This window comes from Tenacibaculum pacificus (assembly GCF_027941775.1).
In the GTDB taxonomy this organism is placed as follows: domain Bacteria; phylum Bacteroidota; class Bacteroidia; order Flavobacteriales; family Flavobacteriaceae; genus Polaribacter; species Polaribacter pacificus_A.
Window position 1 is genome coordinate 1,603,357 of sequence record NZ_CP115917.1, and the last position, 230,686, is coordinate 1,834,042.

The 230,686-nt window shown below is 28.2% G+C and carries 213 protein-coding genes, 1 other RNA gene, 10 pseudogenes and 3 riboswitches (2 of these 227 running past the window's edge); of the genes and pseudogenes, 121 read left to right on the forward strand and 103 right to left on the reverse strand.

Annotation, left to right across the window (positions count from 1 at the left end):
• The 6 genes from ilvB to PG913_RS07175 form a co-directional block, all read right to left on the reverse strand.
• A protein-coding gene (gene ilvB / locus PG913_RS07150; protein WP_271230127.1) for a biosynthetic-type acetolactate synthase large subunit crosses the window boundary here: on the reverse strand, nt 1-447 show its start. 1,287 nt of this gene lie to the left of the window's left edge; the window shows 447 of its 1,734 coding nt (coding positions 1-447); the start codon lies at nt 445-447; the stop codon falls past the left edge of the window.
• 11 nt (nt 448-458) lie between these two features.
• Nucleotides 459-2,138, reverse strand: coding sequence for a dihydroxy-acid dehydratase (gene ilvD / locus PG913_RS07155; RefSeq protein ID WP_271230128.1), 1,680 nt, complete (start codon nt 2,136-2,138; stop codon nt 459-461).
• Between the two features lie 1,150 nt (nt 2,139-3,288).
• The gene (gene leuB, locus PG913_RS07160; RefSeq protein WP_271230129.1) at nt 3,289-4,404 is read right to left on the reverse strand and encodes a 3-isopropylmalate dehydrogenase; all 1,116 of its coding nucleotides are present in this window, start codon (nt 4,402-4,404) and stop codon (nt 3,289-3,291) included.
• 10 nt (nt 4,405-4,414) lie between these two features.
• Entirely contained in the window at nt 4,415-4,993 is a 579-nt protein-coding gene (leuD, locus tag PG913_RS07165) for a 3-isopropylmalate dehydratase small subunit (RefSeq protein ID WP_271230130.1), read from the reverse strand.
• A gap of 1 nt (nt 4,994) precedes the next feature.
• Nucleotides 4,995-6,377: a 3-isopropylmalate dehydratase large subunit gene (gene leuC / locus PG913_RS07170; RefSeq protein ID WP_271230131.1), complete on the reverse strand. Its 1,383-nt coding sequence runs from the start codon at nt 6,375-6,377 to the stop codon at nt 4,995-4,997.
• Entirely contained in the window at nt 6,377-7,552 is a 1,176-nt protein-coding gene (locus PG913_RS07175; RefSeq protein WP_271230132.1) for a 2-isopropylmalate synthase, read from the reverse strand. Before PG913_RS07175 ends, leuC begins: the two co-directional genes overlap by 1 nt.
• A 132-nt stretch (nt 7,553-7,684) precedes the next feature.
• Between PG913_RS07175 and PG913_RS07180 the strand changes: the two are divergent.
• Nucleotides 7,685-9,248, forward strand: a pseudogene (locus tag PG913_RS07180) (hypothetical protein).
• A 12-nt stretch (nt 9,249-9,260) separates the two neighbouring features.
• Here PG913_RS07180 and metF read toward each other — a convergent pair.
• From metF to PG913_RS07275, 19 genes and pseudogenes are all read right to left on the reverse strand, one after another.
• Entirely contained in the window at nt 9,261-10,199 is a 939-nt protein-coding gene (gene metF, locus PG913_RS07185; protein ID WP_271232149.1) for a methylenetetrahydrofolate reductase [NAD(P)H], read from the reverse strand.
• Nucleotides 10,200-10,372: 173 nt separating this feature from the next.
• Complete coding sequence (gene metH, locus PG913_RS07190; protein WP_271230133.1) at nt 10,373-13,051, reverse strand: methionine synthase; 2,679 nt, start codon at nt 13,049-13,051, stop codon at nt 10,373-10,375.
• Entirely contained in the window at nt 13,042-14,034 is a 993-nt protein-coding gene (locus tag PG913_RS07195; RefSeq protein ID WP_271230134.1) for a homocysteine S-methyltransferase family protein, read from the reverse strand. The genes metH and PG913_RS07195 overlap by 10 nt, the downstream gene beginning before the upstream one ends.
• A gap of 46 nt (nt 14,035-14,080) precedes the next feature.
• A riboswitch (SAM riboswitch) is annotated at nt 14,081-14,202 on the reverse strand.
• Between the two features lie 65 nt (nt 14,203-14,267).
• The gene (gene cysM, locus PG913_RS07200; protein WP_271230135.1) at nt 14,268-15,158 is read right to left on the reverse strand and encodes a cysteine synthase CysM; all 891 of its coding nucleotides are present in this window, start codon (nt 15,156-15,158) and stop codon (nt 14,268-14,270) included.
• Nucleotides 15,159-15,161: 3 nt separating this feature from the next.
• Entirely contained in the window at nt 15,162-15,923 is a 762-nt protein-coding gene (epsC, locus tag PG913_RS07205; RefSeq protein ID WP_271230136.1) for a serine O-acetyltransferase EpsC, read from the reverse strand.
• Nucleotides 15,923-16,252 (reverse strand): 2Fe-2S iron-sulfur cluster-binding protein, encoded by a 330-nt coding sequence (locus PG913_RS07210; protein WP_271230137.1) that lies wholly within the window; start codon nt 16,250-16,252, stop codon nt 15,923-15,925. Before PG913_RS07210 ends, epsC begins: the two co-directional genes overlap by 1 nt.
• Nucleotides 16,253-16,299: 47 nt before the next feature.
• Nucleotides 16,300-17,355, reverse strand: coding sequence for an NAD(P)/FAD-dependent oxidoreductase (locus PG913_RS07215; RefSeq protein WP_271230138.1), 1,056 nt, complete (start codon nt 17,353-17,355; stop codon nt 16,300-16,302).
• A 1-nt stretch (nt 17,356) separates the two neighbouring features.
• The gene (locus tag PG913_RS07220) at nt 17,357-17,902 is read right to left on the reverse strand and encodes a precorrin-2 dehydrogenase/sirohydrochlorin ferrochelatase family protein (protein WP_408648486.1); all 546 of its coding nucleotides are present in this window, start codon (nt 17,900-17,902) and stop codon (nt 17,357-17,359) included.
• Between the two features lie 46 nt (nt 17,903-17,948).
• Nucleotides 17,949-18,713 (reverse strand): uroporphyrinogen-III C-methyltransferase, encoded by a 765-nt coding sequence (cobA, locus tag PG913_RS07225; RefSeq protein ID WP_233897251.1) that lies wholly within the window; start codon nt 18,711-18,713, stop codon nt 17,949-17,951.
• An 8-nt stretch (nt 18,714-18,721) separates the two neighbouring features.
• Nucleotides 18,722-20,830, reverse strand: coding sequence for a nitrite/sulfite reductase (locus tag PG913_RS07230; RefSeq protein WP_271230140.1), 2,109 nt, complete (start codon nt 20,828-20,830; stop codon nt 18,722-18,724).
• Nucleotides 20,831-20,868: 38 nt separating this feature from the next.
• Nucleotides 20,869-21,216 carry a 4Fe-4S dicluster domain-containing protein gene (locus PG913_RS07235; RefSeq protein WP_271230141.1) on the reverse strand — a complete coding sequence of 116 codons (348 nt, stop codon included), beginning with the start codon at nt 21,214-21,216 and terminating at the stop codon, nt 20,869-20,871.
• A 20-nt stretch (nt 21,217-21,236) separates the two neighbouring features.
• Nucleotides 21,237-22,484 (reverse strand): sulfate adenylyltransferase subunit 1, encoded by a 1,248-nt coding sequence (locus PG913_RS07240; RefSeq protein WP_271230142.1) that lies wholly within the window; start codon nt 22,482-22,484, stop codon nt 21,237-21,239.
• A gap of 98 nt (nt 22,485-22,582) precedes the next feature.
• The gene (gene cysD, locus PG913_RS07245) at nt 22,583-23,488 is read right to left on the reverse strand and encodes a sulfate adenylyltransferase subunit CysD (RefSeq protein ID WP_271230143.1); all 906 of its coding nucleotides are present in this window, start codon (nt 23,486-23,488) and stop codon (nt 22,583-22,585) included.
• 10 nt (nt 23,489-23,498) lie between these two features.
• Complete coding sequence (locus PG913_RS07250; RefSeq protein WP_271230144.1) at nt 23,499-24,125, reverse strand: phosphoadenosine phosphosulfate reductase domain-containing protein; 627 nt, start codon at nt 24,123-24,125, stop codon at nt 23,499-23,501.
• A pseudogene (locus PG913_RS07255) lies at nt 24,125-24,377 on the reverse strand (DUF2061 domain-containing protein). The gene PG913_RS07250 and the pseudogene PG913_RS07255 overlap by 1 nt, the downstream one beginning before the upstream one ends.
• Nucleotides 24,378-24,497: 120 nt before the next feature.
• The gene (locus PG913_RS07260) at nt 24,498-24,905 is read right to left on the reverse strand and encodes an RrF2 family transcriptional regulator (protein WP_271232150.1); all 408 of its coding nucleotides are present in this window, start codon (nt 24,903-24,905) and stop codon (nt 24,498-24,500) included.
• A gap of 29 nt (nt 24,906-24,934) precedes the next feature.
• Nucleotides 24,935-26,101 (reverse strand): trans-sulfuration enzyme family protein, encoded by a 1,167-nt coding sequence (locus PG913_RS07265; RefSeq protein WP_271230145.1) that lies wholly within the window; start codon nt 26,099-26,101, stop codon nt 24,935-24,937.
• 62 nt (nt 26,102-26,163) lie between these two features.
• On the reverse strand, nt 26,164-29,559 hold the full coding sequence (gene thrA / locus PG913_RS07270; RefSeq protein ID WP_271230146.1) for a bifunctional aspartate kinase/homoserine dehydrogenase I: 3,396 nt from the start codon (nt 29,557-29,559) through the stop codon (nt 26,164-26,166).
• Nucleotides 29,560-29,658: 99 nt separating this feature from the next.
• A complete protein-coding gene (locus PG913_RS07275) occupies nt 29,659-30,939 on the reverse strand; it encodes an O-acetylhomoserine aminocarboxypropyltransferase/cysteine synthase family protein (protein ID WP_271230147.1) in 1,281 nt (426 codons plus the stop codon).
• A 123-nt stretch (nt 30,940-31,062) separates the two neighbouring features.
• Nucleotides 31,063-31,187, reverse strand: a riboswitch (SAM riboswitch).
• A gap of 520 nt (nt 31,188-31,707) precedes the next feature.
• On the opposite strand from PG913_RS07275, the gene hutI reads away from it, so the two are divergent.
• The 5 genes from hutI to PG913_RS07300 all read left to right on the forward strand — a co-directional run bounded on the left by hutI (nt 31,708) and on the right by PG913_RS07300 (nt 36,052).
• The gene (hutI, locus tag PG913_RS07280) at nt 31,708-32,943 is read left to right on the forward strand and encodes an imidazolonepropionase (RefSeq protein ID WP_271230148.1); all 1,236 of its coding nucleotides are present in this window, start codon (nt 31,708-31,710) and stop codon (nt 32,941-32,943) included.
• A 1-nt stretch (nt 32,944) separates the two neighbouring features.
• On the forward strand, nt 32,945-33,943 hold the full coding sequence (locus PG913_RS07285) for a formimidoylglutamase (RefSeq protein ID WP_271230149.1): 999 nt from the start codon (nt 32,945-32,947) through the stop codon (nt 33,941-33,943).
• Nucleotides 33,944-34,008: 65 nt separating this feature from the next.
• Complete coding sequence (locus PG913_RS07290; RefSeq protein ID WP_271230150.1) at nt 34,009-34,641, forward strand: cupin domain-containing protein; 633 nt, start codon at nt 34,009-34,011, stop codon at nt 34,639-34,641.
• A gap of 3 nt (nt 34,642-34,644) precedes the next feature.
• On the forward strand, nt 34,645-35,034 hold the full coding sequence (locus PG913_RS07295) for a hypothetical protein (protein WP_271230151.1): 390 nt from the start codon (nt 34,645-34,647) through the stop codon (nt 35,032-35,034).
• On the forward strand, nt 35,012-36,052 hold the full coding sequence (locus PG913_RS07300; protein WP_271230152.1) for a hypothetical protein: 1,041 nt from the start codon (nt 35,012-35,014) through the stop codon (nt 36,050-36,052). Before PG913_RS07295 ends, PG913_RS07300 begins: the two co-directional genes overlap by 23 nt.
• A 36-nt stretch (nt 36,053-36,088) precedes the next feature.
• Here PG913_RS07300 and PG913_RS07305 read toward each other — a convergent pair whose 3' ends face one another.
• The 5 genes from PG913_RS07305 to PG913_RS07325 form a co-directional block, all read right to left on the reverse strand.
• Nucleotides 36,089-37,822, reverse strand: coding sequence for a leucine-rich repeat domain-containing protein (locus PG913_RS07305; protein WP_271230153.1), 1,734 nt, complete (start codon nt 37,820-37,822; stop codon nt 36,089-36,091).
• 99 nt (nt 37,823-37,921) lie between these two features.
• Nucleotides 37,922-38,677, reverse strand: a complete 756-nt coding sequence (locus PG913_RS07310; protein ID WP_271230154.1) for a LytR/AlgR family response regulator transcription factor — start codon at nt 38,675-38,677, stop codon at nt 37,922-37,924.
• Nucleotides 38,678-38,689: 12 nt separating this feature from the next.
• Complete coding sequence (locus tag PG913_RS07315) at nt 38,690-38,995, reverse strand: 2TM domain-containing protein (RefSeq protein ID WP_271230155.1); 306 nt, start codon at nt 38,993-38,995, stop codon at nt 38,690-38,692.
• Between the two features lies 1 nt (nt 38,996).
• Nucleotides 38,997-39,293 carry a 2TM domain-containing protein gene (locus PG913_RS07320; protein ID WP_271230156.1) on the reverse strand — a complete coding sequence of 99 codons (297 nt, stop codon included), beginning with the start codon at nt 39,291-39,293 and terminating at the stop codon, nt 38,997-38,999.
• Nucleotide 39,294: 1 nt separating this feature from the next.
• A complete protein-coding gene (locus tag PG913_RS07325) occupies nt 39,295-40,605 on the reverse strand; it encodes a histidine kinase (RefSeq protein WP_271230157.1) in 1,311 nt (436 codons plus the stop codon).
• 230 nt (nt 40,606-40,835) lie between these two features.
• On the opposite strand from PG913_RS07325, the gene PG913_RS07330 reads away from it, so the two are divergent.
• The 6 genes from PG913_RS07330 to PG913_RS07355 all read left to right on the forward strand — a co-directional run bounded on the left by PG913_RS07330 (nt 40,836) and on the right by PG913_RS07355 (nt 44,457).
• The gene (locus PG913_RS07330; protein ID WP_271230158.1) at nt 40,836-41,330 is read left to right on the forward strand and encodes an RNA polymerase sigma factor; all 495 of its coding nucleotides are present in this window, start codon (nt 40,836-40,838) and stop codon (nt 41,328-41,330) included.
• A gap of 4 nt (nt 41,331-41,334) precedes the next feature.
• Nucleotides 41,335-41,979, forward strand: a complete 645-nt coding sequence (locus PG913_RS07335; protein ID WP_271230159.1) for a hypothetical protein — start codon at nt 41,335-41,337, stop codon at nt 41,977-41,979.
• Nucleotides 41,980-41,984: 5 nt separating this feature from the next.
• On the forward strand, nt 41,985-42,467 hold the full coding sequence (locus tag PG913_RS07340) for a hypothetical protein (protein ID WP_271230160.1): 483 nt from the start codon (nt 41,985-41,987) through the stop codon (nt 42,465-42,467).
• Between the two features lie 165 nt (nt 42,468-42,632).
• Entirely contained in the window at nt 42,633-43,727 is a 1,095-nt protein-coding gene (prfB, locus tag PG913_RS07345) for a peptide chain release factor 2 (RefSeq protein ID WP_271230161.1), read from the forward strand.
• Nucleotides 43,728-43,763: 36 nt separating this feature from the next.
• On the forward strand, nt 43,764-44,105 hold the full coding sequence (gene arsC, locus PG913_RS07350; RefSeq protein ID WP_271230162.1) for an arsenate reductase (glutaredoxin): 342 nt from the start codon (nt 43,764-43,766) through the stop codon (nt 44,103-44,105).
• 37 nt (nt 44,106-44,142) lie between these two features.
• Complete coding sequence (locus tag PG913_RS07355; protein ID WP_271230163.1) at nt 44,143-44,457, forward strand: hypothetical protein; 315 nt, start codon at nt 44,143-44,145, stop codon at nt 44,455-44,457.
• 43 nt (nt 44,458-44,500) lie between these two features.
• Here PG913_RS07355 and PG913_RS07360 read toward each other — a convergent pair whose 3' ends face one another.
• From PG913_RS07360 to PG913_RS07415, 12 genes are all read right to left on the reverse strand, one after another.
• Nucleotides 44,501-45,466: a glycosyltransferase gene (locus tag PG913_RS07360; RefSeq protein ID WP_271230164.1), complete on the reverse strand. Its 966-nt coding sequence runs from the start codon at nt 45,464-45,466 to the stop codon at nt 44,501-44,503.
• Nucleotides 45,466-46,245 carry a DUF3050 domain-containing protein gene (locus tag PG913_RS07365; RefSeq protein ID WP_271230165.1) on the reverse strand — a complete coding sequence of 260 codons (780 nt, stop codon included), beginning with the start codon at nt 46,243-46,245 and terminating at the stop codon, nt 45,466-45,468. The genes PG913_RS07360 and PG913_RS07365 overlap by 1 nt, the downstream gene beginning before the upstream one ends.
• 73 nt (nt 46,246-46,318) lie before the next feature.
• Complete coding sequence (locus tag PG913_RS07370; protein WP_271230166.1) at nt 46,319-47,131, reverse strand: enoyl-ACP reductase FabI; 813 nt, start codon at nt 47,129-47,131, stop codon at nt 46,319-46,321.
• Between the two features lie 26 nt (nt 47,132-47,157).
• Entirely contained in the window at nt 47,158-48,810 is a 1,653-nt protein-coding gene (gene recN / locus PG913_RS07375; protein ID WP_271230167.1) for a DNA repair protein RecN, read from the reverse strand.
• A gap of 140 nt (nt 48,811-48,950) precedes the next feature.
• Entirely contained in the window at nt 48,951-49,841 is an 891-nt protein-coding gene (porD, locus tag PG913_RS07380) for a type IX secretion system protein PorD (RefSeq protein ID WP_271230168.1), read from the reverse strand.
• A 118-nt stretch (nt 49,842-49,959) separates the two neighbouring features.
• Complete coding sequence (gene coaBC / locus PG913_RS07385) at nt 49,960-51,165, reverse strand: bifunctional phosphopantothenoylcysteine decarboxylase/phosphopantothenate--cysteine ligase CoaBC (RefSeq protein ID WP_271230169.1); 1,206 nt, start codon at nt 51,163-51,165, stop codon at nt 49,960-49,962.
• 1 nt (nt 51,166) lies between these two features.
• Nucleotides 51,167-51,487, reverse strand: a complete 321-nt coding sequence (locus PG913_RS07390; protein WP_271230170.1) for a DNA-directed RNA polymerase subunit omega — start codon at nt 51,485-51,487, stop codon at nt 51,167-51,169.
• Between the two features lie 3 nt (nt 51,488-51,490).
• Nucleotides 51,491-52,312, reverse strand: coding sequence for an outer membrane protein assembly factor BamD (locus tag PG913_RS07395; protein WP_271230171.1), 822 nt, complete (start codon nt 52,310-52,312; stop codon nt 51,491-51,493).
• Nucleotides 52,313-52,435: 123 nt separating this feature from the next.
• On the reverse strand, nt 52,436-52,954 hold the full coding sequence (locus tag PG913_RS07400) for a ferritin (RefSeq protein WP_271230172.1): 519 nt from the start codon (nt 52,952-52,954) through the stop codon (nt 52,436-52,438).
• Between the two features lie 130 nt (nt 52,955-53,084).
• A complete protein-coding gene (gene dapA, locus PG913_RS07405; RefSeq protein WP_271230173.1) occupies nt 53,085-53,960 on the reverse strand; it encodes a 4-hydroxy-tetrahydrodipicolinate synthase in 876 nt (291 codons plus the stop codon).
• Nucleotides 53,960-54,472, reverse strand: coding sequence for a DUF6913 domain-containing protein (locus PG913_RS07410; RefSeq protein WP_271230174.1), 513 nt, complete (start codon nt 54,470-54,472; stop codon nt 53,960-53,962). The genes dapA and PG913_RS07410 overlap by 1 nt, the downstream gene beginning before the upstream one ends.
• Before the next feature lie 24 nt (nt 54,473-54,496).
• Nucleotides 54,497-55,573, reverse strand: coding sequence for an esterase-like activity of phytase family protein (locus PG913_RS07415; protein WP_271230175.1), 1,077 nt, complete (start codon nt 55,571-55,573; stop codon nt 54,497-54,499).
• Nucleotides 55,574-55,644: 71 nt separating this feature from the next.
• On the opposite strand from PG913_RS07415, the gene PG913_RS07420 reads away from it, so the two are divergent.
• The gene (locus PG913_RS07420) at nt 55,645-56,034 is read left to right on the forward strand and encodes a DoxX family membrane protein (protein ID WP_271230176.1); all 390 of its coding nucleotides are present in this window, start codon (nt 55,645-55,647) and stop codon (nt 56,032-56,034) included.
• 86 nt (nt 56,035-56,120) lie between these two features.
• On the opposite strand, the gene priA is transcribed toward PG913_RS07420, so the two are convergent.
• Both priA and PG913_RS07430 read right to left on the reverse strand, forming a co-directional pair.
• On the reverse strand, nt 56,121-58,562 hold the full coding sequence (gene priA / locus PG913_RS07425) for a replication restart helicase PriA (protein ID WP_271230177.1): 2,442 nt from the start codon (nt 58,560-58,562) through the stop codon (nt 56,121-56,123).
• 257 nt (nt 58,563-58,819) lie between these two features.
• Entirely contained in the window at nt 58,820-59,038 is a 219-nt protein-coding gene (locus PG913_RS07430; RefSeq protein ID WP_271230178.1) for a VF530 family protein, read from the reverse strand.
• Nucleotides 59,039-59,202: 164 nt separating this feature from the next.
• Between PG913_RS07430 and gcvT the strand changes: the two genes are divergently transcribed.
• Complete coding sequence (gene gcvT / locus PG913_RS07435; RefSeq protein WP_271230179.1) at nt 59,203-60,285, forward strand: glycine cleavage system aminomethyltransferase GcvT; 1,083 nt, start codon at nt 59,203-59,205, stop codon at nt 60,283-60,285.
• 203 nt (nt 60,286-60,488) lie between these two features.
• On the opposite strand, the gene PG913_RS07440 is transcribed toward gcvT, so the two are convergent.
• From PG913_RS07440 to PG913_RS07455, 4 genes are read right to left on the reverse strand one after another with little or no spacing between them, the layout of a single operon-like run.
• Nucleotides 60,489-61,595 (reverse strand): efflux RND transporter periplasmic adaptor subunit, encoded by a 1,107-nt coding sequence (locus tag PG913_RS07440; protein WP_271230180.1) that lies wholly within the window; start codon nt 61,593-61,595, stop codon nt 60,489-60,491.
• A 15-nt stretch (nt 61,596-61,610) separates the two neighbouring features.
• Nucleotides 61,611-62,852, reverse strand: a complete 1,242-nt coding sequence (locus PG913_RS07445) for an ABC transporter permease (RefSeq protein WP_271230181.1) — start codon at nt 62,850-62,852, stop codon at nt 61,611-61,613.
• A 2-nt stretch (nt 62,853-62,854) separates the two neighbouring features.
• On the reverse strand, nt 62,855-64,084 hold the full coding sequence (locus PG913_RS07450; RefSeq protein ID WP_271230182.1) for an ABC transporter permease: 1,230 nt from the start codon (nt 64,082-64,084) through the stop codon (nt 62,855-62,857).
• Between the two features lie 2 nt (nt 64,085-64,086).
• A complete protein-coding gene (locus PG913_RS07455; protein WP_271230183.1) occupies nt 64,087-64,797 on the reverse strand; it encodes an ABC transporter ATP-binding protein in 711 nt (236 codons plus the stop codon).
• 160 nt (nt 64,798-64,957) lie between these two features.
• Between PG913_RS07455 and PG913_RS07460 the strand changes: the two genes are divergently transcribed.
• Entirely contained in the window at nt 64,958-65,371 is a 414-nt protein-coding gene (locus PG913_RS07460; RefSeq protein ID WP_271230184.1) for a thiol-disulfide oxidoreductase DCC family protein, read from the forward strand.
• Between the two features lie 85 nt (nt 65,372-65,456).
• On the opposite strand, the gene PG913_RS07465 is transcribed toward PG913_RS07460, so the two are convergent.
• From PG913_RS07465 to PG913_RS07475, 3 genes are all read right to left on the reverse strand, one after another.
• Entirely contained in the window at nt 65,457-66,545 is a 1,089-nt protein-coding gene (locus PG913_RS07465) for a YncE family protein (protein WP_271230185.1), read from the reverse strand.
• 4 nt (nt 66,546-66,549) lie between these two features.
• Nucleotides 66,550-68,430, reverse strand: a complete 1,881-nt coding sequence (locus PG913_RS07470; protein WP_271230186.1) for a TonB-dependent receptor plug domain-containing protein — start codon at nt 68,428-68,430, stop codon at nt 66,550-66,552.
• A gap of 31 nt (nt 68,431-68,461) precedes the next feature.
• A riboswitch (cobalamin riboswitch) is annotated at nt 68,462-68,655 on the reverse strand.
• Nucleotides 68,656-68,666: 11 nt separating this feature from the next.
• On the reverse strand, nt 68,667-69,605 hold the full coding sequence (locus tag PG913_RS07475) for an ABC transporter substrate-binding protein (protein WP_271230187.1): 939 nt from the start codon (nt 69,603-69,605) through the stop codon (nt 68,667-68,669).
• A gap of 114 nt (nt 69,606-69,719) precedes the next feature.
• Between PG913_RS07475 and PG913_RS07480 the strand changes: the two genes are divergently transcribed.
• The 6 genes from PG913_RS07480 to PG913_RS07505 are packed head-to-tail and all read left to right on the forward strand — an operon-like array spanning nt 69,720 to nt 73,691.
• Nucleotides 69,720-70,223 (forward strand): bifunctional adenosylcobinamide kinase/adenosylcobinamide-phosphate guanylyltransferase, encoded by a 504-nt coding sequence (locus PG913_RS07480; RefSeq protein ID WP_271230188.1) that lies wholly within the window; start codon nt 69,720-69,722, stop codon nt 70,221-70,223.
• 5 nt (nt 70,224-70,228) lie between these two features.
• Complete coding sequence (gene cobT / locus PG913_RS07485; protein ID WP_271230189.1) at nt 70,229-71,110, forward strand: nicotinate-nucleotide--dimethylbenzimidazole phosphoribosyltransferase; 882 nt, start codon at nt 70,229-70,231, stop codon at nt 71,108-71,110.
• 4 nt (nt 71,111-71,114) lie between these two features.
• A complete protein-coding gene (locus PG913_RS07490; RefSeq protein ID WP_271230190.1) occupies nt 71,115-71,270 on the forward strand; it encodes a nicotinate-nucleotide--dimethylbenzimidazole phosphoribosyltransferase in 156 nt (51 codons plus the stop codon).
• 3 nt (nt 71,271-71,273) lie between these two features.
• A complete protein-coding gene (locus PG913_RS07495; protein ID WP_271230191.1) occupies nt 71,274-72,050 on the forward strand; it encodes an adenosylcobinamide-GDP ribazoletransferase in 777 nt (258 codons plus the stop codon).
• Nucleotides 72,035-72,562 carry an alpha-ribazole phosphatase gene (gene cobC, locus PG913_RS07500; protein ID WP_271230192.1) on the forward strand — a complete coding sequence of 176 codons (528 nt, stop codon included), beginning with the start codon at nt 72,035-72,037 and terminating at the stop codon, nt 72,560-72,562. Before PG913_RS07495 ends, cobC begins: the two co-directional genes overlap by 16 nt.
• A 13-nt stretch (nt 72,563-72,575) precedes the next feature.
• Nucleotides 72,576-73,691 carry an ABC transporter substrate-binding protein gene (locus PG913_RS07505; protein ID WP_271230193.1) on the forward strand — a complete coding sequence of 372 codons (1,116 nt, stop codon included), beginning with the start codon at nt 72,576-72,578 and terminating at the stop codon, nt 73,689-73,691.
• Nucleotides 73,692-73,755: 64 nt separating this feature from the next.
• Here the strand turns inward: PG913_RS07505 and PG913_RS07510 are convergent, their stop codons facing one another.
• The 7 genes and pseudogenes from PG913_RS07510 to PG913_RS07540 all read right to left on the reverse strand — a co-directional run bounded on the left by PG913_RS07510 (nt 73,756) and on the right by PG913_RS07540 (nt 79,688).
• On the reverse strand, nt 73,756-74,949 hold the full coding sequence (locus PG913_RS07510; protein WP_271230194.1) for a hypothetical protein: 1,194 nt from the start codon (nt 74,947-74,949) through the stop codon (nt 73,756-73,758).
• Between the two features lie 72 nt (nt 74,950-75,021).
• Complete coding sequence (locus PG913_RS07515) at nt 75,022-77,292, reverse strand: M1 family metallopeptidase (RefSeq protein ID WP_271230195.1); 2,271 nt, start codon at nt 77,290-77,292, stop codon at nt 75,022-75,024.
• On the reverse strand, nt 77,273-77,470 hold the full coding sequence (locus tag PG913_RS07520; protein ID WP_271230196.1) for a hypothetical protein: 198 nt from the start codon (nt 77,468-77,470) through the stop codon (nt 77,273-77,275). Before PG913_RS07520 ends, PG913_RS07515 begins: the two co-directional genes overlap by 20 nt.
• Nucleotides 77,471-77,606: 136 nt before the next feature.
• Nucleotides 77,607-78,032: pseudogene (locus PG913_RS07525) on the reverse strand (DUF4252 domain-containing protein); the annotation flags it as partial.
• Between the two features lie 139 nt (nt 78,033-78,171).
• Entirely contained in the window at nt 78,172-78,678 is a 507-nt protein-coding gene (locus PG913_RS07530) for a DUF4252 domain-containing protein (protein ID WP_271230197.1), read from the reverse strand.
• A gap of 43 nt (nt 78,679-78,721) precedes the next feature.
• Nucleotides 78,722-79,192, reverse strand: a complete 471-nt coding sequence (locus PG913_RS07535; RefSeq protein ID WP_271230198.1) for a hypothetical protein — start codon at nt 79,190-79,192, stop codon at nt 78,722-78,724.
• Nucleotides 79,179-79,688 (reverse strand): RNA polymerase sigma factor, encoded by a 510-nt coding sequence (locus PG913_RS07540; protein ID WP_271230199.1) that lies wholly within the window; start codon nt 79,686-79,688, stop codon nt 79,179-79,181. The genes PG913_RS07535 and PG913_RS07540 overlap by 14 nt, the downstream gene beginning before the upstream one ends.
• A 154-nt stretch (nt 79,689-79,842) precedes the next feature.
• Between PG913_RS07540 and PG913_RS07545 the strand changes: the two genes are divergently transcribed.
• Entirely contained in the window at nt 79,843-81,309 is a 1,467-nt protein-coding gene (locus PG913_RS07545) for a S41 family peptidase (protein WP_271230200.1), read from the forward strand.
• A gap of 70 nt (nt 81,310-81,379) precedes the next feature.
• Here PG913_RS07545 and PG913_RS07550 read toward each other — a convergent pair whose 3' ends face one another.
• Nucleotides 81,380-82,342 (reverse strand): patatin-like phospholipase family protein, encoded by a 963-nt coding sequence (locus PG913_RS07550; protein WP_271230201.1) that lies wholly within the window; start codon nt 82,340-82,342, stop codon nt 81,380-81,382.
• A gap of 154 nt (nt 82,343-82,496) precedes the next feature.
• Here PG913_RS07550 and PG913_RS07555 point away from each other — a divergent pair, with 154 nt between their 5' ends.
• The 6 genes and pseudogenes from PG913_RS07555 to PG913_RS07575 all read left to right on the forward strand — a co-directional run bounded on the left by PG913_RS07555 (nt 82,497) and on the right by PG913_RS07575 (nt 89,227).
• Nucleotides 82,497-83,441 carry a sialidase family protein gene (locus PG913_RS07555; RefSeq protein WP_271230202.1) on the forward strand — a complete coding sequence of 315 codons (945 nt, stop codon included), beginning with the start codon at nt 82,497-82,499 and terminating at the stop codon, nt 83,439-83,441.
• Between the two features lie 82 nt (nt 83,442-83,523).
• Nucleotides 83,524-84,306 (forward strand): annotated as a pseudogene (locus PG913_RS07560) (TrmH family RNA methyltransferase); the annotation flags it as partial.
• 264 nt (nt 84,307-84,570) lie between these two features.
• A pseudogene (locus PG913_RS07565) lies at nt 84,571-85,362 on the forward strand (metallophosphoesterase); the annotation flags it as partial.
• A 110-nt stretch (nt 85,363-85,472) separates the two neighbouring features.
• On the forward strand, nt 85,473-85,964 hold the full coding sequence (locus PG913_RS13015) for a Crp/Fnr family transcriptional regulator (RefSeq protein ID WP_408648505.1): 492 nt from the start codon (nt 85,473-85,475) through the stop codon (nt 85,962-85,964).
• A gap of 55 nt (nt 85,965-86,019) precedes the next feature.
• Complete coding sequence (locus PG913_RS07570) at nt 86,020-86,793, forward strand: MBL fold metallo-hydrolase (protein ID WP_271230203.1); 774 nt, start codon at nt 86,020-86,022, stop codon at nt 86,791-86,793.
• Between the two features lie 121 nt (nt 86,794-86,914).
• Nucleotides 86,915-89,227: a DNA topoisomerase 3 gene (locus PG913_RS07575; RefSeq protein ID WP_271230204.1), complete on the forward strand. Its 2,313-nt coding sequence runs from the start codon at nt 86,915-86,917 to the stop codon at nt 89,225-89,227.
• Here PG913_RS07575 and PG913_RS07580 read toward each other — a convergent pair.
• A complete protein-coding gene (locus PG913_RS07580) occupies nt 89,224-89,901 on the reverse strand; it encodes a TrmH family RNA methyltransferase (protein WP_271230205.1) in 678 nt (225 codons plus the stop codon). The genes PG913_RS07575 and PG913_RS07580 overlap by 4 nt on opposite strands.
• Nucleotides 89,902-89,980: 79 nt before the next feature.
• Here PG913_RS07580 and PG913_RS07585 point away from each other — a divergent pair, with 79 nt between their 5' ends.
• Entirely contained in the window at nt 89,981-90,667 is a 687-nt protein-coding gene (locus PG913_RS07585; RefSeq protein ID WP_271230206.1) for a Sir2 family NAD-dependent protein deacetylase, read from the forward strand.
• Here PG913_RS07585 and PG913_RS07590 read toward each other — a convergent pair.
• Nucleotides 90,648-91,115, reverse strand: a complete 468-nt coding sequence (locus PG913_RS07590) for a DUF6495 family protein (RefSeq protein ID WP_271230207.1) — start codon at nt 91,113-91,115, stop codon at nt 90,648-90,650. The two genes, PG913_RS07585 and PG913_RS07590, sit on opposite strands and share 20 nt — an antisense overlap.
• Nucleotides 91,116-91,308: 193 nt before the next feature.
• On the opposite strand from PG913_RS07590, the gene PG913_RS07595 reads away from it, so the two are divergent.
• Genes PG913_RS07595 through PG913_RS07605 form a run of 4 tightly spaced genes read left to right on the forward strand, consistent with a single transcriptional unit; the run spans nt 91,309 to nt 95,155 of the window.
• Nucleotides 91,309-91,827 (forward strand): RNA polymerase sigma factor, encoded by a 519-nt coding sequence (locus PG913_RS07595; RefSeq protein ID WP_271230208.1) that lies wholly within the window; start codon nt 91,309-91,311, stop codon nt 91,825-91,827.
• Nucleotides 91,828-91,873: 46 nt separating this feature from the next.
• Nucleotides 91,874-92,092, forward strand: coding sequence for a hypothetical protein (locus tag PG913_RS07600; protein WP_271230209.1), 219 nt, complete (start codon nt 91,874-91,876; stop codon nt 92,090-92,092).
• Nucleotides 92,093-92,133: 41 nt separating this feature from the next.
• Nucleotides 92,134-92,796: a FecR family protein gene (locus PG913_RS13020; RefSeq protein ID WP_408648506.1), complete on the forward strand. Its 663-nt coding sequence runs from the start codon at nt 92,134-92,136 to the stop codon at nt 92,794-92,796.
• The gene (locus tag PG913_RS07605; RefSeq protein WP_271230210.1) at nt 92,789-95,155 is read left to right on the forward strand and encodes a TonB-dependent receptor plug domain-containing protein; all 2,367 of its coding nucleotides are present in this window, start codon (nt 92,789-92,791) and stop codon (nt 95,153-95,155) included. The genes PG913_RS13020 and PG913_RS07605 overlap by 8 nt, the downstream gene beginning before the upstream one ends.
• 30 nt (nt 95,156-95,185) lie before the next feature.
• Here the strand turns inward: PG913_RS07605 and PG913_RS07610 are convergent, their stop codons facing one another.
• Nucleotides 95,186-96,361, reverse strand: a complete 1,176-nt coding sequence (locus PG913_RS07610) for a GlmU family protein (RefSeq protein WP_271230211.1) — start codon at nt 96,359-96,361, stop codon at nt 95,186-95,188.
• A 103-nt stretch (nt 96,362-96,464) separates the two neighbouring features.
• Here PG913_RS07610 and PG913_RS07615 point away from each other — a divergent pair, with 103 nt between their 5' ends.
• Both PG913_RS07615 and PG913_RS07620 read left to right on the forward strand, forming a co-directional pair.
• The gene (locus PG913_RS07615; protein ID WP_271230212.1) at nt 96,465-96,839 is read left to right on the forward strand and encodes a 6-phosphogluconate dehydrogenase; all 375 of its coding nucleotides are present in this window, start codon (nt 96,465-96,467) and stop codon (nt 96,837-96,839) included.
• Between the two features lies 1 nt (nt 96,840).
• Complete coding sequence (locus tag PG913_RS07620; protein WP_271230213.1) at nt 96,841-97,389, forward strand: acyl-CoA thioesterase; 549 nt, start codon at nt 96,841-96,843, stop codon at nt 97,387-97,389.
• A gap of 37 nt (nt 97,390-97,426) precedes the next feature.
• On the opposite strand, the gene PG913_RS07625 is transcribed toward PG913_RS07620, so the two are convergent.
• From PG913_RS07625 to rpmH, 6 genes are all read right to left on the reverse strand, one after another.
• Nucleotides 97,427-98,749 carry a TolC family protein gene (locus PG913_RS07625; protein ID WP_271230214.1) on the reverse strand — a complete coding sequence of 441 codons (1,323 nt, stop codon included), beginning with the start codon at nt 98,747-98,749 and terminating at the stop codon, nt 97,427-97,429.
• A gap of 14 nt (nt 98,750-98,763) precedes the next feature.
• Nucleotides 98,764-101,922 carry an efflux RND transporter permease subunit gene (locus PG913_RS07630; RefSeq protein ID WP_271230215.1) on the reverse strand — a complete coding sequence of 1,053 codons (3,159 nt, stop codon included), beginning with the start codon at nt 101,920-101,922 and terminating at the stop codon, nt 98,764-98,766.
• 3 nt (nt 101,923-101,925) lie between these two features.
• Nucleotides 101,926-103,056: an efflux RND transporter periplasmic adaptor subunit gene (locus tag PG913_RS07635; protein ID WP_271230216.1), complete on the reverse strand. Its 1,131-nt coding sequence runs from the start codon at nt 103,054-103,056 to the stop codon at nt 101,926-101,928.
• Between the two features lie 13 nt (nt 103,057-103,069).
• Nucleotides 103,070-103,525 carry a MarR family winged helix-turn-helix transcriptional regulator gene (locus tag PG913_RS07640; protein ID WP_271230217.1) on the reverse strand — a complete coding sequence of 152 codons (456 nt, stop codon included), beginning with the start codon at nt 103,523-103,525 and terminating at the stop codon, nt 103,070-103,072.
• 128 nt (nt 103,526-103,653) lie between these two features.
• Nucleotides 103,654-106,506, reverse strand: a complete 2,853-nt coding sequence (gene carB, locus PG913_RS07645) for a carbamoyl-phosphate synthase large subunit (protein ID WP_271230218.1) — start codon at nt 106,504-106,506, stop codon at nt 103,654-103,656.
• Between the two features lie 118 nt (nt 106,507-106,624).
• On the reverse strand, nt 106,625-106,786 hold the full coding sequence (gene rpmH, locus PG913_RS07650; RefSeq protein ID WP_058884776.1) for a 50S ribosomal protein L34: 162 nt from the start codon (nt 106,784-106,786) through the stop codon (nt 106,625-106,627).
• Between the two features lie 228 nt (nt 106,787-107,014).
• On the opposite strand from rpmH, the gene PG913_RS07655 reads away from it, so the two are divergent.
• The 4 genes and pseudogenes from PG913_RS07655 (at nt 107,015) to PG913_RS07670 (ending at nt 113,805) form a co-directional block, all read left to right on the forward strand.
• Nucleotides 107,015-108,628 carry a CTP synthase gene (locus PG913_RS07655; protein WP_271230219.1) on the forward strand — a complete coding sequence of 538 codons (1,614 nt, stop codon included), beginning with the start codon at nt 107,015-107,017 and terminating at the stop codon, nt 108,626-108,628.
• Between the two features lie 187 nt (nt 108,629-108,815).
• Nucleotides 108,816-110,685: pseudogene (yidC, locus tag PG913_RS07660) on the forward strand (membrane protein insertase YidC).
• A gap of 138 nt (nt 110,686-110,823) precedes the next feature.
• Entirely contained in the window at nt 110,824-113,283 is a 2,460-nt protein-coding gene (locus tag PG913_RS07665) for a TonB-dependent receptor domain-containing protein (protein WP_271230220.1), read from the forward strand.
• Nucleotides 113,284-113,412: 129 nt separating this feature from the next.
• A complete protein-coding gene (locus PG913_RS07670) occupies nt 113,413-113,805 on the forward strand; it encodes a hypothetical protein (RefSeq protein ID WP_271230221.1) in 393 nt (130 codons plus the stop codon).
• Between the two features lie 48 nt (nt 113,806-113,853).
• Here PG913_RS07670 and PG913_RS07675 read toward each other — a convergent pair whose 3' ends face one another.
• Nucleotides 113,854-114,027: a hypothetical protein gene (locus tag PG913_RS07675; protein ID WP_058884772.1), complete on the reverse strand. Its 174-nt coding sequence runs from the start codon at nt 114,025-114,027 to the stop codon at nt 113,854-113,856.
• A gap of 146 nt (nt 114,028-114,173) precedes the next feature.
• On the opposite strand from PG913_RS07675, the pseudogene fumC reads away from it, so the two are divergent.
• Nucleotides 114,174-115,575, forward strand: a pseudogene (fumC, locus tag PG913_RS07680) (class II fumarate hydratase).
• A gap of 144 nt (nt 115,576-115,719) precedes the next feature.
• Nucleotides 115,720-116,586 carry a YkgJ family cysteine cluster protein gene (locus tag PG913_RS07685; protein WP_271230222.1) on the forward strand — a complete coding sequence of 289 codons (867 nt, stop codon included), beginning with the start codon at nt 115,720-115,722 and terminating at the stop codon, nt 116,584-116,586.
• 84 nt (nt 116,587-116,670) lie between these two features.
• On the opposite strand, the gene PG913_RS07690 is transcribed toward PG913_RS07685, so the two are convergent.
• On the reverse strand, nt 116,671-117,411 hold the full coding sequence (locus PG913_RS07690) for an OB-fold nucleic acid binding domain-containing protein (protein ID WP_271230223.1): 741 nt from the start codon (nt 117,409-117,411) through the stop codon (nt 116,671-116,673).
• Between the two features lie 257 nt (nt 117,412-117,668).
• Between PG913_RS07690 and pip the strand changes: the two genes are divergently transcribed.
• Complete coding sequence (pip, locus tag PG913_RS07695; RefSeq protein ID WP_271230224.1) at nt 117,669-118,595, forward strand: prolyl aminopeptidase; 927 nt, start codon at nt 117,669-117,671, stop codon at nt 118,593-118,595.
• Nucleotides 118,596-118,754: 159 nt separating this feature from the next.
• Here the strand turns inward: pip and lgt are convergent, their stop codons facing one another.
• Genes lgt through cysS form a run of 3 tightly spaced genes read right to left on the reverse strand, consistent with a single transcriptional unit; the run spans nt 118,755 to nt 121,340 of the window.
• Complete coding sequence (gene lgt, locus PG913_RS07700; protein WP_271230225.1) at nt 118,755-119,582, reverse strand: prolipoprotein diacylglyceryl transferase; 828 nt, start codon at nt 119,580-119,582, stop codon at nt 118,755-118,757.
• A gap of 37 nt (nt 119,583-119,619) precedes the next feature.
• A complete protein-coding gene (yidD, locus tag PG913_RS07705) occupies nt 119,620-119,856 on the reverse strand; it encodes a membrane protein insertion efficiency factor YidD (RefSeq protein ID WP_271230226.1) in 237 nt (78 codons plus the stop codon).
• Between the two features lie 5 nt (nt 119,857-119,861).
• Entirely contained in the window at nt 119,862-121,340 is a 1,479-nt protein-coding gene (gene cysS / locus PG913_RS07710) for a cysteine--tRNA ligase (RefSeq protein WP_271230227.1), read from the reverse strand.
• A gap of 164 nt (nt 121,341-121,504) precedes the next feature.
• Here cysS and meaB point away from each other — a divergent pair, with 164 nt between their 5' ends.
• The 8 genes from meaB to PG913_RS07750 all read left to right on the forward strand — a co-directional run bounded on the left by meaB (nt 121,505) and on the right by PG913_RS07750 (nt 130,104).
• Complete coding sequence (gene meaB, locus PG913_RS07715) at nt 121,505-122,593, forward strand: methylmalonyl Co-A mutase-associated GTPase MeaB (protein ID WP_271230228.1); 1,089 nt, start codon at nt 121,505-121,507, stop codon at nt 122,591-122,593.
• A 57-nt stretch (nt 122,594-122,650) separates the two neighbouring features.
• The gene (locus PG913_RS07720; protein ID WP_271230229.1) at nt 122,651-122,992 is read left to right on the forward strand and encodes a tRNA-binding protein; all 342 of its coding nucleotides are present in this window, start codon (nt 122,651-122,653) and stop codon (nt 122,990-122,992) included.
• A 104-nt stretch (nt 122,993-123,096) separates the two neighbouring features.
• Nucleotides 123,097-123,879, forward strand: coding sequence for a phospholipase D-like domain-containing protein (locus tag PG913_RS07725; RefSeq protein WP_271230230.1), 783 nt, complete (start codon nt 123,097-123,099; stop codon nt 123,877-123,879).
• 152 nt (nt 123,880-124,031) lie between these two features.
• Nucleotides 124,032-125,726 (forward strand): DUF885 domain-containing protein, encoded by a 1,695-nt coding sequence (locus PG913_RS07730; protein ID WP_333780746.1) that lies wholly within the window; start codon nt 124,032-124,034, stop codon nt 125,724-125,726.
• A gap of 115 nt (nt 125,727-125,841) precedes the next feature.
• Nucleotides 125,842-127,263, forward strand: coding sequence for a T9SS type A sorting domain-containing protein (locus PG913_RS07735; protein WP_271230231.1), 1,422 nt, complete (start codon nt 125,842-125,844; stop codon nt 127,261-127,263).
• A 90-nt stretch (nt 127,264-127,353) separates the two neighbouring features.
• Nucleotides 127,354-128,478 carry a hypothetical protein gene (locus tag PG913_RS07740; protein ID WP_271230232.1) on the forward strand — a complete coding sequence of 375 codons (1,125 nt, stop codon included), beginning with the start codon at nt 127,354-127,356 and terminating at the stop codon, nt 128,476-128,478.
• 65 nt (nt 128,479-128,543) lie between these two features.
• Nucleotides 128,544-129,434, forward strand: coding sequence for a TIGR01777 family oxidoreductase (locus tag PG913_RS07745; RefSeq protein ID WP_271230233.1), 891 nt, complete (start codon nt 128,544-128,546; stop codon nt 129,432-129,434).
• A complete protein-coding gene (locus PG913_RS07750; RefSeq protein ID WP_271230234.1) occupies nt 129,424-130,104 on the forward strand; it encodes a GNAT family N-acetyltransferase in 681 nt (226 codons plus the stop codon). Before PG913_RS07745 ends, PG913_RS07750 begins: the two co-directional genes overlap by 11 nt.
• Nucleotides 130,105-130,149: 45 nt before the next feature.
• Here PG913_RS07750 and PG913_RS07755 read toward each other — a convergent pair whose 3' ends face one another.
• The 9 genes and pseudogenes from PG913_RS07755 to hemA form a co-directional block, all read right to left on the reverse strand.
• Nucleotides 130,150-131,445, reverse strand: coding sequence for a dihydrolipoamide acetyltransferase family protein (locus PG913_RS07755; RefSeq protein ID WP_271230235.1), 1,296 nt, complete (start codon nt 131,443-131,445; stop codon nt 130,150-130,152).
• A gap of 221 nt (nt 131,446-131,666) precedes the next feature.
• Nucleotides 131,667-132,571, reverse strand: a pseudogene (hemF, locus tag PG913_RS07760) (oxygen-dependent coproporphyrinogen oxidase).
• Between the two features lie 27 nt (nt 132,572-132,598).
• Complete coding sequence (locus tag PG913_RS07765) at nt 132,599-133,345, reverse strand: EI24 domain-containing protein (protein WP_271230236.1); 747 nt, start codon at nt 133,343-133,345, stop codon at nt 132,599-132,601.
• Nucleotides 133,346-133,416: 71 nt separating this feature from the next.
• On the reverse strand, nt 133,417-134,034 hold the full coding sequence (locus PG913_RS07770; RefSeq protein ID WP_271230237.1) for a TlpA family protein disulfide reductase: 618 nt from the start codon (nt 134,032-134,034) through the stop codon (nt 133,417-133,419).
• Between the two features lie 27 nt (nt 134,035-134,061).
• Nucleotides 134,062-135,089, reverse strand: a pseudogene (gene hemE / locus PG913_RS07775) (uroporphyrinogen decarboxylase).
• A 57-nt stretch (nt 135,090-135,146) separates the two neighbouring features.
• The gene (hemL, locus tag PG913_RS07780; protein ID WP_271230238.1) at nt 135,147-136,436 is read right to left on the reverse strand and encodes a glutamate-1-semialdehyde 2,1-aminomutase; all 1,290 of its coding nucleotides are present in this window, start codon (nt 136,434-136,436) and stop codon (nt 135,147-135,149) included.
• 128 nt (nt 136,437-136,564) lie between these two features.
• Complete coding sequence (gene hemB / locus PG913_RS07785; protein ID WP_271230239.1) at nt 136,565-137,530, reverse strand: porphobilinogen synthase; 966 nt, start codon at nt 137,528-137,530, stop codon at nt 136,565-136,567.
• Nucleotides 137,531-137,609: 79 nt separating this feature from the next.
• Nucleotides 137,610-139,196, reverse strand: coding sequence for a hydroxymethylbilane synthase (gene hemC, locus PG913_RS07790; protein WP_271230240.1), 1,587 nt, complete (start codon nt 139,194-139,196; stop codon nt 137,610-137,612).
• Complete coding sequence (hemA, locus tag PG913_RS07795; protein ID WP_271230241.1) at nt 139,180-140,448, reverse strand: glutamyl-tRNA reductase; 1,269 nt, start codon at nt 140,446-140,448, stop codon at nt 139,180-139,182. Before hemA ends, hemC begins: the two co-directional genes overlap by 17 nt.
• A gap of 210 nt (nt 140,449-140,658) precedes the next feature.
• Here hemA and PG913_RS07800 point away from each other — a divergent pair, with 210 nt between their 5' ends.
• The 7 genes from PG913_RS07800 (at nt 140,659) to PG913_RS07830 (ending at nt 145,012) form a co-directional block, all read left to right on the forward strand.
• Nucleotides 140,659-141,546 (forward strand): helix-turn-helix domain-containing protein, encoded by an 888-nt coding sequence (locus PG913_RS07800; protein WP_271230242.1) that lies wholly within the window; start codon nt 140,659-140,661, stop codon nt 141,544-141,546.
• A complete protein-coding gene (locus tag PG913_RS07805; RefSeq protein WP_271230243.1) occupies nt 141,547-141,696 on the forward strand; it encodes an RNA methyltransferase in 150 nt (49 codons plus the stop codon). It begins immediately after the preceding gene.
• A complete protein-coding gene (locus tag PG913_RS07810) occupies nt 141,671-142,060 on the forward strand; it encodes a TrmH family RNA methyltransferase (RefSeq protein WP_271230244.1) in 390 nt (129 codons plus the stop codon). The genes PG913_RS07805 and PG913_RS07810 overlap by 26 nt, the downstream gene beginning before the upstream one ends.
• A 66-nt stretch (nt 142,061-142,126) precedes the next feature.
• The gene (hemH, locus tag PG913_RS07815) at nt 142,127-143,134 is read left to right on the forward strand and encodes a ferrochelatase (RefSeq protein ID WP_271230245.1); all 1,008 of its coding nucleotides are present in this window, start codon (nt 142,127-142,129) and stop codon (nt 143,132-143,134) included.
• A 73-nt stretch (nt 143,135-143,207) separates the two neighbouring features.
• Nucleotides 143,208-143,897, forward strand: a complete 690-nt coding sequence (locus PG913_RS07820; RefSeq protein WP_271230246.1) for a Lipl32 family lipoprotein — start codon at nt 143,208-143,210, stop codon at nt 143,895-143,897.
• A 69-nt stretch (nt 143,898-143,966) separates the two neighbouring features.
• Nucleotides 143,967-144,596, forward strand: a complete 630-nt coding sequence (locus PG913_RS07825; protein ID WP_271230247.1) for a CopD family protein — start codon at nt 143,967-143,969, stop codon at nt 144,594-144,596.
• A complete protein-coding gene (locus PG913_RS07830) occupies nt 144,593-145,012 on the forward strand; it encodes a lipocalin family protein (RefSeq protein ID WP_271230248.1) in 420 nt (139 codons plus the stop codon). The genes PG913_RS07825 and PG913_RS07830 overlap by 4 nt, the downstream gene beginning before the upstream one ends.
• A 50-nt stretch (nt 145,013-145,062) precedes the next feature.
• On the opposite strand, the gene recR is transcribed toward PG913_RS07830, so the two are convergent.
• Entirely contained in the window at nt 145,063-145,680 is a 618-nt protein-coding gene (recR, locus tag PG913_RS07835) for a recombination mediator RecR (protein ID WP_271230249.1), read from the reverse strand.
• Nucleotides 145,681-145,772: 92 nt separating this feature from the next.
• Between recR and PG913_RS07840 the strand changes: the two genes are divergently transcribed.
• From PG913_RS07840 to PG913_RS07945, 22 genes and pseudogenes are all read left to right on the forward strand, one after another.
• Nucleotides 145,773-147,236 (forward strand): aminoacyl-histidine dipeptidase, encoded by a 1,464-nt coding sequence (locus PG913_RS07840; RefSeq protein ID WP_271230250.1) that lies wholly within the window; start codon nt 145,773-145,775, stop codon nt 147,234-147,236.
• A 95-nt stretch (nt 147,237-147,331) separates the two neighbouring features.
• Complete coding sequence (locus tag PG913_RS07845; protein ID WP_271230251.1) at nt 147,332-148,021, forward strand: hypothetical protein; 690 nt, start codon at nt 147,332-147,334, stop codon at nt 148,019-148,021.
• On the forward strand, nt 148,021-148,401 hold the full coding sequence (locus PG913_RS07850; RefSeq protein ID WP_271230252.1) for a hypothetical protein: 381 nt from the start codon (nt 148,021-148,023) through the stop codon (nt 148,399-148,401). The genes PG913_RS07845 and PG913_RS07850 overlap by 1 nt, the downstream gene beginning before the upstream one ends.
• Nucleotides 148,402-148,526: 125 nt before the next feature.
• Nucleotides 148,527-148,664 (forward strand): annotated as a pseudogene (locus PG913_RS07855) (hypothetical protein); the annotation flags it as partial.
• A gap of 27 nt (nt 148,665-148,691) precedes the next feature.
• On the forward strand, nt 148,692-149,108 hold the full coding sequence (locus PG913_RS07860; RefSeq protein ID WP_271230253.1) for a Plug domain-containing protein: 417 nt from the start codon (nt 148,692-148,694) through the stop codon (nt 149,106-149,108).
• The gene (locus tag PG913_RS07865; protein ID WP_271230254.1) at nt 149,074-150,756 is read left to right on the forward strand and encodes a TonB-dependent receptor plug domain-containing protein; all 1,683 of its coding nucleotides are present in this window, start codon (nt 149,074-149,076) and stop codon (nt 150,754-150,756) included. The genes PG913_RS07860 and PG913_RS07865 overlap by 35 nt, the downstream gene beginning before the upstream one ends.
• Nucleotides 150,757-150,759: 3 nt before the next feature.
• On the forward strand, nt 150,760-151,995 hold the full coding sequence (locus PG913_RS07870; protein ID WP_271230255.1) for a DUF4249 domain-containing protein: 1,236 nt from the start codon (nt 150,760-150,762) through the stop codon (nt 151,993-151,995).
• A 10-nt stretch (nt 151,996-152,005) separates the two neighbouring features.
• The gene (locus tag PG913_RS07875) at nt 152,006-153,685 is read left to right on the forward strand and encodes a hypothetical protein (protein ID WP_271230256.1); all 1,680 of its coding nucleotides are present in this window, start codon (nt 152,006-152,008) and stop codon (nt 153,683-153,685) included.
• Nucleotides 153,686-153,735: 50 nt separating this feature from the next.
• Nucleotides 153,736-154,320, forward strand: coding sequence for an acyl carrier protein phosphodiesterase (locus tag PG913_RS07880; RefSeq protein ID WP_271230257.1), 585 nt, complete (start codon nt 153,736-153,738; stop codon nt 154,318-154,320).
• The gene (locus PG913_RS07885; protein WP_271230258.1) at nt 154,317-155,177 is read left to right on the forward strand and encodes an RluA family pseudouridine synthase; all 861 of its coding nucleotides are present in this window, start codon (nt 154,317-154,319) and stop codon (nt 155,175-155,177) included. Before PG913_RS07880 ends, PG913_RS07885 begins: the two co-directional genes overlap by 4 nt.
• A 30-nt stretch (nt 155,178-155,207) precedes the next feature.
• Complete coding sequence (trmD, locus tag PG913_RS07890; protein ID WP_271230259.1) at nt 155,208-155,885, forward strand: tRNA (guanosine(37)-N1)-methyltransferase TrmD; 678 nt, start codon at nt 155,208-155,210, stop codon at nt 155,883-155,885.
• 426 nt (nt 155,886-156,311) lie between these two features.
• Nucleotides 156,312-156,659, forward strand: a complete 348-nt coding sequence (gene rplS, locus PG913_RS07895; RefSeq protein WP_271230260.1) for a 50S ribosomal protein L19 — start codon at nt 156,312-156,314, stop codon at nt 156,657-156,659.
• A gap of 267 nt (nt 156,660-156,926) precedes the next feature.
• Nucleotides 156,927-159,152: an NADP-dependent isocitrate dehydrogenase gene (locus PG913_RS07900; protein ID WP_271230261.1), complete on the forward strand. Its 2,226-nt coding sequence runs from the start codon at nt 156,927-156,929 to the stop codon at nt 159,150-159,152.
• Nucleotides 159,153-159,269: 117 nt separating this feature from the next.
• Nucleotides 159,270-160,085 (forward strand): N-acetylmuramic acid 6-phosphate etherase, encoded by an 816-nt coding sequence (gene murQ / locus PG913_RS07905; RefSeq protein WP_271230262.1) that lies wholly within the window; start codon nt 159,270-159,272, stop codon nt 160,083-160,085.
• Nucleotides 160,078-160,317, forward strand: coding sequence for a DUF6095 family protein (locus PG913_RS07910; protein ID WP_271230263.1), 240 nt, complete (start codon nt 160,078-160,080; stop codon nt 160,315-160,317). The genes murQ and PG913_RS07910 overlap by 8 nt, the downstream gene beginning before the upstream one ends.
• Nucleotides 160,317-161,369 (forward strand): ATP-grasp domain-containing protein, encoded by a 1,053-nt coding sequence (locus PG913_RS07915; protein ID WP_271230264.1) that lies wholly within the window; start codon nt 160,317-160,319, stop codon nt 161,367-161,369. Before PG913_RS07910 ends, PG913_RS07915 begins: the two co-directional genes overlap by 1 nt.
• A gap of 154 nt (nt 161,370-161,523) precedes the next feature.
• Nucleotides 161,524-162,486: a hypothetical protein gene (locus PG913_RS07920; protein ID WP_271230265.1), complete on the forward strand. Its 963-nt coding sequence runs from the start codon at nt 161,524-161,526 to the stop codon at nt 162,484-162,486.
• A 33-nt stretch (nt 162,487-162,519) separates the two neighbouring features.
• Complete coding sequence (locus tag PG913_RS07925) at nt 162,520-163,020, forward strand: hypothetical protein (RefSeq protein WP_271230266.1); 501 nt, start codon at nt 162,520-162,522, stop codon at nt 163,018-163,020.
• 8 nt (nt 163,021-163,028) lie between these two features.
• Complete coding sequence (locus PG913_RS07930) at nt 163,029-163,217, forward strand: hypothetical protein (protein ID WP_271230267.1); 189 nt, start codon at nt 163,029-163,031, stop codon at nt 163,215-163,217.
• Between the two features lie 261 nt (nt 163,218-163,478).
• The gene (locus tag PG913_RS07935) at nt 163,479-164,798 is read left to right on the forward strand and encodes a hypothetical protein (protein ID WP_271230268.1); all 1,320 of its coding nucleotides are present in this window, start codon (nt 163,479-163,481) and stop codon (nt 164,796-164,798) included.
• 4 nt (nt 164,799-164,802) lie between these two features.
• Nucleotides 164,803-165,726: an arabinofuranosidase catalytic domain-containing protein gene (locus PG913_RS07940; protein ID WP_271230269.1), complete on the forward strand. Its 924-nt coding sequence runs from the start codon at nt 164,803-164,805 to the stop codon at nt 165,724-165,726.
• A gap of 214 nt (nt 165,727-165,940) precedes the next feature.
• A complete protein-coding gene (locus tag PG913_RS07945; protein ID WP_271230270.1) occupies nt 165,941-167,095 on the forward strand; it encodes a gliding motility-associated C-terminal domain-containing protein in 1,155 nt (384 codons plus the stop codon).
• 25 nt (nt 167,096-167,120) lie between these two features.
• On the opposite strand, the gene PG913_RS07950 is transcribed toward PG913_RS07945, so the two are convergent.
• A complete protein-coding gene (locus PG913_RS07950; RefSeq protein WP_271230271.1) occupies nt 167,121-167,615 on the reverse strand; it encodes a DinB family protein in 495 nt (164 codons plus the stop codon).
• Nucleotides 167,616-167,830: 215 nt separating this feature from the next.
• On the opposite strand from PG913_RS07950, the gene PG913_RS07955 reads away from it, so the two are divergent.
• Nucleotides 167,831-168,559 (forward strand): hypothetical protein, encoded by a 729-nt coding sequence (locus PG913_RS07955; protein ID WP_271230272.1) that lies wholly within the window; start codon nt 167,831-167,833, stop codon nt 168,557-168,559.
• Nucleotides 168,560-168,622: 63 nt separating this feature from the next.
• Here the strand turns inward: PG913_RS07955 and rny are convergent, their stop codons facing one another.
• The 4 genes from rny to PG913_RS07975 form a co-directional block, all read right to left on the reverse strand.
• Entirely contained in the window at nt 168,623-170,230 is a 1,608-nt protein-coding gene (gene rny / locus PG913_RS07960; RefSeq protein ID WP_271230273.1) for a ribonuclease Y, read from the reverse strand.
• Between the two features lie 47 nt (nt 170,231-170,277).
• Nucleotides 170,278-170,386, reverse strand: a non-coding RNA gene (ssrS, locus tag PG913_RS07965) — 6S RNA.
• Nucleotides 170,387-170,445: 59 nt separating this feature from the next.
• Nucleotides 170,446-170,733 carry a cell division protein ZapA gene (locus PG913_RS07970; RefSeq protein ID WP_271230274.1) on the reverse strand — a complete coding sequence of 96 codons (288 nt, stop codon included), beginning with the start codon at nt 170,731-170,733 and terminating at the stop codon, nt 170,446-170,448.
• 12 nt (nt 170,734-170,745) lie between these two features.
• Complete coding sequence (locus PG913_RS07975) at nt 170,746-171,036, reverse strand: hypothetical protein (protein WP_271230275.1); 291 nt, start codon at nt 171,034-171,036, stop codon at nt 170,746-170,748.
• A 179-nt stretch (nt 171,037-171,215) separates the two neighbouring features.
• Here PG913_RS07975 and PG913_RS07980 point away from each other — a divergent pair, with 179 nt between their 5' ends.
• From PG913_RS07980 to PG913_RS08175, 41 genes are all read left to right on the forward strand, one after another.
• The gene (locus PG913_RS07980; protein WP_271230276.1) at nt 171,216-172,877 is read left to right on the forward strand and encodes a M23 family metallopeptidase; all 1,662 of its coding nucleotides are present in this window, start codon (nt 171,216-171,218) and stop codon (nt 172,875-172,877) included.
• Between the two features lie 7 nt (nt 172,878-172,884).
• Nucleotides 172,885-174,612, forward strand: coding sequence for a TonB-dependent receptor (locus PG913_RS07985; RefSeq protein WP_333780747.1), 1,728 nt, complete (start codon nt 172,885-172,887; stop codon nt 174,610-174,612).
• A complete protein-coding gene (locus tag PG913_RS12940) occupies nt 174,551-175,330 on the forward strand; it encodes a TonB-dependent receptor (RefSeq protein WP_333780748.1) in 780 nt (259 codons plus the stop codon). Before PG913_RS07985 ends, PG913_RS12940 begins: the two co-directional genes overlap by 62 nt.
• A gap of 219 nt (nt 175,331-175,549) precedes the next feature.
• Nucleotides 175,550-176,743 (forward strand): tyrosine-type recombinase/integrase, encoded by a 1,194-nt coding sequence (locus tag PG913_RS07990; protein WP_271230277.1) that lies wholly within the window; start codon nt 175,550-175,552, stop codon nt 176,741-176,743.
• A gap of 199 nt (nt 176,744-176,942) precedes the next feature.
• Nucleotides 176,943-177,536 (forward strand): hypothetical protein, encoded by a 594-nt coding sequence (locus tag PG913_RS07995; RefSeq protein WP_271230278.1) that lies wholly within the window; start codon nt 176,943-176,945, stop codon nt 177,534-177,536.
• Between the two features lie 1,886 nt (nt 177,537-179,422).
• On the forward strand, nt 179,423-180,016 hold the full coding sequence (locus tag PG913_RS08000; protein ID WP_271230279.1) for an acyl carrier protein: 594 nt from the start codon (nt 179,423-179,425) through the stop codon (nt 180,014-180,016).
• 220 nt (nt 180,017-180,236) lie between these two features.
• Entirely contained in the window at nt 180,237-180,530 is a 294-nt protein-coding gene (locus tag PG913_RS08005) for a type II toxin-antitoxin system HigB family toxin (RefSeq protein WP_101931722.1), read from the forward strand.
• A 2-nt stretch (nt 180,531-180,532) separates the two neighbouring features.
• On the forward strand, nt 180,533-180,898 hold the full coding sequence (locus PG913_RS08010; RefSeq protein ID WP_271230280.1) for a helix-turn-helix domain-containing protein: 366 nt from the start codon (nt 180,533-180,535) through the stop codon (nt 180,896-180,898).
• A 209-nt stretch (nt 180,899-181,107) separates the two neighbouring features.
• Entirely contained in the window at nt 181,108-181,320 is a 213-nt protein-coding gene (locus PG913_RS08015) for a hypothetical protein (protein WP_271230281.1), read from the forward strand.
• Nucleotides 181,321-181,398: 78 nt separating this feature from the next.
• On the forward strand, nt 181,399-181,632 hold the full coding sequence (locus PG913_RS08020; protein ID WP_193709350.1) for a hypothetical protein: 234 nt from the start codon (nt 181,399-181,401) through the stop codon (nt 181,630-181,632).
• Nucleotides 181,633-181,789: 157 nt separating this feature from the next.
• A complete protein-coding gene (locus tag PG913_RS08025) occupies nt 181,790-182,386 on the forward strand; it encodes a Crp/Fnr family transcriptional regulator (RefSeq protein ID WP_271230282.1) in 597 nt (198 codons plus the stop codon).
• Between the two features lie 80 nt (nt 182,387-182,466).
• On the forward strand, nt 182,467-183,267 hold the full coding sequence (locus tag PG913_RS08030; RefSeq protein ID WP_271230283.1) for an alpha/beta hydrolase: 801 nt from the start codon (nt 182,467-182,469) through the stop codon (nt 183,265-183,267).
• Entirely contained in the window at nt 183,254-184,144 is an 891-nt protein-coding gene (locus PG913_RS08035) for a DMT family transporter (protein ID WP_271230284.1), read from the forward strand. The genes PG913_RS08030 and PG913_RS08035 overlap by 14 nt, the downstream gene beginning before the upstream one ends.
• Nucleotides 184,145-184,367: 223 nt before the next feature.
• Nucleotides 184,368-185,114 carry a hypothetical protein gene (locus tag PG913_RS08040; protein WP_271230285.1) on the forward strand — a complete coding sequence of 249 codons (747 nt, stop codon included), beginning with the start codon at nt 184,368-184,370 and terminating at the stop codon, nt 185,112-185,114.
• Between the two features lie 5,930 nt (nt 185,115-191,044).
• Nucleotides 191,045-191,749, forward strand: a complete 705-nt coding sequence (locus PG913_RS08045) for a hypothetical protein (RefSeq protein ID WP_271230286.1) — start codon at nt 191,045-191,047, stop codon at nt 191,747-191,749.
• A gap of 146 nt (nt 191,750-191,895) precedes the next feature.
• Nucleotides 191,896-192,807 (forward strand): hypothetical protein, encoded by a 912-nt coding sequence (locus PG913_RS08050; RefSeq protein WP_271230287.1) that lies wholly within the window; start codon nt 191,896-191,898, stop codon nt 192,805-192,807.
• A 1,634-nt stretch (nt 192,808-194,441) separates the two neighbouring features.
• Entirely contained in the window at nt 194,442-194,795 is a 354-nt protein-coding gene (locus tag PG913_RS08055; RefSeq protein WP_271230288.1) for a hypothetical protein, read from the forward strand.
• A gap of 3 nt (nt 194,796-194,798) precedes the next feature.
• Nucleotides 194,799-195,260, forward strand: a complete 462-nt coding sequence (locus PG913_RS08060; protein WP_271230289.1) for a hypothetical protein — start codon at nt 194,799-194,801, stop codon at nt 195,258-195,260.
• Between the two features lie 172 nt (nt 195,261-195,432).
• A complete protein-coding gene (locus tag PG913_RS08065; RefSeq protein WP_271230290.1) occupies nt 195,433-195,951 on the forward strand; it encodes a GNAT family N-acetyltransferase in 519 nt (172 codons plus the stop codon).
• A gap of 175 nt (nt 195,952-196,126) precedes the next feature.
• Entirely contained in the window at nt 196,127-196,573 is a 447-nt protein-coding gene (locus tag PG913_RS08070) for a hypothetical protein (protein WP_271230291.1), read from the forward strand.
• 330 nt (nt 196,574-196,903) lie between these two features.
• Nucleotides 196,904-197,431 carry a hypothetical protein gene (locus PG913_RS08075; protein ID WP_271230292.1) on the forward strand — a complete coding sequence of 176 codons (528 nt, stop codon included), beginning with the start codon at nt 196,904-196,906 and terminating at the stop codon, nt 197,429-197,431.
• Between the two features lie 691 nt (nt 197,432-198,122).
• Nucleotides 198,123-199,262, forward strand: a complete 1,140-nt coding sequence (locus PG913_RS08080; RefSeq protein ID WP_271230293.1) for a hypothetical protein — start codon at nt 198,123-198,125, stop codon at nt 199,260-199,262.
• Between the two features lie 910 nt (nt 199,263-200,172).
• The gene (locus PG913_RS08085) at nt 200,173-200,673 is read left to right on the forward strand and encodes a hypothetical protein (RefSeq protein ID WP_271230294.1); all 501 of its coding nucleotides are present in this window, start codon (nt 200,173-200,175) and stop codon (nt 200,671-200,673) included.
• Nucleotides 200,674-200,877: 204 nt separating this feature from the next.
• Complete coding sequence (locus tag PG913_RS08090; protein ID WP_101915088.1) at nt 200,878-201,270, forward strand: helix-turn-helix domain-containing protein; 393 nt, start codon at nt 200,878-200,880, stop codon at nt 201,268-201,270.
• A gap of 14 nt (nt 201,271-201,284) precedes the next feature.
• Nucleotides 201,285-202,133 carry an IS3 family transposase gene (locus tag PG913_RS08095; protein WP_233885030.1) on the forward strand — a complete coding sequence of 283 codons (849 nt, stop codon included), beginning with the start codon at nt 201,285-201,287 and terminating at the stop codon, nt 202,131-202,133.
• 43 nt (nt 202,134-202,176) lie between these two features.
• Entirely contained in the window at nt 202,177-202,722 is a 546-nt protein-coding gene (locus PG913_RS08100) for a hypothetical protein (protein WP_271230295.1), read from the forward strand.
• A 263-nt stretch (nt 202,723-202,985) separates the two neighbouring features.
• On the forward strand, nt 202,986-203,705 hold the full coding sequence (locus tag PG913_RS08105; protein ID WP_271230296.1) for a Cthe_2314 family HEPN domain-containing protein: 720 nt from the start codon (nt 202,986-202,988) through the stop codon (nt 203,703-203,705).
• Nucleotides 203,706-203,865: 160 nt separating this feature from the next.
• The gene (locus PG913_RS08110; RefSeq protein ID WP_271230297.1) at nt 203,866-204,588 is read left to right on the forward strand and encodes a PH domain-containing protein; all 723 of its coding nucleotides are present in this window, start codon (nt 203,866-203,868) and stop codon (nt 204,586-204,588) included.
• A gap of 148 nt (nt 204,589-204,736) precedes the next feature.
• On the forward strand, nt 204,737-205,366 hold the full coding sequence (locus PG913_RS08115) for a hypothetical protein (RefSeq protein ID WP_271230298.1): 630 nt from the start codon (nt 204,737-204,739) through the stop codon (nt 205,364-205,366).
• A gap of 3,175 nt (nt 205,367-208,541) precedes the next feature.
• Complete coding sequence (locus tag PG913_RS08120) at nt 208,542-208,946, forward strand: hypothetical protein (RefSeq protein ID WP_215044979.1); 405 nt, start codon at nt 208,542-208,544, stop codon at nt 208,944-208,946.
• A gap of 43 nt (nt 208,947-208,989) precedes the next feature.
• On the forward strand, nt 208,990-209,358 hold the full coding sequence (locus tag PG913_RS08125; protein WP_239794798.1) for an SMI1/KNR4 family protein: 369 nt from the start codon (nt 208,990-208,992) through the stop codon (nt 209,356-209,358).
• Nucleotides 209,359-209,530: 172 nt separating this feature from the next.
• On the forward strand, nt 209,531-210,037 hold the full coding sequence (locus PG913_RS08130; RefSeq protein ID WP_271230299.1) for a hypothetical protein: 507 nt from the start codon (nt 209,531-209,533) through the stop codon (nt 210,035-210,037).
• Nucleotides 210,038-210,203: 166 nt separating this feature from the next.
• On the forward strand, nt 210,204-210,713 hold the full coding sequence (locus PG913_RS08135; protein WP_271230300.1) for a hypothetical protein: 510 nt from the start codon (nt 210,204-210,206) through the stop codon (nt 210,711-210,713).
• A gap of 1,005 nt (nt 210,714-211,718) precedes the next feature.
• The gene (locus PG913_RS08140; RefSeq protein WP_271230301.1) at nt 211,719-212,432 is read left to right on the forward strand and encodes a hypothetical protein; all 714 of its coding nucleotides are present in this window, start codon (nt 211,719-211,721) and stop codon (nt 212,430-212,432) included.
• A gap of 713 nt (nt 212,433-213,145) precedes the next feature.
• Complete coding sequence (locus tag PG913_RS08145) at nt 213,146-213,976, forward strand: hypothetical protein (RefSeq protein WP_232153096.1); 831 nt, start codon at nt 213,146-213,148, stop codon at nt 213,974-213,976.
• Nucleotides 213,977-214,895: 919 nt separating this feature from the next.
• Nucleotides 214,896-215,186: a hypothetical protein gene (locus PG913_RS08150; protein WP_271230302.1), complete on the forward strand. Its 291-nt coding sequence runs from the start codon at nt 214,896-214,898 to the stop codon at nt 215,184-215,186.
• Entirely contained in the window at nt 215,183-216,424 is a 1,242-nt protein-coding gene (locus PG913_RS08155) for a hypothetical protein (protein ID WP_271230303.1), read from the forward strand. Before PG913_RS08150 ends, PG913_RS08155 begins: the two co-directional genes overlap by 4 nt.
• Before the next feature lie 896 nt (nt 216,425-217,320).
• Nucleotides 217,321-218,772 (forward strand): hypothetical protein, encoded by a 1,452-nt coding sequence (locus tag PG913_RS08160; protein WP_271230304.1) that lies wholly within the window; start codon nt 217,321-217,323, stop codon nt 218,770-218,772.
• Between the two features lie 207 nt (nt 218,773-218,979).
• Nucleotides 218,980-219,372 carry a transposase gene (locus PG913_RS08165; RefSeq protein WP_271230305.1) on the forward strand — a complete coding sequence of 131 codons (393 nt, stop codon included), beginning with the start codon at nt 218,980-218,982 and terminating at the stop codon, nt 219,370-219,372.
• Between the two features lie 14 nt (nt 219,373-219,386).
• On the forward strand, nt 219,387-220,235 hold the full coding sequence (locus PG913_RS08170; RefSeq protein ID WP_233885030.1) for an IS3 family transposase: 849 nt from the start codon (nt 219,387-219,389) through the stop codon (nt 220,233-220,235).
• A 63-nt stretch (nt 220,236-220,298) separates the two neighbouring features.
• The gene (locus PG913_RS08175; RefSeq protein WP_271230306.1) at nt 220,299-220,805 is read left to right on the forward strand and encodes a hypothetical protein; all 507 of its coding nucleotides are present in this window, start codon (nt 220,299-220,301) and stop codon (nt 220,803-220,805) included.
• A 176-nt stretch (nt 220,806-220,981) separates the two neighbouring features.
• Here PG913_RS08175 and PG913_RS08180 read toward each other — a convergent pair whose 3' ends face one another.
• The 15 genes from PG913_RS08180 to PG913_RS08250 all read right to left on the reverse strand — a co-directional run.
• Complete coding sequence (locus PG913_RS08180; RefSeq protein WP_271230307.1) at nt 220,982-221,617, reverse strand: thymidylate synthase; 636 nt, start codon at nt 221,615-221,617, stop codon at nt 220,982-220,984.
• Nucleotides 221,618-221,622: 5 nt separating this feature from the next.
• Nucleotides 221,623-222,462, reverse strand: coding sequence for a DNA adenine methylase (locus PG913_RS08185; protein ID WP_271230308.1), 840 nt, complete (start codon nt 222,460-222,462; stop codon nt 221,623-221,625).
• Between the two features lie 184 nt (nt 222,463-222,646).
• Nucleotides 222,647-223,351 carry a collagen-like domain-containing protein gene (locus PG913_RS08190; protein ID WP_271230309.1) on the reverse strand — a complete coding sequence of 235 codons (705 nt, stop codon included), beginning with the start codon at nt 223,349-223,351 and terminating at the stop codon, nt 222,647-222,649.
• Nucleotides 223,352-223,356: 5 nt separating this feature from the next.
• Nucleotides 223,357-223,632: a hypothetical protein gene (locus PG913_RS08195; protein ID WP_271230310.1), complete on the reverse strand. Its 276-nt coding sequence runs from the start codon at nt 223,630-223,632 to the stop codon at nt 223,357-223,359.
• A 10-nt stretch (nt 223,633-223,642) separates the two neighbouring features.
• The gene (locus tag PG913_RS08200) at nt 223,643-224,515 is read right to left on the reverse strand and encodes a hypothetical protein (protein WP_271230311.1); all 873 of its coding nucleotides are present in this window, start codon (nt 224,513-224,515) and stop codon (nt 223,643-223,645) included.
• Nucleotides 224,516-224,517: 2 nt separating this feature from the next.
• Nucleotides 224,518-225,339, reverse strand: coding sequence for a phage baseplate protein (locus PG913_RS08205; RefSeq protein WP_271230312.1), 822 nt, complete (start codon nt 225,337-225,339; stop codon nt 224,518-224,520).
• Nucleotides 225,339-225,803, reverse strand: a complete 465-nt coding sequence (locus PG913_RS08210; protein ID WP_271230313.1) for a hypothetical protein — start codon at nt 225,801-225,803, stop codon at nt 225,339-225,341. Before PG913_RS08210 ends, PG913_RS08205 begins: the two co-directional genes overlap by 1 nt.
• Nucleotides 225,793-226,629 carry a nucleotidyltransferase gene (locus PG913_RS08215; RefSeq protein ID WP_271230314.1) on the reverse strand — a complete coding sequence of 279 codons (837 nt, stop codon included), beginning with the start codon at nt 226,627-226,629 and terminating at the stop codon, nt 225,793-225,795. The genes PG913_RS08210 and PG913_RS08215 overlap by 11 nt, the downstream gene beginning before the upstream one ends.
• Nucleotides 226,630-226,631: 2 nt before the next feature.
• The gene (locus PG913_RS08220) at nt 226,632-226,925 is read right to left on the reverse strand and encodes a hypothetical protein (protein WP_271230315.1); all 294 of its coding nucleotides are present in this window, start codon (nt 226,923-226,925) and stop codon (nt 226,632-226,634) included.
• Nucleotides 226,926-226,927: 2 nt separating this feature from the next.
• On the reverse strand, nt 226,928-227,263 hold the full coding sequence (locus PG913_RS08225) for a hypothetical protein (RefSeq protein ID WP_271230316.1): 336 nt from the start codon (nt 227,261-227,263) through the stop codon (nt 226,928-226,930).
• A 2-nt stretch (nt 227,264-227,265) separates the two neighbouring features.
• Nucleotides 227,266-227,469: a hypothetical protein gene (locus PG913_RS08230; RefSeq protein ID WP_271230317.1), complete on the reverse strand. Its 204-nt coding sequence runs from the start codon at nt 227,467-227,469 to the stop codon at nt 227,266-227,268.
• A complete protein-coding gene (locus PG913_RS08235) occupies nt 227,470-227,964 on the reverse strand; it encodes a hypothetical protein (RefSeq protein WP_271230318.1) in 495 nt (164 codons plus the stop codon).
• Between the two features lie 3 nt (nt 227,965-227,967).
• Complete coding sequence (locus PG913_RS08240; RefSeq protein ID WP_271230319.1) at nt 227,968-228,942, reverse strand: late control protein; 975 nt, start codon at nt 228,940-228,942, stop codon at nt 227,968-227,970.
• 3 nt (nt 228,943-228,945) lie between these two features.
• Nucleotides 228,946-229,536 carry a DUF6046 domain-containing protein gene (locus PG913_RS08245; protein WP_271230320.1) on the reverse strand — a complete coding sequence of 197 codons (591 nt, stop codon included), beginning with the start codon at nt 229,534-229,536 and terminating at the stop codon, nt 228,946-228,948.
• On the reverse strand, nt 229,536-230,686 hold the 3' portion of the coding sequence (locus PG913_RS08250; RefSeq protein WP_271230321.1) for a tape measure protein. Its footprint extends 592 nt past the window's final position; the window shows 1,151 of its 1,743 coding nt (coding positions 593-1,743); the start codon falls outside the window, past its right edge; its stop codon occupies nt 229,536-229,538. Before PG913_RS08250 ends, PG913_RS08245 begins: the two co-directional genes overlap by 1 nt.

Here is a 230,686-nt window from a genome sequence, read left to right on the forward strand (position 1 = left end):
TGTTATTTGATAGTTCCACTTTGTTACTGGTGTTGATATTCCAACAATATCAGTTTCTTGAAAAGCATCAGAACCTAATAAATGAGATGCTACTTGACCTGTAATACAAACCAATGGTGTAGAATCTATTTGAGCATCAGCAATACCTGTAATTAAATTTGTAGCTCCAGGTCCTGAAGTTGCAATTGCTACACCAACCTTACCAGTTGCTCTGGCAAAACCTTGTGCTGCATGTGTTGCCCCTTGTTCATGACGCGTTAATACATGGTTTATTTTATCTTCGTACTTATATAATTCATCATAAACTGGCATAATTGCTCCACCAGGATATCCGTAAATTAAATCTGCTCCTTCTTCAAGTAAGCATTTTACTACAGCTTCTGCACCAGAAATATGCAATTTTTGCTTAGAAGCTCCGTTAGATTGTGTTTGAGTTTTTGTTGTCATAAATTTTGGTATTAAATTCCATCAGTTACACATCCTTTAGATGCTGATGCAACAGTTTTTGCATATTTATATAAAATCCCTTTTTTATGCTTTAATTCTGGAGCAACCCATTTCGATTTTCTTTCTGCTAATTCTTCATCAGAAAGTAATACGTTTATAGAGTTGTCTTCAGCACTAATTCTAATTTTATCTCCTGTTTCAAGTATACCTATTGTTCCTCCTGATTGAGCTTCAGGTGTAATATGTCCTACTACAAAACCGTGAGTTCCTCCTGAAAAACGACCATCAGTAATTAATGCTACAGATTTTCCTAAACCTGCTCCCATAATTAATGAAGTTGGTTTTAACATTTCTGGCATACCAGGTCCTCCTCTTGGTCCAACATATCTAATAACTACAACATCACCTCTTTCAACTTCTCCGTTAGAGATACCTGTATTTGCTGCTTGTTCTCCATCATAAACAACTGCTTTCCCTTCGAAAAGTAATCCTTCATTTCCTGAAATTTTAGCAACAGCTCCTTCTGTAGCTAAGTTTCCATAAATTATCTGAATATTCCCAGATGATTTTAAAGCTTTATCTGTTGGATGAATTACATCTTGCTCTTCAAACTCCATTGCTTCAACATTTGCTAAATTCTCAGCTAATGTTTTTCCAGTAACAGTTAAACAGTCACCATGTAAATATCCATTATCTAGTAAATATTTCATAACAGCAGGTGTTCCTCCTATCGAGTGAACATCTTCCATTAAATATTTTCCTGATGGTTTTAAATCAGCAATTAATGGCGTTCTATCACTTACTTTTTGAATATCATCTAAAGTAAACTCAATATCTGCAGCGTGTGCAATTGCTATAAAGTGTAACACTGCATTTGTAGATCCTCCTAAAGCGTTAACTATTGCAATAGCATTTTCTAATGATTTTTTAGATATAATATCTAAAGGCTTTAAATCTAACTCTAATAAATTTCTAATAGCTAAAGCTGTTCTTTCTGCTTCAGATAATTTATTAGGATTTTCAGCAGGTATCGATGAGTTATAAGGTAATGCAAACCCCATACATTCTATTGCAGAAGCCATTGTGTTTGCAGTGTACATACCACCACATGCACCTGCACCAGGAATTGCTCTTTTGATAATCTCTCTATACTCTTCTTCTTCTATCTCTCCTGCTACTTTCTGACCTAAAGCCTCAAATGCCGAAACGATATTTAATTTTCTTCCTTTATAATTTCCTGAAGCAATTGTTCCTCCGTACATCATAATAGATGGACGATTTAAACGTAACATTGCTATTACTGCTCCTGGCATATTTTTATCACAACCAACTACAGATACTAATGCATCATAACTTTGTGCATTCATTACTGTTTCTATTGAATCAGCAATAATATCTCTAGAAGCTAAAGAATAATTCATACCTGATGTTCCCATAGAAATACCATCAGAAACACCAATTGTATTAAAACCTAAACCAACTAAACCAGCAATTTTTGTTTCAATTTTTACTTCGGCAGCCAAATTATTTAAATGCATGTTACACGGATTTCCGTCATAACCTGTACTTGCAATACCTATTTGGGCTTTGCTCATGTCTTCATCAGTTAAACCGACTGCATACAACATCGCTTGTGATGCTGGTTGAGATTCGTCTTGTGTTAACCTGCTACTGTGTTTGTTTAATTTCATTTTAAGTTCTTTTCTTTTTAATCTAATTGTGCTTTTTATTTATATAATTTTATTAATTGATATATCATTTATTCTTTTTTAAAACTACTAAAAATTGATTTTTCAATTAATTATTATTAATATTTAAAACACTTATATATTCAAAATTATTTTATTGTGTTATAACAGTTATTATTCATGAACCTATTTAACGATATCTAATATGCAAATAAAAGACGTAAACAATTAAAAAACAATGACTTAAAGTTTTATTTCTACCCTATTCAATAATTAAAATTCTTATAAAAAAAAGCTTCCTAAAAATTTAGGAAGCTTTTTTAATTTATAATTATAAAATACGCTTCCTACCTATGCGAAATAACCACAAGGACAATAATAGAAATAATATTTAAAATTTGTTTTTTCATTTGATTCTGCAAATATCAGTGTTTTTTATTAAACTATCTTAACTAAATTGAAATATTTAAAACAAAATGCATAATTCTATGTTTTATGATATTCTTAATTTAAGGAGTAATAATAAGCTCTTTTTTTACATAAATTAAACAGATATCTAGAATCACAAATTATCTTACAATTTCAATACATTTTTTTCAATTTAATGAAATGAAACATCGTAAAATAAAACTTTTTATCATAAAAAAGCTTCCTAAACAGGAAGCTTTTTTATTTATAATTATAAAATACACTTCCTTATCATTGTGAAATAATCACAATAACAATAATAGAAATAATATTTAAAATTTGTTTTTTCATTTGATTAAGCAAATATGAGTATTTTTTATGAAACTTCTTACATTTAATTATTTAAATTTATAATCTGTACTTTCTCCTTCACTTTTCGCTTTATGTAATATTTTTTTTGATATCGATTTTTCGTTTCAAGTAAAATTCGTTAAATTATCTTTTTAATGTATGTAAATTTTATTTCCCGCATAATTTGCGATAAAAAAACGAAACTAAAACTAGGACAGAATCTGTATATTTCAAAAATTAAATTTACAAAAACTTAGTTACTAAAAATGCTAGTGCTTCTGCAATTCCAGATTTAAACTTAGCTATTATCTTCCTATCTTTATTAATTTTAATAAATCTTTATCTAAAAAAAACCGTACTAAATAGCACGGTATTTTATATATTAAATTAACAACTATATAATAGTACTCTGTCCCGTATGAATATTTTGAAAATTAATATTACTATCTTCTTTATTATAAATATAATCAGCAATAAAATCTCCTACTTTACGTGTTCCAAAATTCTTATCAGAATTAATATCTTCAGTAGTTATTCCTAATTCTAATGATTTTTCAACAGCAGCTTCTATAGTAAAAGCTTCTTCGTGTAAACCTAAATGTTTTAATAACATTGCTGCAGATAAAATAGCTGCTAATGGATTAGCAATATCTTTTCCTTTTGCTTGTGGAAATGAACCATGAATAGGCTCAAATAATCCATTTTCTTTTCCGATAGATGAAGATGCTAATAAACCAATAGAACCACCGATTACACTTGCTTCATCAGATAAAATATCTCCAAATAAGTTTTCAGTTAAAATTACATCAAACTGCTTTGGATTTAAAATTAATTGCATTGCTGCATTATCTACAAAAATAAAATCAAGAGCAACATCAGGATATTGTTTTGCTAAAACTGTTACTGTTTTACGCCACAATCTTGAAGTTTCTAACACATTTGCTTTATCAACCAATGTTAATTTTTTTCTTCTATTTTGTGCTGCTTTAAAAGCTAAATGCGCAATACGTTCTATTTCTATTACAGAATAAGTACAACCATCTGAAGCTACTTGCTTATCTTCACTAAGTTCTTTTGTTCCAAAGTAAATACCTCCAGTTAACTCTCTATAAATAGTAATATCAGTTCCTTGAATAATTTCTTTTTTCAAAGGAGAATTTTCAATTAATTGCTGATATGCTTTTACAGGGCGTTCGTTACAGAAAAGACCTAATTCTTTTCTTAACTTTAATAAACCTTGTTCTGGACGAACTGTTGCCGTAGGATCATTATCATATTTAGGATCTCCGATAGCTCCAAATAAAATAGCATCACTTTTTCTACAAATAGCAATTGTTTCATCTGGTAACGGGTTACCTGTTTTATCAATAGCACAAGCACCCATCAATGCTTCATTAAATATAAAGGTATGATCATACACATTTGCCACTGCTTTTAAAACTTTTTGAGCTTGTGCAGTTACTTCTGGTCCAATACCGTCTCCTGGAATTACAGCTATATTAAATTTCATTTTTTATATTTTATAATGAAGCTTCAAAAGCTTCTATTTTATCTTTTTTACTTACTAAGAAATCGATGTCATCATAACCATTAATCATACAAACTTTTTTATATGGATTAATTTCAAAACTACTAGTACCTACAGCTGTTATAATTTCTTGATTTTCTAAATCAACAGTAACAATAGTATTTGGTTCTTCTGTAACTTTCTTTAATAATTTTTTTAAATATTCTTCGGATACTTGTATTGGTAAAATACCATTATTAAGTGCATTTCCTTTAAAAATATCAGCAAAAAAACTACTAACAACAACTTTAAATCCGTAACCAGCTAAAGCCCAAGCTGCGTGTTCTCTACTAGAACCACATCCAAAATTATCTCCAGCAACTAAAATACTTCCTTTAAAACTTTTATTATTTAAAACAAAATCTTCGTTTACACTTCCATCTTTATTAAAACGCCAATCTCTAAAAACATTATCTCCAAAACCTTTTTTATCGGTAGCTTTTAAAAAACGTGCTGGTATAATTTGATCGGTATCTACATTTTCGGTTATTAATGGAACCGCGGTATCAATTAATTTTACAAACTTTTCCATCTTAATTTAACTGTTTTGTGACATCAATAATTTTTCCTTCTACTGCTGTTGCTGCTGCCATTAAAGGACTTGCTAAAATAGTTCTAGATCCTTGTCCTTGACGTCCTTCAAAATTTCTGTTAGATGTAGACACACAGTATTCTCCTTCTGGTATCTTATCATCATTCATAGCTAAACAAGCTGAACAACCTGGCTGACGTAATTGAAAACCTGCAGCTTCAAAAACTGTTTTTAATCCTTCTTCCTCAATTTGTTTTGCAACTTTTTGAGACCCTGGAACTAACCACGCATTTACATTTTGTGCTTTCTGTTTTCCTTTTACGTAATTTGCTACTTCTCTAAAATCTTCAATTCTAGAATTAGTACAACTACCTATAAACACATAGTTTATTTTCTTATCAATTAAACTCTCACCTTTTTGAAAGTTCATGTAAGATAATGACTTTTCTAAAGAAACGTCATTATCTTCTGGAATATTTTCTGAAATTTTAATTCCCATCCCAGGGTTTGTTCCAAAAGTAAGCATTGGCTCAATATCTTCGGCATTGAAAGTATATTCTTGGTCAAAGGTAGCATCAGCATCTGATGGTAATGTTTTCCAGTAAGCTACTTTCTTATCAAAATCAACTCCTTTTGGAGCAAATTCTTTTCCTTCTACATAATCAAAAGTAGTTTGATCTGGTGCAATCATTCCTCCTCTTGCTCCCATTTCAATACTCATGTTACAAACCGTCATACGACCTTCCATAGACATTTCTTCAAATACATTTCCTGCGTATTCACAAAAATAACCTGTACCTGAATTCGTTCCTAATTGAGCGATAATATAAAGTATAACATCTTTAGGTAAAACGCCATTTCTTAATTTTCCATTAACAGAAACACGTAAACTTTTAGGTTTTTGAAGCAATAAACATTGACTTGCAAACACCTGTGCAACCTGACTTGTACCAATACCAAAAGCGATTGTTCCAAAAGCTCCGTGAGTTGATGTATGAGAATCTCCACAAACCATAGTCATACCTGGTTGCGTAATTCCTAGTTCAGGTGCTATAACGTGTACAATTCCGTTATTTTCGTGCCCTAATTCGTATAAAGTAATATTATTTTCTTTACAATTTTTTGTTAATTGCTCTAATTGATTTCTAGATAAATCATCTTTAATAGGTAAATGTTGATTTACAGTTGGCGTGTTATGATCTGCCGTTGCAACAATTTTATCAGGACGCGCTACTGAAATACCACGTTCTTTCAATTCATTAAAAGCCTGTGGACTTGTAACCTCATGAATTAAATGTTTATCTATATATAAAACTTGTGGTCCGTTTTCAATTGAATCTACCACATGGGCATCCCATACTTTATCAAATAATGTTTTTCCCATTATGCAATTATTATTTTTGATATTTTATTTACTTGTTCCATAATTACATGAAGATCTTCATCAATTACTTCTTTTTGTTTATCTGCTACATTTAAAAATAACTGATATGCAGAATCTAATTGTATTTTGGTTAATTCATAACCTATATTTTTAGCTCTATAAGCTAATGCAGCTCTACCACTCCTAGCAGTTAAAAGGATTGCACTTTCTGTAACACCAACATCTAATGGATTCATTATTTCGTAAGTTTCACGATTTTTAATAACCCCATCTTGATGTATTCCTGAACTGTGTGCAAATGCATTTGCTCCAACAATTGCTTTATTAGGTTGCACAGGCATTCCCATACTTTCACGAACCATCATACTTGTATCGTATAATAATTTTGTATTAATATCGGTTTGTAAGTTTAAATATGGATGCTGTTTTAACACCATAACAACTTCTTCTAATGCTGTATTTCCTGCACGTTCACCTATTCCATTAATTGTACATTCTATTTGTCTTGCACCATTAATTACACCTGCAATCGAATTTGCTGTTGCCATTCCTAAATCATTATGACAATGACAAGATATGATTACATTTTCAATTCCTTTTACATTTTCTTTTAAATACTTAATTTTTGCTCCATATTCATCAGGTAAACAATATCCTGTTGTATCAGGAATATTTAAAACTGTTGCTCCCGATTTTATCATTTCTTCACAAACTCTAGCTAAGAAAACATTATCTGTTCTACCAGCATCTTCTGCGTAAAACTCAACATCATCAACAAAATTTTTAGCATAAGAAACAGCTTCCTTACCTCTTCTGATTACCTCATCTTGCGATGAATTAAATTTATATCTAATATGAGAATCACTAGTACCAATTCCTGTATGAATTCGAGGTTTAACAGCATATTTTAAAGCTTCTGCTGCAACTTCAATATCTTTTTTTACAGCTCTTGTTAATCCACAAACAGTTGCATTTTTAACAATTTTAGCAATTTCATTTACTGAAGCAAAATCTCCAGGGCTAGAAACTGGAAAACCCGCCTCTATAACATCAACGCCTAAAAAATCAAGTCTTTCTGCAATAATTAGTTTTTGTGTTGTGTCTAGCTTGCATCCAGGCACTTGCTCTCCATCACGAAGTGTTGTATCAAAAATTTGGACTTTATCGTTTTGCATCTCTATTAATTTATTTACCTTTAATTAACTCAAATTTATATATTAGATTTTTTAAAAAACAACTTATCAACTTATTAGTTACGATATTTAAGCTACACAACAACAATGCAAACAACTAAAAAACAATAACTTATGTATAAAATCATTACACCATCCAACCAACAAAACGATATGCTATTTGTTTTAATAAAGTCTTTATCTAAGTCTGAAAAACGTCAGTTTAATCTTTATGTTGGTCGTTTAGATGGGAATAATGATGCTAAATTTTTATCTCTTTTTAAGTTTTTAGATAAACAAAAAAAGTACGATGAAAAAACAATTATAAAAAGTGGTATTGTAAGTAAGCAGCAATTATCTAACTTAAAAGCGCACTTATATAAGCAAATATTAATTAGCTTACGTATGAATCCTGCTCATAAAAATATTCGAATTCAGATACGAGAATTATTAGATTTTGCGACTATTTTATATCAAAAAGGATTATATAAACAAAGCTTAAAACTATTAGATAAAGCTAAAAATACAGCTATTGATAATGAAGAAAAAAATATAGCTTATGAAATTGTTGAACTTGAAAAAGTTATTGAAAGTCAATATATAACTAGAAGTATTAGTACCAGAGCTGATGAATTAACTATTCAAGCTAAAGAGTTAAGCCAACAAAATGTAATTGCGAGTAAACTTTCTAATTTATCGCTACAATTATATGGTACTTTATTAAAAACAGGCTATGTAAGAAATGATACTGAACTTAAAAAAGTAAACTCTTATTTTGAATCTAAATTACCCAATTATCAATATGATCGTTTAGGTTTTAGAGAAAAATTATGGTTATATAAAGCTAATTTATGGCATAGTTTTTTAACTCAAGATTTTCTTCAGAGCTATAAATACGCTAATAAATGGGTAGATTTATTTAAAAATAATTCTAAAAATATTGCTATTCATCCTGTTTTTTATCTGAAAGGAAAAAACTATTTATTAGAAAGTTTATTTTTCATAAAACACTTTTCTAAATTTAAAGAGGAACTTACTTTTTTTGAAAAAGAAATTGAAAATAATTTAATCCCAATAAATAGCAATACCGAAATTCTTATTTTTCAATATTACTACGCAAATAAACTGCATTTTCATTTTTTAGAAGGAAGTTTTGATGAAGGAGAATATTTAGTAGCAACAATCAATACTAAAATTGAAGCCTATAGAAACAGATTAGACAATCATCATATTGTAGTTTTATACTATAAAATAGCTAGTTTATACTTTGGTATGAATAAAAATAAGGAATGTATTTTTTACTTAAATAAAATTATTAAGTCGAAAAAAATTCAATGTAGCAGAAGATTTGCAATGTTTTGCCAGAATTTTAAGCCTAATTGCACATTATGAATGTGGCTTAGATTATGATTTTGAATTACAATTTAAAGACACCTACCGCTTTTTATTAAAAATGGAAAATCTTCAAGAGGTTCAAAAAGAATTCATTTCGTCAATAAAAGCGCTAGGTGATGTATTCCCTCATCAAATAAAAAAGGAATTTAAAAACATATATAATCGTTTAAAAATTTATGAAAATCATCCTTATGAAAAAAGAGCATTTTTATATTTAGATATTCTTTCATGGTTAGAATCTAAAATAGAAAATAAATCTGTTTCAGAAATCATAAAAAATAAACTCATTCAAAATAAACGATAAAACGATATTTTTTTAAAATAATGCTTTAGCTATTGCTTTAATATTATCACTTTTACCCATAGAATAATAATGTAATAAAGGTACACCTGCATTTAACAATTCTTTAGATTGTTCAATACACCATTCAATACCAATCTGCCTTACTTCTTTATTATTCTTACAATCATCTATCGATTTTATAAATGCTTCTGGTAAATCAATTTTAAAAACCTGTGGTAATAATTGTAAATGACGCTTTACAGCAACAGGTTTTATTCCTGGAATAATAGGTACTGTAATACCTATTTCTCTTGCAGCGTTAACAAACTCGAAATATTTTTGATTATCAAAAAACATTTGAGTTACTACATAATCAGCTCCTGCATCTACCTTTTCTTTTAAACGTTTTAAATCTGTTTGTAAAGAAGGAGATTCTAAATGTTTTTCAGGATACCCAGCAACACCTATACAAAAATCTGTTTTATGACTTGCATCAACAACATTATGTAAATACTTACCTTTATTTAAATCATTAATTTGTGATACTAACTCTGTTGCATAGGTATGACCTCCTTTACTAGGTTCAAAATACCTTTGATGACTCATTGCATCTCCTCGCAAAGCCATTACATTTTGAATACCTAAATAATGGCAATCAACCAATAAATACTCTGTTTCTTCTTTAGTAAAACCTCCACATAAAACATGCGGAACAGTATCTACATCATATTTATGTTTTATTGCTGCACAAATACCAACCGTTCCTGGTCGCATTCTGGTAATTTTTCTATCTAATAAACCATTTCCTTTATCAATATACAAATGTTCTTCTCTCGAAGTGGTAACATCTATAAAAGGTGGATTAAATTCCATTAACGGATCTATATTATTATATAAATCTTGAATATTATTTCCTTTTTTTGGTGGAATAATTTCAAACGAAAATAATGTTTTTCCGTTTGCTTTTTTAATATGTTCTGTTACTTTAAATGGCTAAATAATTTAATGCAATATTTTACAATACCCTACTTTATATCATTAATTTGGGCGTTACCACAAGGGTCGCGCTTTACGCTATATCTTTTTAAAGAACCACTAAAAAGGTGGTTCTTTAAAAAGGATGCCGCTTCAATCGCTAACGCAACCTACATATCGGCAATTGCAGGATGTAACCATTTTCTAGCTTTTTCTAAAGTGATACCTTTTCTATCAGCAAAATCACGAACCTGATCATCAGTAATTTTACCTAATCCGAAGTATTTTGCTTCTTCATTAGCAAAGTAATAACCAGAAACTGCTGCTGCTGGCCACATAGCTAAACTTTCAGTTAATGTTACACCTATTTTTTCTTCAACCTGTAAAACATCCCAAATAGTTTCTTTTTCTAAATGATCAGGACGTACAGGATAACCAGGTGCAGGACGAATTCCTTTATAAGTTTCCTTTATCAATTCATCATTAGATAATGTTTCATCAGAAGCATATCCCCAATGTTTAGTTCTTACTCTATGATGTAAATATTCTGCAAAAGCTTCAGCAAAACGATCAGCAATTGCTTGTACCATAATTGCATTATAATCATCTTCTTTATCTTTATACTTTTTTGCTAATTCATCAGCACCATAAATTGCAGTACAAAAAGCTCCCATATAATCTTTTTTGTTAGATTCTTTTGGCGCTATAAAATCAGATAAAGCAATACTTGGTTTTCCTTCTCGTTTTTTAAGTTGCTGACGTAAAGTTCTAAAAACAGCTATTTCTTCTCCTTTTTTCTGAATAGAAATATCATCATCATTAATTGAATTAGCTTCAAACAATCCAAAAATTCCTTTTGGTTTTAATAATTGTTTGGTAATAATTTCATCTAAAATAACTTTAGAATCTTCAAGTAACTGAGTTGCTTGTTCACCAACAACCTCATCAGTTAAAATATCTGGATATCTTCCATGTAAATCCCAACTTCTAAAAAATGGACTCCAATCAATAAAAGGTAATAAGTCTTTTAAACTAACTTGCTCTATCGTTTGAATACCTAATTCATTTGGTTTTATAATTGATGATGTTTCCCAATCAATTTTAAACTTACGTTTTCTAGCTTCTTCAATTGAAGTATATGCTTTTTGTTTTCCTCGTTTTAAAAACTTCTCACGAAATTCATCGTAATCTTGTTTTAACTTAGCGACATAAGCATTACTTGTTTCTTTGTTTAGTAAGTCACTAACAACAGTTACAGCTCTTGATGCATCATTTACATGTACAACTGCATTTTTATATTGTGGATCTATTTTTACAGCCGTATGTGCTTTTGAAGTTGTTGCGCCTCCAATTAACAACGGAACCGTAAAATTTTGACGTTCCATTTCTTTTGCCAAATACACCATTTCATCTAAAGAAGGCGTTATTAATCCTGATAAACCAATAATATCAACATTTTCTTTTTTAGCAGCTTCAATAATTTTTTCAGGAGCTACCATTACTCCTAAATCAACAATTTCGTAATTATTACAACCTAAAACAACACTTACAATATTTTTACCAATATCATGAACATCACCTTTTACGGTTGCCATTAATACTTTTCCTAATGCTTGTTGTTTTTCACCTTTTTCGGCTTCAATAAACGGATTTAAATAAGCAACTGCTTTTTTCATTACACGGGCAGATTTTACCACTTGAGGCAAAAACATTTTCCCTGCTCCAAATAAATCTCCAACAACGTTCATTCCAATCATTAAATGACCTTCAATTACTTCAATCGGTTTTTTAGCAGCTAACCTTGCTTCTTCTGAATCTTCAATAATAAAAGCATCGATTCCTTTTACTAATGAATGTGTAATTCTTTCTTGTAAAGGCAAACTTCGCCATTCTAAGACTTTAGTTTCATCTTGTTTTACAACACCTTTTACAGTTTCTGCAAAATCTAATAAACGCTCGGTAGCATCTTCTCTTCTATCTAAAATAACATCTTCAATATGCTCTAATAAATCTTTAGGAATATCATCATAAATTTCCAACATTGCTGGATTTACAATACCTATATTCATACCCGCCTGAATAGCATAATATAAGAAAACCGAATGCATTGCTTCTCGTACCGTGTTATTTCCTCTAAACGAAAATGACACATTACTAACACCACCACTTACACTTACGTTTGGTAAATTTTGACGAACCCAACGAGTTGCTTCTATAAAATCGATAGCATTTCTTCGGTGTTCATCCATTCCTGTAGCAACAGGAAAAATATTTAAATCGAAAATAATATCTTCGGATGCAAAACCTACTTTATCGACTAATACACGATACGATCTTTCAGCTATTTCAATTCTTCTTTGATAATTATCTGCTTGTCCAACTTCATCAAAAGCCATAACAATAACAGCAGCTCCATATCTTTTAATTTGAGTTGCTTCCCAAATAAATTTTTCTTCTCCTTCTTTTAAAGAAATAGAATTCACAACACTTTTACCTTGTACAACTTGTAATCCTGCCTCGATTATTTCCCATTTCGAGCTATCAATCATTAACGGAACTCTACAAATATCTGGTTCAGCAGCAATTAGATTTAAAAATCGAACCATAGCTTCTTTACCATCAATCAAACCATCATCCATATTAATGTCGATAATTTGTGCACCACCTTCAACCTGATGTCTAGCAATTGCTAGTGCTTCATCAAATTTTTCTTCTTTAATTAATCGTAAAAACTTACGAGATCCTGCTACATTTGTGCGTTCACCAACATTAATAAAGTTGCTATTCTCATTTAAAACCAACGGCTCTAAACCAGATAAGCGCATGTACTTGTCTTGTTTTATTTGCATTTTCTTGGTTGGTATTTATTTGCCAATTCGGCAATTGCAGTAATATGTTCTGGAGTAGTACCACAACATCCACCAATAATATTAATCAAGTTTTTTTCTAGATACTCTTCTATTTGATCTGCCATTTCTTCAGCAGTTTCATCATACTCTCCAAAAGCATTAGGTAAACCAGCATTAGGATGTGCTGAAATTGCAAAATCTGTTTTAGATGCAATAGCTTCTAAGTGAGGTTGCAATAAATTAGCTCCTAAAGCACAATTAAATCCTACAGATAATAATGGAATATGAGATACCGAAATTAAAAAAGCTTCTGCTGTTTGACCAGATAAAGTTCTACCACTTGCATCAGTAATAGTACCGCTTAACATTACTGGTATTTCAATTTTTCTTTCCTCTTTTACCTCTTCAATAGCGAACAATGCAGCTTTAGCATTTAAAGTATCAAAAACTGTTTCTACTAATAAAAGGTCAGATCCACCATCTAATAAAGCTTCTACTTGTTGCTTATAAGCGATTCTTAATTCATCAAAAGTAACAGCTCTATACCCAGGATCATTTACATCAGGAGACATACTCGCTGTTCTGTTTGTTGGTCCTATAGAACCTGCAACAAACCTTGGTTTATGTGGTTCTTTTGCTGTAAATTCATCAGCTACTTCTTTTGCTATTTTTGCAGATTGATAATTCAATTCATATACCAAATTTTCCATTTGATAATCAGCCATAGCAATAGTAGTTCCTGAAAAAGTATTTGTTTCTACAATATCAGCTCCTGCTGCAAAATATTTAGCATGTATTTCTTTAATTGCAGATGGTTGTGTGATAGATAACAAATCGTTATTTCCTTGCAATGGTGTTGGATAGTCCTTAAAGCGTTCTCCACGAAAGTCTTCTTCCGTAAATTTATATGCTTGAAGCATCGTTCCCATTGCTCCATCGAGCACTAAAATTCGTTTTTGTATTTCTTTATATATGTTTGACATTCCTGATTTTTATTGTAGAAGTTATCAGGAAAAGAGTAGAGGTTTTCCGTTATCTCTCTTTAATACTGATTATTAGCATAAAAGTAGAATTTAGCACCTTCTTTGTTTTACACATAGGGTTGCTAAGGTTTCAAAGGGTCTAATTCCCTCCACCTTTCTTGATAACATTCGTATTAAGTTAATGAACTAAAGTGCAAATAAACAAAAAAATATATTATTTGCACCTCTATTTTTTAATAATTATATAAATTAGAAGATAAATATCTATCACCTATATCACAAATAATTGCTACAATAATACCTTCTTCTATTTTTTCTGCAATTTCAAGTGCTACATGTACAGCACCTCCACTACTCATACCACCAAAAACACCTTCTTGACTAGCTAACTTACGAGTCATATTTCGTGCTTGATTTTCACTTACTTCAATAACTTCATCAACCTTTGAACGATCAAAAATCTTTGGTAAATATTCTTTTGACCATTTTCTGATTCCAGGTATACTTGAGCCATCTGTTGGTTGTGCTCCTATAATTTGAACATTAGGATTTTGTTCTTTTAAATATGTAGAAACTCCCATAATAGTTCCTGTAGTACCCATTGCCGATACAAAATGAGTTACCTCACCTTCTGTATCTTTCCAAATTTCAGGACCTGTTGTTTTATAATGGGCTTTCCAATTATCATTATTTTCAAATTGATTCAACATAAAATACCCTTTTTTATAGCGTAATTTCTGAGCTAAATCTCTTGAACCTTCAATACCCTCTTCTTTAGGTGTTAACAATACTTCAGCTCCGTAAGCTTTCATTGTTTTTACACGTTCTTCAGTAGCATTTTCAGGCATTACTAAAGTCATGTTTAAGCCTAATACTTTAGCGATAAAAGCTAATGCTATTCCTGTATTTCCACTAGTAGCTTCTACTAAATGATCTCCTTTTTTTATGTTTCTTCGGTTTAAAGCCTCAAAAATCATATTGTAAGCAGCTCTATCTTTAACGCTTCCACCAGGATTCTGTCCTTCTAATTTCAAAAAAAGACGTACACCTTTTTTATCAAGAATATTACTAACCTCTACTAAAGGTGTATTTCCAACAAAGTCGGTTATTTTTTTTGCTTTCATAATTTATCCTTTATCTAATGAAACAATCTTATTTTCTGTTTGATAAATAACCAATGATTTTGGTGGAACAGATTCTGTAACACACACATTAGCACCAATCACACTTCCTTCACCTATTATTACGTCTCCACCTAAAATAGTAGCATTAGCATAAATAGTTACATTGTTATCTATTGTAGGATGTCTTTTTGTTTCTGCTAAACTTTTTTTAACTTGAATACCACCTAAAGTAACTCCTTGATAAATTTTAACATTTTCTCTTATCAATGTAGTTTCTCCAATAACAATTCCAGTAGCATGATCTATAAAAAAGGAATCTCCTATTGTTGCTCCTGGATGTATATCTGTACCTGTTAATCCGTGCGCATATTCGCTCATCATTCTAGGTAAGGTAGGTACTTTTAAACTATACAATTCATGACTTAAACGATATACAGCTATAGCATGAAACCCTGGATATGCTAAGTAAATTTCTTCTAAATTTTTGGCTGCAGGGTCTGTTTTTTCAAAAGCAAGCGCGTCTAAATCAAGACGCTGTCTTATTTCTGGTAATTTATTTTGAAATAATGACCAAATTTCAGTACCGTTTTCAATCTTTAATCGCTTTGCTATCGTAAAAAAATTATGTTCTATACTTTGCTTGTTGTTTTCTTTAAATTCTTCATCAAACAAAGCATAAAACATATTTTTTGTAAAAAGCTCAACAGTGTCTTTTAAACAAATATTATAATTTTTAAAAGTTGTTGTTGCTAATATTTTACTCATTACATCTCTGGTGCTAATTCTACTTCTAATCCATTTAATTCAGGTGACATTTGAATTTGACAACCTAAACGGCTGTTATCTTCTACATGAAATGCTTCTGCCAACATTGCGTCTTCATCATCAGTTAACTCAGGTAATTTATGTTCTGATTTCACATAACACTGACAAGATGCACACATTGCCATACCACCGCAAACACCAATAGTACCTTCTTCTGCTAATTCGTATGAACGAACAATTTCCATTAGGTTCACGGCCATATCAGTAGGTGCAATAACTTCGTGTTTTACACCTTCTCTATCTGTTATATTTATGGTAATATCTGACATTATATTTTTAAAGTAAAATTAATATTTTATTTTGAGATTCAATGAAATTAATTGATAGCTTTTACAACAGCTTTTGGTGCTTCTTTTTTAGTACCGTCAAAACCTTCAACTCCACCAACTGTAGTATATTTCATTACATACTTTTTGTCTGGGTGAATTAATTGATAAGCACTTTGACACATTAAAGTAGCTTCGTGAAAACCACATAAAATTAACTTTAATTTACCAGGATAAGTATTTACATCACCAATAGCATAAATACCAGGTATGTTTGTTTGGTAATCTAAAGCATTATTTACTTTAATTGCATTTTTTTCTATCTCTAATCCCCAGTTTACAATAGGACCTAATTTAGGTGATAAACCAAATAAAGGAATAAAATGATCTGCTTCAACAGTAAAAGGCTCTTCTCCTTTTCTTTCTACAGATACACCTGTAACTTTATCCGTACCTAAAATTCCTTTAATTTCAGCTGGTGTAATTAAGTTAATTTTTCCGGCATCTTTTAATTCTTGTACTTTATCTACAGAATCTAAAGCTCCTCTAAATTCATTTCTTCTATGAACTAATGTTACTTCTGAAGCTACATCTGATAAGAAAATAGACCAATCTAAAGCAGAATCTCCTCCACCTGCAATTACTACTTTTTTATCTCTATATAATTCTGGATCACGTATAATATACTCAACTCCTTTATCTTCAAAATTAGCAATGTTAGGTAAAGGTGGCTTACGTGGTTCAAAACTTCCTAATCCACCTGCAATTGCTACAACTGGCGCTTGATGTTTTGTACCTTTATTTGTTGTTACAATAAACGACCCATCTTCTTGTTTTTCAATAGTATCAGCACGTTCACCTAAAGTAAATCCTGGTTCAAATTGTTTAATTTGTTCCATTAATTTATCTGTTAAGTCTCCTGCTAAAATTTCAGGGTATGCTGGAATATCATAAATTGGTTTTTTAGGATAAATTTCCGAACATTGCCCTCCTTGTTGTGGTAGTGCATCAATTAAATGACAACGTAATTTTAACAATCCTGCTTCAAAAACAGTGAACAACCCTGTTGGTCCTGCTCCAATAATTAATATATCTGTCTGTATCATTTTACTTTATTTTTTCTACTAAACTTTTAGTAAATTCATTTAATGTTTCAACTTTGTATTCAAAGTCTCCTTTTATTGTTTTCCTGTACTCATTTAGGTTTTTCACTAAATCATCAATATTATCGGGAATTACTTCTTCGAAAAATTGACGTAATCTTTTAGCTGCTGTAGGTGATTTTCCGTTTGTAGAAATTGCTATTTTAACATTTCCTTTTGTTACAATTCCTCCCATATAAAAATCGCAATATGGTGGATTATCAGCTACATTTACTAAAATATTTTTCTCTTTACAGTTTTCGTATACACTTATATTAACTGGTACATTATCTGTTGTGGCAATAACAATATGCTTATTTTCTAGATATTCTTCTTGATAAACATCATTAATCATTTCTATTGCATACTTATTTGCAAATGCTATTGTTTCTTCTCTAAAAAAAGGAGCAACCATTTTCACTTTTGCATTTGGACTAGACTTTAATAAAAAAGTTAGTTTTTCTAAAGCTACATTTCCACCACCTACGATTAAAACATTAAGCTGATCCATTTTTAAAAAAATAGGATACAGATTATTTCTTTCTTCACCAATCATATTATAATGCAGTTGTTATTACTTGTGCCTGTACTTGCTGTAATTCTTGTCTGTGTTTAACAACCTCTCCTAATACTATAATAGCAGGGTTTGCTAATTCATTTTCTAATACAACTTGTTCAATAGTGTCTACAGTACCTATTCCAATTTTTTCATTTTTGGTAGTACCATTTTGAATAATAGCTACTGGTAAATTGTTTTTATTTTCTTTTTGAAAAATTTCAACAATTTCCGATAACTTACCCATTCCCATTAAAATAACAATTGTTGCGCTAGATTTTGCAGCTAACGCAACGTCATTTGAAATTAAATGTTGTTTTGTTGTACCTGTTATTACCCAAAAGCTTTCTGAATATCCACGTTTTGTTAACGGTATATTTTGTGATGCTGGCACGGCTAATGATGATGAAATTCCTGGAACAACGGCTACTTCCAAGCCAAATTTTGCTGCATACTCCATTTCTTCAGATCCTCGCCCGAAAATAAAAGGATCACCTCCTTTTAAACGTACCACGTGACCATGTGATTTTGCTCGAGCCACAATTAATTCATTAATTTGCTCTTGCTGATAACTATAACATCCTCTTCGTTTTCCTACGAAAATAACTTCTGCTTTAGGGTTTATATATGATAACAATTCGTCATTTACCAAAGCGTCATATAAAACAACATCTGCTTGTTTCAATACTTTAACCGCTTTTAAAGTTATTAAATCAACATCTCCAGGTCCTGCACCAACTACGGTTAATTTTGGTAAATTTATCATTGTTACTTTTAGTTTTCTAATGCTAATTTTCTGTAAGAATCTACTGCTTTATAAAAAGCTTTTGTATTTGCTAAATATTCGCTAGCAAATGCTTCAGTAGGTTCGTTTTCTTTTAATTGATATATAAACTCAGTAAAAGAAGTTGATACAGGTAAAGATATTTTGTTTGTTTCAACAAATACTTTATCAAAATTAGTTATAATTCCTGCTTGTGTATTTGTTTTTTCTCCTTCAGCAGTTAATAAAGCTTTTGCTGTATTAACAATTGCTGAATATGAATGATAAATACTATCTGACCATTGTTTTTCATCGAAAGCTGCACCTGCATTTTCAATTTTCTCTTCACTTTCAAATAAAAGTGTAGCGATTAAATCGATAACAACACCAGCACATTCACCAACTCCAATAGCTTTTACATAATTTTTATCATGTCCCCAATCAATAAAATCATCTTCAGTTAAGTTTGTTGTATCTGATAAATGCTTTAATGAATCATAGAAATAAGTTTTACCTTGTCTATCATAATAAGCTAAGAAATCTTCATCCTCATCTTTATTATTTTCAAAATCATTTAATAAAATACGTAAAGATTCTGGACCTCTTTTACTTGGTATTTTCACTAATTTATCAGAAAAACGACCTTGTCCATCACCAACAACACCACCACCAATTAAAACTTGTAAAGCAGGAGCTAATAAATTACCAACTTTTACAGACATTCCTTGATAACCAATGTGTGCCATATTATGCTGACCACAAGCATTCATACATCCACTAATTTTAATAGCAAGATCTTTGTTGTTTACATAATCAGGGTATTCCGATTTTAAAACACGCTCTAATTCTGCAGCAATACCTGTACTACTAGAAATACCTAAGTTACAAGTATCTGTTCCAGGACAAGCTGTAATATCATTTAAGCTATTATAACCTGCTTCTGTAAATCCTAACTTATTTAATTCAGTATAAAAGAAAGGTAATGATTCTTCACGAATATGACGAATTAATATGTTTTGACGTAAAGTAAAACGTAATTCATTTGCACCATATTTTTTGATTAAATCAGCTAATAAACGTGCTTTATCAGTATAAAAATCACCTAAATGAACTTTAATTCCAATAGCAAATAAACCTGCTTGCTTCTGCTCGATAACATTTGATTGCTTCCATTTGTTATATCTTTCTTCATCATCGATAGTTACTGAAGGAATTTCAGCAGTTTCAAATGTAATTTCTTGCTCAAAAGCAGTAGTATCTACTGGATAAGTGCTGTATGCAAATGATTTTTGCTCTTCTTTAACTAATTGTAAAAAAGCTTCAACACCTAAATCTTTTATTAAAAACTTTAAACGTGCTTTTGCTCTTTTAGCACGCTCACCATGTCTATCAAATACACGTAAAACACCTTCAATAGTAGGTATTAATAAATCTGCTGGTAAAAATTCATAAATTACATCAGCATGACGAGGTTGTGAACCTAATCCACCACCTAATAATACTTTGAATCCTTTAACATCTTTACCATCAATATTTTTTATTTTGGCGATAAATCCTAAATCGTGCATAAAACTCAATGCAGTATCTTCATCCGTAGCTGAAAATGACATTTTAAATTTTCTACCCATTTCTTGACAAATTGGGTTTCTTAAGAAAAATTTAAAAGTAGCATCTGCGTATGGCGATACATCAAAAGGTTCATCTACATCAATACCTGCTGTTTCCGATGCTGTTACATTTCTAACTGCGTTACCACAAGCTTCACGTAAAGTAATATCATCTTTTTCTAACTGCGCCCATAACTCTGGAGTTCTATCTAAACTCACATAATGAATTTGGATATCTTGACGCGTTGTAATATGCAAACGACCACGAGAATACTCGTCTGAAACATCTGCTATTCTATGTAATTGTTCGCTACTAACTTTACCGTAAGGTAATTTAATACGAATCATTTGAACACCTAATTGACGTTGTCCGTAAACTCCTCTGGCTAATCGTAAACTACGAAAACGCTCTTCATCAATTTGCCCTTCTTTAAAAAGTTGGATTTTACGTTCTAATTCTAGAATATCTTTTTCTACAATTGGGTTCTCTATTTCTGATCTAAAACTTTGCATAATTTTATTACTTATCAGCTTGGTATAAGCATTATTATTTAATTGTGTAAAAACTTTTGTTTATCTAAAAGCTCTTCTTCTGTTTCAACTATTGCATCATCTGGTACACAACAATCAACAGGACAAACAGCAGCACATTGTGGTTCTTCATGAAAACCTATACATTCTGTACACTTGTCTGGTGCAATAAAGTAAAACTCATCAGATACTGGTTCTTGTTCTGCGTCTGCATCAACCTGTTCTCCGTTTGGTAACTTTATATTTCCTTCTAATGAAGTTCCTTCACTATATTTCCATTCTACATCACCTTCATAGATTGCTGTATTTGGACATTCTGGCTCACAAGCACCACAATTGATGCACTCATCGGTTATTATAATTGCCATAATTACTTATTCTTTTTTAATTATTGAATAAAACCGACACCGGCTGTGTTATTCGTTTTTGGATCGATCAATATAAAAGAACCGTTTGCTTTATTTTTACTATAACTATCGAAAAATAATGGTTTACTTACTTTTAAAGTAACTTCTCCTATTTCGTTCAATACTAATTCTGATGGATTTTCTTGTTTTCCAGAAAAATCAGTTTTTATAATTGAAGTTAATGTGTTAATTTTAGCTTGCACTTCATTAACTCCATGCTTTATAATATATTTTGATGAAGCTTGTAAAGGCGTTTTATCCATCCAACAAATTGTTGCGTTTAATTCTTTTGCAACTGTTGGTTCTTCATTTTCTTTTACTAACATATCACCTCTACTGATATTAATATTATCTTCTAAGGTAATTGTAATTGAGCTTCCTCTTTTTACTTTTGAGTATTCTTTATCAAAAAACTGAATAGTTTTTACTTTTGATTTTGTTCCTGATGGCAATACTGTAATAGTATCTCCAACAGATAAATCACCTCCATAAATTTTCCCAGAATATCCTCTAAAATCGTGATATTCTTCAGTTTTAGGTCTGATAACTGTTTGTATTGGAAAACGTGTTTGAGACGCTTCGGCAACATCATCAAATTCTAAAGTCTCTAAATGATTTAATAAAGTTTCACCTTTATACCAAGACATTTTATCTGATCCTGTTACAACATTATCACCTTTTAAAGCAGAAATAGGAATAAACGTTAATTTCTGATTTTTATAAGCACTTTTACTTGCTAAATATTCTATTTCTTTTTTGATTTCATTAAATTTTTCTTCAGAAAAATCTACTAAATCCATTTTATTAACAGCAATTACAACATCTTTAACTCTTAGTAAAGTGTTGATAAAAAAGTGACGATACGTTTGTTCAACTACACCATTTCTAGCATCAATTAAAACAATTGAAGCTTGTGAATTAGATGCTCCTGTAACCATGTTTCTAGTATACTCAATATGCCCTGGTGTATCAGCAATAATGAAACTAGTTTTTGGTGTAGAAAAATAAATATGTGCAACATCTATTGTAATTCCTTGTTCACGTTCAGCTACTAAACCATCAGTTGCTAATGAAAAATCTAAGTAATCAAAACCTCTTTGTTTACTTTTTTCTTCAATTGCTTCAAGCTTATCATCTGTTAAAGATTTGGTATCATATAAAATACGACCAATTAAGGTACTTTTACCATCATCTACACTTCCTGCTGTTGCTATTTTTAATACGTTCATTTTATTATGCTATTGGCTTTTAGTAAACTATAAGCCTAGTTTGTATTCTTTTTAATTATATACTAACAATTATCAGTAAACTTAATAGTTACTTTCTATTAAAAATAACCTTGTTGTTTACGTTTTTCCATTGCTGCTTCTGATCGTTTATCATCAATTCTAGCACCTCTTTCAGAAATGGTAGAAACTCTAATTTCCGATACTACTTTATCAATACTAACAGCGTCAGATAATACAGCTGCAGTACAAGACATATCTCCTACAGTACGGAAACGAACCATACGTTCTTCAACAACCTCATCTTCTTCACGATAAACAACATCATCCTCAGCAGACCAAATCATACCATCACGAACAAATGTTTTTCTTTTGTGAGCAAAATAAATTGAAGGAATTTCAATAGCTTCTTTTTGTATATAACTCCAAACATCTAATTCTGTCCAATTTGAAATAGGGAAAACACGTACGTTTTGACCTAAATCAATTCTTCCATTTAAAATATCAAATAACTCAGGACGTTGATTTCTTTCGTCCCATTGTCCGAAATCATCTCTTACAGAAAAAATACGTTCTTTAGCTCTTGCTTTTTCTTCATCTCTACGAGCACCACCGATACAAGCATCAAATCCGAATTCTTCAATTGCATCTAATAACGTTTCAGTTTGTAACATGTTTCTACTTGCGTATTTACCTGTTTCTTCTTTAACTTTTCCGTTATCAATATTATCTTGAACGTTTCTTACTATTAATTCAACACCTAATTCTTTAGCTAAACGATCTCTAAATTCAATTGTTTCAGGAAAGTTATGTCCTGTATCAATATGCATTAAAGGAAAAGGTATTTTAGCAGGATAAAATGCTTTTTGAGCAAGTCTTACTAAAGTAATACTATCTTTTCCTCCAGAAAATAATAATACTGGTTTTTCAAATTGCGCGACAACTTCTCTAAATATATATATAGCTTCGCTTTCTAATGCTCCTACTTTTATTGTATCTGTATTCATAATAATATTATTAGATATGTAAACCACATTCTCTGTTACTTTCTACTTTTGTTGGATCAAAATACTTAAACTCATTAGGTATTTTATTTTCCACTAAATAACCGTCTAAATCTTCATCCGACCAATTATAAAATGGACTTACTTTTAAAGTTCCATCATTACTTTTAGACACAATATCAATACTATCTCTAAAAGCTGTTTGTCCTTTTCTTAAATTTGTAAACCAAACATCTGGTTTATGAATTTTCATTGCTCTTTTAAACGGTTCTAATTTTACTTGTTCAGTAAAAAGAACATGTTTAGGATCATCAATACTAGGCAAACCTAAAGTAACATTTCTATATGCTACTGTTTGTTTGGGTACATATAATTGAATGTTTAAACCTAAGCTGTCAATTAAAGTTTCAGCATGTTTATATGTTTGAGGTGTATTATAACCTGTATCACACCATATAACCTCTACATCATTTTTAACAGAAGATACAGCTTGTAAAATAGCACCTTCGTAAGGTCTAAAATTAGTTGTTACAACTGCTTTCTTTGCTATAGAAAGTGCCCATTCAATAATTTTTTTAGGACTTAATTTACCTAAGTCTTTATTTAATTTCTCTAAATCTAACTCTGTATCTAAACTCATTATTTTCCCCATTTTATTTTATTCCAAGCTCTTTCAATGAAAAAAGTACAAAACCATTTTTGTGACTAACTCTATACTTCCTATAGAAAAAGCTAATGCTAATTCACCTGTTATTAACCAAGAAATTATAACTGTATCTATAGTACCTATTACTCTCCAACTTACAGATTTAACAAGGCTTCTAACTGGATTTTCAGAAATTTCGTTAGTCTTATTAGTTTTCTTACTTTTTATTAATTGCTCTATAATCATTTCAAAATACTATTTCCCTATCGGGTAACTAGGTTTTAATATTCGACAAATATATAAATTCATTTGTAATAATTAAAAAAAGTTGTCTTAAATTCACAAAATAATAAGATTTGTAATAATTTATACTAAATCGGCAAGTGTATTATTTTTAAGGACTTGTAGTGTATTATCTCTTACTTGAATCATTAATTTATGCACAGAGCAAGCATCTTCATCAGGGCAATCACTACATTTCTCATAGTAATTTAAACTAACACAAGGTAACATTGCTATTGGTCCTTCTAAAGTTCTAATAACATCAGTCATATTAATTTCAGAAGCTTCTTTTAACATATAGTAACCACCTCCTTTACCTTTTTTAGCACCTAAAAAACCTGATTTTTTTAAAGTAAGTAATATACTTTCTAAATATTTATGTGAAATATTTTCTTCTTTTGCAATAGTAGCTACTTGCACTTTGCAACCTTGCTCTTGCCTAGCTATATAAGCAAGTGCTTTTATTCCATATTTTGTTTTTTTAGAAAGCATATTACAAAAATACACTTTTTATTTAATTCTTAATTTTCTAGAGCCTGTTTTAAATCATTAATTACATCTACTACATTTTCTAAACCTACAGAACACCTAACTAAGCCATCAGTAATACCTACTTCTAACCTATCTTCAACACTTAATTTACTATGAGTTGTAGATGCAGGATGTGTAACTATTGTTCTTGTATCTCCTAAATTAGCTGATAAAGAACACATTTTTATAGCATTTAAAAACTTACGACCAGCTTCTATACCTCCTTTTACTTCAAAAGCAACAATATTACCTCCTAAACGCATTTGTTTTTTGGCGATTTCATATTTTGGGTGTGATTTTAAAAACGGATATTTCACTAAATTAACCTTCGGATGTGCTTCTAAAAACTCCGCAACTTTTAAGGCATTTTCACAATGTTTTTCTACACGAATACTTAATGTTTCTAAACTTTTAGATAATACCCATGCATTAAAAGGTGACATTGCAGGACCTGTATTTCTTGAAAATAAATAAATTTCACGGATTAAATCTGCCTTACCAACAGTTACACCTCCTAAAACTCTTCCTTGACCATCAATTAATTTTGTTGCAGAATGTATTACTAAATCTGCTCCAAAATCAATAGGATTTTGTAAATATGGTGTAGCAAAACAATTATCTATTACTAATAATAAATTATGTTTTTTTGCTATTTTACCAAGTAACTCTAAATCAATAATATCTACACCTGGATTAGTAGGAGTCTCAGCATATAATATTTTTGTATTTGGCTGAATTAAACCTTCAATTTTTTCAACTTCTGTTATTTTAAAATAACTAGTTTCAATATTCCATTTCGGAAAATATTTGGTAAATAAAGTATGTGTTGAGCCAAATACCGATCTACAAGATACAATATGGTCTCCAGCACTTAATAAAGCTCCGAAAGTAGAAAAAACAGCTGCCATACCTGTAGCAAAAGCATATCCTGCTTCAGCTTTTTCCATCGTTACAATTTTATCTACAAATTCAGTTGTATTAGGATTAGAAAAACGACTGTATAAATTTTTATCTTTTTCCTCAGCAAAAGAAGCACGCATATCTTCAGCATCATCAAATACAAAACTAGAAGTTACATATAAAGGTGTAGAATGTTCAGAAAACTGTGAGCGTTCTGTTTGGGTTCTTATCGCTTGGGTTTCAAAATTTTTACTCATATTTATTTTTTTTATAAATCTAGATTATACAAAACCTAGTATATTCAAATGACACTTAGTCTCTAATTGTTATTTTTTGCTAATCTTAAAATATCACCAAAAACTCCTCTTGCTGTTACATTTGCTCCTGCACCAGCCCCCTGAATAACAATTGGTTGTTCTCCATAAGACTGTGTATATATTTCAAAAATAGCATCTGAACCTTTTAAACTTCCTAATGGAGAACTTGTTGGAACAGAAACTAATTTCACCTCTAAACTTCCTTTTTCTTTAGATAAATCTCCTGACAAATCACCAATATAACGCAATACATGCGCTGGTTCTTGAGCTTCTTTTTTATCTTGAAAAGTTTTATTTAAGGCTTTTAAATTTAATAAAAATTCTTCAGATGGAGTTTCTCTAAATTCTTCTGGAATTAAATTTTCGATAATAATATCATCAAATTCATTTTCTAAATCTAATTCTCTTGCTAAAATCAATAATTTTCTAGCAACATCATTTCCGCATAAATCTTCTCTAGGGTCTGGCTCAGTAAATCCTTGGTCAATTGCTTCTTGAAGCGTTTCAGAAAAGGCTACATCATCCGCAGAAAAAGTATTAAATAAATAACTTAACGACCCTGAAAAAACACCTCTAATTCGAGTAATATTTTCACCTGAATCATGTAATAATTTAATCGTATCAATTAACGGTAAACCTGCTCCTACATTTGTTTCGTATAAGTATGATTTATTATTTGCCTCTAAAGTGCTTCTTAATTCTTTATAAAAACTATGCGCTACTGTATTTGCTATTTTATTTGAAGATACTAAATCGAAACCTGCTTCAATTAAAGGAATATAATTTTCAATAAAATCTCCACTAGCGGTATTATCAACAGCTATTAAGTTTCCTAAATGATGCTGTTTTGCAAAATCGATAATAGTATTTATAGATGATACTTCTATACTATTTTCTAAATCTGCTACCCAATTTTCATCAATTCCTTTCTGATTTAATAAAACCTTTTTAGAACCTGCTATTGCAAAAATATTTAACTGTATTTTCTTTCTTTCTAATACAGATTTAGTGTTTTCTATAATCTGATTAATTAATGTACCACCAACTAAACCTTTACCAAAAATAGCTAAATTTATTTTTTTAGCAACTCCAAAAACTTGCCCGTGAATTACATTTAATGCTTTATTTAGTTGTTCTTTTTTTACAACTAAACATACATTTTTACCAGAAATAGTATTATTAAACAATAAAGGAACTATCTGATTTTTAATTAAAGCATTATATGGTAAATGAAATTCACTTAAATCTTGACCAACAATTGATATAACAGAAACATCATCAACAATCGATATTTGATTTACATCTTTTGTATAAAAATCACCTTCAAATTCTTGCTCTAATGCGTTAACAGCATCTTGAGCTTTATCTTTATTGATAACCAAACCAATACCTCTTTCTGATGAACCTTGCGAAATAATACTTACACTAATTCCACTATTACTTAAAGCTCTAAAAATACGTGCATCTACTCCTACTTTACCTAATAAACCTCTACCTTCAAAGTTTAATAAAGCTACATCATCTAAAACAGATAATGATTTTATCCCTTTTGAACTTGATTTAGATGTTATTAAAGTTCCTTTATCTTCAGGTTTAAAAGTGTTTAAAATACGTAAATTAATATTCTTTTCTAATAACGGTACAATTGTTTTTGCATGTAAAATATTAGCTCCAAAATTAGCTAACTCATTAGCTTCAGAAAAAGATAGTTCTTCTATTTTTTTTGCATCAGCAACTAAATCAGGATTTGCTGTAAAAATACCATCAACATGTGTATAATTTTGTAATTCACCTGCATCTAAAAAATTTGCTAATAATGATGCTGTATAATTACTACCATTTCTACCTAAAGTAGTTGTTTCTCCTTTTGAATTAGAAGCGACAAAACCTGTTACAATATTTATAACATCTTTATTATTTTTAAAGTAGGCAACAACATTATCTTTTGATGTATTTATAATTGGTTGTGCATTTCCAAAATTATCATCTGTTTTTATTAACGTTCTAGCATCCGTAGCATTTGCTTCTATTCCTTTTTGTTTTAAAAGCTCTTCTACTGTTTTTATTGATAAAAGCTCTCCTTGTGCTAAAACCTCATCTTTTATTTTTTCACTAAAATCACCTAATAAACTAACTCCTTCAAAAAGTTTTTCTAAGCGAGTAAATTCTGATGAAAAATCAACTAATGGTGTTAATTTTGATTGCTCATATTTAAAAGCTTCAAACTCCTCTTGATACGCTATATTTTTTGCTGATTTATTTAATATATTCTCTAATTCATCAGTAGCATTACCTCTTGCCGAAACTACAACAGCTATTTTTTCTTGATTATTTACTTTTTCTTCAATAATAGAAATTACATTACTAATGCCGTTATTTGATAACGATTTTCCGCCAAACTTTAATATTTTCATTTTTCTTTTTTTTGAATTTGGATTAAAAATAGGAGTAATTATTTTTTCTAACTGCTCATATTCCATTAAAAAAGCATCGTGTCCGTGTACCGAATTTATCTCGTTATAAGTTACATTCGAATGCACTAATGCTAATTCTTTTTGAGTTTCTCTATTTTCTTCAGCTGTAAAAAACAAATCAGAATCAACACCAATAATATGAATATCCGCTTCTATTTTCTCTAAAATATCTAAATTATTTCCTCCTTTAGTAACATCAATTGTTTTTAATAATTGATTCATTAATTTATAAGATGCTAATTGATAACGCTCTTGTAATTTTTTACTATGATGCAATAACCAACTTTCTACGTTAAATATTTTTTGTTCTTCATTTTTAGAACGATGAAAACGCTCTTTAAAAGATTTTGGCGTTCTATAACATAGCATTGCATGCATACGTGCATCATGCACAGGATTACTTGAATTAAGTAAAAACTGTTCTTGAATTTGACAATTAGCTATTAACCAATCAGTAGATTTCCAATCGGTAGCTATTGGTATTAATTTTTGTGTTATTTTCGGATTTATAACAGCCATTTCCCAAGCAATTCCACCTCCTAAAGAACCACCTATTAAGGCAAATAATTCTTTTATTTTAAGCTGTTCTAATCCTTTTAAAAATATATTTGCTATATCTCTAGCTATAAAACCTTTATAATTATCTATTAAAAAACTATCATAACCATTTCCAGGAATATTAAAACATAAAATAGAGTAATCAGCCGTATCAATAGCTTTGTTTTTCCCTATTAAATCTTTCCACCAGCCATCTTTTGGATTAGCAACATTACTATTACCTGTTAATGCATGATTAATTAATATTACCGGAGCAGTACCCAACTCTTTACCAAAAACCTCATAACTTAAAGGAATTTCATTAAAAAGAACACCACGCTCAGTGGTAAAATTTACAATTTTTATATGAGATAAATTATTTGTCAAGATGATATATTTTAAATATAAAAACGAATGATTTATATGAATATAATTTTATTTCAAAAAAAATAAAATTCAATACATTCGTTTTATAAAATTGTTATTTTATATGTTTGAAAAAGATACTTTTAAATCTGTTTTTAAGTCTTCTATATCTTCTAATCCTACTGATAAACGAATTAAGTCATTAGTAACACCAGCACTTTGTTGTGCTTCTTCGCTTAACTGTTGATGTGTTGTACTTGCTGGATGAATAATTAAAGATTTTGTATCTCCAATATTTGCTAATAATGAAAAAAGCTTTGTATTATCTGCTATTTTCTTAGCAGCTTCATAACCTCCTTTTACACCAAATGTTACAATACCACTTTGTCCTTTTGGTAAATATTCATCAGCTAAAGTTTTATATTTACTACTTTCTAAACCTGGATAATTAACCCAAGTTACTTCGCTTTGTGCTTCTAACCAATTCGCTAAATCCAAAGCATTTTCACTGTGTTTTTTTATTCTGATGTTTAAGGTTTCTAATCCTTGAATAATATTAAACGCATTTGTAGGACTTAAAGCACCCCCAAAATCGCGTAATCCTTCTAAAATTAATTTAAAAGTATAAGAAGCAGCTCCTAAAACATCATTATACACTAAACCATGATATCCTGCAGATGGCTCAGTAAATTCAGGGAATTTACCATTAGCCCAATTAAAAGTTCCTGCATCAATAATTGCTCCACCTAATGAATTTCCTTGACCACCAATATATTTAGTTAACGAATGAATTACAATGTTTGCACCATGTTCTATTGGATTTAATAAAGCTGGTGTAGCAACAGTATTATCTACAATAAAAGGAACTTCTGCCTTTTTAGCGTGTGCTGATATTTCTTTTAAGTCTAATACATCTAATTTAGGGTTTCCTAATGACTCTACAAAAAAAGCTCTGGTATTTTCTTGTACTGCTTTTCCAAAATTATCAGGATTAGAAGCATCAACAAAAGTAGTTGTAATACCTAATCTAGGTAAAGTAACATTTAATAAATTATAAGTTCCACCATATAAACTACTTGATGCAACTATATGATCTCCTGCTTTTAATAACGTAAGTAACCCTGTAGATATAGCTGCTGTACCTGATGCAAAAACAACAGCTCCTGTTCCGCCTTCTAAACTAGCTAAACGTTCTTGTAAAATTTGATTAGTTGGGTTATTTAATCGTGTGTAAATAAAACCTAATTCTTTTAATGAAAAAAGGTTTGCTGCATGATCGGAATCAGTAAAAACATACGATGTTGTTTGATAAATAGGAACAGCTCTTGTACCTCCTGTTTGTTTTACATCGTGTCCTGCATGCAACGCATTAGTTGCAAATTTTTGTGTTTGTGTACTCATTTTTCTTGTTTTTTGAAATAATAAAAAATTAAAACAAAAGTTGAATGCATCAATAAAAACTGATGTACTTACTAGAAAAATGTTATAAAGAATTATAGCAATTACAGAGGAGTAATTACTTTTGAGTTATCTATCCAATTTTAGATAAATGAATCTAAAACTAGGTAGAATTTAGCACCTTCTTTGACTTAAACAAAGGGTTGCTAAGGTTTCATAGGGTCTAATCCCTCCACCTTTCTTGATAACATTGTCAATAAGTTATTGAACTTTGTGAACGCAAATATTCAATTATAAAAAGTTAATATCCAAATTTATTTTACTGTTTTTTTTTAAAAAAAATATTTCAATTATAAAGTACCACAAAAAAAGCCTGTTATCTTAGCGTATAATCAAGTTTTTTTTCATCAAAATTAAAGCGAAAAAAAATATAAATTGTTTGAAGCAATTTCCCGCTTTCCGCACTCGCTTCTGGTTAAAAAAAGCCAGAGAGCTCAAACAATTGCTACAATCGGGGCTAGGTATTTGTACTAATTTTAAACCACTACACAAAATGATATTTCTGCTAAATAAAAAACCTAAAAATAGTGGAAAATGACTATCTAAAACTAAAATATTTTCTATTTTCGACTTCTTATGCTTATCATTCACGAGCAATAACAAGGAAAGAATACACTAAAAAGGAATTAAAATAAAAAACATACCTCTAATAAATAAAAATAGTTTTATCCTTTTTACCGTAAATTTGTATCACAAAATCAAGAAAATTAGATGAAAACGTTATTCATAAATATCAAAGAATTAATTCAGGTTAGAGAAACTAGTATCAAAAAAGTTTCAGGAGCAGAAATGAATATTTTACCTACTATAAAAAATGCGTTTCTTTTAATTAAGGATAATCAAATTATTAATTTTGGTAAAACTGAAGATTTACAAGCAGTTGATTTTGATGAAAAAATAGATTGTACAGGTAAAATGATACTACCTACTTGGTGCGATTCTCATACGCATATTGTGTATGCAGGAAATCGTGAACAAGAATTTGTTGATAGAATTAATGGTTTAACTTATGAAGAAATTGCCAATAATGGTGGCGGAATTTTAAATTCAGCAAAAAAATTACAAGAAACATCAGAAGAAGATTTATATGCGCAATCGAGTGTTCGTTTAGAGGAAATTATAAAACTTGGTACAGGAGCTGTTGAAATTAAATCGGGTTATGGTTTAACTGTTGAAACAGAGTTAAAAATGCTACGTGTTATTAAAAAACTAAAAGAAAATTATAATCTTCCTATTAAAGCAACTTTTTTAGGTGCACACGCTTTTCCTAAGGAATATAAAGATAATAAAAACGGTTATATCGATTTAATTATCAATGAAATGTTGCCTAAAATATCCGAAGAAAATTTAGCTGATTTTATTGATGCTTTTTGTGAAACTGGTTATTTTTCAGTAGAAGATACCGACCGAATTTTAGAAGCTGGTAAAAAACACGGCTTAAGAGCTAAAGTACACGTAAATCAATTTACAACTATTGGCGGAGTTCAAGTTAGTGTAAAACATGATGCTTTATCTGTTGACCATTTAGAAATTATGAATACTGATGATATTAATGCGTTAAAAGGCACAAATACGATGCCTGTTGCTTTGCCATCTTGTTCTTATTTTTTAAGTATTCCTTATACTCCTGCTCGTAAAATTATTGAAGCTGGATTACCTTTAGCCTTGGCAACCGATTTTAATCCAGGCTCTACACCTTCTGGAAACATGAATTTTGTAGTTGCAACGGCTTGTATCAAAATGAAAATGACTCCTGAAGAAGCTATAAATGCAGCAACTATAAACGGTGCTTATGCAATGGATTTATCCGAAGAAGTTGGAAGTATTACCAAAGGAAAAAAGGCTAATTTCATAATCACAAAAGAAATTTTAAGTTATGGTGCAATTCCTTATAATTTTGGTTCTTTATTAATTGACACTGTTTTTATTAACGGAAAAGCTATTTAAAATGTTACAAATTTTTTCTCAAAAAGATATAATCGATTTTGTAAATCCACGTGAAGGAGAAACAAAAATAGGACAACATATACAAACAATTTCAACTATTGATAAACTTCAAAACTGTACGGCTAAATTTGTTATTATTGGCGTACCTGAAGATATTGGAGTAAAAATAAATTACGGAAATGGTGGTGCACATACTGCTTTTATCCCTGCTTTAAAATCATTTTTAAACATTCAGGAAAATCAATTTATAGAAGGAAAAGATATTCTTGTTTTAGGCTATTTGGATTATTTAGACAGTGTTTTAAACTTTGATGCTACTGATAGAGAAAAAGGTGATTTATTAGTAAAAGCTATCGATAAAGAATTATCTAATATCATCAAAATAATTATAGCAAACAATAAGATTCCAATTATAATTGGTGGCGGACATAATAATGCTTATGGTAATTTAAAAGGATTATCCGAAGGAAAAAATCAATCAATAAATGTTATCAATTTAGATGCTCATACTGATTTACGTAAATTAGAAGAACGCCATAGTGGTAACGGATTTTCTTACGCTATTGAAAATAAGTATTTAGATAAATATTTTATGTTTGGTTTGCATGAAAATTACACACCTCAATATATTTTCGATTATATTCATAGTAATATAAATATTGGATATAATACTTATGAAGAGTTAGAAATATATAAATCGATACCTTTTGAAAATGAATTATTACGTGCCAAAAATTTTATTCAAGAAAAACCTTTTGGTATCGAAATAGATTTAGATTGTATTCAAAATTTTCCGAGTAGTGCTATGACTCCTAGCGGATTTACAACGCAACAAGCTCGTGAATTTGTATATTATTTCGCTAAAAATAAAAACGCTAGTTATATTCATATTTGTGAAGGAGCGCCTTCGGTAATGCAAGATTCTTCTGCTATAAATCAAGTAGGAAAATTTATTAGTTATTTAATAACTGATTTTATAAAAGCTCAAAAACATGATTAAAAAATAATATAGTTTTTTACTGTACACAAAAAATAAGTACAAAATAATTTGAATAAAATAAACCAATGACAAACGAAACATTTGGAGCTTATTACTACGATACTAAATCACCTACAATATTTAAAAGTGATTCTAATCAACTTTACTTTTTTCAATCTTTTATAGGAAATCAGACTATTGATGTAGAACTTGGAGATTGCGTATATTATTTTGATGAAGATTTAAAATTTGCTAAAGTAAAAAAAGGTCCTTGCAAAATTGAATCAACTCATTTAGCAACAGTAATCCGAGGATATATGCCTCCTGAAGCTTCTATATCAATGGAAGGAGTTACCACTTTACCTTACGTAAATGGCTGTTCTACAAAACAATTATTTCCACCGATAAGATTAGGCGACCCTACATTACAATACTTAAAAATGCCTGCTTTTAGTAAAGAGCAAGAGCATCATATTCATTCAACTGTTAGAGTTGTTTTAATTATTGAAGGGTTTGGAAAAAGTATTGTTGGAATTGAAAATAAAAATATAATTACAGAATTAAAACCAGGTTCAGTTTGCATTCTTGAACCAATGTGTCCTCATCATTTTGAAACAGATACAGAAAAGCCTTTAATTGCAATTCCTTTACATATTTTTTCTTCTGTTGGTGCGATAGAAAAAAATCATCCTATGTTTAACGGTACTATAATGATTTAATAAATGAGCAACGAAAAAATTGATGAAATTGTTAATGTATTTCTTAAAGATTTTAATGAAATGTGTAAAACTAAAAAAAGAGATTTCCTGATTAGAGAAAAAATTGTTAATTATGAATCGGGAACTCACTCTAAAAAACAGGTAAAATATAATGTAACTTACAAAGTAAACCACAAGAAAAATATCTGGATTATAGAAGCTGTAAATGGTTTTTGGATTTTTAAAAAGAAATTTTTACTGCTTCAAATTACTACAAAAGGTGAAAAATTTAATTTTTCAGGACTTTATACAGGTTCTATTAGAGATTTTGAAAAATCATTATTAGAAGATAAGCTAAAAATATATTTGAATACTTGTAAAAAAATACGTCATGATGCCTTTGTCAAATCTTAATAGTATTTACTATTTATCTAAAAAACAATTATTCAATAATAAAGAAATTAAGAAAAAAGCAAATCCTATCTACTTACAAAGTTGTATTTTTTTTGGAGCTACTTTAATTGACCGTACACAAAATTTAGATTCAGGAATTGATTTTACTATATTAGATAAAATTCCTCAAATATCAAATACATCAAAAATATTTTCAGAAATATGTAGTGAAAGAGCTTGTGAAATAATTGATACTACCCATGGAAAAATTAAGGTTTTATGGTCTGGTGGAATTGATTCTACCGTAGCATTAATATCGTTAATAAATGAATTAAAATATATTGATAAAATCAATCGATTAACTATTTTACTTTCAAAAGAATCTATTATAGAATATCCTACTTTTTTTAATGATATTATTGAAAATAAGCTTAATTATGAAATGATTAAAACAACTATCTTTAATCATATTCAACCAACAGAAACTATTATAACAGGCGAACATGGCGACCAACTTTTTGGTAGTGATAAACTTAAATATCCTGTTATAACAGGTGATGCTTTTAGCCCTTATGAAGATATTTTAGAGTTTATTATTTCTAGAAAATTAGGTACAGATAAATTTACTAATCAAATTATTGATTTTATAAACCCTGTAATAAAGCAATCACCTTTTGAAATAATTACCTTATACGATTATATGTGGTGGTTAAATTTTTCTTTAAAATGGCAAACAGTATCTATGAGATTAATTCATGGTTTAGAGCGTAATCATGAAGATTTAGAAACAACTGTTTTTCACTTTTTTAAAAGTAACAATTTTCAAATTTGGTCTCTTGAAAACCATTCTTCAAAAATTAAAAAAGAATGGAATAGTTATAAATATATTGCAAAAGAATTTATTTATGAATTTCATAAAGACCCTTTTTATCTAGAGAAAAAAGAAAAAGAACAATCATTAAAAGAAGTACTAGTTAATAAAACTAATTTTTCAGTATTAAATTTTTCTAAAAAAATATTTACACGAATAAATAAATAAATGTATAGAAACATTATTAATCAACATTTATTGTCTCTATTCTTTAAATAGAAAATGAAAGTTTTCAGGTAATGTTTCTTTTAAATTTTCAGTTCGTCTTATTCTTAATTCTTTCATGTTAACCATTGTTTCAGGCAACGATATCGAATCAAGAGACAATAAGTTCAACTCACGTAACTTAGATAAGTTAGAAATGCAACTTGGTATTTCACCGATATTATTGAAACCGATATTTAAATGGGTAAGTTCTTTTAATTTACAAATTTGTAAAGGGAAACCATTTAAATTATTTGAAAAAAGATTTAAAACTTTTAACTCCTTTAACTCTGCTATTTTATCAGAAATATCATTTATTCTACAGCTACCAAGGTCGAGTACCTCTAGCTTTTTAAGTACAGAAATATCATCAGGTAAAATAGGTATCATACCTGTAATTTTCAAATATTTCAGGTTAGATAAAAGTTTAATTTCTGGATACCACTCTTCAGTTTTTAATTCGGTTGTACCTTCTAAATCCAATAAAGCAACTTGTAATGATAGTGGTAATTTACTATAACGTTCTTCACTAATATCTTTAGGTAAACTAGAAATATATTCTGATATTTTGCAAGGTTTTACGACATAAACGCCTCCTCCTATTCTTTGGTAATTCCCAAAACCTTGCATTGATTCTATAAAAACTAATGGTTCAGTAATTTGTAATTCAGCAGGTATTTTAAAGGTTCGTACACCTAAATTATAAACAGAACGATAATCGTATTTTATAACATCTGGAATTTTAAAATGAATAGTTTCATTCCCTATTTTGTATTGCATATAAGCAATACCTTCTCCAGTACCTGGTACAAAAATTGGAATTCCTTTAATCGCTGCAATACCTTGCCAACCAGTAGAAGACAATTTTTGATATTTCACCAACTTTAAACCATCATTAGTAGCGTTACTATTAAACCGATAAGGTCTTGAATTACTTGTTTCTAAATAAACACTTTTAATCAAAGATGACGATTGAGGATAAGGATTTGTTAATTTATAATCTGGATCATTGTAATCAAATTTTAAAGAATAGATATAACTATCAACTCCCGTTTTTTCATTCTCTTTAAAATTACCAGCATATATATGCGAATCCATTACGGCATCAAGTAAAATATGCCATTCTTTTTTTATTTTAAAAACAACACCTTTTCCTATATCATCGCTATATTTTGTACGTAAATTAACATATTCTGTATAATCTGATTTAGCGTATAATTCACGAAATTTATCCGCAAATTGTATTTTATTCATTTTTACATCTTTATTGTAAACACCAGCATAAGACAACTTAGTGGTATCACCCGAATCGAGCCAATTTATATAAAAATCCTGTGTAAAAAACATACCCGAGCGGTGCGAAAAATTAAATTCAGCATCAAAACTTTGTATTATTTCTCCTTTATTATTTAGTAAAACATGGCTAATTATTTCTTTTTTAAAAGGAGGAGCATAAGCATCGTAACGCCTAAACCCAAAAGGCTCTAAACGACTACAAACTAAATATTGCTCTTTTTCAGGAAAGTAAATATAATAAGGTTTGTAAGCTTTTCCTCGCATTACAGGAGCTAATTGATATACTTTACTATCTTTCTGTGCTTCTTTTTTTGAACTGCTGAATATATCATTTCTGAAGAGAAATTTATATTTATTAATATCCTTTGGAACAGAATTACCGAAAATTTTAAAAGCTATTACAATTAATATTAGTAACGATATTATATAGTAAATCATTTTATTCATTACTTAAGTTTAGAATGTTTTAATTCTGTTCATACTGATATTCTCTTTATAAAAAAAATATATAAAGTTGTAAATATCGGTAATAAAAAATCAATCAATCCAATTTTTAAAAGCTTTTACACGTTCTCTACTTACTATTATTTCTGATTCATCATAAAAATGTAACACTAATTTTAAACGAGAATTTGTATAAGATATAATATCTTTTATTGCATTTATACGGATGATAAAAGTTCTATTTACTCTAAAAAAATGTTCAGGATTTAAATGTTCTTCCCAATATTCTAAAGAATTATCTATTAAATAATTTCGATTTGTGTTTGCATGAATATACGTTGCTTTATTTTCGGAATACAAACAAACAATTTCATCAATAGGTATCATTTTTATATGTTGTCCAACTTTAATTGTAAATCGTTTTTTAAACTTTCTATCAACAGGATTTATTAACAACTTTCGAATATCATCAATATTAACTTTTACATCTGATTTTTTAGGTTGATGCTCTTTGAATTTATCAATAGCAACCTTTAACTCATCTTCATCAAGTGGCTTTAATAAATAATCTATCGAATTTAATTTAAATGCTTTTAATGCATATTCATCATAAGCAGTTGTAAAAATAATGGCTGATTTCACCTCAATTTCTTCAAAAATTTCAAATGATAATCCATCAGATAATTGAATATCTAAAAAAATTAAATCGGGATGTTTATTATTTTGAAACCAATTAATAGATTCTTCAACAGAATGTAACATTGTTTGAACTTCAATATTTAATTCAGAAAGCATTCTTTTTAAACGCCTAGCAGCTGGTTTTTCATCTTCTATAATAATAACATTCATATATTTATTCTATTAATTATCATTCATGTATTCATTAATTTTACGTTCTTCCCAGTTTTTACCTAAGAATAAATTCGATCCAAAAACATTTAGCCAATGAAAACACAATCCAATTCCCCAAAATAACCAAGTAGAATAAACTGCAAAATGACTAATTACTGTCCAAAAATCATAATAACCATCGTTCATCATTCCAAAAATAACCACTGCCGATATAAAAATATTAACCACTATATAAATTGCAAAATGCGTATAAAATTTCTTTATTTTATCAACACGTTTTTTTGCTCGTATATATTTCTGTTCTTCTGTTCTCATCTTATTTACCAGTTTTATTTTCATTAATTAATTCATTAATTTTACGTTCTTCCCAGTTTTTCACAAAATCCGTTTTCTTAAATGCAAAAACACTTAACCAATGCGATAAAAGTCCAATTCCCCAACCAATTAGCGAAAACCAAAACCAATGAAAATGTGGTTCAAATTTTAAGTTTATAAAAATAATAACAGATATTACTACACAATAAATTACTGAATGTGTATAAACTCCTTGTATCTTTTTTACTCTTTTCTTTGCTAATAAATACCTTGCTTCTTCTGTTTGTGTTATCCCCATATTATTTATTTTTTTTCATAATTTCATTAATTTTACGTTCTTCCCAGTTTTCACCTAAAATAATATTATAATTATTTATTTCTAAAAAATGAAAAATCAAACCTATTCCCCAACCAAAAATGGGAAACCAAAACCAATGAAATTGTGGTGAAAATTTTAAATTGATAAAAATTAAAAAAGGAATCACAACACAATAAGATGCTAAATTCTGATATAACTCTTTCAACTTCTCTACTTTTTCGACAGCTTTTATATACTTACTATTTTCGATACTATTATTAAATGACATATTTTTTGTTTTTGTTAATAGAGGCAGACTCACCGTAAATATTTTATTATTATTTTTAATTTCTACAGATTTATCAGTTATTAAACCGTACCTATCTGCAATATTTCTTAAACCTACTTTTGTACTTTTTCCAATAACTTCTTTAGGATGTACCGTATTTTGAATTTGCAGAAAATCACCTGATTCAAAAATTTTTATTTCTAATGGTTTTGTTGATGAAACTACATTATGTTTCACTGCATTTTCTAGTAATAATTGTAATGATAATGGCACTATTTTTAATTCTGAATTACTTATTGTAGTAGGAATATTAAATTCTATGGCATCTTCAAATCGCATTTGTAAAAGTTCCATATAAGTTCTTGCAAATTTCAATTCTTCTTCTAACGGAATTAATTCTTTATTTCGCTGTTCCAAAACATAGCGATATACTTTTGATAATTTTGTCGTAAATCTTTCTGCTTGTTTTGGATTTTCACCGATTAAAGAAACCAACACATTTAAACTATTAAATAAAAAATGAGGATCTAACTGATTTTTTAAACTTTCAAATTTTGCTGTTTCAGTTTTTGCTACAATTTCACGTTGTGTTGTTTCTTGTTTTACTGATGCTTTCCAATTCATCATAAAACCTCTGGCATGTAAAAATGCCGAAATTGCAAAGGCAAAAATTATCCAAAATAAATGTACCCAAATCATTTTTCCAGAAAAAAAGCGTTGTGGATTTTCATCATATAAAATAACAAACAAAAAGTAATGAATTGCCAATATTACAGGGATAGTATATAAAAAAGTTCCTATAATACCTGCCCAAACACGTTTATTTGTTTGCGTAATCCAACTCCATTTTCTACTTAAATAATCATTTAAAAAACCATTACCTAAACCTAATCCAAAAGAATAAATTCCTGAAATAAGAAATGTTAAAAAAACACCTTTTAATGTAAATTGTTTATTTATCAATATAAAAAACACCCCAAAAATTAAAGTAATTTTTAAACAAAGAAGTATATTTTTTTTCATCTTTTATATTATTATTTAGTTGTTATTATTTCAGTGATAAAAAATAATACGATTATAAACAGTACTATTATAAATTTCATAAGTTATTTTTTAAATGTTAATTCCTTACAAAGATGCTTTTTAAATAGCTTTTATTACACTAAAAATAACTGACTTGTATTTTTTTTAGGATGAACTGTAACAATTTGTATTTTTGAGCTACTTATAATTTACCAACTGCAGTAAACTTAGTGGAAAAAGAACTGGAAAATAATTTTTTATCTGATTTTGAATCAAATCAAAATGTTGTGCATAAAATTTGTAGGCTTTATACTACAAATAAAGATGCGCACAATGATTTGTTTCAAGAAATAACCATTCAGCTTTGGAAAAACTACAGCAAGTTTAGAGGTGATGCTAAATTTAGTACTTGGATGTATAGAGTTGCTTTAAATACAGCAATTTCTTTATACAGAAAATCAACAAGAACTGTAAAAACACAAGATATTACCGACTATACTTTTAAAATAAAAGCAGAGGACTATGACGATACTGAAGAATTACAATTAAAAGAATTATACAAAGCTATTCGCAAATTAAATGATATTGATAAAGCGCTTATATTTTTGTATCTAGAAGACAAACCCTACAAAGAAATAGCTGTAACCTTAGGTATTAGCCAAGTAAACGCTCGGGTTAAAATGAATAGAGCAAAAGATAAATTAAAAAAAGTATTAAACCCATAAACATATGGATTTAGATAAATATAAAACAGCATGGAATAATCAACCTGAAGAAATAAATACAGTTTCTAAGGTTGATATTTATAAAATGGCACATTCCAAGTCATCATCAATAGTCAAATGGATTTTTATTATTGGAATATTAGAATTTTCTTTTTGGATACTGTTAAACATACTTACCGCTAATAGCGAGTATATGAAAGTTTATGACCAATTAAATCTAACCTCTTTTATTAATTTCACATATTATATTCATTACATAGTTATTATTGTTTTTTTATATATATTTTACAAAAATTACACATCCATTTCTGTAATGGATAATACTAAAGAGTTACTTAATAAAATATTTAAAGTTAGAAAAACAGTTAAGTTTTACGTGTATTACAACCTAATTACTTTTATTATTTTATCGCTAATAATAAATATTATCATTTTTAGTGATAAAAATAATTTCAAAGAAGTTTTTAATACTGAAAACTTAATTATTAATAATACTAATTTTTTTACAGTAATACTGATTTCTCAAATCTTGTTTTTACTGATATTTTTAGTATTATTTTGGTTATTTTATCAATTACTTTACGGTATCTTATTACGAAAATTAAATAAAAACTATAAAGAATTGACTAAATTTGAAGATTCAAATTAACTACTATGAAAAAAATAATTACTCTTTGTCTTTTTTTATGCTCAGCATTTAGTTTTGCTCAAGAATCTAACTTACTCGGTAATATCCGATTAGGAGGTAGCTTTGGTTTTAGCTTAGGAGAAAACAGCACTACTTTATCTATTACACCAAGCCTAGTTTATGATTTTAATGAAGAATTTTCTATTGGAGGTAGTATTGGTTATTTACACAACAAAAGCAAAGGTTATAGCTCGAATGTATATTCTGCTGGTATTATTACTTTATATAGACCTATTCCTACTATAGAATTTTCTGGAGAATTACTACAATCTTATGTTAATAAAACAATTGATAAAATTAAAGAAAAATATGGTTACCCATCACTAAACATTGGAGCTGCATACATAACAGGTAAAGTTACTCTTGGAATTCAATATGATGTAATATACAAGAAAAACAGAAGTATTAACGCTAATGCTATTTCACCTTTTATAAGAGTATTTTTCTAATAAAATTTTACTAAACAATATTATTTATCCCCATTATACTAATTATATAATGGGGATAAACTTCTCTAATAAAATATCCGATTTAAAAAAATTATCAAAAAACTGTTAGTTATTAATAGATCTAGCTTATTCAATCTTATTATTTAACTTATTTTTGTATTGATTATGATAACACAAGAACAATTAAAAAATATATCAGAACGAATAGTTAAGTTAAAAAACTATTTAGAAATTGACAAAAAGTTGATTGAAATAAGCAACGAAGAAGACAAAACTATGGATCCTGACTTCTGGAATCATCCGAAGGAAGCCGAAATGTTTATGAAGTCTTTACGTGTTAAAAAGAAATGGGTCAATGATTACCATACTGTTATTTCACTAAATGAAGACCTTACTGTATTGTATGATTTTTATAAAGAAGATGCAGTTGAAGAGAACGAAGTTATTGAGCAATTTAACAAAACAATTTCTTTTTTAGAAGATATTGAATTTAAAAATATGCTTTCCGAAGAAGGTGATAATTTAAGTGCAACCATTCAAATTACGGCTGGTGCTGGTGGTACTGAAAGTTGTGACTGGGTAGAAATGTTAATGCGCATGTACACTATGTGGGCAGAAAAACAAGGCTTCAACTTAAAAACATTAAATTATCAGGCAGGTGATACTGCTGGTGTAAAAACGGTTACTATGGAATTTGATGGCGATTATGCCTTCGGATGGTTAAAAGGTGAAAACGGCGTACATAGATTAGTAAGAATTTCTCCTTTTGATAGTAATGGTAAACGTCACACTACTTTTGGCTCTGTATATGTATATCCTGTTGCTGATGATACTATTGAAATAGATATAAACCCTGCCGATATAGAAATTGTTACGGCACGTTCTAGCGGTGCTGGTGGACAAAATGTAAATAAAGTAGAAACAAAGGTTCAATTAACACACAAACCAAGCGGTATTCAAATTCAATGCTCTAACTCACGTTCTCAACACGATAACAGAGCTACAGCTTTAAAAATGTTAAAATCGCAATTGTATGAAATCGAATTACAAAAAAGATTAGCTACCAGAGAAAATATTGAAGCAGGAAAACTAAAAACAGAATGGGGAAGTCAAATTAGAAATTATGTAATGCATCCTTATAAATTAGTAAAAGATGTACGTACAGCCCATGAAACAGGAAATGTAGATGCTGTTATGGACGGAAATATTAATCCGTTCTTAAAATCATATTTAATGCTTAACGGACAAAAAGAAAAGTAAATATTACTTAAATCTAAAATGCTAAAAGAAAATAAAATGATTAAAATATATCATAATCCACGTTGTTCAAAATCTCGTCAAGGTATTGAGATTTTAGAAAATTCAAAAAAAGAATTCGAAGTTGTAAAATACTTAGAAACTATTCCTACAGAAAAACAATTAACTGAAATTATTGATTTATTAAATATCGCTCCTATTCAATTAGTTCGTAAAAATGAAAAAATTTGGAAAGAAGAATTTAAAAGTAAAGAGTTATCAGATGCACAAGTTATAAAAGCGATGATTGACAATCCTAAATTAATTGAACGTCCGATTGTTATCAACAATAATAAAGCAGTAATTGGTCGTCCTCCTGAAAATATTTTAACAATTATTTAAATTCGTCTTTGAAATACGAAACTAAACCACCAATAAAATGAAAAAATTATTCTTATTGACTTTTTTTTTATTAGCAACAACTATTAAAATAAATGCTCAAGACAATAATTCTTATATTGAGTTTGTATCAACACAAATAGAAATTGCAAAAAAAATATCTAAAGAAAAAATAACCTCTGATTTTTCTTTTAATCAAGGTGTTGAATATCAAAATAAATACTTTTGGTATGTTACCGCAAAAGATGAAAAAAAACACTATTTTAATAGTAATAAAAATTTTACCGAAATAACTTATATAGAAGAAGATTATCGTTCTTTAATGGAATATATTATGGAAGAAAGTGATTTTTAGTATACAACTAAAAATTATTAAAAAGCACTCAATTTGAGTGCTTTTATTTTTTTATAAACTTAGATTGCAAGAACCCTAATCCATATCCCATAAACTGTATTAAAGTTGTTAATTTACTTAAACTAGCCACTTTTAAATTTTTGTTTTTCAGATAAGAATCTATAAAAATAGCAGTAAAATAAATAACATAAAAAATAAAGAACTGCCAATATTCGAAGATAAAAAGCAGAATACTCATCAGAAAACCTAAAATAAATAAACTAGGAAACCAATATGTTAATTTTGCTGTTTCAGGATATTTCGCATTTAAAATAGGTCGTGCAGTTCCAAAAGCAAACGTTTGTTTAAAAAACTGCTTAATAGTACTTCTTCGTTTATGATACACAAAAGTACTTTCAATTAACTGTGTATCAAATCCATTTTCCCATAAACGGAAAGTTAAATCAATATCTTCACCCGCTTTCATTTCTGAAAATCCTTTCGTTTTTATAAAAGCGTTTTTTGAGATACCTAAATTAAAACTACGTGGCTGAAACTTACCAATTCCTTTTTTCTTACCTCTAATTCCACCAGTTGTTAATACCGATGTCATAGAATAATTAATTGCTTTTTGTAAATCTGTAAAACTACTATGTGCAGCATCAGGACCACCAAAAGCATCAGTATAATTATCTTTTAATGCTTTTTTTACTTCGGATAAATATTCAGAAGGAACAATAACATCGCTATCTAAAATGATAAAATAATTTCCTGAAGCTCTTTGCATTCCGTAATTTCTACTTGCTCCTGCTCCGCTATTTTCTTTAAAAAAATAGGAAATATTTAAAGTTGATTTATATTTATCTACAATTTTTTCTGAAGAATTTCCTGAACCATCTTCTACAATAATAACCTCAAAATCTTCTGATGATTTCTCATTAAAATCTTGCTTCGTAAGACTTTCTAATAACTCCTCAATTTCTTTCGGACGATTATAAACAGGTATTATTATTGAAAAATGTAAACTCATTATGCTAAAACACGTTCATTAATTTGTTTTGTAATTCCATTCCAAAGATTGATGCGCTTCTCTAATGATTTTTTAGCATATAATAAAACATCATTCCATTTTTGCTCATCATCACCACATAACTCTTCAATCATTTTTAATGATAAAGGACCATGCTCATCTCCATCTAACTCAATATGTCTGTTTAAATAATAAGTTAATTTACTATAAGTAGTAGTTTCTTTTTCTTCGGTGTTTTTAACGATTTCAAAAAACATATCAGGAATAACATCTTCTCTACCAAAGGTAAAACTAGCCGCAATAATATGTGGTGCATTCGTGTTTATAACATCAAAAGAAAATAAAACAAACTCTTTTACTTCTTTTAAAACAACAGCAGTATTTAAAGCTTCTTCTATCGTTTTCCCTTCAATAACAGCATCAATAAAAATAGCTATTTGAGTAGTACTTGCTCCTGCTTGATTCATCGCATCAATATACATTTCAAAATGACTTTTAGGCACGCCTAATTCATTTACATCTGTTTCTTCTCCTAAAACTATTTCGTTAATAAACCGAGCTGTTTTTGGTGTTGACACAGGAAGCCAAGGCAAAGTAGTACAAGTTAAATTTAATTGTAAAGCTTTTAATAATGACATAAAATCCCAAACTGCAAAAACATGAGATTCCATAAAAGTTTTTACATCATTAATATTTTTTAATGATGTATATAAAGTATGTTCTTTTAATTGCTTTCTTAAAGGAGATAACTCCTTTTCTATTTGTAAAATATTGCTCATATAAATAGTTCTAAATAAAAAATGCAAATTTAATAATTTGCATTTTAATATATTTTTTTTATGATTATTAAAATTACAATTCTGTAAATTTATCCATTACGGCTGTACTAACTCCCATATTAGAGAATCCTCCATCATGAAATAAATTTTGTAACGTTACTTTTCTTGTTAAATCTGAAAATAAAGAAATCGTATAATCTGCACATTCTAATGCTGATGCATTTCCTAAAGGAGACATTTTATCTGAATACGAAATAAAGCCATCAAAACCTTTTACACCTTGTCCTGCTTTTGTTGGTGTTGGCGACTGTGAAATAGTATTTACACGTACTTTATGGTCACGTCCAAAAAAGTATCCAAAACTACGAGCAATCGATTCTAAATACGCTTTATTATCAGCCATATCATTATAATCAGGAAACACACGTTGAGCCGCCATATATGACAAAGCAACAATACTTCCCCATTCATTCATAGCTTTTTTGTTGTATAAAACATTCATTACTTTATGAAAAGAAACTGCAGAAACATCAGCACCTTTTGCTGTAAAATCGTAATTAGGATCAGTATAATGACGTTTTTTACGCACATTAACAGACATCCCTATAGAATGCAATACAAAATCTATTTTTCCGCCTAAAATTTCCATAGATTTTTCAACTAAAGTTGTAATATCATCCATAGAAGTAGCATCAGCAGGTATAACAACAGCTCCTGTTTTAGTCGCTAAATCATCAATATTTCCTAAACGCATTCCCGCAGGCGCATTAGTTAGCACAAATTCAGCACCTTCTTCACGAGCACGTTCAGCCACTTTCCATGCTATAGAATTTTCATCTAATGCACCAAAAATAATTCCTTTTTTACCTTTTAATAAATTGTACATATTTTACTTTTTACTGTATGTAATTATTAATTTAATAATTCTTTTGCATGAATTAAAGCACTTTCAGACACGTCTTTTCCGCTTAACATCTCAGCTATTTCAATTATACGTTCATCAACTGACAATAATTTTAAGTTCGATGTTGTTACGCCATTTTCTTCGCCTTTAAATACTTTATAATGTTGTAAGCCTTTAGCTGCAATTTGAGGTAAATGCGTAATCGTTATAACTTGCATATCGACTCCCATGTCTTTCATTATTTTGGCTATTTTATTAGATACTTCTCCTGAAACTCCAGTATCAATTTCATCAAAAATAATAGTAGGAAGCTGTATATTTTCTGATAAAATCTTTTTTACAGATAACATAATTCTTGATAATTCACCACCAGAAGCAACTTTTTTAAGTTCGCCAAAATTCCCACCTTTATTTGCTGAAAATAAAAATGATAACACATCTTTTCCGTTTGAAAAGTACGTTTCCGATTCATTTAATTCAATTAAAAAACGTGCATTAGGCATTCCTAATTCAGTTAATAAATACTCTAATTCTTTTTGTAATTTCGGAATTGCTTTATTTCTAGATTTAGTAATTAAAACAGCAAATTCATCTAATTTATTTGTTACTTCTTTTATCTCCGAATTTTTAGCTTCTATAAGCGCCCCTGCATCTTCTACTTGCGCTACTCTTTCTGATAGTGATTCGAAAATAACTAATAATTCTTCAATAGAATTAACTGAGTGCTTTTTCTGAAGATTATAAATTAACTGTAATCTATCATTTAACTCTTCTATTTCATTCGGATTAAAATCTACTTCATCATTTGCATTTTCTAATTCAGCAATAACATCGTCTAATTCTAATTTAATACTTGTAACTCTGTTTGCTATTTCTTCGTAATTTTTAGAATATATACTTACTTTTTGCAAACTATTTTCTAAGGAATAGAATGAGTTTTGAATACCAATTTCTTCATTTGAAGAAATATCTAAAGCTTCAGATAAATGTTGCTTTATTTCTTCTACATTATTTAATGTATGTAATTTCTCTTCTAATATTTCTTGCTCACCTACAATTAATTCGGCTTCTTCAAACTCATTAAATAAGTGTGAGTTATAAGCATATTGCTCTTTCGATTTTTGAGTTTCTTCTTTTAAAATTTTTAATTCCTTAATTAAAGAAGTATATTTTTTCATCCCATTTTTATAGGATGTAATTTTCGTTTTATTTTTTGCTAAAGCATCAATAATTGAAAATTGAAAACTAACATCTGACAGTTCTGATGTTTGATGCTGCGAATGAATATCAAGTAGCTTTATTTTTAAAGCCGTTAAAATTGATAAATTTACAGGAGTATCATTTACAAAAGCTCTTGATTTTCCTGAAGGAAGAATTTCTCTACGGATAATAGTTTCTTCTTCATAATCGATATCAAATTCTTCAAATAAACTGTGTAAAGAATATCCTTCAACAGCAAATTTAGCTTCTATAATACATTTTTTTTCTGTGTTTTTTAAGGAAGATAAATCGGCACGATTTCCCATTACTAAACCTAAAGCGCCTAGTAATATGGATTTACCTGCTCCAGTTTCACCTGTTATTATTGATAAACCTTTTGTAAAATCAATCGATAACTGATTGATTAACGCGTAATTATGTATGGATAAATGTCTAAGCAAAATCGATTCTTTAAAAGAATAAAAGTACGGATTTTGTATGAATTAAATTGCTTAAAAAAGAACTGATATACATACTATTTTAAAGTATTCATAAAAAGTATTGTTCTATAAAAATAATAATTGATAAATAAAATACTATATTATTTAATACTCTTCCATTTATCTTTATAAGTAGGGGCAATTTTATCTAAAACACCTAACATTTTCGGTGTATTCTTTGTGGGTTTTCCATCAGAAAAAACATTTAAAATTTCATCACCTTTTGCATCTAGAAAAACACGAATCATATAATTACCTATTGTAATATTGTGTAATTTATCTAAAGAAATTACATTTTTTTCAATAGTTTCTTTAGCTATATCTTTATTATCTGCAAATTTATCAAAGCCATTTCTGTGATATTCATAATAAATACTACGCAAAGGACTAAATTTTGAAGAAAGTAAATTATCAATTAACGCAAAACGATTTTGTGCTCCTATTTTATTTTGCCAGCCTGTTTCACCACTTGATTGAGCTTGTAACATAACGTTTTCGGCCGTTTTAAAGTAATCCGTACCTGATTTTAATGCAAAAGTATCTGCGTCAATACCTAAAATAGTGTAAACATAAAAAGCTATTGTTGATACTAAATTAGAATCGTAAGTATTTGGATTAAAAATTAAAGGAGCAAACTCACTATATCGAAAATTAAAATTAGTATCATTTATATTTAAAATAGGGCTTGCATAACTTGAATTATATACAGGTCGTGTAGATTGAACCTGTAAACTAGCGCTAAAATTATTACCATTTTGTTCGTTTATAATAATAGTAAAAGCACAATTAATACGTTCTTGTTGTTTAAATTTTTTATCAGTCCATTGTTTTTCGTTAATAAACTCTGTTAATGATTTTTGAAGTGTTTCATAAACTTGTTTATTACTACTCTGAATTTTATCGGTATTTATAGTTACAAAAGCATTTAATTCTTGAGACTGTATTGTAAATACTGATGATAAAATAAAAATAAAAAAGAAAAACGTACGCATCTATTATAGTTTTAATTTGTTTGTTAGAGCATTATAGAAAAAAAGCCTTTCTAAAATTGCATTTTGCCTTCAAAGTAATCAAAATTACTTTGAAGGCAATGCTCGTATAACAGTTTTATTAAATTCTTTTAATAACTTCGTTTATTATATCAACTGATACAGCTATTTTCGATTTTAAATCGAATACTGTTTCATTAAAATTAGCATCAATAATAGTTACTTTATTAGTATCCGTAGCAAAACCAGCACCTTTATCTTTTAATGAATTTAAAACAATAAAATCTAAATTTTTACGTGTAATTTTACTTTTTGCATTTTCAATTTCGTTATCAGTTTCTAATGCAAAACCAACTAATAACTGAGTTGTTTTAAGCTCACCTAAAGATTTTAAAATATCTTTTGTTGGCTCTAATTCAATTACTAACGCTGAATCTTTCTTTTTTATTTTCTGAGTAACTACATTTTTCGGTCGATAATCTGCCACAGCAGCCGATAAAATTGCAATATCTACCATTTCATAATATTTATGACAAGCATCATACATTTCTTGAGCTGATTTGACATCGATTCTATGAATAAAAGAATGGGATACTTTTTGATGTGAAGGTCCTGCGACTAAATATACTTCAGCTCCTAAATTAGCAGCTGTTTTAGCTATTTCAAACCCCATTTTACCAGAAGAATGATTCCCTATAAAACGAACAGGATCAATTGCTTCATACGTTGGACCTGCTGTTAATAATAATTTTTTTCCTCGAAGTGGTAATTTTGAAGCGATATCTTTTTCGATAAAAGAAACAATATCTGTTGGCTCAGCCATACGACCTTCTCCTACCAATCCGCTAGCTAATTCACCAGAAGTTGCAGGAATTAATATATTACCAAAATTTTGTAATGTGTCTAAACTATTTTTAGTGGAAGGATGTATATACATATCTAAATCCATTGCAGGAGCAAAATATATAGGACATTTTGCAGATAAATAAGTAGCTAATAATAAATTATCGCAAGTACCATTTGTCATTTTAGACAAGGTATTTGCAGTTGCTGGAGCAATAATCATTAAATCTGCCCAAAGCCCTAAATCAACATGATTATTCCATACCTCATTTTCATCTTCTTTTTCATAAAAAGTAGAATAAACAGGGTTTTTAGATAAAGTAGAAAGTGTAAGAGGTGTTATAAAATCTTTAGACGCAGGAGTCATCACTACGATAACTTCTGCGCCTGATTTTATAAATAATCGAACTAAACTGGCTGTTTTGTATGCGGCAATACCTGCGGTAACACCTAATAATACTTTTTTACCATTTAATACAGACATATTATTCTACGTCTGGAGTTCTAAAATATACTTTACCGTTTAACCATTCATCTACAGCAATAGCATAGGGTTTAGGTAAACGTTCGTAAAATTTAGAAACTTCAATTTGTTCTTTATTTTCAAAAACTTCTTCTAAACTATCGTTATAAGTAGCAAATTCATCTAATTTATCAACTAATTCTTTCTTTAAATCAGCATTAATTTGATTAGCTCTTTTAGCTATAACTGAAATAGCTTCATAGATATTCTCTGTTGGAGCTTCGATAGCTTCTTTATTATAAGTAATAGTACTTAAGGGTGCTTTCGTTTCTTTATAATCCATCTTTTAACTTTTAACTAATTGTTCTTGTTCTTTATTTAATGCTGCTAACATTGCATTGGAATCTTCTATAAATTTAGATTCAGGAAAACTTCTCTTTAATTTATCGTATGCTTTTATAGCTACTTTAATTCTTTCAGGTTTTCTACGTTGCGTACTTTTCATTACAAAATCATGTGCTGCTTTTAAACGAAAATATAACGCTTCTTCTTTATATTTTGTACCCAAATAATCTGATAATAAATTATCAAAAGCAGTAATTGCTGCGGTATAATTTCTAGAATCATAAGCAGCTGTTTTGTAATATGTTTTAGCTATTTCAAACGATTTTCTCTCTAATTTACCACGTAATTCAGCATAATATTTATTTGCTTCATCTAATTTATCTGAATTAGGATATCCATCAATAAAAGCTTGAAAAGATGCTAATGCTTTATCTGTATCCGTAGGGTCTAAACTAAAACTAGGCGCAGCTTTATAATAACTTAACGCTGATAAAAAAGCAGCTTCTTCTTTTTTTGAACTTTTAGGGTAATTTGTTGTAAACCTATTAAAGTAATATCCAGCTAAACTATAATTTTTTTCATTAAAATTAGATTGAGAAACCATGTATTGGATACGCTCCATTTGAGGTTTTCCTCTGTAAGTAGGTGTAACCTTTTCAAACAAACGTAACGCTTTGCTGTACTTTTGCGATTCGTACATTTTTACAGCCATTTTATACTGCTCTTGAATACTTCCTTTGTTTAATGCTCTGTGATATTCTCCACATGAAGATAAAACGAATAGCATTACAACTAAATACGCTAAATTTTTAATTTTTTGCATTTGGCAAAATTAGTGATTAATTATGGATTATTAAAACGATTTCTTTCTATCTAGATAGAGTATTGCAATAAACTATAAAATCTGATATAAAAATCACGTATAATATATAATTTTTTGTTAATCTTATTGAGCAGTGTTAGCAGCAGCTCCTTGTGCTACAATTTGTTTAACATCATTATCAAATAAATATAAACCTCCTTTATCGTCACCAATTAAATTAATTTTATCTAAAATATTTCTTGCCAACGCTTCTTCTTCTATTTGTTCAGAAACATACCATTGTAAAAAGTTATGTGTAGCATAATCTCTTTCTTGTAAGGTAATATGAACTAAATCGTTAATTGATGCTGAAACCATTACTTCACGGTCAAATAATGTTTGAAACATATCTTTAAACGACCCAAATTCACTTGGTGGTGCTACTAATTCTGAAACTTTTGCATGTCCTCCTCTTTCATTTACAAACTTTACTAATTTTAACATGTGCATACGTTCTTCATCGGAATGTGCATACATAAATTGTGCTACTCCCTCAAAACCTTGATTTTCTGCCCAACACGCCATTGATAAATATACTTGTGACGATTCTGCTTCTATTTTTATTTGTTTATTTAATGCGCTTTCTATTATTTTTGATAACATATTTTTGTTTTTTTAAAAAAATTAAAGTTTCTTTTCTTTTATATAAAAAAGATTTTAAACAAAGATGCAAAAAAAAGGCTACAATTAAAAAACTGTAGCCTCTTATAAATAATATTTTTGTTTAGACAAATTACAAATTATCTGTAAAGTCTGAAATTTTTGTTTGTAATTCTTCTGTTGCTTTTACTAAAGGTAAACGAACTTCGTCTAAACAAATTCCTTTTTTTAATAATAAAGCTTTAATTCCTGATGGATTATTTTCTTCAAAAATATAATCGATAACATCCATTAATTTATAATGAATTTCATAAGCTTCTTGGTTTTTCCCTTCCAAACCTAACTTAATCATCTTTGAAAATTCTTTTGGAAATCCTTGTCCTATTACAGATATAACTCCTGATCCTCCTGCTAAAACAACTCCTAAAGCTAAATCATCATCTCCAGAAATAATCAAAAAATCTTTTGGTTTATCTTTTAATAACTGTAAATATTGATATTGATTACTGCCCGCTTCTTTAATTCCTATAATATTTTCAAAATCATTTGCCAAACGTAAAACAGTAGATGGCTCCATGTTCTTAGCCGTTCTACCAGGTACATTATATAATATAATTGGTTTAGAACTTGCTAAAGAAATAGCTTTAAAATGCTGATAAAAACCTTCTTGAGTTGGTTTACTGTAATAAGGAGCTACTGATAATATTCCATCAATATTTGATAAATCTGTCGATTTTAACTCATCAATTACAACTTGTGTATTATTTCCTCCAAGACCTAAAACTAAAGGTAATCTTCCGTTGTTTTCTTCAACAATAACCTTTATTATTTGTTCTTTTTCTTGCTTTGTTATGGTAGCACTTTCAGCAGTTGTTCCATTAATAACCAAATAATCAGTTCCATTATCAATGTTATAATTTACTAACTTTTTAAGTGCATCAAAATCTACACTTAAATCTTCGCTAAAAGGAGTTACCAAAGCGACACCAGTACCAACAAATTTTTGCATTATATTTTTTTTAGTATTGTTAAATATTTTTTTAATTCTTGATTTAAAACTGCTTCATTTAATCCTTCGTCAGATATAACAAGATCATACAATCTATCATCAATCCCTGCAAAACTAGCTTTTAAGCTTGCTTGCGACAACAAAGTTATTGTATTCGTATATAAATTTGGAGTTTTTACATAATTAATAAGCAAATCATAATCGTTTTTAACGAAGTTTTTTAAATTGTCTGATTTTAAACTTGCTTTGAATCCAAATTCATTATTTGTAAAAAAATTAGAAGCTAATTCCTCTTTTTTTGAATACTCTTTATATATAAACACTTCAATATTTTCCTTTTTAAAAGGAAGTGTATTAATTAAATTAGGAATCACAATATTTTCTAAAGATTCATTATCTAATAAAACAACAACTTTATTTATTTTAGTAGTATTCTGATCTTTATTTACTCCATTTACAATAAGTTTATCGTAATTTTTTTGAATTGATTTTTCTTTAAAAGTCTCTATCATTTTAATAAGTGCTAGTGCTCATGGCTATTCTGTTTCAATTTCTAACAATAAAAATTGTGTCAACTGCTTTCCGTAGGCTTGAAAATTATCATCAGAAACCAAAATTAAAGAACGATTTCCGTTTAATAATTTAGGTCCAAAAGTAATTCCTTCAATATTATCTATAATTGAATCGGTTAATTTATGTTGAATTGATGAAAAATCAAACAATAATTCTTTTTTTAACGGAATATATTTTTCTTTTTTTAATGATAAGATATCTAATGTATTTGTTGATGTCTTATCAATAGAGGCTTTAAAAATTCTGATAGTATTTCCTAAAGTTCCATATCCACTTTGATAAATTCTTTCTATCACAAAAAAATTATTCTTTTTATATTCTAAAATAGCTGTAACACCGTTTAAATTGATATTTCCTTTTGCTGGTTTATTAATTTTTTCTAGTTGATAAACAAATTGCTTTGTTGCTTTTTTTGATTGATTATCAAAATAGGTAATTCGTATTGGCGATTGTGTTTTATGAAACGTAGGTTCTTCTCCATCTGCTTTTAACGGCGCTTCCATCCCTATCCAAAAACCTTTTTTATTTATACTTTTTGAAGAACTTTCAAACGTAGCATTATGTTTTGGTTGTGATACAGAATTTGCTTTAAAATAAGCTGGAGTTTTTATTTCGTTCTGATATTTACCTAAACTATCTACTATAAAAATAGTTGGACTTTTACCTTTTCGGATACTTCCTTCACTTATCAAATTCATTTGATTATCAGCAATAAAAATGCCTTCTAAATCTAAAAAATTACTTTGACAAAATGAACTTACAGTATCTAGTTGAATTACTTTTTTAAAAGTTACTTCTTTTATAGCGTTTTCTTTTATCAAAATATCACCAACTAAAACTCTTGGATTTCTAGCATCGTCAACAACCATAAAATATTGATTATTACTAAAATCGATTCCTGAAATACCACCAATAATAGTGTTATCTAAAATTAAAGAATCTTTAATTATAAATTCATTTAAAAATTTTAAGTTAATTTTTTCTGTTTCACATCCTGATAAAACTAAAAACACTGCGATATAAAGAAATCTTATTTTCATCCTGTAAAAATACTATTTAATATAATTGTAAGGAGATAAAAAAAGACCGTCTAAAATAAAAACAACTACAAATGAACAAATATTTCCCACTATTATTAAAATTAATTGCTGCTATTATAATGCTTCAAACATTATTTTTTAAATTTACAGGAGCTACAGAAAGCATTGATTTATTCACAAAAATAGCTAACGAAAACGAAGCTTTTATGAGGATTGGAACTGGTTTTTTTGAATTAATAGCCGCTATCTTATTATTCATTCCCAAAAAGACTTGGTTAGGAGCAGGTTTAACCATTGGATTAATGGGCGGTGCAATTATGGGACATTTGACAATATTAGGCATTGAACACAATGGTGATGGTGGAAGTTTATTTTTCTCAGCAATAATTACGCTAATTGCTGCTGTAATATTATTATATTTAAATAGAAAAAACATTCCTTTTATAGGAAACAAGTTATAGTTTTATATATTGATTTTCTCATTAAAAAAAGCGGTTTTAGATGTTCTAAAAATCGCTTTTTTATTAACTATATTAATTGCAACTATTTAATAAGCATCCACATCCATAATAAAACGGATTGATCTAAAATCTTTCACACCTTCAAAAGAATTTTTAACTTTACCTATTAATTCTTTTGTTTTTCCTAGCGATTGTTTTGGCGGAATTTTAATCACTAAATTTTTAATATATAAATTTCGAATACGTGATACTGCTGGGGTTGTTGGTCCTAAAACATTTTCGCCAAAAGCATTTTGTAATGATTTTACTAGCCAATTCACCCCTCTTTCAACACGAACTGGATCTTTATGTTTTAGCGTAATTTTAATCAATTTATAATAAGGTGGATAATGAAATTGCCAACGATCTTGCAATTGTTCTTTATACATTTCAGAATAATTAGTCGTAGAAACTTGCTGTAATATTTGATGATTCGGATTATAAGTTTGTATAGCTACTTTCCCTTGTTTTTTGCTACGTCCTGCCCTACCCGAAACCTGAACCATTAATTGATAAGCTCGTTCATGCGCTCGAAAATCTGGGAAATTCAACATAGAATCGGCATTTAAAATACCTACTAATGATACATTTTCAAAATCTAATCCTTTTGATAACATTTGTGTTCCTACTAAAATATCTATTTCTTGAGCTTCAAAAGCTCCAATTATTTTTTGATAACCATATTTACCTCGTGTGGTATCTAAATCCATTCTTCCAATATTATGATTAGGAAATAATGTTTTTAATTCTAACTCAATTTGTTCTGTTCCAAAACCTTTTGTATCAAGAGTTGTACTTCCACAAGCACCACAATTATTAGGCATAGCACGTTGATATTGACAATAATGACATTTTAATTCCCTTCTAAATTTATGAAATGTTAAACTCACATCACAATTTGGGCATTGTGGAGAAACTCCGCAAGTAGTACATTCAACAACAGGAGAAAAACCACGACGATTCTGAAACAAAATCACTTGTTCTTTTACCTCTAAAGCATCATTAATCATTTTTAATAAACGGTCTGAAAACAAACCTTTCATTTCCTTTTTTCGTTGTTTTTCTTTTACATCGATTAGCTCTATTTTGGGCAATTGAATATTTCCAAAACGACGAGTTAATTCAACAAAACCATATTTATTTTGTTTCGCATTAAAATAACTTTCTAATGATGGAGTTGCAGAACCTAACAACACTTTTGCTTTATGTAAATGTGCTAAAACAATAGCCGTATCACGAGCATTGTATCTTGGTGATGGCTCAAATTGTTTGTATGATGTTTCATGTTCTTCATCAACAACAATTAAACCTAAGTTTGAAAAAGGTAAAAACCCTGATGAACGAGCGCCTAAAATAATTTGTGCTTTTGGTTTATTTTCTAATACGTTATTCCAAACTTCTACACGTTCATTCATTGAATATTTTGAATGAAAAACGGATATAAAATCGCCAAAATAACGTTGTAATCGTGCAATTATTTGAGTTGTTAAAGCTATTTCTGGCAATAAAAACAATACTTGTTTTCCTTCTGCAACAACTTCTTTTATCAGTTTTACATAAATTTCTGTTTTTCCTGAACCTGTAACTCCGTGTAATAATGTTACATTTTGAGTTTTAAAAGATGTTTTAATTTCGTTAAAAGATTGCTGTTGAAAATCATTTAATTCTTTTATTTGATTAGTTGCTCCTTTAAAATTGATTCTATCTGTTTGAATTTGATAAAATTCAAAAATTTCTTTATCAACTAATGCTTTTAATATTGATGATGATACGCCTGATTTCTCTTCTAAATCTTTTGCTTTTATTGGTTTTTTAGCAATTGATAATTGAAAATAAGTAAGTACTGCTTCTCGTTGTTTTTTTGCTCTTGATAAATTTTCTAATAATTTTTGAAGTGCTTCATTAGATTGATGCATCGCATTTAAACGAACATATTTTACTAATTTTGGTTTATATGTTTCGTAAATTTCTTCTTTAATAAAAGCAGCTTCTTTATTAATTAAAGTATCAATAATAGGTAAAACATTTTTTTTATCGATAATATTAGCAACTTCATGAATAGTTAATTGAGAACTATTTTGTAGTGCTTCAAAAATTAAAAACTCTTCATCTGTTAAAGAATTTTCATCAGTAAAAGTTTCATTTTTATAAATAATAGTTTCACTTTCTAGTATAAATGCCGATGGCAAAGCTGCTCTGTAAACATCACCTAACGAACACATATAATAACTCGAAATCCACTGCCAATGTTTTAACTGTAATTCGTTTACAATAGGAAATTCATCTAAAATTTGATTAATATCTTTTGCTTTATAAGATTCAGGTGCATTTTGATGAATATCAAAAACAAGTGCCGTATAAATTTTACTTTTTCCAAAAGAAACAGCTACTCGCATTCCTTTTTTAAGAAATGAAAATTCTGCTTCATTTACAGAATACGTAAATGTTTTTTTTAAAGGAATAGGTAATATAACGTCGATGAAATACATGATAACTTCTAGTAATTTTTCGGTTGAAAATTAACAAAAATACAACGATATTTATTATAAATAAATGTAAAAAATTTACACCTCACAATTTAAAATTATGAGGTGTAAATTTATATTTATAAAAAATATTTTATAGTTAGCAGAAATTTCTAGCCCCGATTGAAGCATTTGTTTGAGCTCTTTTTTTGATTTTTCTTCAAAAAAAAGCGAGTGCAGAAAGCGGGAAATTGCTTCAAATAATTTAACTAAAAAATAATTTAGCTTATAAACTTTAAATACAATGCTTCTACTTTAGTTCTAGCCCAAGGAGTTGTTCTTAAAAATTTTAAGCTAGATTTATAAGTAGGATTGTTTTTAAAAGCATTAATTTTTAAAATTTCACCTAATTCTTCCCAACCATATTCTAAATATAGTTCTTCTAACATGGTGGCTAATTTTATTCCGTGAAGCGGATTATTTGGTTGTTGTTGGCTCATATTTTATGTAAAAAAGCAAAAATAAAGGTTCTAGTTGATTAATTAGTCTAATTACCTTTTAAGTTTTATAGTATTTGAAAGTTTGAAATATTAAATAGAATCAGACTATTTATTTGTCATTTTTTCAATATTTTAGCAAATACTTTAAAACAAACAATTTTAGAATGAAAAATACTGCATTAACACATATTCACGAAGCTTTAGGAGCAAAATTAGTTCCTTTTGCTGGTTATAACATGCCTGTACAATACGAAGGTATCAATATAGAACACGAAACTGTAAGAAAAGGAGTTGGAGTTTTTGACGTAAGTCATATGGGTGAGTTTTTCTTAAAAGGAGAAAATGCTTTGGCTTTAATTCAAAAAATTGGAACAAACGACGCTTCAAAATTAACACCTGGTAAAGCGCAATACAGCTGTATGCCAAATGCTGATGGAGGAATTGTTGATGATTTAATTATCTACATGATTGCTGAAAATGAGTATATGCTTGTTGTAAACGCATCTAACATCGAAAAAGATTGGAACTGGATTGCTAGCCATAACGACTTAAATGTTGAAATGGAAAACCGTTCTGATGACTGGTCTTTATTAGCGATTCAAGGTCCTAAGGCTGCAGAAGCTATGCAATCGTTAACTTCTGTTAACTTATCTACAATTAAATTTTACACGTTTGAAATCACTGATTTTGCTGGTTTACCAAATGTAATTGTATCGGCAACTGGTTATACTGGTTCTGGTGGATTTGAAATTTATGTAAAAAATGAAGACGTAGAAGCTGTTTGGAAAAAAGTTTTCGAAGCTGGTGCTGAATGGGGAATTAAACCAATCGGTTTAGCTGCTCGTGATACTTTACGTTTAGAAATGGGTTACTGTTTATATGGTAATGATATTGACGATACAACTTCACCATTAGAAGCTGGTTTAGGTTGGATTACTAAATTCACAAAAGACTTTGTAAATTCTGAAGCTTTAAAGGCTCAAAAAGAAGCTGGTGTTACTAAAAAATTAGTTGCTTTTGAATTAACAGAACGTGGTATTCCTCGTCATGACTATGAAATAGTTGATGCTGAAGGTACTGTAATTGGTCGTGTTACTTCTGGAACTATGAGTCCTTCTTTAGGAAAAGGAATTGGTTTAGGATACGTTACTAAAGAAAATTCAAAATTAGATTCTGATATTTTTATTCAAGTTCGTAAAAAACAATTAGCTGCAAAAGTGGTTAAATTACCTTTTTACAAAGGATAAGCTTAAAATATTTAAATGTAAAAAGCAACTCTTAGGAGTTGCTTTTTTGTTTATGATAATATCTAAAATTATTTGAAGCAATTTCCCGCTTTCCGCACTCGCTTTTTTTTGAAGAAAAATCAAAAAAAGAGCTCAAACAATTGCTTCAATCGGGGCTAGAAATTTCTGCTATTTACATTTTTTTTATTACAGATTTTTAAATATTACTTTTTATCATCTTTAGAAGCTTTGTTCCAAATTTTTATTTCATCATCTTTGGTTACCCCTTCTAAAACCTCAACATTTATACCATCTGAAGTACCTAATTTCACTTCCTTTTTTTCAAATTTATCATCTGAAATTTTAACTTCTACATATGGTTCTTCTGTTTTTTTATCAAACCTAAGCAACGCTTCTTTTATTGATAAAACTGAATCTTTTTTAACTAAAACGATATCAGCATTTGCACTATAACCAGCTCTAATAAAATATTCATCATCTAAAGTAACATCTGCTTTAATTTTAAATTGAACAGCTCCTCCTTCATCAGTTCCTTTTGGAGCTATAAAGTTTAAAACAGCAGGAAATTTTTTATTTTCAATAGCACCGATTGCAATTTCAATATTACTTCCTTTTACTAGTTTCCCTACTTCAGATTCATCTACTTTACCTTCAAAAATCATTTTGGTCATATCAGCAATACGAGCAATTGTAGTACCTGCGTTAAAATCATTTGCTTGTGTAACTTGATATCCTTTTTTAACAGGAATTTCAACAATCATACCCGATGTAGTTGCTCTAATACTTGTATTAGCAGCACTTCCTAAACCTGATGTTGTTCCTTTTTTAATAATATCCATATCAGATTTGGCATTTGCTAATGATAAACTGGCATTATTATAAGTTAGTTCAGCATTTTCAAACTCTTGACGAGAAATTACTCCTTTATCAAATAGTTTTTTGTTTCTATCAAATTGAACTTTTGCATTATTAAATGATAATTTTGCATTTTTCACAGCACCATTTGCTCTATTTAAAGAAGCTACATTTGGTACAACTCTAACAGTTGCTATTAAATCTCCTGCTTTTACGATAGCTCCTTCTTCAACTAAAATCTTATCAACAATACCTGCTATTTGAGGTTTAATTTCAACTTCTTCTAAAGGTACTACTTTACCTGTTGCTACCGTTTTTTTAACTATTGTTGTTCTAAACGGTGTTTCTGTTTCATACGTTACAATATTTTTTTTGTTCTTTTGCCCGAACCATATTAATGCTACAGCAAATAATATTGCTATAATACCTAAAATAATTTTTGCTCTTTTACTCATAATTAGTTGATTGATTTATTCTTCTCTTAATGCTTCGATTGGTTTTACTACTGTTGCCATATGTGCAGGTATTAATCCGATTAAAGTACCTAACACTACTAAGGTTGTAAATGCTATTAATATAATAGGAATATTTACTGTTGGATTCACTAATGTTGCATCTGGACCTTGCCCAAAAGCAGCATCTATTATAAACAATACTAATGCTCCGAATATAATACCTAACATACCTGCTACTGTCGTTAAAAAAACAGATTCTAATACAATTTGTTGTCGGATACTTTTAGGAGTTGCTCCTAAAGCTCTTCTAATTCCTATTTCTTTAGTACGTTCTTTTACAGTAATTAATAAAATATTACCTATTGCAAAAACACCTGCTATTAAAGTTGCAATACCTACAAACCATGTTAAAAATTGCATCCCTGTTAAAAAGCCAGTAAATTTTGCTATTTCTACACCTAAATTTACGCTTCCGAAAGCTCTTTTATCATCAGGATGTACTTTGTGTAAACTTTTTAATGTTAATAAAACATCTTTTTCTAATTGTTTAATATCTACTCCTTCGTTGGCTGTTATCATCATCCAATGAATTTTATCACCCATATTATATACTTGCTGAAAAGTCGTAAAAGGTATGTAAGCACAAGCTCCATCAAAATTAATACTACTCGATTCTTTATAAACACCTATTACCTTATAATTGATATTGTTAATTTTGATGTATTGTCCAATCGGTTCTTCTTTTTTATCGAATAATTGCTTATAAATATCTTCAGCAATTACAACAACTTTTGCTTTTGATAAAATGTCATTTTCGTTTAAAAAACGTCCATAAATCAAATTCTTTTTCTGCACCTGATCTAAAATAGGATAATCACCACTAATTTGAAAACTTCCTGATTTAAAACCTTTAATTATTTGCCCATCAGATTGACTTCTTGGTGCTAATAATTTTATCTCTTTAAATTCTTGTTTTAATATTTTAACATCAGTTAATGTTGGTAAAAATCGCCTTCCTTTTTGAAAACCTTTAAAAGGAGTATCTGTTGATTGTGCCCAAATAAACACACTATTGGTGGCAAAATTTCCAAAAATTTTCTTGAAATTATTTTCCATCCCTCTAGATGCTCCTAACAAAACAACTAATAAAAATATTCCCCAAAGAACACCTATAATAGTTATTGCGGTTCTAACTTTATTTTTACGAATACTTCCGTAAATTTCTTGCCAAGTGTCTGAATCAAATAAAAATTTCATAATTAATCTGCTCTTAATGCTTCAATTGGTTTAATATTTGCTGCTCTTTTTGCAGGTAAATAACCTGCTATTAAACCCGATAATATTAAAACAATGGTTGCTCCTATTACAATCCCTGGGCTTACGCTTGGATCTTTTATAAAATATTTTTCTAAACTATCGCCAATTAAACTTAAAATATAAGTTCCTAGCGAGAGTCCTAAATAACCTGCAATTGTAGTTATCAATACAGATTCTTGTACAACCATTCCTATAATTGATGAAGGTTTTGCTCCTAATGCTTTTCTGATACCAAATTCTTTGGTACGTTCTTTTATTACAAAAATCATAATATTACTAATACCAATAATACCAGCGATTAAAGTTCCTGAACCTACAAAAATCACAATAAAGTATAAGGCTAACATAAAAGTTCCGATACCTTTATTTGCTTCCGCCATGTTACGTACCGAAAGTGCACTTTGATCATCAGGATGAATACCTAAATTTTTACGTAAATCACGTTCCATTTTATTACCAAAAGCAATCGCCTGATCTAAACTTAACTTAGGCTCATACCCTATAACAATCTGATTTAAATGGTCATTATTTCCATAAATCATTTGTGCTGTTGTTACAGGCATATAGGTTTGTCTTTCTTCTCTATCACCTCCTGCATCAGAAAAAAGACCTATTATTTGATAAGATATTCCACCTACATTTACACGTTTTCCTAAAGCTGGTTTTTCACCAAATAAATCTTCTTTTACTAAACGACCAATAACAATAACTTTTGCTTTTTCTCTTAAGTCTCGTTCATTAATATATCTACCTTCATCAATAATTGTTTTTTCTAAAAATTGATGATCTGGATGAACAGCTCTTAAACTGTAATTATCTGATTTATTTTTATAAGAAATACTTACATTATTATAAATACGCCCTGTTAAATGCTGAATTTTATCTTGATACTCTTTTTCAATAAAATTGAAGTCTTTGTTTTTAAGTTTAATTTCTCTTCCTGTTTGCAAGCCTTTATAAGGTTTTGAGGTTTTCCAAACTCTTACCCTCATTGTGTTCATTGCATCATCAACAAAAGCACCTTTAAACGAATTACTTAATCCGCTTACAATACCAAAAAGTAGCGTAAATAATAATATTGCAAAAGCAACCGTAAAACCAGACATTACAGAACGTAATTTGTTTTTATTGATGCTTTGAAATATTTCTCTCCAACGATCTAAATCAAACATAATTAAATTGCTTTAGAATTTACTTTGTCTTCCGTTTTTTCGGTTAACTCATCACTAATAATAACCCCGTCTTTTAAACGAATAATTCTTTTTGTTTGCTCTGCAACTTCCTCTTCATGAGTAATTACAAAAACCGTCATTCCTTCTTCGTTAATTCCTTTCAATAAATCCATAACAGAATCCGTAGTTGTAGAATCTAAAGCTCCTGTAGGCTCATCAGCTAAAACAACTTTAGGTTTAGTAACCAAGGCTCTTGCAATTGCAACACGTTGTTTTTGTCCTCCTGAAAGTTCGTTTGGTAAATGATGCGCCCATTCTTTTAAACCTACTTTTTCTAAATACTCTAAAGCGATAACTGCTCGTTCTTTTCTAGAAACACCTTTATAATATAATGGTAAAGCTACGTTTTCTAAGGCTGTTTTATATGATATCAAATTAAACGATTGAAAAATAAATCCTAAAAATTTATTACGTAAAACCGCTGCTTTTGTTTCATTTAAATCTTCAATTAATTGACCATTTAAATAATACTTTCCTTCATCATGAACATCTAATAAACCTACAATATTTAATAAAGTTGATTTTCCTGATCCTGATGAACCCATAATCGATACAAATTCGCCTTCCTTTATATGTAAGTCTAATCCTTTTAAAACATGAAGTGAGTCTTTTCCGATTGGGTACGATTTGTGTAGGTTTTCTATTCGAATCATTGTCTTGGCTAATTTTAAAAATCTAAAAGTAAATACTGATACTTAGTCTATTACTAATTTTATGTTAAATCATTATTTACTTCCTTACAAGACGACTAATTTTGATTTATGTTACAAAATATTTTTATATTTTTAAAAACCGCTCATCAAAAATAAATAAATGACTGATTTACATACTGATAAAAAAATAATTCTGTTTGATGGAGTTTGTAATTTCTGTAATAGTTCGGTATTAAAAGCGATTAAATTTGATACTAAAAATCAATTTGTATTTGCAAGTTTACAATCGGATATTGGAAAAAAAATAACAACTCATTTAGGTATCGATACAACTAAAATTGATTCGATTATTTTGTACGAGCCTAAAGTTGCTTATTATATTAAATCTACAGCAGCTTTAAAAATTATGGCTTCTTTTGGCGGTATTTGGAATTTAACTGTTATTTTAAAATTTATTCCTGAAGATTTTAGAGATTATTGTTACGATTTTATTGCAAAAAACCGATATAAATGGTTTGGTAAAAAAGAAACTTGTATAATTCCTTCTAAAGAAATAAAAGAGAAATTTTTATAAAAAAATCCCACTTAATATATAAGTGGGATTTTTTATTTATAAACTTACTTTTGATAAATTTATAATTGGGGGATTTTTTTAATATTTAATTGTTAAAATAAATTTTAGAAGCTCCTAAACCTACAGGTGAAGAATATATTTCTGATTTAGTATTTATATCAAAAACTTTTAATTTACTTAATTTAGTAAAAGTATATTCTACTGTAAATAATTCATTTTGTCTTACATTCATTCCATAAATTAACCCAACATTTATACCTTCAGTCGCTAAATTAGATGATGTATTAGTAATATTATAAACGGTAGTATTACTTCCTTGATAATAGTAAACTTTATTATTATCGAAACTCATATAAGTTGCTCTTTTGTTTTCAGGAAAAACTAATTCTTTTACTATTTTATTAGTAGAAGTATTAATAAAGCTTATTGAAGAGGTTGTTGAAGTTAATACTTTTGTATAATCATCATTATAAGTTAAAGCCTTACCTTCTGATAAAACGATTAAGTTTCCTGAATTATCAAAAGCTATATCATCTGGATTATCTTTTACAGTAATTGTTGAAACTGTATTATTAGCATTTAAATCTACTACAGATATAATATTATTTGAAGACCAAGCGCCCTTATGAGAAACATATAATTTATTATCTTTATTTAAAATTTGTTCAACACCATTTGCTAAAGAAATTGTGTTTGCTTCTATTTTATTTGTTTTTAAATCGATAATAGCTAAATAATCATCATTAACATTTCCTCCTTCACCCCAATTGGTAACATATCCTTTATCACCTACAACAGTCATATATCTTGGGTTATTTAAACCTGTAGTTATTGCTGATTTTTTCTTAAATGTTATTTTATCGGCAATAATAATAGTGTTTACATCATTTAAAATAATATACGCATCGGTATCAGAAAAAGAAATTGATTGAATTAATCCACCTAATTGAGCATCATTTTCTCCTGTATAAACAAAATTGGTTGCTACGTTTGATAAAGCACTATCCACATAAGCAATAGAACCATCTTTATCTCCATAGTTTCCTTCTGAACTTATAATTAATCCATTATTGTATTTACCAGGAAGTTCATTCAAAGGTTCATCATCACTAGAACAAGAAGTAATAAGTATAGTAACTAAAAAAAGTTGTAAAAGTAATTTTGTAATTTTCATTTGTTTAAAATTTATAATTTATATTGATGTTAAAATTTGTTCCAGGCATAGGGCGTAAGTTTGAAAAATAATATACTTTATTAAATATATTATTAACCGTTACCCCAATTATTGGAAGTATTGTTGTTTTAGTTGATAAATTTAAATTTACGCCTATATTTTGCACATTAACTGCATCTAAAGAATAAAAATTTAAATTTGTTTCGTTAGTATATGTTTTACTTTGGTACAAACCTTGTAAAAAAACATGTACTTTTTTATACGTATAACTAGTCGTAAAATTTAATAAATGAGAAGGAGCATAAGGCAATGTTTTACCTGTCTCTTTATTTGTCGCTTTTGTAAAAGTGTAATTAGAAGATGTATTTATTATATGTTCTCCTATTTCTTTTTGATAACTAATAAATGATTCTACTCCTTTATTTATTACATCATTTACATTTTTAGGTCTCCATAAATTACCACCTGCTGGTAACCATAAAATTTTATCATTAGTATGAATATAAAACAGTGTTGATTTCAATACTAAATCTTTCTTTTTATAAGAAAGCCCTACTTCTCCTTGAATAGCATTTTCTGGCACTAAATTTAAGCTACCTACAATAGGCCAATAAAGTTCATTATAAGTTGGAACTCTATAATTTGTTGAAAAATTAGCTGTTAATTTTAATTTAGGTAATACATTATATTCACTTCCTATAAATACAGAAAATGGCACATTAAAATCAGAATTAAGTTCTTTTCTTACCTGTAAACTTGTTACTATTTTTTTTAAAGGTTGATATTTTACACTTCCTATAAAAGCAGTTGATTTTCTTGTTTTTGTAGTTGTTTCGGAATTACTACCCGCAATATTTTCAAAAATAGTTTTATAATTAAATGATAAAGTATTAGATGGTTTATAAGTTAAAGAGTAGTTAATTTGTGTAGTTCTAGATTTACCAAAACTATAATTAATAGCATCTTTATTATCATAATATCTATACTCTTGTGTTAAATACGCAATATTTATTAGCTGTTTAAATTGTGAAGAATAATTATAATTCCACTTTAATAAATTACGTTGATTAAAATCTTCATTACGTTCACTTCCTGCTGATGGATTTGGTAAACCATCTGAAAATAAACGATCTCCGTAATAACCTGTAGTAAAAAAAGCTATTTTATTTTTTGAATTAAACTTATGAGCTATATTAAAATTAATACCATAGTTTTTATAAGAACCATTATCATTTTTCAATAATTTTCCGTTACTATCTTTATACCTATCATCTATAAAAGTATAATCATTATCAGAATAATTAATTGTTGATGCTAACTTTACACTCCATTTTTCATCACCAAAAGAACTTTTAAAAAAATTAGAAGTTGTATTAAAACTTCCATATGAAGAAAATATGTGAATTTTTTTATGTTTCTCAAAACTTATTTCATCATTTAAATGTACAGTACCACCAATAGCTCCTGAACCAAACTCGGTGCTATTTCCACCACTTTGAACAACTATATTATCACTAATACTTGCTGATAATGAATTAAAATCTGTTTGACCACTACCAATTGAATTAATAGGAATACCATTCCATAAAACCAATGTATTAGAAGCTGATGTTCCTCTAAAGCGAGCTGTACTAACTCCTCCATTTCCATAATCTCTAAAAGCAATTGGGCTATTATAGCGTAACAGATTGGTTAAATTAATAGGGTTTTTAACAAGTTGTTTATCTGTTATTTTTATTGATTTTACACTAATCTGATTAAATTTTTTATTTTTTATTTTTCCAGCAACCTGTACCTCTTCTAAAACATTCGTTATAGAATCTTTTTGAGCAAAAGAATAAAATGTAACAATAAAAAATACTGTAAAAAGTAAGTGTTTTCTCATAATATACTAAAAACCTTTATCCCGAAAGTTTGAATTATTTAAAACCTAGGCAGGTCTCCTGGCTTGCGTCTTGTAATTGGTCTTCCCGCTTAAAAACAGTGACTTAAAGAGTAATTACAAGCTTAATAGCTTACAGTTGCGGGAACAGCTTCGGTATTTAATCGAATTCCCTTTTAATTTGATGTTATATTTTTAAACATCAAAACCTAAATTTCGCGCAAATTTATGATATTTTATTAAGAATCTAGCATCAATAAATCATTATAGTTCGAAAACTTAACAGTAAGCTCACTTGATACCGAAAAATAATTCGGATGAATCATTGCTGATAAACACTCAATACCATCGACTAAAGTACTTGCTGATGATTGTGTAAACATAGCAAAATCAGCAATAAAAACCTGTTTATTTTTAACGGCTTTTAAAGAACTCCATTCTGGTTTATCTTCTAAAAATCGCATATCTTCCATTGTTCGTGAAATTCCGTAGCCACACGGAGCAATTATTAATATCTCTGGATTATATTTTACAATTTTACCCCAAGAAATAACAATACTATCTCCTGACGGATGCGATAATAAATCGATACCACCAGCATATCCTATTTGATGAGGAATCCAATGTCCGCAATTAAATAACGGATCAATCCATTCTAACAACATTACACTTTTAGATTGTATGCTGTTTGCTCGTTGTGTATCGACTATATTGTAAATACGATTTTTAAGTTTTTGTACATATTTAATTCCTATTTCTTCTTTTCCCATTGCTTTTGCTATGGTTAATGCATTCTCAAAAACATCGTCTAAAGAATTTGGAGTTATAGAAATTAAAGTTGGTTGTTTCGCTAATTTAGAAGCAGATTTTGCAACAGATTCTGTATCTATTTGACAAACATCACATACATCTTGTGTAAAAATAATATCTGGAGCAATACTTTCTAAAACAGGTTCATCAACATAATACAACGTACCTCCTTCAGCTTTTGTTTTTGAAAAAATGGTGTTAATTTCATCACTAGTTAAAGTTTGTCCTTCTAACTTATATTTAACAGCTACCTGTTTTTCTTTTAGTGCAATTGCAGGACATTCAAATGTAACACCGTCTAAATATTCTTGTAATCCCATATCATAAATCATTTGGGTTACTGCTGGCATAAATGAGGAAACTTTCACTGAAAATATATTTTGAACGGCTAAATTACATAGTTATCGAGTATTATTCTCTTTTTCTAAAAAATCTTTACAATCTTTGCCGTTTAATTTATTTCTTTATTATAATTATTAATTATGATGTACTATATCTCTGGCGGAGAACGTTCAGGAAAAAGCAGTTATGCACAACAATTAGCCGAATCATTATCAGAAAACCCTTATTATTTAGCCACTTCAAGAATTTGGGATGCCGATTTTAAAAAACGTGTAGACAGACATATTTCTGATAGAGATGAACGTTGGACAACTATTGAAGAAGAAAAAAACATCAGTAATGTAATTCCTAAAAATGCAACCGTAGTTATTGATTGTGTTACTTTATGGCTAACTAATTTTTATTTAGATACTAAAAATGATGTACAAAAAAGTTTAACCTTAGCAACCAATGAAATTGACAAACTAATTGAAATTGATGCTACTATTATTATTATTTCAAATGAAATAGGAATGGGTTTACATGCCGATACTCAAATTGGCAGAAAATTTACCGAATTACAAGGATGGATAAATCAATATATTGCTAAAAAAGCTGATAAAGCTACATTTATAGTATCTGGTTTACCACTAACTTTAAAATAAATAAAATGTACTCTACGGAAATAACACCACTTTCAAACACGCTAAAAACAGCACTTCAAGATAAAATTGATTTTAAAACAAAACCAATTGGTTCGTTAGGAGTTTTAGAAGAAATTGCCTTACAAATAGGACAAATTCAAAACAGCCTTTCTCCTACTTTATCTAAACCAAGTATTGTTGTTTTTGCTGGTGATCATGGTATTGTAAAATCGAAAGCTGTAAGCCCTTATCCGCAGGAAGTAACACAACAAATGGTGTTAAACTTCTTAAATAACGGAGCTGCAATTAACGTTTTTTGTAATCAGAATGATATCAATTTAAAAATTGTTGATGCAGGTGTAAACGCTGATTTTGAACCAAATATTAATTTGATATCAGCAAAAATAGCTAAAGGAACAAAAGATTACAGTATTGAAAAAGCAATGACCACAGAAGAGTGTTTATCGGCTTTAGATAAAGGAAAAAAACTAGTTACAGAATTACATAAACAAGGAACAAACACCATTGGTTTTGGTGAAATGGGAATTGGAAACACTTCTGCTGCTGCTTTATTAATGACTTATTTTACTGATATTTCTATTGAAAATTGTGTTGGAAAAGGAACTGGTTTAGATGATTCTGGAGTTCTTAAAAAAGCTGACATTCTTAAAAACGCACTTAATTTACATCAAAAAAATATTCAAAATCCAATAGATGCTTTGGCTACTTTTGGTGGTTTTGAAATTGTAATGATGTGCGGAGCTATGCTAGAAGCGGCATCTTTAAAAATGACTATTTTAGTAGATGGATTTATTGTTACTTCGGCTTTATTAGCTGCACAGGCTATCAATAAAAATGTTTTAGATTACTGTATTTTTTGCCATACATCAGGCGAACAAGGTCATTGAAAAAATGTTGCAATTTTTAAATGCAAAACCGCTGTTAAATATTGGTTTACGTTTAGGCGAAGGAACTGGTAGTGCGATTGCTTTTCCTATTGTAAAATCGGCTGTTAGTTTTTTAAATGAAATGGCAACTTTTAAAAGTGCAAATATATCTGAAGCTTAATTTATGAAAAATCAAATTCATTATTTTTTAACTGCTGTCTTATTTTTCACGAGAATTCCTTGCCCAAAATGGGTCAATCATTCTCCTGAAATTTTAAATAAAAGCAGTCGATATTTCTCGTTAGTTGGTATTCTTATTGGCGCAATTTCAGCATTGGTTTATGTTGGCGCTTCCTTTTTATTCACCTCAAGTATTGCACTTGTTTTTAGTTTGATTGCTTCTATTTGGACAACAGGTGCTTTTCATGAAGATGGTTTTGCTGATGTATGCGATGGTTTTGGTGGCGGATGGACGAAAGATAAAATTTTAACCATCATGAAAGATTCTAGATTAGGAACTTATGGTGTTGTGGGAATTGTTGCACTTTTATCAATAAAAACATTAAGTTTATACGAACTGTTACAATTCAATAATTCGATTAAAACAATTCCTTTATTATTGATTTCTGGACATGCAATTAGCCGATTTATCGCAACTATTTTATTATATACACACGAATATGTAAGAGATATTGATACTGCTAAAGTAAAACCGACCACAAAAAAAATGAGTACAAAAGCACTAATTATTTCTGGTTTCTTTGGAATACTGCCTATTGTATTTTTTCAAGATATTAGAGTATTTGCCGTTTTAATTCCATTATTATTGACCTATTTATATATGAGTCGTTTTTTCAAAAAATGGATTGGCGGACAAACTGGCGATTGCGCTGGGGCATTGCAACAAGTATCCGAAGTTATTTTTTATTTATCAATACTTATTTTATGGAAATTATTTTAGTCAGACATACGACTCCAAATATTGAAAAAGGAATCTGCTACGGACAAGCTGATATTGGTGTTATCGATACTTTTTCAGAAGAAATACAGCCAATTTTAAAAGAAGTTCCTGTAAATGATACTGAAACTGCTTATTATTCAAGTCCTTTAAAACGTTGTAAATTATTAGCAGAACAATTATCTGATACTATTATTTTTGATGATAGATTAAAAGAACTTGATTTTGGAGATTGGGAACTGAAAAAATGGGATGAAATTAATGATCCTGAATTAGATATTTGGATGAACGATTTTGTAAATATTACGGTTACAAATGGCGAGTCTTATATTGATTTACACACCAGAACTGTTCAGTTTTTAAACGAACTCAAATCGTTAAAAAAACAACGTGTTGTTATCGTTACACATGCTGGAGTTATCAGAAGTTTATGGGCTTATGTAAACAATATTTCTTTAGAAAACTCTTTCGATTTAAAATTAACGTACGGAGATATTATCAAATTCACACTATAATTCAATCATCAAAATGAAACAGTTTTTAATATTTCTTATTCTTACATTATTTTTTATCCAATGTAAAAAATCAGAAGAAAAAAACAGCCAAACAATAACAGCTAACCAAAGCCCTATTAAATATGCAAAAGGCTTTGATATTATTACTGAAAATAATCAGAAAAAATTAATCATTAAAAAAGTATTTCAAAATTCAGATAAACAATTTGAATTTACACTTACCAATAAAACTGATATTTCTAAAAATCAACTAAAAACTCCTGTTGAAAAATTAGTTGTTACAAGTACTACGCATATACCGATGCTAGAACTTTTAAATAGTGAGGGAAAATTAGTCGGATTTCCACATGCAAAATATATTTCATCAGAAAAAACAAGAAAAAGAATTGATGCTGGAAAAATTACAGAATTAGGAAATGAACAAAGTATGAATACCGAAAAACTACTAGATTTACAACCCGAATTAGTTATAGGTTTCTCTTTACATCCAAATAGTAAATTATACGAAAATATTAAAAAATCAGAAATTCCTGTTATTTTTAATGGCGACTGGCTAGAAGAAACACCTTTAGGAAGAGCCGAATGGATTAAATTTTTTGGTGTACTTTTAGATAAAGAAAAACAAGCCGATAGTATTTTTAATACCATTGAAAAGAATTATTTAGACGCTAAAAAAACAGCTGAAAAAAGCTCTAATTATCCAACAATTTTATCAGGAAGTATGTTTAAAGAAGTTTGGAATGTTCCTGGAGGAAATAGTTTTATCGCTACTTTTTTTAAGGATGCACATTTAAATTATCTTTGGAAAGAAACCAAAAGCACAGGAAGTTTACAACTAAGTTTTGAAAGTGCTTTAGATAAAGGAAAAAAAGCTGATTATTGGATTGGTTGTGGCTTATACGAAACGAAAGAACAATTATTAAGTGCCAATAAACATTATAAAGAATTTGATGCTTTAAAAAACGAAAAAACTTATACTATTGGCACAAAAAAAGGAAAAACTGGCGGACTTATCTATTTTGAATTAGCGCCAATCAGACCTGATTTAGTTTTAAAAGATATCATCAAAATTACAAATCCAAAAGCGTTACCTAATTATCAGTTAACATTTTTTGAGAGAATACAGTAAACTTATTAAAAATAAAAACTCCTGTTTATAACAGGAGTTTTTTTAGTCGAAAATTTAAAAATAGTTAGTTTCTAAACTTATTTCTTGTAATAATATTTTTAAGTCTTTCTTTTAAATCGGTTCCTGTATCGTACACCATTTGTTCGTTTGAAGGAAAATTCATCGATTGCAACTTTGTTAAATTGAAAAAAACATCATCTAAAGCTCTTCTATCTCCATCGTAATTAGCGTAAATATGCTCAAAAGCAAATTCACTTTCAATAGGAAAACTCTCTACTAATTGATCTGATGAATTTTCAAAATACTTAACCAAACCACTTACTTTACTACTCTTAAATTGTGTAAAACGATACAATCTACATCTAATAGTTCTAAAATTATCTACTTTAATTTTAACACCTAAACTATCTTTTACATAACCGCCGTTATTATTTTTCAGATATTTAAAGCCATCTTTAATTTGTTTTTCTTTAATTATTTCTTTTTCACGAATTTGTTCAGGAGAAATATCAATACTTCTCAAATTTAACTCTAAATCAAAATCATACTTCACAAAGTTATTTTTTTTAGAATGATACACTGTCCATAAATCATTTAAACCATAAGTATCCATCGCTAATAAATCATCTTCTAATCTTCTAGGTATTATTTGATTTGTTTCATTATTTACTGATAAATAAACATAATCTGTTCCTTTTACGTGGGCTTCTTCAAGTAATTTTATAGTATTTTTATAATTTGGAATTAATTTATTTAGATGTGTAAAAGCATCAAAAGCACTTCTATAATTCATCTTATTTTGAGAACCAGATTTTAATAAATCCACTCCATTATTGTACAAATAATTTGCATAATTTTCTTTTGCTTGAATAATTTTATTGTCATAATTAACCAAGTTAAAATTAACATTTTCACCTGTCGAAACATCATTTAAAGGCAGTAACGGCTTAATTTTTTCTTGTCTATTTTTTAATCGATGATAAAGTGTATAAATAGCTTTTAAATTTGCCGAATTATTCTCTTTTTCTAAATATGATATTTTTGCTAAATCTCTTTTCGTTGCTTTAAAAAAAGCATTCTGAAGCATTATAACATACGGTTGATTTTTTTCTTTATACTTGTTTTTGGACAATTTTTTAATCGATAAAGAAATTGCTTTATCATAATCGCCAGTATTAAGTGCTTTTTCGGTTGTTTTAATACTGTTACAAGAAAGTATTAACACTGTAAAAAACAGTAATAAAGTAATTTTTTTCATAAAGTTTGGGTTTCGTCAGAAATGACAATTATTATGCCAATAACTAATACTTTTTAAATTAATTTCATTTGTTTATTCTAATAATTGAGCCATTGCTATTTTAACAATTTCAATATTTTTAAGTTTCGTTGTGTGGTTTGCTTTTTTCTGCCTTTGTACAACTTGACGCAACAAATTTACACCTACTTTATCAAAACTATATTTTTTATACTGAATTCCTTTAGATACAATATCATCTGCTAAATTTTTGATAGCTTCCGTATTGCTACTTTTTGCTATTTTATCATAAGCTTTTTTATATAATCCTTGTGTTTTTTTATCTTGACTTAAATACATTCCCGACATTACGTTACCCGCAATAAAACTTAATTCATCTTCATCATTTTCTTCTAAATAAATACGTGTTAAAGGATTTGCTATAATTTCTTTTACTTCTGATGGTAATGTTTTTGATTTTTGAATAGCTAAAGTTTTATCGACATAATACATTCCAACTAAAGATTTTCCTAACACAGCATACGATTTACTTTCTAAACCTTTTTGAAAAACCGATTTTAATTCAGGATCTGTTAACTTTCCTAATGTTTCTATCGCTGCTGCTTTTACTAATGTTTTCGGGTCATTTATTGCGATTTCTTTAATTTTTGAAATCACTCTTTTTTTAGAATTTTTATTTACCAAATTGATATTCTCTAAAGCTGAAATTCTAATTTTATAAAATGAATCACTCATTGCTTCAGCTATTGCATCAAATGCTTTTTTATCATCTTGATTTTTAGCAACCTCAACTAAAGCTTCTTTTTTATGTTGATAATTATCAGCGTGTTTTAATTGATAAATATAATCGCTTAAAACTTTATTTTCGAAAATATCGCATAATAAAACTCCATCAGCATTTACCTGAATAAACTGAGGTTGTTTTATAAAAGGAAACGTAAACGAAGCATCTTTACTCTCTACAAAAACAGTATGACGTGTTGATTTGTTATCTTCAAAAACATCAATAGTAAAAGGAAATTTAAATTCATTTTCTTGATTCTGAATAATATTGATAGTAACTGTTTTTCTTAATTTATTAAAATCGTAAGAAACATCTAACTTCGGATGCCCACTATTAAAAAACCATTGATTAAAAAACCAATTCAAATCTTTTCCAGTTACCGTTTCAAAAGCCAATCGCAATTGATGCGCTTCTGCTGTACTGTATTTATTAGTAGTTAAATACTTGTTTAATCCTGCATAAAAAGCTTCATCACCTAAATAATTACGTAACATATGTAAAATTGCGCCACCTTTATTATAGCTAACGCCATCAAACATATCTTCTTTATCATTATAATTAAATCGAACTAAATGTTTATCAAAATTTTGTCCGTTTTTATAGCCCTCAATAGTTTCTAATAAATGAGCATCGGCATTTTCTTTACCGTATTTATATTCCCTCCATAAATATTCACTGTAATTTGCAAAACTTTCGTTAACGGTTAAATTACTCCAACTTTCGGCAGTTACATAATTCCCGAACCAATGATGAAAAGCTTCGTGAGAAATTGTATCTTCATGTGTATTTTCATCAATTAATTGCCCTGGCATTTGATACGCTTTTTCTCCATGAATTACAGCCGTTGTATTTTCCATTGCACCACTTACATAATCTCTACCTACAATTTGCGCATATTTATTCCAAGGATATTCAATTCCTGAAATTTTAGAAAAGAAACCTAACATTTCAGGAGTATTTCCAAAAATCTCTTTTGCATACGGAGCATATTTTTTTTCAACATAATAATCAACAGGAATATTTTTATAAGTGTCTTTTATTATTTCATATTCCCCTACTCCCATAAAAAATAAATATGGTGCGTGTTTTTGAGTAAAATTCCAATAATCGGTTCTTGTACCGTTGTTATTTTTTTGTTGATTTTCTAACTTTCCGTTAGATAGCGTTACATATTTTGTAGGAACAGTAATATAAATTTCTTGTGAAGTTTTTTGATTAGGTGCATCAATTGTAGGAAACCAACAACTACTTGCTTCGGTTTCTCCTTGTGTCCAAACTTGGGTTGGTTTATTTTTATCTAAACCTGTTGGATTTACAAAATATAAACCTTTTGCCGATGTTATAGCTTTACTTCCTTTTTGTTTTACTTTTTCAGGACGTGCCGTATATTTTATATAGATAGTAAATTCTTCATTCCTTTTATAAATACGAGGTAAATCGATAATCAATTTAAAATCATCATAATTATAAGGTAAAGATTGTTTATTCATTAAAACTTCATTAATAAGCATTGCCTTTGCATCTAACGTTACTTTAGCTGTTTCATAAAAATGAGGTTTCACTGGTTACCCATTCTTCTCCGTTTAATTGCTGATTTTTAAAATTAAAATCTACTTTTAATTTAGTGTGAATTAAATCGTGAACTTTAGCTGTTTCTGCTCTGTAAACAGTATTTGATTGTGAAAACAACGTAAGCGTAAAAAAAACAACGAGAAAAGTAAGAACTTTTTGAAACTTCATAAAATATTTTCGTTTAAGCATCAAAAGTAAGAAAATCTATTGGGAGACTTGTTAATGAGCCGTTAAAAAGAAAACACCATCAAAATATTTGATGGTGTTATTATTATTATTATTATTATTATTATATATTTTTTTTTTAAATTCCAAAAAGACTGCTAAACTTTTCAAAATCTAAATTATCACTATTTAACTTTGCATTTTGTAACATTTCCATAATTTTAGTAATATTCATTTTATCACCTAAAATACGAGCAATACCAACTCCCTTTTCTTTACCATAACCAAAAGCTATAATTTCATCAATAGCATCTGCTTTTCCACTATAATAAAAAGATACATGCATATTTTCTTCTTTAAAATTTATTAGTTTCTTATAATCAGAACTTTTTAAAATTGCTTTTAATTTCTCTTTTTCTATTTCATAAGTAACTTCATCTGAAGTTTTATAAGGTAAGCCCGTTATATTTATTTTATGAATACTAGCTAATATTTTTTTATCATCTTCAGATGATTTATCTACTGACAACTCGAATAAATTTGTAGGAATATTAAAATTTACAAATCCTTTTTTATCTTGACTTTCTACTAAATAGCTTTGTAATGATACTTCTTTTTTACATTGAAACTGTAATAAAGGCTACTAATAGTAACAAGTATATAAATGTTTTTTTCATTCTCTTTTTATTTTTTGATACTATTATTTATTTTTTATCCTTAGAAAAAGTATCTGCTAGTTTAGACATTTTATTAATATCAATAGTTCCAGTTAATGATACAATTACAGATTCTGGACCGCCAGTTTTAGCATTTTTATTTTTCACAAACATTAATACTTCACTAACAAAGTCTTTATTTTTAGTCGACTTCACATAAATTTTAACACGTGAATCTTTATCTTTAATACGCATTAATTCTGTTAAATTATTTTTACTTACAGCTGATTTTACTAAATTTTCCATTTGAGTAGAAACTGCTATTTTTTCTGTTGAAAAGACTTTTAACTCTTGTAAGTCTTTTATCATATTAAAAACTTCCATAGCTTCGTTATCATCTGAATTAACATTAAATTTCGATAAAATCTCAAAAGCATCTTTATTTACTACTACTGATGATACCTCATCAATATCTTCAAGTTTATCAAATATTGATTGTCCGAAACTTAAATTTGCTGTAAATACTAGTGCAAATATTATTATTATTTTTTTCATGATCTTCTTGTTTATTAAATTCTTGGGGTTATTCTTGTTTATATTAATTTACAGTCTTTATTACTTTATCTATTGTTTCTTCGTAGGTATTCAAATATTCTAGAGCTTCATTTCCTTTGTTTAAGTTATCTGAAACGGCATATAATGCTTCGTTTCCTTTGTTTAAATTTATTGAAACCATTTGTAACGCTGTAGTAATTTCTACGAACTGTTTCCTTTGTTGATGCTCTTTATATTTTTCATTACCCACAAATAAACTTAATAACAAAACTATTGACGCTGCTACCGATAACCATTTCCAGTTCTTCTTAGGTTTCTCAGGTTGTAACTGAATGGTTTTTGTAAACGTATCGTTTTTACTCTGTTTAAAGTAACTAAATAATATACTGTATTCTTGTAAATGCACTGCTACATTATCTGAAGTAAAGTATTTTTGTAATACTTCTTCTTCTTGCAAAGTAGTTGTTGCATTTAAGTATTTTTCTACTAATTTTTCTATGTTAGTTAACTCCATAGTTATGTTTTTTAATCAGTTCTTGTCTTATTGTTTTTCTTGCTCTAGATAAAGCTACTCTAACAGCAGTTGGTTTCATGTCTACCATTTTACATATTTCATCAAAATCATATTGTTCCACATCTCTTAATTGAATAATAATTTTTTGTTGTGCTGGTAATTTTTCAATCAACTGATGAACTAAACTTACACTGTCATTGTGTTCTACTTTTTTATCTAAGGGTGTTTCTTTTTCTTTATAATTAGTATGAACCAAAGTCAAATTACTTGCTTGTTTCGATTTTAATCGATCATAACAATAATTTTTTGTCATTGTCATTGCAAATGCTTCTACATTTTTATAATCAGACAGTTTTTCTTTGTTTTTCCATAATTTAAATACTAGTTCTTGTGTCGCATCTTCCGCTTCTTCTCTCGAAACTAAAAGCCTTTTTGCTAAACGAAAGACTTTATCTTTAAATGGCATGACAACTTTTAAAAAGTCTGATTGATTCATTTTTGTAGTAGGTTAGTTTTGTAAACTTATAAAACTTTATATCTAGTGGGTTTACATAACTACGACGAGATAGTTTTAAGTTTGTTACATCAAAAATTAAAAAAAATAATATTATTCACTAAATTGCGTTGATACTATAGCCAATATATTCCTTATGAAATTACTTAAAACATCTTTTAGTACCTTTTTTTACTTGTTTTTATTGATATCAATAGTTTCTTGTAGTAAAAAAGGAGAAACCCCTAATGATATTCAAATTCAAAGTTTTGTTTGGAAAGGATTAAATGCATTCTATTTATGGCAAGATCAAGTTACTGATTTATCTGACACACGTTTTACTAACGACCAGCAATTGTATAGTTATTTATCGGAAACAGAAAACCCTAGTGATTTATTTTCTAATTTATTATCTTATGAAAATGAATATCCAAAAAACCCTAACAGAAACTATTCTTGGATTACTGATGATTATATTGCTTTAGAGCAATCTTTTCAAAGTATTCGTTTAACAACAGGTATGAAGTTAAAGGGAGCTAATTATTTAGATGGTTCTGACAATTATTATGTGTATGTATATGATGTTGTAAAAACTTCAGATGCAGATATTAATGGAGTAACTAGAGGAATGCTTATTTCTGAAGTTAACGGTACACAAATTACAAGAACAAATGTTAATTCATTACTTAATAGTAATTCATTTACCATACATTTAGCCGATTATAATATGGGAAATCCTGTTAGCAACGGTAATACTATTTCATTAACAAGCTCTCAAGTAACTGAAAATCCTATAAAAGAAGTTAAAGTAATAAACAACGGAGCTAATAAAATTGGATATTTAATGTATAATCAATTTTCTAGTTCTTTTGATGGTGAATTAAATACAGCTTTTGCTAAATTTAAAAATGAAGCAATTACTCATTTAATTATCGATTTACGTTATAATGGTGGTGGTTCTGTGCAATCAGCCGTTTATTTAGGAAGTATGATTACTGGTCAGTTTAACAAGGAATTATTTTCTAAACAAGTATGGAACAGTAAATTTATGAAGGCAATAACACCTGATAAACTTGAAAATAATTTTACTGACAAAATATTAAATAAAGATAGTAACGGAAATATAATTTTAGATGAAACTATTAATAGCGTTGGTATGAATACGGTATATTTTATTGTATCAGAAAATACAGCATCTGCTTCTGAATTAGTTATAAATGCTCTAAAACCTTATATTAATGTGAAATTAGTAGGTACACAAACTTATGGTAAACACGTTGGTTCTATCACTTTATATGATTCTGATAATTTTCAACGTAATGGAGCTAACTTTAAAACAAATCATACTTGGGCAATGCAACCTATTGTTTTAGAAATTCAGAATAAACTTGGTGAAAATAAACCTAATGGATTTATTCCTGAAGTTCTTTTAGAAGAAAACTCAGAAAACTTAGGAGTAATTGGAGACATTACAGAGCCTTTACTTGAAAAAGCTATCGAATATATTACCGTTGGAAGCAAAGGAACTAATACTTCTAAAAAAGGATTTAATACTGGTAGTAATCATTGGAATTCATCTATAACAAATATCGATTATAACAATATGTATATTAATTTGAATTAATTTTCTAAATTTAATTGATAAAAAAAATCTAGCGATATTGCTAGATTTTTTTATCGATTAAAGTAAACATTTATGATAATAAACTATTTTCTAAACCTTCTTCTATTTCATCATCATCTAACATATCTGGTCTAAATTGAATCATTTTTTCGGCATCTAATGTTTTAGCATAATCATAGCCTGATTTCCACCATTTTGTCATTTTTACTTTATCAAAAACTAAAGTATTAGTTGTTAAAACTGTTGGAGTATAATATAAGTTTAATTTTACATCATGATGCTTAGCTGTAAGTTTACCAATAGTAATATTGTGTTTTTCTACGTGTTCTAATAAAAAGCCAAAAACATCTAACATCAGTGAAAATGGGTTATTTGCAGGCATTCTATTTATTTGATTTACTTCTGTTTCTAAAATTACCGCATCAATTTCTTTAGCACCTCTTAAAATGGCTTCTCTTATAGGTATTAGGCTTCCAAAACCTCCATCAGCATACTGACAGCCATTTTTTTCTAGTAAACTCATAAACGGAACGTAATTACACGAACCCCAAATCCAATCACAAAAATCTTCATAAGTACATTCAGAAATCGCTTTATACTCTATTTTATTGGCTGTTAAATTTGAAACAGTTACAACTACTTCTTTATTACTCTGGCGAATTTCATCATACATTTCGCGAGTAACATTATTTTTTATCAATTTTCTTAAATTTTTACTTTCTCCAAAAGTTTTTCTACCATTTAAAAAATTCCATAAAGTGTTTATATGTCGAATGTAAATTACTTTTTCGCCATGAACTACCTTAATCTTAAAAGGACTGTTACTAAAAATAGATTTTTGATTAACATTGGTATATATTTCCTTTAAAGCATCCACTTTTTTTAACGCTAAATGCGAAACCATTAAACTTCCTGTTGATGTACCTAAAAATAAATCATAATCTTTTTTCTTTTCTTTCATCAAATACTCAACAACACCACCTGCAAATGCGCCTTTGCTTCCTCCTCCAGAAATTACCAATGCTTTTTTCATATAATTTAGATTGCTTTCACTAATTTAGTTCTGTAAAAATATCAAAAAATGAAACATTTCCCTATTTTAATTCTAGTCTTATTTATTTCTTTTTCAATGTCAAAAAGAATATAGCTCAAGAAACATTAAACAAGTAAATATTCATGAATTTAAAATGGATAGTTTAGATATAAGAGCTATTAAAGTTATAAATGATAAAGAAATTTATTATGCTTCTTCAAACGGTGAACTTGGCTACACTTTTAATGGCGAAGATTTTAACTGTTATAATTACAGATATGATTCAATTACACCAAATTACAGAAGTTTAGCTTATAATGGAACTCACTTTTTTGCTTTATCAATAGGAAATCCAGCACTTTTATATAAATACAATAAAACTGATTTCGAATTAGTTTATACCGAAAAACATCCAAAGGTTTTTTATGATGCTATAAAGTTTTTTTCTGATAAAAAACACGGTATTGCTGTTGGTGATCCTACAGAAGAAGAAAACTGTCCTTCTATAATTTTAACATCAGACAATGGTAATACCTGGACTAAATTACCATGTTCAGCATTACCTAAATTTGAAAAAGGAGAAGCTTTTTTTGCAGCAAGTAACACCAATGTTGCTATTATTAATAACACCGTATGGATTGCTTCGGGCGGAACAAAATCACGAATTTTAAAATCTACCGATTACGGAAACACTTGGGAGATTTATAATACGCCAATTATCCAAGGAAATGAAACTCAAGGGATTTATTCTATTGATTTTTATGATGAACTAAACGGTATTGCTATTGGTGGAGATTATTTAAAACAAAACGATAATTGCGCTAATAAAGCAATTACTTCGGATGGAGGAAAAACATGGACAGTTGTTGCCGATAATCAAAACCCGACTTATAAAAGCTGTGTACAATATGTTCCTAATACAAATGGTAAAGAAGTCTTTGCTGTTGGAAAAACAGGCGTATCTTTTTCTAATGATAGCGGATATACTTGGAAAGAAATCAATAAAGATAGTTATTACACAATTCAATTTTCAGATAAAAATACAGCATGGTTATCAGGTCATCAAAAATTAGGGAAATTAGTATTTAACAATCATTAAAAAATTTTCAATTAAATATTTTGATAAAATATTCTCCTATAAATAGCCATAAAAACAGCGAATATTGGGTATTTTTGCGTTTATGAAACAGATTAGCAGTATACAAAATCCTTATATTAAAGATTTATTGAAACTTCAAGATAAATCTCGTGAACGAAAAAAGAAAGGGTTATTTTTAGTTGAAGGACAACGTGAAATTTCGTTAGTCATAAAAGGCGGATATGAAATAGATACTATTTTATTTGTTCCTGATATGTTTTCTTTTGAAGATTTAAACGCTATTAAAGTAGCTACTGCTTCTTGTATAGAAATTACCAAAGAAATTTATCAAAAAATAGCTTATCGCGATACTACCGAAGGTGTAGTCGCTGTTGTAAAAACTAAAAATTTTAGTTTAGATACTATCAAATTTAAAACTACTACTCCACTTGTTTTAGTTTTAGAAGGTATTGAAAAACCTGGAAATATCGGTGCAATGCTTCGTACTGCCGATGCCGCTAATATTGATGCCGTTTTTATAGCAAATCCTAAAACTGATTTATTCAATCCGAATATTGTACGCTCTAGTGTTGGTTGTGTTTTTACAAATCAAATTGGCGTTGGTACATCCGAAGAAATTATTGCTTTTTTACAAGAAAAAAACATCAATATTTATAGCGCGACTTTGCAAAATTCAAACGAATATCATAAAAATGATTACACCTCAGCTACTGCGTTAGTTGTTGGTACAGAATCAACAGGTTTAACTCAAACTTGGCGTGATAAAGCAACTCAAAATATAAATATTCCTATGCAAGGAGCTATTGATTCTATGAATGTTTCGGTTGCTGCTGCAATTTTAACTTTTGAAGCTAAAAGACAACGAAATTTAACTGAAATAATGATAAAAATAATTATTAAAAATACTTTTTATCTATTATTGTTAATTTCAAACGTTGCTCTTTTTGGTCAAAAAGATAATTTATCTGAAATTTCAGATGGTCCTTATATATTTATATCAGAAAATAAACTGATTCAAAAATCAATAGAAAAAGGTAATATTTTATCTAAAGAATTAGCTACTAATACTTACGATACTATTTTTTATCCTAAAAAAGCTATTTATAAAAATGTAAAAAAAATAGCCGTTTTAAGTGATATTCATGGACAATATGATTTAGCCGTTGAATTATTAAAAAATAATAAAATAATTGATAAAAATCTAAATTGGAATTTCGGAAAAGGTCATTTAGTAATTGTTGGTGATATTTTTGATAGAGGTGATAAAGTAAATGAAACACTTTGGTTAATTTATAAACTTGAAAATGAAGCCATAAAAAAAGGCGGAAATGTTCATTTTATTTTAGGAAATCATGAATATATGGTTCTTCGTAAAGACTTAAGATATATTAGTGATAAATACAAACAAACATCTAAATTATTAAACTTAAATTACAATCAATTATATAGTAATAAAACAGTTATAGGAAAGTGGCTACGCTCTAAACCTACTATTCTTAAAATAAATAATAATACTTTTGCTCATGGTGGTATTTCTAAATATTTTATAAATAATACTGATTTTGATATTGAAAATATAAACAATATTATGAGAGCTTCTATTGATAAAACAACAGAAGAAATGAAAACTACTAATTTTTATAATACCTATTATGGTAATAAAAGTCTAATATGGTATCGTGGTTATTTTAATGATAATTTAAAAAATACTGATGTTTCTGATATTTTAAAAGATATAAATTCCAAACATATTATTGTTGGTCATTGTTCTAATGAAACTGTTGTTGAACTGTTTAATCATAAAGTTTTTGGAGTAGATTCTAGTATCAAAAATGGTAAATACGGAGAATTATTATTGATAAAAAACAATAAGTATTTTAGAGCTACTTTAAAAGGTAAAAAAATCCGATTTAAAAACTAATAATTATCATTAAATAAACGCTTATTAATAATCAATATTCTGAAATTTTATTTTTTTTAAAAAATCAATATTCTTTAAATAATCATGGTTTAGAAGAATTTATTGATATTATTCAAACCAATAATTATAAAAAAGGAAGCATTATTTTACGTGCTAATAAAAAAGAAAAACAACTTAGATTTTTAAATAAAGGAATTGTAAGAGAATATTATGCTAGTTCTGAAAAAGAAATAAATATTAATTTTTATACTAAACCACAATTTATTTCTGATTTATTACCTTTTATTAATAATTTAGAAACTAAAAAATATCAAGAATGTCTTTCTGATTCAGAAATTTTAAGTATTGGTAAACAATCATTTTTTAATCTATTAGAAAAACATAATTGTGCTAAATTATTAATAGAAAAATCTTTTCAAAATTTATTAAAACATAAGAACATATTAGAATTTAATAAAATAACTAAAACACCTGATGAATTATATCAAGAATTATTTACTTATAAACCCGAGTGGATAAAAAAAGTACCTCAATATCATATTGCATCTTATTTAAATATTACTCCTGAAACATTAAGCCGAATAAAAAAACGTACTTCTTGATTTGAATCAATAAAAATAGCATTTCATAACCTGACATTTGTATAAAAAATAAAGAATGTTAAAAATACACCACATTAGAAATGCTACTATGATTATAGAAACTGAAAAAGATGTTATTCTAATTGACCCTATGTTAGGTAACAAAGGGTTTATGCCTACTTTTACTCTTTTTAAATATAAAGCTAAAAGAAATCCTACGGTTTCACTACCTAATAATACAAATGAAATACTAAAAAAAGTAACACATTGTTTAATTACCCACCTTCACCCTGACCATCTAGATAGTAAAGGTATAGCCTTTTTATTAGAAAAAAATATACCTGTTACTTGCAGTATAAAAGATAAAAAAGTACTAAAAAAAAGAGGGCTAAATATTATTAACACCTTAAAATACGGAGAAGAAAAAAGTTTTTTAAATGGTACAATAGAAGGAATACCTGCTAAACATGGATACGGATTTATATCTAAACCAATGGGAAATGTAATTGGGTTTTATATAAAACTACCTCAACAGAAATCAATATACCTTAGTGCAGATACTGTTTATACTAAATCAGTAGATAACGTATTAAAAAATTACAAACCAGATATTAGTGTTTTAGCTTGTGGAACAGCACAGTTTGATTTATTTAAAAAACTAATTATGGATATTAATGATATTTTAAAGTTTATTAAAAATTCATCAGGAATTGTTATAGCAAATCATATGGAAGCTATAAACCACTGTCCATTAACTAGAAATCAATTAAAAGAAATTTTGATAAATAAAAAACTAAATAACAAAGTTTTAATTCCTGATGATGGAGAAATAATAGAACTAACAAAATAATAAAAAATAGTATTATTTACATTCATTTACAAACACACTATTTTTTAATTTAAAAACTAATCAAAATCATTTTTCAACATTCGTAAATATTTTAGTAATTTCGACTATCTAAATAAAACAAATGAAAGTCTGTATTGCCGAAAAACCAAGTGTAGCAAGAGAAATTGCTAATATATTAGGAGCCAACACCAAACGAGATGGATATTTTGAAGGTAACGGCTATGCAGTAACCTACACTTTTGGGCATTTGTGCACACTTTTAGAGCCTAAAGATTACAAACCTCATTGGAAAAGTTGGGATTTGAATAATTTACCAATGCTTCCTGAACATTTTAATACCAAGGTAACTGGTGATGAAGGGATTCAAAAACAGTTTAAAACTGTAAAATCATTATTTGATAAAGCCGATGTTGTTATCAATTGTGGTGATGCAGGAACTGAAGGAGAATTAATACAGCGTTGGGTAATAAATCAAGCAAATTATAAAGGTGAAGTACAACGTTTATGGATTTCTTCATTAACAGAAGAAGCTATTAGAGATGGTTTTAAAAACTTAAAACCAGCATCGCAATACGATAATTTATATTATGCAGGGTTTTCACGTGCTATTGGTGATTGGTTATTAGGCTTAAATGCCACTCGATTATACACCGTTAAATTTGGCGGATACAAACAAATATTATCCGTAGGAAGAGTACAAACTCCTACCCTTGCAATGTTAGTTAATCGATTTAAAGAAATTCAAAATTTTAAATCACAACCTTACTGGGAACTACAAACTTTATACAGAGAAACACTTTTTAGTTACGAAGAAGGTCGTTTTTTAAAAAAAGAAGAAGGACAAATTTTTGCTGATAAAGTAAAAGAAAGTGACTTTGAAATTACTTCAGTAACCAAGAAAAAAGGAAAAGAATACGCTCCTAAATTATTCGATTTAACAGGTTTACAAGTATATTGTAATAATAAATTCGGATTTTCTGCCGATGAAACATTAAAAATGGTTCAAAAGCTTTATGAAATGAAAGTTGTAACATACCCAAGGGTTGATACTACTTTTTTACCAAATGATGTCTATCCAAAAATTGCAGGAATTTTATCGAAACTAACCAATTTTAGCACCTTAACAAAACCATTATTAGGTCAGAAAATAAAGAAATCTAAAAAGGTTTTTGATGATAAAAAAGTAACAGATCACCACGCTATTATTCCTACTGGAATTCAAAATAATTTACCTTATAATCAGCAACAAGTCTACGATATTATTACCCGTCGTTTTATTGCTGTTTTTTATCCTGAAAGCGATGTTGCCAATACATCTGTAATTGGAAAAATTGGAGATATCTCTTTTAAAACAAGCGGTAAAGAAATCTTATCAAAAGGATGGCGTATTGTTTTTGAACACGCAAATGACAGTAAAAAAACAGAAACTAATGTATTACCAACTTTTGTAAAAGGTGAAAAAGGAACACACGAACCTAGTTTTTTAGAAAAAGAAACCAAACCACCACGAAATTACACCGAAGCAAGTTTATTACGTGCTATGGAAACCGCAGGAAAACAAGTTGATGACGATGAAATGCGTGAATTAATGAAAGAAAATGGTATCGGTCGTCCATCAACTCGTGCAAGTATTATTGAAACTTTATTCCGAAGAAAATATATTGAACGTCAGAAGAAACTGGTAATTCCGACTAAAACAGGAATTGATTTAATTGATTTAATTGATAATGAATTATTAAAATCCGCAGAACTTACAGGACTTTGGGAAAAACGTTTAAAGGAAATTGAACGTGGGGAATTTAATGCAGGAACATTTATCAAAAACATGAAAAAAATGGTGGATGAATTAGTGTATGAAGTTCGTTCAAGCACCAAAACAAAACGACTTTCTTCGGATAATGAAACTCAGAAAGTTGTAAAAAAGGCTGTTCCTCAGAAAAAAACAATCGTTGGTAAAGAATGTCCAAAATGTAAAAAAGGACAATTATTAAAAGGAAGTACCGCTTACGGATGCTCTGGCTATAAAACTGGTTGTGATTTTAAATTACCTTTTAGTTTTATGGATAAAAAAATATCTGAAAATCAATTAATTCGATTGATTGATAAAGGTTGTACGACCAATTTAAAAGGTTTCAAAAATGGAGATGATAAAATAGAAGGCTTAGTTCGTTTTGATGAAAACTTCAACTTAAAACTAGAGCCAAAACAAGCAACAGTTCAAACAGTAAATCAAATATCAACTCAAAAAAACACAGATATTATTCCTTGTCCGAAATGTAAAAAAGGAACAATTTTAAAAGGAAAATCTGCTTACGGATGCTCTGATTATAAAACTGGTTGTAATTTTGTATTTACTTTTGATAACATCAAAAAAATAGCCAACGGACAAACGTTGACTAAAGATTTGGTTTTAAATATTATCAGTACTAACTAAGATTTTTCTAATTCTTTATGATAATATTCAATTAGTTTATCAGGATTTTTTATCGTGTTTTTAATCCATTCAAAATATAAAACACGCTGTTCTTCTTTGCTTAATTGCCAGTTTAAATCTGTTTTACGTAAACGAGCTGTAACATCATTTAAAGTAATTGCAGCTGCTACTGAAATATTTAAACTTTCTGTAAAACCAACCATCGGAATTTTTAAAAAACCGTCAGCTTCTTGTTTTATATAATCAGAAATTCCGTCTTTTTCTGCACCAAATACAAATGCCGATTTTTTAGTAACATCAAAATCAGATAATACACAAGAATCTGTGTGTGGAGTTGTTCCAATTATTTGATATCCTTTTGCACGTAAATCGTCGATACATGCTTTGGTATTATCGCCATCTTCTTTATATCTGTTGATATTTAACCATTTTTGACTTCCTTTTGCAACGTGTCTAGACACTTTATTTGTAAATCTATTTTCAATGGCATAGACATCTTGAACACCAAAAATGTCACAACTTCTCACCACCGCACTTGCGTTATGAGGTTGATAAATATCTTCTAAAACAACGGTAAAATGACGTGTTCTTTCATTTAAAACTCTATTAAATGTTTCTTTTCTTTTATCGGTAATAAAACCTTCTAAATATGCTAATAATCCTTCATCAATCATCTTGCAAAAATACTAAAATTTCATACTTTAGTATCATCAAAATTGATAATGGATTTTTTTACCAGAAAAAATAATACAAATGAAAAAAAGATTGGTAATATTAACAGGAGCAGGAATTAGTGCCGAAAGCGGTATTAAAACTTTTAGAGATGCTGATGGTTTATGGGAAGGTCATAATATTTATGATGTTGCCTCACCTGAAGGATTTAAAAATAATCCTGAATTAGTTCTTGATTTTTATAATCAACGTAGAAAACAATTACTATCCGTTTCACCTAATAAAGCACATCATAATTTAACAAAGTTAGAAGAAAAGTATCAAGTTGATATCATTACTCAAAATGTAGATGATTTACATGAACGAGCTAAAAGTTCAAGTGTTCTACATTTGCATGGCGAACTATTAAAGTCAAAAAGTACAATTGATGAAAACCTAATTTACACCTGTACAAAAGATATTTTTTTAGGTGATTTATGTGAAAAAAACGCCCAATTAAGACCACATATTGTTTGGTTTGGAGAAGATGTTCCGATGCTTGAAAAAGCTATTGAAACAACATTAAAAGCTGATGTTTTAGTAATTATAGGAACATCAATGCAAGTATATCCTGCGGCAAGTTTAATTGATTATGTATCTGAAAACACACCTATTTATTTTATTGATCCAAAACCTGTAATTACTAAAAACGCCTTTACTAATTTAACCATTATTAAAGACGTTGCTAGTAGTGGAACCGATACATTACTTACGATGTTAATCGATTAAAGTATTCGTATATTTCTCCTTTTGATATTGAACTTCCTTTTTCTATTAAATCGAAAACCTCAACATTTCGTTCTTTTTTATACTTTATTGTTCCTGTAAAAAGTTCTACTTTTTCATCATTCGGGTTTTGCATTAACCACTCAAAACCTTCTTGTTCTAACAGATTTATATCTTTATCAATAGTTATCATAATACGATGAATTTCATCTTTATCGCATTTGAATAAATTAACCATTTTTGGTGAAAAATGCTCTAAATATTCAGTTTTAGTAAGCACATCATCCCAAACAACATCGCTAAAAACATTCATTTCATCCTCTGCTACTGCTGGTTTTTGTTCTTTTATTTCTTTCCATTCTTTAGCATCAATACTTTGCGATGCTAAAAAACGAGCAAATTCTTCATGTAATCCTTCAAATTGCTCTTTAGTTAATTGTCTATACTTCATTCGGCAATTTTAATACATAATTTAGATTTTAGCAATTTTAAACACTAAAAATAACCAATAAGTATGTAAGATATTCTTAAATTAAATCAATTATTAACTGATATAATTAACATTTAATAAAGACTTATTTAACATTTTAGGTGTTTGTTAATTTCAAATTTATATTTTTGTAACTATACTGAAAACGATTTAAATGAAGAAAGACAATTTAAAATCTGTTTGTGAGCAAAAAAATTTTGAAGAAATATTTAACAAACACTCTAATTCGCTAAGAAACTATATTTATTACAAATGCGGAAATACACAACAAGCAGAAGATATTGTTCAAGAATCTTACATAAAGTTATGGGATAATTGCAATAAAATAATCTTTGAAAAATCAAAATCATTTTTATATACCGTAGCTAATAATCGTTTTTTAAATGAAGTTGCACATAAAAAAGTAGTATTACAACATCAAAAAACAAATGTTAATAGAGATAAAACCAACTTAACACCTGAATTTATTCTTGAAGAAAAAGAATTTTATATAAAATTAAAAAAAGCAATTGCTGATTTACCTGAAAAACAACGAGAAGTATTTCTTTTAAGTAGAATTGATAAAAAAAAATATATTGAAATTTCTGAAATCGTTGGAGTATCAGTAAAAGCTATAGAAAAAAGAATGAGTAAAGCACTATTTACTTTAAAAGATAAAATAGGTAAAGTTTAAGTAGGGTAACTCCTATTTTAATTGTTCTTATGTAAAAAAACAAATAATGAAACAGATATATACAGATGAAACTTTTTTAGCTAGATGGGTTGCAAATGACTTGTCTGCTACTGAATTGAAAGAATTTCAAAACTCTGATGTATTTCATGAGTTTAATAAAATTAATGAAGCATCACAATTTTTAACAGTCCCTGACTATGATAAATCTGGTGTTTTTAATAAAATAACAGCAAAACTACAAAAAGAAAAAAATCAAAAGTTATAAACTTAAAACCTTGGTGGCTATATAGCGGAGTAGCATCGATTATTTTATTTTTAACTGTTTTTTATTTTAATAGTAATAATGACACCACTTTTTCAACAAAATACGGAGAGCAAATAACCATTAAATTACCTGACAATTCAATAGCGTATCTTTCTGCTGATTCTAGTTTAGAATTCACCGAAAAAAATTGGAATAAAAACAGAAATTTATCATTAACAGGAAAAGCTTACTTTGAAGTTGAAAAAGGAAAGACATTTACTGTACACACAAAAAAAGGTGATGTTGTAGTCTTAGGTACTAAGTTTACTGTAAACTCTTCAAAAAACATATTTGAAGTTCAATGTTTTGAAGGAAAAGTAAAAGCAATATCAAAAAATAAAAATGAAGTTGTTTTATCAAAAGGAAAAGCGTTTAGAGTTTATCAAAATAAAAGCGAAAATTGGAGTTTTATCAAAAAAAATCCTTCTTGGTTAAACGGAGAAAGTAGTTTTAATAACGCTCCTCTTAGCGAAGTAATTTTAAGGCTAAAAAAACAATACAATTTAAAATTTGATATAAATAAAATAGATATCAATAAACGTTTTACAGGTACATTTACCCATGATAATGTTAATATCGCTTTAAAAACTGTTTTTGCTCCTATGAATATTTCATTTAAATTAGCAGAAACTAATTTAGTTATACTAACATATAATAATGAATAAAATATTAAGTATAGTTTTTATCTGCTTAGTAATGTCTATTTTTTCTCAAGAAAAAATAGACATTACTTTTTCTAATACACCTATTTTAGAAGTTCTAAAAAAAACAGAAGCTAATTTTAAGGTGAAACTTTCATTTGATGCAGATATAATTAAAGATACGATATTTTCGTTCACTAAAAAAGAATGTTTACTTGATGAATTCATTAATGAAATCGAGCATAAAACACTCCTAAAATTTAATAAAATAAACAATATTTATTATTTTATTACACTTCAACAAAAAGAACATCATTTTAATCTTTTAAAAGAAGTATTAGTTAATAACTATGTAACTTCTGGAATTAATAAAAATAAAAATGGTAGTATTACCATAATACCTCAACAATTAGGAGTACTTCCTGGATTAACAGAACCTGATATTTTAGAAAGCTTAAAAATTATACCAGGTGTACAAAGCCCTAACGAAACTGCTTCAGGAATTTATATAAGAGGTGGAACTCCTGATCAAAATTTAATTTTTTGGGACGGAATAAAAATGTATTATTCTGGTCATTTTTTTGGAATGATTTCAGCTTTTAATCCTTACACAACTAAAAAAATAACACTTTCAAAGAGCGGTACTCAGGCAAGATATGGGAATAAAATATCTGGTGTAATAGATATTACTACAAAAGATAATATCCCTAAAAAAATAACAGGAGGTTTTGGTTTTAATATGACTCATGCTGATGCTTTTATTAGAATTCCATTATCTAAAAAAATAGCAATTACAACTTCTTTTAGACGCTCTTTTACTGACTTTGTAAATACTTTTACTTTTAATAAACTATCAAATAGGGTATTTAAAACTTTTAATGATGCTCAAGAAAGAAATATTATTGACAATAATATTTCTTTTAATAGAGATAATAATTTTTACTTTACAGATTACTCAGCTAAATTGATTGTAAAACCATCACAAAAAGAAACTTTTTCTTTTAACTTTTTATACACTAAAAATAAGTTATCTAATAATTTTTTAATTCCTATTTATGAAGATAAATATTTAGATAATTTAAAAATTATTAATAATGGTATTAGTTTTATTTGGAAGAAAGAAATTTCACATAAATTAAATCATGATTTTAAAATTTATTATTCAAAATTTAATTTAAAATATTATGGAAACTATAATTATATTAATGGTTCTTTAATTAATCAATCAATTAAAAATAACTTAATTAAAGATATTGGTTTTTCTTATTTATTAAATTACAAAAAAAATAAAAATAATAATTTCTTATTTGGGTATGATTTTTCTAATAATAAAACACAGTATGAATTAACCTATATAGTAGACTTTTACAATGAAAACATTACAAATAACCAACAAAAAGATAATGGTACTAATAATACTCACTCATTATTTACCGAATATATATACAATAGTAATAATTGGAATATAAATAGTGGAATAAGGTTTAATTATTTTAATAAAATTAATAAATCTGTTATTGAGCCTCGTTTATATATCGAAAAAGCTTTTAAAAATGGTATTAGTTTTAAAATGTCTTTAGAGAAAAAACACCAAACTTTAGGTCAAATTGTAGAGTTTCAATCATCTAATTTAGGTTTTGACCTTGAAAATCAGGTTTGGGCACAAGTAAATAATAACGATGTACCCCTACAAAAAAGTTTTCAAGTATCTAGCGGTTTGGTTTTAAATAAAAATAAATGGAAAATAGATATTGAAGGATATACAAGAAAAATTAGTGGTATGACATCACAAACAAGAGGTTATAATGACCAAACTTCTGATTTTTCAAAAGGGAAAGGTAAAATATGGGGTATTGATTTATTAATAAATAAAAAAATTGGCAATTATCGTACTTGGATTAATTATTCATACACTAAAAATAAATTTATATTTTTAGATTTAGAAAACAAATTTTTTCCAGCAAACCATGATATTACCAATTCTTTTTCTTGGTCTCACGCCTTAAAAATTAATAAAATTGAAATATCTTTAGGTTGGAATTTTAGGTCAGGGAATCCTTATACACCTGTCTATGAATTTATAGAAAATGATGATTATCAAACTCCTACAATAGCTTTAGATACCGATAACATAAACTCTAAACGCTTACCTAAATACCATCGTTTAGATTTATCAGCTACGTATTCTTTCAATTTTTCTAAAAGAATGAGAGGTAAAATAGGTATTTCTTTTTTAAATATTTACAACAGAAAAAATATTTTAAATAGATATTACACAGCAGTTACTGAATTAAAAAATAATGATTTCACTTATAAAATAGGCGAGATAGATAAAGTTTCATTAGGTTTTACACCTAACTTAGTCTTTAGAGTTTCTTTTTAAAAAAGCTCACAATATTATTGTGAGCTTTTTTTAATAATTTCTATATGTTTTTGTTTCTTCAAAAATATGTTCAAGAATTCTCTTTTCTACATCATCAAAATCAATATTACGCCTTTTCATTACAACATCAGCAACTTCAAAAACCTTATTTGTTTTATACTCTGTAAATCCTGATGCTCCTCCCCAACTAAAAGAAGGTACAAAATTCCTTGGAAATCCGCTTCCAAAAATATTAGCTGAAACACCAACAACAGTTCCTGTATTAAACATGGTATTAATTCCACATTTAGAGTGATCTCCCATCATTAAACCACAAAACTGTAACCCTGTTTTTGCAAAACGCCCCGTTTCGTAATTCCATAATTTTACTTCGGCATAGTTATTTTTTAGGTTAGAGTTATTAGAATCTGCTCCAATATTACACCATTCACCTAATACAGAATTTCCTAAAAAGCCTTCGTGACCTTTGCTAGAATATCCCATTAACACCGAATTATTAACCTCACCTCCTACTTTACAATAAGGACCTAAAGTGGTTGCTCCGTATATTTTTGTTCCTAATTTTAATACCGAATTTTCACACATAGCTAATGCACCTCTTACAACTGTACCTTCCATTATTTCGGCATTTTTACCGATATAAATAGGTCCTGTACTAGCGTTTAAAGTCGCAAAAGTTAATTTAGCGCCTTCTTCAATAAATATATCTTTTTTATTGATACAATTTACTGTTTCAGGAATTGGTTCTGATGATCTTCCGTCAGTAATTAAATCAAAATCAGCACGAATTGCTTTATCATTTAAAGAAAAAATATCCCATGTATTTTTAATTTGAATTAAATCTTCTTCATATTCGATATGTTCATAGTTCGAAAAGTCTACCTCATCTTGCTTATCATTTGTATAAAAAGCAATTACATCTTCACCTTTAAAAATAGCCTGATTTTCGGTTAAGTCTCTTACCATATCAACCAATGTGTCTGTTGGTAAAAAAGAAGCGTTTAATAATATGTTAACCTCTAACTCTACCATCGGATATTTTTCTTCTAAATATTCCTCGGTAACTGTTGTAGTGGTTGAGCCTAAATGTTTTTCCCATTTTTCTCGAATAGTTAAAATACCAACTCTAATATCTGCAACAGGTTTCGTATATGTAAATGGTAATAAAGCTGTTCTTACATCACCATCAAATAAGATATAATTCATTTTTATTTTATTTTTTTGAACTCATACAAAATTACTACTTTCAAATCGTTTTACAAGTTTAAATATTAAGCTTACTTTTGTTACCTAAACTTAAAATATTACCATGAAAAAAATAGTAGCTTTAATTATTCTTATTATCACATTAGTTGCGCTAACTTATTATGCTTTTATCTATTTTGTACCTTATAGTCAGGGTGTACGATCTGGAGAACTTATAAAAATAAGTTATAAAGGAGTTGGTATTAAAACTTGGGAAGGTGAAATTAGTCAAGGTATTTCTGGAGCTCAAATTTTCTCATTCTCTGTACAAGATAACGAAAAACAAGTTATTGAAGATTTACAAAAATTTCAAGGTCGTTATGTAAAAGTTACTTATAAGGAACTTTATGCTACCTATTTTTGGCTAGGAGATTCTAAATATTTTGTAACAAAAGTTGAACAAGAGAATTCTCCTCACTTTAGAAGTTTAGAAAATTAAAATGACAAACAAAAAATACAAACACGTAGAAGATACAGGTATTGTAATTTCTGAATTAATGCTACCATCTCACGCTAATTTTAGTGGTAAAATTCATGGAGGCTATATTTTATCTTTATTAGATCAAATTGCTTTTGCTTGTGCCTCTAAACATTCAGGTGAATATTGTGTTACAGCATCAGTTGATACAGTTGATTTTTTAAACCCGATTGAAGTTGGCGAGTTAGTAACTATGAAAGCTTCTGTAAATTATACAGGTAGAACCTCTATGGTTGTTGGTATACGTGTAGAAGCTGAAAATATTAGAACAGGTAAAATGAAACACTGTAATTCATCCTATTTTACAATGGTTGCTAAAGATGATGACGGTAAAAGTGTTGCTGTTCCTGGTTTAATTGTAAATGATGATATTGAAGTAAGACGTTTTTTAAAAGCTATAAAACGTATTGAAATGAAAAAAAATCGTCAAAATGAATTTGATAGCGATGATTTTGTACACCATGATTATGTTAAAGATTTAGAAAAATACAATGTAAAAGTTGAGTTATAAAAAAATCCGAAGTTAACTAACTTCGGATTTTTTTGTTTTAAAAATTATTATTCTCTAATAATATTCCTGCTAATTTTAATAATTGCAATTCAGCATTTTTTGCAGTGTACTTTGCATTACTTACACTTAATGATGCATTTATTAAATTAACTTGTGCTTGACGAAAATCAATAGATGTTACTTGTCCTAATTTATATCGTTCATTAGTACGTTTAAAATTTAACTGAGTAGTTACTACATTCTTTTCTTGTACTTGTAATGAAAACAATGCATTTTGATAAATTTCCCAGGTATTATTAACATTTCTTTCTAATAATTCTTCTTGTTGTAACTTTTTAATTCCTTGAGTTTCTAAAGCTATTTTTGCATTCGTTACATTCGTTTTGGTTTTTCCTCCATCAAAAATATTCCAAGACATATTTAAACCTGCATTTATACCTTTTCTTGTATTAGAAATTGGACTAAAATCATTAACAGCATCATTATTACTTTTAGTCCAAGCATATGAACTAGTTAAACTTACATTTGGCATCCAACCTGATTGGCGAATTTTTACATCTAACTCACCTAATTTTATATTTTTGTTTGCTTGTAATAAAATTGCATTGTTATTTTTTGCTTTTTCTAAAAGGGTATTTAATTTTAAATCAATAGCATAAGTAACATCCGTATTTACTTTTACAGGTGTATTTACTTTTCTACCTAAAACGATATTCAAATCTCTTTTAGAATTTGCTAATTCCCTTTTTACTGCTATGTAAGTAATACTATCGTTATTCACATCAACCTCAGCATTTAAAACTGCTAACTTTGTATTTTGTCCATATTCAAAACTATACTCAGCTCTTTGCAATCTTTTTTTAGAAATTTCTAATGTTGCCTTTTGTGTTGCTTCATTTTCAGTTAACCTTCCTACTTCATAATAAGCCAAAAATAACGTAGTTAATGTATTTTCCATTACTTGACGCACCTGTAGTTCGGTTAAATTATAATTTTCTTTTAATCGTTTAAAAGTATATTTTCTATTAAAACCATTAAAAATAGTATAATTTAATCCTACTGAAGCATTATAAGCTTTAGATTCTGCTCCATTTACAGGGTTTACATTACCATTTTGAAATTCACTATCAGTATCATTATTACTATAATTAGTTCCCGCATTTGCTGTTATTGTAGGTAAATATCCACTATTATAAATTCCTTTATTATTTTTAGCTGTTTCTAAATTATTTTTTATAATTCTTATATCGTAATTATTTTCTAATGTAAGCGTTACTGCTTTTTCTTTTGATAAAATATCTTGTCCGTAAAAAGAAATACTTATCAATAAAAACGCTATACTTAAATATGTTTTTTTCATTTTATGATCTTTTACTATGCTGATTCTTCTTTTTCTGATGCTAACTCTTTAATAGCTCTTTCAACTGCTTCTCTTTTTGGTTTCTTACCTTCCCAAAACCATTGTACATACACTTTAAAATGATTAGAAATTGATAATAAAACAGGTAATGTTAGTAAAGTTAAAAAAGTAGCAATCATAATTCCGTAAGCAATTGATATTGCCATAGGTATTAAAAATTGTGCTTGTCTACTTGTTTCAAAAATTAACGGAGCTAAACCTGCTACAGTGGTAATTGTTGTTAAAAATATAGCTCTAAATCTTGATTTACCCGCAGCAAATAAGGCTTCTTCATACTCCATACCTTCTTTTAGGTAACTATTAAATTTACTGATTAAAACCAAGCCATCATTCACCATAATTCCTATTAAAGCGATAATCCCTAAAAGGGATAATATATTTACCGCAAAACCATGAATCCAATGCCCCCAAGCAACACCAATCAAACTGAATGGCACCATTATTAATAACATTAAAGGCTGACTATAAGACCTAAATGTAAATACAATAACAATATAAATCAATAATAAAATTACAGGACCTACTAAAGCTGCAGAACTAGATACTTTTGATGCTTCTCTATTTTGCCCTTCATATAAAGCTGTTACAGATGGATATTTAGCTACAATTAAAGGCATAATTCTAGTTTTAATATCAGTTAAAATATCAGTAGCACTTCCTTGTGCTTCTTTTAAATCAGCATCAATTTTTATTTCTCTTTGTCCATCTAAATGATTTATTGCTATTTCACCTCTTTCAATAGTGTAGGTAGCTATTTCAGATAACGGAACTCTACTTCCTGTTGGTGTTGAAATTCGCATATCATCTAAATTTTTAATTGATGATCGTTCGTTTTTATCATAACGAACCCATACTTTTATTTCATCCTGTCCTCGTTGAAATCGTTGTGCTTGTTTCCCGAAAAAACCACTTCTTATTTGAGACATTACTGCGTTTAAATTTAAACCTAACAAATAAGCATTGTCTTTTAAATTTATATTGATTTCTTTTATTCCTTGCGGATCATTATCGGTAACATCTTTTAAATCTTGATTTTTATTTAGTGCTGATTTTAATTCGGTTTTAGCAGCTTTTAACTCACTTATATTATTACTTAATAACGAAACAGATACAGGACTTCCTCCAAAATTACCTCCTGAACCAAAAGTTAATGCTTCAACACCATAAATAGTACCTACTCTTTCTCGTATTGCATTGGTAATTTCTCTAGAACTAAACATTCTGGTTTCTCCTGGTAATAAATTAATTCGTAAAGATGCTTTAGCAGAACCTCTACCGATTTGCTTTAAAATATTTTCTATTACAGGTTTACCATCTAAAGCATATTTTTGGGTAAATTCTTTTTCAACTTCCCAAGTTTTTGCTTCAATTACAGAAATAATACTATCCGTAATTTTTTCATTTGTTCCTTGTGGCATTGTTAAATTTACAGAAACACGATCACTTGCTATAGACGGAAAAAAAGTTCCTTTTATAATTCCTCCTTTAAAAGCACCGATAGTTATCATTAATAAAGCAATTGGAATTACTAAGCCAAAAAACTTATTATCTAACACAAATTTTAATGCTGGTGCGTATAATTTATCACGCATAAAATCCATTAAATTTTCAGCATATTTATTAAATGCATATACTTTCTGATCTCTATGTAATGCTTTTGAATGTGCAACGTGTGCTGGTAAAATAATTAAAGCTTCGACCAAAGATAAAACCAATGTTAATGCTACAACTGTAGCTACTTCACCAAAAAATTCTCCAATATTTCCATCTAAAAAGAAAAACATTGAAAACGCTAAAACAGTAGTTGTAATTGCCGAAATAATTGGCGGAACAACCTCCATAGTACCATCAATAGCGGCTCTTATAGGGTTTTTACCTTTTTCATAATGATGATAAATGTTTTCAGAAATTACAATTCCATCATCCACTAAAATACCAATAACGATAATCATTCCAAACAACGATAAAACATTGATAGTAATATTAAAATATCCTGCTAACATAAACATTCCAAAAAATGCTACAGGCAAACCTGCTGCTACCCAAAATGCTAATCTAGGACGTAAAAACAACGATAAAAACAAGAGTACTAATAACATTCCTTGCCATGCGTTTTTAAATAATAATTCGGTACGTTGATTTAATGTAATAGATGAATCTCGTGTTACAGCTATTTCAACATTATCACGCTGTTTATTAAATTTTTCAATGTATTCATTAATATTTTTTGCTGATGAAATTAAATCTTCACTATTTGTATTACTAACCTGCATTCTAACGGCTAAATTTCCGTTATAAAAATTTCTATTTGGCGTTTCGTTCCAAATATCTTTTACAATCGCAACATCTTTTAATCTAATAATTATTCCTGAAGCATCAGCTTTAACTACTAAATTATCTAATTCATCACCATAATAAGAACGATTATTTGCTCTAATTAAATACTCTTCTGCAATTGTTTTTACAGAACCACCTGTCGTTAAAATATTTGCCGAAGAAACAGCTTTTGCAACTTCATTAAAAGTTAAATTATACGCAATTAAATCGCTTTCTCTTACTGCTATTTCAATTTCTTCATCAGGATAACCCGAAACAGTAATTTGTGATATTCCTTTTATTCTACGGATATCATTTTCAATATCTCTAGCAATATTTTTTAATGATTTAAGCGGGATATTAGTACCTGTAACGACAAAACTAATTGTTTCCGCTATTTTTTCTATTTTAGAAACCACGGCAGGTTCCATTCCTGAAGGAAAATTAGGAACTTTATCAACTGCATTTTTAACATCTGCTAAAACAACATTAATATCATATCCTTTTAATATTTCTACAGAAATACTTGCTGTATTTTCTGATGATGTTGACGTAACTCTATCTACACCAACTAATCCTTTTAAATTATCTTCAATTTTTAAAACAACTCCTTCTTCCATTTCTTGTGGAGAAGCACCAGGATATGCAATATTTATATTGATAAATTTAGCATCTGTTAAAGGAAAAAAAGATGATTTTAAAGATGAATAACCAACCATTCCTAAAAGAACGAAAGCGATAATAATAATATTTACGGCTACTGGATATTTTATAAAATATGCGATTATTTTTTTCATATCCTATTTTTTTGAAGAGTTTGTAACTTCTGAAAAAATCTTAACAGGCATACCTATATAGGCTCCTGCAATAGGTTTTGAGACTAATTGAGCACCATTTTTTAATCCCTTAACTATCACGGTATTTTCATTAAAGTGTACTGGATTTACTAGTACTAAATCTAATACATTATTTTTAACAACATAAACAGATTTATTTTCAACCAATAACTTTCTATTAATTTCAATAACATTCGTTGCTTCTTTTGCGAATACATTTGCCATAGCATACATTCCTTCTCGTAAATTTTTACCTTTTACTTCAATAAATACTTGAACCGTTTGTGAAGCTTGTTCTATTTTACTATTAATTCTAGCAACTTTACCTTCCCATTTTTTAGTTTTTTCTAAATTATAAAGTGCTACTATTTTTCCAACTTTTAAAATATCTGCAAATGCACCATTAACAGACAATGGTAATTCAAAAACAGAAGTATCTATAAACTCTCCCATTTTTTGACCAGACCTAACCAACGTACCATTTGTAACTAACACCTCTGTTAAAACACCTTTAAAAGGAGCTTTAACATTATATTTATTTAATCGTGCTTCTAAATTTTTTAAATTATAAAATGTAGTGTATATATTTTTACCTGTAACAAAGTATTTTTCTTTATCAGAACTAGATATTGGAAGTTTTTGTGTCGTTTTATTGATGTCAAAATTTTTCAAATAAGAATTCCATTTTTCAAAAGATTGAGGATAATCTAATCTCATATCAGGCATAATTGAAGCTACTAAGTTTTGTAACGAACTTCTTTGAGCTTGTATAGAGGCATAAAATTCTTGACTATTTATACGTAATAATGTTTGCCCTTTTTGATATGATACTCCTGCTCTAAAATCTTTTCCAGTAGCTTGTAAAATTCCTTGTACTTCAGAATAAATAACTACTTTATTTTTAGCCACTAAATTTCCATTTGCAGATATTATTATAGGAATATCTCCATTTTTAACTTCATCAACAAAAACAGTTTTTTCAATTTTCACATCTTTTTGTTTTGGAATTTTTTTACTATTTTTAAAATAGTTCGATATTAAAAATGATATCCCAAGTAATGCAACTCCTGCTACTACTATAATTAATTTTCTCATACTTATATATTATTTAGCTGTTGATACAACCTTTTACTGATTTTGTATTTAAATTATCTTGTACTTTTTTTATAACATTAATTACTTGTGCTATTTCTTCTTCTGATATATTTTCTTGTAAACATTTTGCAAAACTTTTCATAATAGGAAATGTTTCATCAAATAATTCAATTCCTTTTTTGGTTAAATGAATATTATTAATTCGTTTATCTGATTCTGAAGGAACTCTTGCAACAAGATTTTTCTTTTGCATTGTATTAATTAAACGAGTTAAAGATGTTTTATCTCTACCTGTTAAAAAAGCCAACTCTTGTTGTGGTACTCCATTTTTATGTCTTAATCTTTTTAGTACGATAAACTGTATTTTTGTAAGATGTATATTTTTTTCAAAAAAAAGATCTTGAATATGATTATCTATCATTTTCATTGTTTTTCCTAACCAAGGAGCTAATGTATTTTCGAAATCCATTTTAATTTTAATATTAGACACAAAAATAGTACAAAAGACTAAAATAGTTGCATATGCAACTATTTATTTTTAAGAAAAAAAAGCCTATCATTTCTGATAGACTTTTAATTTTGTATTAAAATTTTATATTACTTAGTTAAGTACATTTTACGTCTTGAATATAAGTCATAAAATTGATCATCTTTTAAATCATCAATAAATAAAATACTTTCACCTGTCGATTTCATTTCAGGTCCTAATTGTTTGTTTACATTCGGGAACTTATTGAATGAAAATACTGGTTGCTTTATTGCATAACCATCTAATTGAGGGTTAAAATCAAAATCTGTAACTTTCTTTTCACCTAACATTACCTTAGTTGCATAGTTTACATAAGGTTGTTTGTAAGCTTTTGCAATAAAAGGAACTGTACGTGATGCTCTTGGATTTGCTTCAATAATATAAACGATATCATCTTTAATAGCAAACTGAACATTTATTAAACCAACTGTTTTTAACTCTAAAGCAATTGTTTTAGTATGATCTTTTATTTGTTGGATAACTAAATCACCTAAATTAAAGGCTGGTAATGTTGCATTTGAATCTCCAGAGTGAACTCCACAAGGCTCAATATGTTCCATAATACCAATTATTTGAACATTTTCACCGTCACAAATTGCATCAGCTTCCGCTTCAATTGCTCCGTCTAAATAATGATCTAATAATAATTTATTACCAGGCATTCTTCTTAATAAATCAACAACGTGTTCTATTAATTCTTCTTTATTGATAACAATTTTCATTCCTTGCCCTCCTAATACATAAGAAGGTCTTACTAAAATTGGGAAATCTAATTTATCAGCTAAAACTAAAGCTTCGTCAGCAGTTTCAGCAATTCCAAATTCAGGAAATGGAATTTTATTTCTCACTAAAAGATCAGAAAAACTTCCTCTATCTTCTGCTAAATCTAAGGCTTCAAAACTAGTACCTAAAATTTTGATTCCGTATTTAGTTAATTTTTCAGCTAACTTTAAAGCAGTTTGTCCACCTAACTGAACAATAACTCCTTCTGGTTTTTCATGCTTGATGATGTCATAAATATGTTCCCAAAAAACAGGCTCAAAATATAATTTATCAGCAGTATCAAAATCTGTAGAAACCGTTTCAGGATTACAGTTAATCATAATAGTTTCGTAACCACATTCCGCAGCTGCTAAAATACCATGAACACAACAGTAATCAAATTCAATTCCTTGCCCAATACGGTTTGGTCCTGAACCTAAAACTATAATTTTCTTTTTTGCTGTAACTTCACTTTCGTTTGCAATAACTGTAACACCTTCTTTAGTTACAATATCACTTTCAAAAGTTGAATAATAATAAGGAGTTTTTGCTTTAAATTCAGCAGCACAAGTATCAACTAACTTGTAAACTCTGTTGATATTTAATTCCTCTCTTTTGCTATATACTTCACTTTCTAAACAACCTAACATATGAGCAATCTGACGATCTCCATATCCTTTTTGTTTTGCTTCAAGTAATAAATCTCTATCAAGATTTGCTACTGTATTCTTAGAAATTTCTTTTTCTATTTCGTGTAATTCTTCATATTGCTTTAAGAACCACATATCAATTTGAGTAATTTCGTGGATTTTACTCAACGGAATTCCCATTTTAATAGCATCATAAATAATAAAAACTCTATCCCAAGAAGCGTATGTTAACTTCTCAATAATTTCATCGTAGTTTTTATTTTCTTTTCCATCAGCTCCTAAACCGTTACGTTTAATTTCTAATGATTGTGTTGCCTTGTGTAATGCTTCTTGGAATGAACGTCCAATACCCATAACCTCACCAACAGATTTCATTTGTAAACCTAAAGTTCTGTCAGAACCTTCAAATTTATCAAAGTTCCATCTAGGGATTTTCACGATTACATAATCTAACGTTGGCTCAAATAAAGCTGATGTAGATTTTGTAATTTGATTATCTAATTCATCTAAATGATACCCTAAGGCTAATTTAGCAGCAATTTTTGCAATAGGATACCCTGTTGCTTTACTTGCTAATGCTGATGAACGAGATACACGAGGATTAATTTCAATAGCAATGATGTCTTCTTTTTCATCTGGAGAAATAGCAAACTGTACATTACATCCTCCTGCAAAATCACCAATATTACGCATCATATGGATTGCCATATCACGCATTTTTTGGAATGTTTTATCAGAAAGTGTCATTGCTGGAGCTACTGTAATAGAATCTCCTGTATGAATTCCAATAGGATCCATATTTTCAATAGAACAAATAATAACTACATTATCATTTGCATCTCTAAGTAATTCTAATTCATATTCTTTCCAGCCAATAAGAGCTTTATCAATCATCACCTCATGAATAGGAGAAACCTCTAATCCACGAGTTAATAAATCATCAAAATCTTCTTCTTTATAAACAAAAGAAGCTCCTTCTCCACCCAAAGTAAATGAAGCTCTAATAATTAAAGGAAAACCAAATTCTTGTGCAATTTCTTTACCTTTTAAGAAAGAAGTCGCTGTTGCTTGAGGCGCCATTGGAATACCAATATCTAACATCAAGTTTCTAAACTTTTCACGGTCTTCGGTAATATTAATAGCGTCGATATTAACACCAATAATTTCTACACCAAAATCTTTCCAAATACCTTTTTCATCAGCTTCAATACATAAATTTAATGCAGTTTGCCCACCCATTGTTGGTAAAACAGCATCAATTTGAGGATGATCTTTTAATATCTGAATTAACGACTTTGTATTTAAAGGTAAAAGATATACATGATCAGCCATTGAAGGATCTGTCATGATTGTTGCCGGATTTGAATTGATTAAAACAGTTTCAATTCCGTCTTCACGTAAAGAACGCAAAGCTTGAGTTCCAGAATAATCAAATTCACAGGCTTGTCCAATAACAATTGGTCCTGATCCGATTATTAAAATAGATTTAAGGTTTTGATTTTTAGGCATTTTCAGTAGGTATTGTATGTTGTTGTATCGTTTTATCTCTAAAACATAATTTTTTTATGCATAAAAAAAGTGTTACTAAAAAAATAGTAACACCTAATATATTAACAGTTGTTAATCATTATTTCTTTGGTCTTGGAGCAGAAGATACACTTAAATTCTTTCTTCCTTTAGCTCTTCTTCTAGCTAATACTTTACGTCCATTAGCAGATGCCATTCTTTCTCTGAAACCGTGTTTGTTTCTTCTTTTTCTCTTCGATGGTTGGTAAGTTCTTTTCGGCATTATGTATGTTTTTAAAAATGGTCTTTAATTCAATGTTGCTTTTGTGAAATTCCGTCTGCTAAAAGCGTGGGCAAATATACAATAGTTTTTTTGTATTACAAATACTCCTATGTTTTTTTTGAAATATTTTTCAACTTTACAAAAATACGCATTTTTTATGTATTTTTTTCACTTTTTTATTTGTTCGGATAGTCAGACTTCTTACTTTTGCGCAAACCTAACAATAACATGAACAACACTAAATACGTTTTTGTAACAGGAGGCGTAACTTCTTCACTAGGAAAAGGAATTATTGCCGCTTCTTTAGCTAAATTATTACAGCAAAGAGGTTTCTCTGTGACTATCCAAAAATTAGACCCATATATTAATATTGATCCAGGAACATTAAATCCATATGAACATGGTGAATGTTATGTAACTGATGATGGGGCTGAAACAGACTTAGACTTAGGACATTACGAACGTTTTTTAAACATTCCTACCTCACAAGCTAATAACGTTACTACAGGTAAAATTTATCAATCTGTAATAAATAAAGAACGTAAAGGTGAATTTTTAGGAAAAACAGTACAAGTAATACCACATATTACTGATGAAATTAAAGAAAGAATTCAAATCTTAGGAAAAACTGGAGATTATGATATCGTTCTTACTGAAATTGGTGGTACTGTTGGAGATATTGAATCATTACCTTACGTAGAAGCTGTACGTCAATTAAAATGGGAATTAGGAGATGATAACGTTATTGTTATTCATTTAACTTTAGTTCCATATTTAGCTGCCGCTGGTGAATTAAAAACAAAGCCTACACAACACTCTGTAAAAATGTTAATGCAAAGTGGTGTAAGCCCTGACATACTTGTATGCCGTTCTGAACACGACATTAACGACACTATTAAGCGTAAACTAGCGTTATTCTGTAATGTTAAAAAACAAGATGTAATTCAATCTTTAGATGCAGAAACTATTTATGATGTGCCTAATTTAATGTTTAAAGAAGGTTTAGATTATGTAGTTTTAGATAAATTAAAATTATCTACGCGCAGACAACCTAAATTAAAAGCTTGGAATCAGTTTTTAGAACGTCATAAAAATCCTACTGCAACTATTGAAATTGGTTTAGTTGGTAAATATGTCGAATTACACGATTCTTATAAATCTATTACTGAAGCTTTCATTCATGCAGGTGCTGCAAATAAAACAAAAGTTGTAGTTCGTTGGATTCATTCTGAAGAATTAACTCCTGAAAACGCTGCTTCAAAATTAGAAGGATTAAACGGTGTTTTAGTTGCTCCAGGATTTGGAGACAGAGGTATTGAAGGTAAAATTGCGGCCGTACAATGTGTACGTGAAAATAAAATTCCATTTTTAGGAATTTGTTTAGGAATGCAAATGGCTGTTATTGAATATTCTCGTAACGTTTTAGGCTTAAAAGAAGCTAACTCTACTGAAATGGACTCTGAAACTGTTCATCCTGTTATTAATTTAATGGCTGCACAAAAAGAAGTTACTGAAAAAGGTGGAACTATGCGTTTAGGAGCTTGGGATTGTGAAATATCTGAAGATTCTAAAGTATTTAATGCTTATAAAGCTACCTTAATTAGCGAACGTCACCGTCATAGATACGAGTATAACAACGATTATAAAGAGCAATTAGAAAATGCTGGAATGAAATCAACAGGTATAAATCCTGAAACAGGATTAGTTGAAACTGTTGAAATACCTACACACCCTTGGTTTGTTGGTGTTCAATATCACCCAGAATATAAAAGCACGGTATTAAACCCACATCCTTTATTTGTGAGTTTTATAAAAGCTGCTTTACAACAATCTAAAAAGTAAATTTAAAATCCTGTAATTTTTAATTACAGGATTTTTTTTCAACAAGTTGGAATACTATTTGAACTATTAGATTTATAAAAATTAACAATCGTAAAACCATATAAAACAAATTGGTTTTACTTAATTTGGCTACTTTTTTATCTTAAGTAATAAAAAAAATGACAAATTGACATTATAACACATATCAATGGAAGAAAAAAAATTTGATATAAAATCATTCGTAGGAATGCTTTTATTAGGAGGAATACTACTTTGGTGGATGAACACTCGTAAACCTGAAGTTACTCCTGAAACAACAACTCAAACAGCACAGGTTTCTGATGCTTTAACAAGTCAAAACAATATTTCTCGAACAATTTTAAATGATTCATTACAGAAAATTGCTTTAAAAAATCAATTAGGGGCTTTTGCTTATGGTGCTTCAACGGCTAAAACTGGAGTTACTTCTATAGAAAATGACCTTGTTAAATTAACAATTGATAATAAAGGTGGACAAATTACTGAAGCTTTACTTAAAAACTTCAAAACCTACGATTCACTTCCTTTATTTTTGATAAAAGATAAAAATGCTTCTTTTAATATTAACTTCGGAACTACTGATAATCGTATTTTAAATACGAAAGATTTATTATTTGTGCCTACTTTAACTAAAAATGGAGATACGCAAATACTTTCTATGAAATTGAAAGTATCAGAAAATCAATTTTTAGAATATCGTTACGAAATCAAAAAAGATGATTACCGTGTTGATTTTGCTGTTCGTTCACAAGGATTAAGCACTGTAATAAACAGCTCTCAAACAGTTAATTTAGATTGGAATTTAAAAGGTTTTAGACATTGAAAAAAGTTTAAAAACTGAAAATCAATATTCATCTTATTATTACAAAGCTGATAATGAAGTTGATTATTTACAAATGAATGATGATGAAATTGTAAATGATGTAAATTGGGTTGCTTATAAACAACACTTTTTCTCAACTATTTTATCTTCAGATACTCCTTTTAAAGATGCTACATTAAAATCTGTTGATTTTACTGGTGAAGAAAAAGATAAAATTTTCACTAAAACATACGGTTTAAAAACGCCTTTAGCTTTAACAAATGGAGAATTAAATTATAATATGCAATGGTTTTACGGACCTACAAACTATAATTTATTAAAAACATATGAAGGAACTAGTTTAAATGAAATTGCCGATTTAGGTTGGGGGATTTTTGGTTTCTTAAACCGTACTGTATTTTACCCTGTTTTTAACTTATTAAAAGGTTTTATTGGTAATTTTGGATTGATTATTATTCTAATGACAATAGTTGTTCGTATTATTATGTCGCCAGTACTTTATAAGTCATATTTATCGAGTGCAAAAATGAAGGTAATTCGTCCAGAAATGGAAGAAATCAACAAGAAATTCCCAGGAAAAGAAAACGCAATGAAACGCCAACAAGAAACCATGGCGGTACAACGAAAAGCTGGTGTAAGTATGATGTCTGGTTGTATTCCTGCATTATTACAAATGCCTGTATTCTTTGCGTTATTTAAGTTTTTCCCTACAAATATAGATTTTAGACAAAAAACATTCTTATGGGCAAATGATTTATCATCATATGACATGATTTATCAATTACCTTTTAGTATTCCTTTTTATGGAGATCATATTAGTTTATTCCCAATTTTAGCATCTGTTGCTATTTTCTTTTACATGAGAATGAACCAAAATCAGCAAGCAAATATGCAAGCTCCAACGCAAGAAGGAATGCCTGATATGCAAAAAATGATGAAGTATATGATTTACTTCTCTCCTCTTATGATGTTATTTTTCTTTAATAACTATGCTAGTGGATTAAGTTTATATTACTTTATATCAAACTTACTTACTATTGTAATTATGTTAGTTATTAAAAACTTTGTAATTGATGAAGATAAAATTCATGCAAAAATTCAAGAGAATAAAAAGAAGCCAGAAAAAGCTAAGAGTAAATTCCGTGAGCGTTTAGATAGCGCTATGAAACAAGCTCAAGAGCAACAAGCAGCTCAACAAAAAGCTAAGAAAAAATAATATTTTTTCCTATTATAATTACAATACTTAAAAGGTCGCTAAATGCGACCTTTTTTATTTAACATTTTTTTAACAAACTACTTTTAAACCTTTAAATAATTTAGTTGTCTTATCAAAATCTAATCAATTAAATACGCAATGAAAAAACTTATTCTAATTGTTATTTTTATGCTTTCAGTTTCAATTCAAGCACAAAGACCAACAAGAAATCGAGGTAATATCCCCAAAATAACCTTAACAGGAAAAATTATAGAATCTAATACTAAGCAACCTTTAGAATACGCAACTTTAGTACTCACACATAAACGAAGCAAACGTATTTCTGGAGGAATAACAGATGCAAAAGGAAACTTTTCTATTGAAGTTCCTAAAGGATTTTATGAAATTAAAGTAGAATTTATTGGATTTAAAACTAAAAATCTATCAAACAAAAAACTAATAAAAAACACCAACTTAGGTACTATTACGCTTTCTGAAGATGCTGAAAAATTAAATGAAGTTGAAATTATTGCTGAAAAATCAACAGTAGAAATGCGTTTAGACAAAAAGATTTATAACGTTGGTAAAGATATGACCGTAAAAGGCGGAACTGCTTCGGATGTTTTAGACAATGTACCATCAGTAAATGTAGATGCTGAAGGTGCTGTTAGCTTACGTGGAAACGAAAACGTTCGTATTTTAATTGATGGAAAACCCTCTGCTTTAGTTGGATTAACAGGTACAGATGCCTTGCGTAATTTACCTGCTGATGCAATAGAAAAAGTAGAAGTAATAACAGCGCCGTCTGCACGTTATGATGCTGAAGGAACTGCGGGTATTTTAAATATCATCCTTAGAAAAGGAAAAATTACAGGTTTTAACGGTTCATTAAATATTACGGCAGGTAATCCTGATTTACTACGAATTGCACCAAACTTAAATTATCGCACCAAAAAATTCAACTTATTTTCTAATTTTGGTTATTCTTACCGAAAAGGTCCAGGAAATTCAAAAACAACATTTTCTTATTTAAAAAATGGTATTTTAGATAGCACACAAATAGAAGATAGAACTTTTGATAGAAAAAACAAAAACTTCAATGCCTCTATTGGTTTAGAATATTATATCAACAAAAAAAGTTCTATAACAGGTAATTTTGTCTATCGAAAATCTGATGGAGATGATGTTGCTACTAATTTGACAGACAGGTTTTTATTTAATGATTTTTCACAGCCTTTATTAAACGAAACTCGTATAGAAAATGAACAAGAAGATGGTACTGACAAGCAATACTCAATAAATTACACAAATAAATTAAATGATGACGGGCAAAAACTAACCATCGATTTACAATATGGAGATAGCCAAGAAACTGAAAAATCACCAGTTACTGTAAATGGTGTTTTATCTGAATTAAATTCACAAATAACAAGCTCTAAAGAAAAATTACTTCAAATAGATTATGTCTTACCTATCGGAGAAAACAGTCAGTTTGAAATTGGACACAAAGCAACTTATCAAGATTTAAGTTCTGATTTTAAAGTAAATATTTTAGATTCAGAAGATGATTTTGACCCATCAAATGCCATAACTTTTAAACAAAATGTATTTGCTTTTTATTCGCAATATGGGAGTAAAATAAATAAATTCTCGTATCTTTTAGGCTTACGTACCGAAATTACAGATATTGATTTAAACGTATTAACTACAAATCAAGAATCAACAAAAAAATACACAGAATGGTTTCCAACAGTAAATCTTGGCTACGAATTAAACGACAATGAAAACCTAACTTTAGGCTATAGCAAACGTTTAAGAAGACCACGTCATTGGCTATTAAATCCGTTTGAAACCAGAAGTTCTGCAACTAGTGTATTTAGAGGAAACCCCGATTTAAACCCAACATTTACAAACTCTTTGGATTTAGGTTATAACACCAAAATCAGAAAATTTAATTTAGGAGCTTCTATATATTATCAACATTCAACGGATATTGTTCAAGCGGTATCAGTTATAGAAGAAAGAGATGGAAATAATGTTTTTGTACGTCAGCCAGTAAATTTAAATGACGAAAAACGCTACGGATTCGAATTTACAAGTAATTATAATCCTACAAAAAAAGTACGTTTATCAGCAAGTTTTAATTATTATAAATTTAATACCGATGCTTTTTCACATACTTACACCTCGCAAGATGGCTCAAAAATTGTTACAAATTTAGCCGAAGTAAACGAAAATAGTTGGTTTGCTCGTTTTAATTCACAAATCACACTTCCTGGAAAAATAGGTTGGCAAACACGCCTTATCTATCGTGGTCCAAGAAATAGTGCGCAAAGCGATAGAGAAGGAATGTTTATGACAAACCTATCTTTTAGTAAAGATATTTTAAAAGATAAAGCTTCTTTAGTTTTAAATGTCAGTGATTTATTCAATTCTCGTAAACGTGAAAGTATTACGTATTATGGCAATAGAGAAAATCCATCAACAATAGCAGACGGAACTTTTCAATGGCGTGAACGTCAAATATCATTAAGTTTTACGTATCGTTTTAATCAAAAGAAAAAAAGAGAAAAACCATCTGGTCAAAATAATGGAGGTGGCTCAGAATTTAGCGGATAATTATTTGGGCGTTCGAGCGGGCTTTCATTACTCGCTTTTTAGTTTCGGTGCAAAAAAAGCACCGAAACTAAAAGAGCTCAAACATGCCATTCAATCCCTAACGCAATTACATCTTAGAATTAAAATTTTATGTATAAATTAATAATTATAAGTTTATTAATAATAAGCTTTACAGGAAATATAGTAGCACAAAAAAATAATGAAAAAATAATTGATAAAAAATTAGAAAAAGTTCAAGAAAAACTAAAAATCGATAATATTCAATTATTAATAATAAAAGAAGTTGTTTTAAAATATAACAATCAAAAAACAGCACTTCATCAGCAAGAAATACCTGATCAAGAAAAAAGAATTCAAATTAAAGAGTTAAATTTAAAGCAAGAAAAAGAACTACAAGCCTTTTTAGATAAAGAACAACTTGTTGAGTTTAATAAAATAATGAAAGAACAAAAAAAAGAACGCAAAAAAAGTCGTCCTTCAAAAGGTTCAGGAAATAGAAGAGGAAAACGAAACTCTTTTTAAAACAGAAAGGCTCGCTAAATGCGAGCCTTTTGTATGTTTTATAAAAGCCTAGTTACCTTGAGCGGCTTTTTTAGCGTCTCTTTTTAATTTCAAGTTTTCTAAAATTGTTCCACCAATCCAATAAGGAACAACAAATGTTAATAAGAAAATTAACAACCAAAAACCAGTTGTAAAAATAAACATGAATAATACTAATCCTGAAAATTGTGAAAAATCTAACATTTGTTTTCTGTTAATAATTGTTATAATGCAAAATTAGAACTATTTTTCTTTTCATCCAATAAAATCTCCTAAAAATCGCTACTAAAACCTATAAGAATTTGTAATTTTGACTTTAGTTAACTTATATTCTTTTAAATCATTTTAAAATGACAAAGTACAGAATCGAAAAAGACACCATGGGAAATGTTGAAGTTCCTGCGGATAAATATTGGGGAGCACAAACAGAACGCTCTCGTAACAACTTTAAAATAGGTCCTGCTGGCTCAATGCCTTTAGAGATTGTATATGGTTTTGCTTATCTTAAAAAAGCAGCCGCTTATACAAATGCTGAATTAGGTGTTTTAGCCGAAGAAAAAAGAGATTTAATTGCACAAGTTTGTGATGAAATTTTAGCAAGTAAACATGATGATCAATTTCCATTAGTAATCTGGCAAACAGGTTCGGGAACGCAATCGAACATTGAACTGTAACGAAGTAATTGCCAACAGAGCGCACGAAATTGCTGGTAAAGTTATTGGTGAAGGTGAAAAAACTATTCAACCAAATGATGATGTAAACAAATCGCAATCATCAAACGATACTTTTCCTACAGGAATGCACATTGCAGCTTATAAGAAAATTGTAGAAGTTACAATTCCTGGAGTTGAGCAATTACGTGATACTTTACAAGCAAAATCAGAAGCATTTAAAGACGTTGTAAAAATTGGACGTACGCATTTAATGGATGCTACTCCCCTAACTTTAGGACAAGAATTTTCTGGTTATGTAGCACAATTAAACTTCGGATTAAAAGCTTTAAAAAATTCTTTAGAGCATTTATCTCAATTAGCTTTAGGTGGAACTGCTGTTGGTACAGGGTTAAACACTCCAGCTGGTTATGATGTTTTAGTAGCAAAATATATTGCTGAATTTACAGGATTACCTTTTATTACTGCCGAAAACAAATTTGAAGCTTTAGCGGCTCACGATGCTTTTGTTGAAACTCACGGTTCTTTAAAGCAATTAGCAGTTTCTATCAATAAAATAGCCAACGATATTCGTATGATGGCTTCAGGACCTCGTTCTGGTATTGGTGAATTAATTATTCCTGCAAACGAGCCAGGTTCTTCTATTATGCCAGGAAAAGTAAATCCTACGCAAGCAGAAGCAATCACTATGGTTTGTGCGCAAGTTATGGGTAATGACGTTGCTGTTACTATTGGTGGTACTCAAGGACATTACGAATTAAACGTTTTTAAACCAATGATGGCGAAAAACGTATTAGAATCTGCTCAATTAATTGGAGATGCTTGTGTATCTTTCGATGTAAATTGTGCGGCTGGTATTGAGCCAAATCATACTAGAATTACTGAATTAGTAAACAATTCTTTAATGTTAGTTACTGCTTTAAATACAAAAATCGGATATTATAAAGCTGCTGAAATTGCAAATACGGCACACGAAAATGGAACTACTTTAAAAACTGAAGCTGTTCGTTTAGGGTATGTAACCGAAGCTGAATATGACGAATGGGTAAAACCTGAAGAAATGATTGGTGCTTTAAAATAAGCCTTCATTTTTAAATTTTATATATTAAAATCCCTGCAATTTATAATTGTAGGGATTTTTGTTTTTTAATCTTATTTTTGCCTTCGCTATAAAAACAGCGATTACTTATCTCAACTATTCATTTTCAAAAATAAAACATACAAAATGCAAGTAACAAAACTAAATTCTGAAAGTATATTACCACTTACCTGCTCTCGATCTGGATCATGTTGTTTTGGAAAAGATGTAATGCTGAATCCGTGGGAATTATTTAGTTTTAGTCAAGAGAAAAAAATTAGTATTCGTGATTTTCGTGATCTTTATAGTGAGTTCGGAGGTATTCAATTACTTTTTGATGGAAAAACCGATAAAAAAGGACAAAAAGCATGCAGTCAATATCTAGAAAATGCTGGTTGTAGCGTTCATATTGGTCGTCCGTTAGCGTGTCGTTTATATCCGTTAGGTCGTCAAGTTCAATTTGAAAAAGCCGAATATATTTACGAAGGAAACGCTTTTCCATGTTTAACAGATTGTTCTGAAGTGTTAGATTTACCTAAACTTAGTGTTGGTGAATATTTAAAAGGACAAAAAGCGCATCAATATGAAAAAGCATTAGATGCTTATTTAATGATAATGCAAAACATTGCTGATATTGGTTTTGAATTGCTTTTAGATTCGGGCTTATCTGCCTCTGGAGACATAAAAACACTTGCAATTTGGAGAATAATAGGTAAAGAAACACACCAAGAATCTGCAAAAAGAATAGGAAAAGAATGGATGGATTATTTAATGATTCCAAACATAAAAAACCATGAAAACAACCCTGTTATTTTTGCTCAAAAACACAGTGATTTATTACTTTTAAAAGCACAAGAAAAATTCGGAAATTTACAAACATTTGAAGAACTTCATAAAGCTTCGGTTTTAATAATTGCTGTTGCGCTTCATTTATCAAGAGGTTTAAGAGCCGATACAAAAGGACTTTCAGAACATTGGATAGAAACTGCAAAAAGCCACGGTGCTAAAGAATAATAACTTTTTATAAATTTTATTAACTATTTATAAATAAAAAATCCGAAGTAATATTATTTCGGATTTTTTTATAATTAATTAGATTTACAAAACACTAACTTTTTCAATAAGTACATCAAAAAGATAACCTGCACCAAAATCTTTATTCAAAATAACAGTTCCTTTTATAGTAATAATATCGCCAACTTTCACTTTTTCATTCGTTGTAATTGTAATATCATATTCACCATTTCCTGTTGTTCCATCTTGTAAATGAATAAAATTAACACCCATAATTCCGTTATTTACTTTTACCACTTCTCCTTTTATGATAACTTCTTTATTCTGATATACCTTTGGATTTTCAAAAAGTTCTGAAATTCGTATTCCGTTAATAGCTTTTTCAATATTAACGACTTTCGTTTTTCTTTTATTAATATTTTTTTTAACAGTTCTATTGTTGATTTTATTCTTAGTTTTATTTTCTTCATCTCGAACACCTTGTGCAAAAATAACAGTATCAAAAGTTCGTTTTAAAATTTTACTTTCAAAATTTTTCATTTCCATTCCTTCATCATAATAATAGGTCGCTCCTATTTTTATTTGTCTTCCTGGAACTGCTATCCAATATTTTTTATCATTTTCTAAAACTTTCAAATAAATATATCCTCCAGCAGGTATTTTTTCGATTACAACAATTTTATGCGAATTTGAAGATGCTACTTTTTTTACAGATTTTTTTTCTGTCGTTGATTTTGTTGATTTTGTCATTTTTGATTTTTCAGAATCTTTACAACTTGTTATAAATCCTAAAATCATTAAAAAAATTACTGTAAAATATTTCATTATTGTTCTTTTATTTTGGGCGAAAATTACATTTTTTATTTCTAATTTAGGGAAAAAATTAAAATGAAAAAATAATGCAAACAGAAGCAGTTTTTGAAAATATAGCAGAAAGATAAAATCTCTTTTTACAGATTTAATACTTTTTTTAAGAAGGAATTTAAACCCCTTGTTTTTTTATAAATCATTCTGATATTTAGAATATAAAAAAAGCTAGTATCTTTATCTTTTTAAACACAAATTTTCAAGCAAAACAACAAATGACATCAGAAAAAAACATAAAATCATATCAATCAGGATATTTACCTGTTTCTCACGGACACGAACTTTATTTTGAATTATATGGAAATCCAAAAGGGATTCCTGTAATCTATTTACACGGTGGTCCTGGAGCTGGTTTTGGAGATAAAGACAAACAATATTTTGACCCTAAACGATATAATGTACTTTTTTTTGACCAGCGAGGAACTTCTAGAAGTAAACCTTTCGGAAGTATTGAAAATAATACAACTCAACACCTTTTAGAAGATATAAATACATTACTTGATTATGTAAATTTTGATAAAGTCTATGTTTTTGGAGGTTCTTGGGGAAGTACGCTTTCGCTAGTGTATGCTATTCATAATCCTGAAAGAGTATCTGGATTAATTGTCAGAGGTATTTGGTTGGCAAATAAATACGCTTTTGACCATTATATTAGAGGTGGAATTAAAGAATTTTTTCCTGATGTTTGGAATCGTTTTAATAAATTAGTTCCTAAAGGTGAAAATCCTGTGGATTATTATTTAAAAATGATGACCTCTGATGATGTAGAAATCAGTAATAAATATGCTTATGAATGGGCGTATTACGAAATGTCTTTTTACACTATCAATAAAATTACCGATACCGAAGAGGTGTTAAAAACCTTTTCATATAAATCAATGGCTATTTTAGAAGCACACTATATCAAAAATAATTGTTTTATTCCTGAAGATTTTATCATGAATAATATTGATAAAATAAAAGATATTAAAACAGCAATTGTTCACGGAAGATATGATTTTATTTGTACGCCAATTCAAGCTTTCAGATTGCATGAAGGTTTAAATAATTCAACATTAAATATTGAAAACGCAGGACATTCTTCTTCGGATGAAGAAAATAAAATTGCTTTAATTTCTGAATTGAAAAGAATTACTTCTTAAAGTAAAAAACTATCAGTTCGAGTGATTTTTGAATAAAAATAAAATAATTATCGATATAATTTTAAATTCCTTTTAGTCATTAAAATCACTCGAATTGACAAAAACAAAAAAACCTCCAATTAAATTGGAGGTTTTTTTATAAATTAAATTTATTTTTGATTATTTCGATTTTCTAAACATCAACCAAAAACCAATTAAAACAAGTGGAATACTTAATACTTGTCCTGTATTTAATGAGTTGAAAACCCAATCTTCTCTACTATCTACTTGTGCTTTTTTCAAAAATTCGATAAAGAAACGTAACGACCATAAAACAACCATAAACAAACCAAATAAAAATCCTTCTTGATTTTTTTTATCTGTTTTCCAATAGAAATGCCAAAGTGCAAAAAACAACGCTAAATAACTAAAAGCTTCATACAATTGTGTTGGATGACTAGCTACTGTTTCTCCTGCTCTTTTAAAAATAACACCAAAACTAGTTCCTGTTGGTTTTCCGTATATTTCAGAATTAAAAAAGTTTCCTAAACGGATAAAAAATCCTGCCAATGCAACTATAATCCCTACTCTATCTAAAATAAATAACCATGATTTTTCTAAATGTTTTTTAGCATAAAAATATAATGCTATTGGAATACCAATTGCTGCTCCGTGACTTGCAAAACCTGTAAATCCTGTAAACTTCCAAGAACCATCAGCCAATTGTTTCATTGGTAAAAATATTTCTAATAAATGGTTTTGATAATAATCCCAACTATAAAAGAAAACATCTCCTAAACGCATTCCTACTAACATAGAAACGAATACGTACATAAATAACGGATCTAACTTTTCAGCAGGAATTTTATCATTTAGATATATTTTCTTCATCAAATGAAGCCCTAATACAAAAGCAGCTACAAACATTAAACTGTACCAACGGATACCAAAACTACCTATTTTTATAAGTTCAGGATCTAAATCCCATACAATGGATAAAAAATTCATGTATTATTTATTTTACGCCATTAAATTAAAATGACTATTATTTATTTTTCTTTTCTGGCACAGGATCATATCCACTACCACCCCACGGATGACAACTAAAAATTCTTTTTATCGCTAACCAACCACCATAAAATAAGCCGTGTTTTTGCAAAGCTTGTATTGTATAACTAGAGCATGTTGGCGAATATCGACAAGTTGCTGGTGTAAATGGCGAAATAGCAGTTTGATAAAATCGAACCAATAATATAAACGGATATGTTAAAATTTTTTTCAACTTTTTTAATTAATTGAAAAACTAGTTCCTTCTTTTCCGTCTTTTAATTGAACGCCTAAAACTAATAATTCATCACGAATTTGGTCAGATAATGCCCAATCTTTATTTTCACGAGCTTCTTTACGTAACTTAATTAATAACTCAACTACGCCATTAACTTTGTCTGAACTATCTTTTACAGCTTCGTTCATCAATCCTAAAACATCAAAAACAAAAGCGTTTATAGTTGTTGTAAATTCTGATAAATCTGCTTCGGTTAAACTTGCTTTACCTTCTTTTATTTGATTGATTGTTTTTACAGCTTCAAATAAATGAGAAATTAATACAGGCGTATTAAAATCATCATTCATAGCTGCGTAACAATCTTTTTTCCATTTCTGAACATCAAAAGTAGAAGTATTTCCTGCTTCTATTTTATCTAAGAAACTTACAGCTTCCATTAATTTTGAATGCCCTTTTTCTGAAGCTTCTAAAGCTTCACCTGAAAAATCTAAAATACTTCTGTAATTGGCTTGCATGTTAAAAAAACGAACCACACTTGCTGAAAATGCTTTTGGTAAAATGTCATTTTCTCCAGATAAAATCTCGTTAGGTAAAATAAAATTACCTGTTGATTTTGCCATTTTCTGACTATTTAACAACAACATATTGGTGTGCATCCAATAATTTACAGGCGAAACACCGCTACAAGTTTGAGATTGAGCTATTTCACACTCATGATGTGGAAATTTTAAATCCATTCCACCACCGTGAATATCGAATTTTTCACCTAAATATTTTGTACTCATTACTGAACATTCTAAATGCCAACCAGGAAAACCATCGCTCCAAGGCGAAGGCCAACGCATAATATGACGTTCATCTGCTTTTTTCCAAAGTGCAAAATCTTGTGGATTTTTCTTATCAGATTGTCCATCTAAAACTCGTGTATTATGAATTGCATCTTCTATTTTTCGTCCAGAAAGAATTCCATAATTACCAGTTTCGTTATATTTTAATACATCAAAATACACCGAACCATTTACTTCATAAGCAAATCCTTTTTCCATGATTTCTTTAATCATTTCAATTTGCTCAACAATATGACCTGTTGCAGTTGGTTCAATACTTGGAGGTAAAAAATTATAGTTTTTTAAAACATCATGAAAATCAACGGTGTACTTTTGTACCACTTCCATTGGTTCAATTTCTTCTAAACGTGCTTTTTTAGAAATTCTATCTTCACCTTCATCAGCATCATTTTCTAAATGCCCAGCATCGGTAATATTACGCACATAACGCACTTTATATCCTAAATGTAATAAGTAACGATACACCACATCAAAAAACATAAATGTTCTTACGTTTCCTAAATGAGCGTTGCTATATACGGTAGGTCCGCAAACGTACATACCTACACGTCCGTCGTTTACAGTTTTGAAAAGCTCTTTACTTTTTGATAAAGAGTTGTATACTTTTAATTGGTTTTCCTGATATAATTTCATACAAAAAATGACTATTAATAGATGCTAAAGATAGGCACTTTATAAAGAATAATGAAATGGAATTTTAGTGAAGTTTCTGTTAAAAAATAATACTTTTTCTGCTTCGTTGCATTTTGCTTTATATTTATGTATAAATTTACTTTATTATTCCGTTTTTACTTTATATGACTCATAAAAAAAAGGCTACTATTACTGAAACAGCAGGAGTTTCTCAATCAGAAACAACTAGTAAATCATCAGCAGAAAAAATAAAACTTAGTCGAAAAAAAATAATTAGCACACAAGAGTCTGTTTATCAAATACTTTCAGGAAATATTTCTTTTTTAAGTAGAGCAATTACTTTGGTAGAAAGTACTAATTTAAAACATCAAAAACAGGCTAATGAAATTTTAGAAGCTTGTTTAAAACATACAAATAATTCGGTTAGAATAGGAATAACAGGTGTTCCTGGCGTTGGAAAAAGCACTTTTATTGAAGCTTTTGGTAAACATTTGACAAGTATCGGGAAAAAAGTAGCCATTTTAGCCGTAGATCCTAGTAGTTCTGTTCATAAAGGAAGTATTTTAGGTGATAAAACAAGAATGGAAAAATTGGTTACCGATAAAAATGCTTTTATCAGACCTTCGCCAGCTGGAAATTCATTAGGTGGAGTTGCCAAAAAAACACGAGAAAGTATTATTCTATGTGAAGCAGCTGGTTTTGATATCATAATTATTGAAACCGTTGGTGTTGGTCAATCAGAAACTGCGGTACATTCTATGACAGATTTCTTTTTATTACTTAAATTAGCGGGTGCTGGCGATGAATTACAAGGTATAAAAAGAGGAATTGTTGAAATGGCAGATGCAATTGTTATTAATAAATCTGATAGCGGTAACGAGAAAAATGCAAAAATCGCAAAAGTGGAATTTAATAAAGCTCTCCATTTATATCCACCGAAAGATAACGGATGGCAACCAAGTGTTTTATTAGCTAGCGCACTACACCAAAAAGGTATTGTAGAAATTTATACAATGATTAATGAGTATATTACCTCAGCAATTGACACTAATTATTTTGAGCAAAAAAGAAATTATCAGAATAAATATTGGTTGTTAGAAACTATAAATCAGCAATTAAAAAATGATTTTTATAATAATGAAACTATTAAAAAAGCTCTAAAAGAAGAATTAAAAGAGTTAGAAAACAATAAAACAACTCCGTTTACGGCTGCTAAACGATTACTTGACATAAATTATAAAAGTCAAAAATAAGTGTTTTATAAAAATATCTTCTTAAAAAATAAATAGAAATTACTTAAATTAAAAAAAATGGAAAACAATACTTTAACTTGGGATGATTTTACCAAAGTAGAAATGCGTATTGGAACGATTATTTCTGCTGAAATATTTAAAGAAGTAAAAAATCCTGCTTATAAAATGCAAATTGATTTTGGTGAATTTGGCATCAAAAAAACCTCTGCTCAAATTACAAAATTATATACATCAGAAGAATTAATAGGAAATCAAATTGTAGCAGTTACAAACTTTCCTAAAAAACAAATAGCAAATATTATGAGCGAATGTTTAGTACTAGGTGCTGTTGGAAATCATAAAGAAGTTACATTAATATCTCCTGAAAGAAACATTAAAAATGGTACAAGAATTGGATAAAATACTTATCCTCGATTAATCCCCCAAATTTTAGTTTTAAATAATTCAACCGCAACTGCTCTTGATTGTTTAAAATGAATATTAATTATAACAAATAATATTAAATGTTTATTAATAATGCCAATTGTGATATTTACATAGGTAAAGCCGCAGGAAAACACTTAATTAGTGACATCCGAAATGCGAGAAAATCTATAAAAATTGTTTCTCCTTATTTATCTGCTTCTTTAGTAAAAGAACTGATAAAATTAAAGTCTAAAAAATTAAATATTGAATTAATTACCTCTGATGATATTGAAGATTTTACAGGAGATAAAGAAAAAAACATTCATAAATTAATTATTCAAAATAAAACACCAAATAGTTTTGCTAAAAAATGGATTGCTTTTTCACTAATAACAATATTTAGTATTATTGGTGTTTTAGCAACAATGCTATTTGCTTTTTACGAAACTGAAGATATTAGAATTTCCTTCGGGTTTATTGCTGTAATAATACTTTGTTTTGTGTATCGATTTTTTAATAAAAAAAGTAAAAGTAGCAAACACAATTACTATAAATACTCGCAGTTATTTCCTTTTAAAGTATATATGTCTCCATATAAATCAAAATTAAGTGACTCTTTTATCCATAGTAAAATTTATTTAATTGATGATAAAATAGCTTATTTAGGCTCGTTAAACTTTACCGTTAGTGGTTTAAAAAATAATTACGAAACAAGTATTAGAACAAAAGAGTCTAAGGCTATAAAAGAAATTAAAAAAGAAATAAATCAATTATTTCATCATTCTAATTTACATGAAAGAGATATTCAACTTTGGGGTGCTGAATTATATGAACAATCTTCTGAAAAAAATAAAACCATATTTATTAAAAAAATCGTTTAAATATAAACGACTTTATTTTTGGTATATTTGGTTGCAATAAAAACACTATCATTGAAAAAAACACTTTTAGCCGTACTAACAGTTAGTACATTATTTCTTTCTTGTAAGCAAGAAAAAAAGAAACTATTACAACTACTGTTGTATCAAAAAATATGGCTTTTGATAAATTACTGAAAAATTATAATGAAGGTAAATTTAAATTAAATCCGATTAATGCTACGTACGCTGGTGATAATAGATTTAATGATAAATTTCCTAATACTTTGTCTGAAGCTTATCAAAATAAAAGTAATGAATTTTACAATAGTTTTAAAGCTAAACTTACAACTTTTAAAGATGCTAACTTAACCGAAAGTGAGCAAATGAGTAAAGCTGTTTTAGCTTGGGATTGTGATATGGCACTTGCACAAAGTAGCTTTAAAAATGATGTGTTGATGCCTATTAATCAAATGTGGACTATCAATTTAACTATGGGAACTTTAGCTAGTGGTAGCAGTGCTCAACCTTTTAAAACTGTTAAAGATTATAAAAACTGGTTAAGTAGATTAGATGGTTATTATGACTGGATGCAAACTGCCATTGAAAATATGCGTGCAGGTACTAAAAATGGTTTTGTTTTACCTAAATCTTTAATCAAAAAAATAATTCCTCAGTTTAAATCATTAGCCGAAGATAAAACTACAGCGCATTTATTTTATACACCAATAAAAAATTTACCTGAAAGTTTTAATGATGATGATAAAAAAATATTAACAGAAGCATATACTAAAATATTGGACAATAAATTGATTCCGATTTTTAATAAAATGTACACTTTTTTACAAACAGATTATTTAAAAGCTGGTAGAGATAGTAGTGGTATTGATGCCGTACCAAATGGAAAAGCATATTATGCACATGCTATAAGAAATTATACAACTACAGAAATGACTGCAGATGAAATTCATCAACTTGGTTTAAATGAAGTTGCTCGTATTTTATCTGAAATGGAAAAAGTTAAAGAAGAAGTAGGTTTTAAAGGTGATTTAAAAGCATTTTTTGATGATGTTCGTGTAAATAAAAAATTAATGCCTTACACTAACCCAAAACAAATTATTGATAATTTTAATGCAATTCATACTAAAATGAAACCGCAATTAGATAAATTATTTGGTAATAAACCTAAAACAAAATTTGTTGTAAAACAAACTGAAAAATTTAGAGAAGCTTCTGCTAGTGCAGAATATAACGCTGGTTCTTTAGACGGAACTAGACCTGGAATTTTTTACACACCAATTCCTGATGCTACAAAATATAATGTTTTTATGGATGAAGCTTTATTTTTACATGAAGCCATTCCTGGACATCATTATCAAGTTTCATTAACACAAGAAAATCAAGATTTACCTGCTTTCAGAAAAACTTTATGGTACAGTGCTTACGGTGAAGGTTGGGCTTTATATACCGAAAATTTAGGAAAAGAATTAGGTTTATATACTGATCCTTATCAATATTTTGGAATGTTAGGAATGGAAATGCACAGAGCAATCCGTTTAGTTGTTGATACTGGAATTCATACAAAAGGTTGGAGTCGTGAAAAAGCTATTCAATATTCTTTAGATAATGAAGCCGAACCAAAAGCTAGTATTATTTCGGAAATTGAACGTTACATGGCTAATCCAGGACAAGCTTTATCTTATAAAATTGGTCAATTAAAAATAAGAGAATTAAGAGCCAAAGCAAAACAAAAATTAGGTGAAAAATTTGATATTCGTGAATTTCATAATCAAGTTTTAGAAACTGGCTGTATTCCATTAGCTTTATTAGAAAATAAAGTTAATAAGTGGATTTCCAGTAAAAAAATCTAGATAATACATAAAGGATAATAAAAAAAACATAAAAACACCCTTTTTTATTATCCTTTATCCTTTTACTTAACTAGTGAACTTTATATAGTTTTGCCAACTAACCAAAACTTATATCATGAAAAAAAGTAAACTATGGATTCTTTCAGGAATCCTTTTCTTATCACAACTTGTAAATGCTCAAATAGTAAACATACCTGATATTAACTTTAAAAATACCTTATTAACGGGTCCTAATTCAGGAATTGACACTAATAATGATGGGCAAATTCAAGTAACTGAAGCTACTGCATATACATCTCCTATTGATGTTACTTCTAAAAACATTAACAATCTTACGGGTATTGAAGCTTTTGTTAATATTCCTATTTTAGCTTGTGGAGGTAACAATTTAACAACTCTTAATCTTACTCAAAATATTAATTTAGAAAGATTATTCTGTATGAATAATCAAATAAAAAAATTAGTATTAAGTAATAATACTAAACTAACATTACTTTACGCTTATAATAATAATTTAAACACTTTAAATATAGCGAATAGTAATAATAATAACGTGAGTACTTTTCATATTATTAATAATCCTGATTTAAAATGTATTAAAATTGATAGTAACTTTACCCCACCTAGTTCTTGGGTTAAAGATGCAGTTGCTAGTTATAGTCTTTATCCTTGTCCGCTTACAGCTACTCCTATAAAATATCTTTATACTCCAATGTTAACTGTTCTTGATGGATTTCAAAAAATAACCTCAGCTACAAATGTTAATATACCCGATGCTAATTTTAAAAATGCTTTATTAAACAACAATCCTGTTATTGATATCAATAATGATGGAGAAATTCAAGTAAGTGAAGCAAATGCTTACGGACCTTATTTAAACGTAGGAAATAAAAACATTAGTAATTTAACTGGTATTGAAGCTTTTGTAAACTTAACAACCTTAGCATATGCAGGTAATAATTTAACATCATTAAATGTTAATCAGAATACAAACCTTGAGTTTTTATTTTGTGCTTATAATCCTCTTAAAAAGTTATCATTAAAATACAATACTAAATTAGAAAACTTAAGTAGCTGGAATTGTAATAATCTTGAATCTATTGATATAGCAAATGGAAATAATAATATTATAACTAACTTTAATGTTATTAATAATCCGAAGCTAAAATGTATTAAAATTGATAACGGTTTTGTTCCTTCAAATAGTACATGGTCTAAAGATACAATGGCTCGTTATAGTTTTTATACTTGTCCGCTTACGGCTGCAACTCCTGATAAAACTATTTTATCAAATATAGAACCTTTAGGAGGATATAAAATAAATATACACCCTAATCCTACTACTGATTACTTAAATATTACTAGTAATGAAAAAAGTGATATTAAAACAGTTGAAGTATATACAACAACAGGAAATAAGGTGATAGAATCTAATTTAAATGAAATAAATGTTTCTAAATTAGAAAAAGGAATTTATCATTTAAAAATGACTGATAGTAATAATCAAACTACATTTAAAAAATTTATAAAAAACTAATATAAATTTACAATGCCAAATAAAACCATAATATTTTATATTATGGTTTTATTTTTGTTCTATATTTACATCAAATTTAAATAAATAATTATGAAAAAGTATTATTCAATTTTATTAACATTTTTATGTTTTACTATTATTACATCGTGTAATGATGAAGAGGTTATCTCTGATAAAAATCCTGATGATGAAATTAACCAAACAGAAGAAACTGTTTTAAAAGCTGATACAGTAACTAAAAACTTATTAATAGAAGGTGCTGAATTAAAAGCTGGAACTCCACCTGCTTCAAATGGTAATATTTCTTTTTCAGTAAAAGAAACTGAACAATCTGCTTTTTTAAATAAAGGTTTTAAGATTGGTATAACTACCAATGATAATTTTGACGGAGCTTATATATTAGTAAAATCTACTGATAATGAAAAAGCTGATAGTTATTTTGATATTCCTAATACACCACCTTCTTACAACAAAAAAAACACAAAAACTAAAAGTAGATTTTCTTCTAAAAAAATAAAAACCAATTTTGAAGATAATGAAATTGAAGTAAATTTCACTAATAATATACAGCCTGGTAAATTCTGTTATTTTGTTTGTATTTATAACAACCAAGGTTATGTTAGTGCTCCTACCGAAGTTTGTGTAGAAGTTGAAGCTTGGGGTGGTAATACGGCATTAGTTGGAACATGGAATTTCAGTAAAGAAATAAAAACAATAGAAAACAAAACAAAAACTATTCTTTTAAATCAAGAAGACTGTGATGAAGGGTATATTTATTGTGGTAATCAAAAGGAACTAGTAGTAGATAATGCTTATTGTCATACAATAAAATCTCTACCACTTACTTTTAATGCAGATGGAACTTACGAGTTTGAAAATAAAGTTAATAGCAAAAATTTAGATTACAATGCTTCAATGGAAGCATGTAGTGCTATTATCAAAAATGAAGAAACTACGTATCAATCAAAAGGAAATTGGGCTTATAACGAAGATGAAGATAAACTAACATTAGTTGAATTTGAATATATAGAAGATATAAACGGTACTATAAACAAAAAAACATATGTAAATGGAGAACTTTCTATTGTCGGTCTTACAACATTTACTAACTCTGAATTAATTATTACTGATGAATATACTGATGAAAATTATAATGAAGAAGGTAATATAGAAGTTATAACTGAAAAATTAGAATACTTTTTTACTAAACAGTAATTAACATTTAAAATATAATTTAAAACCATGGTGTAAATACATCATGGTTTTTTTATTTTTACAATATGACAAAAATTCTTATTACTGGTGGTACAGGTTTAGTTGGAAAACAACTACAACAAGTTTTTAAAAAACAAAATATTGAAGTTGTAATATTAACAAGAAATCCTAAACAAGAAAATGAATTTAAATGGGATATCAATCAAAAGTATATTGATGAAAAAGCTTTTGAAAACATTACACATATTATTCATTTAGCAGGTGCAGGAATTGCAGATAAGCGTTGGACAATTACACGTAAAAAAGAACTAATTAATAGTCGAGTAGATTCTGCAAACTTACTATTTGAAAAAATAAAAGAATATAAAATACCTTTACAAGGGTTTATATCAGCTTCAGGAATTGGATATTATGGAGCTATTACTTCGGATAAAATATATTCTGAAAATGATACACCACATAATGATTTTATTGCTAAAATTTGTATTGAATGGGAAAAGTCAGCAAATCAATTTAAACAATTAAATATTCCTGTAACTATTTTACGAACAGGTATAGTACTTACTAAATTTGGTGGTGCATTACCAAAAATAAACACTCCATTGTTTTTAGCAGCTTTAGGTGATGGAAAACAATATATGCCATGGGTTCATATTGATGATTTATCTAATTTATATTTCAAAGCTATAACAGATAACAATTTTACAGGAATTTATAACGCAGTAGCACCAGAACATCAAACAAATAAAAACTTCACTAAAATACTATCTAAATCAATACATAAACCTATATTTCCACTTAATGCTCCTGCTTTTGTATTAAATATCGTTTTAGGTGAAATGTCTGATATACTACTAAAAGGTAGTCGAATTTCTTCAGAAAAAACAAAAAATGTTTATAAATTTCAATATCCTGATTTAAAAACAGCTTTAAAAAATATTTACAATGATAAATAATCAATTAAAAAATCCAGTTTGGTTTGCTTTAAATGAAACTCATAAAAAATACACTATTAATTATGATGGTCTACAATTTTATGATCCTAATATTTGCCCTTTCGGAGCTTTTATTGATAATAATAAAACTAAAAATGCTTTAAATAAGTATGCTAAATTAACAGATAGTTTTTTTTTAGTTTCAGAAAATGAAACTCCATTATTTGATGAAAATATTATTTCTTTAGATAAAAAAATTGAATGCTGTCAAATGATTTTAGACACTTTAATTGAAGTAGAAATTACTGAAGAAATTATACTTTTATCAGAAAAACATATTGATCAAATATATAATTTAGTTTGGTTAGTTATGCCTGGATACTTCAGGAAAAGAACTTTTGAAATGGGTAAATACTTTGGTGTTTTTAAAGATAATAAACTTGTTTCAATAGCTGGTCAGCGAATGCAAACTAATCATTTCATAGAAGTTAGTGCAGTAGTTACGCATCCAGAATATACTCGAAAAGGATTTTCAAAACAATTAACATATCATGTAACTAAAGATATTATAGCTCAAGAAAAACTACCTATTTTACATACTAATAAAGGTAATATTGCTATAAAAATGTATGAAAATTTAGGTTTTAAAATTACTCGAGATATGAATTGGTGGCATTTTACTAAAAAATAAAAGCTCGCAAATTGCGAGCTTTTAGATAAAAATTAATATTATTTTTTAAAAATCTTGATTTACATCCCAAGCTTCTAATATTTCTTTTAATGTTTTTATAAACATTCCACCTAATGCTCCGTTTACAACTCTATGGTCATAAGAATGTGCTACAATCATTCTTTGACGAATTCCTATAAAATCTCCTTCAGGAGTTTCAATAACAGCTGGTTTTTTAACGATAGCTCCTAAAGCTAAAATTGCTACCTGTGGTTGATTAATAATTGGTGTTCCTGTAATACTTCCAAAACTACCTACATTTGTTACCGTGTAAGTACCTCCTTGAATATCATCTGGCTTTAATTTATTTCCACGAGAACGATTTGCTAAATCATTTACTTGCTTTGTCATACCTACCAAACTCAATTGATCTGCGTTCTTAATTACTGGAACAATTAAATTCCCATCAGGTAAAGCTGCTGCCATTCCTAAATTAATGTTTCCTCTTTTGATAATTTTATCGCCATCAATAGCAATATTAATCATCGGATGTTTTTTAATTGTTTGCGCAACTGCTTGCATAAAAATTGGCGTAAAAGTTAACTTTTCACCTTCTCTTTGTTGATACGAATTTTTAACTTTATTTCTCCAGTTAACAATATTTGTTACATCTATTTCAATAAAAGACTGTACATGTGCTGATGTTTGTATAGAATCAACCATATGTTTAGCTACTAATTTCCCCATACGAGTCATTTCAATAACTTCATCTTGTCCTCCTAAAGTAATTGGTGCTGCTTTTATTTTTGGTTTTTCAACTTTAACACTTACAGGTGTTGCAATAACTTCTGGTTGATTTTCTCTATTTTTTATATAAGATAAAATATCTGTTTTAGTAACTCTTCCTTCTTTTCCTGTTCCTTTTACAGTTTCTAATTCTTCAAAAGAAATTCCTTCTGATTTCGCTATATTTTTTACTAAAGGCGAATAAAAACGATCACTAGATGATGTATCAATAACACCTGAAACTACTTCATTTTTGATTGATTTAGCATCTTCAATTGTTTTTTCTACGGCAACAACAGCTTCTTTTATTTCTGATTTATCAGCAACAGATCCTTCTTCAGTTTCAATAATAGCCATCGTTTGCCCTACTTGAATAACGGCATCTTTATCGAATAAAATTTCCACTAAGGTTCCTTCAACTTCACTAGGCACTTCACTATCTACTTTATCTGTAGCTACTTCAACAACAGTATCATCAATATCAATAGTATCTCCAATTTGTTTAACCCAAGATGTAATCGTTGCTTCAGTAACACTTTCTCCCATTTTAGGTAACTTCAATTCGTATCTTGCCATAGTATAAATTTTTAAACGTTTGCGAAGTTACTAAAAACCTATCGCTTTTTATATTTTATAAGGTTAAAAAAATCTAAAAAAAATATTACAATTTGATTAATTCACAATTATAATACTTAAAAAATGATTTTAATCCAATAGTAAAGATCAAAATAGTATTTAATATATGAATTCATCAAAATTAAATCATTAAGTTACTCTGTTTTAAAATACTAATTTACTTATACCCAATCTTTAGGATTTGCTAAAACAGCCAATAATTTAGCTTCTTCACTTCCTTCTTCTGGATGATGATTATATTTCCATTGAACAACAGGAGGCAAACTCATTAAAATACTTTCTATACGTCCGTTTGTTTTTAATCCAAATAATGTACCTCTATCGTGTACTAAATTAAACTCAACATAACGACCTCTTCTAACTTCTTGCCAGTCTTTCTGTTCTTTATTATAGGTAATATCTTTTCTTTTTTCTACAATTGGCACATACGATTCTAAAAAGCTATTTCCAACTTCAGTTACAAAGTTGTATCTATCTTCAATTGAAAACTCTGGAGTTTCTTTTAAATAATCAAAAAACAAACCTCCTATTCCACGAGCTTCATCTCTGTGATTATTCCAAAAATAGGTATCACAAGTTTCTTTAAACTTCGGATAAAACTCACCATTATGAGTATCACATGCTTTTTTACAAACAGTATGAAAATGAGTAGCATCTTCATCAAATAAATAATAAGGTGTTAAATCTTGACCACCACCAAACCATTGTGTAACAATATTTCCTTCGCCGTCATACATTTCAAAATAACGCCAATTAGCGTGTACTGTTGGCACAAACGGATTTGTAGGATGTAAGACTAAGCTTAAACCACGTACAAAAAAATCGCCATTATCAACACCAAATTGTTTTCTTAAAGCTTCTGGTAACTCACCAAAAACTTTAGAAATATTAACACCACCTTTTTCAAAAATGGCACCATTTTCTATAACACGAGTTCTACCTCCACCACCTTCAGTTCTTTCCCATAAATCTTCAGCTGAAACTTTGCTTTTCCATCTACTGCTTCTAAATTAGTAGTAATCGTGTCTTGTAATTTCTGTATGTATGCGTAAAATTTATCTTTCATTTCTTTCTTATTCTATTACAAAAATACTTATTTTGATAGTTCTTTTAACTGAATTTTTTTAATAGTTTCGGTAGTTGCTGCTGTTACCGATAAAGGTAAAACTAAAATAACACCAATAAATGGCACTAATAAAAACAACATAAATACAATTCCGTTTCCTATTGTAATTCCTTTATTATCATTTACAAACTGAACACTTTCTTTGTACTTAAAATGACGTTCTAAAGTATAATCCATGTTTCCAAAACCTGCGTAATATGCTTGTACAATAAATAATAAAAATGTCGAAAAGATACCTATTACAGGTATTAAACTTAATAATAAAAGAGGGATTGTGTATAATAATTCTCGTGATAAATTTCGAATATTTATTCGAATTCCTCTAATTAATTGTTCTTGAAAAGATGTTTCTCTATGTGTATGATTTTCTCCTGTCATATAATCTTCTATTTTTTCTGAAACAGGACTCATAAAAGGAGCAGATAAAGCCATGATAATATGTTTATATAAAAGCAAACCAACTACAACAATTAATAAACCGCTAAAAAAAGTACTAATCATTTCAAATACATTTTTACCAAATTCCCACTTCCACATATTAGAAATAGTATGTCCTATTGTATCAGATAAACTATATGCTAATCCTCCAATTGCTATTGCTGTAAAAACACTTATTAATATCGGAATTCTAAAATATTTCCATAACTTAAGTTTAGATATTAATTTAAATGCTCCAAAATAAGCACGTATTCCTTTTAAGATATTCTTAATCATATTATTATTTTTTAACTAAAAAAACCTCTTTCCGATAAGAAAGAGGTTTTTTTTATACTTTTATGAAAAAATTATTTAATTACAGCTTTAATAAAACTATCTAATTCTTCTTCGTTTACTTTATTTACTTCATCCCATCCAATACTTTTGGTTGGTGATAAAGCACCTCTTTTAAAGTCTAAAATTCGTTTATTATCAGTAATTAAATATGCTGATGGATAATCTAATTTATGAATAAAACCTGCTACTTTTAAAGAAGATTTATTTGGCATTTTTTCTTTAGAAGGAACTAAGAAAATTCTTTTATCAAGTTTCTCTGCCATTCTTTTTACACCTTTATCTAAATCCCAAAAAAGCGTGATAAATTTCACTTTTCCATCGTACTTTTCTACCATTTTATTCAATGCTGGTATTTCCCCCCAACAAGGTGCGCACCATGTAGCTGCGGCAAGTAAAACAATAGGAGTTTCTATATCTTTAGTACTAATTGTTTCTCCATTTATTGAAGTAAAATCATAATTAGAAATATACTTATCTTTAATACAATTGTACACTACATCATCTAACATTGATGCATCGCCGCTTGCATTTGTAATACAATCATCAACAATATCTTTATAATATATTCTCTTCTGAGAAAAACTTTTAGTGACTAACAACAGTGTTAAAAAAAGCAATAATTTATTCATTTTTCAATAATTTAAGGGGGGATTAAATTAATACTTATACTCCTTTACCGCATCTATAAATGCTTTTGCATTTTCGACGGGAATGTTTGGCAAAATCCCATGCCCCAAGTTAACAATATATTTATCTTTACCAAAATCATTTATCATTTGGTGTACCATTTTTTTAATTTCAGCTGGTGGAGACAATAATCTAGACGGGTCAAAGTTACCTTGTAGTGTAATATTACCACCTGTTAAATAACGTGCATTTCTTGCTGAACAAGTCCAATCCACTCCTAAAGCTGATGCATTTGATTTTGCCATTTTATCTAAAGCAAACCAACATCCTTTACCAAAAGCAATAACTGGTGCATCATCTTTTAACGCTTCAATTATTTCGTTGATATATTGCCAGTGAAAATTCACTGATAATCTGTTGGCGATAACATACCTCCCCACGAATCAAAAATTTGAACAGCATCTACACCTGCTTTTACTTTTGCTTTTAAATAAGCAATGGTAGTCTCTGTTATCTTACTAAGCAATTGGTGTGCCAAAACTGGTTTTGTAAAACAAAATTCTTTTGCTTTATCAAAATTCTTAGACCCCTGACCTTGTACAACATAACATAAAATAGTCCATGGAGAACCTGCAAAACCAATTAAAGGAACTTCATCATTCAACTTTTCTTTGGTCGCTTTAATAGCCTGCATTACATAGTCTAATTCTATGTTTACATCAGGAACAACAACTGTATCTAATCCTTTTTGATCTCTAATCGGATTTGGTAAATAAGGACCAAAATCAGGTTTCATTTGCACCTCAATATTCATTGCCTGTGGAATCACTAAAATATCAGAAAATAAAATAGCTGCATCCATTCCAAACCTACGAATAGGCTGTACTGTAATTTCTGATGCTAATTCTGGAGTTTGGCAACGTGTAAAAAAATCGTATTTCTTTTTTATTACTTGAAATTCTGGTAAATAACGCCCAGCTTGACGCATCATCCATACTGGAGGACGTTCTACAGTTTCTCCTTTTAATGCTCTTAAAAATAAATCGTTTTTTATCATTTTATAACTTTTTACTATTCTTAATATTTTAAAAATTAACGAATAGCTATTTTTTATTTACATTTTAGAAACAGCTTCCATTCCTTTATCAATGGCTTTTGAAATCTTTTCAATGTCTTTTTTTGTTAAAGCTGATGTTAAAAACCATGCTTCAAACTGTGATGGTGGTAAAAATACACCGTTTTTCATCATTGCCCAAAAGAAGGTTGCAAATTTCTTTGTATCTGATGTTTGTGCTTCTTTAAAATTAGTTACAGTAACATTTGTAAAAAATGGATTTACCATAGAACCAAATCTATTTACAGTAATATCTACTCCGTATTTTTTAGCTGATGCTAATAAAAATTCTTCAATAGTCTGAGCTATTTTATCAAATTTATCATACGGATTTTGCTTTTTTAATTCTTTTAAAGTAGCAATACCACCTGCCATAGCAACAGGATTACCACTTAAAGTTCCTGCCTGATACATTCCTCCTAAAGGCGCAACTTCTTGCATAATTTCATTACGAGCTCCGTAAGCTCCTACTGGAAAACCTCCTCCAATCACTTTTCCTAAACAAGTAATATCAGCTTCTACACCTAATAATTCTTGCGCTCCTCCAAATTTAGAACGGAAACCTGTCATAACCTCATCAACAATTAATAAAGCTCCTTTAGATTCTAAATATGATTTTAATTCCTTTAAAAAATTATTTTGAGGAATAACAACTCCCATATTACCTGCAATAGGCTCTAAAATAACTCCAGCAATATCATCATATTCTTCAAAATGTGCTTTTACACTTTCTAAATCATTATAATTAGCTATTAAAGTATTTTTTACAGCACCTTCAGGTACTCCTTTACTTCCTGGTAAACTTAAAGTTGCTAAACCAGAACCCGCTGCAACCAATAAAGCATCTTGATGCCCATGATAACAACCTGCAAATTTTATAATTTTATCTTTTCCTGTAAAAGCTCTTGCCAAACGGATTCCACTTAAAACAGCTTCTGTTCCTGAATTTACAAAACGAACTTTATCCATTCCAGGAAAAGCATCACAAACTATTTTAGCTAATTTAATTTCATTTTCAGTTGATGCTCCAAAAGAATACCCATTTTTCAATGCTTTTATAATAGCTTTTTGCACGTTTTTATGACGATGACCTAAAATCATTGGTCCGTAAGACAATACTAAATCTACATAAGTATTATTATCTACATCGGTAATTTTACTTCCTTTTGCTTTTTTGATAAATAAAGGATTTCCTCCTACTGAAGAAAATGCTCTTACTGGAGAATTTACAGCTCCAACAAGGTTTACCAATCCTTTTTTATATAATTTTTGTGATTTTTTAAATTCCATTTTTAATTATTTAAAAAGTGTATTCAAGTAGCTTTTATCATACAAAAATGTATCGAATTGTTTTTTAATTAACATTCCGATACATTTTTATTTATAGTTTACAATTTTACTTGAATCAACAATATATATTATTTTCTATTCAATACTCTTGCTGCTTCTTTGGCAAAATAAGTAATTATAATATCTGCTCCTGCTCTTTTCATCGACAATAAACTTTCCATCATTACTTTTTCGCCATCAATCCAACCTTTTTCAGCTGCTGCTTTTACCATAGAATATTCTCCACTTACATTATAACATGCAATTGGTCTATCAAAATTATTTTTTAAATCTCTAATAACATCTAAATAAGATAAAGCTGGTTTTACCATTAAAATATCTGCTCCTTCTTGATCATCAAAAGTAGCTTCACGCATACCTTCATCTCTGTTGGCAGCATCCATTTGATACGTTCTTCTATCACCAAAAGAAGGTGCAGAATCTACAGCTTCTCTAAAAGGTCCATAAAATGCTGATGCATATTTTACAGAGTATCCCATAATTGGTAAATTAGCAAAGCCTGTATTATCAAGAGATTCTCTCATCATGGCAATTGTTCCATCCATCATTCCTGAAGGCGCAACCATATCTGCTCCTGCTCTTGCATGCGAAACAGTTTGTTTTGCTATATTTACTAAAGTTGCATCATTATCAACATCATTATTATGAATAACGCCACAATGACCGTGTGATGTATATTCACAAAAACAAACATCAGTAATTACATATAAATCAGGATAATTCTTTTTGATAAAACGGATTGCTTGTTGCATAATTCCGTTATCATTCCATGTTTCTGTTCCTTCATCATCTTTCTTAGAAGGTATTCCGAATAATAAAACAGCAGGAATATTTAATTCGACAACCTCATCCAATTCTTTCGAAATTCTATCCAAAGAAAAACGTTTAATTCCAGGCATAGAACTTATTTCTGTTTCAATATTTTCACCTTCTTCAATAAATAAAGGGTAAATAAAATCATCCACAGATACTTTTGTTTCTCTAACTAATCTTCTGATTCCTTCTGTTTTCCTAAGTCTTCTTGTACGAAACATAAAATTATATTTTTATATAATAAAATACAGTCGAAAAGGTTTCTTAAAAAAACTATCGACTGCGTTTTATTTTATTTTTTTATTCTTGTATAAAATGTGAGTTCACTAATTGAAGAACACTTTCTACAGTTGGTAATTTAGCAACTTGTACATTTTCAAAATGTTTTCTTGCTTCTTTTGCGGTACTTTCACCAATACAAAAAGCCACTTTATCAGTGGTGTTTTCTTGCATATAACTTTCAACTGTCGATGGACTATAAAATAAAACACCATTTATAGTATCATCAACTTTAGATGAACTAAGTGTTGTTTTATAAGCCTCTACTTCGTTTACTGTAATTCCGTTTTCGTTTAAAGTATTTGGTAAAGTATCTAAACGTAAATCACTACAAAAATAAGTAGCTGATTGTCCTTTTATTTCAGTAGATAAATAAGCAGCTAATTTTGTAGCATTTCTTTCAGACTTTACTACTTTCCCGATTCTTTGCTCAATTAACTTTTTGGTTCTACGCCCAACACAATAAATATTTTTGAAATTTAATTCTTCCGAAGTAAATGAATTTGTAATTGCTTCTACACCATTTTGACTAGTGATAATTACATTTTCGATTTCATTTTTAACCACTTTAGGCGCTATTCTATTAAAACGAATTTTAATAAAATCACTATCTGCTACATCAATAGATGAATCAACTAATTCCTTTTGAATTTCAGATAATTTTTTGGTAGAATAAATAGCGAAATCTTTCTTTTCAACTACATTCTTTTCCATTAATTCTTTACCTCCTCTGTTGATTACATAATCAGCACAATCTTTTGCTAAAAAACGATGACGTCCTACTTTCGCATTTTTTGTTACTGATATTTTCTTTTTACCATCTTCACTTAATAATAAACCTTTAAAGTTTATTTCTTCAGTTTTAGGATCAACATAAGCTATAGCTCCTATTGGCGCAGTACAACCACCTTCTAATAAGTTTAAAAACTCACGTTCAATACCTACACAAAGTTGTGTTTCGTAATGATTTAATTGCTCACAAGCATCTTTAGAAAAGTCATTATCTCCTAAAACAGTAATCATAATAGCACCTTGAGCTGGTGCAGGAATCATCCAAGAAAGATTAATTGCTCCTTCTGGTCTTTTTCCTAATCTTTCTAATCCTGCGGCAGCGAAAATAGCACCGTCCCAATCATTTTCTTCTAATTTCTCTAAACGCGTATTTACGTTTCCTCGTAAACCAACTACTTCACGCGTAGGATAACGATTTAACCACTGTGCTCTTCTACGTAAACTACCCGTTGCAATAACACCATTTGGCTGTCCAAAAAACTCTTCGTTGTCTTTTAACACTAAAATATCATTGTAATTAGCACGTTTTAAAACAGCTCCTTGAATAATTCCTTCAGGTAAAACAGTAGGAACATCTTTTAAAGAATGTACTGCAATATCAATCTCACCACTTAACATGGCAAGATCTAAATTTTTAGTAAAAACGCCTGTAATTCCTAATTCACGCAAAGGCGTATCTAAATCAATATCTCCTGTCGATTTAATTGGAACTATCTCACATTCATATTCTAATTCCTCTAATTCTTTACGAACTTTGTTTGCTTGCCACATAGCCAATTGGCTATCTCGTGTACCTATTTTAATTGTCTTCTGCATGGATAGTTTCTAAATTTGACCCAAACACCTTTGCCATTACTTCTATACTATTATTGATAGAAGTTTCTTCAGCTTTTAAGTGTTTTACAAATTGTGTGGTTATTTTTTGAATAAATCTTGATGTGATTACTTCTGCCTGAGATTCGTCAAAATCTTTTATTTTCTTCTTATGAAAAGCAATTTCGTCGTGTTGAATTGTTAGTAGCGATTCTTTTAAAGCCATTATTGCAGGTGTAAACTTTCTATGGTTTAACCACTCTTTAAATTCGTCTTTATGTGTTTGTATAATTTTTTCGGCAGCGGGTATTTCTTGCTGACGAATAGCTAAAGTTTCATCTGTAATTTTTGATAATTCATCTACGTTAATCAAAGTTACGTTTGGTAAATCTGCAACTTCTTTCGATACATTAGCTGGCATTGATAAATCTAAAATTAAAAGTTCATTATTTGTTAAAACATGTTCTTTTTTAATAGTTGCTTCTGAAGCTCCTGTAGAAACAATTAATACATCTGTATTAGCTATTTCTTTATTTAAGTTTTCGTATTTTGCTTTTTTAATAGAAGGATGTTCTTTTACAAACTCCACAGCTTTTTCTTCGGTTCTATTAATTAAGCTTACCGATTTATTCTGAGTATATTCCGCTAAGTTCTTACAAGTATGTTTCCCCATTTTACCTAATCCAAAAACCAACATGTTTTTAGAATTATAACTAGGTAAATTTTTAATAAGATATTGAACCGCAGCATAAGAAACAGATGTTGTTCCTGAACTTAACTTTGTTTCATTTTTTACACGCTTACTAGCCTGCATTACATGATTTAGTAATCGCTCGAAATAAGCATTTACAGTTCCTACTTCTTTAGCTAATTTAAAAGCTTGTCGCAATTGACCTACAATTTCGTAATCGCCTAATATTTGGCTATCCAAACCTGTTCCCATTCTAAAGAGATGACGAATTGCTTCGTTATTCTTGTAAACGTTAGATACTTCTGCAAACTCTTGAATTGTTCCGTTAGAATATTTACATAACATGCTTATTAATTGAAAAGGATGGTCTGCAAAACCTGTAATTTCGGTTCTGTTACATGTTGATAATACAAAAATACCTTCAACTCCATTCAACTTAGCTTCTTCTAAAAGAGCCACTTGGTTTTCTTTAGAAATACTAAACTTCCCTCTAATAGTTGCATCAGCTTTTTTATAGCTAACTCCAATGTTATATAAATTCTGATTATGTTTATCCGCTGTCATTCAGTCTTCTTCAAATAAGGAGCTACAAAAATATAAAGATTAAATATAAAAAAATATCGCTCAAAGAACTTTTAATGTCGCTATCAGTTTTTTAACCTAAAAACATCTATAAAACACAGATAAAGTGTATTTTTGCAATGAAATCAGCTATGGAAGCTACTTTAATTTAGAGTCGTTCTAAATAAATTATTTTAATTTATATTTTAGTTTATGTCTAAAAACATCGCAGAAAGTACATTTAGAGAAGTCGTCTTAGAAAAAGGTTTTTTTGTCTTGAAATTTCAAAATAACACCAACGAAATTGAGTACTATAAAAGAGACATTGACAACTCTTATATACAGCTACATTATTGTGTAAAAGGAAATTGCAAGTTTCATTTTAATAACAACAGTTACACTTTTAATGTACTAGACAAGCATGTTATTTTCCTATATAACTCACAACAAAACTTACCAATAAATTTAGAAATACTACCAAAAACAGCCGTAGTTTCTGTTTTAATATCTATTGAAAAATTTCATGCGTTATTTTCAAAAGAAGCGAGTTACATTCCTTTTTTAAGCGATGATAACAAAAATAAAAAATATTACGACGATACCGAAATTGGTTCAAATACCTTAATGGCTTTGCAACAAATTTTAACAGCAAAAAATCATAGTTCGATGAAAGACCTTTATATTAAAGGAAAAACATACGAATTATTAAGTCTTCATTTTGATACTGGTGAAAATACCGAAAACGAATATTGTCCCTTTTTAGTAGATGATCGTGATATTCAAAAAATTAGACACGCCAAAGATATTATTATCGCCAGAATGAGCGAACCACCAACTTTGCAAGAACTAGCAACCGAAGTAGGTTTGAATTTAAAAAAATTAAAAGAAGGTTTTAAACAAATATATGGCGACACGGTTTACAGTTTTCTTTTTGATTATAAAATGGAACACGCTCGTAAACTTTTAGAAAGTAATAAATTTAATGTAAATGAAGTTGGTTTACAGGTTGGATACAGTACTTCTAGTCATTTTATCGCAGCTTTTAAAAAGAAATTTGGCACAACTCCAAAACAATATGTAATCTCTTTATTAGGAAATTAAATGAAACAATTAACTCATTACGACATCGAAAATAAGCAACAAACATTCCCAATAACTATTGTTTGTGATGCTATAAGAACTCCTGAAAATATTGGAATGTGTTTTCGCATTGCTGAAAGTTTTGGTGTTCAGAAAATATTTTTACACTGAAAACTCGCCTAGCATCGAAAATAGAAATGTAAAACGTACAGCTAGAAATACCATTACCCAAATTGAACACGAAGTTTATACTGATTTCAATGAAGTTATTAATCGATTAAAAAAAGAAGGAAATACTATTATAGGTATTGAAGTTGCTGATAAAAGTGTCGCACTTCAGAATTTCGATTTTTCATCAAAAGAAAAAATAGTACTACTTTTAGGAAGTGAAAGAAACGGCATAGAAAACATTAATAGTGTTGATGCCACTGTTGCTATACCAATGTACGGACGCAACTCATCAATGAATGTAATTCATAGTTTAAGCATTGCTTTATACGAAACAACAAATCAATTAAATAAAAATTATAAATAGCGTGATTTAATCTTTTCAAAAAAGATAAAAAACTCAATATATAATAATGACCAAATAAATAAAAAGATGAAAGGAGCTTTATTAGTAAACTTAGGATCACCTGAAAGTACAGATCCAAAGGATGTTAAAAAATATTTAGGTGAATTTTTAATGGACGAACGTGTAATTGATGTTCCTTATTGGTTTCGTTCATTTTTAGTCAAAGGAATTATTTTAAACACACGTCCTAAAAAATCGGCGGCAGCTTACAAAAAGATCTGGTGGAAAGACGGTTCTCCTTTAATTGTATTATCAGAAAGATTACAAAAAAAGGTTCAAGAAAAAACTGAATTACCTGTTGCTTTAGCTATGCGATACGGTACAATGACCATCAAAAAAGGATTACAAGAATTACATGATAAAGGTGTTACCGAAGTTATGTTAATTCCTTTATATCCTCAATTTGCAATGGCTACTACTGAAACTATCGTTGTTTTAGCCGAAGAATTAAGAAAAGAGTTTTTTCCTGATATGAAAATTACCGATGTTCCTGCTTTTTATCAAAAACCAGAATACATCAAAGCTTTATCAAATAGTATTAAAGATTATTTAGCGGATAAAGATTATGACCATATATTATTCTCTTATCACGGAGTTCCTGAGCGTCATATTCGTAAATCTGACATTACAAAAAGCCATTGTAAAATAGATGGAAGTTGTTGTAATACGCCATCAAAAGCACATGAATTTTGTTATCGTCATCAATGTTTTCAAACAACAAAAAATGTAATATCAGAATTAGGTTTAGATGAAAATACGGTTTCAACCTCTTTTCAATCTCGTTTAGGAGTTGATCCTTGGCTACAACCTTACACAGACAGAACTATTGTTAGTAAAGCTGAAAAAGATGGTATTAAAAAACTTGCTATTGTAACACCTGCTTTTGTTTCTGATTGTTTAGAAACTTTAGAAGAAATTGCAATGGAAGGTAAAGAAGAATTTTTAGAAGCTGGTGGTGAAGAATTCTATACAGTACCTTGCATTAACGATAATGAAGAATGGGTTGCTGTTTTAGCAGGATGGATTAACAACTGAAAATAAGCATAATAAGCCTAGGTTATTCTATTTTATTGTGTATATTCGCTTGAAATTATATCAAAAGAAAACAATGAAAAATTTAAAAAAAATTGCTGCAGTAGTTGCTATTGCTGCTGTATCTGTAGGAAGTATTAGTGCTCAAAAGAAAGTTGGAACTTTTGGAGGTTTAACTCAAAAAGATCTTGGTTTCAAAAAAATTAGAGTACCTTATACTGATGTAGTTTCTTACAAAGGTTTTGTAAAGCCAGGTAACGAAGACGAAGTTAAAGACGGAAAGAAATTCTATTATTTATATGTTTGGGTTCCTGCTGTTGCTCCTGAATTAGGTGTAAGAATGGTTTCTCCTATAGGAAAAAACAAACCTAAAAATGCAATTGTATCTTCTGATTTTGAAGCAAACAAAAAATCTAAAGATTATTTTGACACTTACATTACTTTAGAACGTTCAGATATTTTTACTAAAGGATCTGTTACTGAAGGTAAAGTTAAAAATGCAAACTGGCATACCCTTGCTAAAAATGATGATAGTAGTGAAATGCCTAAATTACCTAGTGGATCTAAGTATAACTCATTATTAAGATATAAAAGTGAAACTGGAAATCCTTTAAAAGCTATTACTACTGGTTTATACAGAATAGGTTTTACAACTTATAAAAAAGGAGAAGTAAAAGGTACATTTTTAGCTCAAATTGCAGCGCCTGTAAAATTACCAGGAGTTCTTGTTGCTAAGTCTATTGCTGAATTAAAAAAGCAAATGTAATTTTTTATTTTAAAAGCATTAAATTTGAGGTCTTAAAACATAAAATTTTAAGACCTCATTTTTTTTATTATGGATTTTTTATACATTAAAGCTTTACATATTATTTTTATTGTCACTTGGTTTGCTGGCTTATTTTATATTGGTCGTTTATTTATTTATCACGTAGAGGCAGAAAAAAAAGACGAACCTGCCAAATCAATTTTACAAACACAATATAAGTTAATGTCAAAACGTTTATGGTATATAATTACCTGGCCGTCATTATTTTTAGCTAGTTTTTTTGCCTTTTGGATGCTTTGGATAAATCCTATCTATTTAGAAATGCCTTGGATGCATATTAAATTATCATTTGTTTTAGCCTTGTATTTTTATCACGGATTTTGTCATAAAATATATAAAGAATTACAACGTGATGAAATTAATTACACACCAACAAAGTTGAGGATTTTTAATGAAGCTCCAACAGTTATTTTATTTGCAGTTGTTTTTTTAGTTGTTTTAAAAGACAGTCTTAATTGGATTTGGGGAGTTGTAGGTATTATACTTTTTGGAGTATTACTTATGATTGGTATTCGTTTCTACAAAAAATTAAGAGCCAAAAAATCTTGGGATAAACAAGAAAAAGACTTAACGAAAGAAGATAAAAAATTAGATAATAAATTCTACTTTCGCAACTATAAAACCCCGATTATATTATGAAAAAATTATTCTTATTAATTATTACAGCTATTTTAGTAATTTCACGCGAATCTAAAAGCGATGAATTACCAAATAATCCTGAAGAACCAGAAAATACTAAAGATTTAATTATAGGTACTTGGAAACTTATTCAAAAAAATGGAGAAAAAATAACTGATAGTTGTGAAAAGAAAGATACGTATATCTTTAACGAAGATACCTCTTATACTTTTGATGATTACAATACAATAGATGGTTCTTGTAGTAAAAACGAATCAAAATCATTCAAAGGTATTTGGCTTAACAACAATAATAAAACATACAATATCAGAATACATGGATATACTGGTAATGGTGCAGACTATAATATAACCTTTACTCAAAGTAACCAATACTTAACCTTTGAAAACAACGGTTTAACCTACGAAAGACAATAAATAAAAAAAGCGAAGTTTTTAAACTTCACTTTTTTTATTATGTTTTAATACTACCCTTTTATTGATTGCTCAAAAGGAATACGGTTTACAATACTTCTACCTAATGTAACCTCATCAGCATATTCTAACTCATCACCAACAGAAATTCCACGAGCAATTGTAGATGTTGTTATATTACAGTTTTCAATTTGCTTATAAATATAAAAATTAGTGGTATCTCCTTCCATTGTTGAACTTAATGCAAAAATCAACTCTTTTATTTCACATTTTTTCACTTTAGTTACTAAAGATTCTATCTGTAAATTTTGAGGTCCAACACCTTCAATAGGTGAAATTTTACCTCCTAACACATGATAAACCCCTCTAAATTGTGCTGTATTTTCAATAGCCATAACATCACGAATATCTTCAACAACACATACAATGTCAGAATTTCTATTCGGATTATTACATATTTCACACAAAGTCGTATCTGAAATATTATGACATTTAGTACATGATTTTACATCATTTCGCAAACCTGTTAAAGCAGCTGTTAAATAACCTGTATTTTCAATCGGTTGTTTTAATAAATGTAATACCAAACGAAGCGCAGTTCGCTTACCAATACCAGGTAATCGGCTAACCTCATTTACTGCGTTCTCTAATAATTTTGAAGAAAAATCCATGCCGCGAATTTACAATTTTTCAAGTAGCTATCAATATACTGTTTCATATAAAAAAAGTATCTTCGTAGCACTAACAAAATATACAATTCATAATGAGTTCAGAAATAAGAAACTTAGAACCTAAAGCTGTTTGGAATAATTTTGCAGATTTAAACGCTGTACCACGTCCATCAAAAAAAGAAGAAAGAGTAATTCAATTTATGGTAGATTTTGGTAAAAACCTAAATTTAGAAACTATAGTTGACAAAGTTGGTAACGTAATTATTCGTAAACCTGCTTCTTCAGGGATGGAAAACCGTAAAGCTATTGTGATGCAAAGTCACTTAGATATGGTACATCAAAAAAATTCTGATACTGTTTTTGATTTTGATACAGAAGGAATTAAAATGTTTGTTGATGGAGATTGGGTAAGAGCTGAAGGAACTACTTTAGGTGCCGATAACGGTTTAGGTGTAGCATCAATTATGGCTGTTTTAGAAGCTAACGATATTCCACATCCTGCTATTGAAGCTTTATTTACTATTGATGAAGAAACTGGTATGACTGGTGCAATGGGTTTAGAAGGTGATATCTTAAATGGTGAAATCTTATTAAATTTAGATACCGAAGATGATGACGAAATTAGTATGGGTTGTGCTGGTGGTGTAGATGTTACTGCTACAAGAACATATACTGAAGAAGTTACTCCTGAAAATACAACTGCTTTTAAAATTGCTATTACAGGTTTAAAAGGAGGTCATTCAGGAATGGATATTATTAAAGGATTAGGTAATGCCAACAAAATAATGAATCGTTTATTATTTGATGGTTTTACAAACTTTGGTTTACGTGTTTCCGATATAAACGGAGGTAGTTTACGTAATGCTATTCCTCGTGAAAGTTTTTCAACTGTAGTTGTTGATAGTATTTCTAAAGAAGTTTTCTTATTTGAAACTCAACAATTAATAAATACGATTAAAGCTGAATTTTCAAAAATAGAAGTTAATTTATCAATTAAATTAGAAGAAGTTGAAGCTCCTAAACACGTTATGGACTTAGGTGTTCAAGAAGGATTTATCAAATCAATGTACACAGCTTTAAATGGTGTATATCGTATGAGTCCTGATATTGAAGGATTAGTAGAAACATCTAACAATATTGCTCGTGTTACCGCTAAAGAAGGAAAAATAAGAATCGCTTGTTTAACTCGTTCTTCTTCTGAAAGTAATAAATGGGATTTAGCAAACTCAATGCGTTCTGCTTATGAATTAGCAGGTTTTGATGTTGAATTTTCTGGTTCATATCCTGGTTGGTTACCTAACTTAGATTCTGAAATTTTAAAAATAGTTGAAAAATTATATGTAGAATTACATAATGAACAGCCAAATGTAGCAGCTTGTCATGCTGGTTTAGAATGTGGACTTTTAGGACAGAATTATCCTGAAATGGACATGATTTCTTTCGGACCAAACATTAGAGGACCACACTCTCCTGATGAATGTGCACAAATTTCATCAACACAAAAATATTGGAAATTTTTATTAGAAATTTTAAAGAATATTCCTAGTAAAAATTAATTATCAATAAAAAAATAAAAAACCACAACAAGTAAAGTTGTGGTTTTTTTTATAAATTAGCTTGCTATAAATAATTTATTTAAACTGATAATTAAATGAAATACAAATTATTACACTTAATTTTTATTCCTTATTTAATCTTTTCTCAAGAATTACCAGAAAAAGAACATTATACTTATTTTGATGAAATAATAAATTTACAAAATACAGATTTAAGTAACGGAGTATTCCATAAGGAAAAATACAGAACCATAAACGGAAATCATCACTATTATAAAGTAAATAAATTTTTCTTAGGTAAAGTACACTATAATAATGATGTTTTCTCCAATACTTTAATAAAATACGATCTAAATAATGATAATATTATTATTAAAATAAGTAACTCAAGCTATTTAATTTTTATTTTAAAAAAGAGCTTAGTAAAAAAATTCACGATAGATAATGATATATTTATTAACATAGCGGACTATGGTTATAGTCAAATATTGATAGATAAAAAACCTATCAAACTTTACAAAAAAAATTTAATTAACAGTTATGAAAAATTAAATAAAAAATTCAGTTATACTAAATTTGTAAACAAATCTAAATACTTTATAAATTATAATAGTGAATATTTTTATGTTCTAAAAAAGAAAAATTTAATAAAAAAAATACCTCAACAAAAAAAAATAATATCTGAATTTTATCTTTTAAATAAAAAATTAGCAAAAAATAATTCAGACTTATTTTTTACTAAACTTATAAATCTATTGAATAATAACGTTAATAATGCTAAATAATGAAAAAATCGATACTACTACTCTCTTTTTTTCTAAATTTAAGTATCTATTCTCAAAAAGAAAGCGGAAATTTAAAAATTGAAATAAACAATCTTAATAAAGAACAAATCATAAACCTTTTAGAAGAAAAAACAGATTACCATTTTTTTTATATTAATAGTTGGCTAGATAATAGAAGAATCTCTAAAAACTTTAATAATACCTCTATTACAAATATTTTAGATTATATACTTAACGATACTGCAATCAACTACTATATTACAAATGATAAAAAAATTATACTAACATATGGTAATTTAATATCTAATAGTATTTATGATAATTTTGATATAGATGATTCATTATCTTTTGTCAAAAAAAGAAAATACCTGTTTTTATAAAAAACAACCAAGATATTAATGATTTTATTAAAATAGGTAAAGAAGAGCAAGTAGAACAAAAAAACTTCAAATTATCTGGATACATCGTAAATGGAAATACTAAAAAACCTATTGAAGGTGTTACTATTTTAGAAAGAAATAAAAATAAATCAACTACAAGTAATAAAAAAGGATACTATAACATAGTACTTCCCTATGGAAAAAACAATATTGAAACGTTATTACAAGGCTATAGTAAACTCTATAAAAATATAATTTTATACAATGATGGTTCTTTGAACATATCTCTTATGGAGCAAGATGAACAACTTGATGAAATTACTATAAATACAAGTAAAAAGAACAATATAAAAGAAATAATATCTGGAATTACTCAATTAAATATAGCTGAGATAAAAAACATTCCTTTAGTATTAGGAGAAAGAGATATATTAAAGGTCGCAACTACTTTACCTGGTATAAAATCAGCAGGTGAAGGTTCTGAAGGAGTAAATGTTAGAGGTGGAAAAGTAGACCAAAACTTATTTCTATTAGATGATGGTGTACTGTATAACCCAAATCATTTTTTAGGATTATTTTCTGCTATCAACCCATTTACAACAGAAAGTTTAAAAATATACAAAGGAAACATACCCGCTGAATATGGAGGTCGAATTTCCTCTGTTTTTAACATTGAAAACAAAAGATGCAAGTATCCAAAAATTTAAAGGTGAAGCTTCTATTGGGCCTATAACAGGTAATTTAACTATAGAAACACCTATTTTAAAAGAAAAATCAGGATTACTTATTGCTGCAAGAACTACTTATTCCGATTGGATTTTAAAATCTTTAAATAATAAAAAGCTAAATAAAAGTAGCGCTTCTTTTATTGATTTATTAGCTAAATATAATCATAAAATTAACAAAAAAAATTCTATAAAAATTACAAGTTACTATAGTAATGATAAATATCAAATAGCCTCTGATACAACAAATTCTTACGGTAATAATATAATTTCATTAAATTGGCATCATAAATTTAATGATAAAAATGATGCTAATTTAATTTTAGCAGCTAGTAGTTATAAATTTAATCTAGATTACAACAGTAAAGATATAAGTAAAAATTTTAATTTAAATTATAGTATAAGAGAAGTTAATGCTAAATTAAAATTTAAATACGCCTTATCTAAAAAACATAATATTAAATACGGAGTATCATCTAAGTTATATAATATTTCACCTGGAGTTCTTCAATTTAAAGATGATAATTCTCTAATCGAAAATCGTCAAATAGATAAAGAAAAAGGTTTAGAAAATGCACTTTTCTTGTCTAATAAATTCATCGTTAATAAAAAATTATCTTTAGATATTGGACTTCGTTATTCTCAATTTTTAACTCTTGGTAAAGCTACTCAGAATTTTTATACAGCTAACTCTATCATCGATGAAAGTTCACTTATGGTTACAAAGAAATATAAAGAAAATGAAGTTATTCAAAATTATAATGGATTAGAATATCGATTATCAGCTAGGTATTTATTGGGAGATAATTTATCATTAAAAGCTAGTTATAATAAAACTTTTCAATATATACATAGACTTAATAATAATACAACAGCTACACCTATAGATACTTGGAGATTATCAAACATTAATATTTCACCTCAAGAAGGAAATCAAATCTCATTCGGTTTATTTAAAAACCTTAATGATTATGAATTCAGTTTTGAGACTTATTTTAAAAAATATAAAAATATTTTAAATTATAAAATTGGAGCTAATTTTCTATTAAATGAAAATATAGAAACAGAGGTTTTACAAGGTCCTGGTAAATCTTATGGTATAGAATTCCTTATTAAAAAGAAATTAGGTAAATTAAATGGATGGATAGGATATAATTACTCTAGATCTTTACTAAAACTTGATAGTTCTTTTAATGAAGAAAAAATTAATAACGGTAATTTTTTCCCTACTAATTATGACAAACCTCACGATTTCACTACCGTTTTAAACTATAAAATTACAAAAAGATATAGTATCTCTACAAATTTCATATATCAAACAGGTAATCCTGTAACATATCCTACAGGAAAATATAAATACCTAGATTCTGAATACTTATTATATAGTGACAGGAATAAATTTAGAATACCAAACTATTACAGATTAGACCTTGGTATTAACATTGAAGGAAATCATAAAATTAAAAAACTTGCACACAGTTTTTGGAATATTTCAATTTATAACGTTTTGGGCAGAAATAACCCTAAATCTATATTTTTTAATACAAATAATCAAGGTAAAGTACTAGCTTATAAAAGCTCTATTTTTTCATATCCTATTCCAACTATTACCTATAATTTTAAATTCTAAATTATGAAACATTATAGAACATCTATCTATTATATTTTATTAATACTAATTACAATAAATTGTACTGAACCTTTTAGTTTAAATACATTAAACTTTGAAAACATTTTAGTTGTTGAAGCATCAATAACCGATGAATTTAAAATTCAACAAATAAAGCTATCAAGAACTACTAATATAGAATCTGATGATACAAAACATGAATCAGATGCAACTATTTTTATTATTAATAATGAAAATAAAAAATATAATTTTATAGAAGAAAATAAAGGTATTTATAAATCTGTAGATAAATTTTCTTTAGAAAAAGATAAATCCTATACATTAAAAATAAAAACTAGCAATGGAAATACGTATACTTCTAGTTCCGAAAAGTTAGCTGGAAAAGCTAAAATAGACAAAATAATAAATACTACTGAAAAAAATAAATTCAATGAAAGTATTGTAAAATTGATGGTTAATAGTACTGGTGATAATGAAGCTAAATACTACCGTTATGAATATGAAGAAACTTATAAAATAGTAGCACCTTACTGGTCACCTAACAAACTTATAGTTAACCCTGCTCCTCCTAAACCTATTGGATACGATTTTTTCATCATAGTACCTAAAGAAAATAACAATAATAGAGTATGCTATAAGACCGTACGTTCTACCAGTATACAACAAATAGAAACGAATTCTCTTGTTAAAAACAAAATTATTGAATTACCAATACGCTATATCAACGAGTTTAATCATATTATTTCACACAGATATAGTATATTAATAAAACAATATGTTCAAAACTTTAATGCTTATAATTACTTTAAAACATTAAAAAAATTATCAAATAATGAAAATGTGTTTACTGATACGCAAAAAGGCTTTGTAAAAGGTAACATCGAAAATGAAAATTCAACAAATGAGAAAGTAATTGGTTATTTTGAAGTTTCTACAGTTTTTAAAAAAAGAATCTTTTTTGATTATTCCGAATTAGTTACTGACCCTGTTTCAAATGATAATAGTTTACCATTTCCTATAATTTGTAAAACATTTACTTATCCCTTAATATTAGAAGATGATGAAAGAAAAATTAGAAATAATTTTTACTTTAATAAGTTAATAAATGGTTCTTTGACGTTCTACAAAAAAAACGAATTAGATCTTACAGGAAATAATCGTTATGTAACAGTTTCTAAAGCCTGTGGAGATTGTACTATATTTGGTAGCAATATAAAACCTTCTTTTTGGATAGATTAATAAATTAATTATGAAAAAAAAGCATATATCATTCTTTATTTTTTACTTACTCTCTTTATCAATAATTTCTCAATCAAATAATAGCATTTTAGATTCATCTGGCTTTAGAAGTCTTTCACAAGAAAATATACACTTGCATTTAAATACAAATTTTTTACTAACAGGAGAAAACTTACTATATAAAGTTTATAATTTATCATTAGAAGATAAAAATATATCAACTTTAAGTAAAATAGCTTACGTAAGAATAATTGATAAAAATAATACACCTTTATTTAATCAAAAAGTCAGATTAAATAAAGGCGTTGGTTATGGAGACTTATTTTTACCTAATAATATAGAAACAGGTAGCTATAAAATAATAGCATACACTCAATGGATGAGGAACAAACAAATTTTCTTTGAAGAAAATCTTTACATTATAAATCCTTTTTCTAATCTAGAAAAAATAAAAACAGCAACTGTAAGTAATAATATTATAAAAAAAAATAATGACACCTCCATTTCTTACATAAATACTAATAAAAAAAATTACACAACAAGAGAACTAGTTACCTTAAATATTACTAAAAAAATAAAAGGTACTTTTTCATTATCTGTTCGAAAAACTGATAATTTAGATTTACCTGAAAAATCATCGATTGTAAACTCATTTAAATTACCAAAGAAAGAATATAAAAACTCTACAAAATTTTATATACCAGAACTAAGAGGTGAATTAATTAGTGGTAAAATTATATCTAAAGACAATAATAAACACAATCTAAATAATTTAAAAATAGGCTTATCTCTCCCTAACAAAAATAAAATAACAAAAATATCTGTTACAGATAAAATCGGAAATTTTTATTTTAATATTAAGGAGCCTTACAAAAAATCAAAAGCAACAATACAAATTTTAAATGATGATAGACATCTATATAATTTTAAAATAGATAAAAAGAATATATTAGAAACTCATTTTGAAAATTTCAAACCAATTAGTATAACTAATAAAAATATTGAGATTATAAAAAGAAGAAGCCTTAATTTACAAATAGAAAATGCTTACAATACAATAAAAAAAGATATATTTATTAAAGAAAAAATTAATCCATTAATTTTTGAAGATAAATGTGAAATTATTATTTTAGATGACTATAAACGATTTAAAACGATAAAAGAAGTAACTATAGAAATTCTAAATAATGTTTGGATTGATAGTGATAATAATTTTAGGGTAAAGAATATGAATTCTGATACAAACAAAAAATTACCTACACTATTAATAGTTGATGGATCTATTATTTATAAGCATAATGATTTTTTAGATTACAATGCAAATAAAATCAAATCAGTATCTATACTAAGGCAAAAATATGTTTTAGGGGCTCAACTTTATGAAGGAATAATATATATGAAAACTTTTAAAAATGATTATGATCCTAATTCAGATTACTTGAAAAAATTGAACATTTCACACCCTCAAAAACAAAAAAAATATTTTTTCCAAACACATGAGTCTATAAAAAAAACGAGAAGAATTCCTGACTATAGAACACAGTTATTCTGGCAACCAAATTTAGATTTAACAAAAAAACAAATATCTTTTTTCACTTCTGATGTTATTGGGGTTTTTGAGATAGAAATTGAAGGTTTTACTAACTCAGGAAAACCCATTTCATACACAAAAAACTTTACTGTTAAATAAATAAAAAACCACAATAGATAACGTTGTGGTTTTTTGTTTACATTTACGCTATGAATCTTTTATCACATTTATATTTATCAGGAAATAACACCGAATTAATGATTGGTAATTTTATTGCTGACCATATTAAAGGTAATAAAATTTCTCATTTTAAAGAACGTATTCAAAAAGGCATTATTTTACATCGTCAAATAGATACTTATACCGATGCCCATGAAATTGTCAGAAAAAGTAAACGAAGATTACACGAACGCTACCGTCATTATGATGGTGTAATTATTGACATCTTTTTTGATCATTTTCTAGCTAAAAACTGGGCAACATATTCAGAAATCCCTTTGGATATTTATGTAAATTCTGTCTATCAGTTATTAGAAAAAAATAACTCAACGCTTCCAGAAAAAACACAAAAATTATTACCTAGTATGATTCAGTATGATTGGTTATATAATTATCAATTTACTAGCGGAATCCAAGAGGTTTTAAACGGAATAAACAGACGTACACAAGGAAAATCTCAAATGAATTTAGCTTCGGAAGATTTAGCAATTCATTATCATTTTTTTGAACAAGATTTTACTTTGTTTTTTGAAGATTTACGTGATTTTTGTAATATACAAATTGCTGAAATATGATTTTATCAGAAACACATCAAACTCCCGTATTAGAAAAACCTATTCGATTACAAGAATACGGAACTGGAATTTTTAAAACTATTCCAACAAAATCGGGATTCAAAAAAGCAATTAAAAAAAAGTTAGTTTTTGTCGATGGTAAAATTGCAACTACGGCTCTATTTATCAATGGAAATGAAAAAATAGAATTGTATAAAATTAGCGAAGAAACCACTTTTAAACAATTTAAATTTCCTTTAGAAGTTCTTTTTGAAGATGATTATTTAGCTGTTATTTATAAACCTGCAGGTATTTTAGTTAGTGGAAATTCGTTTGCAACTATTGATAATACACTACTGCAAAACATCAAAAAAAGCCCTTTGGAAGATGCAACACGTCCACGACCTGTGCATCGATTAGATTATCCAACAAGCGGACTTTTACTTATCGGAAAAACAAGTTCGAGTATTATCGCTTTAAATAAATTATTTGAAGATAAAAAAATTCAAAAAACATATCATGCAATAACTATCGGGAAAATAGAAAATAACGGAATTATTGATTTTCCTATTGATGATAAAAAAGCACAAACTTCATATAAATTGATAAAAACAGTTATTTCTGAACGATTCAAAACATTAAATCTTGTTGAATTATCGCCAAAAACAGGAAGAAAACATCAATTAAGAAAACATTTATTAGCTATAAAAAGTCCAATTTTAGGCGATAAAGAACATTTTATTGATGGATTTATATTAAACGGAAAAGGATTGTATTTACACGCATCTACCCTACAATTTGAACATCCGTTTACAAAAAAACAACTCGTAATTACAAAAGAGCTTCCGAATAAATTCAAAAAAATATTTGGTTGTTAATTTTACTTTAAAAAATATATCTTTGCCAACATGCGAATAGATATTATTACCCTAGCACCCGATTTATTAAAAAGCCCGTTTGAACATTCAATGATGAAACGTGCCATTGACAAAGGTTTAGCCGAAATTCATTTTCATAATTTACGTGATTATGGACTTGGCTCTTACAAAAAACTAGATGACACCCAATTTGGTGGTGGCGCTGGTATGGTTTTAATGATTGAACCTATTGATGCTTGTATTTCTAAATTACAAACTGAAAGAACCTATGACGAAATCATTTATATGACACCAGATGCAAAAACATTAAATCAATCAATAGCAAATACGATTTCTTTAAAAGAAAATATCATTATTTTAACAGGACATTATAAAGGTGTAGATCAACGTGTTCGCGACCGATTTATTACCAGAGAAATTTCTATTGGCGATTATGTTTTAACAGGTGGAGAGTTAGCAGCGGCTATTTTATGTGATGCTGTTGTTCGTTTAATTCCTGGAGTTTTAGGTGATGAACAATCTGCTTTAACAGACTCTTTTCAAGATAATTTATTATCGCCTCCCGTTTACACAAGACCAGCAGAATATGACGGAATGAAAGTTCCTGAAATATTATTATCAGGGAATTTCCCTAAAATTGACAAGTGGCGAGAAGAAAAAGCATATCAGCATACAAAAAAGATAAGACCTGATTTATTAGACGAATAATCAGTATATACTTTAAACACGTAGAGCCTGTTTAAATTTTAAATAAAGTGTTTTTTTAGATATAAACGTCACGCTGAATTTATTTCAGCATCGCACAAAACTAAGAACTACGGCAAATCAGGATGCGAAACTGAAATAAATTCAGTTTGACGGATTCGATTTTTTAGCGATAAAAGGTTTTTAAATGAAATTTAAACAAGCTCGTAGTTTTATTTGTTATTAAAAGAAAAGTAATCTCAGAAAAAACAGCTGTAATTATTTAATAAACAACAATTAAAACTACTGATAAACAAGACAATAAATCAATAAATATTATTTAAAAATAAGTTAGTATTTTATAATATTTTGATTAATTTTGCAGAAATAAATTAACCTCTGACGATAATCGTGTACGTTGTTTTATAAACCAATATAAATATCATTACAATGGATTTAGTAAAGTTTGTTCAAGACGAATTTGTAACAAGAAACGAATTACCTCAATTTGCATCAGGAGACACTATTACTGTGTACTACGAAATTAGAGAGGGAGAAAAAGTACGTACTCAGTTTTTTAGAGGTGTAGTTATTCAAAAAAGAGGAGTTGGTGCTTCTGAAACTTTTACAATCAGAAAAATGTCTGGTACTGTAGGAGTAGAACGTATCTTCCCTATTAACTTACCTGCTATTCAGAAAATTGAAGTAAACAAAAAAGGTATTGTACGTAGAGCACGTATCTTTTACTTTAGAGATCTTACTGGTAAGAAAGCAAGAATTAAAGAAAGAAGAGGTTAAGATTAACATCTTTATTCAACTTATAAAAAAGCATTGTGATTATTCACAATGCTTTTTTGTTATTTATAAATAGACGTTATGTAAACGGAATAACTTGTACCTACAAGATTTGGCATAATTTATTTTATCATATTCGAAATAAAACACCATAACTATTAACACTTTCCCATCATAAAACTCATTTCTAATTCTTAAATTTGCGATACTTCAATGAATTTAATAATTACTGTGCGTGTTTTAACCAACACCTCGTTAAAAAACTGATATATGAGCAAAATTGCAAAAATTATGTACACTAAAACGGATGAAGCTCCTGCATTAGCTACTCGTTCGTTTTTACCTATAGTAAAAGCTTTTACAAAATCATCTGATATAGAAATAGAAACGAAAGATATTTCTCTTGCAGGACGTATTCTTGCTAATTTTTCAGATTTCTTAACTAAAGAACAGCAAGTAGAAGATGCTTTAGCTTTTTTAGGTGAATTGGCTAAAAAGCCAGAAGCAAATATTATTAAATTACCTAATATTTCGGCTTCTGTACCTCAACTAAAAGCAGCAATTAAAGAATTACAATCATTAGGTTATGCCTTACCAGATTTTCCTGAAGAAGCAAATACAGATGATGAAAAAGCTATTTTAACTCGTTACAATAAAATTAAAGGTTCGGCTGTAAACCCTGTTTTACGTGAAGGAAATTCTGACCGTAGAGCTCCGAAAGCAGTAAAAAACTATGCACGTAAGAATCCGCATTCAATGGGTGCTTGGGCTTCGACTTCTGAAACTCATGTTGCTACAATGAATGATGGTGATTTTGCACATACCGAAAAATCAGTAACAGTTAATAATGCTACTGATGTAAAAATTGTACACACAAATACTAATGGAACTAAAACTACTTTAAAAGAAAAAGTTTCATTATTAGATGGTGAAGTAATTGATGCTTCTGTTATGAATAAAAAAGCTTTATTAGCTTTCTTAACAGATCAATTAGCTGATACCAAAGAAAAAGGATTATTACTTTCTTTACATATGAAAGCAACAATGATGAAGGTTTCTGACCCAATCATTTTTGGTCACGCTGTTCGTGTTTTCTTTAAAGATTTATTTGCTAAACACAATGCTACTTTTGAAGAAATTGGTGTTGATGTAAATAACGGATTCGGAAACTTACTTAGTAATTTAGAAGAATTATCTGCGGGTAAAAAAGCAGAAATTTTAGCTGATATTGAAGCTATTTATGCAAATAACGCAGATGTAGCAATGGTTAATTCTGATAAAGGAATTACTAATTTACACGTTCCTTCGGATGTAATTATTGATGCTTCAATGCCTGCAATGATTCGTACTTCAGGACAAATGTGGAATAAAGAAGGAAAACTTCAAGATACGAAAGCTATAATTCCTGATAGTTCGTATGCTGGTTTATATCAAGAAACTATCGATTTCTGTAAAAAAAATGGTGCTTTTGACCCTACAACAATGGGAACTGTTCCTAATGTTGGTTTAATGGCTCAAAAGGCTGAAGAATATGGTTCTCATGATAAAACTTTTGAAATCCCTGAAAACGGAACTGTTGATGTAATCGATGCTAACGGAACTGTTTTAATATCCCACGAAGTGGAACAAGGTGATATTTGGAGAATGTGTCAAACAAAAGATGCACCTGTTAAAGACTGGGTAAAATTAGCTGTTACACGTGCTAGAGCTTCTCAAACTCCTGCTATTTTCTGGTTAGGAAAAGAAAGAGCGCGTGATGCTGAAATCATCAAAAAAGTAGAAAAATATTTACAAGACCATAATACTGATGGTTTAGATATTCAAATTCTATCGCAAGTAGATGCAACTAAATACACTTTAGAAAGAGTTAAAGACGGAAAAGATACTATTTCTGTAACAGGAAATGTTTTACGTGATTATTTAACCGATTTATTCCCGATTTTAGAATTAGGAACTTCTGCAAAAATGTTATCTATTGTTCCTTTAATGAATGGTGGTGGTTTATTTGAAACTGGTGCTGGTGGTTCTGCTCCTAAACATGTTGAACAATTAGTTAATGAAAACCATTTACGTTGGGATTCTTTAGGTGAATTTTTAGCATTAGCAGTTTCTTTAGAACATTTAGGAGAAACTAACGACAATAGTAAAGCTAAAGTTTTAGCTGAAACTTTAGACGAGGCTACTGATAAATTATTAGATAACAAAAAAGGACCTTCAAGAAAAACTGGAGAGTTAGATAATAGAGGTTCTCATTTTTATATTGCAATGTATTGGGCACAAGCTTTAGCTGCTCAAGATAAAGAAGCTGATTTAAAAGCTCAATTTACACCTATTGCTGATAAATTAACTTATAATGAAAGTTTAATTATTAATCAATTAAATGATATTCAAGGTGATGCGATTAACATTGGAGGATATTATCAACCTAATGATAATTTAACAGATGTTATTATGAAACCTAGTGATGCTTTAAATAGTATTTTAAACGCTATTTAATATCAAAATAAATTTTTATACGTTATAAGCAGGTGATTTATTCACCTGCTTTTTTTGTTGAAAACATTAATAAAAATTTTATCAGCATAAAAAATTAATAATTACTAAATTTGAAACATGGATTTTATAAAAACAACCGAAACAGAATCAAAGTATAATCATTTAGAAAAAATGAGTATTTCTGAATTATTATCAAACATAAATAACGAAGATAAAACAGTGCCTTTAGCTGTTGAAAAAGCATTGCCTCAAATTGAAAAACTAACTACGCAAATAGTATCAAAATTAAAACAAGGCGGACGCTTATTTTATATAGGTGCTGGTACAAGCGGACGTTTAGGTATTTTAGATGCAAGTGAGTGCCCTCCTACTTTTGGCGTTCCTCATGAGTTGGTTGTTGGACTTATTGCTGGAGGAGATATTGCCATCAGGAAAGCCGTAGAAAATGCCGAAGACGCAACAATACAAGGTTGGAAAGATTTACAAAAAGAACAAATAACAAATAAAGATATTGTTATTGGTATTGCAGCATCAGGAACAACTCCGTATGTAATTTCGGCGTTAGAAAAATGTCATCAGAATGAAATAACTACTGGTTGTATTACTTGTAATGAAAATAGTCCGTTAGCATTAACAGCTCAATTTCCTGTTGAAGTTGTAGTTGGTCCTGAGTTTGTAACAGGGAGTTCTCGCATGAAAGCTGGTACGGCTCAAAAATTAGTACTGAATATGATTTCTACTGCAACAATGATTCAATTAGGTAAAATAAAAGGCAATAAAATGGTGGATATGCAGCTTTCTAATAAAAAATTAGTAGAAAGAGCAAAAAAAATGTTAGTTTCTGAATTAAATATCGACAAAAAACTCGCAGACAATCTTTTAAAAAAACACGGAAACGTTAGAAATGTTATTAAAAACTTCGAAAATGAGTAAAAAAACAACTACTGATACTGTTGTAAAAAAGTTTTTAATTTTATTAGGTTTATTAATAGTTTCTCCTATTACACTAAGTTTAGGTTTTAAAGCACAAAAGATTTTTACGGAAAGTCCTAAAATATATATTGCTTATATATCATTGGCACTTGGCGTTTTTTTAATATTTTTTACTGTATATCATGGCTTTAAAACTATAAAATCATTTTTAGATACTCTTTTTAATACCTAATGAAAACAAATACGAAAATAAATAAAATTATTAAATGGGAATATTGGCCATCGTTTATGTTCTATATTCCTAATATTCCTTTTGTTTGTTATCATATGATAAAAGCAAGGAATCTAGTTTTTTTTACGGCTACCAATCCTGGTATTGAAAACTCAGGAATTGGTACAGAATCGAAGTTTAAAACACTGTTATTATTACCTGAAAAATACCTTCCTAAAACGGTGCTACATAAAGCTGATTCTTTAATCAGTAATACATTAAAAGCTATTAATCAAACAGAAATAACATATCCGTTAATAGCAAAACCAGACATCGGATTTAGAGGTTTACTTGTCAAAAAAATAACGAATAAAGAAGAATTAATTTGTTATTTAAAAAAGTACCCTATTGATATTATCATTCAAGAATTTTTAACCGAAAAAAATGAATGTGGTATTTTTTATCATAGATTACCTAATAAAGAAAAAGGAGAAATTACTTCTATCACATTAAAAGAGTTTTTAAGTGTTACAGGAAATGGTATTTCAACTTTATATGAATTAATTGTTAATGATAAAAGGGCTAAAATTTATTTAGATATCATAAAAGAAGATTCCAATATAAACCTTGATAAGATAATAGAAAACGGAAGAGAAATTAAATTATCGTGTATTGGTAATCATTCTAAAGGTACTAGGTTTATAAATGGAAATCATCTTATATCTAAAGAATTAGAAAGCACTTTTGATCATTTAAAAAATCAAGATAATGATTGGTATTATGGTAGATTAGATATTAAATATAACTCTTTTGAAGATATTATAAAAGGTGATTTTAAAATTTTAGAACTTAATGGTATTTTAGCTGAACCTACACATATTTACGACGCTAAAAGTACAACCTATTTTAAAGCATTAAAAGATATTAGAGCACATTGGAAACAATTAAATAAAATTGCACGTTTTAATTTTGATAAAAATCAACACAAAAAAAACACAACTTTAGGCTTCATTAAAGACATTAAAAAATTAAGAAATTACACCAAATTAATTGCTAATTTAAGTAAAAATTGATTTTTTAAAAAAAATATGTATATTATGAATTATCTGTGTAAACTAAGTAATTTTTTAATAAAAATATTGTCTTATAGATAGATACGTTTAAAAATTCACATAAATTTCACATAACTCTACAAAAAAAAAACTAATATTGCTAAAAAAACAAAGTATGAAAGCTATATTTACTTTAATACTTCTTTTACTTATAAATTGCTCTTTTTATGCTCAAGTAAAAATAGGAGATAATCCATCATTAATTGATTTGAACTCTATTTTAGAACTAGAAAGTATTGACAAAGCACTTGTTATTAGTAGAATGAGTGATACTCAAATGCTTGCTATACAACCTTTAAAAGGAGCTTTAGTATATAACACTACTGAAAATTGTGTTTTTGTATATGATGGAACATTATGGAAAAGTTTATGTAATAATGGTACGGGAACAGGTACAGATACAGGTACAAGTATAAAAGTTACAACATCAAATGCAGCACCTACCGACAATGGTTTGGCTGATTTTTGGATTAACCCTGACTTAAATAATTCGACAAGTATATGGGACGGTAGTAACTGGATAGCGTTAGATAACAATCCTATAAAAGGAAATGGAACACCTGAAACAAATGTAACAAACTCAATTGCTGGTGATTTATATATTGATAGTACTACAGGTGATATTTACACATACGATGGTAGTAATTGGATTCCTGCAAAAACTCAATTAACAGCAGATAATGGTTTAACAATGGATACAACCAACAATATACAATTAGGTGGTGTACTTATTAAACCAACAATTATAGAAACAAGTGCTGCATTTACTTTAGGAATTACTGGTTTAGAAGACGGAGATCTTACAACAGATGCAATTGTTACTGTAAACCCTATAACAGGATTATTAAAAAAAGTAACAACAACAAGTTTACTTAGAGAGGAAGTAACACCAATAACCGCTATTGACGGGCAAGTACAGTTTACTCCTAATATTGTAATTACAGATGAAAAAAAAGTAAATGTATATAGAAACGGTGTACGAATAGATTTTACAGTAGTAAATAGTACTACTATAGAAATAGAACCTGAAGCTACATGCTACTCAGGTGATAAAATAAGAATAGTGCAATTTTATTAATAAACCTTAATTAGAAACCTAAAACAATTATTTATGAAAACAATTACAAACAAATTTAAATTAGCCGTCGTTGCCGTTGGTATGTTAGTCGGAACTGTTAGTGCTCAAAATACTGATGCTACTACACTTATTAAAGATACAGACGCAACTAAAACCGTAAAATTAATTGACAATAAAGGTACCATCAAATACTTACAATCTAGTAATGGTATTACTCAAATTACTTCTACTGCTCCTGGTAATAGAACAACTACTACTTGGCAATTAGGTGGTGCTTTAACTGATAACACGTATATTACAGCAGATGCAAATAAAGAATTTGCTTTAGATGGACTTGAATTAGTTACTGATGCAACTACAGCTTCTGTTGATGCTACTGATAGGTCGATTCATGGAGTTGGTACAGGTTTTACTGTATTAATTAGAAATGAAGTTTCTGGAGCGATTCAAAAAATAAAACTTACTGATTTATTAAAAGTAGAAGCTGTTTATCACGTATACGTGATCAAGCTGCTGATGCTGGAGCAAATGTAGATATTGTAGTGGCTGGTTTACCTGCCTTAAATGCTGCGTCTGTTAATAAATTATTTGTATTCAGAAATGGTGCTAAATTAAGACATACAACTGATTTTGATGCTTTAACAACTGCTGGTACTGTTACTATAACTTACGATGCTGCTGATTTACCAATGTATGCTGGTGATGTTATTGAAATTCAATATATCAAATAATTTTAAATATAAAATTATTTGATATATAGCTTAGCATTGGTTCTTTCAAAATAGAACCAATGCTTAAAAGCTATATAAAAATAGGAAATCCAGATAACATTCACTCGTATTCCTAAAAAAATTAAAAAACAATTATTTATATACTTTTATCTTTAAAAGAAAAATAAAACTATTCTTGTACACCCCCTACTACAAAATAGTAACTATTATAATAAAGTTCTCATAATTATCAATATTCAAAACACTTATATAGTACATAAAATGATAGAATATAACAAAAATACTTATATATTACTTTTTGCATTTATTATTTTTTCATTAAAAATAAATGCACAACGAGTTAGGGTTATTGATAATAAAGGAACTATTAAAATAGTAAATAGCACTGTTACAACAAATATTACAGGTATAGCACCAACAAATCCTTTAGAAGGTGATATTTGGTTTGATACACTTAATAGTGAAATTAAAATTTATGATACAGAACCATTATCTGCACCTATTTGGAGAAATATGTCGGGATATTATACTGATAATATTTATAATATCGATGGAAATTTAACTTCTAATAGATTTGTAGGAGGAGGAGGAAATCAGTTAAGGTTTTCTGGTTTTGATCGATTTGATATAGATAATGCTAATTATGTACTATTACAGTCTAATGGTTATTTTGATATAAGAGCAACTACAGGTATTAACCTTTATAGTGACACACGTATCACAGGAAACATATCAGTACAAGGAGGTTATAGAGATAGTGGAAGTAATTATGGTAATGTTGGTCAAATACTATCATCAACAAATACAGGTACTAGTTGGATTGATAATACAGCAGCTATAACAGGAACTACAGGTTCTATCTTTTTTGCTGGTGCAACAGGAAATCCTACAGAAAATAATGACCAATTATTTTGGGATGAAACAAACAAAAGACTTCAAGTTGGATTAGCTTTTACAAATAATATAAATAATAAATTAAATGTTAGAGGTGCAATAAGAACAACTGGTTTAAATAATGCTGATGGAACAGTAGGAACCCCATCTTATAGGTTTACTACTGATAAAGATACAGGGATGTATAAACCTGCTGCTGATGAAATTGGTCTTGTTGTTGGCGGAAAAGAAGCAATTAATATTGATGAAACAGCTAATAATACAACAGTAACAATTAAAGAAACACTTAAATTAGATGGAGCTTTATTAGATTCAAGTCTTCCTAATGGTAATGCAGGTACATTAGGGCAAATTTTATCATCAACAGGTACAGCTACCAAATGGATTACCCCTAATTTAGCTATGATAATAAATAAAACTTCAGACTATACATTAACACTTTCTGATAATGGAAATGTTTTAACTTTTAATAGCACAACAGATATAACGCTTACCGTACCAACAGGTTTACCTATAGGTTACAATATAAGTATTTATCAAATAGGTACTGGTAAAGTAACTATACAAGGAGGCGCAACAATATTAAACAGATTATCAAGATTTAAAACAGCAGGTAAAGATGCTGGCGCAGGTCTTATAGCTACAGGCACTAATATATTTCATTTAACAGGTGATTTAAAAAAGTAAACAAATGAATAAATACATTTTAATACTTTTATTAGCTACCACCTTATCAGGGTACTCTCAAATAGCAAAGTACAATAATTTTCCTACTAAAAAACCTCATCATATACTTGATGATAAATTGGATAATATAAGTTTTGCTTTTTCTATGCGAGTTATAGAAAGTAACTATAATGGTCCTATAATTCGACTAAGAAGAGCTAGTGATAATGCCGAACAAGATTTTGGATGGGCAGATAATGATATTGTAGACGTAAATGCAATAAATACATGGAAAGGTACAAGTAATGTATTTGTACATACCTGGTATGACCAAAGTGGTTTAGGTAGAAATGCTGTACAAACTACACAACATAGGCAACCTCGTTTTTATCCTGATGTAACTATTCCTTATTTTCAAGGAGATGGTAGAAATGATAATAATGTTAATAATCAAGGAGATCATTTAACAATAGATACTCCTAACGGAATACAAGACCTAACCAATAATGGAAATGAAGGTACTGTTATTTCTGTTATAAAAGCAACAAAAAAAAACCAACATACTTTTGGTGTTTTAGTTGATGAAAATCGTTGGTCTACTCATATAAACTGGAATGATAATTATTTATATTTTGATCCTGGTGTTTGTTGTAATAATACTCGACGATTTTATAATAATACAAATATAAATGTCTGGCAAATTTACTCTTTTATTAAAACGACAACAAATACAATTGCACGCTCAGGTACTATAGAAATGTTTAATAATGTATACACTAAAGGAAAATGTAATAGAACTGAAGATTTTGCGATAGGTTGGGCTACAGGAAATAAACCTAATAGCCGTACAACAAGTTCTTTCAATGAAATTATTATGTATAATACAAACATAAATACAATACAAATACAAGAAATAGAACAAAATTCAATAACATTTTGGGGTATTTAAACATAAAACTTCTTTATAAAAACAACCAAATATTTTATAAAAATAAAACACTAATAAATAATCAATTACACTTTTCATATAAATACATTTAAAATCCTTATTTACTATTATTTATTTTGTTAGATGTAAGGATATTTAAAAATATAAGACTATATATATAAAGCTTATTTTAAAGCTTTTAAAGTAATAAAATATTATAAATACGGGGGTATCTATGAAATTATATAAATATTTAATGGTCATAATTATGCCATTATCAATTACAGCGCAAACAGCATTTTACAATCATGGAGCTATTCAAATACATGATAATGCAAGCATTGCTTTTCACACTAATTTAGTCAATGATGGAAATTTTGATGATAATAATAAAGGCTTAGTCACTTTTTATAGTGATACAGAAATACTAACTGTTTCAGGAAACAATAAAGCTATTTTTTTTGATGTTGATATTGATACAGCAAATGATTTAGAACTACAAACATCTTTAGGTATTACAAATGATTTAAGCTTTATTAATGGAAAAATACTTACACCAAGAGATAATTTAAATACTTCTTTAGATTTTATCAATCATAATATTTATGCTGGTGAAGACAATTTAAGACATGTTGACGGTTATACATCTATAAATGGTTTAAATGAATTCACATTTCCAATTGGTGATGATAATCAATTAAGACCTATGATATTACCTACTCAAAGTACTAAATCTACCTTTTTAGGTGCGTATTTTTCTGAAGATCCTAATACACCAAATACATTTGGTCAATCTTTTTTAACCGACCAAAAACAAGTTTTTATTGAAAATATTAGTAAAAAAGAATTTTGGGATTTAAACGGTACAAATGCAACTTCAATTACTCTTACTTGGAATGCACAAAGTGACATACCTTTAATTACTGATGCCATTGATAGATTAAAAGTAGTTGGTTGGAGTATTACCGAAAATAAATGGATAGACCTTGGTAACGCTAATGTTATTGGAGATTTAAACTCAGGAAGAATAACTTCAAATACTTTTATTCCTGATAATTTTGAAATTATAACAATTGCCTCAGGTTTTTCTGATAATAACTCAGTTGATACAAATATTCTTTTTTCTCCTAATGGCGATAATATTAATGATACTTTAATTTTTGAAAACTTAGAAAGCTACGACAACAACAATTTAGAAATTTTTAATCGTTGGGGTAATGTAGTATATAAAACTGAAAACTATAAAAACAATTGGTCAGGAGAATCTACAGGTAGGTTTACATTAAATACTAAAGATAAATTACCTACTGGTACTTATTTTTATATTTTAAATTATGTAAAAAATGGAACTTCTAAAGTTCAAAAAGGTTGGGTTTATATTAACTTATAGTGCACCAAATATAAGCTGTTAAAAATTATTTAACAGCTTCTCTTTTTAACGTTGTCGGATTATATCCAAAATCTTTGTCTGGTAAAGCTATTCCTAATTGATTAATAATAAAACCTATACTTGCAAAATGATGTATCGCATGACTATGCGCTTGTGTCAAAGCACTTCCTAACGTATAATTTACTGTTATTTTACCTGTTCCTAAATCATCTGTTACAGCTACAATTATATCAAAGTCTGTAATTGTTAATGCATGTAATTGCGTAATTACATCATTAAAATATTCGATACCAAATTTTGTTTTCTCCTCAGCTAATTGATTTCTTTCTCTATCTGAAAAGTCAACTATTTTTTTATCTATACCATTAAAAAGGCAAGCAAAAACATCTAATACATGACGCATATTAGCTCCTATACTCGAATAATATGGTGGTACTGATTTATCACTATATTCTTCATCTGAAATAGCATTTAATAATTTTATTCCTCTTTGCAAATTTTTATCAATAGCGTCTATCATTCTTTTATTTATCTGAAGGGTGAGTCGTATAAATATAGTATTTTTTACAAATAGATAAAACTTATTTACAATAAAGCACATAAGCACCTAATAAATAACTATATATAAAGAAAATAAACTACAAAATTAATTTATGGCATGCTATTTGAAAATTAATTATCAAATGCGGAAGCCGAAAAGCATATAGAGTAAGCATCACCCTAAATTTATCAATTATGAAAAAAGGGATACTTTTATTATTAATCGCAATCATGTCACTAACGACTGTAAGTGCTAAAAACACACATAAATCAACTAGTAATATTGAAGTTAAAAATCGCTATAATGATGTTGTTACTTTTATTGAAAGAGATATACAGTTTCATATATTTTTAAATGGTGATTTTGATTTTAATACATATTACAAAAATAATAGATATACAAACTACAACAACAGAGTACTTATAAAGCGAGACAATAGAGGTCGTATAAGACGTATTGATAATACTTTTATTAATTATGGAATTAATGGAAACGTGACTAGAATAGGTAGTGTTTTTATTGATTATAGATTTGGTAAATTAGCTAAAGTAGGAAATTTAAAAATTAGATATGATCGTTGGGATACTCCTCAATTTCATGGTAACGTAAAGTACAATAATAATCATTGTGGAACTGGTACTTATTATAATCACCACAATGGTAATAATAATGTAGACATCGACATTAATATAGGAACTACATATAATTATGATAATGCTTATTTTTACAAAAGAAGTTTTAAAAACAACTACCGTAAATATAAAGAGGATAGAAATTTCTTCTATTACAGAGCTAACCCTAAGACAAAAATAGGAAAACACAATCGTGTTTTAAAAAGGCGTAAAAACAAAAATTACTCAAAAAAACCTCATCATAAAAAAACAACTAGTAACTCTAGAAGAACTTACAGAAAAGATAACTAAAACAAAAACCCTCATCAAAATGATGAGGGTTTTTTAATTATATATTTTAGTTTATAAACTATTCTATTTAGCTACGTTTACAGCTCTTGTTTCACGAATCACAGTAACTTTTACCTGTCCTGGATACGTCATATCATTCTGAATTTTTTGTGAAATATTAAATGATAACTCTGCAGCTTTTGCATCGTTAACCTTTGAACTTTCAACCATAACTCTTAACTCACGACCTGCTTGAATAGCATATGCTTTTTGTACTCCTGTAAAACCAAAAGCAATATCTTCTAAATCTTTTAAACGTTGAATATATGAATCTAGTACTTGACGACGTGCACCTGGTCTTGCTCCTGAAATAGCATCACAAACCTGTACTATTGGTGATAATAAGCTCTTCATTTCTATTTCATCACGGTGAGCTCCAATTGCATTACATACATCTGGTTTTTCGCCATATTTTTCAGCCCATTGCATACCTAATAAAGCGTGTGGTAATTCACTTTCTGTTTCTGGCACTTTACCAATATCATGTAATAAACCAGCACGTTTAGCAGCTTTTGCATTTAAGCCCATTTCAGCAGCCATAATACCACAAAGGTTTGCTACTTCACGAGAGTGTTGTAATAAATTTTGTCCGTAAGACGAACGATACTTCATACGCCCAACAATTTTTATTAATTCAGGATGTAACCCATGAATTCCTAAATCGATAACAGTACGTTTACCTACTTCTATAATTTCTTGACTAATCTGTTTTTCTGTTTTCTTAACAACCTCTTCAATTCTTGCTGGGTGAATTCGTCCATCAGTTACTAATTTATGCATTGATAAACGTGCAATTTCTCTACGAATAGGATCAAAACAAGATAAAATAATCGCCTCTGGAGTATCATCTACAATAATTTCAACACCAGTTGAAGCTTCTAAAGCACGAATATTACGTCCTTCACGCCCAATAATACGTCCCTTAACATCGTCAGATTCTAAATTAAATACTGACACACAATTTTCAACAGCTTGCTCTACACCTACTCTTTGAATTGTCTTTAAAACAACTTTACGAGCTTCTTGTTGCGCTGTCATTTTAGACTCTTCAATAGCTCCTTGTACAAACGACATTGCTTCCGCCTTTGCTTCATCTTTTAATGATGATACTAGTTCTATTTTAGCATCTTCTGCTGATAAACCTGAAATTTCTTCTAGCATATCAACATGACGTTTATGTACTTTTTCTACTTCAGCTTCTTTCTTTTCTAAAATTTCTATTTTATGCTCGAAATCAGCTTCTTTCTTTTCTAAAACCTGAATTTTAGCATTAAAATCTGTTGCTTTATTTTCTACAGTTTTATTTAATTTTCTGTTTTTATCTAATTCTGATGAAATTTGACTTTCTTTATCTCTTGTTCTCTTTTCAACATCAGAAATTTTCTTTTCTCTTGATAAAATTACTTTTTCATGCTCCGATTTTAGTTCAATAAACTTTTCTTTCGCTTGTAAAATTTTATCTTTTTTTATTGCATCTGCTTCTATTTTAGCCGATTTAACAATATTTTTTACTTCTTTATTCGTTTCTATGATTAGCTTATTTGCTTTAGATTTTTCTAATATTTTAGCTATAATAAAACCGATTGCTACTCCTATAATTCCTGCTAATACAGGAAATAAAATTCCATCCATAATTTTAATTTAATTGTATAAAAAAACCTACATTAATAAGGTTTTATAAACTCCGTAAAAACAGGTTTAGGACTAACTGGCTTGTCAAGGATCCGAAGTAAAATCGGCATGCTTTAAGAACCAAGACTCATCCTTTCTAAATAAATAGTGTTGAGTTTAATAAACAATGTACTAATGTAGGCAGTAATATTAATATATCTATATTTTAAAGAACGTTATAAATGCTTATCTAACAAGTTAGTTAAATCATTTATTTTATTTATTACCTCAGTATTATCTTTAGTATTTTTTAAAGATACTATTTCTAATTTAGATGCAAATTGCAATGCACACATTGCTAACACATCTTGTTTATCAGCTACTGCATAATTTTGCTCAAACTTAACAAGTAAATCATTAATGTTTTTTGCTGCTGTACGCATCCCTTGTTCTTCATCTGTGTTTTTAACACTCAGCGGATACGTTCTTCCTGCAATTACTACATTAACTTTTATTTTTGTCATGTTAAAGAACTTTTATGAATTCAAAAGACTAATACATTTGTCTATTTCTCGAACTAAAGTATTTATTTTTTGTTTTGTTTCCTTTTTATTTTCTTTACTGCCTTCTATAGTTTTAGCAATTTTAAGCAAATTATATTCTTCTTGCTTTATTTTTAATTCTTGCGTTTTCTCTTGTAATATAACATGTAACTTTGCATGGTTTTCAAGCAAAATTTGGTTTTCTTCTTTTAAAAAATCATACTTGTAAAGTAAGTTTTTCAACTTATCTTCTAGTAAATAAATTGCTTCTAAAGGAGTACTCATTTATTTTTTTGAGAATAAAACTATATATACAAAGTTATCATTATAGATTTTAAATAGCAACTCTTTTATTACTTTTTAATAAAATACTGATTATAAGACCTATAAGTATTTGGCTTATTTTTAGTATTTTTGTTTAAAATCATGCTACTTTGAAATTTTATTTTTCTATTTTTTTTCTATTGACTTTCTATACAGGAAATGCCCAAAAGCACTACCCTAGAAACTACTTTTCTCCACCTTTAAAAATTCCAATTATTTTATCGGGTACTTTTGGTGAACTTCGAAGCAATCATTTTCATTCAGGAATAGATATTAAAACACAAGGAAAACAAGGGATTCCTATTTATGCAGCTGCAAATGGTTATGTTTCTCGTATTAAGGTTTCGCAATATGGTTTTGGTAAAGCTATATATTTAGAACATCCTAACGGATACACAACTGTATATGCACATCTTCAGAAGTTTGAACCAACTATTCAGAAATATGTTAAAAATATTCAATATAAAAAGAAGAATTATCAAACAGGTAATTTGTTTACCAAGTCAGAAAAATTCCCTGTAAAAAAAGGGCAAACTATTGGCTATACAGGCGACACTGGAAGTTCTGGAGGTCCGCATTTACATTATGAAATTAGAGATACTAAAACCGAACATATTATAAATCCGTTGCTTTTTGGTATTCATCCTAAAGATGACACCGCTCCTACTCTTCAAAAAATAATGGCGTATCCTTTAAATGAGCAATCAAGAGTTAATAACTCTAGCTTAAAATCTATTATATCATTTAAAAAAACGAGTCCTAATAATTATATTAGCGAACGTATTACAGCAAGTGGTGTTATTGGTTTTGGTATAAGTGTTTTTGATAGATTAAATGGTGCAACTAATAAAAATGGAATTTATAGTTTAGAAATGAAAGTAAATGGTAGTAGAGTTTATTATCATGATGTTGAAACTTTTTCTTTTGCCGAAAGTAAATACATTAATTTATTGATTGATTATAAACATTATAAAACATACAAAAATAGAGTTCAAAAAACACATAAAGTACCTGCTAACAGATTAAACTTATACGAAGACCTTGTTAATAATGGTAAAATAAATATTGAAAATGGCGCAAGTTATCAAGTAGAAATCATTGCTAAAGATATTAAGCATAATACGACTTCAATTAAAATACCAATTAAAGGTGTAAAAAACAATTTAGTTTTCAGAGAAAAAGATACCACTAATTATAAAATAATTGCAAAAGATTTTCATAAATATACGCTAGATAATGTAACTATTGCATTTCCTAAAAACACTTTTTATACCGATTGTTTTATTGATTTTTCTATTGATAATGATATCGTTAAAGTTCATAAAGCTACAGTTCCAATAGATAAAAGATACACCTTAACTTTTGACACTTCCCTTTTAAATGAAAAACAACAGCAACAAGTCTATATTGCTAATGTTAGTAATAAAAAATATCCTAGATATGCCAATACAAAAAAGAAAATCAATAAAATATATACCTCAACAAAGGTTTTAGGAAGTTATAAATTGCTTTTTGATAGCATTCAACCAACTATTAAAAAATACAATTTTGCAGAAGGACAATGGTTAACGAAAAATAAAACATTAAAAGTAAAAATTAAAGATAACCAATCTGGCATCAAAAATTTTAATGCAACCATTGACGGACAATGGATTTTAATGGAATACAATCATAAAAAAAGAATACTTACCTATAATTTTGATGATAAAAAATTAGTTGGTAGCAAACATATTTTTAAAATTGTCGTTTCTGATAATGTTGGAAATTTAAAAACACTTTCAACAACATTCTTTAAAAAATAAAAACACTTTGAAAAAGCTACTTTTTTTACTTCTATTTCCTGCTATACTCTTTGCTCAAAAAACAGTAATTGTAAAAGGTATAATCACAAATAAATTTAAAACTCCGATTGAAGGAGTTACTATTTCTTATTTATCCGAAGGAACTACAACCGATGCTAACGGAAATTATCAATTTACCATTCCGATGCGTAAAACGGTTGCCGTTACTTTTAGTCATGTTTCTTATAAAACGATTATCAAAAAATTTACCTCTCGTGGAAGAACTGTTTTTAACTACGCTCCTACTTTTTATTTTAAAACCCAAGAATTAGAAGAGGTTGTTATTAAAAACCAACGAAAAGAAGCACAAGGAATTACTACAATTTCGACTAAAAAAGTTAAAAATATAATCGGTGCTAACGCTGGTGTTGAAAATATTTTAATGACACTACCAGGTGTTAGTAATAATAATGAGTTAAGCACTCAGTATAATGTTAGAGGTGGAAATTTTGATGAAAATCTTGTTTATGTAAACGGAATTGAAGTTTATCGTCCGTTTTTAATTCGTTCTGGACAACAAGAAGGTTTGAGTTTTATCAATCCTCAAATGATTCAAAATATTAATTTTTCTGCAGGTGGATTTCAAGCCAAATATGGTGATAAACTTTCTTCTGTTTTAGATATTACTTATCGAAAACCAACTGAATTTGGTGCTAAAGTAGCCATCAGTTTATTAGGCGGAAGTTTTACTATTGAAGATACTTTTTTAAATGATAAATTAAGTGCTATCGTTGGAATTAGATATCGTGATAACAGTTTGTTTGTAAATAGCAAACAGGTTGAAGTTAATTTCAGACCTACATTTACTGATGTACAAACTTTTTTATCTTACAAAGCAACTGAAAAATTAACATTAAACTTTTTAAATAATTTTTCTTTAAATAATTATAAATATAAACCTTTAACTAGAAAAACACGTTTCGGAACATTAGCTAATCCGTTGGAATTAATTGTTTATTATCAAGGACAAGAAAAAGATCAGTTTAAAACACTTTTTGGTGCTTTTTCTGCGGATTTTCAAATAAATGATGCGTTAAAAATAACAGGAACTGTTTCATCTTTCAATACTCAAGAAGAAGAATATTTTGATATTGCAGCAGCTTATAATTTAAGAGAAATAGACACCAATGTTGATTCTGATAATTTTGGAGATGTTGGCATTTCTCAAGGAATTGGTTCACAAATAAATCATGCTCGAAATGATTTAGATGCTTTAATCAGCAATATTCAATTTAAAGCCACTTTAAAAGATGGAAAAAATGAATGGAAAGCAGGCGTAAAATTTCAAACAGAAAATATTAAAGACCGCATACGTGAATGGGAAATGATTGATTCATTAGGTTTTTCTGTTCGTCCGCCATATTATTCAGGTAGTAATCAACCTTACGAACCTTTTACAGGACCAATAGAACCTTTTAAAAATGTTCGTGCAGAAAATGATGTCGATATTAATCGTATTACTAGCTTTTTACAATTTAGCAGAAAATCACATTGGAAAAATCATGAAATTTGGATGAATGTTGGAGTTCGTGCTAATAACTGGAGCGTAAAAACAGCTAATTTATCTTCTAAAAATCAAGTTATTGTAAGCCCAAGAGCACAATTAGCCATTAAACCCGATTGGGAAAAAGACATTGCTTTTCCGAATTTCTGGAGGTTTCTATTCGCAACCACCATCTTACAAAGAATTACGTGATTATGATGGAAAAATTCATCCGAAGGTAAAAGCACAAAAATCGATTCATTTAGTTGCTGGAAACGATTATAGTTTTACACTTTGGGAACGTCCTTTTAAATTAACAACCGAATTATATTATAAAAATTTAACAGATCTAAATGCTTATTCTGTTGATAATGTTCGAATTCGATATCGTGCTGATAATGCTACAGATGCTTATGCCTATGGATTAGATGTTCGTTTAAATGGAGAATTTGTACCTGGTAACGATAGTTGGGTTAGTTTTGGTTATTTGAAAACAGAAGAAAACATAAATAATCAAGGATATATTGCTCGTCCAACTGATCAGCGTTTAAAATTTAGCGTATTATTTCAAGATTATGTACCTAATATTCCTGATTTAAAAGCGTATTTAAATATCGTTTATAACACAGGACTTCCTGGTGGATCGCCTGCTTATTCAGATGTATATCAATATCAGCATCGATTAAATGATTACAAACGTGCCGATGTTGGTATTTCTTATATTTTTACAGATGCTTCTAAAAATAACAATACAGGTTTCTTAACTAATTTTAAAGAATTAACGGTTGGTTTAGAATTATTTAATCTTTTTGATGTTCGTAATTCAATAACTAACACTTGGGTTCGTGATGCATATAGCAAACAACAATACAGAATTCCTAATTATATGATTGGCAGGGTTTTGAATTTTAAAATTGGTATGGAGTTTTAATTATTATTATTTAGTAGTAATAAAAAATCAGTAAAATGCCTAGCCCCGATTGAAGCATTTGTTTGAGCTCTTTTTTATTTTTTCTTTAAAAAATAAAAAAAGCGAGTGCGGAAAGCGGGAAATTGCTTCTAATAAATCAATTTTCAGAAATAAAATAAAATTCTAAAAATCAACAAACTAAGACTGTGTTTGTTGATTTTTTTGTATATTTATTGAGTTATGAAAAGTCAAAACTCAGAAAAAATACCTGTTACTGCTTTAAAAAAAATTCATAGAAAAAAAGTAGTGTTAGTTTTATTATTTAAATATAATAATGCCGTAATTAATAGTGTTCGAAATTTAAAAAATTTTACATGGAGTAAAAGTTTAAAAGGTTGGGTTTGTCCTTTTTCTGATGATATTCTTATAGAAGTTAAAGAAGCTTTAATTGATATCGCTATTATAAAAATAGACGCTTCGGTTTCTAAAAACATACAACATAGAGGAGTAAAAAATCGACGAACACTTACTGATGAAAACAAAGAAATTATTAGAGATTATGTAAAATATTTACAAGGAAAACGATATAGCGAGAGTACGGTGATGACTTATTTTACGTTTGTTGCAGACTTTATTAATTTTATTCAGCCTGCGCCTATTAATTCTCTGACTAACAGAAATGTTGAATTATTTATTGAAAATGTTTTTATAGCGAGAAAATATAGTATTAGTTCTCAGCGTCAGTTTATAAGTGCTTTAAAATTATTTGTAGCTTTTTACCCTACTTGTAAAATAAATTCATTTGTTTTAGAAAGACCTAAACGCTCTAAAAAACTTCCATCTATACTGTCTCAACAAGAAGTTGTTACTTTATTAAGAGTTACTAAAAATTTAAAACATCGTGCAATTTTAGCTTTATTATATTCTGCTGGATTACGAATTAGTGAATTAATTAATTTAGAATTACTACATATTGATATAGCTAGACGACAATTATTTATACAAAATGGAAAAGGCAGAAAAGATAGGTATGTTATTTTAGCTGATAGTTTTTTACCTTTATTACAAAATTATATTAGCACCTATGTTCCAAAACGATTTTTTGTTGAAAGTCCTTCAGGCACAAAATACTCTGCTAGTAGTGTCCGTAAATTTTTACATACCTCTACTCGACTTGCAGGAATTAAAAAAAATGTTACTCCACATACTTTACGTCATAGTTACGCAACTCATTTATTAGAAAATGGTATCGGGTTACGTCATATTCAAGAATTATTAGGACATAGCAAACCTGAAACTACAATGATTTATACACATGTTGCTAAAAAAGATCTATTAGATATTAAAAGTCCTTTAGATACTATTTTATCTAATTTAAATAAAGAACCTACACTCCCTAAACATTTTTTAGATAATGGAAAAAATTTAATATAAATGTATCATATATTTATATATATTAGTGGTGCTAAAAAATTACCTTTATTTTTATTTTATATACCTCTAATTTGTAACTTTTAGTATTTGATAAACAAGAACAATAGTTCCTTTTATCCAGATAATTTAATAGTAAATAGAGAATTAAACTCTCTATATAACACGTTGGCAACAAGCTAAAAAAACATCCGTATTCAAAATGAAATTGATTTTTATAATATTATTTTTTCTACTAAACAGTTGTGCTGTGAAAGCCCAAAATGACACAATCAATAGAAAATATAAAGACACAAAGGAACTTAATGCTCAAATTGAAAAAGATAAAATTGAATCTATAATTTATGTCGACAGCACTTTTGGATACAAAGTTGAAATTCCTGAATGGTTAACTCTCAGAGAAACTGGGAATGACAAAATTTTAGGTGGAACTTTTCCCGAAATTGAGCGAATTGAAAATGCATTAATGATTCAAGGATTTGAAAAATCAAAATTTAAATCTTTTGAGCATTTTAAAGAAACGTATATTACAGGCAATGTATTCGGAAAAAAAACTTTATTTAGTGAAAACCATATTTGGTATGGAAAAAGTAGTCAAGAATTTAAAGAAATAGAAAAAGGAATAAGTTGGAGAGTTTTTACTTTTTTTCAAAATAAGATTTATCACAATAATTTTGTTTTGATAGAAACTAATAAAGCTTTCCTTTGGATTCAATTTGTTGCGACACCAGAAACGTACGAACTGAATTTACCAAAGTTTACGGAATTTGTTTCTGGAATTGAATTTGTGGAATAAAGCCAGATTGCCAACACCGTATATAATTTATTGCTGGCTTCTCGCTCACTTACGAAAGTCCTCGCGGACTTTCTTGGTCGGTAATTATTTACTAAATTAGTTGCTTAAACCACGCAACAAACCATATACAAACACGTTGTAAAAAACTCAAAAATTTCGGTAGAATTTAAAATTTAAGAAAATATTTGAAATTTCCTTAAATATGAAAAACAATCTGGCGGATTTTTTAAAATATGAATTAAAGTTTTTAGAAAAATTGAATAATCTCATTTCTAATCAAAATTCAGAATTGCCCAAAATATAGATAAATAAATATGGCAGAATTGAAAACGTGGAATTGAAGTTTTCTTCAAATTGAATAATTTAGAGAACATTGAAAATTTAGAATTCCCTAAAATATGGAGAAATAAATATAGCGGAATTAAAAACGTGGAATTGAAGTTTTCTTCAAATTTAATAATTTAGAAAATATTGAAAATTTAGAATTTCCTGAAATATGGAGAAATAAATATGGCGGAATTAAAAACGTGGAATTGAAGTTTTCTTCAAATTTAATAATTTAGAAAATATTGAAAATTTAGAGTTTTATAAAAACTGAAAATAAATATGGCGGAATTTAAAATGCAGAATTAAAGTTTTACTCAAAAAAAGTAATTTAGAAAAAAAAAAGAATATTTAAACAAAAAATCGCATTTTACAACAACGTGCATAGTTCATTGCTTGTTGATTTTCTTGCAGAAAATCCTCGCGCACGTTGAAGTTTGAGGTTTTTAAACTATATTAGTGCTATAATTCCGCAACGAAACCATGCACAAAAACGTTGCAAGTAATGGCGGAATTTCCTCAGAAATTTCTAATTAGTGATTTATCTTTTCTAGAAATTAATATTGAATAATATTACGCTGGAAAAATTGAAAATGACTTCTACTCTATTTTTAGAAAATGAATCCTAAAAAAGAAGAAAACAGAATTAACTCTGAAAATGAAGCGTGAATAAATAGGCGGAAATTAATTAAAGCGGAGTTTTAAGCAGAAACGTGAAAAAAGCAGAAGTTAACGCTGAAAATAAAGCGTGAATAAATAGACGGAAATTAATTAAAGTGGAGTTTTAAGCAGAAACGTAGAAAAGAAATAAAACGGAAAAATTGAAAATTAAGAAATGAGAAATTTAGTTAGAAAATCACTACTTGCAACAACATATATAATTTATTGCTAGTGCTAACCTACTTACGAAAATCCTTAGGGGATTTTCTATTCCGTTTTTATTTAATATATTTAGAACTTGAAATACGCAACAAACCATATATAAAACCGTTATGTTTAACGGCGGAATTTCCTCAGAAATTCCTAATGAGTATTTTATGAGTTCTAAAAAATAAATTGACATAATTATACGCTGAAAAAAAAGACTCAAACAGCTAAAAATGAAAACAACTTCTCCCCGATTTTAAGAAAAAATTGAAACTAGAAAAGTAATTTAAGACAATTTAGAAATAAAATGAAAAATTCAAGAATCATTTAAAACTGAATGTAGAAACGTGAAAATATCTCTGGAGAAAAAAGGTTTTAGCAAAACAGCGCGAACATCAAGCTGAAAAGTAAAACGGAAAATTTAAGTACTAGAACTGGAAAAATTAATTAAGAAAAATTAAAAGACGAAAATTGAGCTTTAAAACGTGAAAAATAGAATAAAATTTAAGTAGAATGATTATTTAGAACTCAAAACCGATAAACATAACATCGTATATAATTTATTGCTAGTTTTTAAATATTTATGAAAAGCTTTTTTTAGAATTTTATATTTCGATTTTATTAACTAAATTAGTTGCTCGAAATACGCAACAAATCATATACAAAAACGTTGGCAAACATTAAGAACCGAAAAAATGGGACTAGATTCTGTTGAATTAGTAATGACAATTGAAAATAAATTTGGAATAGAAATTCCAAATGATGAATGTGAAGAAATTCATAAAGTTCAGGAATTTGCTGACTCTGTTTTTGAAAAGATTAAAATTAATCCAAATGAAAAATGTTTATCTCAAATCATTTTCTATCGTATTCGAAAAACATTAGAACAATTTGGAAATGAAAAACAAATTATTACTCCAAATTCAATAATATCTGAATTTTTGAAAGGAATAAATTTGGATAGTGACTGGAAAAATTTTGAAAATAAAATAGGACTAAAACTACCCGAACTTGTTGACTTAGACTACGACAAAAACTTAAATAAAGAAGTTAAATTTTTAGGTTTTAAAATTTTTGATAGAACTGAGCCAGTTGCAGAAAATACAATAAGAAAACTAACAGATTGGATAATCTCAATAAATCACGAAGAATTAATAAAAATTGAGAATATTTCAAGCAAATATGAGGTTGAAAGAATAATATGTGGAATAATTGAAGATAGAATTGGAGTTCCTGTTAGTGAAATTGAATTACATCATTCAATTACAAATGATTTAGGAGTTGATTAAAATAAACGATTTGCCAACAATGTGTATACTTAATTGCTTAACAGTTTTTTCCTTTGGAAAAAACTCGCATACAGCCAATTTTGATGTTTTTTTGCTTACTTTTAATATAACAAAACGCAACTAAGCATAAGCACTAAACCGTTGGCAATAATAAAAAACCACAAAAAACACCAAATCGGGAACTTTTTTTATTATATTTGCATTGTCAAAAAATAAAACTGTGAGAATAATATCAAGAAGAACACTACGAGAATTTTGGGAAAAACACGCTGATAGTGAACAACAATTAAAAGCTTGGTATCGTGAAACAGAAAAAGCAAATTGGAAAAATATAAATGAATTAAAAATTGAATATCCTAGCGCTAGTGTTTTAAAAGACAATAGAATAGTTTTCAATATTAAAGGAAATAATTATAGACTCATTGTTAAAATGAATTTTGAATTTCAAGTATCTTGGATTCTATTTATTGGAACTCATGCAGAATATGATAAGATTAATGCTAACAAATTATAATTATGCAAATTAAACCTATAAAAAACGAAACAGATTACCAGGAAGCTCTTAATAGACTTGAATTAATTTTTGAAGCAACAAAAGGAACAAAAAAAGGAGATGAACTTGAAATACTTACTATTCTAATTGACAAATATGAAAATGAAAATTTTCCAATTGGAATGCCTGATCCTATTGAAGCTATTAAATTCAGAATGGAACAAATGGGAATGAAACAAAAAGATCTTGCTGAACTTGTTGGTTTTAAAAGTAGAGTAAGTGAAATTTTAAATAAAAAACGAAAACTAACTTTAAAAATGATTAGGAAAATTAGTGATTCGTTACATATACCTACTGATGTCTTAATACAAGAATATATTGTAGAATAAAAATTACTATTGCCAACAGCGTATATAATTTATTGCTAGTACTCGCCTACTTACGAAAATCCTTAGGGATTTTCTATTCCGCTTTTATTTACTAAATTAGTTGCTCGAAATACGCAACAAACCATATACAAACCGTTACCATACATTAAAAACCAAGCCTTATGGAGGAATTTGAAAAAAAATATAAATATCTCAATTATGATAAATTTATGAATGAGATTACAATTAATTATAAAAATTCTTCTAAAGAAAGATTATTTGACAAAATACTAACACCAGCAAATTTTGAAAATATAGATTTTGAACAATTAATTAAAATGAAATCCTTATTGAAGACCTTTAATCCTAATGATGAAAAAGTTAAATTATTACTCAAAACTCGGCTCGAATTAGTACAAAAAGCTCTTAATGCTTTAAAATAAGAAAATTATATTCGATAAATTTAGGAATTTATTTAAGAAATTAAACTGAAATGAATGAAGAAGAAAAGATAATATTAATTGATAAAGTTTTACAAGGCTTTAAAAAAAATATTAAATACTGTTCCTGAATTAATCGATGGATTTCAAAAATATCCAAGCTATAAATCTGAAAAACTTGAATTCGATAAAAAAATAAGGAATCTTGAAAGTCAATTAAAAGTTACGAATTTAGTAAAGAACTATTGGTGGATTATAATTACTGCAGTCGGAATTGGCTTTTCGATTTCTGAAATAATAAAAAACGTATGGTAACACCGTATATAATTTATTGCTAGTGCTAACCTACTTACGAAAATCCTTAGGGGATTTTCTATTCCGCTTTTATTTACTAAATTAGTTGCTTGAAACACGCAACAAACCATATACAACAACGTTGTAACACATTAAAATTCCCGTTAACAAGAATAGAATGAAAGTTGAATGTAATTTATTTGAACCTTTTATAAAAGAAGTATTATCTTATTATCCATTGCCAAACGAGGTATTAGATAAATTTATTGAAATTCTTCAAGTAAAACACATAAAAAAAGGAGAATACTTGTTAAAACAAAATATAGTACCTACTTCATATGCCTACATTATAAATGGATTATTTTCATATTTTCACACCTATGAAAATGGAGATGAAGTAATCAAAAAATTCTTTGCAGAGAATAGTTTCATTGCCTCGACAGCAGCGTTAATAGAACAAAAACCAAGTCTTTTTTCAATTCAAGCTTTAGAAAATTCTAAAATTCTAGTATATAAAAGAAAAAAATATAAGGACTTAATAATTCAACACCCAGAACTAGCTATTTTTCAGATAAACTATTTAGAAAAAAACTGGGTTATTGCTAAAGAACCTTTGGAAATCAATTTAAAACATATTTCAGCAAAAATGAGATATAAAACCTTCAGCGAAGAAAATAGACATCTACAAAACAGACTAAAACAACATCAAATAGCTTCCTATTTAGGAATTACCCCAACACAATTAAGTCGAATTAAGAAAAACTTACTCTTATAGTTCTATTTTCTCAACATATGTATATGTTTTTGGAATAAAGACAATATAACTTTGCCGAAATAAACATAAACACATACAAAATGAGAAAATCATTATTGCTTTTAACTACAATAATATTTATAAATAATCCCGTTTTTTCACAGAAAGTAGACACTTTAAACGTCTTTAGTCTTTCAATGCAAAAAAATATTAAAACGTTAATAATAAGTCCAAAACATACTATAAAAAGAGATATTCCTAGTGTATATATTCTTCACGGTTATAGTGGAAATCCTGAAAGAACATTAAAAAAAGATATTCCTTCACTTCTTCGTTTGAGCCAAGAAATGCAAACTTTGTTTATTTTACCTGACGGAAATTATGACAGTTGGTATATTGATAGCAAGCAAAACAATTCTAAATATGAAACGTTTATAGCAAATGAACTGGTTGATTATATCGATAAAAACTATAAGACAGACCTTTCAAAAACTGCCATAATGGGGTGGAGTATGGGCGGTCACGGTGCTTTATACATCGGTGCGAGACATCAAAATATTTTTGAATCTATTGGAAGTATTTGTGGTGCCTTAGACTTTACAGCTTATGGAACGGATTATGGCATTCCCAAATTACTAGGTAAAAATAAGGAGTCTTGGATAAATTACACAGCAAACTCTCAAATTAAACGCTTAAAAGAATCAAAACAAAAACTAATAATTAGCTGTGGAATAAACGATCCTTTTATAAAACAAAATAGAGATTTACATCAAAAACTTATTACTTTAAATATACCACATATTTATGAAGAGAGCTCTGGCGAACACAATGCTGCATATTGGTCTAAAGCTGCTAATACACAGCTCTTTCATATAAATAACTACTTCAATGGAAAAGAGTAAAATAAAAGGAATTTTATTTGTTATTATTGGTGCAGCTAGCTATGGCATTTTGGCTACAATAATAAAATTAGCAAATAACAGTGGTTTTGGTACTGCCAGTCTTACATTTTTACAATACCTATTTGGAGTTTTATTTTTAATTATAGCTTCGTTTTTTCTGTCTAAAAGGGCAAAAGAAATCCAGATAAAAGAACATAATTCAAAATACCCAAAATTAAAATTAGTATTATTTGGAACAAGTTTGGGGCTTACTAGTAGTTTCTATTATTTATGCATTCAATATATTCCTGTATCGGTTGGTATTATTCTTTTAATGCAAACAGTTTGGATGGGTATAATATTAGAGTATTTTTTAGATAGAAGTCGGTTTACTAAACGAAAATTAATAGGAGCTATAATAGTATTATTAGGTACATTACTAGCTTCACGGATTTTTGAAAATGATTTTAATTTTAGTCTAATTGGTTTCTTATTTGGTTTTTTAGCTGCAGTATTTTATACAATTGCATTGTATGCGACGAGTAAAGTGTCATTGCAATTGCCTAACATCATTAGAAGTAAATATCTCGTTCTTGGTGGATTTCTGGCTATTTTGATGTTTTGGAATATTCAAATAATTGAAGAAACAAATTCAATAGATTTACTAAAATGGGGAATGATTTTAGGGTTGTTTGGTACAGTATTACCACCTATTCTATTTAATAAGGGAGTACCAATAATTGGGACTGGTTTAAGCAGTATTATTGCAACATTAGAAATTCCTGTCTCTATTTTCAGTGCTTATTTATTGCTGAACGAACAAATTGGAGTTATACAACTTATTGGAATTTTTATAATTCTTATAACAATAGCGATAATAAATTTTAAAAAAAAATAGCTGTTACATCAAAACATATTAAACTTGATTAAGTTTCAAACAATAACGTGTTACAACACCGTATAAAATTAATTGCTGGTTTTAGCCTATTTACGAAAGTCCTCGCGGACTTTCTATTTGTGATTTATTTGCTAACTTTAGTGCTTGAAACACGCAACTAATCTTATACAAACACGTTGGCTATAATTTAAAACCGAAAACTTAATACAGAAAATTACCTTAGATGAATAAACACAATACTTATATTTTCTGTGATGAAACAAAATTTTATTTGAATAATAATGACTCTGAAGAATCAATTTATTATTTAGGAATTGCTATTGAAAAAAATCAATATTTAAAGTTAAAAGACAGATTAAAAGAAATTCTTGAAAATAGAAGAATAAAAGCAAAAACTCTTCATTCAACAAGCATTTTCAGAAAAAAAAGACCTCGAATTGAATTAATGGAAGATTTAACCAATTTGATTATAGATAATAATCTTAAATGTTTCTGTCATAAATATGAAAAAAATGAATTGTTTGAAAAAGCAAAATTATTAGGGAAATTTAATAGCTCTATTATAAATTTTAATAAAGTTGAATTTCAAGCTCTTTTCTTTTTTATGACAAATCTTAACACATATATTAGAGATTTTAAACCAAATTTATTAGAAAAAGAAATAGGAATGTTTTTTGACAGGAATGTTTATGGAGTAAACGAAACTGAAAGCTTTGTATTTCCAAATGACAATTTTATAATATCTGATATGACTTTCTGTGAAAAATCGGAAATTGATTTACTTTTTCTACCAGATTTTATTGGATTTATATTGAAAAAAACAATTGAGAATACAAATTCAGAAAATGTAGGAAATGAAGTAAATGAAAACGCTAATAAGAATTATATAAAACTTAAATCATCTGGAAATTTAAATTTTGTTAATATAAAAAATGAAATAATTGAAAAAACTATAAATAAACTGAAATAAAAACTATAGCCAACACCGTATATAATTTATTACTAGTACTTGCCTACTTACGAAAATCCTTAGGGGATTTTCTATCCCGTTTTTATTTACTAAATTAGTTGCTCGAAATACGCAACAAATAATATACAAAAACGTTGGGTTTCATTAGCGGAAATCGTTAAAATTTGAAAATTTAGTTTTTAAATAAAATTTAAAAATAGCAGAGAAAATATTTAGAAAAAGCTCCTGTAATTACCTCAGGAAATCACACAAAAAATCATTTTGAAAATTATAGTTTTTTAAGAATGTTTTTTACATTTTGAAAAATTCTAATTGAAAATTGTTGTGTGAAAATAGAAATATAAAATGAGAGAATTTTAAAATCAAATTTTACATTTTCTATATTTTGAAAAATTATAGTTCAAAACTGTTGTGTGAAAATAGAAACGTGAAATGAAAGAGTTTTAAAATCAAATTTTACATTTTCTACATTTTGAAAAATTTTAGAAAATATGAAAAATAGAAATTGAAGCTCAAAGCGTGAAAATTAAAACCGTAGAATTAAAAACTTTGAGAAAAATAATTACTGTAAAATATGAGAATTTAAAAAATAGGTAGAAAAAAAATACAAAAAATATAAAACGAAAACCCAACAGCGTGCATAGTTCATTGCTTGTTGATTTTCTTGCAGAAAATCCTCGCGCACGTTGAAGTTTTAGTTTTTTAAACTATATTAGTGCTGTAATTCCGCAACGAAACCATGCACAAATACGTTGCAAGTAATGGCGGAATTTCCTCAGAAACTCCTAATTAGTGATTTATCTTTTCTAGAAATTAATATTGAATAATATTGCGCTGGAAAAATTGAAAATGACTTCTACTCTATTTTTAGAAAGTTAATCCTAAAAAAGAGAAAAAAACAGAATTGAACTCTGAAAAATGAAGCATGAATAAATAGGCTGAAATTAATTAAGGCGGAGTTTTAAGCTGAAACGTGAAAAAAGGCAGAATTTAACGCTGAAAATAAATCATGAATAAATAGGCGCAAATTAATTAAGGTGGAGTTTTAAGCTGAAACGTGAAAGAAAAAAAAATAAAACGGAAAAATTAAGAAATAAGAAATATAGTTAGAAAATCACTACTTGCAACACCATATATAATTTATTGCTTGTGATTAACTACTTACGAAAATCCTTGGCGGATTTTCTATTCCGTTTTTATTTACTAAATTAGTTGCTCGAAAAACGCAACAAACCATATATAAAAACGTTGCCAAAAACTCGGAAAAATAAAATACTGAAAACCATTTTTACTAAATAAAAACGTAGAATTAAAGTTTTACTAAAATTGAATAATTTAGAATTTTATAAAAACTGAAAATAAATATTACGGAATTTAAAACGCAGAATTAAAATATTGCTCAAATTGAATAATTTAGAAAATATTGAAAATTTAGAGTTTTTTTAAAAGCTGAAAATAAATATCGCAGAATTGAAAATACAGAATTAAAATTTTGCTCAAATTCAATAATTAGAAAACATTGAAAATTTAGAGTTTTTTAAAAGCTGAAAATAAATATCGCGGAATTGAAAACGCAGAATTAAAATTTTGCTCAAATTCAATAATTTAGAAAACATTGAAAATTTAGAGTTTTTTTAAAAAGCTGAAAATAAATATCGCGGAATTGAAAACGCAGAATTAAAATTTTGCTCAAATTCAATAATTTAGAAAACATTGAAAATTTAGAGTTTTTTTAAAAAGCTGAAAATAAATATCGCGGAATTTAAAATGCAGAATTAAAGTTTTACTCGAATTCAATAATTTAGAAAATATTGAAAGTCTAGAATTTAAACAAAAAATCGCATTTGGCAACACCGTGCATAGTTCATTGCTTGTTCATTTTCCTTCGGAAAATTCTCGCGCACGTCGAAGTTTGAGATTTTTAAACTATATTAGTACTATAATTCCGCAACGAAACCATGCACAAATACGTTGCCTACTATAGCGGAAAACACTCAGACGCAATCAATTCGGAATAAAAAATTGAGTTTATATAAAATAGACTTAAAATAACTCAGAGTTTTCACTCAATCGTGGAAAAAATTACAACAGAATTTCAACAAATTTTGAAAATAAAATTACACCCTAAAATAATTTTCCTGAATTACTCAATCAGCCAAAAAAAATTACAAGAAAAATTGAGTGATTTTTCGAAATTAAATAACTTTTGAAAAATAGAATTGTACCCTAAAGACTTTCAGGAATTGCTCACTCAAGCGCGAAAAAAATATAATGGAATTTTAGAAAGTTTATGTAATCAAATCCTAGACTAAAAAAAATTAGACTTGCTAAATCTAACTGAATTTAAAAACAAACTGAATTAAAATTTACTTAAAAAATGAAAAAACTACAGTAGGCAACAACGTATATAATTCATTGCTTAATGATTTTCCTGCGGAAAATCCTTGCACACGTAAATGTTTGAGTTTTTTAAACTATATTAGTGCTATGATTTCGCAACGAAATCATATACAAGAACGTTGGGTTTCATTAACAAAAATCGTTAAAATTTGAAAATTTAGTTTTTAAATAAAGTTTAAAAATAGCGGGAAAAATCTTTCAAAAAAAACCTTTAATTACCTCAGGAAATCGCACAAAAAATCATTTTGAAAATTATAGTTTTTTAAGAATATTTTTTGCATTTTGAAAAATTCTAATTGAAAATTGTTGTGGAAAAATTGAAATGTGAAATAAGAGAATTTTAAAATCATATTTTATATATTTTGAAAAATTCTAATTGAAAACTGTTGTGGAAAAACTGAAATGTGAAATGAGAAAATTTTAAAATCATATTTTACATTTTGAAAAATTGCAGAAAATATGAAAAATAGGAATTGAATCTTAAAACGTGAAAATTAAAACCATAGAATTAAAAACTTTGAAAAAAAACTGGTAGAAAAAAAACACAAAAACTATAAAACGAAAACCCAACACCGTGCATAGTTCATTGCTTGTTGATTTTCTTTCAGAAAATCCTCGCGCACGTTGAAGTTTGAGTTTTTTAAACTATATTAGTGCTGTAATTCCGCAACGAAACCATGCACAAATACGTTATGTTTAACGGCGGAATTTCCTCAGAAATTCCTAATGAGTATTTTATGAGTTCTAAAAAATAAATTGACATAATTATACGCTGAAAAAAAAGACTCAAACAGCTAAAAATGAAAACAACTTCTCCCCGATTTTAAGAAAAAATTGAAACGTGAAAAGTAATTTAAGACAATTTAGAAATAAAATGAAAAATTCAAGAATCATTTAAAACTGAATGTAGAAACGTGAAAATATCTCTGGAGAAAAAAGGTTTTAGCAAAACAGCGCGAACATCAAGCTGAAAAGTAAAACGGGAAATTTAAGTACTAGAACTGGAAAAATTAATTAAGAAAAATTAAAAGACGAAAATTGAGCTTTAAAACGTGAAAATATAGAATAAAATTTAAGTAGAATGATTATTTAGAACTCAAAACCGATAAACATAACATCGTATATAATTTATTGCTAGTTTTTAAATATTTATGAAAAGCTTTTTTTAGAATTTTATATTTCGATTTTATTAACTAAATTAGTTGCTCGAAATACGCAACAAATCATATACAAAAACGTTGCCAAAAACTCGGAAAAATAAAATGCTGAAAACCAATATTACGGAATAAAAAAAGTGGAATTGACATTTTACTTAAATTGAATAATTTAGAAAATATTGAAAAATTTAGAATTTTATAAAAACTGAAAATAAATATTACGGAATTTAAAAACGCAGAATTAAAATTTTTCTCAAATTCAATAATTTAGAAAATATTGAAAAATTTAGAATTTTATAAAAATGGAAATAAATATCGCGGAATTGAAAACGTAGAATTGAAATTTTGCTAAAATTCAATAATTTAAAAAATATTGAAAATTTAGAGTTTTTTAAAAGCTGAAAATAAATATCGCGGAATTAAAACGTGGAATTGAAATTTCACTTAAATTGAATAATTTAGAAAACATTGAAAATTTAGAGTTTTTTAAAAAGCTGAAAATAAATATTACGGAATTAAAAAATGCAGAATCAAAGTTTTACTCGAATTCAATAATTTAGAAAATATTTAAAGTTTAGAATTTAAACAAAAAATCGCATTTGGCAACAACGTATATAATTCATTGCTTATTGATTTTCCTGCGGAAAATCCTCGCAAACGTAGATGTTTGAGTTTTTTAAACTATATTAGTGCTATGATTTCGCAACGAAATCATATACAAGAACGTTGCCTACTATAGCGGAAAACACTCAGACGCAATCAATTCGGAATAAAAAATTGAGTTTATATAAATAGACTTAAAATAACTCAGAGTTTTCACTCAATCGTGGAAAAAATTACAACAGAATTTCAACAAATTTTGAAAATAAAATTACACCCTAAAATAATTTTCCTGAATTACTCAATCAGCCAAAAAAAATTACAAGAAAAATTGAGTGATTTTTCGAAATTAAATAACTTTTGAAAAATAGAATTGTACCCTAAAGACTTTCAGGAATTGCTCACTCAAGCGCGAAAAAAATATAATGGAATTTTAGAAAGTTTATCTAATCAAATCCTAGACTAAAAAAAATTAGACTTGCTAAATCTAACTGAATTTAAAAACAAACTGAATTAAAATTTACTTAAAAAATGAAAAAACTACAGTAGGCAACAACGTATATAATTCATTGCTTAATGATTTTCCTGCGGAAAATCCTTGCACACGTAAATGTTTGAGTTTTTTAAACTATATTAGTGCTATGATTTCGCAACGAAATCATATACAAGAACGTTGTGTCTAATGGCGGAATTTCCTCAGAAATTCCTAATGAGTATTTTATAAACCAAAAATTAAGCGGACACAAACTCTAGACAAAAAATACTAAAAACTGAAAAAGACTTCTACTCTATTAAAATAAAAAATTGAAACGTGAAAAAATAAGCGCAGAAAAAATTATTTTAATAAAATAGCGAATACAAGCAGAAACGTAAAAAACTGAGCAAATAGGCGGAATTAAGCTCTGAAGCGCAAAAAATCGTTGATATTAAAAAGTAATTATGAAAATTTATAAATAAATTGAAAAATTTAAGATTTTAATAAAATTAATGAATTGAAAGTTGAAACGTAAGAAAATCCGCTAAATTAAACTCTGAAATTAAAAAAGCTCATTAAAATGAAAATGGAATTATAAATAAATTGAAAAATTTGAATTTCTAATAAAATTAATGAACTAAAATGAAAAAACCACTAAACACAACAACGTATATAATTTATTGCTAGTTTTTAAATATTTATGAAAAGCTTTTTTTAAATTTTATATTTCGATTTTATTTACTAAATTAGTTGGTCGAAATACGCAACAAATCATATACAAGAACGTTGCAAATAATGGCGGAATTTCCTCAGAAATTCCTAATTAGTGATTTATCTTTTCTAGAAATTAATATTGAATAATATTACGCTGGAAAAATTGAAAATGACTACTACTCTATTTTTAGAAAATAAATCCTAAAAAGAGAAAAACAGAATTAAGCTCTGAAAAATGAAGCGTGAATAAATAGGTGGAAATTAATTAAAGCGGAGTTTTAAGCAGAAACGTGAAAAAAGGAAGAAGTTAACGCTGAAAATAAAGCGTGAATAAATAGGCGGAAATTAATTAAAGTGGAGTTTTAAGTAGAAACGTAAAAAAAGAAAGAGAAATAAAACGGAAAAATTGAAAATTAAGAAATGAGAAATTTAGTTAGAAAATCACTATTTGCAACAACATATATAATTTATTGCTAGTGCTTATCTACTTACGAAAATCCTTAGGCGATTTTCTATTCCGTTTTTATTTAATATATTTAGAACTTGAAACACGCAACAAACCATATATAAAACCGTTGTAAACTATGCGAAAAACGACAATCATACTAATAACTTTTGGACTTCTTTTGAATTGTTCCCCGAAAATAAAATCAATTCTTGAATATCATAAAAAGGAGAATGAATTTGTTTTACGGAAATCAACCGAATTTGATAAAAATGGAAATCAAATTAAAAGCATAAGAACTGGAGGTTTAAGATGCGATATGATAACAACAACTGAATATAAAAACAATAAGAGAACCTTTGAAAAAACTTGTTGTTACTTTAAGGAAAAAGATACTTGTTACCTTCAATCTTTTTCGACATATGAGTTTAAAAAGAATACATACACTGAAAAGGAAATACGTTATGAATCTGATTCAGCTGTTAGATTTATTCGAGAAATAAAAACACTAAAAAATATTAAAATTACGAATGTTTTTTCTTGGGAAATATTTCCAACCAAAAAGCCTGATTTAGAAAATGCTATTAAACTAATTGACACGACTTATCTTGACAATAAAGGTCGGAAAATAAAAAGTCTACATTATAATGCAAAAAGAGAAAAGCCTTGGATTGAAATCTTTAAATACAACAAGGATACATATTCAAGACAAACAATTGGAACTTCGAGAGACACAACTTTAATCTTTCAAATATCTGAATTAAAGAAAATGGCGAAAAAGAATAATATAGATTATGAATTTTATAACCAAGAGAATTATAAATACGAAATTGAAAATTACTAAAGCACAGTTTACAACAACATATATAATTTATTGCTAGTGCTTATCTACTTACGAAAATCCTTAGGGGATTTTCTATTCCGTTTTTATTTAATATATTTAGAACTTGAAATACGCAACAAACCATATATAAAACCGTTGCCACACATATGAGAAAAACCAGTTTTATCATTTTAACTTTAGTATTCAATTTAATGTTGAATGCTCAAAATTTGGATTTCGGAAATTTCCCATCCGAAAATATTGATGAAAAACCTATGCTCACTTCTGACTTACTAAAGTCATTGAATTGGGGAAAATTAAAAGAGTTTAGTAACTCTAACAATGGTCATTATACTTATGAACGAAAAGATAGTTTATTAGTCGAATATGAATATATTCAACAAGGTCGAGTGGCTGATTTTGAAATCACAAGTTTTAAAGGAAAAGTGTTAGAATATCAATGCCAAATATCTAATTCAACAAAAGAAACAAACACAAATTATTTCGACAAAAAATTATGGTTAGAATATGCTCATTCATATCTACCAAGTCTTGCAGATAGTTTGAAATTGACTATTAACGAACCAAAAAGAATTTTAAAAGCATATTACAAATTGTTGGGAGTTGGAACTTACGATGAATATGGTTGGATTTGCGAATATTCAACTATTGGAAGAGCAACTGACCGAAGAATGGCTGTTATCGAATTATTTGGTCGAGAAGAATTATTGTGGCAACTTTTAGAATATCCAAATGTTCACGTTCAATTATATGTTGCTGATGCTTTAATTTATTCAGATTTTAGAGATAAACAAATGATTGAGGAATATAAAGAAAACAGGAAATACAAAACTGCTCGTGAAATGATAAAGTATTTAAAAGACGAATTGTTGACCAAAGCAGAATGGAAAAAAATATATGAATTAAGAGATAGTAACCAAAAAGTAAGTACTTGTAAAAGCGGAACAGGTTCTTTTAAAATTTATGAAAATAACACTTCCGAATTGTTAAGTGAACAAGCAATTTCTAAAATCCCGAAAAGATATGAGAAATTGAAAAAATTAGGCTACTTGCGATAAAATACGTGTGGCAACACCGTATATAATTTATTACTAGTTCTAACCTACTTACGAAAATCCTTAGGGGATTTTCTATTCCGCTTTTATTTACTATATTTAATGCTTGAAATACGCAACAAATAATATACAAAAACGTTAGTTTTTATCGCTCGAAAAAATTAACATCTAGAGAAAATAATAAATAATTGAAAATTTTAAAAAGTAATTTAATAAAAAACTTATAACTCTCTGAGTTAAAAATAACAGCGGGAATTTAGCTTGTTTTCGGGACTTAAAATGCGAAAATTAGTTCGCAGAATTTCTATAAAATTAAAATGTAGAAACGTTAGCTATTTGCTGAATTAAAAAACTCCTAAAACAAAAGAATTAAAACCTTAAAAAAGTTTGAATAAAAAATATAGAAACGTAAAAATTTACGCGAGAATAAAAAAGTAGAAACGTAAATTAAACGTGCTTGTTTAAATGTCTCGCAACAAAAACTAACAACGTATATAATTCATTGCTTACTGATTTTCCTGCGGAAAATCCTTGCAAACGTAAATGTTTGAGTTTTTTAAACTATATTAGTGCTATGATTTCGCAACGAAATCATATACAAGAACGTTGCAAGTAATGGCGGAATTCCCTCAGAAATTTCTAATTAGTTATTTATCTTTTCTAGAAATTAATATTGAATAATATTACGCTGGAAAAATTGAAAATGACTTCTACTCTATTTTTAGAAAATGAATCCTAAAAAAGAGGAAAACAGAATTAACTCTGAAAAATGAAGCGTGAATAAATAGGCAGAAATTAATTAAAGCGGAGTTTTAAGCAGAAACGTGAAAAAAGCAGAAGTTAACGCTGAAAATAAAGCGTAAATAAATAGGTGGAAATTAATTAAGGCGGAGTCTTAAGTAGAAACGTAAAAAAAAGAGAAATAAAACGGGAAAATTGAAAATTAATAAATGAGAAATTTAGTTAGAAAATCACTACTTGCAACAACATATATAATTTATTCCTAGTGCTTATCTACTTACGAAAATCCTTAGGGGATTTTCTATTCCGTTTTTATTTAATATATTTAGAACTTGAAATACGCAACAAATCATATATAAAACCGTTGCAAGTAATGGCGGAATTCCCTCAGAAATTTCTAATTAGTGATTTATCTTTTCTAGAAATTAATATTGAATAATATTACGCTGGAAAAATTGAAAATGACTTCTACTCTATTTTTAGAAAATGAATCCTAAAAAAAGAGGAAAACAGAATTGAACGCTGAAAAATGAAGCGTGAATAAATAAGCGGAAATTAATTAAAGCGGAGTTTTTAGCAGAAACGTAAAAAAAGAAAGAAGTTAACGCTGAAAATAAAGCGTGAATTAATTAAGGCGGAATTTTAAGCAGAAACGGAAAAAAGAAAGATAAATAAAACGTAAAAAAAAGAGAAATAAAACGGAAAAATTGAAAATTAAGAAATGAGAAATTTAGTTAGAAAATCACTACTTGCAACAACATATATAATTTATTGCTAGTGCTAACCTACTTACGAAAATCCTTAGGGGATTTTCTATTCCGTTTTTATTTAATATATTTAGAACTTGAAACACGCAACAAACCATATACAAACCGTTAGGCACAAGTTGACCAAAAATGCGAACACAAGAATATAATAGAATAACGAAAGAAAGAAACGTACTTGATTTTGGAACGCTGAAAGAAACTAAAAAGCAACTTGAAATTAACAAATTGACTGAACTTGAATCTGAAATTGACCGAATAATAAAGGAAAACAAAATTCAAAAACCCGAATTGCACAATGAACCGAATAGTACAGAAACTAACTTTTTCCTAATTGATTTAAACTCTGACCAAATTGAAATAATAGTTTCTATTTTTGGAGATTTAGAAGTTGGAAATCTCGGATTGAATTACGAATCGACTTATTCCGCTAACTTTTTTGCTAAAATGCTTGATAAGTGGAGTAATTTACCAGATTATAGATAAAAAATGAGTGAAGAAAAACAATCATACCTAAACGCTGAACAAATCAGAGAAGGATCTCAAAAAGGACTAAAGAAATATGAAAACTTGAGTTTTATTGAACAATATGCTATGTATATGGGAATGGCACAATTACTCGAATTTGGACTGAAAAAGTTATATGAAGAGAAATTTGGAGGAAATCTTGACAATATGGAAAGATGGACTCTTGGGAAAACTAAAGTTGAACTTGAAAGAAAAGGATTGAGAGAAGACTTCATTACTCTTCTCAAAGAAGTTACGGATTCAAGAAATCATATAGCACACGAAATTTTAGCAAATGAGGCACTTATGAATGGAACGATGAATAAATTAAATATACAAGGAGGGTTTTCGAAAAACAAGAGAATACTTTGGAAAGCAATAAATGAACTTGAACACGCCTGTTTTCTTTTTGACTGGACTAATGAAAATAATGGTTGGGATTAAAAACCAGTGCCTAACACCGTGTATAATTAATGGCTAATCCTCTCCTACTTACGAAAATCCTCGCGGATTTTCTATTCGTTTTTTATTTACTAAATTAGGTGCTTGAAAACGCCACAAATCATACACAAACACGTTGTAGCCAATTAAAAAATGAATCCTGAATTTAAACTAAATGAATCAATATAAAACATTTGAAACTGAAAGATTAATACTTAAACCAACTTCGCAAGAAGATGCTAAATTTATTTTCGAACTATTTAACACTGAAAAATGGATTGAATATATTGGAGATAGAAATATCAATACAATCAAAGATGCAGAAGAATATATTGAAACAAAAATGGTTAGTCAACTCAAAAAACTTGGGTATTCTAATTACACTTTAATTAGAAAACAAGACAATAGTAAAATAGGAACTTGTGGTTTATATGACAGAGATGGACTTGAAGGAATAGACATTGGATTCGCTTTTCTTCCCAAATATGAAAGAAAAGGTTATGCCTATGAATCTGCAAATAAGTTGAAAAATATTGCTTTTAGTGAATTTGGACTTACTTCTATTAATGCTATTACAAGGGAAGAAAATATATCCTCTCAAAAATTATTAGAAAAGTTAGGAATGAATAAGAATGGGACAATAAGTCTTCCAAATGACAATGAAAAATGGCTGTTTTATGAAATAAAAATATAAAACTGGCTACAACACCGTATATAATTTATTGCTGGCTTCTTGCCTACTTACGAAAGTCCTCGCGGACTTTCTTGGTCGGTAATTATTTATTAAATTAGTTGCTTGAAACACGCAACAAACCATATACAACAACGTTGCCAACCATTTACCAATCACACTCTGAAAAAATAAAAATATGAGTAATGAATTAACTATCGGAATAATTGGATTATACACTTTAGTATATGTAATTGTATTTTTTGTGCAAAAATCCCAAATAAGCCAAACAAAAGAAATTAATGCATCAATGAAATCTTTTATGGATATTTTCAAAATCGACGAGGTAAAAAAATATGTCGAAATGAGAAACGAACGGATTATGCATGACGCAACCAAAATGATAACTGATAGTGAGCAAATCAAAAAAATGTCAGATGATTTAATCAAGAACACAACCGCACCAATACAGGAAGCATATAGCGAGATAATGGCAGAAAGATATAAAGAACTTGTTAAAGTAGTTTTTGAAGTAGTTTTAACCCAAGAACCTGAAAGGCAAGAACAATTCATAAAAGACCTTTTACCAAACAATGAACATTATCTTTTACCGATGTTGAAAGATTACAAAAATAATGATTCTTAACTGCGTTGTAGTTTCTTTCATTATCTATTCCTAGTCTTAAAATGAATCCGAATTTATCGTCGAATTCATCTGACTTAATTTTAGGTTTTGATTTTATAAATAGGTTTGTGAATTTTGACATAATATTTGATTTTAAAATTAATAATCTGAATAAAAACGGTTGGCAACACCGTATATAATTTATTGCTAGTGCTAGCCTACTTACGAAAATCCTTAGGGATTTTCTATTCCGTTTTTATTAACTATATTTAGTACTTAAAAACGCAACAAACCATATACAAAACGTTGTAAAACATTATGAAGAAAAACCTGATATTAATAATAATAATTTTGACATCGAATTTAGTAGATGCACAATTCATAAAGGAAAAATCAATAAATGCTCAAATTGGATATGGACTTAGTGCTCCAAACAATAGCATTGATGGAACTGTTGATGACGGTTTTTTTATACAAGGAGAATTAGTCCTGAAAGTTGCTTCTTGGATTGAGTTTAGACCTTATGCAGGAATTATTTTAACAAACTCAAAAGGAAAAGACTTAGATGGCAAACCAACAGATGAAAAAGCCGTATCAAAAGCTTTTTTATTAGGTGGAAAAGCTAGAGTTCGAGCACCAATTCCTTGGGTAGCTCCATATCTTGAAGTTGGAATTGGAACTTCAATCGGAAAGTTTGAAACACTTACCGCTTTTGATAATATAAATAAAAGTGGACTAATTTACCACATACCTATTTCTATAGGTTTAGAATTAGGTAGAAATAATAATTTTGACCTCGGATTCTCTTACTACCTTCAGCCATCTGTTGAACAATACGCTGGAGCATTTGCAGTCGGAATAACATTTCCGCTGAATTAACGTTTTACAACACCGTATAAACTTTATTGCTGGTTTTTTCCTACTTGCGAAAGTCCTCGCGGACTTTCTTAGTCGGTAAATATTTAGTAACTTTACTGCTAAATCAACGCAACAAAGCTTATACAACAACGTTATGTTTAACGGCGGAATTTCCTCAGAAATTCCTAATGAGTATTTTATGAGTTCTAAAAAATAAATTGACATAATTATACGCTGAAAAAAAAGACTCAAACAGCTAAAAATGAAAACAACTTCTCCCCGATTTTAAGAAAAAATTGAAACGTGAAAAGTAATTTAAGACAATTTAGAAATAAAATGAAAAATTCAAGAATCATTTAAAACTGAATGTAGAAACGTGAAAATATCTCTGGAGAAAAAAGGTTTTAGCAAAACAGCGCGAACATCAAGCTGAAAAGTAAAACGGGAAATTTAAGTACTAGAACTGGAAAAATTAATTAAGAAAAATTAAAAGACGAAAATTGAGCTTTAAAACGTGAAAATATAGAATAAAATTTAAGTAGAATGATTATTTAGAACTCAAAACCGATAAACATAACATCGTATATAATTTATTGCTAGTTTTTAAATATTTATGAAAAGCTTTTTTTAGAATTTTATATTTCGATTTTATTAACTAAATTAGTTGCTCGAAATACGCAACAAATCATATACAAAAACGTTAGCTATAATTATGAAACCATCCCAAAAATTTGTTGAAGAAATAATCCCAATACTTAAAGAAGATAATTTCGATTTTCAGATACCTATTGAAAATAATGATGGTAATTACAGAAACATACTTGAGAAAAAACTAAATGACTATTTAAATTTTTACAATAAAAAAATACACCCCTTAACCAAAGGAAAATCTATGAATTTTTATGGTGTAAATTCATCTGAAATTCCTGAAAAAATTATTTTTTTAAATAAACAGTTACTCAAAACCTTTGATAATTTCTCTAATGGCAAAACTTTCTTAGCAAATAAGACTTTTAATGAAACTTTAGACGAAATAAAATATAGTAAACTACAAAACGAAAGAACATCAACCAAAAGAATATTTTACAGAGCAAGACCTAAATCTGATAAACAATACACAAAAAGTGAGTTATTTCATATCCCTTTTGAAAAAAGGTATCTAGTCTCTACGAATAGATATAGTATTCCTGGTATTCCTGCTCTTTACCTAGGAGAAAATTCTTATACATGTTGGGAAGAATTTGATCGCAAAGAAATAGAAGAAATATTTTTCTCTGTCTATGAAAATATAGATAATTTAAATATTATTGAAATATTACGAATTGAAGATTTATTAAAAGATATTGAAAATGGTGATATACCAGTTCCTTTCATTCCATATTCTATTCTACAATATTTCACGTGCTTCCCTTTATCAATTGCCTGTAGCATTAAAGTACACAATAAAAACGGGAATTTTAAACCTGAATATATTATACCACAAATGCTTTTAGAATATACAACACAAGATGACGAAATTGATGGGATAAAATTTCCCTCTACAAAAGTGAACTATAGTAAATTAAAATATATTCAAGCATATAACTATGTTTTCCCTATAAGAGAAAGTAAAGAATCGGGGTTTTGTCCAGTTTTGAAAAATAAATTTAAATTATCTCATCCCACTTCATTAGAACTAGAAAATCTACTTGATAATCCTTATATCAGAGAAAATCAAATGAGTAACGGCATAGAAATTAATGAAAAATCTGCTAAGATTTCAATTATTGAAAACGATGAAAGATATTATTACAATACATCTTTTGGGAAAATTGATAAAAAGTTTGAAATTAAAACACGAGAAAAACTATAGCTAACACCGTATATAGCTTATTGCTAGTTCTAGCCTACTTACGAAAATCCTTAGGGGATTTTCTATTCCGTTTTTATTTACTAAATTAGTTGCTTGAAATACGCAACAAACCATATACAAAAACGTTGCCAAAAACTCGGAAAAATAAAATACTGAAAACCATTTTTACTGAATAAAAACGTAGAATTAAAGTTTTACTAAAATTGAATAATTTAGAAAATATTTCAAAAATTAGAATTTTATAAAAACTGAAAATAAATATTACGGAATTTAAAAACGCAGAATTAAAATTTTTCTCAAATTCAATAATTTAGAAAATATTGAAAAATTTAGAATTTTATAAAAATGGAAATAAATATCGCGGAATTGAAAACGTAGAATTGAAATTTTGCTAAAATTCAATAATTTAGAAAATATTGAAAATTTAGAGTTTTTTAAAAGCTGAAAATAAATATCACGGAATTGAAAACGCAGAATTAAAATTTTGCTCAAATTCAATAATTTAGAAAACATTGAAAATTTAGAGTTTTTTAAAAAGCTGAAAATAAATATTACGGAATTAAAAACGCAGAATTAAAATTTTGCTCAAATTCAATAATTTAGAAAACATTGAAAATTTAGAGTTTTTTAAAAAGCTGAAAATAAATATTACGGAATTAAAAACGCAGAATTAAAATTTTTCTCAAATTCAATAATTTAGAAAATATTTAAAATTTAGAATTTAAACAAAAAATCGCATTTGGCAACACCGTGCATAGTTCATTGCTTGTTGATTTTCTTGCAGAAAATCCTCGCGCACGTTGAAGTTTTAGTTTTTTAAACTATATTAGTGCTGTAATTCCGCAACGAAACCATGCACAAATACGTTAGCACCAATTTGAAAATGAAACTAAATCTGACAATAATATTTATGATTTTTTGTCTGTCAACAATAAGCGGACAGAACCAAAAATTCAGAATTACAAATAGCTGTGATGATTTTTCTTATAATTTTGACAAACCAAATAACTGGGTTATTGATTCTATCAATGTAACTCAATATTTAGCACATTCAGCAATCTATAAAAGCAAAAAAGATTATGATAATGGAGGAGCTTTGATTCAAATCTTTGCTTTTAAAAAACAAGATGAAAATACTATTGAAGACCTTAACTTTGATATTAATAACTATATTGAAAAATATGAAAATCTTAAGCAAAAAGAGCTGAATATTAATCACTCTTCGTATAAAACATTTTGTAAAGAAGTATATGTTGAAGGAAGTTTTTATCAATACATTGTTTATCTTAATCCTGGAAAAGAATTTGAATTTGGAATATCAGTTGCACTTAATATAAATAAAATGGAACTTGAAAATGAGGATTTGGAAATATTTAAGAATATAGTTAAATCTGTAAAAGCATTGGAATAAAAAACTGGTGCTAACATTGTATAAAAATAATGCGTAGTTTAGTGCTTAATCAAGAGTTCGTGCGCTTTTGTTACATCTGATTTTCCTGAGGAAAATCCTCGCATACAAAACCGCACTATTCTTATACGTAACCGTTAGCAATAATTAAACCCATGTAAAATCCTGAAATAGGTTGACTAAAATTTAAACACTTTTAGTTAAACTATGGACACAAAGACAAAACTACCCTGCCGAAAAAAGAACTACAATAAAGTAGGTTTTGAACTCAAATTATTCATCATTGACCAAATTCATAATGGACGTATTTCTGTTAATTACGCCGCTAAAAAATACGATATTTCTAGAGCTACAATTCAGTACTGGATCAAAAAATATAGTACTTTTGAACAAAAAAAATTAGGCATGAGTAAACAAGATGAAATCAAAAAACTCAAAGAGAAAATTGAAGAACTAGAATTTGTAAAAGATTTTCAACAAGATATTATCGCTGATATGGAAATCATTACTGGTGTCGATATGTCAAAAAAGTCATTGCCCAAAACATTAGCAGAAGAGATTCAAAAAAAGAAGCAAAACCGTTTAAAAGAAAATGGTTAATTCAATGTTTTGGGATTAGTAAACAGGCCTTTTACAAACGATTAAAATCTTATCAAATAAAGCAAAATAACGAACTTATATTAACACAATTAGTCAAACAATGTCGTGATAGAATTGGTCAGAAATTAGGGGCTAAAAAACTATATCATCAATTAAAAATTGATATCGATAAAAAAGGAATAAAAATAGGGCGAGACAAGTTCTATAATTTCTTAAGAAGCCATAGATTACTAGTACCTAGAACAAAAAACTATCATATTACAACGAATTCTAAACATCATTTTTATAAGTATAAAAACCTTGTATCAAACAAAATCCCGACAAGAGCGGAACAACTTTGGGTAACAGATATTACCTATATAAAAACAGAAAAAGGTCATAATTATTTAGCTTTAGTAACAGATGCATATTCTAAGAAAATAATGGGGTATAAATTAGACACACATATGAGAACATCGCTTTGTATAGATGCACTCAAAATGGCTATCAAAAATCGAAAATATCCGAATGAAAAACTAATTCATCATTCAGATAGAGGACTACAATATTGCAATCCGACTTATACCCTATTTGCTGAAAAAAATGGTTTAATTATGAGTATGACTGAAAAATATGATCCATATGAAAATGCTATCGCTGAAAGAATTAATAGAACTTTAAAATATGAATATGGTTTGAAACTAACAATTAAAAACACTATTTTAGCAAAGAAAATTACAAAAAGTGCTATTAATATTTATAACAACCTTCGTCCACATTTAAGTCTCGATTTAAATACTCCTAAGAAGGTTCATATAAATCAAAATATCGAATATAAATCATATCGAAGAAATAAAAAAAATCTGGAATTATTAACCTTATAAATTCAAAAAAAAGGTCAACCTATTTCAGGACAATACACCAAAAATGAGAAAAAATATGTTTGAAAAATTTGAAAATATAAAATCTGTACTTTATAAAATTGTATTTATGATTTTATTTTTTGTTCTTGCAAAATCTTGCGTTTCAGATTATGTTAGTGGAGGCGATAAAAATCATATAGCTGAATTACAACAAATGATTGATGAAAATACTAATATCGTTGCTAATTTATCGAATGAATATACTGAAACCAGAATAGCTAAAGTTGTTAAATTATATAAATTTGATTACTCATTTGACTTAAATGGAGAATCTTATAATGGGAAAATCACATTAAATGAAATTCCAAACGCCAATAAACTTAAAATATATTATTTAAAAGAAAATCCAAATACCATTTCTGCTGACCCTTTCGATGATTTAAAAAGTGAAAATGAAAAAGGAAAATCAATTTCAGATTTATTAGTTGGAATTTTGTGGGGTATTTTATCTATTATAACATTAATCTCTTTAATTACTAGCTTTAGTAAGAAAAAAACACCTGAAACACATAAAGAAAAAAAGAAAATAGTAAGAAAAAAAATAAAATAATTGAATCTCAAAAAGAAGTTACTGAAGAGGAAAAGAAAAAAATAGAACTTGAAAAAGAAAGAATACGAAAAGAAAAAGAAGACCCTAGTAGGTTTATGCCTAAATAACTATTGCTAACAACGTATATAATTTATTGCTAAGACTCCCCTATTTACGAAAATCCTTAGGGGATTTTCTATTCCGCTTTTATTTACTAAATTAGTTGCTCGAAATACGCAACAAATAATATACAAAAACGTTGGCAGTAATAAGAAAAACAGATTATGGAGGAATATTTATCAGGAACACAATTTGAACTTGAATTAGCAAAAGCATCATTAAAATTTGTTTCAAAACATATGAAAGAATGTCTTGAAAACCCTGATTTAGTTTACGAAGACTGTGGAACTGAAAATGAAAAAAAAATTAAGTTAATTTTAAAACTATACGGAAATATAAGTGTAGTTTTAAGAGATATAGATTTGACATTTCAATTTTTAGAAAAAGAACGTGCTGATATTCTAAAACACTATTCTTTTTTGGATTCTCAAGAATCTTATTTTAAATATCATTATGAAAACTACTTTATTAGAATAATTACAGTATTAGATTTATTAGGAAAAATAGGAACTGTATTATATGGTTTAGACCTTAAATTAGAAAAAGTATCAGCTTATACTTTTAAAGACAAAGCGAAAAAAGAAGGTTTTAACGAAATATCCTCAATAGTTGAAAAAATAACAGAAAAACTTAATGAACTTAAAACAGAAAGACATAAAAAATTACATACTGGAGAAGCGGACATAAAGCCATTCAACGAAATTGTTATTTGGGAAGATATTAACGCACTCATTGGTTCTGAAACTGACGAAATTCTTAAAGAATATACAGATGAAAAAATCAAGGAAGAAATAACAATTTTAAGAAAAAGCACTCTTGAATTAATTGATTTGATTAAAGAGTTTCTTGAAGAATCAAATACTAAATTAAAAGAAATAATATAATTACTACTGCCAACACCGTATATAATTTATTGCTGGCTTCTCGCCTACTTACGAAAGTCCTCGCGGACTTTCTTGGTCGGTAATTATTTACTAAATTAGTTGCTTGAAACACGCAACAAACCATATACAAACACGTTGGCTATAATTAAAAAAATTAAATATGAAAAATTGTATTATTTGTGAAAAAGAATTAACTATCCTTAATAAATCACCTTTTGGAAATAAAACAAAAGATGGTGATAAAATTTGCACTAATTGCGTAAGGAATTATAGTTTTGGAAAAGACAAAGAAATGCTGATTTTATTCAGTAAAGTAAAAAAACATTCAACAAATGAATTTCTAAACAAATTTCAATCATTAAATAAACCTTTAAATGCAATTATCGAAAAAATAAAAAGATTAAACCCAAATATTACTGATAAAAGTGAAATAAAAGAACTTCCTAATATCTTAACAAATTCAGAAGAAATTGAAAAAATTGATGCAGGTTTTTTATCTAATGGTAAAGGATTTACAGGAAATGGTCTTTTAGTTGCAACAAATTACAGACTAATATTTATTGACAAACCAACCATTGGTTTTGGAATTAAAATGGAAGATTTCCCATATAATAAAATTTCTTCCGTATCTATAGAAACTGGAATTTTAAAAAGTCAATTAAAATTAATATGCTCTGGAAATACCGCAAAAATTAATTTAATAAATGGAGCAAAAGAATTTTCAGAATTTATAAGAAATAAAACATTATCTGAAAAAGGTAAATTTAGAAATAATAATGATATTTTAAAACAAATTGAAAAATTATCGGAACTTAAAGAAAAAAGAATTTTAACGGAACTTGAATTTGAAACAAAAAAAACTGAATTATTAGAAAAACTATAGCCAACACCGTATATAATTTATTACTAGTATTAACCTACTTACGAAAATCCTTAGGGGATTTTCTATTCCGCTTTTATTTACTAAATTAATTGCGCGAAATACGCAACAAATAATATACAAAAACGTTGTACACAATTTAAGAACACCAATGAAAACAGTAAAAACCGATATTAAAGTACTTTCCCAAACTGATAGCGTTAGACTATACGTAATCGAACACACTTTACATATAGAAACATTAATCTCGGAAGCAATCGGCAGTTTATTAGGTGTTGAATATGAAAAATCAAAATCTTTCGGTTTTGGTTCTACTGCACTTTCTTTTAGCCAAAAAGTTCAGATAATTCAGGACATAAAGGGACTTGAGTCTGAAATGACTAAAAAGCTGACTTGTCTAATGAATATTAGAAACAAATTTGCTCACGTCCAAGAAGTAGATAGTTTTGAAAAATTATTTGAAATCGCAAAAAACGGAACGCAGATAAAAAATCAACTTGAAAAGTGGAACAATCTTGACGATAAAAATGACGAAGATGACACTCACAAGTTTTTGTTTTTCAAATTAGCAGAAGAAATAACCAAAATGCTTTGGGAATTGCAAGTAACAGAACGTTCGACAAAAGCCGTATTACAAGCGGAAAGTGATTTTCAAAAAAGTCAATTAGAATCTTTTAAAGAAATAATGGCTGAATCTGAAAATCCAGCACAAATAAATGAAGAAGTTTTAAGTAGAACAATTAAAAAAGTTCCGCATCTTCGAGTTGAAAGAAAGAAATAAAAACTGTGTACAACACCGTATATAAAAAATTGCTGGTGTTGTGCTAAAACAAAGGTCGTTGCACGTTTGCTACGTCTGAATTTCCTTCGAAAATTCCTCGCACGCAAACCCGCAACTTTCCATATACAAACACGTTGGGTTTCATTAGCGGAAATCGTTAAAATTTGAAAATTTAGTTTTTAAATAAAATTTAAAAATAGCAGAGAAAATATTTAGAAAAAGCTCCTGTAATTACCTCAGGAAATCACACAAAAAATCATTTTGAAAATTATAGTTTTTTAAGAATGTTTTTTACATTTTGAAAAATTCTAATTGAAAATTGTTGTGTGAAAATAGAAATATAAAATGAGAGAATTTTAAAATCAAATTTTACATTTTCTATATTTTGAAAAATTATAGTTCAAAACTGTTGTGTGAAAATAGAAACGTGAAATGAAAGAGTTTTAAAATCAAATTTTACATTTTCTACATTTTGAAAAATTTTAGAAAATATGAAAAATAGAAATTGAAGCTCAAAGCGTGAAAATTAAAACCGTAGAATTAAAAACTTTGAGAAAAATAATTACTGTAAAATATGAGAATTTAAAAAATAGGTAGAAAAAAAATACAAAAAATATAAAACGAAAACCCAACAGCGTGCATAGTTCATTGCTTGTTGATTTTCTTGCAGAAAATCCTCGCGCACGTTGAAGTTTTAGTTTTTTAAACTATATTAGTGCTGTAATTCCGCAACGAAACCACGCACAAATACGTTACCTAAAACTCGAAAAAATTACTCGGTAGAATTAAAGTTTTTTAGATAAATTGAATAATTTAGTTTTTAATCAAAATTTAGAATTGCCTAAAATACAGAAAAAAAAATCTTGTGGAATTAAACAAAATGCAAATTTAAGTTTTTAGATAAATTGAATAATTTAGTTTTTAATTAAAATTTAGAATTGCCTAAAATACGGAAAAATAAATCTTGTGGAATTAAACAAAATACAGATTTAAGTTTTTAGATAAATTGAATAATTTAGTTTTTAATCAAAATTTAGAATTGCATAAAATATGGAAAAAAAATCTTGTGAAATTAAACAAAATGCAAATTTAAGTTTTAAGATAAATTGAATAATTTAGTTTTTAATCAAAATTTAGAATTGCATAAAATACGGGAAAACAAATCTTGTGGAATTAAACAAAATACAGATTTAAGTTTTTAGATAAATTGAATAATTTAGTTTTTAATCAAAATTTAGAATTGCATAAAATATGGAAAAAAAATCTTGTGGAATTAAATAAAATTCAGAATTAAAATTTTAGAAAAATTGAATAATTTAGAAAATAAAAAAAATCGCATTAGGTAACACCGTGTATAATATATTGCTAGCTTCTAGTCTATTTAAGAAAATTATTTTTAAATTTTATATTCCGTTTTTATTAACTAAATTTAGAACTTAAAATACGCAACAAATCATACACAAAAACGTTGGTTTTCATTATTCAGAAAAATATGAGTTTTAAAGTAAAAAGCAGAAATTTTCAAGAATAAAAAAAAGTGTGTTTATCTAAAACAAGATTAAAAATAACAGCGGGAATTTAGCTTACTTTCGGACTTGAATCGTGAAAATTAGTTCGCACAATTTGCGAAAAATATAGAAACGTGAGCAGTTTGTAGAATTTTAAATAACCCTAAAATAAAAGCCTGAAAATATATTTCTAAAATTTTAAATAAATATTTTTTTTGAATAAAATAAAATATAGAAACGTGAAAATTCACGCGAATAAAAAAGTAGAAACGTAAATAAAACGTGCTTATTTAAATGTTTCATAACAAAAACCAACAATGCGTAATCAAAAATTGCTTATATTTATCAAATAATTTGAAAATATTGCTATTTTTGGCAAGCTACTATTTTCCTGCGGAAAATAGAGTACGCTTTTAAAAAGCAACTTTTATTACACTAGAACGTTGGGTTTCATTAGAGAAAAAAATAGTTAAAATTTAAAAATTTAGTTTTTAAATAAAGTTTAAAATAGCTGGAAAGATATTCAGAAAAACTCCTTGAATTACCTCAGGAAATCAAATAAAAAATCATTTTGAAAATTATAATTTTTTTAAGAGTATTTTTTTACATTTTGAAAAATTATAATTGAAAATTGTTGTCTGAAAAAGTCATTTTGAAAACTATGGTTTTTTTAAGAATATTTTTTGCATTTTGATAAATTCTGATTGAAAAATGTTGTGTGAAAATAGAAATGTGAAATGAAAGAGTTTTAAAATCAAATTCTACATTTTTTACATTTTGAAAAATTTTAGAAAATATGAAAAATAGGAATTGAAGCTAAAAATGTGAAAATTAAAACCGTAGATTTAAAACTTTGAGAAAAATAATTATTGAAAAATATGAGAATTTAAAAAAACAGCTAGAAAAAAACACAAAAACCATAAAACGAAAACCCAACAATATGCATAGTTCATTGCTTGTTGATTTTCTTGCAGAAAATCCTCGCGCATGTTGAAGTTTTAGTTTTTTAAACTATATTAGTGCTATGTTTTCGCAACGAAACCATGCACAAAAACGTTGTGTCTAATGGCGGAATTTCCTCAGAAATTCCTAATGAGTATTTTATAAACCAAAAATTAAGCTGACACAAACTCTAGACAAAAAACACTAAAAAATGAAAAAGACTTCTACTCTATTAAAATAAAAAATTGAAACGTGAAAAAATAAGCGCAGAAAAAATTATTTTAATAAAATAGCTGAATAGAAGCAGAAACGTAAAAAACTGAGCAAATAGGCGGAATTAAGCTCTGAAGCGCAAAAAATTGTTGATATTAAAAAGTAATTATGAAAATTCATAAATAAATTGAAAAATTTAAGCTTTTAATAAAATTAATGAATTGAAAGTTGAAACGTAAGAAAATCCGCTAAATTAAACTCTGAAATCAAAAAAGCTCATTAAAACGAAAATGGAATTATAAATAAATTGAAAAATTTGAATTTCTAATAAAATTAATGAACTAAAATGCAAAAACCACTAAACACAACAACGTATATAATTTATTGCTAGTTTTTAAATATTTATGAAAAGCTTTTTTTAAATTTTATATTTCACTTTTATTAACTAAATTAGTTGCTCGAAATACGCAACAAATAATATACAAAAACGTTGTGTGCCATTTGAGAAAAATATGAACGAACCAATAATCATTGAGGAATTAGGAAAAATTTGGGGAAGAGATGCAATATTTTTAGACGAAATTGAATTTGACGGAACTCATTCTGTAAAACTGATTGGAGATTTTAATGGTTCTTTATGTGAAAGCGTTGAAAACGACAAATGGATTTCATACGAATTGACATTTAAAGGAATATTAGAATTTAAAATGACCGAATTGGACTTTTTTTCAAATACGGAATATACTTCCAGTTTTGAAAAAGTTATTGGTTCTGACATAATAAATGGATTTTCTAAAAGTTCACAAAATTTTAAATTAAAAGAATCGCACAATCATTATGTTTTTCATACTTATGACGATGTGATTGAAATAATTGCTTGTGAATTTGAATTAAAACTTAAACCGAAAAAAGAATAGAAAAACTGCGGATTACAGTTTTGTGTCATTTAAAAAAAATTATATGGAAAAATTGAATGAATTGGAAAAAGAACTCAACCTGACTTTTCCATTGATTTATAAAAAGTTCTATTTAGAATGTGAAAAGTCAATTCCAAAGGCAATGATTGGAACTGACTTATATCATAATAAAAATGAATTGAAAGAATGGGCTTTAGAATTATTGAAGGAAGATAATGCAGAAAATTTTCTGAGTGAAAAAGATTTTGTTTTTATGATGCATCAAGGCTATATGTTCTGGTATTTTAAAGCAAACGGAACTGAAAATCCTAATGTATATTTTTACCTAGAAATGAGTTTAAAACCAGACCAATTGACTGATTTAAAAACTTTCATAACTGAATATCCAAACGTTGGAATAAAAACTGAATAAAAAACGGCACACAACACCGTATAAACTTTATTACTAGTTATAGCTCACTTGGGAAATTCCTTCGGAATTTCGCCGTTCGTGTTTTATTTATTAAATTCACTGCTTAAACCACGCAACAAAGCTTATACAACAACGTTACCCAACATTAACCACTCAAAACTGAAAGAAAAAATTGAAAGCTGAATTTATTTATCAACCGACTTCTGGTCAATATGAAGAAAAAACTTTTGACCTAAATACAGTGTGGAAAAGTCAAATTTGGAGTTGGATAAAATTCACAACAAATAGCGGAATTGAATGGGTTGGAATGTTTCGAGGAGAACCTAAAAAAGTTGCAATTGCGGAAAAAATAAATCAGGTTGCAATTTTGACAAGTGACGGATTTTATATATTGGATATTGAGAAAAGAGAAACTCTATTTTTTGACCAACAAACTGAATTTAGAGATTTAGCGGAAATTCCAACTCAAGATAAATTTATTATTGCGGATTATGACCAAATTGGAATATTTGACAAAAATTATAAAACGGAATTTATAAATCTAGAATTTGGAGTTGACAATATCGTATTTGGAAAATATAGCGGAATAAAATTAAAGGTAAACTTTGAGAAATTGCCTGATTATGAAATTATAAACGGATTTCTGAATACGGAAAATTGGAAAATTGAATCGGAATAAAAACGTTGGGTAACACCGTATATAATTTATTGCTAGTTATAGCCTACTTACGAAAATCCTTAGGGGATTTTCTATTCCGCTTTTATTTACTAAATTAGTTGCTTGAAATACGCAACAAATAATATACAAAAACGTTGGGCAACATTACCAATTACACTCAAAAGGAATGAAAAAAGTAAATAAAAAAATTGAAAAATTAGTTTTAAAATATCTTGAGAGTTCTGATAACTTTTGGGTTGACTTATTTCCTTTAATTGAAAAATCTGAATACTCGTACTTTGATTTCTTTAATATTCTTTCTGAATTAATAAAAGAGAAAAAAATAAAAATAAAAGACGGAAATAATATTAGTTTCTTGAAACTTACTAAAAGAGGAAAGTTAATTAACGAAAACGAGTTATTCTTTAAAATTGATAAAAAAGAAATCAAAACTAAATGGTTTAATGAACCTTGGATTGGATATTTAATTGCTTTCATTACTTTGCTTTTTGCTTTTTATCAAGGTTTTCAAAATCATTCTTTAGAAAAAGATATTTCTTCATTAAAATTGAGTATTGATTCATTGAGGAATGAAGCTCTTTCTCATAAAAAGAAACTTGACTCTCTGAGTGTTCGATACGTTCTCTTTGAATCGAAATTGTCTGACTTGAAAAATAATACTGAAAAGAAAAAATAATAACGAATAAAATATAAATATGAACTGGTTGAGCATGTTTGAATTTCATAATAGTTGAATTTAAACTCATTCACTTTAATATTGGCGGAATGAAAACCATAATTTGAATAAAAAACGATTGCCCAACACCTTGTATAATTTATTGCTTAGCAAAAGCTTACTTATGAAAGTTCTCAGAAACTTTCTTGGTCTGTTGTTATTTATAAAGTAAATTGCTTAAAACCGCAACAAACCATACAAAAACACGTTACCTAAAACTCGAAAAAATTACTCGGTAGAATTAAAGTTTTTTAGATAAATTGAATAATTTAGTTTTTAATCAAAATTTAGAATTGCCTAAAATACAGAAAAACAAATCTTGTGGAATTAAACAAAATGCAAATTTAAGTTTTTAGATAAATTGAATAATTTAGTTTTTAATTAAAATTTAGAATTGCCTAAAATACGGGAAAATAAATCTTGTGGAATTAAACAAAATACAGATTTAAGTTTTTAGATAAATTGAATAATTTAGTTTTTAATCAAAATTTAGAATTGCATAAAATATGGAAAAAAAATCTTGTGAAATTAAACAAAATGCAAATTTAAGTTTTAAGATAAATTGAATAATTTAGTTTTTAATCAAAATTTAGAATTGCATAAAATACGGGAAAACAAATCTTGTGGAATTAAACAAAATACAGATTTAAGTTTTTAGATAAATTGAATAATTTAGTTTTTAATCAAAATTTAGAATTGCATAAAATATGGAAAAAAAATCTTGTGGAATTAAATAAAATTCAGAATTAAAATTTTAGAAAAATTGAATAATTTAGAAAATAAAAAAAATCGCATTAGGTAACACCGTGTATAATATATTGCTAGCTTCTAGTCTATTTAAGAAAATTATTTTTAAATTTTATATTCCGTTTTTATTAACTAAATTTAGAACTTAAAATACGCAACAAATCATACACAAAAACGTTGTAAGCAATGCGTGAAAAAACCAACACCTTCGAACAATAAATGAAAACTGAAACACTAATTAAGTTTTATAATGATAATGAAATTGAAACTGTTAAAGATTATTTAAACACAGTTATCAATAATATCAAAGAGACATCCAAATTGGTCTATAAATATTTAATGTATTTAATTGCTATTCTTTTTATATACTATTTATTACAAGAAAGCACTTTGAAATCAGTAAAGTTTGGTGTAATTGACATAACGGATTTAAAAGTTATCAAAATATTTATTCCACCGATTTTCGCAATAGTTTATCTGATTGTTTTTGTTGGAGAATACAGAAGAGAACATTTAATGCATCAAGCGAAAGTTCTATTCAATCTAATTAATAAAACTGAAATGAAATCTGATGATTTAGAAAGACATTATTTTAACGATTTCAATATTTCTTTCTTGCCATTTTATTTGCCTGCTGAATTGAATCATAAAATGAGAAATTCTTTGTTTTGGGACTTTATAAGCGTTATGACCTTATTGATTTTATATTTAGTTTTGAGTACAGCTTTATACGTATTTGAATTTTATATTTTAAAAGAATTATTTGAATTATGGAATGAGAGTTTTTTAATTAAATCTGTTTTCGTAATTACTTGCATTTTGATTTTCATTTCATTCTATTTTTCTTTTAAAATTGTATTTAAAAAACAAAGAGAAGTGAAACAAGACAAAGAATTTTGGAAATTAAGAAAGCTGGAAAATCATGATGAATAAAGCACTGCTTACAACAACATATATAATTCATTGCTAGTGCTAGCCTACTTACGAAAATCCTTAGGGATTTTCTATTCCGTTTTTATTTACTAAATTAGTTGCTCAAAACACGCAACAAACCATATATAAAAACGTTGTAATTAATGGCGGAATTCAGCCAGGAATCCCTAATTAGTGATTTATCTTTTCTAGAAATTAATATTGAATAATATTACACTGGAAAAATTGAAAATGACTTCTACCCTATTTTTAGAAAGTAAATCCTAAAAAAGAGAAAAACAGTATTAAACTCTGAAAAATGAAGCGTGAATAAATCGGTGGAAATTAATTAAAGTGGAGTTTTAAGCAGAAACGTGAAAAAAGACAGAAGTTAACGCTGAAAATAAAGCGAAAATTAATTGAAGCGGAGTTTTAAGCAGAAACGTGAAAAAAGGCAGAAGTTAACGCTGAAAATAAAGCGTGAATTAATTAAGGCGGAATTTTAAGACGAAAACGGAAAAAAGAAAGATAAATAAAACGGAAAAATTGAAAATTAAGAAATGAGAAATATAGTTAGAAATTCACTAATTACAACAACATATATAATTTATTGCTAGTGCTTATCTACTTACGAAAATCCTTAGGGGATTTTCTATTCCGTTTTTATTTAATATATTTAGAACTTGAAATACGCAACAAACCATATATAAAACCGTTAGCAAAAATTAAGAGATATGAGAAAATTATTTAGCCTGTTATTACTTATGCTAGTTTTTGCTTGTGTAGATAATAATGAAAATGAAGAACCGGTTCAAGAAGAATTTTCAATTGATATTGAATTTTTAACTGATAAATTAGAAGTTGACCAACCTATTTCTTTTAAACTAAAATCAAATCAAAATATTATAAGTTACAGTGCTTCTACCAATATTTTTGCAAAAAATGACAATATTAATAGTAATATTACTATACTTAATACTGTTGTAAAATCAAACCAATCAAATTATGGAAAAACTGTTGATATAATTTTAAGTTTTGGAAAAACTGGAAAGAATACTATTTATTTATCTGCTCAAAACGAAAAAAACGAAGTACTTGAAAAAGAATTTGAAGTAAACGTGTTAAAAGGAACATCTGTTAAAATAAAGAGTTTAAAAGTAATATCATTTAAAAATATCAACGAAACTTGGGATTCTGAATATTCAAGTAATGATATTAATCGGTTAGCAGATTTGGCTTTTTTATTAGAGAAAACTCATATTGGTATATCTCTATCTAATGAAATATTATATAATAGTTCTATTTGGTATATATCTGAAGTTTTGGAAAATCAAGGTAATTTGAATTGGGATTTAAATAGTAAAAATTTGAATATTAATCCAAACTTTAAAATGAAATTCAGTTTGAGTGACTTTGATAACAATGGCTTTGTAGAAGATCTTCTTTTAGGGCCACCTTATGAGATTGAGTTTAGTTTTAAAGAGTATATCCAAGAAAAACCAAATAAAGTGATTTTAAAAAAAGAGAGTATTGATTTAGAAGTTGAATTTGAACTTGAATGGTAAAACTTTTGCTAACACCGTATATAATTTATTACTAGTACTAGCCTACTTACGAAAATCCTTAGGGATTTTCTATTCCGCTTTTATTTACTAAATTAGTTGCTCGAAATACGCAACAAATAATATACAAAAACGTTGCTAAAAACTCGGAAAAATAAAATGCTGAAAACCAATATTGCGGAATTGAAAACGTAAAATTATAATTTTGCTCAAATTGAATAATTTAGAAAATATTGAAAATTTAGAGTTTTTTAAAAGCTGAAAATAAATATCGCGGAATTTAAAACGTGAAATAAAGTTTTACTCAAATTCAATAATTTAGAAAATATTGAAAAATTAGAGTTTTTTAAAAAACTGAAAATAAATATCGCGGAATTTAAAACGTGAAGTAAAGTTTTACTCAAATTGAATAATTTAGAAAATATTGAAAATTTTGAGTCTTATAAAACTGAAAATAAATATCGCGGAATTTAAAACATTGAAATAAAGTTTTACTCAAATTCAATAATTTAGAAAATATTGAAAATTTTGAGTCTTATAAAAAATGAAAACAAATATGGTGGAGTTTAAAAAAATTGAATTAAAGTTTTCGTAAAATTGAATATTATAGTAAAAAATTAAACGAAAAATCGCATTTAGCAACAACATATATAATTCATTGCTCATTTATTTTCCTGCGGAAAATACTCGCAAATGTAGATGTTTGAGTTTTTTAAACTATATTAGTTGCTCAAAACACGCAACAAACCATATATAAAACCGTTGGCAGTAATACGAAGAAAAACCTATGAAATATAAATTTCCGAAAGTTAAATTAAATAAAGAAGGTAATTTTGGACCTACTAAAAACAAGAATTTTTACCACCCCGTATTCTATCATAATAAAACTGCAAAAAATAATTCTGACAAAACAAAATGGGTTTTGAAACAGAATGAACAATATGAAGTGTTCCGATTATCTGACGAAGGGAAGTGGATTTGTAAGGAAAAAAGTGGACTATTTGGAATTTTAGAAAATGGAGACATTATTCTTGGTACTGGAGAAGAAAGATTATCTTTTTTTCCAAATCCTACGAATTCTAATGACCCTTGGCACGGTTTCCCTGTTAACAGTGGAGAATTTGAACCAAGTGTAAAAACAGTAGATAAGTGGCTAGAGGATGAAGTTATCGACAATAGAATGCATATTAAAATATTAAAAGGCGCTATATGAAAACTCTTAAATTTACATTAGAAGTAGACGCTATTGAAAGTTACATATATAGCGGTCATTTATTTCTTATTTTATTAAACGGTAGAATTGCATATTCACCATTATCTCGAATAATATATAAACTTATTAATGAATACCCTGATTTTGAAAATTTGATAAGAGTTTCATTTCAGCGTAATGACTATCTTAATAATAGGCAAGCAGAAATCTTTTTTGGAATTGGGGAAATGAAAAAAAGTTTCATTGACTTATGGAAAAAAGCTTCTGAGGAAATGGAATTCCAAATTATACTTGATGAAAATGATTATACAGTCATTGATGAAGTGCCAACAATGCCTGTCCTTGACCTTAAAATGTATGCAATGCGTTTATATATTGGAAGTAAAGAAGGTTTGTATGAAATTAATTTAAATTCTGACGATAGATATAATTTAGAACCTACTAAACCTCAAAAACGTTTTGATGCAAAAGTAACTTGTTTGAATGCAAAATCAGGAGAAATAATTATTTCGTCAAATAGTAATGGTTTATTTCACGGAACATTTTTAAACAGTTCTAATTCTCTTAAAGTAAATGAAAAATCTGTTTCTAAGAAATCAATTAGAACTGGTTGGTCAGGATATGACGTTATAAATTATGATAAACAAAATGATTTTGAGTATTACGTAAATGAAACTGAAAAAATTGAAGACAAACTAAATTATTCAAAGTTTGATGAAAATAGTGAAAGAAGAAGAATAACCGATTTTGGTTCTTCAAAATTTGACCTTTCGACTTTATTAGCTTATTCAAGAATAGAAAAAGAACAAATCAACTATTGCTTTAATAGTTCAACTTCAGGATTCTTTTTTATGAAAGATGGAAGTTTTGTAAATATTAACTTAAAAAAACCAAAAGATAAAAATTTATACTTTGTATCAAGAAATAAAGCTTTACCAACTTTAAAAAATGGTAATGCAAACTTCTTAAAACCTTTATCTACTTCAATAGTTCCAGAAGGCTGTGTAGTTGAATATTTTGACAAGGTTGTGCTTTATCAGAATTCTAAAGCCAAAATAATTGAAGAAAGTCCTTCAATTAATGTTAGAACATATCCTTCATCAAAAAGATATAGGAATTTGATTTCTGTTACTAAAGAAAAAGAAATAACAATTCATTCAATTTTCCCTTTTAAGGAAGATAGTTTTGACCTAACAGTCGAAGATTTCGAAAATAATAAAATATTTAAATTTATATAAAGTACTACTGCCAACACCGTATATAATTTATTGCTGGCTTTTTGCCTACTTGCGAAAGTCCTCGCGGACTTTCTTGGTTGGTATTTATTTACTAAATTAGTTGCTAAAAACACGCAACAAACCATATACAAACACGTTGTAAAAAACTCAAAAATTTCGGTAGAATTTAAAATTTAAGAAAATATTTGAAATTTCCTTAAATATGAAAAACAATCTGGCGGAGTTTTTAAAATATGAATTAACGTTTTTAGAAAAATTGAATAATCTCATTTCTAATCAAAATTCAGAATTGCCCAAAATATAGATAAATAAATATGGTAGAATTGAAAACGTGGAATTGAAGTTTTCTTCAAATTGAATAATTTAGAGAACATTGAAAATTTAGAATTTCCTAAAATATGGAGAAATAAATATCGCGGAATTAAAAACGTGGAATTGAAGTTTTCTTCAAATTTAATAATTTAGAAAATATTGAAAATTTAGAATTTCCTAAAATATGGAGAAATAAATATGGCGGAATTAAAAACGTGGAATTGAAGTTTTCTTCAAATTTAATAATTTAGAAAATATTGAAAATATTGAAAATTTAGAGTTTTATAAAAACTGAAAATAAATATGGCGGAATTTAAAACGCAGAATTAAAGTTTTACTCAAAAAAAGTAATTTAGAAAAAAATTAAAAGAATATTTAAACAAAAAATCGCATTTTACAACAACGTGCATAGTTCATTGCTTGTTGATTTTCTTGCAGAAAATCCTCGCGCATGTTAAAGTTCTCGTTTTTTAAACTATATTAGTGCTATGATTTCGCAACGAAACCATGCACAAAAACGTTGGCAACAATTAAAAAAACAAACAGTGAGAATGATTAGTTTAATCTTGTATAAATAGTGTGGCGTGACATATTTAGAAAAACTCATAAAAGAAGAAGGACCTATTTTATCAAGTGAATTGATTGAACACCTTATAAACAAAGAGAAAGGACTAACAAAAGAGGCTGCCAGAAAAAGATTAAGTCGTATAAAAAGTAACATCATTAGAGTTAAAGGATTGTTCGCTGACGGACAATTTTTGTTTCACGAAAAAGAAATATTTAATACTGTAGACTATTACACAGGTCTATATAATGCATTAAAAAAAGCAGGAAAACAATATTTCACAATCATACAATCCTTAGATTTCCATTATGGTCAATTAAAAACAGAACACCTACCTTCATACTCTATAAGTCCAGTTTTGGATTTAAAAGGTCACGTTACTTTTAGTTCAGTTTTAGAAAAGTTAATTTCTTTAAGATTAATAACAATTAAAGATGACTTTATTCTACTTTCAAATATTCCTGATAGTAATTTTAACTCAAAAAAAGCTAAAGGTTTAGATGTAGCTAAAAATTTCATTCTTATACAATTTAATGATTGGTCAAGAAAAATTGGATTGGTTTCCTATAATTCTTCGAAGTTTTATAGTGAATTTGGAAAATATCAATTTAATTTTGTTTCACCCTCATACATAGGAACTCTTCCGAAAAACAACAAAACGAATTTGATACCTGGATTTGTTGTTGCTGATATCCTAATAGGAAATACTGTAAATGAAAATCAAATAGAGTTTTTTTTAAACAAAATAAAGGCGATTAAATATCAAAAAAATATTTCAAATTTTATTCCTTTTTTAATAGTTGAATCTATTGATACAAAATCATTAAATAAATTAAAATCTCAAGGAGTTGTAATTGGTTTTGTAAACGAACTATTTGGAGATAATTATAAAGAACTTCTAAACTCATTAATCAATTTAGTTACAAATGCTGGAGCAATATTAAAGAAAAACCCAGAAGCATATTTAGATTTAATAAGCAAACTAAATAAACTTGTAGACGGAAAGACGAATAACCTTAGAGGAGATTTGTTTGAGTTGGCTGTAGGTTATTATCAAGGTAGGATTTGTAAATCTATTGACATAGGTAAAATAATCAACTATGAAGGATTACAAAGAGAAATCGATGTTTTTGGGTTTACCGAAAGTGAAATTTTTATATCAGAATGTAAAGGTTATAATCATAAAGTGTCTAAAGAAGAAGTTGAAATTTGGTTAAGTGAAAAAACAACTATAATTAGAAAATGGGTTTTAGATAATTATATGTTACGTGATAAAAACTTAACCTTTGAGTTTTGGTCTACAGGAGGTTTTACAGACGAAGCAATTGAATTTTTGACAAAAAAGAAGGAGAAAACTAAAAAATATAAAATTGATTTTTTTGACTTAAATGATATGCTAAATAAATCAAGAGAATTAAAATCAAAAAAATTCACAGAGATATTGAGAGAATATTATACTAAGGAGATATAAAAAACTGTTGCCAACACCGTATATAATTTATTACTGGCTTCTCGTCTACTTACGAAAGTCTTCGTGGACTTTCTTGGTCGGTAATTATTTATTAAATTAGTTGCTTAAAACACGCAACAAATAATATACAAAAACGTTACCCAACATTAACCACTCTGTAAAATCCTGAAATAGGTTGACTAAAATTTAAACACTTTTAGTTAAACTATGGACACAAAGACAAAACTACCCTGCCGAAAAAAGAACTACAATAAAGTAGGTTTTGAACTCAAATTATTCATCATTGACCAAATTCATAATGGACGTATTTCTGTTAATTACGCCGCTAAAAAATACGATATTTCTAGAGCTACAATTCAGTACTGGATCAAAAAATATAGTACTTTTGAACAAAAAAAATTAGGCGTGAGTAAACAAGATGAAATCAAAAAACTCAAAGAGAAAATTGAAGAACTAGAATTTGTAAAAGATTTTCAACAAGATATTATCGCTGATATGGAAATCATTACTGGTGTCGATATGTCAAAAAAGTCATTGCCCAAAACATTAGCAGAAGAGATTCAAAAAAAGAAGCAAAACCGTTTAAAAGAAAATGGTTAATTCAATGTTTTGGGATTAGTAAACAGGCCTTTTACAAACGATTAAAATCTTATCAAATAAAGCAAAATAACGAACTTATATTAACACAATTAGTCAAACAATGTCGTGATAGAATTGGTCAGAAATTAGGGGCTAAAAAACTATATCATCAATTAAAAATTGATATCGATAAAAAAGGAATAAAAATAGGGCGAGACAAGTTCTATAATTTCTTAAGAAGCCATAGATTACTAGTACCTAGAACAAAAAACTATCATATTACAACGAATTCTAAACATCATTTTTATAAGTATAAAAACCTTGTATCAAACAAAATCCCGACAAGAGCGGAACAACTTTGGGTAACAGATATTACCTATATAAAAACAGAAAAAGGTCATAATTATTTAGCTTTAGTAACAGATGCATATTCTAAGAAAATAATGGGGTATAAATTAGACACACATATGAGAACATCGCTTTGTATAGATGCACTCAAAATGGCTATCAAAAATCGAAAATATCCGAATGAAAAACTAATTCATCATTCAGATAGAGGACTACAATATTGCAATCCGACTTATACCCTATTTGCTGAAAAAAATGGTTTAATTATGAGTATGACTGAAAAATATGATCCATATGAAAATGCTATCGCTGAAAGAATTAATAGAACTTTAAAATATGAATATGGTTTGAAACTAACAATTAAAAACACTATTTTAGCAAAGAAAATTACAAAAAGTGCTATTAATATTTATAACAACCTTCGTCCACATTTAAGTCTCGATTTAAATACTCCTAAGAAGGTTCATATAAATCAAAATATCGAATATAAATCATATCGAAGAAATAAAAAAAATCTGGAATTATTAACCTTATAAATTCAAAAAAAAAGGTCAACCTATTTCAGGACAATACACTCAACTCAAAACTGAAAGAAAAAATTGAAAGCTGAATTTATTTATCAACCGACTTCTGGTCAATATGAAGAAAAAACTTTTGACCTAAATACAGTGAGGAAAAGTCAAATTTGGAGTTGGATAAAATTCACAACAAATAGCGGAATTGAATGGGTTGGAATGTTTCGAGGAGAACCTAAAAAAGTTGCAATTGCGGAAAAAATAAATCAGGTTGCAATTTTGACAAGTGACGGATTTTATATATTGGATATTGAGAAAAGAGAAACTCTATTTTTTGACCAACAAACTGAATTTAGAGATTTAGCGGAAATTCCAACTCAAGATAAATTTATTATTGCAGATTATGACCAAATTGGAATATTTGACAAAAATTATAAAACGGAATTTATAAATCTAGAATTTGGAATTGACAATATCGTATTTGGAAAATATAGCGGAATAAAATTAAAGGTAAACTTTGAGAAATTGCCTGATTATGAAATTATAAACGGATTTCTGAATACGGAAAATTGGAAAATTGAATCGGAATAAAAACGTTGGGTAACACCGTATATAATTTATTGCTAGTTATAGCCTACTTACGAAAATCCTTAGGGGATTTTCTATTCCGCTTTTATTTTATAATCGGCAAAACAAAAAGTACATAAATTTAAAACAAAAAGTACATTTTTGAGATAAAAAACACTAACTCATTACAAAATAGAAAACTATACATTTAAATTAAACCTTACTTGATCACCTCTTAACAACCTTTTCGTTTTTGTGATATTATTCTCATAGATATGTACATTAGGCAACATAAGGGTAATACTATCTAATTGAACATGTATTTTACGGCTTATAAGCCACAAATGATATATATCTGAAGGCAAACCTAAACTAGCATCCGAACTCCTCAAATACGCTGTTATATTTAACTTATCCTTATTTATTTGAAACTGTATCAAACTCACACATGGTTGTTGACTTGTTTCAACTTCATTTTCTCCTAAAAATAAAACGTAGTTTTTAGAACTCCTCAACTCCGAATTAATCTTCTCTATCAATTTAGGTAATTGAGCAATGTATTTTGGGTAAGAATTAACAAGATAAGAACCACAATAATCCCACCACGTTATTCCTACATCATTATATTCTTCAACACGGTCTACTCCCAATTCAAATAAATCCAATTCGTCACGAAGTTTTTTACGTGCAATTGTGTGCGACTCAAAAACATCTAGTAAGTCTCCTTTTGATAGTGTTATTTTTTCATTTAAAAGGTATTTTAATCGTCCTTTTTTATTCAACTGATATTCTCCTTCGTTGATTATTTTTTGTAATATCGTATGGTACTTGTTCATCTTTTCTAAGTTATTGTTGTTGTGTAACGCTTATGCAACATAATATCAGTATAACCAGTATTGTGAGTAGTGTTATTGTATCGATAAACAACTTCTGCCTGGTTAAATGGATTTTTACCTCCTGTATTTTTTTCAATCCACTCGCAAAGCTCTACTACGCTCGATTTGTTTGAGGTGAAATAAAAATAGTTAGTTTCATTTAGTACTTTTAAAACATCTAAATAATCGGCTAATTTCCAATAGTTTTTGTAGGTTGAGCAATCTGTTGAAAGGTATGGAGGATCTACTAAAAAAACCACATTAGGGATGTTTTTATAAAGGTTAAACAATTCTTTATAGTCATATCTTACAAACTCAACTTCCTTTAAATAATCTTTCGCAGAAAAATTACTTTTTCGTATCCTATTATAGAACCTTTGCTTTTTTAATTCCGCTAAACTTTGCACATAATTCATACTAAACAATAAACTACCTGACAAAGAAATATAATCAACAAACCCCTTTTTATCTTCAATTGAAATAACATCTATAATTTGCTTCTTAATAGCTTCAGGTATTGTTTTTTTTGCTGGTAAACCAACTACTAAACATCTAAGTTTTTCTAATATCTTATTTGTTGTTGAAATGGTATTTAAACGCTGTTTAAAATTGTCATAATCATTGTAAACAACTACTGCATTAGGGTTTTGCTGTTTTACAGTATGACTGAGCAAACCGCTACCTCCAAACAAATCTACATAAGTAGCATTTGAAGGGTATTTTTTTAATTCTTCTTTAAATTGTTTGATGAAGTTCCGTTTTTGACCCTGAAACGGTAAAGGAGCATTTACATAATTTTTACTCATTTATTATTTTTAATTTAATTAATATTCTTATTTTTGCTCCTCTCACAGTAATATTTTAAACAAGCAAAGCCCAATTAGAAGACTTATGTCCTCCAACTGGGCTTTGATGCTAAATTAAATTACTGTGAGAAGTTTTTAAATTGTTGGGGGACTTTTTTTACCCCCTTTAAAGTTTTACTTTTTATTATCCTCTTGGTCGTGTAGATGATTCTGGTCCTAAATTATTCATATCACTACCTGTAAAACGAATCCAACTTGAATTACCATTTCTAACATACATATAAAATTGATTTGAAGATGAAGAAATATCACCTCCTAAATCTATAATAATACTTCCAATAGGATATAAAGCTAAAGGAAACTGTGAGTTAAGAGAGATGTTATTATTTGTTCTTGAATCAACGACAGTAGAATAAGCATAACCAGGGTCACCTTTATCACCTTTTGGTCCTCTTTCTCCAGAACGACCAGGTTCTCCCATATATCCTTTTTCACCTTGTTGACCAGGCATCCCTATTTCACCTCTTGGTCCAGGATCTCCTTTTGGTCCTCTTTCTCCAGAAGAACCAGGCATCCCCGTTTCACCTATTGGTCCAGGATCTCCTTTTGGTCCTCTTTCTCCAGAAGGACCAGGCATCCCCGTTTCACCTCTTGGTCCAGGATCTCCTTTTGGTCCTCTTTCTCCAGAACGACCAGATTCTCCCATATCTCCTTTTTCACCTTGTTGACCAGGCATTCCCATTTCACCTATTGGTCCAGGATCTCCTTTTTCACCTTTAGGCAAATCCTCCGCTTGTTTTCCTATAACATTTCCTTTTGAGTCTGTTCCTAAAAACGCTGCATTTTTAAGATCTTTTACTTGTAATTGATCTACAACTTGTTTTTGCATTTTTTTTATTTTAAAGTTAAAATTTCGGCTACAGTATCAATATTAACAGATACCACTAAACATTTAGTTTTTAAGTTTACTAAAACAGTACTATCCTCCTCTTTTATGTTACCTGAAGTAATTTCTTTAAATTCTTCAACCACACTAATTTTGAAAGACAAACCTTTATCTTTAAAACTAATTGACTTAATTGTTTCATCGTTTACCAAAGGCAAATAAAAAGGTTCATTTGCTTTTAAATTAACTGCTGTAAATTCAGTAATTGCAATTCTCTTTTTCATATATTTAAATTTAAATGTTTTTAAAAATTATTTTAATCCTAACATCTTTTGTGCTTTTTAGCCACACTTCTTTAACTTCTTGGTTCATTAATATTACTGAATCATTATTACCTCCTGTTAGTTCTCCCAAATAACCTTCTTCTGAAAAATAGGAATCCATAGAAACTTCTATTGTTGATAATAATGCTATTTCAATAATTTCAATGCCATAAAAACTTACATTTAGTGGTACAATTATTTTTTTAGCTGTTGCCTCTAACAACTGTATTGACTCAGTTTTTATATAATTTAATAATACTTTTCTCTTATAATAGAACAAAAAAGTATCTACATTATTTAAATCTATACTAGCTGTTAAATCTTCTGATATCAATTCGTAATAAGAAAAATCTTCGTTTATTTTTAATTGATAATTTGAAACTTCAAGACTATAAATAACATTAGCCTCTATATTAGTAGCTCTTAAAAAAAGCATACAGTTAGCTAAACTATATTTTGAATTTGTTCTTTTAATTAAATACTTTTTTCCTGATACCGTAATTACGAATGTAAATTCATTAAAAGTAAATTCAGATAACATGACATCCTCTAAATCATCTGAAAAATTTAAAAGAACTGATAATTCATGCTTAAAAATAGTTGTATTTAAAGCTTCTAAATCATTTTTATCCCGAATTGTAACATACCTTTCTAAATCCTGTAAATGTGAATTAAACGCTTGTTTATCTGCTTTAGCAATTAACAAGTTATTTAAACCTTCTACTAGGTTAGCAGGTATATTTTCATCTTTCCAGCGTATAGCATCAAAAAAACTATAAAACTGCTGTTGGGTTGGTTTTAAACCTGTTTTAAACCAATTTTTAACGGTATCTTTAAATGCCATAATTATCCTATAAATTGAATTGGTAATGCCACAATGTATGGCGGTAAATTATTGTGTGGTTTATCATTTCCTTCATTATCTGTTGTAAAACGATGTTGATGAAGCCCTTCTGAACTTGTTGCCTCTTTTTTAGTAGTACCCCAATGTCCCATTACACCTCCTGATACCCAAGTAGAATTACCTCCAAATAAAAGTCTATTATACTCATGGCTATGACCACCTGCCGAATTTGTTCGTCCTTCATGACGGTGACTAGGCATTTCTGCCTCAGTTAATTGATGTGTTTTTTCGCCCCCTTTTTTTCCAACAGTATCAAATTCCTCTTGAGTGGCATCATATCCAACAAGCATTCGTCCTAAAATATTATCTGTACCGTTTTCTCCATTTGCGATATACCAACCTCTTTGTAATTCTGCTTGAGTTACATTTCTACCAACGTATTTTATTTCTTTAAAAATTGGCTGATTTATATAAAATCGTTTAAAATCACTCCAAGGAATTGAATTTACTGAAACTCCAAAAGTTACATAACGAGTATAATAAACTCCTTTTTCTGTTTGGTCTTCAAAAAATACTTTTGTTTCTTCTTGAATAATTACAACGGTATCTTGTTTTATCCCTCCACGAAATTCTAACAATTCGCCATCTAAATAAATAAAACCGTTTGTTATTTGGTTTCCAATAACTTCACATCCGCTGATAATTGTTTTATTACCTGCCAATGCTCCAAAAGCATTAAAAATACTATAGGCTTTTTGTACTTCAGTTAGCGTGTTTGTTTCTAAAGGAAAACCTCCTATTTGTTGAAAATTAATAGTATTCATTATGTTGCTATTATTTTATATTTTTTTGTTCCTTTTTTGAATATTTCAATCCACTTTTCAAGCTCTATTTTTCTTGATTTTACAATACTATCTGGTATATAAACAATAAAATCAATTCCTGTATCGGCATAATCCGTTTTATCTCGTAAAAAAAATTTACCTAAAAAAACAGGTTTTTGTTCTGCTCTTGTATAAATATATTGCCGTTTAAATTGATTGCCATCACCAATTTGTATGCGCCTTAAATCAGCGTCAAACAAATCATTTAAAGCTTTTCTTAAATAACATATTTGCCCATTATGATTTAAAATAAATTCGTCTAATGCTCTACGTTGTAAAAACTCATAATGTAAATCAACAATAGGTGTAACAAGTGTTTTTATAAAAGCAAGCATTTTTGCTTTTCGATTACGAGTAGGAAGTAATAAAACTGCCCATTTATAAAAATCAATATTATACCACATAACTAATGTTATCAAAATTTTCAATTTCAAAATAGCCACTTACAGGAATATGTTTTACTTCAATTAAAGAAGCTATTCCATGTTTACCTAAAATAGGATCTAATGAACTACTTTTTACTTCAACCAAATGTGCTACTTCAACACCTTCAACCAGCTGTAATTTATCAACCAAACTTTGTAATACCATTTGACCATTAAAAGGCAATTCCTTCATAAATTCTTGCAAGGCATCTTCAACTGGTTTATTACCTTTTTGCTTGGATATTCCATTAACTTCTAAAACCAAAGGATTTATGTGAATTTTTATATTTAAAAATAATTTATCGGCTAAATGATTAATAATTGTTATTCTATCACCTGCAAAAGCTATTTCTTTAAAATATTGTTTTATTGATATTTCTGCTTCAGGTGATAAAGTAGCTAGCTTATTATCCGTTTCAGTCGCTACTTTTATAACTATTGTTCCTGGTTTATCTCCTTCGTTTACGGCAGCGTATTTTATTAATTTTGATGCTTCTATTTCTTCAGATGTTGCTAATTCATTTTGAAACTTATCTGTATCAGCAATTAAATGAAATCCATATTGAAAAGCCAATGCCATACTCCTGTACCAAGGCAACGTACCCGCTTTTTGATTTGCCAAACGATGGTTTACATATTTACGATGTTCACTAAAATAAGTTCGTAAATCTTGGCTACAGAAAGCAACAATGAAAAGCAGTAAATTCCAAATAGAGACTTTGCTTGTACTATTTAAATCGGCTAAAGCTGTTTCTTTTTCTTTAACCGCTATCATGTTATTTTTTATATCTTGTACTGTACTCATTTTTAGCTTACTTTAAAATCTATTCCTATTGCCCAACAACCTATTCCTTCACATCCTATAATTGCGTCAATGTTCGTTTGTGTTAATGCCGTAGCGGGTATAATTTCGTTATTGTTATAATATTGATATATATCCTGATCTTTAATTAATTTTAACGGAATTAAAATACAACTACCTTCTACTAAACTATTAGAAGGATTTAAATTATTTGCTTTAGCTATTAACAATGCAGAAAGCGGTGTTCCTGTTGTTTGTATGGCTATATCTAATAAAGTTTGATTATCTAATACTTGCATCACTAACTATTTTCTTCAAATTTTTTCAACAAATTATTATACTTAGTTTGCAACCTACTATATTTACCTTGCCATGATTTTTCAATATTATCTAACTTTTTTAGCCACTCTTCATTTTGAAGTGTTTGCTTAGTTTTTAATATTTTTATTTCTTCTCTTAGTAAATCCATTCTTTTATCAGCATCAACTACCATATCTCTATATACGGCTTGTATTTTTGCTGTTAAATCGGCATCTTCTACTTTTTTTTGCACTTTTGATTTACCTAACCATCCCAAAACTAAAGAGACTAATCCAATAGCTAATTCATTAAAATAAGGCTGTAATGATGAAAACATATTTATATTATTTTTCCGTTAGTTAATGGTCCTCCACTTGGTGGACAAACCCCTGTTACTATTGCCGTTTTTAATTCACTTATTATAGCCTTTGATAAACTAGTTGCAAATTTTTCTTTTGAAACCTCTGCACTTGATTTTTCTAATGCACATTTGGTTATAACTGTTTTAATTTTAGCTGTTAATCTTTCTTCATTTAATGCCATTTAAATATCTTTTAAAAGGTTTTCAAACTTTGATTCTAGGCTTACAAAATCATTTACATTAATCAAATTAATGGTTGGTCCCATATTGGTTGTAAACTTCATTTGTTGTATTGCCCGTAATAAATCTATTATCAAACTACGTAATGATTCGTTCTGCTTTTTAAAATTAAAACCTGTAGCGTCCATACTTAAAGTACAATCAGCTACTTTAAACTGTAAATGCTCTACCTCAGCACATGTAACAATATATAGTTGATGTATATCTTCTTCAATAGGTGCTACCAACACCTTACTTTTTATTTTAGGATATATAAAAAACCTATCTTCAGTACTATTAATAACACTTCCTAAACGTGCAACGTAGTTTAACTCTCCATCAGTAATTTCACAAGTTCCTTTTTCTTTATCTACAGATATTACTTCTGCTAAAAAAACAGGTACATCTCTATCATTAAACTTCTCTAATGCACGACTTAATTCTGTTTCAAACCCCATAAATTAGCCATTTAGCCTTTTACCTATTGTTACTACCCTATTTGCTCCATCTGTTCCAAAAGAAGTAACCACTTTCTTAATAAAATAACTACCTTCTCTATTTAAATGCTCTTGATCTAATAGTGTTGCTTTCATTCCTCTGGTTGCATACGGAATTAAAAAAGTTTTTACTGTTCCTTCAAAACCATTATACTTTAATTTCTCTATTTCTGTTTGTGCTAATTTTTCTAACACTTTAATATCTGAAACTACCGAGGTTCTATAACATCTTAACTCTCCTCCTGTATCTCCAAATTCAACTTCCTTTTTAACACCTTTGGAATTTATATAAGTGTAGCGGACTCGTATTTTTCTTTCTTCTTTCGACTTAAACTCTAGGTTATTTTCAATTAAATTATAATTCAAATCATAAATTACCTCATCATTAATATTAGTAAACTGAGCTAATCCACAATACAACTCATTCCTATCATTTATAAATGCGGTTAATCGTAAATTCTTTTTTAGATGCTGTAAAACTTGTGTTCCATTAGCATTTCTAATAATGTAATTATCTAAAGGAATATCAGGAATATTTTCTGCTACTTTTATAGTAGTTCCTTTCACTATTTCTGTTAGAACCTCTTTTAAATTAGTATTAGTATTCCATGCTTTCGTTATTGTTTTTCTACGCAACAACCACATTTCATCTTCACAATGAATTTCTAATGGTATAGTCGGTTTAATTTTACGTACATACCCTACAAACTCTGTAGCACGATACTTGTTTTCATAACCTATAGTTATAGCTACCTTATCACCTATTTTAATAGCTTCTTCAGTATATTTTAACTCACCATTTTGTCTAATTTTAAATGATGTTGGTAATTTTAAAACTGCTGTATCTACAATTTCATTTACAGATTTAACATATGATACTTCATGTATCGTTTTAAAAACATAAGCTCCTATTTTTACACTTCCATCTAAAACAAACATAATTTATGAGTTTAAAAAATTGTTTTTCTCTGTTACATCTGCGTAAAAATCCTGATCACTAACAGCTCTAATCACATACTTTTGTAAATTAGGTTGCCCTTGCATTTCATCTAATAAAATTTCTTTTAACACAATTTTTCGTATTTGAAACAACTCTAAAAAGGGATTATTAACTACCTCTAAAGCATCATTAACAGCAAACATATCATTAAGTTCTTTTACCTGATCTGTAGGATAGCTATCATAATCTTCTGTGTTTACACAAACACCTCGTATCGTTAATTGATAATCTTCTGTATTAATATATTCTTTTACTGTTCCTTTTCGATACTTTCCAACAGTAGCTGTTTCTACAATTGTTTTTACTAGGCTAACAGCGATTAATGGCTCATTAGGAAAAGTAAATTGCTGTTTTCCATATTTTAGTTTTAATGTAAAAAAATATTTATTTCCTAATAACTGGCTACCAAAAACGTTTTTTAAACTTGGAAGTACCATTGCTTTTTTATTATTTTCAAACCACTTAGTAAATACAGGTCCTATATAATCAAAATGTGCTCGTGCCACTAATTCTTTAAAATTAAATTCAGCCATTAACTTGTTTGCATTTGGTTAACACTATTTATTGCACGTAATAATTGTTCTTGTATTTTTTCACCTAAATTTTCAATCCCTTTTTCGGCACTGCTAACATAAATTTTAGTATCATCTTGTAACTTTTGAATAGTTATATTTATGTGAGTTTGCTTAGATCCTCCTGAAACGATACTATCGGCTTTTCTTTTTTTATTGTTTTTTTTGTCAAGCTCTTTTTTATTTTTCAGTAAACTATCAAAAACTGAAGACGGTTTTTTTCCTAAAATAGATTTGTCTTTATTTTTACCTACGGCTTCTTTTAAAGCTATTTTCGGGCTATCAATTTTTAAGGCATCTTTATATCCTTTACTAAATGATTCTGCTGCTATTAAACCATCCTTTACAAATTGTTTTTTAGCATCACTATCAAACAAATTTTTAGTAGCATTTTTACCATGTTTTATTGCATCTTCCCAATCTCCTTTAATAAACGACCACAATGCTCTACCTAAACCTGTAATACCTAATAATAATTCTTTAAAACGATTAATAACATAGGTTTTTATAGCAAGACCTAAACCTTTCATAACCTCCCAAATACCCATTATTCCACCACGTAACCAGTCTATTTTATTCCACAATAAAACAACAGCTCCAACTAACAGTCCTATTCCTATTATAACTAATGATATTGGGTTCATTGACATTATAAAATTCAAAATACTAATTGCTGTAGACAAGCCTCCTGTTGCTAAAGTTGCCAGCCATACCTTAGCGTTATAAATTGCAAAGGTTATTGAGAAAGCTATAAAGCTTGCGTTAGCAATTAAATAATTAACTCCTAATGCTACTACAACAGCCGAAAATGTAATTAATAAAGGAGTAGCTTTACTTATCCAGTTTATTAAATCTGTTATTGCTTTACCAAATGGCAAAATATTTTCTACAACAGTAATACCAATATCTATTAAAGGGCTAACCCATAAAGCAAATTTCTCACCTACAATAGCAACTACGTGTGATAATTTCCCCATAAATGTACTCCATTTACCACCTGCTGATTCAGCCATTTTTTCTGTCATTCCATAATAACGTCCCCCTTCTGAAGTAGCTAAACGAAATGCCTCTTCTACCATACCAGCACTAATAGCTCCTTTTTCCATTTGTT

Excerpts from the sequence above, each read along its gene's own strand:
- hemB (WP_271230239.1), bottom strand. The coding sequence starts at position 137,530 with ATGTTTCGTACAAGAAGACTTAGGAAAACAGAAGGAATCAGAAGATTA.
- PG913_RS07265 (WP_271230145.1), bottom strand. The coding sequence starts at position 26,101 with ATGAGTAAAAATTTTGAAACCCAAGCGATAAGAACCCAAACAGAACGC.
- PG913_RS07315 (WP_271230155.1), bottom strand. The coding sequence starts at position 38,995 with ATGAGAACAGAAGAACAGAAATATATACGAGCAAAAAAACGTGTTGAT.
- PG913_RS07390 (WP_271230170.1), bottom strand. The coding sequence starts at position 51,487 with ATGGATTATAAAGAAACGAAAGCACCCTTAAGTACTATTACTTATAAT.
- PG913_RS07880 (WP_271230257.1), top strand. The coding sequence starts at position 153,736 with ATGAATCTTTTATCACATTTATATTTATCAGGAAATAACACCGAATTA.
- PG913_RS07950 (WP_271230271.1), bottom strand. The coding sequence starts at position 167,615 with ATGATAGACGCTATTGATAAAAATTTGCAAAGAGGAATAAAATTATTA.
- PG913_RS07215 (WP_271230138.1), bottom strand. The coding sequence starts at position 17,355 with ATGATACAGACAGATATATTAATTATTGGAGCAGGACCAACAGGGTTG.
- PG913_RS07310 (WP_271230154.1), bottom strand. The coding sequence starts at position 38,677 with ATGAATGTTATTATTATAGAAGATGAAAAACCAGCTGCTAGGCGTTTA.
- PG913_RS07580 (WP_271230205.1), bottom strand. The coding sequence starts at position 89,901 with ATGATTGATGAAGGATTATTAGCATATTTAGAAGGTTTTATTACCGAT.
- PG913_RS08015 (WP_271230281.1), top strand. The coding sequence starts at position 181,108 with ATGAATGAGATTACAATTAATTATAAAAATTCTTCTAAAGAAAGATTA.
- PG913_RS08030 (WP_271230283.1), top strand. The coding sequence starts at position 182,467 with ATGAGAAAATCATTATTGCTTTTAACTACAATAATATTTATAAATAAT.
- PG913_RS07300 (WP_271230152.1), top strand. The coding sequence starts at position 35,012 with ATGATGCCTTTGTCAAATCTTAATAGTATTTACTATTTATCTAAAAAA.
- PG913_RS08220 (WP_271230315.1), bottom strand. The coding sequence starts at position 226,925 with ATGCAAGTATTAGATAATCAAACTTTATTAGATATAGCCATACAAACA.
- PG913_RS08000 (WP_271230279.1), top strand. The coding sequence starts at position 179,423 with ATGGGACTAGATTCTGTTGAATTAGTAATGACAATTGAAAATAAATTT.
- PG913_RS08080 (WP_271230293.1), top strand. The coding sequence starts at position 198,123 with ATGAAACCATCCCAAAAATTTGTTGAAGAAATAATCCCAATACTTAAA.
- hemC (WP_271230240.1), bottom strand. The coding sequence starts at position 139,196 with ATGCAGAAGACAATTAAAATAGGTACACGAGATAGCCAATTGGCTATG.
- PG913_RS07490 (WP_271230190.1), top strand. The coding sequence starts at position 71,115 with ATGTTGCAATTTTTAAATGCAAAACCGCTGTTAAATATTGGTTTACGT.
- PG913_RS07340 (WP_271230160.1), top strand. The coding sequence starts at position 41,985 with ATGAAAAAAATAATTACTCTTTGTCTTTTTTTATGCTCAGCATTTAGT.
- PG913_RS08235 (WP_271230318.1), bottom strand. The coding sequence starts at position 227,964 with ATGGGGTTTGAAACAGAATTAAGTCGTGCATTAGAGAAGTTTAATGAT.
- recR (WP_271230249.1), bottom strand. The coding sequence starts at position 145,680 with ATGGATTTTTCTTCAAAATTATTAGAGAACGCAGTAAATGAGGTTAGC.
- PG913_RS07360 (WP_271230164.1), bottom strand. The coding sequence starts at position 45,466 with ATGAGTTTACATTTTTCAATAATAATACCTGTTTATAATCGTCCGAAA.
- PG913_RS08240 (WP_271230319.1), bottom strand. The coding sequence starts at position 228,942 with ATGTTTGTTTTAGATGGAAGTGTAAAAATAGGAGCTTATGTTTTTAAA.
- PG913_RS07175 (WP_271230132.1), bottom strand. The coding sequence starts at position 7,552 with ATGCAAAACGATAAAGTCCAAATTTTTGATACAACACTTCGTGATGGA.
- PG913_RS07970 (WP_271230274.1), bottom strand. The coding sequence starts at position 170,733 with ATGACAAAAATAAAAGTTAATGTAGTAATTGCAGGAAGAACGTATCCG.
- PG913_RS07995 (WP_271230278.1), top strand. The coding sequence starts at position 176,943 with ATGAAATTGATTTTTATAATATTATTTTTTCTACTAAACAGTTGTGCT.
- PG913_RS07335 (WP_271230159.1), top strand. The coding sequence starts at position 41,335 with ATGGATTTAGATAAATATAAAACAGCATGGAATAATCAACCTGAAGAA.
- PG913_RS07545 (WP_271230200.1), top strand. The coding sequence starts at position 79,843 with ATGAAATTACTTAAAACATCTTTTAGTACCTTTTTTTACTTGTTTTTA.
- PG913_RS07935 (WP_271230268.1), top strand. The coding sequence starts at position 163,479 with ATGATAGAATATAACAAAAATACTTATATATTACTTTTTGCATTTATT.
- PG913_RS07445 (WP_271230181.1), bottom strand. The coding sequence starts at position 62,852 with ATGAAATTTTTATTTGATTCAGACACTTGGCAAGAAATTTACGGAAGT.
- PG913_RS08135 (WP_271230300.1), top strand. The coding sequence starts at position 210,204 with ATGAAAAAAGTAAATAAAAAAATTGAAAAATTAGTTTTAAAATATCTT.
- PG913_RS08225 (WP_271230316.1), bottom strand. The coding sequence starts at position 227,263 with ATGTTTTCATCATTACAGCCTTATTTTAATGAATTAGCTATTGGATTA.
- PG913_RS08185 (WP_271230308.1), bottom strand. The coding sequence starts at position 222,462 with ATGAGTAAAAATTATGTAAATGCTCCTTTACCGTTTCAGGGTCAAAAA.
- hutI (WP_271230148.1), top strand. The coding sequence starts at position 31,708 with ATGAAAACGTTATTCATAAATATCAAAGAATTAATTCAGGTTAGAGAA.
- trmD (WP_271230259.1), top strand. The coding sequence starts at position 155,208 with ATGCGAATAGATATTATTACCCTAGCACCCGATTTATTAAAAAGCCCG.
- PG913_RS07800 (WP_271230242.1), top strand. The coding sequence starts at position 140,659 with ATGTCTAAAAACATCGCAGAAAGTACATTTAGAGAAGTCGTCTTAGAA.
- PG913_RS07590 (WP_271230207.1), bottom strand. The coding sequence starts at position 91,115 with ATGAAGTATAGACAATTAACTAAAGAGCAATTTGAAGGATTACATGAA.
- PG913_RS07235 (WP_271230141.1), bottom strand. The coding sequence starts at position 21,216 with ATGGCAATTATAATAACCGATGAGTGCATCAATTGTGGTGCTTGTGAG.
- PG913_RS07240 (WP_271230142.1), bottom strand. The coding sequence starts at position 22,484 with ATGAACGTATTAAAAATAGCAACAGCAGGAAGTGTAGATGATGGTAAA.
- PG913_RS08210 (WP_271230313.1), bottom strand. The coding sequence starts at position 225,803 with ATGTGGTATAATATTGATTTTTATAAATGGGCAGTTTTATTACTTCCT.
- meaB (WP_271230228.1), top strand. The coding sequence starts at position 121,505 with ATGACTCATAAAAAAAAGGCTACTATTACTGAAACAGCAGGAGTTTCT.
- PG913_RS08155 (WP_271230303.1), top strand. The coding sequence starts at position 215,183 with ATGAAAACTCTTAAATTTACATTAGAAGTAGACGCTATTGAAAGTTAC.
- PG913_RS07850 (WP_271230252.1), top strand. The coding sequence starts at position 148,021 with ATGAAAAAATCGATACTACTACTCTCTTTTTTTCTAAATTTAAGTATC.
- PG913_RS07820 (WP_271230246.1), top strand. The coding sequence starts at position 143,208 with ATGAAAAATTTAAAAAAAATTGCTGCAGTAGTTGCTATTGCTGCTGTA.
- PG913_RS08165 (WP_271230305.1), top strand. The coding sequence starts at position 218,980 with ATGGACACAAAGACAAAACTACCCTGCCGAAAAAAGAACTACAATAAA.
- priA (WP_271230177.1), bottom strand. The coding sequence starts at position 58,562 with ATGTATTTCATCGACGTTATATTACCTATTCCTTTAAAAAAAACATTT.
- arsC (WP_271230162.1), top strand. The coding sequence starts at position 43,764 with ATGATTAAAATATATCATAATCCACGTTGTTCAAAATCTCGTCAAGGT.
- leuB (WP_271230129.1), bottom strand. The coding sequence starts at position 4,404 with ATGAAATTTAATATAGCTGTAATTCCAGGAGACGGTATTGGACCAGAA.
- PG913_RS07440 (WP_271230180.1), bottom strand. The coding sequence starts at position 61,595 with ATGAGTAAAAGAGCAAAAATTATTTTAGGTATTATAGCAATATTATTT.
- PG913_RS08120 (WP_215044979.1), top strand. The coding sequence starts at position 208,542 with ATGAACGAACCAATAATCATTGAGGAATTAGGAAAAATTTGGGGAAGA.
- PG913_RS07765 (WP_271230236.1), bottom strand. The coding sequence starts at position 133,345 with ATGATTAAGAATATCTTAAAAGGAATACGTGCTTATTTTGGAGCATTT.
- PG913_RS08195 (WP_271230310.1), bottom strand. The coding sequence starts at position 223,632 with ATGAAAAAGAGAATTGCAATTACTGAATTTACAGCAGTTAATTTAAAA.
- PG913_RS07320 (WP_271230156.1), bottom strand. The coding sequence starts at position 39,293 with ATGGGGATAACACAAACAGAAGAAGCAAGGTATTTATTAGCAAAGAAA.
- PG913_RS07920 (WP_271230265.1), top strand. The coding sequence starts at position 161,524 with ATGAAAGCTATATTTACTTTAATACTTCTTTTACTTATAAATTGCTCT.
- PG913_RS07535 (WP_271230198.1), bottom strand. The coding sequence starts at position 79,192 with ATGGAGTTAACTAACATAGAAAAATTAGTAGAAAAATACTTAAATGCA.
- PG913_RS07885 (WP_271230258.1), top strand. The coding sequence starts at position 154,317 with ATGATTTTATCAGAAACACATCAAACTCCCGTATTAGAAAAACCTATT.
- PG913_RS08055 (WP_271230288.1), top strand. The coding sequence starts at position 194,442 with ATGCGAACACAAGAATATAATAGAATAACGAAAGAAAGAAACGTACTT.
- cobA (WP_233897251.1), bottom strand. The coding sequence starts at position 18,713 with ATGATAAATTTACCAAAATTAACCGTAGTTGGTGCAGGACCTGGAGAT.
- leuD (WP_271230130.1), bottom strand. The coding sequence starts at position 4,993 with ATGGAAAAGTTTGTAAAATTAATTGATACCGCGGTTCCATTAATAACC.
- PG913_RS07955 (WP_271230272.1), top strand. The coding sequence starts at position 167,831 with ATGAAAAAAGGGATACTTTTATTATTAATCGCAATCATGTCACTAACG.
- PG913_RS07740 (WP_271230232.1), top strand. The coding sequence starts at position 127,354 with ATGAAAAAGTATTATTCAATTTTATTAACATTTTTATGTTTTACTATT.
- PG913_RS07195 (WP_271230134.1), bottom strand. The coding sequence starts at position 14,034 with ATGTCAAACATATATAAAGAAATACAAAAACGAATTTTAGTGCTCGAT.
- PG913_RS07455 (WP_271230183.1), bottom strand. The coding sequence starts at position 64,797 with ATGATTCGAATAGAAAACCTACACAAATCGTACCCAATCGGAAAAGAC.
- PG913_RS08070 (WP_271230291.1), top strand. The coding sequence starts at position 196,127 with ATGAGTAATGAATTAACTATCGGAATAATTGGATTATACACTTTAGTA.
- carB (WP_271230218.1), bottom strand. The coding sequence starts at position 106,506 with ATGCCTAAAAATCAAAACCTTAAATCTATTTTAATAATCGGATCAGGA.
- PG913_RS07945 (WP_271230270.1), top strand. The coding sequence starts at position 165,941 with ATGAAATTATATAAATATTTAATGGTCATAATTATGCCATTATCAATT.
- PG913_RS08010 (WP_271230280.1), top strand. The coding sequence starts at position 180,533 with ATGCAAATTAAACCTATAAAAAACGAAACAGATTACCAGGAAGCTCTT.
- dapA (WP_271230173.1), bottom strand. The coding sequence starts at position 53,960 with ATGCAAAAATTTGTTGGTACTGGTGTCGCTTTGGTAACTCCTTTTAGC.
- cysD (WP_271230143.1), bottom strand. The coding sequence starts at position 23,488 with ATGAATACAGATACAATAAAAGTAGGAGCATTAGAAAGCGAAGCTATA.
- PG913_RS07900 (WP_271230261.1), top strand. The coding sequence starts at position 156,927 with ATGAGCAAAATTGCAAAAATTATGTACACTAAAACGGATGAAGCTCCT.
- PG913_RS07460 (WP_271230184.1), top strand. The coding sequence starts at position 64,958 with ATGACTGATTTACATACTGATAAAAAAATAATTCTGTTTGATGGAGTT.
- PG913_RS07400 (WP_271230172.1), bottom strand. The coding sequence starts at position 52,954 with ATGTTATCAAAAATAATAGAAAGCGCATTAAATAAACAAATAAAAATA.
- coaBC (WP_271230169.1), bottom strand. The coding sequence starts at position 51,165 with ATGTCTGTATTAAATGGTAAAAAAGTATTATTAGGTGTTACCGCAGGT.
- PG913_RS08060 (WP_271230289.1), top strand. The coding sequence starts at position 194,799 with ATGAGTGAAGAAAAACAATCATACCTAAACGCTGAACAAATCAGAGAA.
- PG913_RS08180 (WP_271230307.1), bottom strand. The coding sequence starts at position 221,617 with ATGAACAAGTACCATACGATATTACAAAAAATAATCAACGAAGGAGAA.
- PG913_RS08140 (WP_271230301.1), top strand. The coding sequence starts at position 211,719 with ATGAAAACTGAAACACTAATTAAGTTTTATAATGATAATGAAATTGAA.
- PG913_RS07625 (WP_271230214.1), bottom strand. The coding sequence starts at position 98,749 with ATGAAAAAAACATATTTAAGTATAGCGTTTTTATTGATAAGTATTTCT.
- PG913_RS08145 (WP_232153096.1), top strand. The coding sequence starts at position 213,146 with ATGAGAAAATTATTTAGCCTGTTATTACTTATGCTAGTTTTTGCTTGT.
- PG913_RS07655 (WP_271230219.1), top strand. The coding sequence starts at position 107,015 with ATGAACAACACTAAATACGTTTTTGTAACAGGAGGCGTAACTTCTTCA.
- PG913_RS07940 (WP_271230269.1), top strand. The coding sequence starts at position 164,803 with ATGAATAAATACATTTTAATACTTTTATTAGCTACCACCTTATCAGGG.
- PG913_RS08115 (WP_271230298.1), top strand. The coding sequence starts at position 204,737 with ATGAAAACAGTAAAAACCGATATTAAAGTACTTTCCCAAACTGATAGC.
- PG913_RS07450 (WP_271230182.1), bottom strand. The coding sequence starts at position 64,084 with ATGTTTGATTTAGATCGTTGGAGAGAAATATTTCAAAGCATCAATAAA.
- PG913_RS07690 (WP_271230223.1), bottom strand. The coding sequence starts at position 117,411 with ATGAAATATTTTACAGTAATTTTTTTAATGATTTTAGGATTTATAACA.
- rpmH (WP_058884776.1), bottom strand. The coding sequence starts at position 106,786 with ATGCCGAAAAGAACTTACCAACCATCGAAGAGAAAAAGAAGAAACAAA.
- hemA (WP_271230241.1), bottom strand. The coding sequence starts at position 140,448 with ATGACAGCGGATAAACATAATCAGAATTTATATAACATTGGAGTTAGC.
- PG913_RS07925 (WP_271230266.1), top strand. The coding sequence starts at position 162,520 with ATGAAAACAATTACAAACAAATTTAAATTAGCCGTCGTTGCCGTTGGT.
- PG913_RS08105 (WP_271230296.1), top strand. The coding sequence starts at position 202,986 with ATGGAGGAATATTTATCAGGAACACAATTTGAACTTGAATTAGCAAAA.
- PG913_RS08045 (WP_271230286.1), top strand. The coding sequence starts at position 191,045 with ATGCGAAAAACGACAATCATACTAATAACTTTTGGACTTCTTTTGAAT.
- PG913_RS07610 (WP_271230211.1), bottom strand. The coding sequence starts at position 96,361 with ATGAATTATATCTTATTTGATGGTGATGTAAGAACAGCTTTATTACCA.
- PG913_RS07630 (WP_271230215.1), bottom strand. The coding sequence starts at position 101,922 with ATGAAAAAAATAATCGCATATTTTATAAAATATCCAGTAGCCGTAAAT.
- PG913_RS08205 (WP_271230312.1), bottom strand. The coding sequence starts at position 225,339 with ATGAATACTATTAATTTTCAACAAATAGGAGGTTTTCCTTTAGAAACA.
- PG913_RS07365 (WP_271230165.1), bottom strand. The coding sequence starts at position 46,245 with ATGAGCAATATTTTACAAATAGAAAAGGAGTTATCTCCTTTAAGAAAG.
- PG913_RS07585 (WP_271230206.1), top strand. The coding sequence starts at position 89,981 with ATGAAAAAAAGATTGGTAATATTAACAGGAGCAGGAATTAGTGCCGAA.
- PG913_RS07600 (WP_271230209.1), top strand. The coding sequence starts at position 91,874 with ATGAAACAGATATATACAGATGAAACTTTTTTAGCTAGATGGGTTGCA.
- cysM (WP_271230135.1), bottom strand. The coding sequence starts at position 15,158 with ATGAAAGCAAAAAAAATAACCGACTTTGTTGGAAATACACCTTTAGTA.
- PG913_RS07635 (WP_271230216.1), bottom strand. The coding sequence starts at position 103,056 with ATGAGAAAATTAATTATAGTAGTAGCAGGAGTTGCATTACTTGGGATA.
- PG913_RS07530 (WP_271230197.1), bottom strand. The coding sequence starts at position 78,678 with ATGAAAAAAATAATAATAATATTTGCACTAGTATTTACAGCAAATTTA.
- ilvD (WP_271230128.1), bottom strand. The coding sequence starts at position 2,138 with ATGAAATTAAACAAACACAGTAGCAGGTTAACACAAGACGAATCTCAA.
- PG913_RS07540 (WP_271230199.1), bottom strand. The coding sequence starts at position 79,688 with ATGAATCAATCAGACTTTTTAAAAGTTGTCATGCCATTTAAAGATAAA.
- PG913_RS08110 (WP_271230297.1), top strand. The coding sequence starts at position 203,866 with ATGAAAAATTGTATTATTTGTGAAAAAGAATTAACTATCCTTAATAAA.
- prfB (WP_271230161.1), top strand. The coding sequence starts at position 42,633 with ATGATAACACAAGAACAATTAAAAAATATATCAGAACGAATAGTTAAG.
- cysS (WP_271230227.1), bottom strand. The coding sequence starts at position 121,340 with ATGAAATTATATCAGGAAAACCAATTAAAAGTATACAACTCTTTATCA.
- PG913_RS08050 (WP_271230287.1), top strand. The coding sequence starts at position 191,896 with ATGAGAAAAACCAGTTTTATCATTTTAACTTTAGTATTCAATTTAATG.
- PG913_RS08085 (WP_271230294.1), top strand. The coding sequence starts at position 200,173 with ATGATTTTTTGTCTGTCAACAATAAGCGGACAGAACCAAAAATTCAGA.
- PG913_RS07285 (WP_271230149.1), top strand. The coding sequence starts at position 32,945 with ATGTTACAAATTTTTTCTCAAAAAGATATAATCGATTTTGTAAATCCA.
- leuC (WP_271230131.1), bottom strand. The coding sequence starts at position 6,377 with ATGGGAAAAACATTATTTGATAAAGTATGGGATGCCCATGTGGTAGAT.
- PG913_RS07670 (WP_271230221.1), top strand. The coding sequence starts at position 113,413 with ATGTATAAATTAATAATTATAAGTTTATTAATAATAAGCTTTACAGGA.
- PG913_RS07830 (WP_271230248.1), top strand. The coding sequence starts at position 144,593 with ATGAAAAAATTATTCTTATTAATTATTACAGCTATTTTAGTAATTTCA.
- PG913_RS07355 (WP_271230163.1), top strand. The coding sequence starts at position 44,143 with ATGAAAAAATTATTCTTATTGACTTTTTTTTTATTAGCAACAACTATT.
- PG913_RS08035 (WP_271230284.1), top strand. The coding sequence starts at position 183,254 with ATGGAAAAGAGTAAAATAAAAGGAATTTTATTTGTTATTATTGGTGCA.
- PG913_RS08200 (WP_271230311.1), bottom strand. The coding sequence starts at position 224,515 with ATGGCATTTAAAGATACCGTTAAAAATTGGTTTAAAACAGGTTTAAAA.
- PG913_RS07430 (WP_271230178.1), bottom strand. The coding sequence starts at position 59,038 with ATGAGCCAACAACAACCAAATAATCCGCTTCACGGAATAAAATTAGCC.
- hemL (WP_271230238.1), bottom strand. The coding sequence starts at position 136,436 with ATGGAATTTAAAAAATCACAAAAATTATATAAAAAAGGATTGGTAAAC.
- PG913_RS07480 (WP_271230188.1), top strand. The coding sequence starts at position 69,720 with ATGATGTACTATATCTCTGGCGGAGAACGTTCAGGAAAAAGCAGTTAT.
- PG913_RS07230 (WP_271230140.1), bottom strand. The coding sequence starts at position 20,830 with ATGCAAAGTTTTAGATCAGAAATAGAGAACCCAATTGTAGAAAAAGAT.
- PG913_RS07685 (WP_271230222.1), top strand. The coding sequence starts at position 115,720 with ATGCAAGTAACAAAACTAAATTCTGAAAGTATATTACCACTTACCTGC.
- porD (WP_271230168.1), bottom strand. The coding sequence starts at position 49,841 with ATGCGTACGTTTTTCTTTTTTATTTTTATTTTATCATCAGTATTTACA.
- PG913_RS08245 (WP_271230320.1), bottom strand. The coding sequence starts at position 229,536 with ATGGCTGAATTTAATTTTAAAGAATTAGTGGCACGAGCACATTTTGAT.
- PG913_RS07730 (WP_333780746.1), top strand. The coding sequence starts at position 124,032 with ATGGCTTTTGATAAATTACTGAAAAATTATAATGAAGGTAAATTTAAA.
- PG913_RS07395 (WP_271230171.1), bottom strand. The coding sequence starts at position 52,312 with ATGCAAAAAATTAAAAATTTAGCGTATTTAGTTGTAATGCTATTCGTT.
- PG913_RS07805 (WP_271230243.1), top strand. The coding sequence starts at position 141,547 with ATGAAACAATTAACTCATTACGACATCGAAAATAAGCAACAAACATTC.
- PG913_RS07555 (WP_271230202.1), top strand. The coding sequence starts at position 82,497 with ATGGATAGTTTAGATATAAGAGCTATTAAAGTTATAAATGATAAAGAA.
- PG913_RS07605 (WP_271230210.1), top strand. The coding sequence starts at position 92,789 with ATGAATAAAATATTAAGTATAGTTTTTATCTGCTTAGTAATGTCTATT.
- PG913_RS07870 (WP_271230255.1), top strand. The coding sequence starts at position 150,760 with ATGAAACATTATAGAACATCTATCTATTATATTTTATTAATACTAATT.
- hemH (WP_271230245.1), top strand. The coding sequence starts at position 142,127 with ATGAAAGGAGCTTTATTAGTAAACTTAGGATCACCTGAAAGTACAGAT.
- PG913_RS07505 (WP_271230193.1), top strand. The coding sequence starts at position 72,576 with ATGAAACAGTTTTTAATATTTCTTATTCTTACATTATTTTTTATCCAA.
- PG913_RS07825 (WP_271230247.1), top strand. The coding sequence starts at position 143,967 with ATGGATTTTTTATACATTAAAGCTTTACATATTATTTTTATTGTCACT.
- PG913_RS07770 (WP_271230237.1), bottom strand. The coding sequence starts at position 134,034 with ATGAATAAATTATTGCTTTTTTTAACACTGTTGTTAGTCACTAAAAGT.
- PG913_RS07990 (WP_271230277.1), top strand. The coding sequence starts at position 175,550 with ATGAAAAGTCAAAACTCAGAAAAAATACCTGTTACTGCTTTAAAAAAA.
- PG913_RS07465 (WP_271230185.1), bottom strand. The coding sequence starts at position 66,545 with ATGAAAATTACAAAATTACTTTTACAACTTTTTTTAGTTACTATACTT.
- PG913_RS07570 (WP_271230203.1), top strand. The coding sequence starts at position 86,020 with ATGTTAAAAATACACCACATTAGAAATGCTACTATGATTATAGAAACT.
- PG913_RS07470 (WP_271230186.1), bottom strand. The coding sequence starts at position 68,430 with ATGAGAAAACACTTACTTTTTACAGTATTTTTTATTGTTACATTTTAT.
- PG913_RS08025 (WP_271230282.1), top strand. The coding sequence starts at position 181,790 with ATGAAAGTTGAATGTAATTTATTTGAACCTTTTATAAAAGAAGTATTA.
- PG913_RS08215 (WP_271230314.1), bottom strand. The coding sequence starts at position 226,629 with ATGAGTACAGTACAAGATATAAAAAATAACATGATAGCGGTTAAAGAA.
- PG913_RS07755 (WP_271230235.1), bottom strand. The coding sequence starts at position 131,445 with ATGGCAAGATACGAATTGAAGTTACCTAAAATGGGAGAAAGTGTTACT.
- PG913_RS07415 (WP_271230175.1), bottom strand. The coding sequence starts at position 55,573 with ATGAAAATAAGATTTCTTTATATCGCAGTGTTTTTAGTTTTATCAGGA.
- murQ (WP_271230262.1), top strand. The coding sequence starts at position 159,270 with ATGGATTTTATAAAAACAACCGAAACAGAATCAAAGTATAATCATTTA.
- PG913_RS07210 (WP_271230137.1), bottom strand. The coding sequence starts at position 16,252 with ATGTCAGATATTACCATAAATATAACAGATAGAGAAGGTGTAAAACAC.
- PG913_RS07665 (WP_271230220.1), top strand. The coding sequence starts at position 110,824 with ATGAAAAAACTTATTCTAATTGTTATTTTTATGCTTTCAGTTTCAATT.
- metH (WP_271230133.1), bottom strand. The coding sequence starts at position 13,051 with ATGCAAATAAAACAAGACAAGTACATGCGCTTATCTGGTTTAGAGCCG.
- PG913_RS07675 (WP_058884772.1), bottom strand. The coding sequence starts at position 114,027 with ATGTTAGATTTTTCACAATTTTCAGGATTAGTATTATTCATGTTTATT.
- PG913_RS07510 (WP_271230194.1), bottom strand. The coding sequence starts at position 74,949 with ATGAAAAAAATTACTTTATTACTGTTTTTTACAGTGTTAATACTTTCT.
- PG913_RS07495 (WP_271230191.1), top strand. The coding sequence starts at position 71,274 with ATGAAAAATCAAATTCATTATTTTTTAACTGCTGTCTTATTTTTCACG.
- PG913_RS07840 (WP_271230250.1), top strand. The coding sequence starts at position 145,773 with ATGAGTTCAGAAATAAGAAACTTAGAACCTAAAGCTGTTTGGAATAAT.
- PG913_RS07725 (WP_271230230.1), top strand. The coding sequence starts at position 123,097 with ATGTTTATTAATAATGCCAATTGTGATATTTACATAGGTAAAGCCGCA.
- PG913_RS07720 (WP_271230229.1), top strand. The coding sequence starts at position 122,651 with ATGGAAAACAATACTTTAACTTGGGATGATTTTACCAAAGTAGAAATG.
- PG913_RS07875 (WP_271230256.1), top strand. The coding sequence starts at position 152,006 with ATGAAAAAAAAGCATATATCATTCTTTATTTTTTACTTACTCTCTTTA.
- PG913_RS08040 (WP_271230285.1), top strand. The coding sequence starts at position 184,368 with ATGAATAAACACAATACTTATATTTTCTGTGATGAAACAAAATTTTAT.
- PG913_RS08190 (WP_271230309.1), bottom strand. The coding sequence starts at position 223,351 with ATGCAAAAACAAGTTGTAGATCAATTACAAGTAAAAGATCTTAAAAAT.
- PG913_RS07295 (WP_271230151.1), top strand. The coding sequence starts at position 34,645 with ATGAGCAACGAAAAAATTGATGAAATTGTTAATGTATTTCTTAAAGAT.
- rny (WP_271230273.1), bottom strand. The coding sequence starts at position 170,230 with ATGGATGGAATTTTATTTCCTGTATTAGCAGGAATTATAGGAGTAGCA.
- PG913_RS07575 (WP_271230204.1), top strand. The coding sequence starts at position 86,915 with ATGAAAGTCTGTATTGCCGAAAAACCAAGTGTAGCAAGAGAAATTGCT.
- PG913_RS07250 (WP_271230144.1), bottom strand. The coding sequence starts at position 24,125 with ATGAGTTTAGATACAGAGTTAGATTTAGAGAAATTAAATAAAGACTTA.
- PG913_RS08125 (WP_239794798.1), top strand. The coding sequence starts at position 208,990 with ATGGAAAAATTGAATGAATTGGAAAAAGAACTCAACCTGACTTTTCCA.
- PG913_RS07975 (WP_271230275.1), bottom strand. The coding sequence starts at position 171,036 with ATGAGTACTCCTTTAGAAGCAATTTATTTACTAGAAGATAAGTTGAAA.
- PG913_RS08065 (WP_271230290.1), top strand. The coding sequence starts at position 195,433 with ATGAATCAATATAAAACATTTGAAACTGAAAGATTAATACTTAAACCA.
- PG913_RS07325 (WP_271230157.1), bottom strand. The coding sequence starts at position 40,605 with ATGAAAAAAAATATACTTCTTTGTTTAAAAATTACTTTAATTTTTGGG.
- rplS (WP_271230260.1), top strand. The coding sequence starts at position 156,312 with ATGGATTTAGTAAAGTTTGTTCAAGACGAATTTGTAACAAGAAACGAA.
- PG913_RS07745 (WP_271230233.1), top strand. The coding sequence starts at position 128,544 with ATGACAAAAATTCTTATTACTGGTGGTACAGGTTTAGTTGGAAAACAA.
- PG913_RS08100 (WP_271230295.1), top strand. The coding sequence starts at position 202,177 with ATGAGAAAAAATATGTTTGAAAAATTTGAAAATATAAAATCTGTACTT.
- cobT (WP_271230189.1), top strand. The coding sequence starts at position 70,229 with ATGTACTCTACGGAAATAACACCACTTTCAAACACGCTAAAAACAGCA.
- gcvT (WP_271230179.1), top strand. The coding sequence starts at position 59,203 with ATGAAAAATACTGCATTAACACATATTCACGAAGCTTTAGGAGCAAAA.
- PG913_RS07290 (WP_271230150.1), top strand. The coding sequence starts at position 34,009 with ATGACAAACGAAACATTTGGAGCTTATTACTACGATACTAAATCACCT.
- lgt (WP_271230225.1), bottom strand. The coding sequence starts at position 119,582 with ATGAATTTTTTATCCATTGTATGGGATTTAGATCCTGAACTTATAAAA.
- PG913_RS07860 (WP_271230253.1), top strand. The coding sequence starts at position 148,692 with ATGGAGCAAGATGAACAACTTGATGAAATTACTATAAATACAAGTAAA.
- epsC (WP_271230136.1), bottom strand. The coding sequence starts at position 15,923 with ATGAGTAAAATATTAGCAACAACAACTTTTAAAAATTATAATATTTGT.
- PG913_RS08090 (WP_101915088.1), top strand. The coding sequence starts at position 200,878 with ATGGACACAAAGACAAAACTACCCTGCCGAAAAAAGAACTACAATAAA.
- PG913_RS07370 (WP_271230166.1), bottom strand. The coding sequence starts at position 47,131 with ATGTACAATTTATTAAAAGGTAAAAAAGGAATTATTTTTGGTGCATTA.
- PG913_RS07550 (WP_271230201.1), bottom strand. The coding sequence starts at position 82,342 with ATGAAAAAAGCATTGGTAATTTCTGGAGGAGGAAGCAAAGGCGCATTT.
- PG913_RS07735 (WP_271230231.1), top strand. The coding sequence starts at position 125,842 with ATGAAAAAAAGTAAACTATGGATTCTTTCAGGAATCCTTTTCTTATCA.
- PG913_RS07260 (WP_271232150.1), bottom strand. The coding sequence starts at position 24,905 with ATGCTTTCTAAAAAAACAAAATATGGAATAAAAGCACTTGCTTATATA.
- PG913_RS07420 (WP_271230176.1), top strand. The coding sequence starts at position 55,645 with ATGAACAAATATTTCCCACTATTATTAAAATTAATTGCTGCTATTATA.
- cobC (WP_271230192.1), top strand. The coding sequence starts at position 72,035 with ATGGAAATTATTTTAGTCAGACATACGACTCCAAATATTGAAAAAGGA.
- PG913_RS07615 (WP_271230212.1), top strand. The coding sequence starts at position 96,465 with ATGAAAAAAATAGTAGCTTTAATTATTCTTATTATCACATTAGTTGCG.
- PG913_RS07275 (WP_271230147.1), bottom strand. The coding sequence starts at position 30,939 with ATGAGTACACAAACACAAAAATTTGCAACTAATGCGTTGCATGCAGGA.
- PG913_RS07750 (WP_271230234.1), top strand. The coding sequence starts at position 129,424 with ATGATAAATAATCAATTAAAAAATCCAGTTTGGTTTGCTTTAAATGAA.
- PG913_RS07845 (WP_271230251.1), top strand. The coding sequence starts at position 147,332 with ATGAAATACAAATTATTACACTTAATTTTTATTCCTTATTTAATCTTT.
- PG913_RS07640 (WP_271230217.1), bottom strand. The coding sequence starts at position 103,525 with ATGGATTTCGAAAATACATTAGCTCCTTGGTTAGGAAAAACAATGAAA.
- PG913_RS07410 (WP_271230174.1), bottom strand. The coding sequence starts at position 54,472 with ATGATAGAGACTTTTAAAGAAAAATCAATTCAAAAAAATTACGATAAA.
- PG913_RS07220 (WP_408648486.1), bottom strand. The coding sequence starts at position 17,902 with ATGGATCAGCTTAATGTTTTAATCGTAGGTGGTGGAAATGTAGCTTTA.
- PG913_RS07910 (WP_271230263.1), top strand. The coding sequence starts at position 160,078 with ATGAGTAAAAAAACAACTACTGATACTGTTGTAAAAAAGTTTTTAATT.
- PG913_RS07915 (WP_271230264.1), top strand. The coding sequence starts at position 160,317 with ATGAAAACAAATACGAAAATAAATAAAATTATTAAATGGGAATATTGG.
- pip (WP_271230224.1), top strand. The coding sequence starts at position 117,669 with ATGACATCAGAAAAAAACATAAAATCATATCAATCAGGATATTTACCT.
- PG913_RS07595 (WP_271230208.1), top strand. The coding sequence starts at position 91,309 with ATGAAGAAAGACAATTTAAAATCTGTTTGTGAGCAAAAAAATTTTGAA.
- PG913_RS07305 (WP_271230153.1), bottom strand. The coding sequence starts at position 37,822 with ATGATTTACTATATAATATCGTTACTAATATTAATTGTAATAGCTTTT.
- PG913_RS07520 (WP_271230196.1), bottom strand. The coding sequence starts at position 77,470 with ATGAAGTTTCAAAAAGTTCTTACTTTTCTCGTTGTTTTTTTTACGCTT.
- PG913_RS07620 (WP_271230213.1), top strand. The coding sequence starts at position 96,841 with ATGACAAACAAAAAATACAAACACGTAGAAGATACAGGTATTGTAATT.
- PG913_RS08230 (WP_271230317.1), bottom strand. The coding sequence starts at position 227,469 with ATGGCATTAAATGAAGAAAGATTAACAGCTAAAATTAAAACAGTTATA.